Below are 230,686 nucleotides of genomic sequence, written 5' to 3'. Positions count from 1 at the left end.
GTTGAGGTCCAGCTCCTCGATCCGGAACCCGTGCTCCGGAAGGTGGTGCTCATAAAAGTACCGGCTCAGGCCAGAGGCGAAATGATACGGCGCAAAATGGGTGAGGCTCGCGAACGGGGCGGTGATCAGCAGGTAGCCACCGGGCTTCAGCAGGCGGCTGAATTCGCGGATGGCCAGCACCGGGTTGGGGATGTGCTCAAACACCTCCGTGCACATGATCGCATCCACCGACGCATCGGGGAGCGGGATCGAAACGATGTCGGAAACGATGTCGAGCTTCGAGTTGTCCCAGGAGCCGGTCTGCAGGCCCACGTCGCCTGTGCCTTCGTACTGGCCGAAGTCCTGCGCGATGTATTTAAGGTGGCTGCAGAATTTCTTGAACTGGCTTTCGCCCGCGCCGGCATCGAGGAGGGTTGCGCCTGCGGGGATTTTCTTTAAGGTGGACTCGATCCAGTTTACACGTACTTCTTCATTGGTGGTACCGACGCGGAACATAGTAGGCTATTGTTTTTTAAACCAGAAGCACCCGCAGCCGTACGACTGCTGGGCCACAAGGGCGGGGTCGGCGTTTGCGATAAGGCCACCCTTGTCGGGGATCAAAGAAAACTCTTTTAATTGGAGCGGCGCGAAATAGGAGGCGATCTGCTCGTAGCTATAGATGCGGTGCCCGTTGAACTCGATGCGCGGCCGGCCCACCGGTGTCACGAACAGGAGGTCGCCACCCGGTGCGAGCACGCGCTTCAACTCGCCGATCGCCTTGAGGTCACCCTCCGGGTCGAGCGGGTCGCCGTAGCGGCCGAGGCCGATATGCTCCACGGTGTGCATGCAGGAAAGCGACGGGATGGAGCCGTCGGCGAAGGAGAGGGCCGACAGGTCGGCAAAGCCGCTGGAGAAGCCGGGAAGGTGAAACTCCGCCGGCCGGTAGTCGTAGAACTCCGTCGGCACGAAGGCCGAGAGGATCGTGGAGAAGCCAAGTATCGAGGAGATGTCGACGTGCTTTGCCGGCGCGATTTCGGCCACCTTGCGCGCGGCCCAGGCCGGGTGGTAGGTATAATGCTGGTCGAAGGGGGTATACTTGATCTTATCGGTAAGACAAGGGTAGATGTCCTTGGTGTTGATTGCGAAGCGACCGTCGGAGCGGGCGCGGAAGGCGCTCAGCTCTTTCATGAACTCGAAGGAGCGCACGATCTTTTTCGGGAAACGGATAAGAATATCCTTCCCCGTCTGGATGAAGTAATCTTTCAGGAACATGGCGCCAAAGTTAGGCTTCCCGGGCCGTAGCCGCGCCACCGGAACGTCGCAAACGCCTACATTTGCGCAAATTACCGGCATGAAAAAGGCCTTGATCACGGGCATTACGGGCCAGGATGGCGCTTACCTCGCGGAGCTCCTCCTGGACAAAGGCTACGAGGTGCATGGAATCAAGCGGCGGACGTCACTGATCAACACCCAGCGCATCGATCACATCTACCAGGATCCCCACGAGCGCAACCTGCGCTTCATCCTGCATTACGGCGACCTTACCGACTCCACCAACGTCATCCGCATCATTCAGCAGGTGCAGCCCGACGAGATCTATAACCTCGGCGCCATGAGCCACGTGCAGGTGTCGTTCGACGAGCCCGAGTACGTGGCCAACGTGGATGCCGTGGGCACGCTCCGCATCCTGGAGGCCATCCGCATCCTCGGTCTTGAGAAAAAGACGCGCCTCTACCAGGCCTCCACCTCGGAGCTCTATGGCAAGGTGCAGGAGATCCCCCAGAAAGAGACGACGCCGTTCTACCCGCGCTCCCCGTACGGGGTCGCCAAGCTCTATGGCTACTGGATCACGGTCAACTACCGCGAGGCTTACGGGCTCTATGCCTGCAACGGCATCCTTTTCAACCATGAGAGTCCCCTGCGGGGCGAGACCTTCGTGACCCGCAAGATCACCCGCGGCGTGGCGGAGATCGCCCTCGGGCTCAAAAAGAAACTATACCTCGGCAACCTCGACGCGCAGCGCGACTGGGGCCATGCCCGCGACTACGTGGAGGCGATGTGGCTCATGCTGCAGCAGGAAGAGGCCGAAGACTTCGTGATCGCCACGGGCGTCACCACGCCGGTGCGCCGCTTCGTGGAGATGGCCTTTGCCGAGGCCGGCATCATTGTACGTTTTGAAGGCAGCGGTGAAGCCGAGAAAGGCATCGTGGCCGCCGTTACCGGGGCCGAGGCCCGCGTGCAGGTCGGCGACGTGGTGGTGGAAGTCGACAGCCGCTATTTCCGTCCCACCGAAGTGGACCTGCTGATCGGCGACCCTGTCAAGGCGAAGGAGAAGCTGGGCTGGACAGCGAAGACGCCGCTCGGGGAGCTCGTGCGCGAGATGGTGCAGAGCGACCTCCAGCATTTTCAGAAGGAAGTATTATTACGGGAATCCGGCTTCGGGGCCACCAACCAGTTCGAATGATGGAGAAAAACGCCCGCATCTTCGTAGCCGGGGCCCGCGGCATGGTGGGATCGGCCATCGTGCGCCGCCTGCAGCAGGAAGGCCATCAAAACATCATCACCCGCTCCTCGAAAGAGCTGGACCTGCGCAACCAGGCCGCCGTCGACACGTTCTTCGAGGCCGAAAAGCCGGAGTACGTGTTCCTTGCCGCCGCCAAGGTGGGGGGCATCCTGGCCAACAACACCTACCGTGCCGAGTTCCTGTACGACAACCTCGCCATCGAGATCAACATCATCGAAGCCGCGCACCGAAATGGCGTGAAAAAGCTGCTGTTCCTCGGCTCGTCGTGCATCTACCCAAAACTGGCACCGCAACCGATGAACGAGGAGGCCTTGCTCACCGGCCTGCTGGAGCCGACGAACGAGCCCTACGCCATCGCCAAGATCGCCGGCATCAAGCTGTGCGAGGCCTACCGCAGCCAGTACGGGGCCAACTTCATTTCGGCGATGCCCACCAACCTCTATGGCCAGGGCGACAACTACCACCTGGAGAACTCCCACGTGATCCCGGCGCTGCTCCGCAAGTTCGACGACGCGAAGCGCTCCGGCGCCGACAGCGTCGAGGTCTGGGGCTCGGGCACACCGCTCCGTGAGTTCATGTACGTCGACGATCTCGCCGACGCCTGCCTCTTCCTGATGGAGCGCTACAACGAATCGCTGTTCCTGAACGTCGGAACCGGTGAGGAGGTGTCGATCCGGGAGCTGGCGGAAACCGTGAAGGAAGTGGTCGGTTTCGAAGGGGAGCTCCGTTTCGATAGCACGAAACCCGATGGCACGCCGCGCAAGCTGATGGACTCCGCCCGTATTCATGCGCTGGGCTGGAAGCACAAGACCTCGCTAAAAGAAGGGCTTTCGAAAGCGTATGGGTTCTATATGCAGGAGCACGGGCTTGATTAGCGTTTCCAGAGCGAAAGAACACGGATCCGACGGATAATGCGGATGGCAACGGATCCGTACTTATCCGCTGCATCGGTGTCATCCGTGTTCCCCTGCTAATACCAGAGCCGCGCCTTCAATGACTTGATGTAACGGATCGTAGCCGCGGCGATCGGCTTCCGCTGCTCATTCCGCCGGATCGCGAACACCTGCTTCCAGCCTTCGAAGAACCCCTTCATCGAGAACCCGGTTTCCTTCAGGTATTGCAGCGACCACATGGCGGCCGTACTGTAGAAATACTTTTTAGGCAGGTAACGCCAGGCCACCTTGCTTTTGTTCACCCACATCATCCGCAGCTTGTCGGACTTTGGCTTGCGGCCCAGGGGCGACTCCTTGTGGCGCATGATCACCTTGTCGGAATACACGATGCTGTAGCCGGCATCGAGGATGCGGTAGGAGAGGTCGTACTCCTCCATGCCGTAGAAGAAGTCCTCGGGGTAGTGCCCGATGCGGTCGAGCACGTCGCGGCGGATGGCATGCGCGCCGCCGGCATAATAGTAGGTCTCGAAAAAAGCTTTCTCCTGATACTCGTCGAAGCGCTTGTGCGGCAGGGCATTCACCTGCATCTGGCCGTTCTCGTAGTAAATGACCTTAAAGGACACGATCGCCTTGGGCCGCTCCGTATTGTTGGTGGCGAACTCGCGCACGAGCTGTTGCAGGCAGTCGGCATTGCCCATCACGGCATCGTCGTCGAGCATGATGAGGATGGGCGCGGTGGCGAAAGAAACGGCGAAGTTGCGGCCTTTGGCCACGCCGAGGTTGCCGGGCGCGTCGATGTAGCGGATGTTGATGCCGGTGTGTGCTGCCGCATACCCCTTCACAGCGCTGTAGTCGTCGGTGGAGGCATTGTTCACGAGGATCACTTCCTCGAGAAGTTGCGGCGCATCGTGGAGCGAGGCAATGTTCTGCAGGAGCTCCAGCGCATCGCCCGGGCGGTTGTACGTAATGATGATAAAACTGAGTGGCTTCAAGATTCGCTGTTGTCGGTGGAGAGCAAAGATCGGTAGGCTTCCGTAAACGCGGGGAGCGAAAAATGATCGCGGGCATACCGGATATTGTCTGCGCCGATCTGGTGCCGCCGGCCCGGGTGGCGCAGCAGGCCAGTGATGTACCGTGCCCCCTCTTCGATGATGCGCTCCTCATCGTCGATCGACGTGAACAGGTAGCCCTGCTCGCCGGGGCGGATGTGCAGGGGCAGGTCGCCCACCGGCGTGGCCACGATGGCGCAGCCGTTCCCCATTGCTTCCGGAACCACCAGCGGCATGCCCTCCGTTTCGGAGGTGAGCAACAGCACGTGGCTGTTCCAGTAGATCGACTGTATTTCTTCGGGATCGGTTTTGTTTCCGAGCAGCTCGACGTTGGCCGGTACAGGCCCTGCCACATCTCCTGCGGCCGCCCCCATCACCCGGAACCGGATATCCGGGCTCTCGCTGTGCATCCGTTCGGCAATGCGCAGGAAGAGCGGCAGCCGCTTCTCGGGACCGGGGCGTCCGCTGAACAACACTGTGAACGTGCCTTCCGGCTTGCCTGCATAATCTCGCTCGGGGAGGGCCACCGCATTGTCGATGTGGCGCAGGCGGCCGATGAACGATTCCGGCACCCGCAGCTTGCGGTACAGTTCGATGTGGGCCTGCCGCTTTACCTGTGAGATCAGCACGGTCTCGTGGTAGAACGGAATAAAGGGCACGCGGATCATCGAAAAAGTATTGAGCGAGTGCACGAGGTCGACCTGGCGAATGCCCTTGCGGATCCAGGGCGCCGTTTTGTACGCGATGTTGGAGTGTCCGTGAAAGACCACCGGCGCCTTCTTTTGCGCGTTGATATAGCCGCTCAGGATGCCGCGCCAGATGAAGTTGACGAAGTAAATGAGCTTGTTGTCGGTATAGCGCGACACGTCGCGGATCACGCAGCCGCTTTCGCGGAATGCCTGCAGGAAGGTATCGTTCTGCGATTTGCGGGTGAAAAAAAGGATGCAGTCGGGGCCACCCGCGGCCGCGGCGATCTGGGCATGCACCTTCTCAGCGCCACCCGTGTGGTAAAAGGGAAAGAAGAAGAACACGCGGTACTCGCGATCCAGCGGCTTCACGCGCGCGATGAGCCGGCCAAGCAGGATGAACGGGGAGAGTAACACGTCCTCCACCTTGCGCTTCGCGATCCAGGCTCCATACGACATCATCGGCCCAGGATTTTTTTAGCACGGGCCCGCGCGAGGTCCCAGTAATACTGCAGTTGCAGGCGCCGGCAATAGGCATTCATGCTGCCTTCCTGTTTGCGGCGCGCCAGGAATTTACCCTTCGTGCGCGACAGCCGCTCGAAGGCACTGAGGCGGTCCTTCCGCGTAAGGCCGGTATCGAGGTAGCGGTAGCGGAGCAGCGGCTCGTCGATCTTGGCCACGAGCTTGCCATCGGCTACCAGGCGGAGCCAGAGGTCGTAGTCCTCAGCTTCCTTCTGGTCTTCCTGGTATTTATACTGCTTCAGCACTTCCGCGCGAGCCATCACCGAAGGGTGGGCGATGCAGTTGGTCCGGAGCAGGCATTCGCGGATGTGTTCCGGAGTCGTATAAGCACGGTCGTCGGGCCAGGGTGGGAGCGGAGCGCCGCTTTCGTTTATCATGTCGAGGGTGGTAGCCACCACCGCTACTCCGGGGTGCGCGTCGAGGTACGCTACCTGCGCGGCGAGGCGCCCGGGCCGGCATACGTCGTCGCTGTCCATCCGGGCGATGTAGCGGCCGAAGGCCATATCGATGCCTTTGTTGAGCGTGTAGATCAGTCCCCGGTTGCGCTCGTTAGGGACGATGCGAAGACGCGGATCGTTATAGCTTTTAAGAATGGCCTCGGAGCCGTCGGTGGAGCCGTCGTTGAGCGCGAGCAGCTCGAAGTCGGTAAAGGTCTGCGCGAGCAGCGAGTCGACCGCCTCCTTCAGAAAGCGCTCGGCATTGTACACGGGCAGCAGGATCGTGACGGTGGGCGTGCTCATCGCGCCAGCAAGTTAAGCCGTTCCTGTACACGCGCCGTGATGCCCTCCCAGCCGTAGCGCTCGAAGAAGGCGTCGGGGGTGTGTCCCCAGCGGCCAAGGTTTTCCTCCACCGCCGCCGCAAAGGCAGACCAGTCGCCGTCCGGCACGCAGTGCAGCTTGCCGCCGGCCACGCTTCCGTCGATGCCCTGTGCCCCGAATGCGAAGGATACCACCGTATTGTGTTGCGCCAGGGCGTCCAACACTTTGGTTTGCACGCCACCTCCCGAAAGCACCGGGTTGATGAATACGTCGGCCGCGGCAAAATAGGGTGCAATATCGGGCACCTCGCCGGCGCGGATCACGCGCGGGTGCTCCAGCGCGTTGAGGTAGTGGAAGTCGCCACTGCGGTTACGGCCGCACACGACGATGCGGTAGTCGAGCCCTCGTGCTTCGAGGGCGGGCACCAGCTGCGCGTAGATGGCTTCCACGGCTTTGGCGTTGGGCGCGTAGTCGAGCGTGCCGGCAAAGAGCAGGAGCGCCGTGTCGGCACCGATGCCCAGTGCGGCGCGCAGGTCCTCCGGGTTGCCGGAGGGAGGCTGCGGCTCGATGCCGTAGGGAACGATCAGCGTACGTGCCGGGTCGGTGCCGAATACAGATATCGCGTGATCGCGGTCGCCCTCGGTCTTGAACAGCACGAGGTCGGCATTGCGGCAGGCCCAGCCTTCGTAGCGACGCAGCAGCGGCCACCAGGGCTTGCGCAGCGCGCGGAAACGGAGGTACTCGATGTTGTGCTCGTGCAGGATCACCCGGATGCCGGTGCGACGGCGCAGCCGGAACGCGGCAAGCGCGTGGTACGGGAACTCGAGCAGCAGGTGCGTGGCTCCTTCTTCGCGTGCGGCGGCTTCGATGGCACGCCATATAGCGGGTTGCAGAAACTGCTTTTGCGTTGCCGGCAGCTCGGGCCGCACGGCATAGGATGCTCCTCGCGGCACTTCGTTATTCGTGGAGCAGAGGCAGGTCAGCGGCACGCGGCGCCCGAGGTATTCGTTGAACAGCGCGATGCCCTTCTGCCCGCCGAAGCGGGCCGGGAGCACCTGGAACCAGACGAGGCTCAGGACTTTCATGCAGGCGTCACCGTTTCGCGGTGGCGGGCACGCCATTCCAGGAAGATGCCAGCTACCAGCAGCACCAGCAGCAGCACCGTAAAGATGGACGTGATCGTACGCCCTTTCAGGTAGGCCGGTGGCTCAAAGCGGAAGGTGATCGTGTGGTCGCCGGCAGGCACCGGCAGGCCACGCAGCACGTAGTTGACCCGCGTGATGGGTACTTCCTTGTTGTCGATAAAGGCCTTCCAGCCGGAGGCGTAGTAGATCTCGCTGAACACCGCAAACTGCGGCGCGGGCGAGGAGCTCTTGTAGGTGATGAAGTCGTTGTCGTTTTTGACGAGCGTCATCGTGCCTTCGCCGGAGAAGCTTGTGGCCGGACCCGCGGTGGCGCGGAAAGGTGCCCGTACAAAAGCCGTTGCGCGCGGGTCGAAGTTGTCGAGGGCGCTCATCTCGGAGGCGGCATCCTTAACGGTCACGAGGTTGCGCACGAACCAGGCAGGGCCTGCGGCCGAATCGTTGCGCTGCACGAGCGAGGTGGCGCCGCTCCCATCGCGCTGGAGCAGGTACTTCACGTTGAGCATGTTGAGCACCGGCAGGTTCAGTTGCGGCTTCGACAGCTGCCGCTCGATGAGGTCCTGGTAAATGCGCAGCTTCACGGCATGATAGCCGCCGATGGAGTTGTAGTGATACGAGGTGATGGCCTCGGAGAAGGCGTCGCCGGCCACATTGAACACCCGGAAGTAGCTCTTGTCGGCGAGGATCTGCTGGTCTTTGTCGTTGGTGGCGAATACGGCGGCGTTCTCGGTCTTCTCCACGAAGGAGTCGCTGTTGATGTACTTGGTGGCGATCGGCAGCAGGTCGATCAGGGTCAGCAGGGCGAGGCCGGCATAGACCACGGCAGGCCGGGCGATGCGCTTCAGCAGCACGTAGAGCAGCGCTGCGCAGGCAAGGCCGAAGCCGATGAGGCGGAGGATGTCGCCGGTGAACATGCCGGAGCGGTCGTCCTTCAGGGCATTGAAGTAGGAGCGCATGCCTTCGGCCTGCTGCGGGTTGGCGGAGGCGAGCTGCCGCATCTGGTCGCGCTCGCCGGTCGAGATGAAGTCGAGCGAGAACTTAATGACGAAGAGGAACAGGATCAGCCCACCCAGCCCTATGAGGCCGCGACGGAGCTGCGGGCGGATGGCGGCAAAATCGGAGCGCTGCAGTATATCTACCGTAACTACGGCCAGCAGCGGGAGCACGAGTTGCGGGATCACGAGGGCCATGGAGGGCGCGCGGAACTTGTTGTACATCGGCAGGTAGTCGTACAGCAGCGTGTTGAAGCTCATGAAGCTCGACCCCCAGGAGATGACGATGGCGAAAATGGTGGCCGCAAGCACCCACCAGCGGTGGCGGTTCTCGGGCAGGAAGAGGCCGAAGAAGGCGAGCAGGCACACGACGGCGCCCACGTAGGGAGGGCCGGCGGTGATGCCGAGGTTGCCCCAGTAATAGTTGATGTTGTCGGTGGGTTGTCCTACGGAGGCAAGGAACTCCGCCGTCTTCGACGACTCTTCGGAGATGACGGGGCGCAGCCCGGTGTTGGAACCGCCGGGTGTGTTGGAGCCATAAGCACGGGGCAGCAGCATCGCGATCGGCTCACCGATGCCCATGCTGTAGGAGAATGCATACTCTTTATCGAGGCCGTCGGTCGCATCGCCCTGCTTGGTGCCGGTGATCTCGGAGGCGCCGCCGCGGATCGTTTCCTTCTGGTATTCGTAGGTGGAGAGCAGCGTCACGGCATTGACGGCGACACCGATAGCGCCGGCGGCCAGCGTGAGGCCAAGCGCCTTGAACAGGTGGATCGTTTGCCCGGCCCGGATCCAGCGGACAATGAAGAACACCGTCATGATGGCGATCGTCAGGAAGAGGTAGTAGTCGATCTGCGGGTGGTTCATGGCAATGAGCACCGAGGTGAAGAGCGCCGTGAGGCCGGCGCCCACCCAGTAGCGGCGGTCGTAGATCAGCAGGATGGAGCCCAGGAGCGCCGGCATGTACGCGATGGACCACATCTTGGTGTCGTGGCCCACGGAAATGATGACGGGGTTGTAGGTGGCATAGGCGAAGGAGAGCGCTCCGAAGATGCCGAGATAGGGGTTGACGCGCAGCACGCAGCAGAGGAAATAGAAGCAGATACACGCGAGAAAGAAGAACTGGATCGGCACCGGCAGGTGGAGCGTGAGGACGCCGTGCACGAGCCAGGGCACTACGTTGTTGGCGGGATAGCCGATCTGGAAGGTGGGCATGCCCGAGAACATGCTGTTGGTCCAGAGGGGCTGCTGCCCGTGCGTTTGCTTGTACACTTCCGACTGCTGGATGGAGCCTTTCCACTGGGTGACGTCGTGCTGGTTGATGACCATTCCCTGCAAGGCGGGCTTGCAATAGATGACGGCAACAAGGAGGAAGACAACAAAAGCGATCAGGTGGGGAAGCAGTTTCGGGAACAGCCCTTTCTTCATATCGGTGGTTTAAAATCTGGGCAAATTAAGATTATTTTACAGCAAATATCCCGACGCTGCTTATGCTTTTTTTGTCCCGGCTGGCCCTGATCTGCAACCTGTTTTTCGTGGCCGCCACCGCCATCCGTATGGGCTGGCAGCTGCCAAGCGAGCAGCTTTCCAACACCATCATCGTCATCGGGCATTTCCTGGTGCTCGTGTTCAGCCCGCTCGTCAACCTGCTTTACCTTGTGCAGCTGCTGCGCAAAAAGCTGTTCGCCACCGTGCCGCGCTGGCTTGTGCTCACCAACTTCATCTTCCTGTTGCTCCAGGTACAGTTCATCATCATCTATCCCAATTCCAAATGGTAACCTCCGCCTTCCACCAACGGTCTACCCGGCTGCTCATCGCGTTGTCGGCCTTCTTCGTGGCCAACGCCCTCATCGCCGAATCCATCGGCACCAAGCTTTTTTCCTTCGAAAAGCTCGTGGGCATGGACCCCGTCAACTTCTCGATGTTCGGGCAGGAGGGCCTTGCCTTCAACCTCACCTGCGGCGTGCTGCTCTGGCCGCTCGAGTTCGTGATGACCGATATCGTGAACGAGTTCTACGGCCCCAAGGTCGTACGGCGCATTTCCTTTATCGCCATCGGGCTCATCGCGTATGCGTTCCTGATGTTCTATGTGGCCATCGAGGTGCCGCCGGCCGACTTCTGGATCGGCAGCGGCAAGAAGAATGGCATCGACAATATGCAGACGGCCTTCGGCGGCATCTTCGGGCAGGGCATGCGCATCATCGTGGGCTCCATCGTGGCCTTCGGGGTGAGTCAGCTCGTGGATGTGTACGTGTTCCATAAGATCAAGAAGGCGACGAAGGGCCGCCATATCTGGATGCGCGCCACCGGCTCCACGCTCGTGTCGCAGCTCGTGGATTCCTACATCGTGCTGTTCATCGCCTTCTGGGGCATCTTCTCCTGGCAGCAGATCCTGAGCTTCGGCATCATGAACTATATCTACAAGTTCACCGCGGCACTCGTACTCACGCCGGTGATCGTGTGGGTCGAAAAGCGCATCGAAGCCTACCTCGGCAAGGACGAGGCGCGCCGCATGAAGGCGGAAGCCGCCGGGGAAGACGACGGGCAGCATATCGAGGTGCCCACCGCGGGTTAATGTGCTAATGGGGTGATGGGGTAATGGGCCGGAAAGGACGATGAAGAAGTGAATTTATCAACGACGCAGGTCATTCAGGGCGATGCCTGCAGGGTGGTTGCTCTGTGCGATCACCTTGCTGCTCCTCGCGCTGCCGGCTTCGGCGATAGGCTGGGGCGATTGGCAAAGTAGGACCCCGGGCGGGTACCGAATGGGCAATGCGGGCAGCGGGATCGAGTTGTTCGTGGAAGGCTGGGAAACGGGCTTCGGCCCGATCGACCGCTGGTATTTCTACAAGGGGCATGTCGTCGGAAGGCTCGTGTCGGGCTATTTCGTGGCCAACGAGCGCAGTGGGGAAATCCGGGGTTTCGAGGAAGAGCAGTATTGGAAGGAGTACCTGGCAGAAAGGGACCTCGTACCGAAGTATTGGACCCGCTGGCATACCGGAAACTGGCGCTGGCTCGACGACTATGCCTTCGCGTTGCTGCTGATCGGAGCGCTCGTGCTCATCCCGCTCCTCGGCGCTACCGCCCGCTTCCTTAACCGTTGGATCGCCGGCGAGGCCCGCTTCCGGCTCCGTAGAAACCCGGCGCTGATCATCTTCTCCCTATTACTGCTCCTCCTCTTCCGCCTCCTGCTCGATAACTTCCCCTCGAGTTTTTGAACGCGATGATCGAAGGGGTGAAACGTCAGCAAGACCAACCATTAATCGTCAATCCGGCAAAGACTTCGCTATCCCTCTGCTCCTTTGCGGATTACCGATTCCCGATTACCGATTCTTGAACACCCGGGCTGCCACTTTGTCGATGGGGAGCGAAACGCTTTCTTCGGAAAACTCATTCCACGGAATAAAGCGGAACGACTCGCATTCGCGGCGCTCTTCGTAGCGCGCCAGCTGTGCGGCGTCGAAGGCGAAGGGCTCCGTACTGATGCGCACGCGGATGGGCTCGAGCGCCTCCACGAGGTAATAGATGGAGACGATCTGGTGCTCGGGGTTGAAGGCCGATTGCTGGTAGAAGTCGGTGGTATAGAGGTGCTCGCCGACCTCCACCTTCAGGTTCATCTCCTCGATGAACTCGCGCCGCAGGCAGTCGCGGGTGCCCTCGCCGAACTCGAGGCCGCCGCCGGGGAACTTGGTGATCCGCGCCCCGCGGATCCACTCGTCGCTCACCAGCACGTCGCCCTGCCCGTTCCGCAGCAGCCCATATACCCGGATGTTGAATAAAGCCAAAACAAAGATTTATGATTTCGGATTTCAGATTTCAGATTCGGGGGAACCCCTCCAAATCTCAAATCTGAAATCACACATCTGAAATTATTTGATTTCGATGGTTCCTTCAAACACCCGCACCGCCGGCCCGATGAGCCAGATGTTGGTGTAGTTGCTGCCGTGCTTCTCGTATTCCACGCTGAGGTGGCCGCCGAGGGTCTTTACATCCACGTGGTTGAAGCCGTTCTCATGGTGGGCACTCACGAGGGCCGCGGCGGTAACGCCGGTGCCGCAGGAGAGGGTTTCATCTTCCACGCCGCGCTCGTAGGTGCGCACTGTGATCTCGTCGCTGTCGGGCCCCTGCTCCACGAAGTTCACGTTGATGCCTTCTTTGGCAAAGGGTGCGCTGTTGCGGATCTCGCGGCCGATGCGGGCGATGTCCTTTTTGAGTACTTCCGTTGTGAAGTGCACGAAGTGCGGCGATCCGGTGTTGAGCACAAAGTCGTTGCCGTTCTGGCGTACCTCACTTACGTCCTGCATCTTGAGGGCTACCGTGCCGTCGAAATCCACGGTGGCCTCGTGTGGCCCGTCGATGGCGAGGAAGCGGTATTCAGTCTGTACGAGTCCGAGGTCGTGGGCAAAGCGCACGAGGCAGCGCCCGCCGTTGCCGCACATGGTGCTCTCGCGGCCGTCGGCATTATAGTACTTCATCTCGAAGTCGTAGCCGGGGTGGCGGTTGAGCAGCATGAGGCCGTCGGCGCCGATGCCGAAGCGGCGGTCGCAGAGCGAACGGATGATCTCCGTGGCCTCAGGCGACCCGGTCGCGATCCGGTCGAGCATACCGTCGCGGTTGTCGAAGATCACGAAGTCGTTGCCGGTGCCCTGGTATTTGTAAAAGGAGTAGTTCATGGTGCGATCGAGATCAGGTGAGCGGGTGAGCAGGTGAGCGAGTGAGCAAGTGAGCAGGTGAGCAAGTGAGCAGTTGGGCAGGTGAATAGGTGAGCGCGTTAGGTAGGCCAATGCCCGCTGCGACAATTTGCGGGCAATCGCTCACACGCTGACTTGTTCACCCGCTGACTTGTTGACGCGCTCACCCGCTCACCCGTTCACCCGCTCACCCTGGTAACGTACTGAGAATCCCTAACGAGTGCTCGATCATCCGCTCCACGAGGGCGTTGCCATCCTTGGAGAAGGTACGGGCCACGCGGTTGGCCACGATGGCGCTCAGCGAGAGGCACTGGTGGCCCAGCAGGCGGCCGAGGCCGTAGATGGCGGAGGTCTCCATCTCGAAATTGGAGATGAAGTGGTTGCCGTAGCGGAACTCGGTGAGGCGGTCGATGAGGGCCGGGTTGCGGATGCCGAGGCGCAGCACGCGCCCCTGCGGACCGTAGAAACCCGGGCAGGTGACCGTGATGCCCTGGTGGAACTCGGCCACGAAGTGCTTCAGCAGCGATGGGGCCGCACCGGAGATATACGGGTTGGTGACCTGTGTATTGAGGCCGGTGTGGGTGTTAAAGGATTGCAGCAGGGCGTTCTCCTCCATGTTCTGCTCGAGGCGGTAGTAGTTCAGAAGGTTGTCGAGGCCGAGCGCATGGGTGGACGCCACGAAGGAATCCACCGGGATGTGCGCCTGCAGCGAGCCTGAGGTACCCATACGCACGATCTGGAGCGACGAGAGCTCCGGGCGGATGAGACGGGTGCCGAAGTCGATGTTGACCAGCGCGTCGAGCTCGTTGAACACGATATCGATATTGTCGGGGCCGATGCCGGTAGATACTACGGAGAGGCGCTTGGCGCCGATATAGCCGGTGTGGGTGATGAACTCGCGGTGCTCGCGCTGCACCTCGATGCGGTCGAAGTGCTTGCTCACTTCCTTCACGCGGTGCGGGTCGCCGACGGTGATGACGGTAGGGGCCAGTTCTTCGGGGCGGAGGTCGAGGTGGTAGATGGCGCCGCGGGCGTTGATGATGAGTTCTGATTCAGCGATAGGCTGCATGGAGGAGTTCAATTTTTAAAAAACGAATGGCTCAGAAGCTGTTAATTCGGTAAAAGTATCTATTTTCGCGCCCTGCCCCAAGATGATCTTTGGCAGGAAGCAGCGGTGGTGCACCGGCCTTTTCGCTTACTGCCGCCGCTCATTAGTTCCGGTACCATGGCCGAGTGGCTAGGCTCAGCTCTGCAAAAGCTGCTACAGCAGTTCGAATCTGCTTGGTACCTCTTAAACCCGAATGATCCCGGCAGCCCCGGGATCATTCTTTTTATTCACTATGCTCACCTCCGAGGAACAGGCCTTCGTTGATTTCTGGACGGGGCAGCGGACCCGCCGCCGCTCTGTGGCTTCCCGTATTTCCTCGGGGCTGCCCCTCGGCGTCGGCATCGTGGTCGTGCTGTTCCTGAGCATCGCCACCGGTTGGTACCAGCGCGCCACCATGGTGATGCGCACCCACAGCTCGGTGATCCTGATGATCGTGATTGCGGCCATAGGCATCGTGCTGTTCATGAGCTATTTTTCGGCCCAGCACGAGTGGGACCAGAACGAGGAGCGCTACCAGGTGCTCCTGCAAAAACAAAAAAGTGCCGGTGCAGCAAAAGAGCTGTGACCGGTGTCCATATTAAAAGTGCAAAACACCATGCTTAAGACCCTCATTGCCTCGCTGCTTGCCCTCACCGTATTTGCCGGCTGTATCAAAGGCCGCGACGAGGTCCGCTGCCAGTACGACGCCTGCGCCGTGAAGGCGACCAACGCCGAGATCGACTCTGTGCGCGCCTACTTGGCCGCGAACAACATTACCGACGCCATACAGCACTGCAGCGGCGTGTTCTACCGCATCACCGTAGCCGGCACCGGCGCCCAGCCCGAGCCCTGCTCCTTCATCGGGGCCAGCTACACCGGCCGCCGCGTCGACGGCAGCGTGTTCGACGCCGGCACCTTCCCGCAGCCCTACCAGCTCACTGCGCTCATCCGCGGGTGGACCAACATCCTGCCCCTCGTTAAAACAGGCGGTGAGGTCATCCTTTATATCCCCCCGTCGCTGGGATACGGTGGCCGCGAGATCCGCGACGCCAACAACAACCTCGTGCTGGCTGCCAACTCGATGCTAATTTTCACCGTGCAGCTGACGTCCGTACAGTAAGGGCGGCGAATTGCGGTAGATTTGCGGAAAGATCACCCGTGGCACACGAAGCGATATCCGTATTCGACATTTTCAAGATCGGCATCGGCCCCTCGAGCTCCCACACCCTGGGACCGTGGCGGGCTGCGCAACGCTTCACCACGTTGCTGGAACAACGCGGGCAGCTTGCCGGCGTTGTTGCGCTTAAGGTGCTCCTGTATGGCTCCCTCGCCAAAACCGGCAAAGGGCACGGTACCGACGTGGCCGTGCTGCTCGGCCTCGCCGGCGACGACCCGGTGACCTTTGCCGTGGAAGAGCTCGACAACAAGATCCGGCGCATCGGGGCGGAAAAACGTATGGACCTCGCCGGCAGCTATGTGCTGGCTTTCGATCCGGTAGTTGACGTTGAGTTCTTGATGTCGGAGTCGCTGCCCTTTCATCCCAACGCCCTCAGCTTTCTCGCCACCTTCGCCAACGGCGAAGCCGTTTCCGAAACGTATTACTCGATCGGCGGGGGCTTCGTGGTGCAGGAGGGCGAAACGCAGGCCGCCGGCTCCGTAACGCTGCCTTTTCCCATCAACGACGCCGAGGACCTGCTGCACTGGTGCCGCAAAACGGGCCTAACCATCCACGAGGTGGTGCTCGAAAATGAAAGCGCCTGGCGTCCCGAGCCCGACACCCGCGCCGGCGTGGGCCGTATCTGGAAGGTGATGCAGGAATGCGTCTTCCGCGGCTGCCACACCGAGGGCACCCTACCCGGGGGGCTCAACGTGAAGCGCCGCGCCGCCGGCCTCGCCAAACGCCTCCTCCAGGGAAAGACGTATGCTTCATACGATGAGTGGATCGCGGCCATCCGGGGCGGCGGCAACCACTTTCAGTACATCCTCGACTGGGTGAGCTGCTTTGCCCTTGCCGTGAACGAGGAGAACGCCTCCTTCAGCCGCGTGGTCACGGCGCCCACCAACGGCGCTGCCGGTGTGATTCCCGCGGTACTGCATTATTACAAGCTCTTTTACCCCGACGTCACCGACGACAAGGTGCTGCAGTTCCTGCTGACGGCTTCCGAGGTCGGGTCCATCTTCAAGAAGGGAGCGACCATCTCCGCGGCCATGGGTGGCTGCCAGGCCGAGATCGGCGTGTCGTCGTCGATGGCGGCGGCGGCGCTTACCGAAGCCCTGGGCGGCTCGCAGCGGCAGGCGCTGATGGCGGCCGAGATCGCCATGGAGCACCACCTGGGCATGACCTGCGACCCGATCGGCGGCCTGGTGCAGGTGCCCTGTATCGAGCGCAACACGATGGGTGCGATCAAGGCCATCACGGCTTCGCAGCTCGCGCTGCAGAGCGCGCCCGATTATGCCAAGGTCTCGCTCGACAACGTGGTGGACACGATGTGGGCCACGGCGCTCGACATGAACTCGAAGTACAAGGAAACGGCCGAAGGCGGCCTCGCCGTCAACATCCCGCTCAGCCTCAGCGAGTGCTAGGGGAGTGTTTATTGGTCTATTAGTCTATTAGTAATGCCGTGAGGGTGCGGCTTCGCTTTGCGCGGCGGTACAACATTACAACTGCTGGAACCCGATCACACCGTATCGGCGTACACGCTCTTCTTCGTAGATCGTGGTCACATAAAAGCGCTTTCCCGTACGGCAAAAACAGATGCCGCAGGCGTCGGACTCCCCATCGTTGCGGACCTGAACGTCGAGCGGGGCGAGCTCAAGGCTGTCGAGGTAGCGGCGCACCGATACAACTGTGGCGCTGTCGGTGGCACCCGTTGCCCAGTGTTCGTCGCAAACGATCTGGGTGTAGCGAAAGCTGACGTATTTTTCACCCGTTTTCTTCTGACAGGCCCAAAGCAACCAGAGGCACAATACCCCCGAAGTGACTAATAAGCGTAAGAGCCTTCGGCGCGGGATCGTTGCGCTCCAATGCTTGCCTGTCCGTTCATCTACCGGCATAGGTCGAAATTTATCTTAAACTTATTGCATCCTGATCATTTGACTTGCACTTGTCGACGACGCCCTGCCGACAGAGATCAATGAACCCGAAGCGGTGGCATCGTTGGCGGAGCTGTCTGTTTCAGCAAATTGCCTTAGTAAAACTCAAGTTCTTCATCCTGCAGCTCCCGCCGGATCCAGAGGATGCTGGGAAAATAGAAAAGACAGGCCACCAGGTTGAAGATCCCGTAGTACAGGAAGGTTTTGCGGCCCGACAGCACGAGCAGCACGCAGCACACGCCGCAGATCAGCAGTGGCACGGCCAGCCGGAAGGAATAGAGCCGCCGGTAGCGGGCGACCTTTTCCTCGTGATCACCTACCTGGGTAAGCTGCTGAAGCTGCCGGCGGTGGTAGGCGCCGTGTCCGAATACAAGGGCCAGGGTGCCGATAAAGAGCGGCGTGGAAGAAACAGCAATGAAATCTACCCGGCGGCCGATGCCCTGCTGCGCAGCCCACCAGGCCACGGCGAGCATCACAAGGCCGGGCAGGAGCGTAGCCCAGTAAATACGGGTGAAATCGGCCTTGCGGATGAGCGGGAGCGGCATGTGCTGGTTTTATCAAAAATACGATCCCCAAGCCGTGCCTTTGCTGTTGGCCGGTAGCAGGAGCGCCCCTTCAGGAAGGCCAGCCCGCCAGGTCCTGCGCGGTACGGGCATTGCCGGGCGCGGCGGCGGCGGCGGTGTTGTTGAAATACAGGTAGGTCTTCCGCGCCTGCGGGTCGGTGCGCACAAGGTCGATGATCTGCCCGATGAAGGTTTCGGAGTACCCCGAATAATACAGTTTCGGCGCGCCGTGAAACCGGTAGTAGATCAGCGGGGCGTTGGAGATGAGGTCGGGGGAGAGGCCGGGGTAGGAGACGCCGCAGAAGGTAACGCCTTCGCTGCGCAGCCGCTCGTATACATCGGGTCGCCACCAGCTGTGGTGCCGGAACTCGATCACGTTGTTGAACTCGGTGCTGAGCTGGGGCAGCACGAGGTCCAGGAAGTCCTCGCTGTAGTGGATGGAGGGCGGCAGTTGAAAAAGCAGGCACCCGAGCTTCTCCTCGAGCCCGTCGGCGGCGGTGCGGTAAAAGGCTTCGATGAGGTCCGCGGTATCCTCGAAGCGGCGCTCGTGGGTGATCTCCTGTGGCGCCTTGAGCGTGAACGTAAAGCCCTCGGGGGCGATGTCATACCAGCGCTGCAGGGTACGGGGCTCCGGGAAGCGGTAGAAGGTATTGTTGATCTCAAGGGTGTTGTAGTGCTGGCAATAGTGCTCGAGCCATTTGGTTTTCGGAAGTCCTTTCGGGTAGAACACCTCCTTCCAGCTGTCGTAGTGAAAGCCGGAGCAGCCGATCCGCCACTCGGCCCCGGCCCCCTGTCCCCCGAAGGGGGAACTTAGATCGTTGCTATCCTTTTCCCTTGGTGCCATAACAATAGATGCACGACCCAAAATAGGTGCCGATAATTTTCAACGATACACAACGTTAATCACGAGTTTGGGTACAAGGTGACCGATACCGCTCCGCAAAATTGTACTTTGAGAATAGCCGCGATCGGAAAGTATGATCCACCTAAGTTCCCCCTTCGGGGGACAGGGGGCCGGAGACAGCGGCCGGGCTGCTAAGGCAGCCAAAGGCTCTGTACCATTTTGGCGAGCTCCACCAGCTTCGAGAAGGTGTCGGGCTTCGTCACGAAGCAGTTGGCGCCGAGGTGGTAGCAGTGCTCCTTGTCGCGGTCGGAGGAGGAGGTGGTGAATACGATGATCGGGATGGCATGAAAATCCTCGTTCGACTTGATCTCCTTGAGGGCTTCGCGGCCGTCTTTGCCGGGCATATTGAGGTCGAGCATGATCAGCGACGGCAAGCCGTTGCCGCGGTGGGCCTCCAGCCCGTTGATCAGCGCATCGCCGTTTTCCCAGAACGCATAGGCATCGCCGGCGCGTCCCGCCTCGAAAGCGTCGCGCAATATCTCCCGGTCATCGGTGTCGTCGTCTACAATCCAGATCACATAATTTTTCATCATCTCGGCAGGATTATCGTGAAGGTCGCCCCCTGGTCGGGTACGCCCTGTGCCTGTATGGTGCCGCCATGGTGCTCCACGATCTTGCGTACGATGGCGAGGCCGATGCCGTTGCCCTCGTATTCGCTGCGCCCGTTGAGGCGCTGGAAAATCTGGAAGATCCGCTGCGCATATTCATTCTCAAAGCCAATGCCATTGTCCGTGAACGTTAGTTCGAGGTAGCCGGATGCCTTCCGGAGCTGCGGGTCGTCCACGTCGGCCGGCAGCAGCTCGCGGTGGCGGATGCGGATCACCGGGGGCACGCCCTCGCGCACGAACTTGAGCGAGTTGCTCAGCAGGTTCTGGAACAGCTGCCGGAGCTGCGACGGTACCACATGCGCCTTAGGAAGCGGCTCGGCATCGATGGTGCCGCCCATCTGCTCGATCTTGAATTCGAGGGTCTGCACGGCGTCGGCGAGCAGGGCCTCGAGCGAGTGCTCCTCGAACCCTTGGTTGCCCGAGATCCGTGATACTGATAGCAGGTCGTCGATCATGGTCTGCATCCGCTGCGCGGCGTCCACTACTTTCCGGAGGTATACCTGGCCGTCGGGGCTCATGCGCTCCATCTGCGAGGCCACGAGCCGGTCGCCGAAGGTGGCGATCTTGCGGAGCGGCTCTTTCAGGTCGTGCGAGGCCACGTAGGCAAATTCCTCGAGCGATGCGTTCGACTGCTCCAGCTGGAAGGAGTTCTGCAGGAGCTTGCGCTCCATCTCCTTGCGGTGGTTGATGTCGAGGGCGGCGCCCAAGATCTGTTGCACGTTGCCGTCATCGTCTTTCCGGAACACCACCTCGCGGGCGAGGAGCCAGTACCAGCCCCCGCTTTTTTTCCGGAGCCTGCATTCGTACTGCATCATCGATTCCTGGTACTGGAAGCGGCTGTCGCTTCCTTCGCGCTCGGGCAGCAGCAGCCAGTCGTCGGGGTGATACAGCCCACGCAGCCCTTCGGTATCGAGGTCCAGTATTTCTTCGGGCGTGTAGCCGAGCACGTAAAAGATCTCGCGGTTGAGGTATTCGAACTTTCCCGACGGCACATCAAAGAGGTAGAGCACCGTAGGAGAGGCGTCCGCGATTTGCTGGATGAAGTACTCCTGCTCTTCGATCTTATGAAGGGCCTCCATCTGCTCCGTGACGTCGAGGGAGATGTTGAGCACATGCTCCACGTGGCCGGCGGCATTGCGGTCGAAAACGGTGCCGAACGTGTGCAGCCAGCGCCAGGATCCCTCGCGGTGCCGCACGCGGTAGCGGAATTCCACGATCGGGTCGGAGACCTGAGGAGCCGCATTGACTTCGGCGAGCACTTCGTTGTTGCGCGCCATCAGCGCGGGGAGGTCGTCGGGGTGAATACGCTCCACGATGAAGGGCACGCCTCCTTCGAGTACTTCCTGCGAAGTGTAGCCGAGCAGCTTGTGCATCCCCTCGCTCACGAAGGTGTAGCGGCCGCTGTTGATATGGTACGAGGTGATGATGGAGGGGGTGGCATCGGTGATCTTGCGCAGGAAATTCTGGTTTTCCTTGAGTGCCTGCTCCGTCTGGTGGCGCTCCGTCACGTCGAGCTCGGCGCCGAAGACGCGCACCAACACGCCCTGCTCGTCGCGAACGGCCTGGGCCATGGAGTGAAGGGTACGCGTTCTGCCGTCGGCGGTCACGATGCGGAAGATGTAGTCCTCGGTGTCGCCTTTGAAGCCGCGCTGGATGCTGGCCTCGATATAGGGACGGTCTTCGGGATGCACGAAGGAGAGGAACCGTTCCATCGAAACCGGCTCCGACTGCGGCGCAAGACCGTAGATGGTGTACAGGTTGTCGGTCCAGGAAAGGCGGCCGGTGGCGGGCTCCCAGCACCAGTTGCCCATATTGGCCAGCACTTCGGCCTGGCGGTAGAGGCGCTCGTTCTCCTGCACCTGGTGCAGCAGGGCCATCCTGTCGGTCACGTCGTGCACGGTGCCGGTGATGGAGAAGGGCTTCCCGTCGCGGTAGTGTACCACCCCGCGCGACCACAGGTGCTTGAGGCGGTCGCTTCCCTGGTAGCGGTATTCGGTTTCGAACGTACCGGTTTCGAGGCTTCGGGCGATATCGCGGTCTACCCGGGCAAGGTCCTCGGGGTGCACCCGGGCACGGAAGCCATCGTTGTCGTTGATCGGCACTTCCAGGATCTTGACGAGCTCCGGTGTGCCGATCGACGACCCGCCGTCGAGCACCCAGGTATAGGAGCCGATGCGGGCAATGGCCTGCGCTTCGAGCAGCTGCTCCTCGCGCTGGAGGAGCTGCGCGGAGGTGGTCATCTCGTTGTCGATATTGAGGCAGATGGCGATCAGCTCCTGCACGGTGCCGTCCGCGTCGCGCCGGAATACGCTTTCGTAATTGCGGAACCAACGGTATTGTCCGTCTTTGCCGCAGAGGCGGTACTGGTAGCAATGGATCGCTCCGTCGCTTGCCTGCGCCAGTGCTTCGATGCTGCGCCGCACCTGGCCCTGGTCGTCGGGGTGCACCAGCCGGGCGATGGCATCCGCGCCAAGTGCGTTGAGCTCTTCGCGGGTATAGCCCATCACGGCGGCGAAGTTCTCATTGGCGTGTTCGTTCCGGAAGGTGCGGACATTGAAGATGTACAGCGCTCCCGGAAGGGTGGTGTTGATCTTCTCGATGTACAGGCTGCGCTCTTCGAGCTGTTGCTGCAGGAGGCGGGTGAACGCCTCCATCACCGCGGTCTGGTGCTGGAGCAGGAAGCGGTCGATCTCGCCCACGATCTGAAGGGCCTGCGTGCTCTCGACGCAGTATTCGGGGAGAAAGTGGAGCAGCGACTTTTTTCGGATATAGCCGGTCTTTACGATGTCTTCGGCCGCCACCTGGTGACGCTCGAAGGGAAAGCCGTTGCTGAGCCATTGCGCCAGGTTGTGGCGGGTCCATTCGCTCGCGGTGTTGTCGGAGAGGTGCTGCAGCAGCTCCGCCACGTGGCTGCGGAGCAGGGCTTTTTGCTGTTCTGGCGGGAGGTGGGCCAACTGGCCCAGGAGTGGCAGGTGTTCTTCCTGCGCAAACTGCCACTGGAGCAGGGCTACCTCCCCGAGCTTATGGGTCAGCAGGTACGTCGCGTACCCGCTGAGGTGCCGGAGGTCCAGGTTGCTTTGTTTCGATTCGGCTTTCGTTTGCACGGAATGGTGTTTGGCGCGGGTCAGGAGGGCCCACTGGTTAAGGATCCCCGTAAAGATAAGCTGAAACGCGGGATGAGGCAAGGGGGGCAGGGCATCAAAAAAGGAGGCGATTGCCTCCTTTTCAGATCGTTATGCGTCCGCTCAGCCCTCGCCGCGTCCGGGCCCGGAATACGGATCTTCCTCGTTGCTTTCCTGGCGGTCGCCGCCGAGGCTGAAGTACTTGTTCTCCTCGTCGCCCTGCCCGAGCGATTCGGTATCGGTCTCGTCGGTCTCGCCAGGAATGTCGAGCCCGGCGCCGGTGCGGAGCTGGCCGAAGCTTTCCTCGTTGAGCGGGTCGCCGTCGAAGTCGCGGTCGTCGAGGCGGGCATTATGGAGGCTCGTTTCGTCGTCGCTGGGATAGTCGGTGCTGGCGAGTGCCCGTACCTCGTCGGCGCTTACGTCGGCCTCGGTGCCGGGGCGCAGGCCGAGGTCATCGTCGCCGTCCACGTCCTGCGGGGTGCCGATCTCGGAGCGCCGGCCGCCGGAAGTGCGGATGGCGTCGGTTTCGCGGCCGGTATCGTCGGGCTCGGGGGCTACTCCGCTCGTTTCCGGCGCTTGTTGCGACTGGCCTCCGCGCTCGCTGTTGGTGGCGGAGTTGCCGGAAAAGCGCTGGCTTACACCGCTGAGGTTTTTGGAGTTGGGAAGATTTTCCACATCAAGGTCTACGCGGTGGCTGTCGGTACGCTTGTCCATGATATCTTCTCGTGCCGGGTAGTGGGGGTAGCCCGGGAAATCCTGGTCGGTCTTCGGATCGGGCGATTGCTCTACCTCGCGCTTGCTGTCCATGGCCTTGGAAGGGTCGTTCTCCGGGATCTTGTTCCGCTGCTTATCGTCATTCGGCTGTGCCATAATCTTCGTTTCGGAACCTACTGAAAAGTTCGTGCCTACCTCACCCCGGCCCGGCCCATCCCCCGGCCCCTTCCCAAAGGGAAGGGGTGACTCTGTGCAACGGTTCTCACTGGGTGCCAATTTTCTTTTCTGCGATCATACTGCTGTTTGCTCGACGATCACTACGGTATGGTTGCCGAAACACCCAACGGGTCTTACCTATTCCACCGCGGCTTCCAGAGCTCATTACTGGATAAACTAAGAAACAGCGCTACACCAGATTTGCCGACGATGCCGCATAAAAAAACAGCATCCTATGATGACAAACCAGAGGACAGACGCGACAATAAAGAATCTTCCTCTTTAGTCACCCCTTCCCTTCGGGAAGGGGCCGGGGGATGGGTCACAGGAGCTTTCCCATAAGGAAGAGGTAGGCCACCGAGAAGTAAATGATGAGCCCGGTAACGTCCACCAGCGTGGCGACGAAGGGCGTGGAGGAGGCGGCGGGGTCGGCGCCAAGGCGCTTCAGGATGAGGGGCAGCATCGAGCCTACCAGCGTGCCCCAGAGCACGACCCCGATGAGCGACAGGCCGATGGTGCAGGCAATGCTCCAATAGTAGATGCCGAACACGTCGGAGAACGAGTTCCAGACGAAGATGACGGTGACGCCCATGATGCCGAGCGTGCCGCCGAGCAGGAGCCCGGAGAGGATCTCGCGGCGCATGATGAACCACCAGTCGCGGATGCTGAGCTCGCTCAGCGCCATGGCCTGGATGATGAGCGTAGCCGCCTGCGAGCCGCTGTTGCCGCCGCTGGAGATGATGAGTGGGATAAAGGTGGCGAGCACCACCACTTTTGCAATTTCGTCTTCAAACCGGTGCATGGCCGTGATGGTGATGAGCTCGCCCACGAACAGGATCATCAGCCATACCACGCGCTTGCTGAACAGGCTCATCAGGGGGATCTCGAGGTAGGGCTGCTCGAGGGCCGCCGTACCACCGATCTTTTGGATGTCTTCGGAGAACTCCTCGCTCGCTACCCAGAGGATGTCGTCGATGGTAACGATGCCGAGGAGCTTGTTGGAGTTGGAGACCACGGGCAGGGCCACGCGGTTGTTCATCTTGAAGGCCTCGTTGGCCTCTTCCTGGTCCTGGTAGGCGTTGAGGGCGATCACGCGGTCGTCCATAAGCTCGCTCACCCGGCTGTCGGGGTCGGCGAGGATGAATTCGCGGATCCGGAGGTCATCGAGCAGCTCGCCCTTCTCGTTGATGACGTAGATGACGTCGATCGTTTCCGTGTTCTTGCCCACGCGGCGGATGATGTCGAGTACCTCGGCCACGGTATTGTCTTCGTAGATATACACGTAGTCGGGGGTCATGAGGCGGCCCACGGAGTTCTCGGGGTAACCGAGCAGCGAAAGGGTCACCTTGCGCTCCTCGGGGTTAAGCTGCTTGATCAGCTCGCGCACCACGTTGGAGGGCAGGTCTTCGAGGAAGGACGTGCGGTCGTCGGGCGGAAGCTCGTTGAGCAGCTCGGCAGTCTTGGAAGGAGAAAGCTCCTCGATGATCTTGCGCTGAACGGGGAACTCGAGGATACGGAAAACGCCGGAAGCGCGGTGCACCGACATCGCAGCTACGATCTGTGCTGCCTGCTCGGGTTCTTCATAAACGAGGTCGGCGATCTCCGTGATGTTCTGCTGATCGAGGAAGGCGTGGAGCGCGTTCGGATCCTCGTTCTGCAGCACATGCTCGAACTCCTGCTTCAATAATTCCAGCGACATGGGTCAAAAATACGCGCAATTCAAAACGCGGGCGAAAACGATTATTCCGAATCTTTGCCGCGTGAATGCGATCAACTATACGCACCCCGCACTGAAGGTGCGGTCGTCGGACCGGCGCGGCCGCGGTGTTTTTACAGAGATGGCGATGCCGGCGCAGATGCTCGTGGAAGTGGCCCCGGTGATCGTGATGAGCGCGCGCCACCGCCAGCTCCTGGAACAGACGCTCCTGCACGATTACATCTTCGAATGGGGCAAGAGCCGCACGCAGTGCTGTGTGGCGCTTGGGTATGTGTCGCTCTATAACCACTCGTACCAGTCCAACTGCGAGTACGAGATGCACTATGCCGAGCAGCTTATTCTGATCCGCACGGTGCGTCCGGTAAAAAAGGGGGAGGAGCTGTTCATCAACTACAACGGCGTGTGGGACGATGACGCGAAGCTTTGGTTCGATGCGCACTAGGGGAGCTCAGATCGGAGATCTAAGATCTGAGATCTGGGCTGACGCACGCGAGGGATTTCAGATTTGTGATTTTGGATTTCAGATTTATTGCTGGCGCGCATGACGGAAGCTCCTAAATCAACCCCGTTGCTTTACTGAAATTCTTGCGCCCGTGTCTCCTTTTTCAGGACCGGATCCAGAGCCTGCTTGTCCGCACGGGAATTGACCAGCAATAAACACATCCGAACTGTAATCGACCCCTTACAAATAAACCAATAGACCAATAAACCACTAAACGAAAAGCCCCGACGGTACCGTCGGGGCTTTTCGTTTAGTGACATTTCTTATCGGTTGAACTCGAGCTGGCCGCGGAGCTCGCCACCGGCGGCGGCATTGGCGTAGGCCTTCGTGTGCAGGTCGATGTAGTAGCGGCCGGAGAGGAGCTCGTCTTCCTTCAGCACGATGCCGTCGATGAGCAGGGTGTTGCTGAAGGAACCGGAGGTACGGCGGGGAACGCCGGAGGCTACGTTCTGGATGATGGGCGCCGCAAATCCGGCTTCGCCGAGGCCGTGCACGTGGATGGCCGTAGCGCTGTCGGTAGCCTGCCAGCGTACGGTATAAGAAAGGAGGCGGGTGTTCTGATCGTAGGAAGCTTCGACAGTGCCGGAGCCATTGGAAACGGGCGTAGGCTGGGGCACCACTTGCTGGAAGGTCATGGGGTTGGTGCTGGTATAAACCTTACCACTGGGCGATTTGGTGCAGGATACAGCGAGAACCAGGGCGAGGGCGGCAAAGCCGGAAAAGCGCAGGCTATGAAGCATAGGGAGCTTGATTTGGGGGCAAAAATAATATTTTCTGCCAATGGCCGGTGAGAAGTTTCCCCCAGCCCACCCCCGGCCCCTCCCCAAGGGAGGGGAGCCGTGAGCCGTCAGAAGATGAATTGAGTGAGATAGGCCAAAGCCAGGTGTGAACAACCGGTCCGCGTTGTCATTCCTTCGGTACGCTGGGAATGACAGGTTTGCGGCAAACGCGACCTACGTGTAACACAGGAGATTGTCCTGAAGCTTCGGGGCGCTGCGCTCGCAATGACCGCCACGCGCAATAACTCCGACACGGCAAACGACCCTTTACTAATAAACGAATAGACCAATAAACGGCCGCGCAGCGGCCTACCGCAACAATCCCTTGATCTCATTCAGCTTCATGAGGGCCTCCACCGGGGTGAGGCGGTTGATGTCGAGGCTCTCCAGGAGGGTGCGGATGGCGTCGAAGGTCTGGCTGTGGGCGTCGAAGATGCTCAGCTGCACTTTCGGCCCCGACAATTCTTTCAGCTGCGCCCCGGGACCTTCGGCCACGGGCTTCGCCTCGAGCTGCGTCAGTACTTCTTTGGCGCGGGCTACGAGCTCCGGCGGCATGCCGGCCATCCGGGCCACGTGGATGCCGAAGCTGTGGGTGGAGCCGCCGGGCGCCAGCTGGCGCAGGAAGATGATCTTGCCGCCGATCTCCCGGTTCGTGACATGGAAGTTCCTTACCCGCTCCAGCTTGCCCTCCAGCTCGTTGAGCTCATGGTAGTGGGTGGCGAAAAAGGTCTTGGGCCGCTCCGGTGCGTTGTGCAGGAATTCGGCGATGCTCCAGGCAATGGAGATGCCGTCGTAGGTGCTGGTACCGCGGCCGATCTCGTCGAGCAGGATGAGGCAGCGCGGGGATACGTTGTTGATGATGGAGGCCGTCTCGTTCATTTCCACCATGAAGGTCGACTCGCCGGCGCTCAGGTTGTCGGACGCGCCCACGCGCGTGAAGATCTTGTCGGTGAGCGGTACACGGGCGCTTTCGGCGGGCACGAAGGAGCCCATATGGGCCATCAGCGTAATGAGGGCCGTCTGGCGCAGGAGCGCGCTCTTACCGCTCATGTTGGGGCCGGTCAGGATGATGATCTGCTGCTCCTCTTTGTCGAGGAGGAGATCGTTGGCCACGTAGGCCTCGCCGGGAGGCAGCTGCCGCTCGATCACGGGGTGGCGCCCTTGTTTGATCTCGAGGGCGTCGCCTTCGTGGAGCAGGGGCTTCTTGTAGTTATACTGAAGCGCGTTCTGGGCGAAGCAGCACAGGCAATCGAGGGAGGCCAGGATCGACGCGTCGGTCTGGATGTGTCCGAGGTAGTCGTGCAGCTCGTGGAGCAGCGCGTCGAACAGCTGCAGCTCGATGGCGAGCATCTTCTCCTCGGCGCCCATGATCTTTTCCTCGTAGTCTTTCAGCTCCGGGGTGATGTAGCGCTCGCAGTTGGCCAGCGTCTGCTTCCGGATCCACTCGGGCGGCACCTTGTCCTTGTGGGTGTTGGTGACCTCGAGGTAGTAGCCGAACACGTTGTTGAAGCCGATCTTGAGCGACGGGATGCCGGTCTTTTCGGACTCCGCCTGCTGCAGCTGGGCGAGGTATTCTTTCCCGTTGTGCGCGATGTAGCGCCAGGAGTCGAGCTCTTCGTTTACGGCGGGGGCCACAAAGCCTCCTTTGGCGGCCACGGCCGGCGGGTTGTCCATGATGGTGGCCACGATCTTGTCGGCCATGCGGGTGCAGGGGTTGAGGGCGTCGGCGAGTCGGTCGAGGTAGGGGGCGTCGGAGCCGCTCCAGAGCCCTTTGATGACCGCCACCTGGCGCAGGGCGCGCGCCAGCTGCAGCAGCTCGCGCGGGTTGATCTTCCGGAGCGGAATCTTCGACACGAGGCGCTCCAGGTCGCCGCACTGGCGCAGGGCATGCAGCGTTTTCTCACGCAGCTCCGCATGCAGGAGGAGGTGCTCCACCACGTCGAGGCGCTCGTTGATGCGGGCGGGGTCCACCAGGGGAAATACGATCCAGCGCTTCAGCAGGCGGGCGCCCATCGGCGTCACCGTGTTGTCGAGCGTTTTCAGGAGCGTCGCCCCGTTCTCCACCGGCGAATGCAGCAGCTCGAGGTTGCGGATCGTGAAGCGGTCGAGCCAGAGGTGACCGGCCTGGTCGATGCGCTGCAGGCTCGTGATGTGCTGAAGGTTCGGGTGCTCCGTGTCTTTGAGGTAGTGCAGGATGGCGCCGGCGGCCACGAGGGCGGCGGTCATGCCTTCCACACCGAAGCCCTTGAGCGAATGCGTATCGAAATGCTTCAGCAGGCTTTCTTCAGAATACGCCTGTGCGAAGATCCATTCGTCGAGCGTATAGGTATAGAAGCGGGTGCCGAACTCCTCTTTGAAGCGCTTCTGGAGCTGGCGCTGGAAGATGACCTCGGCGGGGCGGAAGCCCATAAGGAGCTTGTCGGCGTACTCGCGGTCGCCCTGGGCCACAAAGAACTCGCCGGTGGAGATGTCGAGAAAGGCAGCGCCGTAGGTGCCGTCCTTTTCGAGGTGCAGGGCGGCGAGGAAGTTGTTGGAGGCGTGCTCGAGGAGCTTGTCGTTGGTGGCGGTGCCGGGCGTCACCATCTCGGTGACGCCGCGCTTCACGATACCTTTGACGGTCTTGGGGTCTTCGAGCTGGTCGCAGATGGCTACGCGGTAGCCGGCGCGCACGAGCTTATGGAGGTAGGTGTCGAGGGCGTGATGCGGGAAGCCGGCAAGCTCGTTGTCGGCGGAGCCGTTGTTGCGCTTGGTGAGGGTGATGCCCAGCACGCCCGCGGCCACCACGGCGTCGGAGCCGAAGGTCTCGTAGAAATCGCCCACGCGGAACAGCAGGATGGCATCGGGGTAGCGGGCCTTGATGGCACCGTGTTGTTGCATCAGTGGGGTCTCTGCAGATTTCGTTTTGCTCATAGCGATAGCGGCAAAAATAGGCTCCCGGGCCGACAGCCATCCGGGAAAAACCTCACAGGATCGCCGTTTTTATCCCCACAAATGGTGTAGGAAGCACGGAAACCGGTAAGCCGAATGGAGCGGATCGGTGTGGATTCTGCATTCACGTCTGATCATTTCGTAGCTTAGGTACCATGAGAACCGTGCTGCTCTTTTTGCTTCTGGCCCTGCTTGCGCGGCCGGGCCGCGCCCAGGATGGGAACGACAGCCTGTCGCAGCTACTCTTCCGGGCCTGGGAGGAAAAGCGGTACGACGAAGCGGTTCGGCTGGCACGGACGGCAGTTGCTTTGCGAACCGACACCTTCGGGATCGTGTCAGGTCTTGAGATCGCCCATACGCTGAACCTGCTGCGATTGCCGTCCGCGCTGCAAAAGGACGCGCTGCGGGATGCGATCAACGAAGGGCCGCGCCGCAGTGCCGGGCAAAAACGTGAATGGGGCGTTAGCCTAGCAGCCATTTACATCGCGGAGCGTCGGTTTGATTCGGCGCTCTACATCCTCGATTATAGTCTGCGCATTCCGGAACGGCAGCGGTGCTTCGATTTCGGCGATTTTTCTGCGCGGCACCAGCACAAGCGCATGCTCGCCCTCGAGGGACTGGGCTTGCGCGATTCCGCAATCAACGTCTTTATGCCGCATTCGTTCCGGTCCGTAAGCGGAAATGAATGCCGGACCGGCGAAGAGGAGTACGCACAAATGGTCGGCGACTTCGTGCGTATCCTGCGCCTCAGGTACAGTGACGCTGAACTCGCGCGCGCAGTGGAAGAAATGCCTTCGCAGTCCGGGCTCGTGGAAACGAAGGGAGGTATCCTGCCGATGTACAAAGTCGGCCATCGCTTCGTTACCCGCTTCCTCGGGCGCGAATTCGCGGTGCACGGAGGGGGCTTCTTCGGGCCTGATGATGCCGTTGGTGAAAGACTGAAGCTTCAACGGGATGCGCTGCGGAACTCGGTGCTGTCGCGACTGCTGCGCGCTGTGCCTCCCGCATACGCAACCCTGGCCCAATAAGAAGTCTGAATGCAGTACGATTCAGGTTTTTCCCTGGTAATCTTTAATTTTTTTTACGTGAAAACTGCCCTTTTCATACTGCTGTTGATCGGTACGCTACGGGGCGCGGCGCAGGCTGATGTCGATAACGCGCGGCTCCGGGCGTTTGTGGCCGACACTTCCGGCCAGCCCGCATTGGCAGCCAGGTGGTACCTGGAGGCGGCCGCGCTCGCCACCGATACGGTACTTATCGCATCGTACCAGACTTCGGCGGGCCGTTGCCTGATCTGGGCGGCAGCACCCGCGGAGAAGGAGGAGGCGTACCGTAAGGCGATCTATCTGGGCAAATGGAATTTCGCCCGGCAGAAGACCTACTGGGCTGCCCGGCTCGCGGATATGTACCTCGCCACGAGTCGCTATGATTCGGCTTTTGCCGTACTTGATTATGGCCTGCACCTGCCCCAGATACGCCGCGGCTGCTCCATGGGCTCCTTCAACTTTAATTCAGGCTACCACCACAAGCTGATGCTGGCGCTTGAGGGCATGGGAAAGCCCGACTCCGCCATCGCGGTGTTCCTGCCCTTCGCATTCGACTTCCAAGAGGCTGCACAAGCGCCCTCGTTCACGTTCTGCCATACGGGGGACGACGATTACCATTGCATGGTCGTGGATTTTGTGCGCCTTCTCCGGAAGCGGTACAGCGCGGCCGAATTGGAGTTGGCGGCGGAAGCAATGCTGCGGGAATCCAAGACAACGATCGTCGCCTCCCGGTTCACCGCAGCCTACTTCGAGTCCACCCTGCAGGTACGTTTCCTCGGTTGCACATTAACCCCGTTCGGGAGTTCCAGCTTTATTTCCGAGTCGGAGGCCAGGGAGCGTATGCGGTCGGACACGGACCTGCTGCGCAACACGATGTTGTATCATTTACTCGCCGGGCTGTCGTCCGAGCTGTATTGAGGCTACAGGCAGTTGCTCCCGCCCTGAGCACCGTTAAAAGCCTCCGGAACCTCCAGCACCCTCAAAACCTTCAGAACTTTATTCCGTCCTTACCTTTGCCGCGCCGATGCGCAAGCTCACTACCGAAGAACTGGACCGCCTCTCCGTGGAGGAATTCAAGGCTGCCGAGAAGCTGCCCCTTATCGCCGTGATGGAGAACGTGCGGAGCGCCTACAATGTGGGCTCGCTGTTCCGCACCGCGGATGCCTTCTTGCTGGAGGCGGTTTACCTCGTGGGCTACACCGCCTTTCCGCCGCACAAGGAGATCCGCAAAACGGCCCTCGGCGCGGAGGATACCGTGTCCTGGAAGCATTTTGGAACAATGGCCGAAGCAATCGCCGACCTGCGGTCACTCGGCTACAAAGTGTACGCCGTGGAGCAGGCCGCCGGCAGCCGGATGCTGCAGGATATGACTTTAGGAGCAGGGGAGAAGCTCGCCGTGATCTTCGGCAATGAGGTGAGCGGCGTGGAGCAGAGCACCATCGCCGGGTGCGACGGCTGCATCGAGATTCCGCAGCTCGGGATGAAGCACTCGCTCAACGTGGCCACGGCGGCAGGCGTGGTGCTGTGGGAACTTGTGCGGCAGCAGCTGCGGGAATATCGAAAAGCGAATAACAAATAACGAATATCGAAGTGGTCGCGGCCGGCAGGTCATTGCGAGCGCAGCGAAGCAATCTCCCGAATTACACGGAGTGGTCCTGGCCGCTTCGGTACCGGGCGAAACAACAGTCAACCATGTCCACAGTCAAAAATTATCTCAGCCTCATCAAGTTTTCCCATACCATCTTCGCGATGCCCTTCGCGCTGATCGGGTTCTTCCTCGCCATCAAGCGCAATGTGCTGCTGCCGGGACTGAACATCCGATCCTCGTTCGACCACTCCGGCCAATGGAACCTGAACCGGTCGATCGGGTGGTCTGCGCAAAAAGGATGGGGTGATACCTTGACTCAGATCCTGACCGAGCGATTCGTGTTGGTCATACTTTGCATGGTCTTCGCCCGCTCTGCCGCTATGGCCTTCAACCGCTACATCGACCGGAGGTTCGACGAAAAGAACCCGCGCACCGCCATCCGCGAGATCCCGAAAGGGATCATCACCCCGAAGAATGCACTGGCCTTTACCATCGCCTGCTGCGTGCTCTTCATCGCCTGCACCGCGTTCATCAACCGCATCTGCTTCTTTCTCTCGCCGGTGGCCCTCGCCGTGGTACTGGGATACAGCTACACGAAGCGCTTTACGCCGCTTTGCCACCTCGTGCTGGGCGTCGGCCTCGCGCTCGCGCCCATCGGCGCCTGGCTGGCCGTTACCGGCTTCTTTCACTGGCTGCCGCTGCTGTTTTCCTTCGCGGTGCTTTTCTGGGTGAGCGGCTTCGACATCATCTATGCCCTCCAGGACGTCGACTTCGATACGTCCCAGCAACTTTACTCGATCCCGGCCGCGCTGGGTAAGGAAAAAGCGCTGCGCGTTTCGGAACTCCTGCACCTCTTCTCGGCCGCCTGCGTGGTAGCTGCAGGAAAGTTCGGCGGCTTCGGTCCGCTCTACTGGGTCGGCGTACTCGTTTTCATCGGGATGCTCGTGTACCAGCACGCCATCGTAAAGCCCCACGACCTGCGCCGCGTCAACCTCGCCTTCATGACCGCCAACGGCATCGCCTCCGTCGTGTTCGCCGCTTTCGTGATCGCCGACCTGTTCGTGAAGCTATAAAAAGTCAAAAACGAACCAACCTTCCAAAACCTCTCAAAACCCTTTAAAACCTTTCCCGTGGGCCGCATCCTCGCTATCGATTATGGTGGAAAACGCACCGGCCTCGCCGTCACCGACCCCCTGCAGATCATCGCCACCGGGCTGATGACCATCGAAACGGCGAAGCTGACGCCCTTCCTGAAGGAGTATATCCCGAAGGAAGGCGTGGAGCGCGTGCTCATCGGCATGCCCACCAACTGGGACGACTCCGACACGCACATCACGCAGGCCGTCCGCAATTTTATCATCCATTTCGGCCGCACCTTTCCTGCGGTGCCGATCGAGGAAGTGGACGAGCGCTATACCTCGAAGCTGGCTTCGCAGGCCATCTCCCAGATGGGCCTCAAAAAGAAAAAGCGCGAGGAGAAAGGACTTATCGACGTAGTCGCTGCCACGATGATGCTCCAGGAATACCTGGGGAGGATCTGAGCGCTCAGATGTGATGATCTCAGATCTCGGATTTCAGATGTGTGATTTCAGATTTGATGCGGACGCACAATGGCGGTATTTCAGATCCGCGATCCAGGATCTGTGATCGGTCCTGATACAAATCACCTTGCTGCCTGTCCGGGGTCGCTGGTCCGGCACCCGGGCGCGTATAGCTTCGTGTGCGCTTCGTGAAGCTGTGCGCTGCACTGTTTACGAAACGTAAAGATTGGGCGGAAGGCGCTGCAAAGATCAGCACATTAGCACATTAACTCATTAGCACATTACCTTCGCGCCATGATCCTTCCCATCGTTGCCTACGGGCATCCCGTCCTCCGCCAGGTGGCCCAGGACATCGACCCGGCCGCATATCCCGATCTCGACAAGCTCATCGCCGATATGTGGGAAACCATGTATGCATCCAACGGCGTAGGCCTTGCCGCCCCGCAGATCAACCGCGGCATCCGCCTCTTCGTGGTGGATTCGGAGCAGATCTTTGCCAACAAGGACGACGATGACGAGGACTACCCCGACGCGCCCGGATACAAAGGCGTGTTCCTCAACGCACACATCGTAGAGGAACTCGGCGACGACTGGGCCTATAACGAGGGCTGCCTCTCTATCCCACGCATCCGGGAAGACATCTACCGCGCCGAGGAAGTGACGGTCCGCTACCTCGACGAAAACCTGCAGCCGCAGGAGCGCACGTTCAACGGCGTCACCGGCCGCATCATCCTGCACGAGTACGACCATATCGACGGCAAGCTGTTCATCGACCACCTGTCGCCCCTGAAGCGCAAGCTCCTGAAGCGGAAGCTCGACGACATCAGCCGCGGGGCGATCCGGACGGATTACCGAATGCTATTCCCGAAGAAATGAAGCGACTCCTGTGCGTATTGATGTGGTGCTGCTCCGCCGTTGCGCGGGCGCAGGACACGAGTGATGTGGAAGCAGTGCGCCGCATGGTGAGCCTATCAGAGGTCGTGGTCCGCAGCGACCTCAACGTGCCCCGCTTCCTGCAGCGCATCAAGAACGATACCTCTTATTACAAGGCCTTCAAGAACCTGCACATCCTGGGCTACACCGCCCGGAACTTCATAGAGCTGTACGACAAGAAAGGCCGCTCCGATGCCAGCCTGACCAGCGTTACCCGCCAGCACGTGGCCGGCGGCTGCCGCACGATGGAGGTGCTCGAGGAAAAAGTGACGGGCGATTTTTACGACCGAAAGCGCCAGTATAACTACTACACCGCCCAGCTCTACGACGCCTTCTTCTTCACGCGTGGCCGTATCTGCGGCGAGACCAATATCGTGGCGGGTTCGGAGCACAACATCGCCGGCAAGAAAGGCCTCGACAAGAACAAGGAGCAGCTCAAGATGCTCTTTTTTCGGCCCGGCCAGAAGATCCCCGGCATCCCGTTCATGGGTAACAAGCTCGACGTGTTCGACGAGTCGATAGCGAAGCACTACAACTTCGCCATCGACACCTCCGACCTGAACGGGCATCCCTGCTACGTGTTCCGCATCGAGCGCCGGCCCGACCTCACGTCGTCGGAGCGCGGCGACATCGTGTTCGACAATATCACCACCTGGTTCGACCAGAAAACCATGGAGATCGTGGGCCGCAACTACGACATGAGCTATAAGGCCGGCGTGTACGACTTCGACGTGCACATGCAGGTGGAGATGACCAAGGTAGGCGAGTACGTGGTGCCTGCCGTGCTCCGCTACCGCGGCAACTGGCACCTGATGTTCAAGGGCCGCGAGCGTGGTGTGTTCACGGCAAGGCTGTCGGACTTCAGACTGCCTAAATAATTATTCTTCTTGGGTCAAAACCATTTGCCCTGATACTTGAGAGGTAGAGCCATGCCATCGGGCTCTTTTCGAGTGCTTTCCCTCTTGAATTTTTGTATTCTTTACCGATACGCACAAGCGCACCAATCCCTATTGCTCCAAATATAGTTGACAAGTCAGTTATTCCAGAAATTGGCGCACTAAACGCCCCTTTCGCAGCAGCACAAGCTACCGCTACTTCCTTTGATAGTATGAGTTTGTCCTTTGTAATAGCTAACTCCCGTCGCAAAGATTTCAATTCTGAGTCCATATCTTTTTCGAACTGCCGCTGAATTTCTTTTATATCAGACTCGCTATTTTCTGAGCCGGTAAGTTTTTCAACGTATTCGTCTACTTTCTTTAAATAGTTTATTCGAAATACTCGGTAGTCATGCGTTCGTTCCTTAGCCTCGCGCCTCCTCATAGCCACCAACGTCGATATTGGTAAAGCATCGGTATCCAAGACTTTAATAGAAATTGTGATTAGTCTTTCATAATTCAATGCAACTTGACTAACATCTTTGCCTAATATGTACTCTCCATCTAGCTCAGCGGTAGCAAATCGATGAATCCAAGAATAAGCATCTACCCGATCTGTGATTTTTCTTTTGGTTGTACCAGCGCAGGCGTCAGCCAATAATGACATTATCATTAATCCCATAAAAGGCGTGGTATGAAAATGATTATCTTGGTGATCTAGCCTCGCAAGATTCTGCCCATTAAGCAGTCGCCAAGTTTCATCAGCGAGCTTATTCGGATAAATCCCGTAGGTTTTCAAATTTCTCACGCTAATCTCCAAATTCAGAAAAAACCAAGGAGGTAAACCCTTTCTAACTAATTCGGAAATTCGATTATGTACTAAGTCTTTCTCCGTATCCGTGGGGTAATGCGCCTTACCTATAATCTCAATCGCTTCGTTATACAGTTTCTGATCAAACGAATGATGATTCCAGAATGGTGAAGGGGTCATATACTCGACCTGATCCCAAAGAAGAAGCGAATTCTTAATTATTTTTTTGTCGGTTATGCTCGTATGGGGATAATACAGTGCAGAAGGAAGCGCCATCGTAAGAAGTTTTGGTTGAACCAAATCTACTGAATTCCCTATTCAAAAGATCCCGTGTGCCCCTTCGTATACGTCCGCCACTTTTCAATGACGCCCGCGAGGTCCGGTGGGAGTTCGGTGTCGAAGAACATTTGCTCGCCCGTGGTCGGGTGCACAAAGCCGAGTGTCTTGGCATGCAGGGCCTGGCGGGGGCAGAGGGCAAAGCAGTTGTCGACGAACTGCTTGTACTTGGCGTAGATGGTGCCTTTCACTATGCGGTCGCCGCCGTAGGTATCGTCGTTGAAGAGGGGGTGCCCCTTGTGCTTCATGTGCACGCGGATCTGGTGGGTGCGGCCGGTCTCCAGCACGCATTTCACCAGCGACACGTAATTGAAGGATTCGATCACCTCGAAGTGGGTGATGGCCTCTTTGCCGTGGTCGCCGTCGGGGAAGGCGTCAAAGGTCTTGCGATAGCGGAGGTTGCGGCCCACGTGGGCGTTGATGGTTCCCTGCGGCGGCTCCGGAACGCCCCATACGAGGGCGCGGTACTCCCGCTGCACGGTATGGTCGAAGAACTGCTTGGCGAGGTGGCGCACCGCCTTGTCGGTCTTGGCCAGCACCAGGAGGCCGGAGGTGTTCTTGTCGATCCGGTGTACGAGGCCGAAGCGGGGGAGGGTGCTCTCGTCGATATCGGGGTGTTGCTGCCGGAGATAGTAGGCCACGCCGTTGATGAGGGTGCCCGTATAATTACCGGAGCCCGGGTGCACCACCATGCCGGCCGGCTTGTAGAGCACCATCAGGTCGGCGTCTTCGTACAGGATATTGAGGTCGATGGGCTCGGGCAGCACCTCGGTGCTTTCCGGGCTCATGTCGGAGTACACGATGATCTGGTCGTAGGGCTTGATCTTGTAGTTCTGCTTCACCTCGGCCCCGTTTACGAGCACCATGCCCGCGTTGATGGCCGCCTGCAGCTTGTTGCGCGTGGCGCCTTCGATGCGGCCCATGAGGAACTTATCGATGCGAAACGGCTCCTGGCCTTTGTCGACGGAAAAGGTAAAGCGCTCGTAAAGCTCGTCGTTGCTCTCGATGGCATCGTTCGGGATGATCTCGTTCGTAGGCATGCAGCGGCAAAGATAGCGATGCGGGAGCCGTGAACCGTGAGCGGGTGAGCAAGTGATTGGGTGAGCGGGTGAGCAGGTAAAATCAGTAACGTGAGTCTGCATCCTATGTCGTTCCGGGGCTGCCGCAGGACGACTCCTGCCAATAGACCAGTGAACCTCTAAAATGGCTCCTCGACGTAAGGCGACCCGCTCACCCGCTGACCCGCTCACCCATTGCAGCTTCCTTTATCTTTGCCCGCTATGTCCCACCCCCAACCCGTCCACTTCCGCGACCTCGGCAACATGCCTTACAAAGAGGCCTGGGTGCTCCAGGAAAGCCTGCTCCAGGAAGCCCTGCAGGTAAAAGCCCTGCGGCACCAGAGTGCTGAGCCGGTGGACCCGGCGACCTTGCCGACAAGGCACCACCTGCTTTTCGTGGAGCATCCCCCCGTATATACCCTGGGTAAGAGCGGCAAGATGGAGCACGTTCTGATCGGGGAGGCGGAGCGCGCCGGGCAGGGCATCGAGTTCTACCAGACCAACCGCGGGGGCGATATCACCTTTCATGGTCCCGACCAGGTGGTGGGCTATCCCATCCTCGACCTCGAAAAATTCTATACCGATATCGGCAAGTACCTGCGCTCGCTCGAAGACGTCGTTATCGGCACCCTCGGGGAGTATGGCATCGTGGCCGGCCGCTCCGCCGGCGAAACCGGCGTGTGGATCGACGCGCAGGTGAACGGCCGCGCGCGCAAGATCTGCGCCATGGGCGTGCGCTGCAGCCGCTGGGTCACGATGCACGGCTTTGCCCTCAACGTCAACACCGACCTGTCTTATTTCAACCACATCGTCCCCTGCGGCATCGCGGACAAGAAAGTGACCTCCATGCGTGAGGAACTCGGAAGGGACGTGCCCATGGGGGAAGTGAAAGAGAAGCTGAAGGCGAATTTCTGCCGGGTGTTTGACGTGGAGCTGGTCTAAGCGAGGAATTACAACAGCCCGCCGCAAGCGGCTCGTTTTGCTCTAAGCGGTACGAGGGTTTCACGCAAAGGCGCTAAGACGCCAAGACACAGGAATACCTTTTCCCATAGTGTCCGTTGTTGCGGCTTTGCCATCATTGCGAGGAGCAATGGCCGGTGTGAGTAATGACGTTCCGAAGCTTCAGAAATTGGTTCCCTGCACCTGGCACGAGCGCTCCTCACAATGACCCAACGCAGGGATCACGCCGTAGATGGGAAATCCTGACGCGGCCAGGACCAAAGATTTGCGTGCTCCGCGCCTTTGCGTCTCGGCGTGAAACCCGCTACGATCTTTTGGAAAAGCAAGCCGCTTGCGGCGTATGATCCTAACGCACCCACCACATGAAGGAATTGTTTTAAAGCCGGCGTCGCAAAAAAGCAAGGCCGCTTGCGGCCGTTAAACCAAAACGTCACCCCTTCGTCAAGGCTTCAGGAAGAACCGGTTTCGCTCTACCAACTTTTCATCGTTATACAACTCAAAGAAGTACCAGCCAGACTTGTAAAAATTCGCCTTGTCGAGGGTCAGGCTTTTTTCCTTTACCCCCTTCAGCTCAAACAGCACCTTGCTGCTGTCTTCGAAAAAACGGAGCGTATAATTTTCCTTGTCGGCATCGGGTAGCTTGATGCTCACATAGCCGTCGTTATTGGTGAACACAAAGCGGGAGGGTACCCATTTGGGCACCACCGGGACCTTGGGCTTTACCGCGATCGTGTCGCGGTTGATGATGACAAAGGTGTCGCGGTTGCGTACGAAGATCGAATCCCGGTATTGGCTCGGCACGGTGGTAAAGACGGTGGGGATGTTGGGACGCGGCATCACCGGCACCTGCATCCGCGACGTGTCGGGGCGCTTCGGCTTGGTGAAGTAGAAGAGCCCGCCTTCCATCACGTAGAAGAGCCGGTAAAACATGTGGTCGTTCGGTGCCGTGCGGTCGGTGAAGCCGTTCTGAACCGACTTCGGATCGGCTACCGACAGGATCGTCTTATAGGTGCCAAGCGAGTCGAAGGAGCGCTGGATCGAGATCTGCGCCAGGTTGTGAAAGGGATTTACCCAACTGATGACAAAGCGGTTGTTGCCTGCGTTGCGCACAGAGAAGCGGGGCAGGGTGTCTTGGGCCTGCAGGGCCGTGGCGCCCAGGAGGCATAGGGTAAGGATCAGGGAAGTACGTGTCATCGACCGCATGTATTGTTCCGGGTTCACTGCAAATATAGCCGCAGCCCCCCGTTGCATCAGAAGATTAACGTACCGGGTGGCAGCGACCGGTTGCCCTGCAGCCCGCCCGAATGAATGAGGAGCAGGCGGCTTCCCGGTGCGAAATGACCGTCCCGGACGAGCGCATCGGCTGCATAGAACAACTTGCCGGTATACACGAAGTCGGACGGAATACCCGTGTCGCGGTACCAGCCGTTCATGAACCCGAGCAGCTCCGGCGTGTGGCGGGCATAGCCGCCGAAGTGGAAGGTGTGCCGCATTTCTACAAGTCCGTACCGCTCTTCGGGCAGCAGTGCCCGCACCGCGTCGGGCGCGGAAGGGTCCCGGAGCACCGAAATCCCGATCACCCGCTGCCCGGGCCCGGCCGCCTGCGCCAGCCCGGCAAGGGTAGTCCCGGTGCCGACGGCAGACAGTATGTGCGTGTACTTGTCCAATTCCCCATGATCCAGGATCCGGGCTGCCCCGGAGGCGCCGTCCGGCCCGTACCCACCTTCCGGGATGACGAGCGTTTCGTTTGGGTCAAGTTCCTTCCAGACTTCCGGGGGCAGCTCCTTGTTGCGGTAGGCCGCGCGGCTGCTGAAGAAAAGCCGCATACCCAACGCGGCGGCATCCTGCAGGGTGGGGGAGGGCAGGGAGGGGGCTTCGCCCCGCACCACGGCCGCCGTACGGAGCCCGAGTGCCGCGCCGGCAGCGGCAGTGGCCAGCAGGTGGTTCGACCAGGCGCCGCCAAAGGTGAGCAGCGTGCGCTTTCCGGAAGCCCGGGCCGCGGTGAGATAACCCTGCAGCTTGAACCACTTGTTGCCCGATACCTCCGGGTGCAGCCGGTCGAGGCGCAGCACGGCCGCGTCGATGCCGTAGGGCTGGCACCAATTTTTTAGTACGTCGGCCGATATATTCCCAAGCGGAAGCTCCATAGTGCGCGAGGGCGTGAATGTAGGAACCATCCCTCATTGTTGGTCACCCCAGTTGCCGTCAGGCGTGAGGCGTCAGGCAGGAGAAGCGGGTGCCCGACATTGGTGGCTGGTCTTCTAACGCCTCACGCCTCACGCTTCACGACGCGTGGCGGAGTGACCATTCTGGAGAAAACATACAGTACATTCGCTCACGATCTAATCACCAACGAAAGTCAACAAGCAAGATGAAACCAACCTTAGTGATCATGGCGGCCGGCATGGCCTCCCGGTACGGCAGCATGAAGCAGATCCAGCAATTCGGCCCCAGCGGCGAAACCATCATGGACTATTCGATCTTTGATGCCATCCGCGCCGGCTTCGGCAAAGTCGTCTTCATCATCCGCCGCGACTTCGCGGAGGAGTTCAAAAATATCTTCGAGCCCAAGCTGAAGGGCCGCATCGAAACGGAGTACGTGTACCAGGACAAGGACGCCTTCCTCGACGGCTACCAGGCCCCCGCCGATCGCCAGAAGCCCTGGGGTACCTCGCATGCGATACTTTGCGCCAAAGATGCCGTGAGCGGTCCCTTTGCGGTCATCAATGCCGACGACTTCTACGGCGCCGACGGCTTCGTGAAGGCGGCCGAGTTCCTGAATACGCGCTGCGCGGCGGATCATTATGCACTTGTGGGCTACCAGCTGAACAACACCCTCTCCGAGAACGGCTCCGTGAGCCGCGGCGTCTGCAGCACCGATGCCCAAGGCAACCTCGTGGCCATCAACGAGCGCCTCAAGATCTACCGCAAGGACGGCAACATGGTTTCCGAAGAGCCCGATGGCTCCTTCCTCGGGCTTGACGAGAACACGCGCGCATCCATGAACTTCTGGTGCTTCCACCCCTCGTTGTTCCCCATCCTGCAGGAAGAGTTCAAGACCTTCCTCCAGCAGCAAGGCCAGGAGCTGAAGGCCGAGTTCCTCATCCCGTACTCCTGCGACCGCTTCATCAAGACCGGCCGCGGCAGCATCGAGGTGTTGGAGACCTCCGCCCAGTGGTTCGGCGTTACCTATAAGGAAGACGCGCCGGTGGTTACCGAAAGCGTGAAAAAGCAGGTCGAGAGCGGCGCCTACCCCAGCAACCTCTGGAACGTGGAGACGGTGGCCTAGTCCCGGCCCCCTGTCCCCCGAAGGGGGAACTTAGGTCAATCTTTCTTTCCTTTTACGACCTTTTCTTAAAGCACAATAAAAAAGCCCGGATAGCTACGCGATCCGGGCTTTTTTATTGTGCGGTTCAATATTCAATATTCCTTGTTCTACTGTTCTTTAGCTCACCTTCACCATGTACACGAAGTCGGCGATCTTCTTTACCTGCTGTGGCCGCTCGAGGCCTTGCAGCCGCGATGAGGTGGGCAGCTTTACCTGTACGGAAGAGTCCGTTTTACGCAGCTGCGCGAGCACGTTGTAGATATACTTGGATTGGGTGGCGAATACGACGCCCTCGGCCGTGGTCTGCCGGGCGCTCAGGATGCCCACCACCTCTCCGTTGCGGTTGAGGATGGGGCCGCCGGAGTTGCCGGGGTTGGCCGCAATGGCGATCTGGCAGGTGAGGGTGTCGCCGTTGAATCCCGTTCGGGCGGCCATATAGCCTTCGCCGTATACAGCTACGTTTCGGGGGAAGCCGAGGGTGAACACGGGCTCGGCCATCTCGGCGCCGCTCTTGCGGATGCCATAGGGGAGGGCGGCGGGGGCCTTGAAGCGGCTGTCGGTGATTTTCAGGATGGCGATGTCGCGCGCCTTATCGCTCTGCACCACCTGAACCGAAAGTTCTTCTCCGGCACTGTTCTGAACGGCGATGTTGTGCGCATTCTCGATCACGTGTGCGCTGGTGACGAGGTAGCCATTGACATCGATCAGGAAACCCGTGCCGCCCGTTGTGTATACGATCGGGGGAGCGGAAACGGCGGTCGCATCCACCTTGTTCTTTACGTCTTTGAGTACCCGGTCCTGCGCGCGGTTTTCGTTGATGGCTTGCTCGACCTTGCCTTTCAGGTATTGATACTGGGCGTCCTGGGCCTTGTTCTGTGTGGCCGGGGCGAGGCCCGACACGAGGGCCGAGATGGCCACGGCCGTGATGCCGGCGATGGAGGCGGCGATAGCTGCCGTGCGCTTATAGCGGTGGAAGAGGTAGCGCACGCGGGCGCCGCCTTCGAGTCGCGGAGACTGGATCTGGCCTTTTTCGGAGAGGTCGAGGTGGATCTCGTCGAGCTGCGCCTTCAGCTTCTTGGTATCGTCGAAGCGGTGCAGCTGCTGCATGAAGAAGGTGTGCTCCACCACCAGCTGGTCTACCTCGGGGTTCGTTTTGCGGAGCTGCTCGAAATACATCCGCTCATCGGGGCCCATCGTTCCGCTGATATAGCGCTCTACGGCTTCGAGTACATTAAGATCGTCCATACGCTACAGGTCCGTTTTATATTGTGCAAAGAATAGTTTCTTCAGGCGCAGCAGGCATTTGTACTTCTGGTTCTTGGCGTTGTCGGCATTGGTATAGCCAAACTGCGCCGCGATCTCCTGCATGCCTTTCTTCTGCAGGTAAAAGGCTTCCAGGAGGCTGCGGCAGGGTTCGCCGAGGCCGCCCATGGCCTTTTCCATGAGCTCGAATTCGCGGGCACGCTGCTCGTGGGTATCGAGCTCATCCTCCACCGGCACCGTTTCCGCATCGCTGTCGCTGCTGATGAAGCGGTTCTGCTGCAGGAGCCGCTTCAGCCAGAGGCGGCGGCTCACCGAGTAGAGATAGGTCTTCAGCTGGCAATGCAGCTCGAACCCACCGGCGGTCACCTTCTCGTAGAGGACCAGCAGCGCTTCCTGGAAGATGTCCTTGGCATCCTCGGCCGAGCCGCTGTTGTTGACCACCAGGGCCTGCACCATATTATAGTGCTCGCGGTAGATCGACTCGATCGCCTTGCGATCGTTGCGGGCCAACCCCTCCAGTATGCTTTGTTCCGTCACTACTGCCTTCACGAATTCCCTGTTTAATACCAAACTTTAAAAATAGTAACCCGGCCATAGCGTTAAAAAAATATTTTCCGCCGGCGGGGTTACCTTCTTTCGATTGCGGTATTAATCCGGAAAGAAGCCGCAAACAATGAAAAAGCTGTTCCTGCTCACCCTTACCGCCGGTCTGCTCACGGCCTGCAACTCCTCCGGCGAAAGCTCGGAGACCCAAAAAGACTCTGCGCTCGACTCACTCAAGGAAGTAAAAGAGCAAAAGATCGACTCCGTGGATAAGAAGATGGATTCGCTGATGGAGAAGACGGAGAAGACGTTCGAGCGTACCGACTCCGCCAACCAGGCCCTCGCCGACTCCGCCGAAAAAACGAAATAACCGATGAAGCGCATCCTGCTTTTTGCATCCCTCTGTGTACTGGCTGCCTGCGGCAACGACGCAGGCACGCCCGGGCAAAAGCTCGACACCCTGCTCAACAAGGCAGATCGCCTCGGAGACTCGCTGAAAGTGCAGGCCAAAGAATCCTGGGATTCGACCAAGGCCGGTGCCCGGGGCCTCGGCGAAAAAGTGGAAGGCTCCTTCGATCCGAAAAACGACACGCTTGTTCGCGACACGCCCCGTAACTAAGTCATTTAACAACCACAAATACAAGTAACAAATGAAAAAGGTATTCCTCGCCCTCGCTTTCGCCGCTTCGCTGACGGCCTGCAACAGCTCTTCCGACACGGCTGCTGACCAGAAGACCGACTCCCTGGAGAACAAAGCTGACTCCACCAAGGGTGCTATCGACTCCGCCGCTGAAGCTAAGAAGTCTGCCATCGACTCCACCACGGAGCAGAAGGTGAACGCGATCGACTCTGCCGCCGGCAAGACCGATTCCGCCAATGCTGCCCGCCAGTAAGCCTAGTTTATTCATCCAACCCAGATAACTACAACACAACATGAAAAAGTTCATCGCCATCTTCGCCCTCGCGGCTTCCCTCACTGCCTGCAACAGCGGCAGCGAATCCGGTGTTTCTACCGACTCTACGTCGACGACCACCAACACGACCACGACGGCCCCCACTACCACAACGCCTGATTCCCTGAACCAGGGCGCTGCCGGTACCACGACCCCCGCTACGGGCGCCGACACGACGACCACTACGAACAGCACCACCACGAGCACCGACACCGCTGCTCACGGTACTTCGGGTGGCCACTAAGCCCACAACCGGGACGCCTGCCCCCGGACCGTATAAAGACCTTTACTGATTTATTCATTTGGCAAGCAATCGTACGGCCTTCCTTTCCAGGAAGGCTTTTTTTATGCCCTTCGACAAGCTCAGGGTGACAGGTGGCAACCGGTCGGGAGTGAATATCGAGTATCGGATAGCGGATAGCGAAGGGGCGAAGGAACAGGGAATAAGGAACAGGGAACAGGGAACAAGGAATATGGAACCGGGAATAGATAATTCCGAAGGGCCCCCGAACAGACGCATAACAGTGCGTCCCCCCCGATATTCGGCAAAACCTTTAAAACCTTTAAAACCTTTTAAAACCTGCCAAAACCTTTTTCTTCTTCCCAATCTTATCCCAATTCGCTCGTCTTTCGGTAAGGCCTGGGCGAATTACTCCGCCTCAGCCGTTGCCGCCCGCCCGGTTAGAGTTACCTTTGCGCGAACAAAATCGCATCTATAATGACCTTTGACGAGTTAGGCCTCCAGGAAAATCTCCTGAAAGCCGTCCAGGACCTTGGCTTCTCACAACCCACCCCCATACAGGAAAAAGCCATTCCTGTGCTGCTCTCCGGAACGAAAGACCTGATCGGCCTGGCCCAGACCGGTACCGGTAAGACGGCCGCCTTCGGCCTCCCGATGCTGCAGCTGCTGAATCCCGAGGAAAAGCACCCCCAGGTGCTGGTGGTATGCCCCACCCGCGAGCTCTGCATGCAGATCGTGAACGAGGTGGAGATCTTTAAGAAACACATGAAGGGCGTGCACGTGGTGGCCGTATACGGCGGCACCTCTATCTCCCAGCAGATCCGCGACATCCGCCGCGGCGTGCAGGTGATCGTGGCCACCCCCGGTCGCCTCATCGACCTCATCGAGCGCAAGGCCATCAACCTCGAAGAGATCCAGTACGTGGTGCTCGACGAGGCCGACGAGATGCTCTCCATGGGCTTCCAGGAAGACATCGAGTTCATCCTCAAGAACACCCCCCGCCGCAACGCCACCTGGCTCTTCAGCGCCACCATGCCCCCGGAGATCCGCAGCGTCACGAAGCGGTACATGAAGGAGCCTTTCGAGATCACGGTCGGCACCAAGAATACTGCGAACAAGCTCATCGACCACCAGTTCTGTGTCACTACAGCGCAGCACCGCTACGAGACGCTGAAGCGCATCATCGACTTCAACCCCGGCATGTACGGGATCATCTTCACCCGCACGAAGGCCGATGCCCAGGAGATTGCCGAGAAGCTCACCCGCGAAGGCTACGATATCGACGCCCTCCACGGCGACCTCTCGCAGGCCCAGCGCGACAAGGTGATGGACGAGTTCCGCGAGAAGACCCTGCAGCTCCTCATCGCCACCGACGTGGCCGCCCGCGGCATTGACGTGTCGGGCATCACCCACGTCATCAACTTCGAGCTTCCCGACGACGTCGAAGTATATACTCACCGCTCGGGCCGTACGGGCCGCGCAGGTAAAACCGGTGTTTGCCTTTCCATCGTGCACGCCCGCGAGTCCTTTAAGATCAAGCAGATCGAGCGCATGGTGCAGGTGCCCTTCCATAAGGTGGAGATCCCCACCGGCAAGGACGTATGCCGCAAGCAGTTCTTCTTCTTCATGGATAAGCTGATCAACACCGACATCTCCCACGGCGATTATGACACCTATGTGCCGATGCTCCAGGAGAAGTTTGCCGACATGACGAAGGAGGAAGTGCTGCAGCGCGTAGCCGCTCTCGAGTTCGATCGCTTCCTGCGCTATTACGAGAACGCCGAGGACCTCAACCTGCGCCATACCGACCGTCGCGACGACCGCCGCCAGGAGCGCACGCCCGACGGGCGCGCCGACCGCAAGGACAAGAAGTTCGCGCCCTCCAGCGGCGATATGGTGAAGCTGTTCGTGAACCTCGGTACGAAGGATGGCTTCTACAAGGCTTCCTTCCTCCAGTTCGTGCTCGACCTCAGCGACCTGCCGAAGGACGTACTCGGCCGCATCGACCTCAAGGAAATGAACACCTGGCTCGAAGTGGACCGCAAGGCCGCCCAGAAGATGATCGGCTCCATCGACGGTAAAAAGTTCAAGGGCCGCCGGATCCGGATGAACGAAGCGGATTCCGTTCGCCGGTAGGCGAACGATTTTAGATTTCAGATTTGTGATTTGTGATTCTCTATAGAATCGTGCGCTTTGAAAAAATCTGAAATCTGAAATCCGAAATCACAAATCTTGATTATATTTGAAACACGTGAACACAAACAAGGCATATCGTTGGTTTAGCTTTTATTATTTCGGAGAGAAGCCGGGAGCGCCTTGTTGTCACTAGTATTCAACGAATAGAACACTGAACGATAAAGGGTCCCGGCAAAACCGGGACCCTATTTTTTTATGGCACAGATCGTAACGATACAAGGCTTTGAAGGCTCCTTTCACCAGGTAGCCGCCCGGCAATACTTCGGCAGCGAGGTGGGCATCCTGCCCTGCGCCACCTTCCGCGAGGTGGTGACCGCCGTACAGGAAGGCCGCGTGGATGCCGGCCTCATGGCGATCGAGAATTCCATCGCCGGATCCATCCTGCCCAACTACGGGCTCTTGCAGCGCAGCGGCCTCTACATCACCGGCGAGGTGTACCTGCCCATCCGTCAGCACCTGCTCGTGAACCCGGGTGTGACGCTCGACGACATCCGCGAGGTGCACTCGCATCCCATCGCCCTGCAGCAGTGCAGCGAGTTCCTGCAGCAGCGGCACTGGAAGCTCGTGGAAACCGAAGACACCGCGCTGAGCGCACGCCGGTTGCACCAGCACCACCATCGCCACGCGGCCGCGGTGGCGGGCGCCCTTGCCGCCGAGCTCTTCGGGCTCGAGATCCTGGTACCCGATATCCACACCGAGGCGCAGAACTACACCCGCTTCCTTGTGCTGCACCGTGAGCCGGCCCCCGCACCCGCGGCTACCAAGGCCTCGATCTGCTTCGGCACCAGGCACGAGCGCGGTAGCCTCGCCCGTGTGCTGGTACAGATCGCGGAGGCGGGCATCAACCTCAGCAAGCTCCAGAGCTTTCCCCTGCCCGGCACCGAATGGGAATACTTCTTCCATGCCGACCTCGAGTTCGACAGCACAGCGCCGTTCGAAGGACTACTTGACGCGCTGAAGCCCCTCACCACCAAACTGGACGTTTACGGCGTATATGTAAACGGACGCAAACGATAGCCCTATGATCACGACCTCAACCCGACTCGAAGGGATCGGCGAATACTACTTCTCGCAAAAGCTGCGGGCCATCGAGGCCTTGAATAAAGGTGGCGCCGACGTCATCAACCTCGGCATCGGCTCGCCCGACGGCCCGCCGCACCCCGACGTGATCGCCGCTTTGCAACGTGAAAGCGCCCGGCCCAACGTGCACGCTTACCAGGGCTACAAAGGCATCGCTCCGCTCCGCGAGGCCATGGCGGCCTGGTACCTCCGCTGGTACAGAGTGACGCTCGACCCCGCCGTAGAAATACTGCCGCTCATCGGCTCCAAGGAGGGCATCCTCCATGTATGCATGACCTATCTCTCCGAAGGCGACGCAGCGCTCGTGCCCAACCCGGGCTATCCTACCTACCGCAGCGCGGTGCAGCTCGCCGGTGGCCGCTGCATCGACTATACCCTTACCGAGGCCGGCGGCTGGATGCCCGACTTCGAAGCACTGGAGGCGACGGACCTTTCCCGGGTAAAGCTGATGTGGGTCAACTACCCGCACATGCCCACGGGGCAGTTGCCTTCCGACGGACTTTTTCAACGCCTGGTCGCGTTCGGGAAGAAGCACGACATCCTGATCTGCCACGATAACCCGTATAGCTTTATCCTGAACCACCAGCCGCAAAGCCTGCTGGCGGTGCCGGGGGCGAAGGAGGTGGCCATCGAGCTCAATTCGCTGTCCAAGTCGCACAATATGGCCGGTTGGCGCGTGGGCATGCTGTGCGGCGCGGAGGCCCGCATCAACGAGGTGTTGCGCTTCAAGAGCAATATGGACAGCGGCATGTTCCAGCCCCTGCAATCGGCGGCGGTGGCGGCCCTGGAGCTTGGCGGCGAATGGCACGAAGCGCTCAATGCCACCTACCGCGAGCGCCGGGAGCACGTGTACGCCCTGCTCGATCACCTGCAGTGCCGCTACAACCGCGCACAGGCCGGTCTCTTCGTATGGGCCAGGATTCCGGAGCGGTACCGCGACGGATATGCACTGAGCGATGCCGTACTGGACGGGGCCAGGGTCTTCATCACGCCCGGCGGCATCTTCGGGTCGGAGGGAAACAACTATATCCGCGTGAGCCTGTGCAGCCCGGTGGCACGCCTCGAAGCGGCGCTGGACCGAATTCAAAAACTTTTACCCGCTTAAGTGTTATGGTAGTAACTGTGATCGGACTCGGATTGATCGGCGGCTCGATGGCCCTCGCCCTGAAGGAAAAAGGCATTGCCACGAAGGTCATTGGCGTGGACCGGAGCGACACACACGCGCAGCGGGCACTCGAGCTGGGACTCGTCGACCGTATTGCTACGGTCCGGGAAGCCGTTGACGCCGCGCAGCTCGTTGTGCTGGCCGTGCCGGTGGACGCGCTTTCGGGCCTTGCCCGGGACGTGCTGGAGCGGGTAACGACGCAGGTGGTGTTCGACGTCGGCTCCACCAAGGAGGGCGTGCTGGCGGCGGTGGGCGATCATCCCCGACGGGGGCGCTTCGTGGCTGCGCACCCGATGTGGGGCACCGAGCACAGCGGGCCCGAAGCGGCCGTGCGCGGGGCCTTCACCGGCAAGGCCGCCGTGATCTGCGACCGCGACGGTTCGGACGAGGATGCGGCTTTGCTGGTGGAACACGTGTACCGCAGCCTCGGGATGCACCTCGTATACATGGGCGCCGCTGAGCACGACGTGCATGTGGCCTACATCTCGCATATTTCGCACATCACTTCTTTCGCCCTGGCCAACACCGTGCTCGAGAAAGAAAAGGAAGAGGAAGCCATCTTCGAGCTGGCCAGCGGTGGTTTCGAAAGCACCGTGCGCCTCGCCAAAAGCAACCCCGCCATGTGGGTACCCATCCTGCAGCAGAACCGCGAAAACGTGCTCGACGTGCTCAACGAGCACATCGCGCAGCTCCGTAAGTTCAAGGCCTGCCTCGAAAAAGAAAATTACGACTACCTGCTCGAGCTCATCGGGCAGGCCAACAAGATCAAACGCATCCTTAAATAACGGTGCCGCCCCTGCGTACTTTCGCGGCGGCACCTCAAACTCCGATACAATGGAAAATGCCCTCGACAACGTCATCGAAAAATGGAACAAGCGGCCCCTCATCATCTCCGGGCCCTGCAGCGCCGAAACCGAAGAGCAGGTGCTGCAAACGGCGCAGCGCCTCGCCGCCACCGGTAAGGTGGACATGCTGCGCGCCGGTATCTGGAAACCCCGCACCCGTCCCGGTTCCTTCGAAGGCATCGGCACCAAGGGACTGCCCTGGCTGCAGGCGGCAAAGAAGCTGACCGCCCTGCCCACCGCCGTGGAAGTGGCCACCGGCAAGCAGGTGGAGGACGCGCTGCATTTTGATGTGGACGTGCTCTGGATCGGCGCCCGCACCACGGTGAACCCCTTCAGCGTGCAGGAAGTGGCCGATGCCCTGCGTGGTGTGAAAGTGCCCGTGCTGATCAAGAACCCGATCAACGCCGACCTCGAGCTCTGGACCGGCGCCGTGGAGCGCGTGGCCAAGGCAGGCATCGAGCGCATCGGCCTGATCCACCGCGGCTTCTCGGCATACGGCAACACGGAATACCGCAACGCGCCGATGTGGCACCTCGCCATCGAGATGAAGCGCCGCAACCCCGACATGCTGCTGATCAACGACCCCTCGCATATCTGCGGACGCCGCGACATCCTGCAGGAAGTGGCCCAGGAGGCCATCGACCTCGACTTCGACGGGCTCATGATCGAGTCGCACATCGACCCCGACAATGCCTGGAGCGATGCAAAGCAGCAAATCACCCCCGAAACGCTCGCGGCGCTGCTCGATGGCATCGCGTGGCGCAAGGATGAAGTGGTGTCTGCGGCCGACCACGCGGTGCTCGAGAAGATGCGCCAACAGATCAACCAGCTCGACGACGAGCTGCTGCAGCTCCTCGGGCAGCGGATGAAGATTGCCGACGCGATCGGGCAATACAAGAAGGACCACAACCTCACCATCCTGCAAACGCGCCGCTGGAACGAGATCCTCGAGCGGGCCGTGCGCAAGGGCGAGAAGTTCGGCCTGAGCAAGGAGTTCATTACCCAGTACTTCGACGCCGTGCACATGGAAAGCATCCACCACCAGAACAAAGTATTCAACAGCTGATGATCAAAAAGACCTTTCGATTCGGCACCGCCATCGTAGACTACTATTTCGCCGGGAGCTTCGCGCAACTGAAAGAGCTCGCTGACGTAATGACGACCGTGCTGCTCACCGACGAGCACGTATTTGCCGCGCACGAGAGGCGCTTCAAGGGCTGGAACAGCATCGTGCTGAAGCCCGGCGAGGCCTATAAGATCCAGGCAACCGTGGACTCGGTGATCGGCCGCCTCGTGGAGCTCGGCGCCGACCGTAAGTGGACTATCGTGGGCGTGGGCGGCGGCGTCATCACCGACCTTGCCGGCTACATCGCAGCCATCTACCTGCGCGGCATCCGCTGCGGCTTTGTGCCCACCACGCTGCTGGCGCTCGTGGACGCGTCGATCGGCGGCAAGAACGGGATCGATGTGGGTCCGTACAAAAACATGGTCGGCACCATCCGGCAACCGGCCTTCCTGCTGCACGATATGACCCTGCTGCAAAGCCTGCCCGAGGCCGAATGGCGCAATGGTTTTGCCGAGATCATCAAGCACGCGGCCATCCGCGACGCAAAGATGTTCCGTGAGCTCGAGGTGGGATCGGTGGACAGCTACCGCAAGAAAAAGGCGGCGCTCGCCGACCTCGTGCAGCGCAATGCCCTGCTGAAAACTAAAGTAGTACTGGCCGACGAATTCGAAGGAGGGGAGCGGCGCCTGCTCAACTTCGGACATACGCTCGGCCACGCGCTCGAGAACCAGTACGAGCTGTCGCACGGTGAAGCGATCTCCATCGGTATGGCCTTCGCCGCGAAGCTTTCGCAACAACGTACCGCCTTCCGTAGCGCGGCGCGGCTCGTGGGCTTGCTCGACCGCTACGGGCTGCCCACACTTGCCACCTACAACAAAGACAAGGTGCTGCCCGTGCTTTCGCGCGACAAGAAAAAGGAAGGGGCCTCCGTCCATTTCGTGTTGCTGGAGCGCATCGGCAAAGCCCTCGTAGAACCTATCCCTCTTAACGAATTAAGCGACTTGCTGTGATGGAAGCCCTCGTTTCTCCCTCCACCCTGACCGGTATTTATAGGGCTCCGGCCTCCAAGAGCGCGATGCAGCGTGCCTGTGCGGCGGCCCTGCTGCGCGGCGGCGTCACGGTATTGCAGAACCCCGGCGTTTCCGACGACGACCGCGCTGCATTGGGCATCATCCGGCAACTGGGCGCGCAGGTGACCGAAATTGACGGCACGATCCGGATCGAAAGCGCCGGTGTGCAACCGGTAGGGGGCGCGCTGCATTGCGGCGAGAGCGGCCTTTCGGTGCGGATGTTCACGCCACTGGCAGCCCTGAGTGCCGAAGAAGTGACGATCACCGGCGCCGGCAGCCTCGTGCGGCGCCCCCTCGATTTCTTCGACACCGTGCTGCCGCAGCTGGGCGTATCCTGCCACAGCAACGACGGTCTTCTTCCGCTTAAGGTGAGGGGACCCTTGCAGCCGCGGGATGTTACCGTTGATGGCAGCCTCTCGTCTCAATTTCTTACCGGACTGCTGATGGCTTATTCTGCCGCCGCTGCCCGCAACGTGACGGTGCAGGTGGAAGGCCTGAACAGCAAGCCGTACATCGACCTGACGCTGCAGGTGCTGCAGGACTTCGGGCTCAAAGTGCCGCGGAACGAGCAATACGAGCGTTTCGTGTACGATGACCGGGATCAACCTCCTGCCACTAACGAGCTCAGCTACCCCGTCGAGGGCGACTGGAGCGGCGCTTCTTTCCTGCTCGTGGCGGCGGCGCTTTTCGGAAGCCTGGAGATCCGGGGGCTGGATGTGTTCTCACCACAGGCCGACAAGGCGGTACTGCAGCCGCTGATGCAGTGCGGCGCCATTATGAGCGTACGCACCGACGCGATTGAAGTACGCTCCGGCAAAAAGCTGGACGCCTTTCATTTCAATGCCACCGACTGCCCCGACCTGTTTCCGCCGCTCGTGGCCCTTGCTGCCTATTGCCACGGCACTTCGGTGATCGAGGGCGTAAGTCGCCTTGCCCACAAGGAAAGCAACCGTGCGCTTACGCTGCAGGAGGAATTCGGTAAGATGGGCCTTACGATTGAACTACAGGACGACCTCATGATCATCCGCGGAGGCGGCGGCCTGAAGGGCGCCACCGTGTCGTCGCGCCACGACCACCGCATCGCCATGGCGACTGCTGTGGCCGCACTTGGCGCCGACGGTCCGACCACCATCACCGGCGCCGAGGCCGTGGGCAAATCCTATCCCGACTTCTGGAGGCACCTGCAGCAGCTCGGAGCCACCCTATCTTTGACCGACAATCCCCGCGCATGAACCAGTTCGGACGCCTGCTTCGTCTCTCCATCTTCGGCGAATCGCACGGGCCGGCCGTGGGCGTCACCCTCGATGGTCTTCCTGCCGGACTTGCCTTGCCCGAGGAAGATTTCATTGCCGATCTCGAGCGCCGGAAAGGTGGACAGCAGAAAGGCACCACTCCCCGCCAGGAAGAAGACCGGCCACAGTTCCTGAGTGGACTGTTCAACGGAAAGACCACAGGAGCGCCGCTTACCATGATCTTTCCCAACAGCAATACGCGCTCGGCCGATTACGAGAAGATCCGCGCGTTCCCGCGTCCCGGACATGCCGACCTGGTGGCCGCGCAGAAGTTCGGCGGGCACGAAGACTACCGCGGCGGCGGGCATTTCAGCGGGCGCCTTACCGTGTGCCTCGTGGCGGCGGGCGTCATCGCCAAGAAGCTGCTGCGCGGCATCGCTGTGGAGGCGCGCATCTTGGAAATAGGAGGGGAGCCGGATATCGACAAGGGACTGCAGCGTGCCATCGATGCGAAGGACTCGGTCGGTGGTATCGTGGAGTGCCGCGTGCAGGGGCTGCCCCCGGGCGCCGGCGGGCCGTTCTTCGATTCGGTGGAGTCGCTCCTCGCGCATGCGGCGTTTAGCATTCCTGCGATAAAAGGTATCGAGTTCGGGGCCGGCTTCGCCGCTGCACGGATGTTCGGACTCGAGCACAACGACGCGATACTGAATGCCGAAGGACAAACGCGGACCAACCATGCGGGCGGCGTCACGGGCGGTATTTCTACGGGTAACGAGCTCGTGTTCCGCGTGGCAGTGAAGCCGACTTCGTCTACCCCCAAGGAGCAGACTTCCTGGAACCGCGAAACCGGCTCGGTGGAAGCCTTTTCGGTAAAGGGACGCCATGACCTCTGCATCGCCCTGCGCGTGCCGCCCGTGCTCGAGGCCGTGACCGCGCTGGTACTCGCCGACCTGCTGCTGCAGGAGCAAAAGATCCCCAACATCATTTCCTGACCATGCATTCCTTTACCGTCAACGCTTCGCTGCAGCTCGTTCCCATCGTCCAGGACCGTCACCCTTATGAGTGGGTGGACGAGGCAATCGAGATCATCAAGTCGTCCGGCATCGCGCATGAGGTCGGGCCGTTTGCCACCACGCTCGAGGGCAGTTACGAAGAAGTCATCGCCGTGTTCCATGCCGTGAACGAGCACCTGCTGTCGCGCGGATGCGCCGAGTGGATCGTCAGCTTCCAGTTGCAGGCGCGCAGCGGCGGGCCGATCACCGGGGACGAGAAGACGGGAAAGTTTAGGTAGGGATTCGCTAATCGATTCGATCATCCACTTCGAAAGATCGTCGCGACGCGCCATCGCGCGTCGTAACGACCGTCTTATTTAGATTTCCGGTACTCCTTTAGTAACACCCTAAAGTCCAGATCCATCACGTCGTAGTTGCGGTCGTTGGGCCAGTAGAAGTGCCACCATTCCGTTGCGAGCACCGTGAAGCCGGCGGCTTCCATCGCGGTCCGGAGCTTTTTGCGGTTGGCCAGCACATCGGGTGGCAGTTCTTTAAAATTCGAGTGTGCCGTATCGGTGAAGTTGTCGAAGCGCGTGCCCAGGTCGAGCTCCTGCCCGCGGCTGTCCACGAGTGTGAGGTCGACGGCGAGGCCGCGGTTATGTCCCGATCCTTTCTTCGGGTTGGCCACGTAGCGCTCATCGCGCACCAGCTCCCACATGAGGCGGGTGGCTGCATGCGGGCGGTAGGCATCCCACACCTTCAACCCTAGGCCCTCGGCCTGCAGGGCGGCCTGCACCCGCGCCAATGCCCGGGCGGGAGCGCGGCGCAGGAAGGTATGCTCACCCTGCCGATAGAGGCGCTTACCGGTAAAATTGGCGGGCGTAGCGTAATGCAGGTCCAACAAAACCCCGGGGACTGCATCTTTGAGCTCCAGAAACGAAAGCGCGCTGTCGGCCGCCACCTGGTGCCGGTAAATTTTTGATTTCCGGACAATTCTTATATTTTGTGCCCGGCAGCTCATCGAAAGCGGCACCATTGTTGCTAAGAGCAGCACGGCCAAAACTGCGAGGCGATAGCGCGTATATCGTTGCATAACTTAATCCGTTCATGAAGCGACCACCAATATCCTTCTTTTTCATCATTCCCCTGCTGGCCCTGTGCCTGTTCGCGCCGGCCTGCAAGGAAAAGCGCAAGCCCGTACGCCTGGGCGAGAAGCGCGTGGTGGCCCGCCCCGAGGAGTTGAAGCAGACGGTTTCCGACGTGCTGCAGGGAACCCTCGAAGAGGCCGTTGCCGACAGCGCCGCCGCCGCCCGGCTCCCGTTCCGCAACACCGCCGCCCTCGCCCTCATTTACAAAGACCGCAATTACGAGCCGCTCTGGACCCGCGACAGCGTCTGGCTCCCGCATGCCGACAGCCTCCTGCGCCTCCTCGGGCGCGCCCGGCGCTACGGCCTTTTCCCGGAAGACTACCGCCAGAAACACCTTGATAGCCTGCATATCCGCATGCAGCGCGACACGACCCGCACTACCCGTCTCGACGCGGCCCTCTGGGCCGAGACCGACCTCTATTTCACCTCCGCCCTCCTCGACTTCGCCACCGACCTCCGCGTGAGCCGCCTGCAGGCCGACAGCCTCCGCCGGCGCGATTCGTCGCTTGTACCGGCCTTCTTCCGTGCCGTGGTGGATTCTTTCCAACACCTTCCGACCGACAGCTTCGCGGCGCGCTTCGAGCCACCGCATGCCGGGTACCGCGCGCTGCGCAAAGCGCTCCCCGGCTTCCTCGCCCGGGCGCGCTTCCGGACGTACACCCGCATCAACCCGAAGGATTCAGCGAACCTGCTCACGGTGTTGCGCAAGCGCCTTTCGGAAGACTCGGTCCGCACTCCTTCACAAACGCCCGACTCCACGGAGCTGGCCGCCGCCGTCAAAAAATACCAAAAGAAAAAGGGCCTCAAGCCCGATGGTCGGGTCTCTCCCGAGCTCATCGCCTATCTCAATAGCAACGATACGGAGCGCTACCTGCAGATCGTGATCAATATGGAGCGCTACAAGCTGCTGCCCCCGCTGCCCGAAGAGTACATCTGGGTAAACATCCCCACCTATATGCTGCAGGTTTACCGCGGCGACTCGCTGACGCTCACCTCTAAGGTGGTGGTGGGTAAAACGGAATCGAAAACGCCGGTCCTTTACAGCGCGGTGAACAATATGATGACCTACCCGCAGTGGACCATCCCGCCCAGCATCATCAGCAAAGACATCCTGCCGGCGCTTCAGCGCGACCCGGGCTACCTCGCCCGCAAAGGCTACTCGCTCCTCGACACAAACCGGAACCCGGTGAATCCCTATGCCGTGAAATGGAGCAAGTACAAGAAAGGCATTCCCTACAAGGTGGTGCAGGGAAGCGGCGACGACAATGCACTCGGCGTGCTGAAATTCAACTTCCCGAACAAATTCTCCGTATACCTGCACGACACCAACCAGCGTAGCTTCTTCGGTCGGCCGAAGCGTGCCCTCAGCCACGGCTGCGTGCGCGTCGAATCGTGGCGCTCGCTGGCTACCTACCTGCTGCGGCGCGACTCGGCAATGCTCGCCCTCGACACGGCATCGAAGGCGCGCGCGGTGCGGGTGGATTCGCTGGCGAGCTGGCTTGCCCAGAAAAAGCGCCGCTACGTGCCCCTGCGCCGGCCCATGCCGGTGTTTCTTACCTACCAAACGGTATCGGTGAAGGAAGGGCGGCTCGTATACCTCGAAGACATTTACGGGGAGGACCGCCGTATGCGTCAAACCTATTTTGCCAAGAAATGACCGGCTTATGCGAACACAACTACTTGCTTGCTTCCTGTTTGGTGCCGTGCTGTCGGCAGGTGCCCAGGATACGGAAACGCCCCCGCCGGCCGGTGGGGAAGGCCTGTTGATAGCGGGCGCGCAGACGTCGAAGCTGAAGCCCCTCTACGGCATCGCATCCTACTATGCCGATAAGTTCAACGGGCGGCAAACTGCCGACGGCAGCGTCTACGACGGGCGAAAGCTGTCTGCGGCGTGCAACCGTGTACCGCTCGGTACCTGGATCCGCGTCACCAACCTGCGCAACCACCGCACCGTGATCGTACGCGTGAATGACCGCCTGCATCCGAAGAATATGCGGGTGGTGGACATGAGCCGGATCGCCGCCGAGCAGCTCGGTTATATCGGCCGCGGACTCACGCAGGTGAAGGTCGAAATCCTGAGCCTGAAGGGGGATAAAAGCAGCGCAGGCCTGCATAAATAAATTCTCTTTTTCCCACCCGGGCCACTATTTTTGCGGCAGTCAAACCAACTCCCTCTTTTATGAAGAAACTCCTGGTGACCGTACTGGCCCTGTCTTGCGTCGCATCTGCGTTCGCACAGAAAGGCGCCTATATCCGTCCGGCCGCAATTGGTATCAGCTTTTTCCGCAACGACTACCTGACTCCCAACCGTATCCGCACTTCCTCGCTGGCTTCCGTACTGAACAACCGCCAGATCGCGGGCTTCCAGGACGTGGCCATCGGCGTTGGTCTTCATTACTGGAAAGGCCTCACCAACAACCTCGATTTTGCCGGCGGCCTCCGCGGCTCGAGCCCCGACGTCATCCTCAACAACGGCACGAAGCGCACCAACGGCGAGAAGTTCCAGGTCGAGGGCGATGCTTCGGTCAACTATAAGTTCTTCTCCGATCGCTATTTCTTTACGCCTTATGTCAGCGCCGGCGTGGGCGCCAGCTACCTCGATGGTACTTTCGACGCCATCCTGCCCCTCGGCATCGGCTTCAAGTTCAATTTCTCCGACGAAGGCGCCCTGTTCCTCGACGGCTCCTACCGCGTACCGGTGACCACCAACCGTGCCAACGGCTACCACGTGATGTACGGATTCGGCTATGCCGCCCGCGTTGGTCGCAAGCAGGAAGCCCCGAAGAAGGAAGTGCCCCCGATCCCCGCAGTGGAAAAGGACACCGACAGCGACGGTATCCTCGATTCCGCCGATAAGTGCCCGACCGTTCCGGGTGTGGCCCAATACCAGGGTTGCCCGGTGCCGGATACCGATAAAGACGGCATCGCCGACGACCAGGACAAGTGCCCCACCGTAGCCGGTACGGCCAAGTACCAGGGCTGCCCGATCCCCGACACCGATCTCGATGGCATCAACGATGAAGAAGACAAGTGCCCCAACGAGCGCGGCGTGGCCAAATATGGCGGCTGCCCCGTTCCGGACACCGATAAAGACGGCGTGAACGACGAACAGGACAAGTGCCCGACCGTGGCCGGACCTGCCGAGAACAACGGCTGCCCCGTGGTGAAGGAAGAAATCGTGAAGCGCATCGAGCGCGACGCCTCGCGCATCTACTTCGCTACCGGTTCCGCCCGCCTCCTGGCTTCTTCCAATGCCGCCCTCAACGACATCGTAAAGCTGCTCAACGAAGACAAGGACATCAAGGTAGCCATCGAAGGCCACACCGACAACGTGGGCAAGGACGATTACAACCAGAAGCTGTCCGAAGACCGTGCTGCCTCGGTTAAGAATTACCTGCTCGGAAAAGGCATCGACGCCAGCCGCCTGCAGTCGCAGGGCTTCGGCGAGTCGCAGCCCATCGCGGACAACAAAACTGCCGCCGGCCGCTCCAAGAACCGCCGCGTGGTGATGCGTCCGACCTACGAATAAGGAACCACAACCAACAAATACAAAAGCGCCCTTCGGGGCGCTTTTTTGATGTGATGATCTCAGATCGAGGATCTCTGATGTAAGGGGCAGCGTAGCCGGTTAATCCCAAATCCAAACGAGAGCATCACTGACATCGTACCCGGCAATCATATAGTTTGAGTTGGCGCGTCAAGGAGTACATCGCCAAATGGAGGACGTCAACGGAACATCCGCGCCAATCATATAAAATCGTAGCCATCTGCGTTCCTTCTCTCGGTCACTTTGTCCAGCGGGCCCACCAGGGCAGGCGGTTGACACGCAGGGCGGCATAAGGCTCTTCGCGGGCACCGAAGGAGCTGTAGAAGAAGGCCAGGTTGCGGATATCGCTGCCCTCGAAGTCGAGGAGGCGCCCGCTGCCCGCGCCCTCGTGGATAAAGCGGTCGATGAGCAGGTGCGAGGCGCCGAGCGTGCGCCCGTTGGGATGATTGCCTACGAGGATGTAATAGGCCCGCCGCTCGTCGAAGAGAAAAACGGCGGAAGCGAGCAGCTGTCCCTGAGCATTGCGCACGCCATAGGTACGGGCAGCCCCTTCGGGCTCCAGTACCGCGTAAAGCCGCGCAAAGGCCGCGAGCCCGGCTTCGTCGGGAGTGTGTGCGCGCGCCAGGGCCAGCACTTCTTCGAGCGGCACGCCGGCTGCCGGTGCGCAGCCATACTGCACCGCTTTTTTCAAATTACGCCGGATGTTGTCGCGGTACCCGCGGTAGAGCGTTTCGTAATCCGCACCGAGGGGCAACACGTAGTTGATGCGGCGATACAGTGGAAATACGGTACCGGGATACAGGTTGGCGCTGTTGAGCGAGAGATCGAGGTAGCGGACCTGCGAGGGGATGGCGTTGAAGAAAGCATTGAGCCGCTCGCGCGACAGGTCGGTCCCGAACAGCCCGAGTTGCGCGGTGAGAAAGGGATGAAACACGTAGGAGACGCCCCACTTGCGGCGGAGCGGCAGTGGGAACACGGCTTCGTAATCGCCCTGTACCAACGCTTCCCAGCCGGGCGCCATCTGATCGAGGTATACGGAGCGCGCATAGATCACCCCGTTCGGGGCGGCGGCGATGGCTGCATCCCAGCGGGCGCGGTCGATGTCGCGATGGCGGATATGTCGGATCGGTGCCGGCATCAGAAGAGGAAATCGCGTTTGAGCAGGGTGCCGGCGCGGCCCAGGTCGATGGAGAAGGTCATGCTCCGGAAGAAGCGACCCTTCGTGTACACCGACTGTACGTACTCCCTGAACTGCGGACTATAAATAACCGGGAAATAAAAATTGAGTACGCCCCGGGCGATCGGCACGTGCAGCCCCGCATCATAAAGAAAGCGGCCGCCTTCGGCGTTGGCCTTCCAGGCGCCGGCATGGGTACCGATGTCGAGGAACAGGTGCAGCGGGATCCTGACGGGCAGCAGCGCCAGCGGGTTGATCTTGTCGGGCACGCTCGTATTGAGGTTGATCGCCGCGAGCCAGTCGTCGCTTTGCCCTACGGGGTTGCTGTAGAGCGGCGTGCGCACCTTGAAGCCGCCGTCTCGGATCGCGATCTGCTGGCTGGCGAGTCCTTCGAACTCGGTGCGGCCGGCGAAGTAATGGCTGTAGGTATAGTCTTCCTCGCCGCCGGCGCCGCTCATGTTGAGGAAGAAGCGGTTGGCATACAATCCGTAGGGGAGGCGCCGGTTGGCATCGTAAAAGAGCTTGCCTGCAAAGAGGCGCGCCGAGAGGCCGCCACCGCCGGCATAGTTGAAGAAATACTGTCCCTCCAGGTGGAGGCGCACAAAGTGCTCCGAGGCCTGCACCCAGGCCGCGGCGCTCCAGGGATAAAGGGCGCGGCTGTTGCCGATCCGGAAGCGGAGCTGGTGGATGCCATAACGCAGCGACTCAGTGCGCGTATTCTGGACGAGCGTCGTATCTACCGGGGAGATCACCGAGTCGAACGAGATGCGGAACGGCTGCTCACCGATGAAGAAGGAACGGAAATCGATGCTGCGGCGCAGCGTGCTGCGCGGGTCGCGGGGGCGCCAGCTGAAGGACACGCCGGGCGCCAGCTTGTAAAATCGCGCGAAGTGTTTTGTGCCTTTCTCGTCCTCGAACTGGTTGTAGGTGAACGTGGACGCCGTTCCGAACAGTTGCCATTTCCGTCCGCCGCGCTCCGGGAAGCCCGAGTACTCGAAGTAGCCGATGCCGTTCCACCGTTTGGAGCCGGTGGCATAGAGCGGCGCGGCCAGGAACTGGAAGGCCGTGGGCGGCAGCTTCATGTTGGAGACGAGCGCCCCGATCATCAGCTTGTCGTAGCGGTTGGCGCCCAACGCCGGCGTCAGCAGGATCGTATGCTTCACGGGGGTCTTGTCGTACGCCTCGAGGCTTTTGACCTGGAGCGGTGTTACGATGCGGGTGCCCCGGAGCTCCTGTGCCGGCAACGGGCCGGTGGTGGCGAGGAAGCCGAGGTGGCTGCCCGGGCCCGTGCCGCCCGGCTCCTGGCTGTGCACGTGGCCTGCAAAGTCGCCGGGCTGCGGGTGCCGGAAGCGCCAGCGCTCGTACCAGCCGCGCATCATCGCCCGGAAGCGGCCGCGTCCCATGTAGCGCTCCAGGGAGGCCAGCCAGGCCGCCGTCTTGTAGTAGGGGACCAGGCTGTAATTGAGTGCGGAGAGGCTATCGGAAGGTGTGCTGATGGGCTGATCAAGGCGTTGCTGCGCCTGGGTCAGGAAGAGCAGGCGCTCCCACTGGCTCCGCTTGCCGGCGCCGTATTTCTGCTCGAAATAGCGGTTCTCGTAAAAGGTGTTGAAACCCTCGTCCATCCAGGGGTGATCGCGCTCGTTGGAAGCCAGGATGCCCTGGAACCAGTTGTGCCCGATCTCGTGGGCAATGGTGGCGTCGAGCTCATTTCCCCGCAGCGACGGGTCGATGACCGCGATCGTGGGGTATTCCATACCGCCGTAGGAACTTTCAGGTCCCTGCACCACGCTCAGGGTGCTGAAGGGATATTCGCCCATCTCCCTGCTGTAAAAGCGGAGCGCGTCTTTCACGTAACCCGGTCCAAGCTGTTCCCAGTCTTTCGGGTTGGACGTGCTGTATAAAAACAGGTCGACCTTTCGCCCGGACGGCAGAAGTAGGGTGTCGTGCTTGATGTGGAAGTCCGGGTTTGCGAACCAGGCGAAGTCGTGAACCGAGTCCTGCAGGTAGCGCAGCGTTTTCGTGACTCCGCTTTCGGGCGGCAGTGCGGGTCCTGCGGGCCGGGTGCCGGGGCGCTGTCCGGGCCGGTTGCCCGCTGCGGGAGTCACCGTCGTGGGCTTTTGCACCTGCTTCCAGGTCCGGAGTTTCCGTAGTTCTGCCGTATCCTGCAGCTGCCCGGTGGCCGCCACGGTGTAGTTCTCCGGCACGGTGAGCCGCACGTCGAAGGATCCGAACTCGGAGTAGAACTCCCCCTGGTCGAGGTAGGGCATCGGGTGCCAGCCGGTGGCATCGTATACGGCTGGTTTCGGATACCATTGGGTGATGTTGAAATGCGCGCCGTCCCAGCCGCTGCGCGAAAAGGCATAGGGCAGTTTCACGTGAAAGGGCGTCGTGATCTGTGCCGAGGCGCCCGGAGCGAGCGGCGCGGGCAGGTGCAGCTTTACAATGTCGATGTGCTGGGGATGGTCCTCGGTGCGGGCGGCCTGGCCATTGACGCGGAAGTCGAGGCGGTTGATGTAGCCGCGCTTTTCGGGTGTTGCAAAGTAGAAGTCGGTGCGGCCATTGCGCAGCAATTGGTCCGAAAAAGCCGTCCGGTCGTTCTTGTAGGCATTGGGCCAGAGGTGAAACCAGATATAGCGGAGTGTGTCGGGCGAGGCATTGTGGTAGGTGAGGCGCTCGAAGCCATCGAGGGTGCGGGCCCGCGGGTGCAGGGTGGCCTCGATCACGTAATCGGTGCGCTGCTGCCAGTACTGGCCGGAGGCCGGGTTGCCGAGGCACAGGAGCAGCAGGAACGGAAGGATTGCTTTCACCCGCCGAAGATAGTGTGCTAATGTGCTAATGGGGTGGCTTCGGCTTCGCTCAGCCTGACAAAAGGCTTTTGTCATCCCGAGCTTGTCGAGGGAGGGGTAATGGTTCCGCCTACCGTAGCCTTGACGAAGGTGGGGTTCTTAATGTTCTTTGGGTTCTGAGGGTCGTGGCCCGGCACGCCGAAGCTTTGGCGGGGGGCAGGTGCACCCAATAAATCAACGGGATCCCCGTTTTTAAAAGCATCTTGCAGTGAATCCAACAACGAATGAGCACCGGTCTTTCAACAGCACAGCGGGTTTTCCTGGCGGCAGCTTGCTTCGGGATCGCCATCATCGGCTTCATGGTAAAGCTGCCGGGTGCTTTCCGGCATATGGACAAGGAGCTCCACGCTGCCTTCTACTTCGTAGCCGCGGCTTTCCTGAACGTGCTTTTTGCCCGGCGCAAGCTCCTGCGTCATGTGGCCATCTTTGCCGTCCTGTTTGCCTTCGGCATGGCCATCGAGAAGGCGCAGGCCTGGTCCAACAGGTTTTTCCACACCCGTATCCATGGCCGCTTCGACCCCGAAGATGTGCAGTCGAACCTCAAAGGCCTCGTTGCCTTCTCCGTGCTTTGGCTCCTTTGGGCGGCCGCTACCTCGCTCCGCGCCCGGGAAGCTCCTGCGGAGAACGCCAACCGCCGGTAGGCAGGATTTCCTGCCGTGCGCCATCGGGCCACCGTTCCTCCCGCCGGGAGCGCTCACTTCAGGCACCGGGCAAACGGCTCGTCACCGAAAAACGGGCACTCGAAAGATCCCGTGGCTCCCTACCGTTCATTAAGCTTCTCTTAACGGCGTATTTTGAATGTTTGTACCCGGAACCCGGCACGCCGCCGCGCGCTTCCGGTCTGACCATCACCAACGCACCAACATGAAACAAATCACCTGTCTGCTGATTTCGCTTGCTTTCTGCCACCTGTCTGCCGGGGCCCAATCCTACGAAGCCGCCGGGCGGAAGGTTGATTCGCTGTTCTCCCGGTACACGCGCGAAACGCCCGGGGCGGCGGTCGCCATCGTAAAGGAGGGACGGGTCATCTTCCGGAAAGGATACGGGATGGCCCACCTCGATCACGACATCCCGGTAACGCCACGGACCGTATTCAACATAGCCTCGGTATCGAAGCAGTTCACTGCATTCGCCGTTTACCTCCTCGAAAGCGAAGGAAAACTCTCCTTCGACGACGACGTGCACCGGTACATCAGCGAGCTGCCCGATTACGGTACACCCATCCGGATCCGCCACCTGCTGGCACATACCGGTGGCCTGCGCGACCAGGCGGCGCTGCTCTCGCTCGCCGGCTGGAGCCAGGATGCCGTGACCACGGAGCAGATCATGAAGCTCGTGACCCGGCAAACCGGAACGAACTTTCCTGCGGGCACCCGGTTCAACTACAGCAATACCGGCTACACGCTGCTTGCGGAAGTCGTGCAGCGGGTATCGGGAAAGAAGTTCGCCGACTTTACCCGGGAGCGCATCTTCGTGCCGCTCGGCATGACCAGCACGCAGTTCTGTGACGACCACGAGCGCATCGTCCGCAACAAGGCGGAATCGTATGAGCGCGTCGGCAATGCCTATCACCACAAGCCCCTGAACGTATCCAATCCCGGTCCCTCCAACCTGCTCACCACTGTCGAGGACCTGGCGCGTTGGGTGATGAACTTCGAGCAGCCAGTGGTGGGCACGCGTGCATTGCTCGATGCCTTCAACGCCCCGTCGCTGCTCGACGACGGCAGCAAGGTGGTGCTCCGGGTTATTGGACCCGACACGATCTTTCATGCGAAAGGGCAGAACGTCAGCAACTATAAAGGCACCCCGATGTACTCGCATGGCGGCCATGCGGCTGCTTTCCGTACGTATATGGGCCGCTTCCCGGAGCACCGCTTCGCGATCATCGCGCTGAGCAACGACGAGCACAACGAGTCGCTGAACGCCCGCTGGCAGATCGCCGATCTTTACCTGCCGGGCCTGGCAAAAGACAACGACGCCGCACCCAGACCGGTTACCCGTGCTGCGGCTGCACCGGCGTCCTATACCTCCGGCCCCAAAGCCTTTGAAGGCACCTATTACAACGAAGACCTGCAAACCAGCTACACCCTGATGCTGCGCAACGGCCAGCTGCTGATGACGCATCCCAGGGTCGGCGACATCGTGCTCCAACGCACGGGCGAGCAGCAGTTCTCGGGCTCCGGCCCGCGCACGTTCGCTTTTGAGCTCGAGTTCCTGCACGACCGCGCCGGTGCGGTGAACGCGTTTTCGATCTCCAATTTCGGGGTGAAGCAGATGAAGTTTGTACGCGTAAAGTAGCCGCTGCCGGCCGCCGTTCTTTCCACCGCGGTAAACCCGGTTGGGGCCGCAACTTTTTTCAGACAGTGATGGTACGAACGCCGGTCCGGAATACCTTCATGGCATCAGAGCCCAATAGCCCAACCAAAATGAACCCTATGCACACTCCTGAAAACGTCGGCAATGAAAGTATCCGGCCGGTGCTGCAGTCGGCCCGTTCGCTGCGCCCGTTTATCGGTGCGAAGGACTTTGCCCTTTCACGCAGCTTTTACCGCGCCATTGGCTTCGAGGAGGCAGAAATTTCGCCCGACATGTCGGTGTTCACCGCCGGCGGACAGGCGTTTTACCTGCAAGACTATTACGTGCGTGAATGGGTCGACAATACGATGTTGTTCCTCGAAGTGGAAGATGCCGACCGCTGCTGGGAGGCGTTGCATGCGCTCGACCTGCCCGCCCGCTTCCCCGGTGCGCGCCTGCTGCCGGTGCGCGCAGAATCCTGGGGCCGCGAATGCTTCCTGCACGATCCGAGCGGCGTGCTCTGGCACTTCGGGCAGTTTTTCGATTGACCAGCGGGGAGGGGCACGCGGAACGCGCGGAACACGCGGAAGCTAATTTGGGGTGCAGACCTACCTTATTCTCCAATCGTGCCGGGGGCGAGGGATCCAGGGCTATACTCCGCCAAAAAATGCACCATACACCTGGCTGGCAGGTGCCAGATAAAACGCCGAAGTGAGTAGTGCTCATTGGTATTTCTTTTCCCAAGCCACTATCTATTCAAGGGGCTTCGTTCACGAAGCTTTTTCCGCGTTTTACGAACTGCGGCACAGCCGGGTGCTTGCAATAGGTTGGGCTGCTTGCCGCAAGGGTTGGGCAAAGGCCATCGGTAATGAAAAAGATGATCGCCCGAAACAAGATATTCCGCGTTTTCTGAGTTTTTTGCGTGCCCCTTTCTTCGCGGCGGCGCCCGTTTCGTCTACCGGAACAAGGCGATACTCTCATTGTATTGGCTTATGTTGCGGTAGCCTGTGTAGGGCAGATCAATTAACCACCGGTCTATGGATATCCTCGATGATTTTATGGAGAGCGACCGCAAGCCGGCGCCACTCGGGCGCCGGCTGCTGATGCGGCTCGTAGACCTGCTGCTGCCGCTCGCCGCGCTGTGGGCGGTAAGCGTCTACCGATGGCCCCGGCCACTCTATGAGGCGTTGGGCGGAGGGAACGCGTTGCTGTGCGCCTTCGCTTCGCTGCTCGGGTTCCGGTTGCTGTTCCTGCTTGCCGCCGGCGCCACGCCCGGCATGTGGGTTACGCGCCTCGAGCTCCTGAGCGGGGAGGAGCGGCCACTGCACCTCGGTGAGCGGTTCCTCGCCGCGTTCTTTGTTTTTTACCGCGGCGCCGATTATTATCTTCGTAAGAGCTCCTCCCGGAAGCGCCCCGTATAAGCACGGGCCGCCGCCGTCATCACCCTCCAAAGCAACCGACTATGACCCTGCTCGAGCGCTACCGCAACGGCGACTTTCAAAAGGTGCACAACGACATCCGCCTGCTGGGCCGCGACGCCTTCCGCCCCGCCAACATCGATCAGGTGCATCCCGTACTCGACGAGACCTTCCGGCGCGTGCGCCACAACGTGGAACTCGTGCACCGCCACCTGCGCGACACCGGCTACCGGTTCCTGGCCGATTCCTACGACGAAGGCAGCAAGCCCTTCACGCCGCCGCATCCTGATACGGAAGCGCAGCTCGCCGAGCTCGCCCGACGCGTGGCGCCGAGCCACATCCCGCTCTCGCTCCAGTATTTCTACCGCCACATCGGATCGGTTGACTTCAGCTGGGATTGGGAATCGGTGCCCGAGATACCCTGGACCGGCGCCGATCCGCTGGTGATCGCGCCGCTTCCGGTATTGCTCGAAGAGCTCGACCTCTATAGCGGGGACCACGAGCTTTGGATCGCTCCCGACGACCTGGTGAAGGACAACGTCAGCGGAGACGCTTATTACCTTTCGCTTTACCCATACCCGGTGGTGGACGGCAACATCAGCGGTCACAACCTGCCCCTCGTCGAATACCTGCGCCGCACTTTCGAAAACGGCGGCTTCTCGCGCGCCGACGAATACGACTACCCCGGGCTGCAGGAGCTGATCGATACGATCCGGCCGCAACTGCTTCCCTTTTGATCCGATCCCGAATCCCGTTCAAGATGAAGCCTGCATTCATTTTTTGCGCATTAGCGTTGCCCGCCTGCTGCCCCGGCATCGCCTGTAGCCAGCTTGCCGTACGCCCCGGCAACCCGCACATCGCCTACGAAGGCAGGGTAGCCGTGCGTGCCGACTCTGCGGTCTTTTACTGGCCAGGCTCCTCCGCTACGATCTCCTTCACCGGTACCGGCGCCACGGTCACGATGCGGTCGTTGCGTGAGCCAGGTTATTTCTATGCGATCGTTGACGGCGATGCGGCGCGTGCGTTCAAATTTGCAGCCGACAGCAGCAGGCGGCTCATCACCGTTGCCGAGGGCCTTTCCGACGGCCGGCACACCGTGCAGCTATACAAGCTGTCGAACAATACTTCCGCCAATATTTTCTACGGCATCAACATCACGGGGCGGGCCCGGCTGCACCCGCCGGGGCGCCGGCCGAAGCGCGGGATCGAGTTCTACGGCAACTCCATCACCGCCGGCCATGGCGTGGACGTGCCCAGCGGCAAAGGCGACTCCGGCGCACCTGAGTTCTTCAACCAACACTACACCTATGCGGCCCTTACCGCCAGGCACTTCGGCGCGCGGGCTTCATTTATTGCGCGCAGTGGCATCGGCGTTCTGGTGAGCTGGTTCCCGGAGATCATGCCCGAAGTTTATGACCGCCTCGATCCCTTCGACTCCACAAGTAAGTGGGACTTTGCCGGTTTCAGGCCCGACGTGGTCGTGATCAACCTGCTGCAAAACGACTACTGGCTGATCAACAACCCGAATCATCCACAATTCAAGGCCCGGTTCGGCAACACGAAGCCGGATGCGGCTGCCATCATTCGCGCCTATCGCAGCTTCGTGGCCTCTGTTCGCGGCAAATACCCCGCGGCACACATCATCTGCGCATTAGGCAATATGAACGCCACCGAGGCGGGCTCGTCCTTTCCCGGCTATATCCGCGAGGCTGTAGCGCAGCTGAGCGACAAGCGTATCCATACGCTCTTTTTTCCCTATAAGAAAACGCCGGGTCACCCGGTAAAGGAGGAGCAGCAGGCAATGGCCGACGAATTGATCCGGTTCATCAGTAAAACAGTGGGCTGGTAAAGGGTGCAAGGCCACGTTTTGGCACTTCTTGTTGTCTCCTATAAAAACGCTGTTATGAAAATCTTTTGGAGTGTTCTCGTCGCCGGCATCCTGATCGCATCCTGTAAAAAGGAGCCGCAACAGGTCAATTGCAGCCGTCTGTCGCAGGGCATCCGGCAAGATGATGCCACGCAGGTGGCTGCATCGGTAGAAGCCGTTCTGGTCGGTCTGCCCGACCGCCAATACACGGCCGCCAACCTGGCGCTGCTGGCCGAGCGTCTGTCAACCCGCTGTTCCATCGAAGTGCGGGTGCGTTGCTTCGACTGCATAAAGACGCTCCCTTCGATGAGCGAGCTCCACGTAACCACGCGAGGATCAGCCCCGGTTTCGAAAGTGCTCGATATTTCGTATACGGATGAAAACAAGATGGAGTTCCGCGCAATGCACGATTGACCGGGCTTTCCCCATGCTTTTCAAAAGCGAAGACCCCGCCAGCGGCGAGGTCTTCTCTTTTCAGGATCATGTGCGCGGTAGTAAATTCCGTTTCCCGGCCGCATGGGTCGGAATGCAGGCCAATACACCGGGAAGCGATTCTTCATCCGGTTACTTGAACGCACCCTTTTCCTCAAGCCCTTTGAAGAGGTCGCTGAGGTCTTTGCCCGTTGCTTTTTCTAGGGATGCCTTGAAGTCTTCGGGGTAGGGGTGGCGGAACTGCCAGTCGGAGAAATACTGCCGCATGGCGTTGTGCAGGGCTTCCTTGCCGATGCTGAGCTCGAGGATATACATCCAGGTGGCGGTCTTCATATAGGTCACCATGCCGTATTCTTCCTTGTTGCGGAAGCCGGTGGCCGGTGTGTTGATGGCCGCGTTCATCGGGATGCCGTTGAGCGCGTTGTAGATCATCCCGAGAAACTGGTCGGTGGGCAGCTTGCGCACTTCGGCCGGCAGCACCGAGCCGAGCACCAGGTTGGTCTTGTATTTCTCCGCCTCGTACAGGAACTCGTAGTAGGTATTGAAGCCTTCGTCCATGAACCCGTAGGTCCGCTCGTCGGTGGCCACCATCATCGGGAACCAGTTGTGTCCCACTTCATGGGTGATGACGGCATCCAGCGTGGTATCGGTAGCGTCGGGCATCGTGATGAGCGTGATCATCGGGTACTCCATGCCGCCGGAGTTGTCGTTCTTGGGCCCCTCTACGGCCTGCACCGTGGGAAAGGCGTAGGGCCCGATCCAGCGCGAATAGGAGCGCACGGCATCTTTGATAAAGTTGGTGCTGCGCTGCCAGGCTGGGTTGCCCGCGGGATGGTGATAGGCAAAGACGTCGATGGGGCGCGCCGTGGGCTGCAGCTGCAGCGTGTCGTACTCGATCACGAAGCCCTTGTCGGCAAACCAGGCAAAGTCGGGCACGTTGCGGGCGCTGTAGCGGAGCGTCTTGCTGGCGCTGTTGTTGGTGTAGGGCGCATCGTTGTCGGTGCCGCGGTTGGCGGTGCCAAGCTGCTTGTAGCGCGCGAGCTCCTCTGCGTCCTGCAGTTCGCCCGTGGCGCCTACGATATAAGCGCCCGGCAGCGTGATGTTGACCGTGTAGTCGCCGTACTCGTTGTAGAATTCGCCCTGGTCGAGGTAGGGAATGGGGTGCCAGCCCTTACGGTCGTAAACGGCCGGCTTCGGGTACCACTGAGCGATCATATACGACTGGCCGTTGTGGCCGGAGCGCGAGATATAGGTGGGCAGCTTCACATAGAAGGGTGTGCGGATCCGCACCGAGTCGCCGGGGCGCAGCGGTTTCGGCAACAGTAGTTTTACGATATCGGTATGCTCGGGGTGTGCTTCGGTGCGCGCCTCGGCGCCGTCCACGGTGAAGCGCAGCGAGTCGATATAGCCGTTGTCCTTCATCGCTTTCAGCTGGCTCTTTCCTTCCTTCTCGCGTAGCAATTGCTTCGCGAAGGCCGTTTTGTTGTCCTTGTACGCATTGGGCCACAGGTGGATCCAGATAAAGTCCAGCCCGTCGGGAGAGCGGTTGATGTAGGTCATGTCGGCGGTGCCGCTGAGGCTGTGCTGCTGGTCGTTGAGCGCCACGTCGATGCTGTAGCAGATGTGCTGCTGCCAGTACGCGGCCTGCGCCGGCGCCTGTGCCCGGACAGCACCCACTGCGAAAAGGCCAAGGGCAAAGAGGAGCTTTTTCATATGAACAGGAAGTTAGGGAATATCGAATATCGAATAACGAATAACGAAGGTGAGGGAACAGGGAACACGGAACAGGGAACAAGGAATACGGAACAGGGAACAGGCAAGAGAGGGAGCGCCCATTACCCCATTAGCAAATTACCCCATTAGCACATTCCTACAAGCCTTTGCCTTTGAAGATGATCCGCACGGTATGGATCATGATCTTGAAGTCGAGGGCGAGCGATACGTTCTCGATATACACGAGGTCGAACTTGCTGCGCTCGATCATCTCCTCTACATTTTGGGCGTACCCGAACTGCACCATGCCCCAGGAGGTAAGGCCCGGCTTTACTTTCAGCAGGTACTTGTAATAAGGGAAGCGGGCCGTGATCCTGTCGATATAATACCGGCGCTCGGGGCGCGGGCCTACGAGGCTCATGTCGCCTTTCAGGATGGAGATGAACTGCGGCAGCTCGTCGAAGCGCCACTTGCGCATCGTGCGGCCCCAGCGCGTGATGCGCGGGTCGTTGTCGGAAGAGAGGGCCGGGCCGCCATCTTCCGCATTCACGTACATCGAGCGGAACTTGTACATCCGGAAGGGCTTGCCCTTGTAGCCGATCCGCTCCTGCCAGTAGAAGATGGGCCCGCGCGAGGAGAAACGCACGCGGAGGGCGATGTACATCATGAAGGGCAGCAGCAGCAGCAGGGCGAAGAGGGAAGCGATGATGTCGATGAGGCGCTTGAAGTTCTGCTGCCAGTCGGGCATGAGGCCGGTCTTGAGGTCCATCAGCACCGGGCCGAGCACGTTGCTCGTTTTTACGGAGCCGGCCAGGATATCGAGGGTGCTCGGCGGCATCTTGAGCTCCACGTCGCTCTCGCTGAGGCGGTCGATCAGCTTTTCCATCGTGGGCGCGTCGGTGCGGCGGTTGCCGAGGATCACGCAGCGGATGCCTTCGCGTTCGAGCACCGCCTCGAGGTCGTCGAGCGAGCCAAGCAGGCGCAGGCCGCGGCGGGCGGTATCTCCGTTGCGGAGCGGCAGGTACCCCACGATGCGGTAGCCTTCCTCGTGCAGCTTGCGCTCGGTGGTCTGGAACAGTTTCAAAGCCTCTTCGCCTTCGGCCACGATGAGTGCCGGGAAGGAAACGGCCCCCGAATGCAGCTGCCGCTTGGCGGCCTGCAGGATCAGCAGGCGTCCCAGGAAGAGGAAGAAGAAGTGGATGCCGCAGAGCGCGCCGAAGGCGGCGTAGTAATACGTATAGTCGTTCTTGACGTCATCGAGCGTGAATACGAAGAAGAGTACCGTCGCGCCCACGAGGGTGGCGATGAAGGTCTGCGTAAACTCACCGAAGCGCGATTTCTTATAAACGGAATGATAGGAGCCCAGCAGGAGGAAGAGCGTGAGCCAGCCGAGGGGGATAAGCGTCACACCAAGCCAGAAGGGATCATAGTAGCCATGCTCCAGGTCGATGGGCTCGTGCAGCAGGCCCTTGCGCACGAAGTAGAAGGTCGCCCAGGCAAGGGCGCCCGACAGGTAGTCGCTCAGGGCATACAGGGAAGGCGTGATCGTTCGCTGGGCCATGCGCTCAGGAGGCGGTGTGATGGGCGTGGATCTTTTGGAGAATGCCGTGGGCCACTTCCATGGCACGGAAGCCGTCGATCTCGTTCACCACGGGGCGGCTGTCGTTGCGGATGGCGTCCACAAACGCCTGCAGCTCGGCGCGGATGGCATTGCCCTCGGCCACGGGCGGCTGCAGCATGGTAATGTTACGGGTGCCCGCGGGCGTTTCGATCGGGAAGGTGAAGCCTTCGGTGTCGCCTTCCTGCTGCATGCGGATCACCTCGGCCTTCTTGTCGAGGAAGTCCACCGAAATGTAGGCGTCCTTCTGAAAGAGGCGCATCTTGCGCATCTTCTTGAGCGAGATGCGGCTCGAGGTCAGGTTGGCCACGCAGCCGTTGTCGAACTCGATGCGCACGTTGGCGATATCGGGGGTGTCGGTGAGCACAGCCACGCCGGAGGCGGAAAGCACCTTCACATCGCTTTTCACGATGCTCAGCACGAGGTCGATGTCGTGGATCATAAGGTCAAGGATCACGCTTACCTCGGTGCCGCGCGGGTTGAACTGCGCGAGGCGGTGCACCTCGATGAACATGGGCTGCAGCCGGTCTTTGGGCAGCGCCACCCAGGCCGGGTTAAACCGCTCCACGTGCCCGACCTGCAGCTTTACCTTCGATTCCTGTACCAGCTTCACCAGTTGCTCGCCTTCGTCCATCGTGTTGGCCATCGGCTTTTCCACGAACACGTGGCGGCCCTTGCGCACGGCCGCCGCGCAGGTGGCAAAGTGGTGGGGCGTCGGCGATACCACGTCGATGGCGTCGCAGGCGTCGATGAGGGCCTCCGGGTCGGTGAATCGCTCCAGGCCGTATTGCCCGGCGATCGCGGCAGCGGCTTCGTCGCTCGGGTCGTAAAAGCCCACGAGTTCTACGCCGTCGATCTCCTTCCAGTTGTTCAGGTGAAATTTTCCGAGGTGTCCGGTTCCGAATATTCCTACACGCAGCATGCTTGGGAGTGGTGTTGAGGCGCCAAAGATAGGGCGTAGGGGCCAGCGGGCCGCTGCCGTTTGATGGGCGGACGGCGCAAAAAAAGCCCCGGCGCTGCGGCCGGGGCTTCAGTGATGATGCGTTGAAAGGGATTACTGCACCAGGAAGGTCTTGGTGATCTGCTCGCCGTTGGCGCTGAGGCGCAGGCTGTAGAGGCCGGGCGCTGTCGTGGCCGGGAGGGCGAGGGGCTGGCTTACGGCGCCGCCGGAGTGCTCGAGTGAGGCACGGAGCACCACGCGGCCGCTGACGTCCACCACGCTTACTTCATACACACCGCTGGCCATGTCGGTAGCCTGCACCGTGAGGTTGCGGTTGCGTACGGGGTTGGGGAACACCGTGAGCGTACCGCCGGTCTTCTCGTCGGAGAGGCGCACCACGGAGCTGAAGGTGAGCTTGCCGTCGATGTCTACGGCCTTGATGCGGAAGTAGGCGTTGCCGCTGACCGCGCGGGCGTCGAAGCCGTCATAGGTGGCGCCGCCGCCATTGTTGACCGTGGCGCGCACTTCCGCTACCGTTACGAAGCGGCTGCCGTCGGCAGAGCGCTCGATCTCGTAGTGGCTGACGTTGTATTCGGTGGCCGTCTTCCAGGTTACGGATACGCCGCCGTTCTGCTTGCGGGCACGAACGGAGACGAACTTGACCGGCAGGGGGTTCTCGATGTTGGTAGAGCCCAGGGTGATGTTGCCATATTCGGTAGTGGGACCCGAAACGATCGTACCGGCCGTTGCGTTACCGGTGGTGCCGCCGTTGCCGATCGACACCCAGTCGGTGCCATTGTAGCGGGCCACCACGAGGGTAGCGGGGTTGGTGATATAAGAACCGCCTTCACAGGGGCTGTCTTCGCTCCATGTAAGCTGTACGGTAGGGTCAGCGGCGCCGCCGTTCTTCACTACGTTCCAGTATTCGCAGTTGCTGATGCGCACGATCGGGGCCTGCATGGTCGGATCCAGCCCGAGCGCGCTGCTGCGGACATACCGGGCGGTGAAGTCGCCGCCTACGCCGGGTGCGCTGATGCGGAGCGGGGCATAAACGTCGCCACCACCCAGCGGGAACGTAAAGGCAGTCTGGCCAATACGCCGCATGGGCCCGTCAATGTAGGAGTCCGTGTCACCGCCGACGGTCACCGAGGCGCCTTCGTTCAGTGTCAGGATGTTTGTTGACGTGGTGGCCAGCACGCCGGTGATCAGCTGCAGCGGGCCGTCCATATAGACGGGCGACAGCAGTGTTTTCAGGCCGGCGCCGTCCAGCAGGATCGCGTAGAACACGAAAGGATCTCCGGAGCCGGCTACGCTGGCGGTGGCCGTAATATTCTGCGCGGCCGAGCCAACGAATTTGAACTCGTTGTTCGTGGTCACGAACGAAGGGGCAACGGCCGTGAAGACGAGGTCGCCGGTGACCGAAATGGCGCCGATCTCCAGGGTCAGTGTGTTGTTGCGGATCGTGGTGATCGAAAGGTTGTTGTAGTTGCCGTTCCGGACGGTCTGCTCCTGGTTGTTGTTGTAGACCACGGTGCCGCCGAAGGTCTTACCGGCAGGGAAGGGGATCGGGGCCTGCGTAAAGAGCGTACCAGCGTGCCCGGAGGCGTTGAAGGAGCCCAGGATCTGGTTACCGGTCATGTCGAGGGTGGTGCCGGCCGTGGTTACGAAGTTGCCGTTGACCGTGATGGGAGCGGAGGTTGTGGTACCGCTCGTGTTCGATACGGTGAGGTTGTTGTACGTGCCGTTGATCACTTTCTGACCGCCGGTAGGGTTATCGTACATCACGGTACCGCCCCAGTTTCTGCCGGCCGGCCAGGCCAGGTCGGTCAGGGGGTCGCCGGTGGGTACATACTGGGTGCGGATCGTACCCACGTTGGTCTGGGGGCCAACGCCGCCGAAGCCAGGGGGCACATCGAGCTTGTAGGTGCTCATGTTGAACGTGGTGCCCGCGGAAAGCGTGGCGATCTGGCCGGCATTGAAGATATCTCCGTTGGCGGTCTTCACGCCGTTGCCGTCGAAATACAGGTTCTGGTAGGTGCCGCGCACGACCGTCTGGGCCGCGTCCGCGTTGTAAAGCACCGTGCCGGTCTGGGTAGCCCCGCGCCAGTTGCGGTCGATGGGAAGGGGCGACGAAGAAATGTTCTGGGTATGGATGGCGCCGTCGTTGTTGAAGTTGGCGGAGCCGTCGTCGGACAGCTGGCCGGTGCCCATGTCGAGGATGCTGTAGTCGTCCACATCCAGGCCGCCGTTAATGGTCAGGTCCGACGTCACCGTCGTGGTCTTGGAGTTGCCGGGAACTCCGCCTTCGAGCGTCAGGAAGTTGAAGGTGTTGAATGCGGCAGGCAGGGTGTTGTTGTCCAGGATGACCACCGAGCCCGAGCCGGGTGTGAAGGTCGACCCGATGGAGGAGGGGTGTACATAGAAGCCGTTGGTACGGAGCGAGCCGCCGCTGGCCATGCTGAGGATACCGGCAGCGCCGTTGGACGCACCGAGTCCTACGGTGCCGCCCACGGTGAGCGTCCTGCCGCTGGTGAAGGTGAGCGTGGCAGCGGCGCCGCTGGTGCCGTCATTGATATATACGGAAGCCGCCGAGGAGTTGACATCGACGGTCACGGTAACACCCGAGGCGATCGTGACGGCATCAGCGGACGTCGGTACCGAGGCGGGACTCCAGGTGGCCGGGTCGCTCCAGTTGCCGCTGTTGACGGCAAGGTGCTGGGCAAAGGCGCTGGATTGGAAGAGGAGGAGGAACAGCCCGGCGAGCAGGCCGGGGGCAAAAGAACGGTTTCGCTTACGAAGAACGTAGAAAAGGGACATGATAAATAGGTTTAGTTGGTTAGCCGGACAGCTGTCCGGTGGGAGCTAAGCAGAATGAAGAGAAGGGAGTGCGGTCCGGTAGTTTCGGGGCCAGTCACCAGCTTTTCCGGAGTCAGGTGGGGTGCATACGATGGGTTTAAGGGTTGGGGTGGGAATTGTGCCGCAGTGCCTGCAAAACCTGGGCCATGGGGTGGCACAGGGCCTGTTACCCCACTAGTTCCGGGGCTTCCGGACGGTGGCGAATTTGCGCCGTACGGAGGCGCGCCTTTGCTGGTTCAAGAGGCGGTCGTCACACCCATAACCTGTCAGCAACCGAACTGCCGATTGGACAGCTTGCCCCCAAAGCGTTACCGAGCGCATGTGGGTTATTGCCATCGAAGGAATGAAAGGTGGATTATATAGAGGTGTTGCCGAAATCGGTTGCGCTGCTGCAGGGTGCGGTCAACGACATCCGCGACCTCTCAAAGAAGCTGTCGGCCTCCCGCCCCGGGAAGATGCATTACCTCAAAACCATCAACGACCCGGTGGAGTCGGTGCGCTTCGCCCCGGGCGTCGGCATCAACCTCGATCCTGGCGACTGCCCCGAAATGGATGCCGAACTGCACCTCGCGCTGTACCGGGTCCTGCCGGAGCAGCTCACCCGCATCCATAAGAATGCGGCTGCATCGCAGGTCGGCATCGGCCTCTGTATGGAGGTGGGCGAGTTGGTACTGCGCATCGCCGGCAACGAAGCCGGCTTCAACACCGGCGGCAGGTACAAAGGGACCGGGCTTACCAATATGCAGGGCCGGGCACAGCTTTCCAGGGATTGTTCGGGGCAATGAGCGCCATGGGCAGCGGTAACGAGGTCGAAGTGCGTCTACCCGTACGGGTGATGAATGGAACCTGCGTCCCTACGTTCATCAGTTGAAGGTGCTCTCATGGGAGATTGCCCAAACGAAAAAGCCCCGGTTTTCACCAGGGCTTTTTGCGGACCGGACGGGACTCGAACCCGCGACCTCCGCCGTGACAGGGCGGCATTCTAACCGACTGAACTACCGATCCAACTTCCTGTTCCGCGTTTCGAGTAATACTCTCTTGCTGAACGGGTTGCAAATATAAGAGCCGATTTTATTCCCGCCCAAAAAAAATGAAATTTTTTTTCTGGAGGGATCAGCGGACCCGACCGCGGTGCAGGCGCCGCATAAAAAAAGCGCGGCCCTGCATTCTTCGCAAAGCCGCGCCCGGTAAGTGTTTGCGCCGATCCGTCAGGAGCCCTTCCGGGCCTGCAGGTTCAGCTCGATGTTCACGGTTTCTGAAATAAACTTGTCGCCCAGCGTCTTGTCGTTCCCGTAATTCATGTTCCACTGGCGCCGGTCGATGTCGAAGTTTCCGTTGGCCTTCAGCACGTTTCCGTCGAGGTCCACACGGGCGGGAAAGGAGATGTTCTTCGTGACGTCCTTTATAGTGAGGTTGCCGCTCACGGTGAAGTTGGCGCCTTCCACCACGGAGGTGTCCTTGCCTTCGTTTTTGTACGGTGCCACCGAGGTGATTTCGAAGCGGGCCGTGCCGAACTTGTCGGCATCGAAGAAGTCGCCGCTCATCAGGTGCGGACGGAGCTTGTCATCAAACATCCCGCCTTTTTCCTCGAGTTCCATGGAGCGGATGTTGATCACGAAGTTACCGCCGGAGATGGCGTCCCCGGCAAGGGCAACCGTGCCGGAAGAAAGGCGGAAGATGCCCGGGTGATTTTTCCCGACGCCGTTGCCGGTAAACCGGATACGCGAAGCCGTAGTATCTACATTATATGCATCGCCGCTGGCGGTCGCCGCCTGCTGCTTGTCGGAAATGGTGGCATCGTCGCCTTTGGGAGCGGTATCGCTGCAGGCGGCAATGGCAGCTACCTGGAGCAGGAGGGCGGCACGGAGGCCAAGGGATCTGAGCACACGCATAGAGGTTTTTTGCGCAGCCGCTGCAAAAACCGTGCAGCCCTGCAGTTGCCGGCTCAGCGCCCGCGGCGGATGCGGAGCGTGCGCTTCGGCGCGTGGTTCAGGTCGAGAGCGATCTCGAGCTCCGTCACCTGCCGGCGCACGGGCTCCAAAGACTCCCACGACTGCCCGTCGAGCAGCCCCTGGCGCAGGAGTGCCGTGGCATTGTCGTAGCAGGCCTGTAGCTGCGGGCGATTTTGGGAAGTAGCGGCCGGGATCATGAGCAGGGGCGGCCGTAACGACAAAGGGCGGGCTGAGGCCTTTCGTTGATGCACTGAAACAAAACCGGAGCACCGGTCATCCGGTACCCTTCGAGCAGGCGCTCCCAGAGGGTTGTCCAAAGTGCTTGCATGGCTGGCGGTTTAGGTACGGAAACGGCCACAAATAGCGTACCCGGAAATGCGGCTGCCTCGCCGCAACACCCCAAACAGGAGGGGCGCAGGTGCCGGGGAAAAGGCGCTGCCGCAGCCGGACGGATCCTGCACCTGCGGTAAAAAGCGGAGCCCCAATGATTTGGGGCCCCTTCATGCCGTATTTCCATTGACAACTGCCAGGAACCAACACCGGTGGCTCCGCCCGTACACAGGGAGCGGGCGGCCGGCGGAGGAGCCTTTCGTATACACATACCGGTTGCCGGCGGCAAAGGGTTGGGTACCAAAGTGCAAAGCGCAAAAAAATCCGCCCGTTGGCGGGCGGATCGGATATGCGGACTAACCCAATGTGCTTCAGGAACTCGGAACGAGGTCGCTCAGGGCCAGCATTTCGCGGGCCATGCGCTCGATGCCTTTAATGTCGGAAGGCTTTACAAAATAGGCGCGCGCGCCCAGGTCGAGGCAGATCTGGCGGTAGAGCGAGGAGTTGGACGTACTCCAGACGAGCTTCGGAATGCTGGCAAACCGCGGCTCCGCGTTCAGCGCCTTCAGGATCTCGCTGCCATTGACCTCGGGAAGGTTATAATCGACGATGATCAGCGTCGGCAACTCGTAGTCGGGAAGGCTCAAAAGGATCGTCAGCGCCTTCTTGCCATTGGAAGCTACCTGCACTGTTGCGCCAGGCAGGTGCATCGCCATCGCTTCGATCAGCAACTCCTGGTCATCCACATCGTCTTCTGCCAGGAATATCCGGACTGGCAGCCGCTCTTCGGCTGAAAAAGAATGGTTCGGGTTCATCATGGTGGCACACACTATACCATAAAGATATTGGCAATGCAGGGGTTGGGCCAAATTAAGTTTCCCCACGACCGCCTGCTTCCGCTCCCCGGCTGCCGGTAACCGGATGTGGCGTTCTTGCCGCCCACGGACGGCGACTGTCCGGGTTCGGCCGATCGCTGGTTCCGGTAAGTGTCTTTGCTTAGGCGCCCATCGGGAGCCCCCACTTTAATAAAAGAAAAACACCCAGCTCCGCCGTTTAATTAAAATTTCTATTGTAGGTTTGAGCTACCTAATAACCCCCTTAATCATGAATACGGAAATGCCGAATGGTACAGGCTCTTCCCATGAGCCTATCGACCCTATTGAGTTGATTGCTCCGGAAGAGGCTGTTAAGATTGTTGCGGACGGTGACGGAAAAAAACCGGCCCGTAAGTCCAAAGCGAAGGCCCCGGACCCGGTTAAAACCGCGGTGCAAGCCCCAACTCCCATCCACATTGAAACGGAAGACCTGCTGGACAACCGTCAGCTCCTCAAGATCCTATCCGAGGTGCGCAACGGTAATTTCGCCGTGCGCATGCCGGTGGACCAGGTAGGCATTTCCGGAAAGATCTGCGATACCCTCAACGAGATCATCAACCTGAACGAGCAGCTCATGACCGAGCTGACGAAGGCCGGCAAAACGATCGGCAAGCAGGGTAAGCTCACCCACCGGGTGGAACTTCCCTACGCACGCGGCTCCTGGAGCTCCGGCGTGGAAGCCATCAACGGACTTATCTCCGACCTCGTGCACCCCACCATCGAGATCGCCCACGTGATCTCCTCGGTGGCAAAAGGTAACCTGTCGCAGGAAATGACCCTGCAGATCGGCGACCACGTGCTGCAGGGCGAGTTCGCCCGCATCGCCCGCGAGGTGAACGACATGGTGAAGCAGCTGAACCTCTTCGCGGCCGAGGTAACGCGCGTGGCGCGTGAGGTAGGCTCCGAAGGAAAGCTCGGTGGCCAGGCCCGCGTAAAAGGCGTAGCCGGTGTATGGAAAGACCTGACCGACTCGGTAAACCTGATGGCCGGTAACCTGACCGCCCAGGTGCGTAATATCGCCGAAGTAACGACGGCAGTGGCGAAAGGTGACCTTTCGAAAAAGATCACGGTGGACGTACAGGGCGAGATCCTCGAGCTGAAGAACACCATTAACACGATGGTGGACCAGCTCAACTCCTTCTCTTCCGAGGTAACGCGTGTGGCGCGTGAGGTAGGTACCGACGGTAAGCTCGGTGGCCAGGCAGAAGTGCCTGGTGTTGCCGGTACCTGGAAGGACCTTACCGACTCGGTAAACCAGATGGCCTCCAACCTCACCGCCCAGGTGCGTAACATCGCCGAAGTAACAACGGCGGTGGCGAAGGGTGACCTCTCCCGTAAGATTACGGTGGACGTAAAAGGCGAGATCCTCGAGCTGAAGAACACTATTAATACGATGGTGGACCAGCTGAACTCCTTCTCCGCGGAAGTAACGCGCGTGGCGCGTGAGGTAGGCTCGGAAGGTAAGCTCGGTGGCCAGGCAACGGTAAAAGGCGTCGGTGGTGTATGGAAAGACCTTACCGACAACGTAAACCAGCTGGCAGGTAACCTCACCGTACAGCTCCGCGACGTATCCAAGGTAGCAACGGCCATCGCCAACGGTGACCTTACCCAGAAGATCACCGTGGACGTAAAAGGCGAGATCCTCCAGATCAAGGACGTAATCAACCGAATGGTCGACCAGCTGAACTCCTTCGCCTCCGAGGTGACCCGTGTGGCCCTTGAAGTAGGTACGGAAGGTAAGCTGGGCGGCCAGGCTAAAGTACAAGGGGTAGGCGGTACCTGGAAGGACCTTACCGACTCTGTAAACCAGATGGCCTCCAACCTCACCGCCCAGGTGCGGAACATCGCCGAAGTAACAACGGCCGTGGCCAACGGAGACCTTTCGAAGAAAATTACGGTAAACGTACAGGGCGAGATCCTCGAGCTGAAGAAGACCATCAACACGATGGTGGACCAGCTCAACTCCTTCGCATCGGAAGTAACGCGTGTGGCCCTTGAAGTGGGTACCGAGGGTAAACTCGGTGGCCAGGCCAAGGTACAGGGCGTGGGTGGTACCTGGAAGGACCTTACGGATTCTGTAAACCAGATGGCCTCTAACCTGACGGCCCAGGTGCGGAACATCGCCGAGGTGACGACGGCCGTGGCAAAGGGAGACCTCTCCCGTAAGATTACGGTGGACGTAAAAGGGGAGATCCTCGAGCTGAAGAATACGATCAACACGATGGTGGACCAGCTCAACTCATTCGGTTCCGAAGTATTCCGCGTGGCGCGGGAAGTAGGTTCCGAAGGTAAGCTGGGCGGCCAGGCAGACGTACCGGGTGTGGAGGGCCTGTGGAAGGACCTTACCGACTCGGTAAATAAAATGGCCTCGAACCTGACGGCGCAGGTACGTAACATCGCGGAAGTAACGACCGCGGTGGCGAACGGTGACCTGTCGCGCAAGATCGAGGTGGACGTAAAAGGCGAGATCCTTGAGCTGAAGAACACCATCAATACGATGGTGGAACAGCTCCGCGCCTTTGCATCGGAAGTAACCCGTGTGGCCCGTGAGGTGGGTACGGAAGGTAAGCTCGGTGGCCAGGCGCACGTGCCTGGGGTCGCCGGTACCTGGAAGGACCTTACCGACTCCGTGAACCAGATGGCCTCCAACCTCACCGCCCAGGTGCGTAACATCGCCGAGGTGGCCATCGCGGTGGCGAACGGGGACATGTCGAAGAAAATTACGGTGGACGTGCGCGGCGAGATCCTCCAGCTGAAGGAGACGCTGAACACGATGGTGGACCAGCTCCGCGCCTTCGCCTCCGAGGTGACGCGCGTGGCCCGTGAGGTGGGTACCGACGGTAAGCTCGGTGGCCAGGCCTTCGTACCCGGTGTTGCCGGTACCTGGAAGGACTTGACCGACTCCGTAAACCAGATGACGGGTAACCTGACCCTGCAGGTACGTAACATCGCCGAGGTAACGAAAGCGGTGGCCTCGGGTGACCTTTCCAAGAAAGTGACCATCGACGTAAAAGGGGAGATCCTCGACCTGAAGAACACCATCAACACGATGGTGGACCAGCTGAACTCCTTCGCCTTCGAGGTGACGCGCGTGGCACGTGAGGTAGGTACGGAAGGTAAGCTGGGCGGCCAGGCAGAAGTGCAGGGTGTGGCCGGTACCTGGAAGGACCTGACCGACTCGGTGAACATGATGGCCTCCAACCTGACCAACCAGGTGCGCGGTATCGCCAAGGTAGTAACCGCGGTGGCCACCGGTAACCTGAAACAAAAACTCTCGATCGTATCGCGTGGTGAGGTGGCCCAGCTCACGGACACCATCAACGAGATGATCGATACGCTCGCCCTCTTCGCCGACCAGGTGACCACGGTTGCCCGTGAGGTGGGTGTGGAAGGACGACTCGGCGGCCAGGCCGTAGTACCCGGCGCCTCCGGTATCTGGAAGAACCTGACGGAAAACGTAAACCAGCTCGCCGAAAACCTTACCACCCAGGTGCGCGCCATCTCCGAGGTAGCATCGGCCGTAACGAAAGGTGACCTTACCCGACTCATCCGCGTAGAAGCGAAAGGTGAGGTGGAGGAGCTGAAGGATACCATCAACCAGATGATCGCCAACCTGCGGGAAACCACGCTCCGGAACCAGGAGCAGGACTGGCTGAAATCCAACCTCGCCAAGTTCACGCAGATGCTGCAAGGTCAGAAAGACCTCGCTACGGTAACCCGCCGCATCCTTTCCGAGCTTGCCCAGGTAGTAAATGCCCAGCAGGGTATGTTCTACATCCTGGAGCAGGACGAGGACGATCTGGACCGCAAACTCAAACTCTTCTCGGCTTATGCCTATAACGAGGAGCTGAACCTCCAGAAGGAGTTCGCCCTCGGACAAGGCCTCGTAGGCCAGTGCGCTGTTGAAAAAGAGCGTATTCTCCTCACGAATGTGCCGAAGAACTATATCAAGATCGGAACCGGTCTCGGACAGGCCGTGCCCAAGAACGTGATCGTACTGCCGGTACTGTTCGAAACCGAGATCAAGGCCGTTATCGAGCTCGGCTCCTTCGAGCCCTTCTCCGTAACCCACCTCGACTTCCTTGGCCAGCTGACCGAATCCATCGGTATCGTACTGAACACGATCGAGGCCAACTCCCGTACGGAAAGCCTGCTCGAGCAGTCGCAGAGCCTCGCCGACGAGCTGCGTCGTACGAACGAAGAGCTCCAGGACAAGGCACACCTGCTGGTAAAACAGAAGGAAGAAGTGGAAGCGAAGAACAAGGAAGTGGAAGACGCCCGCAAGTCGCTCGAAGAAAAAGCCGAGCAGCTGCAGCTCACTTCGAAGTACAAGTCCGAGTTCCTTGCCAACATGTCGCACGAGCTGCGCACGCCGCTGAACTCGCTCCTGATTCTCGCCCAGCAGCTGTATGAGAACCACGAGGGCAACCTGTCGGAAAAGCAGGTACGCTACGCGAAGACCATCCACAGCTGCGGTGATGACCTGATCCAGCTGATCAACGACATCCTCGACTTGTCGAAGATCGAATCCGGTTATATCTCTACCGACTTCGTCAATGTACGCTTCCACGAGATCACCTCGTTCGTGGAAACGACCTTCAAGCACGTATCGGAGAACAAGAACCTCAAGTTCACCATCGAAATGGACAAGCGCCTGCCCGATGTGCTCGAGACGGACGTGCAGCGCCTCAACCAGACCCTCAAGAACCTGCTCTCCAACGCGTTCAAGTTCACGGAGAAGGGCGGCGTGACCCTGAAGATCTACGAGGCCAACCGCAACTGGAAGGCGGGCAACCCAAGCCTCGACACGGCCCGCCGCGTCGTCGGCTTCGAGATCCGCGACACCGGTATCGGTATCTCCAAAGACAAGCAAAGCATCATCTTCGAAGCCTTCCAGCAGGCCGAAGGCTCCACCTCGCGTAAGTACGGTGGTACCGGTCTGGGCCTCTCGATCTCCCGCGGTCTTGCCGACCTGCTGGGCGGTAACATCGAGCTCGAGTCCGAACCCGGAAGCGGCTCTGTGTTCACCCTCTTCCTCCCCATCGACTACAACCCGGACCATGTGCGCAAGGAGAAGCCCTCCTCGCTTACGATCTCGGAGTATGAAGTGTCGAAGGACGACGACGCCTCTATTCAGACGGTGACCACGGTGAAACTGGCCGAAACGCCCCGCGACCTCGAGGTCTTCAACGAGATCCTGAACGAAACGGGCGACGACCGCAACATCATCAACAGCGGCGACAAGGTCGTGATGGTGGTGGAAGACGACGTGCGCTTTGCCAAGATCATGGTGGAAAAGGCACATGAGATGGACCTGAAGGCCGTGGTGGCCACTTCCTTCGGCGACGTGTTCGAGCTGGCCAACAAGTACAGCCCGATCGCCGTCACCCTCGACGTGAAGCTGCCCGACGCCTCCGGATGGCGTATCCTGGACCTCTTCAAAAACGACATCAACTTCCGCCATATCCCGGTGCACCTCATCTCGGGTGAGGAGAACCGACTCCTCGCCATGCAGCGCGGTGCCCGCTCCTTCAGCCTGAAGCCGCTCAAGAACGAGGCGCTCCACGTGCTGTTCGAAGACATCGTGCGCTACAAGGACTACCGTCCGAAGCATGTGCTGATCGTGGAAGACAACGAGCTCGACTCCTCGCAGATCGCCAAGATGCTCGAGAACCAGGATCATGTAGAGATCCACATCGCAGAGTCCGGCCGCGGAGCCCTCGAGATGATCAAGGACAAAGAATTCGATTGCATCATCGTCGACTACATGCTGCCCGATATCGGCGGCCTGGAATTTGTGACCGAGATCAATAACGTGAAGAAACTCGCCATGACGCCGGTGCTGATCTACTCGGCCAAGGACTTCTCGCCCAAAGAGAAGACCCAGCTGAAGCAGTTCGCCAACCGCATCCTGCTGAAGGACGTGAACTCCCTGGAGCTCCTCCTCGAGGAAGTGGTGCTGCACCTGCACATCGATCACAAGGATCTTCAGCCCGAGAAGCGCCGCATCATCGAGAACCTCCGCTCCCGCGAGGACGTGCTGGCAAGCAAGACGGTGCTGGTCGTGGACGACGACGTGCGGAACCTCTTCGCCCTCACCACGGCATTCGAGCGCTACAACATCAACGTGATCACGGCGGAAAGCGGCCAGGAGGCCATCAATATCCTCGGCGAGAATGCCGCCATCGACATGGTGCTGATGGATATCATGATGCCCGAGATGGACGGCTACGAAACGACCCAGAAGATCCGCAGGGAGCACAAGAACACGAACCTTCCGATCATCGCCGTAACGGCCAAGGCCATGAAGGGCGACCGGGAGAAGTGTATCGAGGCAGGTGCTTCCGACTATATTACCAAACCGGTTAAAATCGACCAGCTCCTGTCCCTGATGCGGGTGTGGCTCTACAAATAAGCCCCAGTAATGGAAGTGACGAAAGAAGGACAGCTAAACCGATCGAACGTAAAGATCCTCGCGGTGGACGACAGGGAAGACAACCTGTTGTCCATCGAGACGATCCTGGAGCGCGACGGGTACATCATCCGCAAGGCCAACTCCGGCCGGGCGGCCCTGAAGACCCTGCTCACGGAACAGGACTTTACGCTCATCCTGATGGACGTACAGATGCCGGATATGAACGGCTTCGAGACGGCCTCGCTCATCTACGAGCGGGAAAAGCTGCGGAACATACCGATCATCTTCATTACGGCCCACAACCAGGATGAGGAGTTCATGTTCAAGGGGTATAAGATGGGTGCCGTGGATTTCATTTACAAGCCCATCAACCCGGAACTGCTGCGCTTCAAGGTGTCGGTATTCGCCGACCTGTACCTGAAAACGAACCAGCTCATGCAGCAGGAACGTACCCTGCTGGCCGCGAAAGCCAACCTGGAGCGCGAGATCGAGGAACGTAAGATCAACGAGGAAAAGATCCGGTTGCTCAACTACCAGCTCGTACAGAACAACGACGAGCTCAAGACCATCAACGAGGAGCTGGACCGCTTCGCCTACGTGGCCTCGCACGACCTGCAGGAGCCGTTGCGCAAGATCATGGTGTTCAGCGACGTGGTGGCCACGAAGCTCAACGGCAAGATCGACAACGATGTGCAGAACTCGCTCAATAAGATCGTAAAAGCCTCCGACCGGATGCAGAAGCTCATCAACGACCTGCTCAAGTTCTCCCGCCATGCCAACAACCACGAGGACTTCACGACGGTGGACCTTAACGAGATCGTGCACGAGGTGGTGGGTGATATGGAGGCAGATATACAGGGCAAGGGCGCCGTGGTAGAAGTGGGAAGAATGCCTGTACTCCGCGCCATCCCCAGCCAGCTCCGCCAGCTGTTCCACAACCTGGTGGGCAATGCGCTGAAGTTCGTGCGACCCGGCGTGTCGCCTAAGATACAGCTCTACAGCGAGTCGCTGCGTCATTCCGACGACCCTTCGCGACCGGGTGAGCAGTATTTTCAGATCTATGTCAAAGACAATGGCATCGGCTTCGACTCGCGCTACGCGGAGGACATCTTCGTGGTGTTCAAGCGCCTGCATAGCTACCACGAGTTCGAGGGGTCCGGCATCGGCCTTTCCATCTGCAAAAAGATCGTGGACCGGCACAAGGGCTCGATCAGGGCCATCGGGCAACTCAATGAAGGCGCCACATTTGTGGTGACTTTGCCCGAAGGTCGCCCCGAACAGATGATTCCACAAAATGCCGGCAGTGCCCCATCAGGGGTGAAAGCCACCGGTTAAATAAAGAAAGACCCGCTCCACGAGCGGGTCTTTCTTTTTCTTGGGGTTTCCTTAACGGAATGGTATCCTCTTTGTACTAACACCCGTGAAAACACCACGAGGCGCCTCACCAGCGCCCCATTAACAACTACCCAAACCAGCAGCGGTACTCCCTGCAAGTCACCAGTCTGCCTGCGGCAAGGGCGCTAACCTATTAACCATGAAGCAATTCTACGGGGGCTTATTCCTGCTCTCGCTTGCAGGCACAGGCCATGCCCAAACCGTTGACCTCAACGACCTCCTCAACTACACGAGTTACACCGTTCAGAAGTTCGACTCCTACCTAAGCAAGAAAGCATACCACCGCGACTACGAGTCTCCCCGTGAGTCGAAAACAAACTACAACTACGTTCAGGTCAAGAAGAAAAGGGGAGAAGAGGTGACCCGCAAATTCTCGTTCCTCGAAAGGCCGGATGCCGCCGTGATCTCCTTCCAGACCACTTCGCTCAACGAATTCAACGACCTCACCCAGGATCTGCGCCGCAAGGGCTTCCATACGTACGAGCCCGCCACCGATCCGGCGAAGCCGGTGCTGTACCAGCATGATCACTACACGGTGAATACCTCGGTGGAGATCCGCGACTCCGTTTCGTACTATACGATGCAGGTGGAGCGCGCCCTGCTGCCGAAGCTCAAGGACATTGAATTTGCCGAGGACCTGCTGCCGTTTGCGTCGCACGAATACCTGGTGTCGACCTTCGGGCCCGGCAACGTGAGCAAGGACGTCTTTCACTATACTGAAGACGAGACCAACAAGTGCTCCGTGATCTTTCCAAACACGCCACGGGAGGTGATCTTTATCTGGGACGATGAAACCAACTACCGGAACGTGTCGTTTCTCATCATCGGTGGCCATGTGCTCACGCACGGCACGGCCGGCTACAACAACCAGATCACCGAGAACGTATGGCGCTCCAAGCAGGGCGTGTTTGCCGGTATGAAGCTGCAGGAGCTGCAGGAGCTCAATGGCGGCCAGCTCTCGTTTTACGGATGGAACTCAGAGCGCGCCGGCATGCTGGCCGAGAACAACCGCGGCAAGATCGACTTCAACAGGCTGGGCATGGTGCTCAGCTGCCTCAACTGCGTCAACAACCCCGCTTACGAAACCAATACCGTCAACTCCGATAAGGCCGTGGCCGACGACCGGAAGATCTACGTGTCCTCGCTGATCGTCATCCCCGACAAGCCGAAGGAGAAATCGGCTACTGCTGCCCGATAAAGATTTTACAGACAACACCAACCCGGCCCCGACGGAAACGTCGGGGCTTTTTTGTGGAAAGTCAGGTCCGGTCCCATCTAAGTTCAAAACCCGTCCTATGCGCGTGCCGGTACTTTTTCTGCTGCTCCTCTCCGGACTCACCTCGCAGGCAAGTTGTTTCTCTGGTATGATCTACGCATGGGACCGGAGCCGCCGGGTGCCGCCCGATGGCTTGTTGCGGATGGTGTTCTACGGAACAGCAGAGGAACTGCTGCCGCGGCTCCGGAAGGCGCCCGCGCTGTACCTGCGGTCGGAGCACGATTCCGTATCCGTGTCGGTGCACGAGGTTCTGAAAGGCGAATTCCGGGAAAGCATGGTGGCGCTGCGCCCGGCAAAGCTGCTACACGCGGGTGCCCACTACCGCCTGGTGCTCGACGCCCTTTGGCAGGGGGCACCCGATCCGCTGATGGAACGTGCCGTATATGGAAACGAGGGAACGACCTTTCTCGTGGAGGAGGCTGGCAACAGGTGGACACTGGAGCTTTCCGGGTGCCCGGCGTTTGTAAAGCACTCCTACGTGTCTTACGGCTGTGGTCCGGAGCAATATGCCTGGTTCCGGGTGCCGGCGGCGCGTGCTGCCGGCACCGCCGTGCGGGTCCAGGTCAGCAGCCCCGGTTCCGGTGCCGTTAATGAGTATGTCGTAGCGTTTCAGGAAGGCTATGTCGGCATCGGGCACGCCATGTGTAGCGGTGCATTTCGTTTTGGGAGCGGCAGGAACTATACGGTGCGCTTCGCCTTGGTGGACCGTACGGGCCGGCAGGGTTCCTGGAGTGATCCCGTGGCTTTTCGGCGCCCGGAGCCTCCGGACGAACGGGAACTGCGATAAAAAGCCCCGACGGTACCGTCGGGGCCTGAGGGTGTTTTCATAGGTAAGCAAATAAAGGGACCGCCCCACAACCAATCCATCCATTCAACCAACCACGGTCCCCTTATTCGTTTCAGGGCGGTGTTCAGCCACTCATCTTCTTCGTCATATCCACGATCACCGCCTGGTTGAAGAGGTCGCCAAGAGAGGTAGGTTCCGGCGCCGTGCGCGTAACGGGTCCAAGCTGCTTGTAATCGGCCTCCTGTTTTTCTTTCAGCTTCATATAAGCCGCGTGGCGCTCCTGGCGGTAGCGATCGAGCTGCATCAGGAGGGGCGCCATGGCCACGAGCGTCTTGATCGGGCCATAATAGCCGGCACGGGCACGCTGCAGGAAAAGGATGATGTCTTCTATGCCCAGGAAGTCTTCGCCGGCGGTCAGCATGATGTCGCACACGGCCACGCTCACGCGCGTTTCGGTGGGACGCTTGTATGCCGGCAGGTTCAGCGCCGCCACGAATTCCTTGATCACCATCAGCAGCAGGCGGTGCATCGTCTTCTTGCCATAGCGTTCCATAAGGCCGGGTATGCGGTCGTCCACGGGGATGGAGAGCAGCTTGTCCCACTGCACGTCGTGCACGTTCTGGTACTGCTGCTGCACCAGGTTGGCGATGAGGGCATACTCCACCGTCTCCGTATAGATACGGCTGCTGCTGCGCTTCTTCTTCTCAGCGCCCGCGCTCTTTGGCGCCGGCGACTTGTAATTCATCTTCCGGATCATGATCGGTCCTTCCGGGCATTTGATAGCATGCCCATTTTTAAAGTTTGAATTGCCGTTATCCTGCCTTTCGCAGGCGCATCATCCGCAGGCGCTGGTACAGACTACCAATGACCAGTGCGGCGTGCATGTTTTCGAGGGCCACGGGGTGCCAGCCCTCGTCGGCGTCCATCACGTAGAGGACGTCGTCGGGGCTCACGCACACGGCCCATGCGGCAAAGGGAGGGGTATGGGGCGTGGTCTTTACTTCCACGGCCGACTCGAAATACAGGTACTCCTGGCCTGCCAGGCCCTTCACGATCCCGATGCACTCCTGTAATATGTTCGTTGTCATTTTGCTGCCAGTGTGATTCGATAGGTAGAACGGGAGCTTTTGAAAGCGCCTTCGATCACCTCGCCGGTCTCATGGTCTACCCCGATACGACCGGGCGCGATGCTGCGGAGGCGCTCCTCCAGTTGTTTCTTATGGTCGCTCAGTAGCTTGATCTGCGCGTCGAGCAGGCGCCAATCGGCATTGCTGCTGTAGTCGTAGGTAACGCCGGCCTCGCAGAGCTCGATCTTGGCGCCCGAGTTCGTACGGAGCTGCCCGTGGTGCTTCGCGAGCTCGTCGCGGAGGTATTGGATATAGCGCTCGTCCTTACGGACCGACTTTACGAATTCCTCCATGGCGGCCAGCGCCTCGGCGGCCGCGAAAACGCCACCTTCTTCGAGCAGGTGCTGCACGGACAGATCGGCGAGGTCGCGGACCTGCTTCTTGGTAAGGCCTTCCTGGATCGCGGGGATCGCTCCCTTACGCGGCACTGAGTTTTCCATTGATGATGTTTCTTCGGTTAGCGATCAATTGCTGCAGGAGCGGGTTGCTGTCCACTTCCGCCTTGTTCTTCGTATACAGCTCCACAAGTTCCTTCTGCGTGGTGCAGTTGTCGACGCGGGCATACCACTCGGATCCGGGCTTGAGCAGGTGTGCGGCTTCCTCGCCGGTCTCGCACCATTGGAGAATGAGCTCGCCGGTCTTTTCCGAAGGCTGAAACGCGGGCCGGCCCATGAAGAGGCCCGTACGGTCCTTGGAGGCGGTTGCCATATGGCGGGTGTCCATTTCGAGGTTGATGGTGAGCTCGTACTCGAAGCCCTCGCGGGTCACTTCCTTCAGGCCGGCTTTCTCCACCTTCACCCGGCCGTTCGCTTCCTTGATCATCTCGTAATCCTGCTTGCGGCGCACCGTGGTGATGAGGTGGGCGGGGCTGTGGAGGATGGCTTCCAGGAAGGCCTGGTGGCGGGGGGTCACCTTCGCCCAGTCCTGGTACTTGCCGCCGAGGCTTTCCACGATCTCGAGGCAGCCGCCGCGCCCTTCCCACTCCTGGGAGATGGAGTCGACGATGATCACCTCCATGCCGGCCTTTTCGCAGGCGCGGATGGCGTCGATGTAGCGCTCGGGGGAGAAGGGCGCCGTGAGCGGCAGCACGTTGAAGTCACCCATGTGCGCATACAGGTCGGCTGAGCCGTTCTCGGTGTCGATGATGGCTACCCTGGAGAGGTCGCCGCCGGTGAGGCCCTTGGCGATCAGGATGGCGCTGTAGGTCTTGCCGCCGCCGGATACGGCGCTCAGGCCGAGGCGGATCTTTGCTTGCTTTCTTGTTGCTTTACGTAATTGCATTGTATATCGTATTTAATCGTACTCTTTTTGATGTGGACGCGTCATGACGCGTCCTTACGGAAATCCTGATAAAGCTCTAGTCGGGACGCTTCATGACGCGTCTTTAAGCCGCTTTCTGCAGGCCGTTCTCGAGCTGCTGGGCGAAGTAGCGGATCGCGGCTTCCTCGAGGTCCTCGAGCTGCCCGGTCACTTCCAGCACCGGGCGGATGTCGGTGCCGTTCCACTTCACAAAGTCGATGTCGACGCTGTAGCGGTCGAACACGTCGATCGGGGAAGCTTCCGGGTTGAAGTAGCCCTTGCCCTCGATCACGAGATCGCCCACGTGCTCGGTCACGATCTTGAGGTCGCGCACCACTTTATGCTTCAGGGGATAGTGAAACACGAATTCTTTCTCTACACGCTTCATGGCACTTGCTTTTATGGATTATTGCACTAAATTTGTGAAGCATAAAGTTACCACTTTTCACATTAATGCACAAGTTTTTCACATTTTTATTCACATTTGCTTAACGCGCTCGACCATGGTACCTAACTTAAAGGAAATCAGACAGTTATACAATCTTACCCAGGAGGAGTTTGCCCAAGCCCTGGGCATTACCCGTGAACTGGTGAACAAGATGGAGAAGGGGAAATGCGGCGTGAGCAAGGCTACGCGAATTTTGCTGCAGCAATTCCAGGAAGCGCGAAAAAGTGAAGATTTTTCACTTCCGGCTGTTAGCGATGTGCAAATTTTTGGCGCCCCCCGGCCCCGGGCCGCACAACCCTATTACCTGGAGCGCCGCGAAACAAAGGGCCAGCACGCGCCCACCGAGGTGCCGCTCGTCGGCATCAAGGCGCAGGCAGGTTATATCCGTGGCTTCGAGCAGACGGATTACCTCGACACACTCGAGAAATACTCGCTGCCGCCGGGCGTCAATCCCACCGGCGCCCTGTGGAGCTACTTCGAGGTGGATGGCGAATCGATGGAGCCGACCCTGTATGCCGGCGACCTCCTGCTGGCCTCGATGCTGCCGCAGGAAGACTGGGCCGACGTCAAGAACTTCTGCGTGTACGTGCTGCTTACCGGCACCCAGCTGATGGTGAAGCGCGTGTACCGCAAGAGTGCCGCCGAGTGGGTACTCATATCGGACAACGAGGAGGCCTACCCGCAGGTAGTGCTCCCGGTTTCGGAGCTGAAACAGGTCTGGACCTTTCGCCGCCACATCCGCTCGCGCGTGCCGCAGCCGCGGGAATTCAAGATCACGGCGTGATCGTCAATCGTCAATCGTGAAACCGCGATGCGCGGAAAAACAAGAACGGATGCCAAAGGCATCCGTTCTTGTTTAAAGGCGTCAGCATTCACGATTGACGATTGACGATTCACTTCCGGTGTTGCTCCCGTACTTTTAGGATACTAAAGCTGAATGCGCCATGCACACCCGGAACCTGCTGATCATCCTGATCCTGACCCTTTTCTCTGCTACCGCACCCCGCGCCCAGGGCCTTAGCTGGACGCAGCGGGTAACCGACTCCGTCATGAACCAGTACCTGACTACCTCGCTGGGTACGCAGATCGAGTCGCAGCTGGCCGCCGCTTCCGGCAACGACGTGGTGACCGTGCTCGGGCTCAAGCAAACCGCCGTACCGATCACCTTTTCACAGTGGCAGTACCGGATACGGGTGGCCCGCTATACGCATACCGGCACGCAGCGCTGGGCCCGCTACTTTACGATGCCCGTTGGCGGAACAACCGTCTCCTATGTGTACGACCTCCAGACCGACAAGTGGGGTAACAGTTATATCCTGATGCGGAACTTCACTACGTACAACGGTGTGACGATCAACGATGGCGTGACCACACCGAACTGCCTGGTCAAGATAGACGCCCAGGGAAAACTGCTCTGGCGTCGTGCTGTAGGCGCACTCGAGCAGGGGAGCAGCGCCCAGGTGCTCGCCCGCCTCGCCATTCATCCGGCTGGTAATCACTTTTATGCGTACGTTGCCAACGGGATGCCATCGCTGCGCTTCCTCGACTCCACCTACCTGCAATCCGCTCCGGGGCGGCACCTCCTGCTCGCCCGTATCGACAGCAGCGGGCGGATCCTTCAAAGCAAGCGTTTCCTGAACGGCGAGGCGCCCTTCCTGAGCGGCAGCATCGACGTCAATGCGCAGGACGAAGTCCTGCTGACCGGCTCTGGGTCGGCGGCGACGGAGGTGCTCGATACAACCATCAACGTATTGAACAGCAGTAACGCGCGGGGCAGTTTTCTTGCCAAGGCGCGCGGCAGCGACCTGTCGCGCATCTGGGTGCGCCGCACCGTACTCAATACATCGCCCAGCTCCTACAGCATCGGCGCACGCTTTCGCCCCGACGGCAACCTGGCGTTCCTCTTCGAGTTGAGCCGCTGGAATACGGAGCCCGCCGGCCAGACCTTTATTTTCGGTGCCGACACCGTGCAGGTGCAGCTCCCGTTTCAATATGAGATGCCCTGGTTGTTCGTCGCCGATGCGGACGGGCGGCTCCTTTCGCACGCGGCGCCCTACAGCGGCTCGCGTACGATCGTGCGCGGCTCGCGCCTGCACGTGGATGCCGCATCCGACCTGTATTACAGTGGCGGGCAGTCGGTGCTGAACCCGCAGGGCTCCGAGCGGTTCGTACAAACCCTGTTTCGTGCCACGCCCACCGGCCAGCTGCGCAACATGACCCGCCTCACCGGGATCGACTCCGTAGGCGGTTACCTGCCGCAGATCGCCCTCGCGGCTGGTGAAACCCTGCTGTTTTCCACCTATTCGACGCGCACTGCCGCCATTTACGGCGCTGATACGCTGCCTACACCCGCGGCCTGCCAGCAGTGTACGCTTGCGGCGCTGTCCGGTGTGGGTACCCGTACAAATACAGTACGCGGCACCGTCTACCGCGACCAGAACCGCAACGGACAGCGCGATGCCGGTGAGCGGGGGATGGCACACGTGCTGGTCTCGGCCAATAGCGGGGCCTTCCAGGCCTTCACGGACTCTGCCGGCCGCTACTTGTTGGTGGTTGATTCCGGTTCCTTTGCCGTGAAGCCGCAACGTGCCTTTTTTACACCGGTGCCGGCAATGCATTCCGTTGTTTTTGCTACCTCGGGCAACGGCGCCGTCAACAAGGATTTTGCGATGCAACCGCACCCGGTCACGGATGTATCGATTCACCTTACTGCCACCCGCGACGTCAACCCCGGGCGCCCCTACATGGTGTACCTGCAGGTGCGCAACAACGGAGGTGACGCGGTTTCCGGCGCCTACCAGTTCATCTTCAGCCCCGGCCAGCAAACCTACCAATCCTCGACCGGCGCTATCCCGTCTTTCGTGGGGCCGAACGTGATCGGGTGGAACTACAGTAACCTGCCGCCCGATTCCGTGATCACGGTCCGGGTGCAGATGCGGCCGCTTACCACCTCGGTAGTAGGCAGCCGGCACCGCCTGTATGCTGATGTGTCGCCCCTGGTTACCGATACGGTGAAGGCAGATAATGTGGACTCGCTGCTACTCGAGGTGCGGGCGGCCTTCGATCCGAACGACAAGCAGGTCTTCCCTGCCCACAACGTGCTGATCGACTCCATCCAAGCGGGGCAAGGGTCGTATCAATACGTGATCCGCTTCCAGAATACCGGCAACGACACCGCCTACGACGTGCACCTGGCGGATACGCTCGCAGCTGCTTTAGACTACAGCAGCCTGAAGCTCCTGGCCTGGAGCCACCCGGTGCAGCTGGAGTGGAAAGCGCCGAACGTGCTGCACTTCTGGTTCCGCGATATCTACCTTCCCGACTCTACGACGAGCGAGCCCAACAGCCATGGGTTTGTACGCTTCAGCATCCGCCCCAAGGCATCACTTGGGCTCAGCGATACGATTCGCAACCGGGCATCCATCTATTTCGATTACAACGGGGCCGTGCTGACAAATTATACGGCGTCAACCTTCCGGAGCAATGTGGTAACGGCGATACCGCGCCTGCAGGTGGCGGCCTACGAGCTGCGTGCATTCCCGAACCCGGCCGCCCACGAGCTCCGGTATCGCATCAGCGGTCTTACCGGGCGTGAGCGCCTCAGTCTGCGCGTTGTTAACGGCAGCGGACAAACGATCCGCACCGAGGCGCTGCAGGGTGCGGGCACGCTCTCCGGAACATTGTCGCTTGATACCCTTCCGGGCGGACTCTATTACCTCCAGGTGATTGGCGCGCGGGGAAACAGCCTGCTGCCTTTTATCAAGCAATAGCAGCATGATCAACGATGATGCACCTAACGAAAGAACGTCCCGCCAAAGCGGGACGTTCTTTCGCTATCGGCGCCGACATTCCCGATTCCCGATTACCGAACATGAAAATGCCCATGGGCAGTAGTTCCACGGGCATCTCCGGTTGGTGACCAACCACGAGGGACGGTCGTCCGTTATTTGCGCGAGCCGTTGCGGTGATGATTCTTCGGGCGATTGTTGCGCACGTCCTTGGCGTTGTGCGTTTCGTCGTCCCCTTTCATGTCCTGCTCTTCCTTGCTGCGGCTGTCGATATCATCGCGGATGTCGGGGCGGGGGCGATGGCCCGCGAACTGCTTGCTCTGCATATTATTCTGGCCCCTTGAACCTTTCATAGTCATATGGCATCATTTGCTTATACATTCCGCAAAACCATACCAGAAAGGCTGCCTTCACCTCATTTTCACAGGTTTAAAGTGCGCTTCCTTTGCGCTGCCCCCAGGATCTTAACCCACAGCGTGGTCAGCGATGAGTTGCCGCGCCGCAGCCTGCCCGGTTTGTAGCGCGGCTTCCACGGTGCCGATCTGCGGACCGGCATGAAGTCCCTCACCGGCAAAGTAGAGTGTGCGGGCCACCGGGGCAGAAAGCAGTTTTTGCCAGTGCGGGCCATCCACCACTTCGAAGGAGTATCCGCCCCGGCAGTAAGGATCTTTTGCCCAGTTATGGTAGTGCACCGTTTGCAGCTGCAGGCGCAGCCAGTCCTTCGTCTTCCCGAACATTTGTGCGAGGTCCGACAGTGCCCTGCCCACAAGCTGTTCCTGGGTCAGGTGCTGAAGGGCTGCCGCGGCAGGGCCGCCGAGCCAGGCGGTGAGCAGTGCATCGGTCTTGGGCGCGGCCGTCCACCAGGCCGGGATCGTTGTATCGCTGAATAGAAAGTTGAGGTCTTTCCGGTTCGTTTCGTCACTCCAGAAGCGTGTGCGAAAGCGGAGGATCAGTTTCACCACCGGCCCGAAGCCTAAGTGCCGGGCTGCTTCCTGTTTATCCGGAAGCGACGGCGTCCACCCGATATCGCCTGCGAGCCAGTTGCCCAACGGCACGGTACACAGGAGCGTGGTGCCGAGGAAGTGGCGGCCATCGGTTGCCTGGAGCCGCACGTATCCTTCGCCCCATTCGACGGAGTGTACCGGCGTGTTGAGGCAAAAGAGTACGCCCTGGTGGGCGCATTCGGTATCGATGGCCCTGAGCAGCGCCCCGTAGCCCGACGCAAGGCGGCACTGGGCTTCTTCCTGGCCTTCCAGCTCGCGGCGCAACGCAAAGGCCGATGCCTGCTCCAGGTTGCCGGCATAATAGCCCTCCACATACCGCTGCAGGGTAAAGCGCAGGGCTTCGTACCCGGGCCCCTGAAGGTAGCGGTCGATGAGTGTGCCTACGCTGATGTCGTCGGTAAGCGATTCCCAAACCGGCTTCAGGGCGGCTTCCTCTTCGATGAAATCTTCCTGCTCCTGCAGCTTTCCCTTTTTGTACTGCCAGATGCTGCCCTCCACCTCGTAACTGGACAGGCCGGCGCGGGCGCTCCAGTGTTGGGTGAGTGGCAGGTCGCCGTGGATGAACTCGGCGCCGAGCTCAATGGGCACACCGATGCCCGGTTCCTGCAGGGTGTGCACGCGTCCGCCGGTGCGGCCGCGTGCTTCGATGAGGGCCACGCTGCGGCCGGCTGCGCTCAGTTCCCAGGCGGCCATGAGCCCGGCCGCACCCGCACCCAGCACCAGCACGTCATATCGGTGTTCCATCGGTTTTTTGAGAAGGGGCTGCTGCACTATTCATGCCGCGCCGGATATAGCGTCGGGCGATGCGGTTGGCGGTGAACAGGAGCAGCAGCAACACAGCTTTGATGCCTACCTGCGGCCACGGCGCCACAGGCGGCAGCGTGCCGTTCCATACGGGCCAGGCCAACACGGCATACAGGCAAACAACGAGGAACTGCAGGAAGCCGTGCAGGGCTGCGAACCCACGTGCGGTGCCTCCGCGCGGCAGGCCGAACCAGGCGCCGATGCCGGTGAGCAGGGGGAAGAGCGCGGAGCCGGTGCCGCCCAGCAGGAGCACCTGCCGGATCCCTTCGACGTCCGGCGAATAGGTCAGTGCTACCAGTAGCGTGCACGCCCATTCAAGCGGGAGCAGCAGCGTGGGGAAGAGGTAGAGGCGGCGGTGAAGGCGGGAGAGGAGCAAGGGAAAATGTGCTAATGGGGGAATGTGCTGATGGGGTAATCCGTGAAAGATACGAGCAGTCCTTTTTAGAACGATTGTAACGACGCATCGTGATGCGTCGCTCTCCCAACGGAGACAGTCTCTTATGTTAAGAACTGCTGCACAGAGGTGACCCTTACCCGCCTCCGCTGCGCTATAGCGGGCGGAGCCAATAAACCAATAGACCAATAAACAAGAAGCCCCGACGCTTCGGCCGGGGCTTCTGACTATGCGATCGTAATGCTGTTGTCGAGGTACACATCCTGGATGGCGTTGAGCATCTTCACACCGTCCTCGAAGGGACGCTGGAAGGCCTTGCGGCCGAGGATGAGGCCCATGCCGCCGGCGCGCTTGTTCACCACCGCCGTGGTAACGGCTTCCACGAGGTCGCTTTCGCCCTTGCTCTCGCCGCCGGAGTTGATGAGGCCCACGCGGCCATTGTAGCAGTTGAGGATCTGGTAGCGCGTCAGGTCGATGGGGTGATCCGTAGTGAGCTTGTCGTACACCAGCTTGTGCGTTTTGCCGTGCTTCGTGGCATTGTAGCCGCCGTTGTTGGTCGGCAGCTTTTGCTTGATGATGTCGGCCTGCAGCGTTACGCCCAAGTGGTTGGCCTGGCCGGTGAGGTCGGCAGCCGTATGGTAATCCACGCCTTCCACTTTGAACGAGTTGTTGCGGGTGTAGCACCACAGGATGGTGGCCATGCCGAGCTCGTGGGCGTACTCGAAGGCCTCGGCCACTTCCTTCAGCTGGCGGGCGCTTTCGGCGGAGCCCCAGTAGATGGTGGCGCCCACGGCAACGGCGCCCATGTTCCAGGCGCTCTTGATGGTGCCGAACATCGTCTGGTCAAAACGGTTGGGCATGCTCAGGAATTCGTTGTGGTTGATCTTGACCACGAAGGGGATCTTGTGTGCGTACTTGCGGCTCATGATGCCGAGCACGCCGTAGGTGGAGGCTACGCCGTTGCAGCCGCCTTCCACGGCGAGGCGGATGATGTTCTCGGGGTCGAAGTAGATGGGGTTGGGCGCGAAGGCGGAGCCGCCGCTGTGCTCGATGCCCTGGTCGACGGGGAAGATGGAGCAGTAGCCGGTGCCGCCGAGGCGGCCGGAGCCAAGCAGCTGCTGCAGGGAGCGGAGGACCTGGGGCGAGCGGTTGGAGTTGATCCACACATCGTCGACATGGGTAGGCGAGGGGAGGTGGAGCGTGTTTTTCTCGATCGTGGTGCAGGAATGATTGAGCAGGTATTCGGCCTTGTCGCCGAGCAGTTCAGCAATGTTTTGCGCCATATATAGCAAGGGTTTAAAGTGCCGCAAATATAGGCGCCCCGGCGCCGCCGGAGGTCGGCTTGTGTATGGGAAACACAATGGGGAACGAGGGTTTCGACAGGCAGCAGGCGGGCAGCGCGGGGAGAGCGGCCGGCCCGCGCAGGCGCGCGTACAACGAATAGTAAACAGGTCCGGCAACGGCAATACACAGCCGAAAAATTCGTTCCTGGCTCATGAAACCAACCCTGATGCTGGTGGCGCTTTCTCTGTTTGCCTGCAAGAAAGACCTGGCCGGCAACGAAACCCCTTTGCCGGACATCCGCGGAAGGTGGGAACTCCGCAGGTCGGTCGGCGGCTGGGGTGGCGATCAGAGCTTTGTTCCGGGCAACGGTACGATACTGGAGTATACCAATTCGCTGGAGCGGTCGTACACCGGTGGCCGGTTGCAAAGCACCCGGGTGTACCGGCTCCTGCCCGATACCACCTGGAGCGGAATCGCGGGCGTCCGGATCATCACGGATACGGCCTCGTGGAGACCAAGAACCTTCGTGTCGCTGCGCGAAGGCTTACTGTGGTTCCGCACCGAGATCGTGGACGTCGGTTCGGTTGCGTACGAGCGCATCCCCTGAGGGGCGAGCAGGGGGGCTACCCGCCCACTACGGCCGCGCGCAGCCGCACGAGTTGCTCCAGGAGTCCTTCGAGCAGATCCAGCTTCAGCATGTTGGCGCCATCGGAAAGCGCGCAGGCGGGGTCGGGGTGGGTTTCGATAAAGAGGCCGTTGGCACCGGCTGCGATGGCTGCCTTGGCGATGGTGCCAATGAGCTGCGGGTTGCCGCCGGTAACACCGCCGGCCTGGTTGGGCTGCTGCAGGCTGTGCGTCACGTCCATCACCACCGGCGCGCCGGATTCCTGCATCCAGGGAATGTTGCGGTAGTCGACCACAAGGTCCTGGTAGCCAAAGGTGGTGCCGCGCTCGGTGAGGATCACCTTATCGTTGCCGGCCGCGCGGATCTTGTCGGCCGCAAACTTCATCGACGGGCCGCTGAGGAACTGGCCCTTCTTCACGTTCACGATCTTGCCGGTGCGCGCGGCGGCATTCAGCAGTTCGGTCTGCCGGCACAGGAAAGCCGGGATCTGCAAGATGTCGACATAGCCCGCGGCGGCGTCGGCCTCCGCCTCGGAATGGATATCGGTGGTAACGGGAAGTCCGAAGTGGACACCGGCTTTCTGCAGCACGCCGAGCCCGAAGGTGTCGCCATGACCGGTGAAGGAGCTGGCGCTGGTGCGGTTGGCCTTCCGGTAGGAAGCCTTTAGTACAAGCGGGATGCTGAGGCGCTTGCACACGGCGGCGAGGTGTGCGCCGATCTCGAACACATTGGCTTCACTTTCCACCACGCAGGGGCCGGCGATCAGGAAGAAGTTCTTCGGGTCGTATTGCTGTCCTTTGAAAAGGTCTTGCAGAAAAGGGCTCATGCGGCAAATATACGTTCGGGGCTAATGGCGGGCATGTAGCCGGTGTATGCGTCTATTGAGGCAGGATTTCAGATTGGGGTGCTTTCGGGAACGCAAAGGCGCAGAGAAATAGGTGAACGCTAAGGGGACAAAGGACGCTACGCTGTTTTCTGAAAGTTCCGGATTGCTCCTGTCGTCCCGCGGCATCCTGCACTTCGTAGGCAAAGCGTCCCGCCAGGGCGGGACATGCGCGAAGGCCTCACGAACGGCCCGGTCTTTTCTCAGGTGCGGTGCGCCCAAAATTTCAAACCAAAAGCCCGCGCGTTTTACTACTCCATACAAGAAGCAGGTGCCGCCCCTGACAACTGCGGAATGATCGCAACGGGAGCAGGCTGCCTCCGCGCATGTCCCGCATCGCGGGACGCTTCGCTTACGACCAGCGGAGGGTAGCTTGTAGGTAGCAGAGTGTCCGCACTGTTATGAAACTACGTGGCGTCCTTTGCCCCCTTCGCGTTCAAAGAAAACCTTGGCGCCTTAGCGTTGAAGAAGTCCCGGCTTCACCGATCCGGAAAGTTGTGCACGATCCGCTTGAGGCCGTCTTTCAGGCGCATCACGTTGAAGTTGATCAGGTAGGCCAACGGCGATTGACGAATCCGAAGGTAGGTCAACGTTTGTGCTGCATAAAGCGGGTTCATGAATTCAACGGCCTTTAATTCGACTACTACGTGCTCGTTCACTACCATATCCATCTCATACACCTTTCCGGCGGAACGTTTATGGTAGGTGAGTAGGAGCGGCACATCGAGCTGCACACGCAGCCCACGTTCCTCCAGTTCCATGGCAAGGCAAAATTTATAAGCAGATTCCAAAAGCCCCGGACCGAGGGCACGGTGGACGGCTATGGCAGCGTCGACGATGGCAGCACCAATCTTGTTCAATTCCTGTGCGTTCATGAAACAAAGCTCCACAGATGGCAGGAAGGCACGATGGGAAAAAGGACAGCAGCGAATGGGATTTTTCTGAAAAGTTCCTGTTTTTCTACTAGTGCGGTGCCTATCGGAGCCGGGCTTTGCATCGGTTTCTATCATTTTTTTATTACCTCAGCCGTTGGTCGTTTCAAGATACTGTGTACCTTTTACACGATAATAATTGTGTACCCCATACATGTTAAGTAGGGAATACGCATGTTACACACACTCTAAACCGCTTGCTACATGAATCGCTCCCCCTGGTCACGGCTCGTGGCCCTGTGCCTGTTGGGCACCCTCGCAGCTCCGTCTGCCTCCGCACAAAATCCCTGGAACGGAAAGGTCGTACTCCAGGGCTACTGGTGGGATTATTGGAACAACAATTACCAGAACGGCTGGTCGAACTACCTGGCCGACCTCGCGCCCCGGCTGCGCGACATGGGCATCGACGCCGTCTGGATCCCGCCCTCCATCAAGAACGCCTCCACCGGATCCAACGGCTACTCGCCCTTCGATCATTACGACCTCGGCGACAAGTACCAGAAGGGCTCGCTCAAGACCCGCCTCGGCTCCAAGGACGAACTTCTGCGCTCCATCGGGATCATGCATGCCAACGGCATGGACGTGATCCAGGACGTCGTGTTCAACCACATGGACAATGCCGGCTCCTCCAGCGGCTCCGGCGGCTCCGACCCCGCGGCCAACAATGGCGACGGCAACAGCTACAAGAACTTCCGCTACGTATCCTATGCCCGCCCCGCCACCGATGAAAGCGCCACCGACTACCTCGGGCGCAGCGGCCGCTGGCCCAAGAACTGGCCCAATTTCCACTCCAACGCCGGCCACGTGTGCAACTCGGGCGACTGGTGTGCCGCCTGGTTCGGTCCGGACATCTGCTTTTACTCCGGCGCCTACGGGCAGAGCTCCAACGCCACCTTTAATCCCACACAGGGCGCCGACTACATGCGCACCCAGACGCGCAACTGGTTTGTATGGATGAAGAAGCAGACCGGCGTGGACGGCTTCCGCCTCGACGCCGTGAAGCACTTCCCGCACTGGGCCACGCAGGACTTCCTCTACAACGTGAAGTACAATGCCGGCTGGGCCAACGGCGGCGCCAATATGTTTGCCGTGGGCGAATACGTAGGCAGCGGCACCCAGCTCGACACCTGGATCAACGACGTACGCACGTCCAACAGCGGCACCGAGGACCTCGTGGGCACCTTCGACTTCAGCCTGCGCCAGTCGGTGAAAAACATGGTGAGCGCCGGCGGCTCCTACGACCTCGGCACGCTGCCGGGCGCGCAGCAGGGCAACCGCTACCGCACCGTGCCCTTCGTGAACAACCACGACACCTTCCGCCCCACCAAGGACGCCAACGGTAATTATACGGGATGGGACGCCGGCAACGAGCTCGGCGGCGGCCACATCGATCCCTTCGACCCGCGCCTCGCCGTGGCCTATGCGGTGACCTTTGCCGTGGACGGCTCGCCGCAGGTGTTCTTCGAAGACCTCTTCAACGTGAGCAACGGCAAGCGCTACACCCACCAGCCGACGTCGGCCGCCGACCTGCCCGTGCGCAGCGACATCGCCAACATCATCTGGTGCCACCAGAAGCTCAATTTCAAAAAGGGCTCCTACAAGGTGCGCTGGCAGGCCGCCGACCTCCTCATCATCGAGCGCGGCTACAAGGCCGGCCCGGAGAACTCCTATGCCATCATCGGGATGAACGACAACTGGAACACCTGGCAGAGCGCCAACATCCAGACCGATTTCGGCCCGAACCGCCAGCTGCACGACTACTCCGGCGCCAACGCCAACGATATCTGGACCGATGCGAACGGCCGTGTCACGATCTGGGTACCGCCCTGCGACGGCTCCAACCTGCGCCGCGGCTACAGCATCTGGGGCCCCGCCGGCATCACGGGCGGCTTCAATCCCGCACAGCGTTCCACCACGCAGGAGTGGGAGATGGCCAACGACCTCGGCGACAACCACGCCTCCTCGCTGAAGCAGGGGGGTGCGCTCCCGGCCTCCTCCACGGCGCTGCGTTATGCCGGCCGCGTATTCAACGAAGCCAACAAGACCATTACGGTGAACGTGTTCCCCGGCAACAGCGCGTACAGCCTCACGGTAGGCATTTACAGCAACGCCGACGTGCTGCTTTCGTCGACTGCCGGCACAGGCAACCTTACGCTCACGTACACGCCCACGTCGACGGCCTTCTACAAGATCAAGGTGCGGAACACGAGCACGTCCAACCCGTCGCAGAAGTGCTTCGTTAAGGCAACCTATACTTCGCCGCGCACTGCGTCCACGGCGTCCTTCCCTGCCCGAACCACCAACAGTGCCGAAGCCGTGAAAGGCCCGGTAACCGAAGAGGGCGATGCGGCGCTGGTAGTGACCGTACGCCCCGGCTCCGGTGTTGCGAACGTGCGCTTTAAGATGGAGGAACCCGGCCGCCGCGCGATCGGACTTTTTTCGCTTGAAGGAAAGCAGCTGCAGGTGGTGGGCGAGCGCGCCTATGCCGCAGGCTGGCAAAACGTATCCGTACCGGTCAGCGGCCTTGCCGCCGGCACCTATATCGTGAACCTCACGGGAGGCGGCGAGAAGCAGGTGGTGAAGCTCGCGCTGGCACAGTAAAGAAGATCGAATATCGAGCACGGAATATCGAATGTTGAACCAAGGCCCCGCTGACAGCGGGGCTTTTGTTTTAACCTATGCCCCAGCCTCCGCAGAGCTGACTGCATCCCGGCCTGCTCCACGTGCGCTCATGCTCCCATTATCCCATTACCCCATTATCCCATTACCCCTATACCCCATTAGCACATTACCCCATTAGCACATTATCTTCGCGGCAGCTGTATGAAACAAGAAAAAATCCTCGTGATCGGGGCTTCCGGTCAGATCGGCGTTGAGCTCACCCTGGCCCTTCGTCAGCGCTTCGGCGCACAGAACGTCATCGCCTCCGACCTGCGCGAGCAGAACCCGCTGCTCGAGGGCACGGGCCCCTACGTGAGCATGGACGTCATGAACAAGGAAATGCTGCACGTGCAAGTGATCCGGCAGAACGTAACGCAGATCTACCTGCTTGCCGCCATCCTGTCGGCTACCGGCGAAAAGAATCCGAACCTGGCCTGGCACCTCAACATGCAGGGCCTGCTCAACGTACTCGACATCGCCCGCGAGGAAAAGTTGACCAAGGTCTACTGGCCCTCGTCGATAGCCGTGTTCGGCCCCACCTCGCCGAAACAGAACTGCCCGCAGCAGACCGTCATCGAGCCCACCACGGTGTATGGCATCTCGAAATACGCCGGCGAGTTCTGGTGCAACTACTACCATATGAAATACGGGGTGGACGTGCGCTCGCTCCGCTACCCGGGTCTCATCTCGTATAAGTCGGCCCCCGGCGGCGGCACCACCGACTACGCCGTGGAGATCTACCACGAGGCGCTGGCCGACGGCCGCTACGAGTGCTTCCTCGGCGAGGACACCTACCTGCCCATGATGTATATGCCCGACGCCATCCGCGCCACCATCGAGCTTATGGAAGCGCCGGTGGAGCAGATCAAAACACGCACGTCCTACAACCTGTCGGGTATGAGCTTTTCCCCGAAGGAGATCGCCGCCGAGATCCGGAAGCATATTCCCGGCTTCGAGATCGCCTATCACCCCGACTACCGGCAGGCCATTGCCGACTCCTGGCCGCAGAGCATCGACGACTCGGTGGCCCGCACCGACTGGGGCTGGAAGCCGGAGTACGACCTGGCGCGGATGACCGCCGACATGCTGGAAAACCTGAAACGATAAAGGGTGTACCCATGCTTTTCCGGAACAGGCCGCAGTCACCACACTGCGGCCTGTTCAATCCTGTAAGCCGCGGCTGCAGCAGCTCCGGCAACTTCACGACACTGAGTGCGCACCTTAGACCGTAAATTGCCGCATGCGAAACCTCCCGTCTGTCCTCACCGCCTTTGTTCTCGCCATTCTCTTCAGTACCGAAAGCGCCGCCCAGGAAAAGAGCGGGCTCGAAGGCGAGTGGAAGCTCGTTACCTTGTCGGATCATGAGCTGTACCTCAACTTCGACACCGATTCGGTGTGGATGGCGGATGCCGAGCCCGGCCCGAAGCTTAAGGAAGTAGGACAAAAGGTCATGGAGCAGGTGCGGCCGCTTTTCGGCGACTGCGTGCTGCGCTTCGAAGGCAACGGCGCGGCGTTTTCCTGCAAAACATTCGAAGGTTTCAAGACCGGTTATACCTGGGATCCGGCCGCCAAGACAGGCAGCTTTACAATGGGGCAAAAGGAAGGCGGCAAAACCGACAAGTATTCCCTGAGCCTGGAGAACGGACTGCTGGTGCTGACACCTGCCTCCGCCGGGTCGGGTGCTCCGAAAATGGTATTGCGCCGCCGGTAAGCCAATGCCCGGTCAAACACGAGGACCGCGATCGCATCGCGGTCCCGGTAGGGTTGATTCCTGAATTTTTCCGGATTGTGGATCCGCGGGTCCCGCGCGTTGCCGGTCAACCAGGGGCCCGCCGCTGCGGTGGCCGAGCTACAGCCACTGGCCGCCGGCAAAGGAACCGGCGGTCCTGCCCGGGCCGGTAATCCCGAAAAGCGGTAGCCAACCGCAGAAGGGGATCCGCGACGCCGGCGATTTACACATTTCACTACTCCAAAATGTAGATCCGTCCGCCGCAGTGGCCCTTCTGCGCGTTCACATGAGTCGAAAATTATATCTTAGCGCCTCCATGAACCAACTGCCTGCTTTACTTTTCCGTACTGTACTTGGTGCGCTTTCCCTGCTCCTCTACTTCGCCGCGCCGGCGGCGGCTCAACATGGCTCGTCGGAGCCCGATACCACCCAGCCCGATACCGGCATTCCGCAAAAAGACATCTTCGACGTCATCTACGCCGTGCTCAAAAAGGAGCGCAAGGACGGCGGGCACAAAGAATCGCAATTCTCCGTGATCCCCGGCCTCAGCTGGGCCCCGCAAACGGGCTGGTCGGCCTCCCTGGCCACGGTGATGGCGTTCCGGAGCCCGTCGGCGCCACGGGGCCAGAAGACCTCCAACATCCTCGCGGGCATCTCCTACACCCAATACAACCAGATCATCCTGCCCGTGCACGTCATCCACTGGACGCGCAACAACCGGATGAACCTGGTGCTGAACGCGCGCTACATGCGCTTTCCCAACAAAACCTATGGCCTTGGCCCGCATACGAAAGCTTCGGACGTATATACGATCAACTTCAACTACCTGAAGCTGCACCCCACGGTGCTTTTCCGCCTGCGCTCCAACCTCTATGGCGGGCCCATCTACTTCTACGACCGCTTTACCCGGGTAACCGAGGTGGATCCCAAGCCGGGCGTTGTCACCGATTTCCAGAAATACGGACTGCAACCAAGCGTGACCGCCAGCGGTGTCGGTGTGCGCGTGCTCTACGACTCGCGCCGCAGCCTCATCAAGCCGGTGAACGGATGGTTTGCCAGCGCCACGGTTCGCATCAACCCCACCGGCCTGGGCAGCACCAACAGCTGGCAGTCAGTGGTGCTCGAAGGGCGTCACTACATCCCCTTCCCGCGCAAGAGCCGCAACATCCTCGCCCTCTGGAGCTACAACTGGCTCACCGTCGGCGGCGGGCGCCCGCCCTACCTGCTACTCCCGAGCAATGCCTGGGACGACTGGCACAATACGGGCCGCGGCTATGTACAAGGACGCTACCGCGGGCGCAATCTCCTCTTCTTCGAATCGGAGTACCGCATGGAGTTTTCCCGCAGCGGGCTGCTGGGCGGCACCGTGTTCGCCAATGCCCAGGCTTATCCCGAAAACCCGCTCGAAGGGCTCGGTCGCGTGCTGCCCGCCGTGGGCGCCGGCATTCGCATCAAGCTCAATAAATACTCGGGCACCAACATCGCCCTCGACTACGGCTTCGGCGTCAACGGGTCGCAGGCCATATCGATGAACCTCGGGGAGGTATTCTGATTTAGTGCAGTTCAGTAGATATACGGTCCGGAAGCAAGGTGCCCAGGCAGCTTTGCTTCCGGACCGTTTCTGTTTCCGGTAGCGACAGAGATGCCTGCGTCATGAATCCGGTTTTCCTTCTTCGCAACGGGTGCTTGTACCTGTTTCCGCCCGCGTGTTTCTACGTGATTTTCGGGTCGCCGACCTTCCGCACTCTTTTTCTCGAAGCACAGCAGTTGTGCTAATGCATTGATCGATATGCGATTGCCGGCACGTGTTTTTACGGGTTTCGTAGTCTTACGAAAAAGTCTCGTAGTTCCTCTCTTGTTCCGGCTTTCTCTACCCGCTAATTTTATTCTACACATCGCGAAATGCTGTTCCCGCGCGGGTTACAGCGCTTCGGGTGCTGACTGCTTGCGTACACCAGGCCTGGTGCTCCAATCCCTTGCTCCGCTGAAAAACCAGTAGAGTTCAGCTACTACTCATCAAACGAGGCGTTCCCGAAAAGCCATACGAGTAGGAACCATAAAACCAAAGCAATGAGTGCAACACAATCCAACCTGTCGGATGCGCGCTACGGCTATGATTTCGTAGTCGCCACCACCCAAAAAAGCATCAACGCCACGCTCAAGGAGTACCTCTACACCACCAAGTTCCCGGTAGTGCGGATGTACTGGAACCAAGACGCCGACGGCAACCCGGTGCCCGTTAGTTACGAGGACCTGATGAAGCAGACCAGCAACACCGACCCGCTGAAAGTGCCCTCCTGGAACGCGGCGCAGCCCATGACGGAGGACCTGACCAACATCAACAACTCCAACTTCTATTTCGCGTTCGAGGCGGCCATCGGCATCCCTTCCGGAATGGCTCCTGAAGACATCAATTTCGACGTGGTGACGCTGCAGCCCGACTCGAACTCGGTGGTGTTCCGCCTTTCCTGCGCCACGTTCACCATCGTTTCGTGCAACTTCGGCCGCCACGGCCTCTCGAGCTTCACCAACCTGCAGCAGCCCTCCGACGGGGCCTGGCTGTTCACGTCTACCGTGAAGCTGCGCGATATCCTCAACAACAGCAACCTGCCCGATAACGTACGCCGCCAGCTCGAGAACTTCGGCCCCGACGCCTTCAGCGTGCAGCAGCTCTTCCTCGACCTCGACACCGCGGCGATCGAGAGTACGCCTACCATTTCCGGACTCGACACCGGTACGCCCGCGTACAACCTGCTTTCGCAGGTGTTCATCGGCGCCTATTTCAATGCGATGAAGACGCAGGGCCACCCGGTGCTCAATTATGCGATCGTACGCAACGCGCCGGATCACAATACGTCGACGCTGCAGCTCACCAACATGGCCATGGAAGTGAGTCCGTTCATCGGAACACCAACGCCGGCGCTCAATACCCTGGCCTACCTCTGCGAGGTCGACGGTAATACTTTGCCGCCATCGGTGCCCTTCTCCTGGAACTGGGTGGAGCCCGGCGAGAGCGGCCAGTTCGACGGCGCGATCGCGATCAACCGCAACACCTTCGCGCGCTACTTCCGCGACCAGCTGCGCGGTTATGTGTCGTCGAACTGCTACGCCACCTGGGTGCGCGTGTGGCTGTCGGGATTCCTCGACACCACCATCAATTACAGCTGGCAGCTCACCGGCAACCAGGCGCCTACCATCACGATGCCCGCTACCGGCAGCACCGTGCTGCAGTTCTCCTATGCCTCCAGCTACTCCGACGAGGCGGGCCTCGGCGGCGACATGGGCGGGATGCGCATCAGCACCAATATGGATGTTTCAGTCGATTTCCGGGGTAACCAGATCGTAATCAGCCAGCACTTCGTGATCGAATGTTACGTGCGGGTGATGCAATCGTCGGAAACCTGGAAGGCCGCGAACCTGTACATCACCGATACCTACGACCTCGCCATCGACCAGAACGGCGGGCTCACGGCAGTACTGAACACGCAGCGTACCGACAACTCCGACGCCACACCGAGCACCAACTGGTTCATCGACGCCTTCACCGGCCTCAACGCCCTCGTCAGCAACGTCGATCAATGGACAAAGGGATTTGCCTCTACCGGCTTCCATACCCTCCCCGTTGCGGTGGCACAGCAGTTCGTGTTCCCCGGCGGCAAGACCTTCGCCTTCAAGGACGTCGTGTTCTCCGGCAACCAGGACCTCATCGCCCACATCACCTATGTCAAATCGAACCTGAGCCTCCCCAATCCGATCACCGTTAAAAACAATGCATATGCAGCCGTATAAGATTTCCTGCTCCTCAGAGCTGATGACGAATTACAAGCAGGCGGAGCTGATGGCGCCCGACAAGAAGTTCGAGGCCCTGCAGACCGCGTTCGGGCTGTCTTTACTCTTCTCGGTGGGCACCGACGACGTGTTCTACGTGACTTCCGAAACCAACGGGCACGAAACCGGCTGGCACAAGACCGACCTCAGCACGGCCATTGCAAAGCAGGTATTCCCGGGCGCACGCATGCGCTGCAAGACCTTCGAGGCCGCGCAAAGTGCCGTCGACGGCAGCATCGGCCTCGCCCTTGTGCTCACCGACGGCAGAAAGGACCACCTGTTCCTCTGCCTCGGCAACCCGAGCGGGAGCACCGACTGGCTCAAAGTCCCGGCCTGGCTGCATTATCCCTTCGACAACCCCGATGGCGACGTGGTGATCGCAGGGGTGTTCCTCAGCGAAACGAGCGACAGCCGGCAATACATCGTGGTAGACATCCTGCGTCACCCAGACAGCCCCGAAAAGCTCATCTCGCGCTACTACATCGACACACGCCGCCGCGGGGGTACCGCCTGGCAGCCGCACGATGTGGCCATCGACCTCGAGGCCGGCACGTACAGCAGCGCGCTTGGCCGCCCATTTCTCCCGGACAGCCCGCACCAACCGACCATTGACGGGCTCTATACCTGTGGACAGGTGGTAGGTCGCCCGCAGTTCACCTACCAGCCGCTGTACAACCAGTTCGACCCGACGGCTGCGCCCCGCGTGGTGCGCCTGCAACTGCCCGGTGGCATTGTGCCCGATACCATTGCCACGAGCCGGCGCGCCGATCTGTCGACCGACCTCTTTGCCACTGGCGGCAGCGGGCTGTATTATTTTGCGCCCGGCAACCAGAACGAGGGCAGCGTAGCCACCTCCGTGATGCAGCACCCGCTGCTGCACGGCGTGCGAAAGCTCTATGCCTGGCGCACCGACGGCGAGGTGATCGTATGGGGCCTCAATGGAGCCGACGAGATCTTCTATACCAGTTGCCCGAACGGGCAGGAGGCGGCGATGCCGTCGGCCTGGAGCCACCCGGTGCCGATCGCGAGCGGCGTCGAGAGCTTCTCGCCCTACCTCAACGTAGTCGACAACGGCAACACCTTCTTCGCCGTTGCCGGCAACACCCTGCGCAAGTTTGTGAAGTCGCCGCATACCAAGACCTGGAGCGTGCAGTCGATCACCTTGCCCGCACCCGACAGCACCGTCACGCAATCGTTCAGCTCGTATACCTCGCACATCGAGGTGCGCGACGAGAACAACCTGCCGGTGGCGGATACGGAGGTGCTGGTGAGCGTGAGCAAGCGGGCCGTGTTCTATGTCAACCACCTGTATTACGTGCTCGATGGTACGCCCGTGCCGTTGAAGACCGATGCCTCGGGAACCATTACGCTCGTGGAGTGGGTGAACGACCTGACTGCCACGCGGGTCAGCATTACCAATCCAGACAGCACTGTAACGACGTATAACCCGATGGATGCGCCCATGGGCCGTAATGCGGCGCTGAATACGAAGGACAGCCTCCGCAACGCGCAGATCACCGCCATGGATGGCAGCAAGCGCCCGCTCGTGCCGGCCGGCGCCTCCGACAGCGACCTGCAGGCCGTGGCGAATGCCAACCGCAACCTCGCGCAGGCCTACAGCGATGTGCAAAATCCGGCCAGCCAGGTGGCGCGCCTCGCACGTCGCGCCAACCCGACGGCCATGCGGGCCAGTATTGCCGGCGTCGGCGGCTTCGACGTCATCTGGGCCGAGGCCGGCGACCTGTTCAACTGGCTGAAGTCGGGCGTGGAAGCAGTAGTGCAGATCATCAAGGACGCGGCCACTGACGTCTGGCATTTCGTGGTCACTATCGCGGGGCAGGTATACGCTGCCGTGCTCGAAACCGCGGAAGCCATCGCCGGTGCCGTGCTCTGGGTGTACCGGCTCATCAAGACGGCCATCGAAGACCTCATCAAGTTCCTGGAATTCCTCTTTGAGTGGCAGGACATCCTGGTCACGCACCGCGTATTGAAAAACGTGTTCCTGAAAGCGGCGCAGCATTCCATCGACAGCCTCTCCGATTTCCGCGGCAGCGTGGACGGGTGCTTCCGGCAGCTCGAGAGCACCGTCAGCGCCTGGGCCGGCATCCCTACCTTCGACCAGACGCCGAACGGCACGACGGCAGGAGCGAAGCCGCTTCCGGGGCAGAACGGCGCGCCGGCCAACCTGGGCATCCACCACTTCAAAGGCAACGCCTCCGCGGCGCGCTCCCCGTTCACACCGGTCACCCTCACCGAGGCGGTCTTCCAGGACCTCATGAACCTGCTGGAGCAGGAGCGCGACACGCTGTCGGGGGCTTATCACTCGATCAAGACCAATATCGTTGATCAATTCGGGTCGCTGTCGATCACGCAGATCATCCAGCGCTTCGCGGCCATCGTAGCCAACACCCTGCTGGAGACGGCGCAGCACATCATCGACGCCGTGCTGGCCGTCTTCATCAAGCTTTCCGAAGGCCTCATCGACGCCTTTGCCGCGCCGCTCGACATCCCGGTGCTGTCGCCGCTGTATAAGATGATCTCCGGCGGCGAGGAGCTTTCCTTCCTCGACCTCACCTGCCTCATCGCGGCGATCCCGGTGACGGTGATGTACAAGGCCGTTGGCGGCAACGTGCCCTTCCGCAACGGCGACGAGTTCACCGACGGGCTGCTGGGCGCTGCCTCTTTCGAAGACGTGCAGCGACAGTTCTTCCCGCCCCCGCCGCCCGTGACGCGCCGCGCGCTGGCAACGGCAGGCATCGACGAGGAGGAGACTCCACTGGTGCGCACGCTGGCGGCCGCACCCGGAGAGCAGGCCGTGCTCGATGAAACGCGCCTCAAGATGTTCGGCTTCGTGACGGGCATCTGCGCCACGGTGGGCTCGGTAGTGATGATCTTCACCTCTACGATCCAGAAAACGCTCGATTACGTTGGGGTGAATCCCTTCCCGAAAACGCTTGCGGCCATCGCCTGCGTCGGCAACGTTTTCTACGTGTCGCCCAACATTGCCACGATGGTGAACGCGAAGACGGCCAACTGGTACCAGCAGCTGAACAACGTGCTCACGGGCATCTCGCTCGTCAAAGGACTTGTGAACATCCCGCTGGCCACGGTCGACAGCGCGAAGCCGCTTGCGAAGGTGTCGCCCGCGATCGAGTCGCTCATCAACCTGGTCTGGAACGTGCCGGTGATCATGAACATCGTCGACAACCACAGTAAGTGGAACACGAAGTACAAGTCGCTCATCCCGGAATCGATCGGCAACTTCGCCTTCAACATCGGCGGCATCCTCGAGTTCCCGATAATGGTGGACGAGGAGCCGGAATCGAAGGTCATCATGATGCTGGTGCAGGACGGGCTCATGGCTACCTATGGCATCTGCATGCCCATCGCAGGCAGCATTTACCAGTGGGAGCAGGGGCAGGATCACAGTTAAGAATTCAGTTGCACCAATGAGAGGCCGCGGCACCTGCCGCGGCCTTTTTTGTGGCTTCGTACCTTAGGTGCGTGGAGCAGCAGCCCTCACCACCCGACTTGCAGGTCTTTGCCAAGCCCATCCCGCGCGAGCAGGCGGTTGTGTTCTCGGTGATCGGTGCCGTAATCCTGCTCGCACGTATGCTGTATAGTGGTGAAGTGTTCACCGCCTTCACACTTGGTGGCGGTGTCCTGCTCGGCATCTGGATGTACCTCACGGTGTTTGCCCGGCCCGACCGGGAGCCCTACCTGCACCTCGACCGGAGCGGCATCTGGCACGGGCGCGGACTCTTCCAAAAACGGCTGCGACTCATCGACTGGAGGGACATCTATTATTTCTTCGAGCTGGAGAAACAGGAGGGAGACGCGCGGAGTCATTACCTGGTGATTGCCCTGAAGGAAGGCGGCAGGGAAGTACACCTGCCCATAACCTGGCCGCACGCTACCCATGAAGCCATAGTATCGATCCTGCGGGAGCAGGCGGCTTATCACGGCTTTCATGAACTTGGAAAGGAGGTACGCCGGCCGGGCGGGTCGTAGCAAAAGCGAAGGTGGTCGTACGGTGAGGCAGGCATAGGTCGTTTGCGGGAGCGGTAGTCCGTTTCTCGCCCTCGAAAAGGTATGTAGTTCTACGGGGCTCCAGGTTATCGCAAAGGCGCAAAGGAAATTTTGTACGCAAAGGGTGCGAAGAGGGTCAAGGGGGCTTCCCGGTTGGGGTCTTTGCCTTCTCTTCCTGGCCGCCTGCCCGTCGTAGGTGGAGCGCGTCGCGGGTACGACGCATGCGCGGAGGCACTCTGCACCTGTTTTAGTCATTCATTTCGCTGGTAGATGCGGCTACCCCCTAAAAGGAAGGCTGCAACCTGTGGTAACGCCTCCGCGCATGTCCCGCCTGCGCGACGCTTCGCTTAACGAAAGGCGGAGGCGTCGATACCTGCAAAAACGGGTGCTCTTTTGGAGAGTTGCGTGGCGTTCTTTTTCCCTACCTAGCGCTCCAGGTTTTTCCGCGCCTTTGCGAACCCGGCTGTATCACCTGGAGAAGATTAGTGCTAAACGTATTCGTTCAGAAATGAAACGATCTGCTGGTTGCGGTCAGCCGATGAGGCGATGCTCGTAGGCGTATTTGATGAGCCCGAGCACGGTGTTGGTGCCTGTTTTACGGAAGATGTTCTTGCGATGGGTCTCCACGGTACGCTCGGAGATGAACAGCTCTCCCGCGATCTGCTTGTTGTTCATTTCCTTTTCGATGAGCCGGATGATCTCGACCTCGCGGGAGGTCAGGTGCGCCTCAGTGTTCTCGCGTTTGCGCACATCGTTACGCTGCAGCTCGCGGAGCACCTCCTCGCCGAAGTAGTGGCCGCCCGCGGCGATCTTGCTGATGGCGTGCACCAGCTCCTCGCGCCCGATGTTCTTCAGCACGTAGCCCGAGATATTGGCCTCTTCGATCATTTCGCTGACCAGCGTTCCCTCGCCGCTCATCGAAAGCGCCAGGATCCGGATGTCGGGAAAGGCCCGGCGCACCTCGCGGGCAAGTACATTGCCGGCCATGCCGGGCATCATTACGTCGGTAAGCAGTACGTCTACCTGCTCGGTGCGCAGGCGGCCGAGGACCTCGGTGGGATCGTTCGTGGCAAATGCGAAATGAAAGCGGGACTCGTCGCGCAGCAGCGACTGCAGCCCGTCGATCACGATCTGGTGGTCGTCTACGAAAGCCAGGGAGATCTTGTTCATTTCAATCGGCAAAATAGGTAAAACAATCAGAGCGGAACATGTATGGCGACCAGGGTGCCCTCACCCGGCCGGGAGTCGAAGTCGACGGTGCCTTTGAGGTAGCCCACGCGGGTGCGCATGTTGCGCAGGCCCATGCCTTCGCCGTCGGCGGAGGGCACGAAGCCGCGCCCGTTGTCCTCGATGGTGGCGCTGATCTCCCCCGGCTCGCGCACCACCGAGATGTCGAGCGTGGTAGCGCCGGAGTGCTTGATCACATTGTTGACGCTTTCCTGGATCACGCGGTAGAGCACCGTTTCCACGTTGGCGTCGAGGCGCTCGTCGAGGCCTTCGGTGTACAGGTGCACCTCGAGGGCTTTGTGATCGAGCTTGCCGATGAACTCGCGGATGGCGGCAGCAAGGCTGTTCTTGAGCAGCGCGTTGGGCATCATGTTGTGCGATACGTGGCGCACCTCGCGGCAGCTGTCGTCGACGAGCGAGATGATATTGCCGAAGTCGCGCTCGGTATCCGCATCGGTGAAGCCGGCCCGGTGCGCAAAGGCGGAGAGGTTCATGCGGGCGGCGCTCATCATCTGGCCTACGCCGTCGTGGAGGTCCTTGGCGATCCGCTGCCGCTCGGCTTCCTCCGCTTCGAGGATGGCCTTGGTGGCGAGCTCCTGCTCGCGCAAAATGGCGGCCTGCAGGCGGGCTTCGTGGGCGAGGCGCCGGCGCCGGTAGAACGACCAGGCGAGGGCGCTGCCCAGTAGTACTACGGCCCCAAGCAGGCCGAGCAGCGCGGTGCGGCGGTCGAGCTGCAGCTGGCGGTTATGGATCTCGAGCGCCTGGAGCTGCGTCTGGCGCTCCAGCTCGCGGATGTTGCGCACGCGCTGGGTGGAGTCGAGCTGCTGCTTCAGGATGGTCCGCTGCTGTCCTTCCAGCTGCAGCTCGTTGCGGGCGAGGATAAGGTCGGCTTCCGAGAGGGCCAGCTTGTTCTGCGTGAGCTCATACAGCTGTTGGGCGAGCTCGAGCTTCTGGTTGCGGATCGCGAGGGCCTTGATGTCGTTGTCCTTGGTAAGGAGCGCGATCGCGGCTTCCTTCTTTTCCGTTTCGTATTTGACCTTCAGGTCGTTCAGCGATTTGACGTTGGCCTCGTTCAGCAGCGCGTCTTTCTGCTTGTTGTACTCCTGGGCGAAGGTGAGCGCCCTGGCATACTCGCCGATGCCCTGGTGGTACTCAGCCTCCACCTCGTAAAGAGTTTTCCGGTCCTGGTTGTTGCTGCTCGCGGTAACGAGGGCAGTGGCACTATCGATGAGCGGACGGGCCTTCGGGTAAGAGCCGAGCCGTACCAGCGCGGAGGCCAGGGTGAGGTAGGAGGAGGGAAGCGCGCGCCGGTTGCCGATCCGCTGGTCGATGGAGAGGGACGTTTCGAGGTAGGGCACCGCCTTCGCCGTTTCACTGCGGCGCAGCAGCACGTCGCCAATGGTCTTGCTCACGGTGGCGAGCTGGCGGGCATCCTTCGCATCTTCATAGATGACCCGGGCCCGCTCCAGCATCGGTAGCGCGTCGTCGTAGCGCCCCTGCTCCGTATACGCCGCGGCCGCGGCGATGAGGCTGATCCCGAGACCGTCGCGGTTACCATTCTTTTCATGAAGGGCCAGTGCCCGCAGGTAGTATTCCAGGGCCTGTGTGTAATCCTTCTTCCGGAAAAAAACGATCCCGATGTTGTTAAGGCTCATGGCCACGCCGCCCGAGCGGTTCATCCGCTCATAGGTTTTCATGGCTACCAGGAAGTTGGTGGCGGCTTTTTCATAATCGCCGATATCCTTGTATACAAAGCCGATGTTGTTATAGGCCATCGCGATTTCGAGCGAGTCTTTGAGCGCTTCGCGGATGACGAGCGACCTCCGGTAGCGCTCCAGGGCGCGTCCATGCTCACCCGTCTCGATGTAGATATTGCCTTCGTTGTTGAGGGCGATGGCCATCTGCTTGCGGTCGCGGTCTTTTTCGGCGAGGAGGTGCATCTGCGCGAACGCCGCCGCGGCGGGTGGGTATTCGCTTTTGAAGTAATGGCCCATGCCGAGCGCATTGGCCGCCTGGACCTTGTACCGGTAAAACGCGGGTGCATCGGGTGCGGCGAGCACGGCGCGGGAATAGTAGATAGTGGAGTCGGGGAAACGCCGCGCGTGCAGCTCGCCGAGGCGCACCTGCACCTTCAGGCGCATCGTGTCGTGCAGCGGCGTGCGCAGCAGGGCGTGGAGGCTGTCGATCTTTTTCTGGCTGAAGGCGGGCAGGCTGCACAATACAAACACACCCGGAAAGAAGGCTTTCCGCATAAGCTACTAAGGTCTTTGGTATAGAAAAGGTATGCAAAAACGCTGAGACGCCGCACGGAAGGGCTTGTTTATACCCAATAGTGGGTAGGGTTCTGGCCGGGCGGCTCAGAACTGCAGCACGTCTTTCATGGTAAAGATCCCTTTCTTGCCGGCAATGAATTCTGCCGCGAGCACGGCGCCGGTGGCGAAACCCTGGCGGTTGTGTGCCGTGTGAACGATCTCGATGTCGTCGACGGGCGAGCTGTAGCGTACGTGGTGCGTGCCGGGAGCAGGGTCGGTGCGCTCGCTGCGGATGGCGAGGTCGCTTTCCTGTTGTGCGTTTTCCTTCACCCAGCGGTCTTTCCGGTCCAGGGCGTCGAGCACCTGCTCGGCCAGCGTTACGGCAGTGCCGCTCGGGGCGTCTTTTTTCTCGGTGTGGTGGATCTCGAGCAGCTCCACGTCGTAGGCCGGCTGCGCGTTCATGAGGCGTGCCAGCATCTTGTTGACTTCGAAGAAGATATTGACGCCCACGCTGAAGTTGGAGGCGTGGAGAAAAGCGCCGCCGGTTTCCTCGCAAATGCGTTTCGCCTCGGGTAATTGCTCGTTCCAGCCGGTAGACCCGCTCACTACGGGAATGCCCCATTGGAGGAGCCGCTGCACGTTGCCAAAGGCGGCGTCGGGCGCCGTGAATTCGATCGCTACGTCGGTACCCCGGAGCGCCTCCTCCGTGAACTCGTGGAGGTTGTCGATGGAGATCCGCAGGGTGATGTGGTGGCCGCGCTCCTGCGCGATGCCCTCGATCATATGCCCCATTTTCCCGTAGCCGATGAGTGCGATGTTCATGGCGCTAAAGTAGGACGTTTATTAGTCTATTGGTTTATTGGTCTATGGGTAAGGAAGTCGCTACTCCGCCGGCTTTTCCCAGGGAAGTCAAAATTCAAAAGTCAAAATTCAAAAACGCTTACGTTCGAAGAGTTTTCATCGGTTGGGGGCACCTGCAGAAGGCAAAGCTATTCGGCCTTAGACGGCGCTTTTGCTTTTAGATTTCAAACCTAGGTACAACTACAAAAAATAAAGGGCGTTCCGCTCAAGGACACCCTTTTGACTTTTGAATTTTGACTTTTGAATTATTTGATCGCCAGCACAAGGCTCATCCCGTTGGTGCCCGCGAGCTCGCTGTAGCCGGGTTTCAGCTTCAGGTCGAGGCTCAGGTTAGGACTGACGTCGAAGGTCTTGAGGTGGGCGTCCACCGCGGCGTCAACGGTCTGGAGGCCCCAGCCCAGGATAATGAACAAGAACGAATAGTCCACGTCTTTGCGGAACTCGTTACGGAGGAACTGCAGGGCGCCGGCGTTGTTGAACTGGATATAGCCCTGGAGCTTTGGGTGCACCCGGGCCTTGTCGGCCGCGTTATTGGTGACGAGGGCGGTGTAGGCGAAGCGCGTGCGGCGGTACCAGGTGAGGTTATAGACGAAGATGCCCACCGGCACGCCCACGGCGGCCCAGGCGAGTGGTACCTTCCAGTATTTGCGGTTGTAGATCTGCCCCCAGCCCGGCACCATGGCCGAGCGGGTCCAGGCCTTGCGGACCGAGTGATTCCGGTGCACCGAGTCGATCTTCCGGTCGGTATTGGCGGAAGCCACCGCGGCCGAAATGTTCACCGTCTTTCCCGTAGAGTCGTCGATGCGCTGGGCGCGGCCTTCCTGTGCGGTAGCCAGGAGCAGCGTTGCTGCCAGAAGGGGGTTGAATAGTTTTCGGATCCTGCGGTTCATATGTATCCTGTTCAGAAAAAAGCGCCTGCCCGTTGCTCTAAAAAAAGGATGCCGCGGCTTTCCCCTCACGGTTCACGGCTCACGGCTCACGTTTCTTAATCGATCGTCACGTTCATCAGGTCGAGGAGCTTGTTGAGCTCTTCGAGCGAATAGTAATCGAAGGTGATCTGCCCCGACCCGTTCTTGGCGTGGCGCATCTTGATGCGGGTGGCGAAGTGGGAGGCGAGTTTGTCTTCGATCTTCTTGAAGGCGGGCGGCAGGCTCGGCACGATGGGCTCGCGCTTGTCGCCGGGCTCCTTGTAGAAGGTGCGTACGAGGTTCTCGGTCTGGCGCACCGACAGGCCCTTGGCGCGGATCTCCTCGAAGATATAGAGCTGCTTGTCGATGGTGTCTACGTTGATGAGGGCGCGGGCATGGCCCATCGAGATCTGGCCGTTGCGCACCGCCACCTGGATGTCGGGCGGCAGCTTCAGCAGGCGGATGTAATTGGTGACCGTGGAGCGGTCCTTGCCCATGCGCTCGGCCACCTGCTCCTGCGTATAGGTCAGTTCCTCCATCATGCGCTTGTAGGAGAGGGCCACTTCCATGGCATTGAGGTCTTCGCGCTGCAGGTTCTCGAGCAGGGCGAGCTCAAGGAGCTCCTGGTCGTTGGCCTGGCGGATATAGGCGGGGATGTCTTTGAGCCCGGCGATCTTGGAGGCGCGCCAGCGGCGCTCGCCCGAGATGAGGCGGTACTTTCCGCCGGGGATCTTCGATACCGTGATGGGCTGGATGATGTCGTGCATCCCGATGGAGGTGGCGAGCTCCTGCAGTGCCGTCTCGTCGAAGTCGCGGCGCGGCTGCTTCGGGTTGGGTTCGATGGCGTCGACGGGGATGCGGAGGATGCTCGTCGCTTCCTGCACCGCGGCGGGCTTCAGGTCGCCGGTGGGCGTCTTGAGGTCGGAGTTGATATTTTGCAGGAGCGAGCGGATGCCTTTGCCCAGCGCCTCTTTATTACTGTTCTTGGAAGTACTCATACACGGTTCGAAATGGCGACGAAGGTACCGGAAAAATCCCACGTGGAACCTGTTGTGAAACCCCTAAAATTATTTCAGATTTCAGATTTCGGATTTGTGATTTGCCTTACGGCGACGGTTAGGCTTTTAAATAAAAGTCCCGCCGGAGAGGCGGGAACGAATAGGTAAAGTCTGGTCGAACGGAAACAAATCTGAAATCTCAAATCTGAAATCACAAATCCTCTTCAAGTGTTCTTTCCTCCTGCGAGATCCGCGTCATGTTGTTCTTCTGCAGGATCTCCTTGGCGAGGTTGAGGTAGTTCATCGACCCCTTGGAGTTCGCGTCGTAGAGGATGACGGGCTTGCCCACGGAGGGGGCTTCGGAGAGGCGCGAGTTGCGGTGGATGATGGTATTGAACACGAGCTCCTCGAAGTGGCGGCGCACTTCGCCCACCACCTGGTTGCAGAGGCGGAGGCGGCCGTCGTACATCGTCATCAGGATGCCTTCGATGGCGAGCTCGGGGTTGAGGCGGCTCTGTACGATCTTGATGGTGTTGAGCAGCTTGCCAAGGCCCTCGAGGGCAAAGAACTCGCACTGTACCGGCACGATCACGGAGTCGGCGCCGGTAAGGGCATTTACGGTGATGAGGCCGAGCGAGGGCGAGCAGTCGATCACGATGAAGTCGTAGTCGTCCTTCACGGCCTGCACCAGCTGCTTGAGCACGTTCTCGCGGTTGGGGTAGTGGATCATTTCGATCTCGGCGCCCACGAGGTCGATGTGGGAGGGGATGAGGTCGAGGTTGGGGATCTCGGTCTTGAGGATGACGTCGCGGGCCGACGCGTTGTTGACCATGCAGTCGTAGAGGCTCTGCGTGATGTTCTGGAGGTCGAAGCCGACGCCCGAGGTGCTGTTGGCCTGCGGGTCGGCATCGATGAGCAGCGTCCGGAATTCGAGCACGCCGAAAGAGGCCGCCAGGTTGATGGCCGTAGTGGTCTTTCCAACGCCGCCCTTCTGGTTTGCTACACCAATGATTCTAGCCATAATTCTAATCTGTTGATCTCAGATCGCGGATCTGTGATCTTTAGTGGTCAATATTTGGTAGTTGGCCCCAGATCTAAGATCCGAGATCATACATCTGAGATCTAAAGCTCGATCGTCTCCCCGATGGCGGGGAGCAGGAGGCGGATGCCGGCGGCGGCGAAGGCGGCTTTGGCTGCCTCGCGGTCGATGGCGATGGGCGGGAAGGTGTCGTAGTGTACTCCTACCACCGTCTGCGTCCCCACCATGCGGGCGGCCTCCACGGCGTCTTCGTAGCCCATCGTGAAATGGTCGCCGATGCAGAGCACGGCAAAGTCGATGCGGGCCCAGCGCGGGATGAGCTGCATGTCCATCGTGAGGGCGGTATCGCCGCTGTAATAGAAGCTCTTATCGCCGGCCGTGACCACGAAGCCCATCGGGTTGCCGCCGTAGCTTCCGTCGGGGAGCCCCGAGGAATGGACCGCGTTGACGCATTTGACCGTGCCGAAGTCGAACGACTTTTTGCCGCCATGGTTCATCCCGATGTTGTTGGCGCTGCCCTGCTGCTCCATCCAGCCCGCCACTTCGGCGGAGGCGATGACGGTGGCACCGGTGCGCTTCGCGATCGCCGGCGCGTCGGCCACATGGTCGCCGTGGCCATGGGAGAGGAGGAGGTAGTCGGCCGGGATCTGGTTGATGTCAACGTCTTTCGCCGCCCCGTTAGGGGTGATGAAGGGGTCGAACAGCAGGTGTTTCCCACCGGCTTCCACGGAAAATGAGGCATGCCCGTAATAGGTCAGTTTCATAGCCAATGCGTTAGGCGCAAAAATACGGCTTTGTGCGGAGGTGGCAAGAACGGGAATCGGCAAACAGCCCCGAAGCTTCGGGGCGGGAATCGGGAATCTGCAATCGGGAATCCGGGCGCCCGTGGCGATACGCAGCCAGCACCGGTTCGGGCCGGGGTAAAGCGTGGTTGTCGTTCCTATGCGCGGTAACCGGTAGCGGAAGGCCGTCCCGTCTTACGAAGGTTCTCCGGAGGTGGGGCACCGGCAGCCCTGCCTTCGGGAAAGCGCCCGGTGCATCCCGTTCAGCGGCGTATCTTGCACCCGATTGCCCTTAACTGTATGTCTACCCACTCCGCAAGCCCCCTTGGCGCCGATCCCAACATGACCGGCCTCTTCATGCAGGCGCCCGCCCTGATCATGATCCTCGAAGGGGCGGAGCTGCGCTGCACCTTTGCCAACCCGCTGTTCGAGAAGCTGTACGAAGGCAGGCAGCTCGTGGGCCGCACCCCGCGGGAGGTGGCGCCCGAGCTTGCCGGGCAGGGCTATTTCGAGATGCTCGATTCCGTTTATGCCACCGGCACCGCCGTTTATGGCTACGAGTTCCCGGGTGTGGCTGATTGGAAAAACGAGGGGCGCGATTCCACGATCTACTTCAATATGGTATATGCGCCCTACCTCGTAGACGGGCGCACCGCCGGCGTCATGATCTTTGGCTTCGAGGTAACGGCCCAGGTGCTGGCCCGCCAGCGGGCCGAGCGCGAGGAAGAGCGGCTGAAGCGGATGCTCAACGCGCTGCCCCAGATGGCCTGGACCGCCACGCCCGAAGGCTTCGTGCAGTACCTCAACGAGCGCTGGTACGCCTATACCGGCCAGGCGCCGGAAGAGGCCCTGGGCGGTGGCTGGGCCGGCGTGGTGCCGGAGAACGAGCAGCCCGCGCTGCTGGCCAGGTGGCGCCAATGCCTCGCAGCGGGCACGACCTACGAAGCCGAAATGCGCTATCGGCGCCACGACGGCGTTCTGCGCTGGCACTCCGCCCGAGCCGAGGCCATCCGCGATACCGATGGGACCATCCTTTACTGGCTCGGAGTGTCCACCGACATCCATGAGCAGAAGTCCTTTGCCGAAACGCTCGAGGCCCTGGTGTCGGAGCGCACGCTCGCGCTGAAGCGCTCCAACGAAGAGCTCGGGCAGTTTGCCTATATCGCCTCGCACGACCTCAAAGAGCCGCTGCGCAAGATCCTGTTCTTTGCCGACGCGCTGGAGCGGGGGCTGCCCGAATCGCAGCTGCCGACGCTGCACCGGATCCAGGGCGCCGCGCTGCGGATGCGCAACCTCGTGGAAGACCTCCTTGAATTTTCGAGCGTGCAGCAGCAGTCGCTCCACCTGAGCCCGGTAGACCTCAACGAAGTGCTTACGGCGAGCCTCCAGGACCATGAGCTCCGTATCCAGGAGCTTGGGGCGGTCATCAGCGCCGGCACGCTCCCGACGGTGCCGGGCGTACCGCACCAGCTCCTGCAACTGTTCACCAACCTGGTGGGCAACGCGCTCAAATACAGCAAGCCCGGTGTGCCGCCGGAGCTCAGGATCCACGCAGGCAGGGCATCGGAGTCTGACCTGAAGCGATTTCCCGACCTCGATTCGCGGAAGGAGTACCACGCCATCGTTTTCTCCGACCGGGGTATCGGCTTCGACCCCGGCGAGGCGGAGCGCATCTTCACGCTCTTCCAGCGGCTGCATGGCAAGGGCAGCTACTCCGGAACAGGCGTCGGGCTCGCGCTGTGCCGCAAGGTGGCGCGGGGGCATGGCGGCGAGATCTGGGCAACCGGCCAGCCGGGCGAAGGCGCCGAGTTTCATGTGCTGCTGCCCGCCTGATCTTCCTTCGACCCCGCTGCACTTCGACCAGGAGGACAACAGCGGGCGGAGCCAAAACCTCCAAAACCCCCAAAACCTGTTCTCCCTTTCACCGCCGATTTCCGCAACTTACCGGACTTTTTAGCCTCTTTAACCGACCGGTCGGCCCCGGGCTGTCCAGATTCAGCGGAACTGCCGTTACTTGCGGAAGCTAAATTTCTTTCATGCGCTTTTCTGTTTCCGGCCTGATCATCCTGGTGCTCATGCTGCTGCTCGACTGGTACGTGTTTGCCATCCTCAAGGCGGTGACCCACAGCGCGAGCCCACGCACCCGCTCCGTGATCTTCGGCATCCACTGGACGCTATCGGCCCTCATGGTGCTTTCCTTCCTGTTCATGCCCGCCATCAACAACTCGGGGCTGCCGAAGCCGTTCCGCAACGCGCTTTTCGTGACCATCGTGGGCCTCTTCTTTGCCAAGCTCATTGCGGGCGTGTTCTTCCTGCTCGATGACATCCGGCGCCTCTTCCAGTGGGCTGCAGGGCGCCTCTTCTTCAACAACACCGAGGGCGGGCAGATCCAGAAGGACGCCGGCATCTCGCGCTCGCTCTTCCTCTCCTGGCTCGGGCTTGCCGCCGGAGGTACGCTCTTTGGCGGGCTGCTGTACGGCATGGGCAACAAGTACGCCTACAAGGTGCGCACCGTGCGCCTGCAGTTCCCGAACCTGCCGGCCGCCTTCCGCGGGCTTAAGGTGGTACAGATCTCCGATGTGCACAGCGGCTCTTTCACCGACCCGGCAGCCGTGCAGCGGGGCATCGAGAAGATCAACAGCCTCGGCGCCGACCTGATTCTGTTCACCGGCGACCTCGTGAACAACATCGCTGCGGAGATGGAGCCCTATACGAATATCTTCAGCAAGCTGAAGGCCCCGATGGGTGTCTACTCCGTGCTGGGCAACCACGATTACGGCGACTACCACAACTGGGAGCGCCTCGACGACAAGCGGGCCAACCTGCAGCGGCTGAAAGACCTGCAGGCGGAGATGGGCTGGCGATTGCTGATGAACGAGCACGTGCTGCTGGAGCGCGGCGGCGAGCAGATCGCGCTGATCGGCATCGAGAACTGGGGCGCGAAGGCCCGCTTCCCGAAGTACGGCAAGATGGACCAGGCCTATCCCGGCACCGAGTCGGTCCCGTTCAAGATCCTCATGAGCCACGACCCCTCGCACTGGGATGCGGAGGTGCGCCCGAAATACAAGGATATCGACCTCACACTTTCTGGGCATACGCATGGCATGCAGTTCGGCGTGGAGCTGCCCGGCTTCCGGTGGAGCCCCGTGCAGTACGTTTATGAGCAATGGGCGGGCCTCTACGAGGAAGGCGCGCAGAAGCTCTATGTGAACCGTGGCTTCGGCTTTCTCGGCTATCCGGGCCGCGTCGGCATTCTTCCGGAGATTACACTTCTTGAATTTGCCTAAACTCGTTTTAGCGGTTTTGAAAGGGTTGGGAAAAAGATGCTTATTGAATAAGTTCTGTGTGGTTTCGTGCAGCTTTTATTGAAAGGGACACGCAAGGCTCCGGCAGGCCCCGAAGGCATCAGCAACCCCTCAAAACTTCTCAAAACCTCCCGAGGCTTCGGGACAAAACCATCCAAAACACTTTCCCTGGTTTCCTATCTTCGGCGCACCTGTGATTAAACTTCTTTGCTGTTTCCGGGTCAAGGGAGGCGGGCCCCGGTGGGCCCTGACTGCCGTCATGATGAGAACCTGGAGTTGCTGTATCATACTGTTGTTGCTGGCCGGTGGGGGCGAAGCGGCCGCACAGAAGCGGGACAAGCCCTTCGTGGACAGCACCGCCTATTACGACGATCTCTTCGACGACATGGAGGAGTTCCTGGATTCGGTAACGGCACCGCGCACGTTTTTCCTGGTGAACATAGGCGTCAACGACGCGTACTTCAACTACGAGCAGGAAGGCTCCTTCGACCTGCTGGCGAAGCGGCAGCTCACCTACACGCCTTCGGTGGGCTATTACCACAAGGGGGGGCTCGGACTCAACTTGTCGGCCACCGTGGTCAACGACGGCACGGGTTTGAATGCCTTCCAGTACCTGGCCACCGCTTCCTACGATTACTTTCAGCAAACGGCCTTCGCCACCGGCATCAACTACACCCGCTACTTCACCCGGCGCGACCTTCCGTTCTATACGACGCCGCTGCAGAACGAGGTGGGGGCCTATTTTACGTACAAGCGCTGGTGGGTGAAGCCGGCGGTATTCGTGAGCTACGGCTGGGGCAGCCGCGAGGAGTATGCCGAGCGGGAGGCCTATATCACATCGCTGCGCCTGCGTCCCGACGGCTTCACACGGGTACGGACAAACGAAACGATCTCTGACTTCTCGCTCTCGCTTTCCGCACGCCACGACTTCTGGTGGCTCAACGTAGGGATGAAGCATGCCTCGCTCCGCATCACGCCACAGGTGGTGTTCACAAGCGGTACGCAAAAGTTCGGCTTCAACCAGAACGCCAATACCTATGGCGTGGTGCGGGCCACCAACCTCAACGAGCTCATCGCCACCGAGAACCAGTCGCTCGACGACCAGCTGTATTTTCAGCCCCTGTCGCTGGCCGGGTTTCTACGGGTGGAGTATTCCTGGAAGCGCATCTTCCTGCAGCCGCAGTACGTGCTCAATTACTATTTCCCCGCGGGCAGCCGCAATTTCCTCGGGCTGTTCCGGTTTAATGTAGGCATGTATTTCTAGCGCATCCCCGATTGTGCGCGTGCTGTTCGCGGAGTTTATCCCGCCGGGGCGGGGCGCACGTTTTTCACACAGCGGCACGGCGACACGACGACACAGCGGCCACTTTGTTGCCGGCGCAAGCGCCTGACTGTTCTCAAAGCGGCACGCGGGTTTCTCGCGAAGACGCGGAGACGCGGAGGCGCAGAGAATATTGCGTTGATCGGTGTGGCCGTCATCGCGCGGAAGGTCCCTGTCGAAGGCGAAGGACGGGCACCGCATCGTCGGTATGAGGTTGCCGAAGGTTCCCTTGTTACGCGTAAAACCTGTTAAGGCAATCCATCGCAACAAAATGCCATTCAGCGAATCATAACTTACTTTTTTGAAGACCCTACTTAACGCTGGCTTACGGAACACTCCGCGCAACGTGGGAGTCAGCTTCGCTGCGCTCGCATTGACGCGCCGCCACGTTCGCAATGACATGTCGCCGCGCCGCTCTCCGCCGCGTCGCCACGTGAACGTCCTGCCGCAGGCAGGGCCATTCTTCTGCGTGCTCCGCGTCTCCCGAGGCTTCGGGAGCGTCTCTGCGAGAAACCCGCCAACCTCTGTAGTGAATGGCAGCCGCTTGCGGCGGTGACAGAAATGCAAATGCCCGCCCTATCTTTTCTTTAACGACTCCAAAGCAGCGCTTGGCATGAAGGTTGAACGCACGCGGGAAATTCATTTTCATGAAAGCAAGACTACCGTTCGTACTCGCCGCCCTCCTGGCCGCGCAGGTAAGCTCCGCCCAGTTCAACATCGGCGCCAAGGGAGGCGTCAACCTCACCAAGATCGAAGGCCGCAGCTTCCAGGAAGGCTTCCAGACCGGCTACCACCTCGGCGCCTTTATGGAGATCGGCCTCGGCAAAAAGTGGCACCTCCAGCCCGAGCTGCTCTTCAACCAGGTGCAGGGCCGTTACGACACCGCCTTCCGCCAGGTATACCAGAATGCTTTTTCCGACGCCCGCTCCGGCAACGTGAAGCTCAACTACCTCTCGATCCCCATCCTGCTCAATTACCACGTGGGCAAGGCCCTCTCGCTGCAGGCCGGCCCGCAGTTCGGCGTGCTGATCAACAAAGACAAGAACCTCCTCCAGAACGGCAGTGAAGCCTTCAAAGGCGGCGACCTCTCGCTCCTCGGCGGCGCCCAGATCCACCTCTCCAAGCTGCGCTTTACCGGCCGCTACGGTGTGGGCCTCAACAACCTCAACGACATTACCACCAAAGACAAGTGGAAAAGCCAGACCATCCAGCTGTCGGTGGGCTTCGCACTTTGATGTCAGATCTGAAATCTTGGATGTGAGATCTGGGGTAATGCTCGATCTGTTGCTTCCTCCGGATCAAATTCTTTTTTTTGTGCCCCGCGTCGCTGCAACGACCGGGGCATTTTACTTGGTGGCAGGAATGGACGGCCGCGAGCGGCCTGATGCGCGACGGCACGACGGCACGAAGGCGCGACGACAAAACACTTTTTTTCACCGAAACTTTGGGAAAAATCTCATTGATTGTCGATGTATTTCCAATGGTAGCGTGATCGGGCTTTGCGAGCTTGCTTGAAAAAGCTATGGTAACCAATGAAGAGGAGATTGCGCAAGCTGTACTCGACTGTGCTTTTTACATACACAAACTTTATGGCCCAGGGTTGTTGGAAAGTATCTATGAAGATTTGATGGAGTACGAGTTGGTCAAGCGAGGATTCACGGTTGAGCGCCAGAAACCAGTCGCATTGATACATGAGGAACTTCGCAGGAAGCGCGCCTTTCGGGCGGACTTGATCGTCAACTATACGGTGCTTGTGGAGCTCAAATCCCGTATGGAGCTTCATCCGGATTACTATAAGATACTGGTTTCATACCTGCGGCTGTCGCGTATCCGGCTGGGATTGCTGATCAATTTTGGTATGCCCCTGCTTAGGGATGGGATCCGACGCGTTGTCAACGATCATCCAATCAGGATGTAAACGCTCTGTGAGCCGTTAATTGTGCTGCAGTAATATCATCCTACAAACGTAGCGCGGAAGCGGCGTAGGCACACAAACTAAGATTTTCGTTGTGCCGTCGTGCCGTCGTGCCTTAGCGGATCAGGCCGCGTGCGGCCGTCCACTTCGCCCGCAGGGTGGAAAAGTGATCTTCTCGTGCGGCAGCCCTACACCTGAGATCTGAGATCATACATCTGAGATCATACATCTGAGTTCTCCTCCCTGCGTTACCTTTGCCGCTACGGCGCCCGCGCGCCCTTTTCCTGATCAAACCAATCACCTTGCGATTCAGCCAGAAGCCCGAAGAGGAAATGGATTTCCTGCCCATTATCCCGCTCAACGAGCAGGACGCCGAGAACTTCGACCTCAGCTCGGTACCCGAAGAACTACCGGTGCTGCCCCTGCGCAATACCGTGCTCTTCCCGGGTGTGGTGCTGCCCATCACCGTGGGGCGCGACAAAAGCATCAAAGCCGTGAACGAAGCCTATAACGGCGACAAGCTGATCGGCGTGCTCGCGCAAAAGGACTCCAACGTCGAGGACCCCACCGTGGCCGACCTCGAGTCCATCGGCACCGTCGCCAAGATCGTGAAGCAGATCAAGATGCCCGACGGCGGCATCACCATCATCATCCAGGGGAAGTCGCGCTTCGCGCTAACGGAGGTGACGTCCGAAGATCCCTACTTCCGCGCCCGCTTCACGCTCGTGACCGACCCCGAGCCGCCCACCGACCCCGACTTCGCCGCCTATGTGGCCAATATCAAAGACATCGCCACCGAGATCATCCAGCTTTCGCCCAATATGCCCTCCGAGGCCTCGGTGATCCTCAAGAACATCGAGAGCCCCGCCTTCCTTATTCACTTCGTATCCAGCAACCTCTCTACCGAGCTGCGCGAGAAGCAGCGCCTCCTCGTCACCGACTCGATCCGCGAGCGCGCCGAGCTGCTGATGGAACTGCTGCAGAAAGAACTCCAGTTTGCCGAGCTCAAGAACAAGGTCACCAACAAGACGCGCGCGGAGCTCGACAAGCAGCAGCGCGAATACTTTCTCCAGCAACAGCTCAAAAGCATCAAGGAGGAACTGGGCGGCGACGTGAACGAGCGCGAGCTCCGCGAGATGCAGAAGAAAGGCGAGGGCAAGCAATGGAGCGACGCCGCGCGCGAGGCTTTCCGCAGGGGCGTGGAGAAGCTCGAGCGCATGCACCCGAGCACCCCCGACTACTCCGTGGTGTACAACCACCTCGACCTCATGCTCGACCTGCCCTGGGCCCACTACTCCGAAGACAAGTACGACCTGCGTCATGCCCGGGAAGTGCTCGACGCCGACCACTACGGCATGGAGAAGATCAAGGAGCGCATCCTCGAATACCTCGCCGTGCTGAAGCTGAAGGGCGACATGCGCTCGCCGATCCTGTGCTTCTACGGTCCGCCCGGTATCGGCAAGACCTCGCTGGGCCGCTCCATCGCCAACGCCATCGGGCGCAAGTACGTGCGCCTCTCGCTCGGCGGCATCCACGACGAGAGCGAGGTGCGCGGCCACCGGAAGACCTATATCGGCGCCATGCCCGGCCGCATCGTGCAGTCGATCCGAAAGGTGCAGACCTCCAACCCGGTGATGATCCTCGACGAGATCGACAAGGTAGGCGCCGACCATCGCGGCGACCCGAGCTCCGCGCTGCTGGAGGTGCTGGACCCGGAGCAGAACAATTCGTTCTACGATAATTACCTCGAGCTCGAATACGACCTGAGCCGCGTCCTCTTCATCGCCACCGCCAACAACCTGCAGACGATACAGCCCGCACTCCGCGACCGACTCGAGATTATCGAGCTCAGTGGCTACGCAGTGGAGGAGAAGATCGAGATCGCGAAGCGCCACCTCGTGCCGAAGCAACGCGAGGCGCACGGCCTGGGCAACGTGAAGTTCAGGATCTCCGACAAAGTGCTCGAGTGGACCATCGAGAACTACACGCGCGAGAGCGGCGTGCGCGAGCTCGACCGGCAACTGGCCGCCATCATGCGCCACCAGGCGATGCAGCTGGCCATGGAAGGAAAGGTGAAGCCGGCCGTGGGCACCGCCGACGTAGAGGCGATCCTCGGGCGCCCGCGCTACAACAACGAGCTGTATCGCACCGCCAATATGCCCGGCGTGGCCGTGGGCCTTGCCTACACCTACGTGGGTGGCGACATTCTCTTCATCGAAACGACGCTCTCCGAAGGGAAGGGTGAGCTGAAGCTGACCGGCAACCTGGGTCAGGTGATGAAGGAAAGCGCCACCACCGCGCTCTCGTGGCTGCAGGCCAACGCGGCAAAGCTCAAGCTCGACCCCAAGGTGTTTGAGAAGAAGACCGCGCATATCCACGTTCCCGAAGGCGCGGTTCCGAAAGACGGTCCGAGCGCGGGCGTAACGATGCTGACGGCACTCGCTTCGGCATACACCGGCCGCAAGGTGCGTCCCTACCTGGGCATGACCGGTGAGATCACCCTGCGCGGGCAGGTGCTGCCCGTAGGCGGCATTAAGGAAAAGGTGCTCGCTGCAAAGCGCGCCGGCCTTCGCGAGCTCATTTTGTGCGTGCAGAACGAGAAGGACGTGCAGGAGATCAACCCGGAGTTCATCAAGGGCGTGTCCTTCCATTTCGTAAAAACGATGAGCGAGGTGCTCGCACTGGCGCTGGCATAGGCTATCGAACGATTACAGATTGGTGGGATGTCCCTCGTTGCGTAGCAGCGGCGCGCGGCTGTTCGTGCGCAGTGGCCCGGCGCATTCATCCGAAGCCTGCTAAAGCGCACGGGCAATGGCAGCGTCTTCGTTTTGCTGACAGCGGATTTGGCTGCCGGTATCGGCCCGGTACGTACGCAATGGCTACTGCGCAAAAAATATCTGGTGTGCCCGGGCGTCTTCAGTAAAGAATCGGAAATTGAGCTGCGCCAGCTGCCGTCGGGCCTCCGGCGAGGGCTAACTCCACCTGTGCTGCATTTTACTGCGATGAAAAAACCGACCTTGTTCCTCTGCGGCCTACCCGCAATGTTGCTGCTGGTAACCGCAATCACCCCCTTAAGCTTCACGGGTGCCCTCCCCGCCCTGGTGGTGTTCGGAACCGCCTTGCTGCTCTCGCTGTTCCTGCGCGGCCGGGTTCGCAAATGGAGCGTCAGCTACCTGTTGCGCTGGGTGCCGGTAGCGGCCTTGATTGTGGTTCCGATCCGGTTTTTAATCGATCCTGTGGCAGGCAACCCGTTCAGCCGTTGGGCGACGGTCCGCATTTCACACCGCGCTGTCGGCGGGCTGCAGTACATCGCCCACCAGTTCCGCGACCTGGGCGCAAGGGGGTATGCGCGCCGCACCTGCCAGGTTACTCCGGTTTTCCCGGGGCTGGCCTATTTCGTGGAGGTGGACACATCCGGGCTCTCGGCGCGGTGGAAACCGGTGGACGAGGAATACAACCCCTTTCACTGGAAGTAGGCGGAACTGCGGTAGCTCGGTGCCGGCTATTTGTGTACCTGCGGTAAGCGCCCTTTTTAGGGCCGGCTGTCGAGTTTCTTCAGGAGGTCTTGGAAGCCTGCTTCCCCCATGCCTCTGCCCATGATCTGTCGGTTTGCGTCGGGCAGGAAATAAGTAGGGTAGGAGGAAACCTGAAAGTTATAAAGCAGCCCGTTCAATGCACGCTGCTCGAGGGGCAGCAGCGTACGGGAAATTCAGACGCGCTGGAACGGCTCGGCACCAGCCCGCAGGAATACGCCCGGCAGCGTTGCTTCGCAGGCACGGGAGGGCACGCCTGCCTGCCTTTGCCACCCGGCCCTGATGGCCTACCTTAGTCCCGAAATGCGCCTACTCCTGATCCTTTCTTTCCTGTATGCCGGCACGGCTTTGCGCGCGCAGACCGTGGGCGGTTCGGCGGTATACAACTTCCTGCACCTGCCCGCCTCGCCGGCGCTGAGCGCCGCTGGTGGTGTGAACGTATCATACGCGGCACCCGACGCAGGACTGGCGGCCAACAACCCGGCGCTGCTGCAGCCCTCGCTGCACGGGCAGCTCGGGCTCAACTTCAACGCTTTTTTCGCGGGCACCAGGGCCTACCAGCTCGCCGGCGTTTACCACCACAAGAAATGGAACACCACCTTTGGTTCCAGCCTCTTTTTCATTGATCATGGCTCGCTCACGCAAACCGACGCGGTAGGCTACGAAACGGGCGCCTTTCGCCCGCGCGATATGAGCTTCCAGGTGTCGGCAGCACGGCGCTACCTCGAGCGCTGGCAGTATGGGGTAACGGCCAAGTTGATCCGCTCGAGCTACGGCACCTACGGCTCCACGGGCCTCGCCTTCGACCTCGGGCTCCTGTACAAGGACACGGCGCGTCATTTTTCAGCCGGCCTGCTGGCCAGGAACATGGGCGGCCAGGTAAGCCGCTTCGGCTCGCTGGGAGAGGACCTGCCTTTCGACCTCCAGGTGGGCATCACGCAGCGCCTCGCCAAATCGCCGTTCGGCTTCTCGCTGACGCTGCAGCAGCTCCACCGGTTCAACATCGGCTATAACGACAGCACCTTCAACAACGAGACCGGTCAAACCAACAAAAGCTCCTTCGCCACGAAACTGTTCAACCACTTTGTGCTCGGCACCCACATCTTCCTGAGCCGCAACCTCGAGGCGACGCTGGGCTATAATTTTCTCCGCCGCTCCGACCTCAACGTGGGCGGCACCGGCAACGGGCTCAACGGCTTTTCCGCCGGCTTTACAGCCCGCTTCAGCCGCCTGCAGGTGCAGTATGCACGCGCCTACTACCAGCGTGGCCGCGCCTACAACCAGTTTGGGCTGCAGCTCTCCCTGTATCGCAAGGTGTGATCAGTGTGGCGCCTGCTCGGCGATGTGCACCAATGAATCCGGAAGGAGCGGAAGCTGTTGCCCGAAGCAGGTGTTGAGCAGGAGGCGGAACTGGTTCACGTTCGACGTGCCGGGTTTCCATGCTGCTTTCACGCGATCCGGAACATACACGGCATTGACCGTACTGTAGTAATACGGACGTGCCGACGCTCCGTCGAAATACCGGTAGCCGTGATCGCTCATAAACAGGATCACCGTGGGGCGCGTTGCCGCCTTCCGGATGCGGGTGATGAGGTCGATGTAGACACCGTTGGCATAGTGCAGGTAGCCGAGGTAGGCGGCCGTGTCGTCCTTTGTGTATGCCCGTTCCAGGCTGTTCGGCCTACCCTGCGCATCGTAATAATAGGGGCTGTGGGGCAGCAACAGGTGGGTGTAGACGAACCGCCTGCCGCCCTGTGGCTGCGCGATCTCCGATTTCAACAGGGCGATGAGGGTATCGTTCACGTTGCGCGCCTTGAGGCCGTCTTTGTGGGTTTTCAGGATCCCCCGCAGGTACAGGTGGTAGGAAATGTCGCGCCACCCGCGCTGGGTAAACGTCTGTGCCGTCAGCAGCCGCTCGCTGCGCACGCCAAATACGTCCGGTACGCGGGCAGGGGCGTCGCCGATGTCGAAGATGGAGTAGTTGCGGATGTCGTAGCCCTGTTCCCCGAAGAAGCGCGCCACCTGGCTCGTTTTGATCCAGGAAAAGCACTGCGACACATCTTTGGGGTTGGTGGTCGGCGACACCTGCAGGTAGGCCAGGTTGAGCAGCGACGCGGTGGAATACTCCGTGAACATGTAGTTCGAGGTGGAACGAGGCACCACGTGAAAGCCAAGGGCGGCCAATGAGTCGAGAAAGGGGCTGTTGTCGAAGCGCAGCCGCCGGAGCTCGTCGGCGCCCGCATATTCATCGGCTACGATCAGGAATACATCAGGCATCGAATCACGGGCTGCCGGCCTGAATTCGATATGGCGTGCAGCGACCATCTTTTTCTGCCGTGCGTGTTGCTGTATACCCGACACGCCCTCGATGGCCAGCAGCACCACCAGCAGCAGATTGAGGAAGCGGATGGGCCGGCCGAAATCCCCTTTGCTCCGCTTCAGGTAGCGATACAGCAGCCCGGATAGCAGCACCAGGAGCGGCAGCAGGAACGAGTAGCGCGTGGGCAGGCTGCGGCCCAGGGAGGCTTTCAGGAAGTCGTGCACGGTGCCGAAAAAGAATTGGACAAAAAGCAGCGCGAAGGAGAACAACAGCGCAGGTGCCGGCCGGCGGAGTAGAAGCAGCGAAAGTCCGTAGAACAATGCGGCTACCGCGGCGTACGTTACGGAAAGGAGCACGATCGCAGCCGCTGGTACCAGCCCGTAGTTTTCGACGCAGCCGTGGGCGATGAAGAAAGCCGAAAGCAGCAGGAGCGGAACAAGGGCGGTCAGGTGTCGGAAGCTGCGATTCATGGGGCCGTATTTAGAAGCCATCAAATGGACAATGCCGAAGGCCGCTGGCGCGCCGGCCGCCAAATAAACGGTTTCCCCGCCAATCGGGGACCTCTTTTTTGTGCCGCGCCCGCACGTACCTGCGCGGTACCATCACTCCACAAGGAAGGCGGACGAATCGCGCAGCATCGGCAGCCGCTGGTGAAACTGCTGGTTGAGCAGGGCCCGGAGGTGGTTGACGTGGCTGATACCGGGGTACCAGGCACTATAGTTCCCCGAAGGCAGGTACACTGCGTTGAGGACCGACAACTGAAGATGCGGCGGTACGGCGGGTGCGCTGCCGCCGCCCCGGTAGCTGTGGTCGCTGAGCAGCAGGATGATTGGTGGGCGCGGGCTGCCGGCCAGGATGCTGTCTACGAGGGAGAGCAGGCGCCCGTTGGCATACTGCAGGTATTCAAGGTATTGCCGAGGGTCTTTGTTGTGCGGGTCGGCAAGGAGGGCTGCCGGGACCGGGGTGCCGTCTTTCCGGTAGAAATACGGGTCGTGCGGAAGCATCAGGTGGGTATAGATGAAGCGTGGTTGGCGGGCAGAGCGCCGGCTTTCGGCCAGGGTCAGGTCGGCCATCTCCCCGTTGCCTTGGTTCACCTCGTAGCGGGCCAGCCGCCTGATCTCGGAGGGCAGGTGGAAGCGGGTCACCAGGTGAAAGCGCAGGTCGCGGTTCAGGCGGCTCTCCAGCGTCGGCAGCAGGAGCACCGAGCGTCCGCTCCTGAAAAACGGGATCTTAAAGGGGGGCGGCGCATCGCCGAGCGCAAAAATTGAGTGGTTGTGCACCTCATACCCATTGTGTTGCAGCCAGCCTGCGAAGCGACTCCGCCGGATCAGCGGGAAGCACAGCTCGTGGCCCATTTCCGTACGATGGCGGTTGTCGGGCAGTGGCAGAAAATCCATGTTGAGCAGCGACGCCATCGAGAAGGCGGTATAGTTGTAGTTGCTGCTGGCGTCGGGCACCACGCGAAACCCCCGTTGGGTCAACGCCCCGGTAAAGGCACTGTTGTCGAATCCGAAGTACTGTGCAAGGGCACGGTCGCCGGCATATCCGTCTGCCACGATCAGGTGGATATCCGGCTTCGCGGCACTGTCGGGCAGCGCGGTCATGGCGAGTGGCGGCAGCAGCGGCCCGTCGTTCCGGTTCAGGTGGTGGACCGTGCCGATGCCGGTATCCACCAGGAGCAGCACCACCAGCAGCACATTCAGGTAGCGCGTCAGGCGTACGAAGGAGGCCCGGCTGCGGTGAAGGGCACGGAAAAGCAGCAGCAGCGCGGCGGCCAGCAGGGGCAGCACCAGGCTGTACTTACCCAGGAAGCCCTGCCCCCCGATTGCTTTGAGCCCGTCGTGGAAGATGCCGAAATAGAAATAGATACCGGCCGCTGCAAAGACCATCAGCGCCGCCCGTTGCCAGTTGCGCCAGCGATACCAAAGCAGTACCGTGCCCACTACGATCGGGAGCCAGAACCGGGGAAGCAGCGGCACCGCGTCGGCGGGGCGCACCAGGTGCGGGTGCTCCACCACGCCATGCAGGAGAAAGAACACCGGCAGCAGCAACAGGTAAAAAGGGAAGTCCGCCTTCTTTGGTGGCACCGGTGCGGTCATGGGCGGGCATTGAATACAGAACCTGCCCCTAACCGCTGCCAGGGTTCGCGGGGGAGCATTTCGCACCGCTTCGCAACGGTTGCCCCGGTGTATGTACTGTAGCTATCGGACGGCGCGCCACGGTGCTGCGCCTGCCGGTGCGCTTGTCCGTCGAAGGAAAAGACATGGCCAGCCCGGGCGCCGTAGGAAGAAGAAGGACACGTTGCGCCGGGCATCAGGGCTTCTTGTTTTTCCTGCCGAAGAGGCGGTAAAAGAACATTTTTACGTACAGTACGATGTTCTTGAAAAAGAACGCAACGCCGAGTGCGGCAGCCACCAGCGCCTGCAACAGGTAGCTGCCGCTTCCCGGGTCGATGTATAAAAGATGGTGCATCATGCGAAGTAGCTCAGGTTCGTTTTGGGGGTCAGGGTCAGCAGCGTTTCGTACATAAGGCGGATGGTGCCTTCGATGTCGGAGCGGTGCAGCATTTCCACCGTCGTGTGCATATAGCGCAGCGGGATGGAGATGAGTACCGAAGGGCAGCCGTCGTTGGCATAGGCGAAGGAGTCGGTATCCGTGCCCGTGCTCCGCGACACCGCCCGTAATTGTACGGGAATGTCGCTGTCGGCGGCTACGTCCTGCACCAGCTGCAGCAGCTTGTTGTGCACGGCGGGTCCGAAGGAAAGCGAGGGGCCTTTGCCGCACACCGTATCGCCCTCGATCATCTTGTTGATCATCGGTGTGGACGTATCGTGCGTCACATCGGTGATGATGGCCACGTCGGGCTTGATGCGGCGGGCGATCATCTCGGCGCCGCGGAGGCCGATCTCCTCCTGCACGGCATTCACCACGTAGAGGCTATAGGGTAATTTTTTGCGGTTCTGGCGGAGCAGGCGGGCCACCTCGGCGATCATGAAGCCGCCGATGCGGTTGTCGAAGGCGCGGCCTACGTAATAATCGTTGGCGAGCTCCTCGAAGCCGTCGGCATAGGTGACCACCGCGCCTACATGGATGCCCAGGTCCTCCACTTCCTTCTTGCTCCGGGCGCCGCAGTCGAGCCACAGGTTCTCCACCTTGGGCTGCTGCTCCTTGTCGCCACCACCAAGGCGGGTATGGATGGCGGGCCACCCGAATACGGCCTTCACGAGGCCGTTCTTTCCATGGATCCACACCCGCTGGCTGGGGGCAATCTGGTGGTCCACGCCGCCGTTACGCTTCAGGTAGATGAGGCCGTCGGCGGTCACGTAGTTGACGAACCAGGAGATCTCGTCGGCATGTGCCTCGATCACCACCTTGAACGGCTGACCCGGGTTCACGACGCCCACGGCCGTGCCGTAAGGGTCGGTAAAGGTCTCGTCTACGTACTGCGTAATATAATCCAGCCAAAGGCGCTGGCCACTGTATTCGAAGCCAACGGGCGAGGGGTTGTTGATGTAATCGACCAGGAAGGCCATCGATTCGCCGGTGATCACGGACTTGTTGGATTTCGGTTTCGTCGCTTTCGCCATAAGGGAGGTTTAATCGTCAAATTTATGGATATCTAGAGGATCAGCCACAGACCGCTCGAGAGCGCCATGAGGCCGTCGAGTGCGCAATAGTAAAAATAATCGGACCGCCGGCGCTGCGCCGTGCGCCAGAGCCCGCCGAGCAGGAGCCCGGGCAGCAACAGCAGCGCCGTTTCCGTGACCGTAAACCCGTACAACGGCAGCGCCGCGCCGCTGGCAAAGAACACCGCCAGGGAGCCGGCAAAGAGCCGGTGCACGCCGCTTTCCGGGAGCTGCGTCACGAGGCTGCGGATGCCTTCGGCGCGGTCGGCAGCGCGGTCGCGGTAATCGAAGAGGATGCAGATGGGGTAGATCAGGTAGAAGCGGTTGAACACGAACAGGTAGGTGGCAGTGCTCCATTCGGTGCCTGCCACCAGCAGGGGCAGCATGAAGGGGATATGCGTCCAGGCGAGGGCCAGGAAGGCTGTTTTGCCCACCGCGATCCGCTTCAGGAGGCCGAAGGGCTTCGACGGGATCTTGGGCGCCGAATAGAGGAAGGTGATGAAGGCGGTGAGCAGCAGCCAGGGCCAGTGGGGCAGCAGGCGCCAGCCGAACCAGGCGGCGGCCAGGAGGGAGGCGCCGAAAAGGGCCGCATGCAGCTTCCGGTGCCGCACCGACCAGGCGGCTTTGGGGCTATGCCCATACAGCGCCGGCGTGAGCAGCCAGTGAAAATTGTAGGAGCAGAGCGTGCCGGTGAAGATAAAGCCCAGTAAGTCGGTGTTGAGGTGCCCGGCGAAGCGCAGCTGGGTGTGCCCTGCCATCAGCAGCGCGCAGGCGCCGATAAAGACGCTTGTGAACAGGAGGCCGTCGGCAACCTTCCGGAGGAGCGGGACCAAGGGAGGCTTAGCTGCGGAATACGTAAATGTTGGGCACCACGAGGGTATCGCTCTTGTTGTCCTGGGCGTCCTTCACCACGATGCGCAGGTCGAGGGTGTCGGTTTCCTTGCCGTAGGGGGTACCGGTCTGGTTGCGCGGCGCGGAGGCGGCCTGGAGGTCGGGGTTGCTGAGGCCGACGATGATCCGGCCCGACTGGGTCTTGGGGAAATCGGGTACGCTGAATTCGAGCTTCATCGAAGCCACCGGGTTGTTTTGGGTTCGGTTCTTCCACACCTTGGTCACGAAGATCGAATCCGTGACGTCGCCTTCCTTGTCGGTGAATTCGAGATCGAGTTGCAGCAAGCTTTGCAGGTCAACCGGGTTGTTGGAAACGGAAATCAATTTCAGCTGGGGCTTCGTCTGGAATTTATCTTTGTTGCAGCCTGCGAGCAAAAGCGCGAGGGCACCGATCTTCAGGATATTCTTCATGGAAGGGGGTTGATCGAAACAAATTTAAACTATTGGGGCTTACGTTTCATGGGCGTTGCAGACATTAATAAAATATTGGAGATCGGCCCGGATGGATTCGAGGCGGCGGCCTTGGACCTGTACCAGTTTCAATACGCGCATAATCCCCTGTACGGCCGCTTCTGCGACCTGCTGGGCCGACGCGTGCAGGAGCTCGCGTCGATTCCGTTCCTGCCCATTTCCTTCTTCAAGACGCACGCGGTACAGACCGGCACCTTTGAGCCGGCCCTGCGCTTCGAGAGCAGCGGCACCACCGGCGCCACCACCAGCCGGCACCTCGTTAAGGACGCAGCCCTCTATGCCGCCGTTGCCGAAGCGGCCTTTGAGCGGATCTACGGGCCGCTGGGCGAATGGTGCATCCTGGCGCTCCTGCCCTCGTACCTCGAGCGCGGCAATTCGTCGCTGGTACATATGGTGCAACACTTCTCGGAACGGAGCGGGCATCCGGGCAACGGCTTCTTCCTGTACGACCAGGCGGCGCTCTGCGACCAGCTGCGGGAACTCAATGCGGCGGGGCAGAAGACGCTGCTCATCGGCGTTACCTACGCCCTGCTCGATTTTGCGGAGGCCCACCCGATGCCGCTGCCGCACACGGTGGTCATGGAAACCGGCGGCATGAAGGGCCGGCGCGAGGAGTGGGTGCGCCCCGAGGTGCATGCGCGGCTAAAGGAAGCGTTCGGTCTGCAGGGCATTCATTCGGAATACGGGATGACAGAGCTGCTGTCGCAGGCCTATGCGCCCGAGGAGGGCCTCTTTGTGGCGCCGCCCTGGATGCGCGTGCTGGTGGCCGACGAAGACGACCCGGCGTCGCTGACGCCCGCAGTGTCGCGCCCGCGCACCGGGCGCCTGCACGTGATCGACCTGGCAAACCGCTGGTCCTGTGCTTTCATTGCCACCGAGGACATCGGGCGGCAGCATCCCGACGGTCGCTTCGAGGTGCTGGGCCGGATGGACCACAGCGATGTGCGCGGCTGCAGCCTGCTGGCCGTGTGACCGACAATCGGGAATCGGCAATCGGGAATCGGCAATGTTTTGTTTCGGGTGGGGTTGTCCGTTGCTACCGATCCGACATTTATAACGCGCATACCGGGAGAAAGGCGCATGGTGTGCACGCCGTAATCATTTCGCTTGATCTTCAAAATTGCGAAGGCTTGGAACTGGCGACGGGTCGGTTGGAGAAAAGTGTTCCGCCATCGATCCGTAGAAACACAAGTACGCCCCGCAAGCGGACCGAGGAAGTAGGAACGGCCGTATCCGGAACGACCCATTTCCAATAAACCAATAAACCAGTAAACGGCCGCGCAGCGGCCCTCCCGGGCACAAAAAAGCCAGGCGCAATGCCTGGCTCCAATGTTTTGATCATCTTCCTCAGAGGGCGGGACCTTCCTGGCCACGCTCGTTCTGCTGACGACGACCACCGCGCGAATTCATGCCGCCTTTGCGGCCTGCCTCGCGGGCTTCTTCGCTGGTCCACTGGTGGGCCACACCTTGCTCGTGGGCCGCACGGCCGCCTTTGCTGGCGATCTCGCGCTGGCGTTCGGGACTCATCGCAGCGAAGCCACGATTGGAGCGTTTGCGTTCAGAACCGGAATTCTGTTGGTTGCCTTCGTTGATTCTGTTTTCGTTCATAACGGATTTTTTTGCGTTTGTGTAAATGGTTGAGGGTGTACTACCGAACGCTGATAGTCTAAAAAACTGTGCCTCCCGGCTGCGCTTCGGGCCCGTGTGGCGCGGCTTCGGGCGAATTGAACGGGGGGCTCCGTTTAAAAAACCCGTATTCCACAATCACGTGCCTTGTGTGCCGCCACCGCTTCCCCAATACGGGTAGAAAAAGATGGTGGAAGCCTTTCCCTTATTTGCGGGTTTGTACAACTCCTTCTACACAAAAGCCGCTGCCACACCGCGTTCCACGGGATCGTCAGGCCGCATTGTGCTCCGGGGTGCGGTTGCCGGCGTGAGCCATCGGCACGCCTTCGCGCACATGGCGCACGAGCAGGCGCGCGAGCTCCAGGATGTCGCCGTACTCCATCCCTTTCTCATAGCATTGGAGCACCCCCTTCGACAGGAGGTCCCGCTGCATCTTGGGGCTCATGCCGGTGGAATACAAAACGATGGGGATGTGCCGGAGCCGCTGTTGCTGCTGGAGCGACAGGGCGAGCTCCGCGCCGTTGATGGCGGGCATATTATAATCCAGTACAAAGAGATCGGGGTGGGATTGCTCCGGGAGCTGCTGCAGGTAGTCGAGCAACTCCTCGCCGGAGCAGAACATCTTGACTTCGTCGATGAACTGTAGCTCGGTGAAGGCCTGGTGCATGATGTAGCGGTCATCAGCATCGTCTTCTACCAGCAAAATCCGGAAGGCCAGTTTTTGCATAAACGGATGATTAAGGGGTGATCCTGAAATGAGGTTCCTGACAAATTTAGGGAAAAGAAATCCGAAAACAGATCAGGCCCTCAGGATTTCCTTCAGGCCTCCGGGCGGGCCACCGGCACTCACGAGGAGAAGAAGGTGCCCGGGTCGAGCAGGTCGGACAGCTCGGTCTTGCAGATCCCGATCATAATGGTGCCGATGCTCGCGGAGGCGTAGCGCAGTTGCACCCCGTTGATCTCGAGGGCAGCGGCTTCGAGGGCCTTCTCGTGGTAGCGGCGGATCGGCGCCTTGCCCTGCATCACGCCGGCAAAAGAGGCGAGGTAGGGGTTGGTCGTAGCCGCGAGCTCCTCGTCGGGGATGGGCGTGAGCTCCCCAGCCGCAGCCAGGCGCACTTCGTCCTGACCGCTGGCAAGGCCCTCTTCGGCCAGGGCATGGAACTGGTCGCCGATGCGGAGCGTGAAGAGGGTCAGGATGAGGCTGTCGAGAAAGCCCATATTGGCCTCAGTGAGCGGCATTTCGCGGAAGGTGTAGATACCCTCGATGCCCGAGAGCAGGAGAAAGGGATTGATGTGCAGGTCTTTGGCCTTTTCGGACAGCGCCTGCAGGAAGGCTTGTTCGTTCATAGGAGTCAGTTGAAGGAGCTCGCCTGCAAGATAGGCGCGGGGCGGGGCAAAAAAAGAAAAGGGACCGCCCCAGGCAGTCCCTTTTTTATCCGGAAGCCGGATTTATACCTCGTCCGTATCGGTCGTGCGCTGCACCGTCACCCGGTCGCCGCTGCGGCCGGCATCGGTAGTGGTAGTAGTCACGGTTCTGCGCCGGCTGCCGCCCCCCAGCAGGGCCACGAGCAGCAGGATGAACACGGCCGCCCCGATCACCCAAACCCAGGGAGAGTTGTACCAGGCACCGGTGGCGCCATCGGTAAGGCTCACCGAGGTGTTGGAACTGGTGGTGGTAGTGGACGACGAAGAGCCGCCGCTGCTGCTGCCACCCGAGGAGGAGCCGCCTCCGTCCTGTGCCCAGAGGGACACCTGGACCAGCGCTGCCATCGCCGTCAGGGCGAGGGCCCGCGCGCGGAAAAGATGCTGTTGTGTCATATACTTTTTTTTAGGTTCATAGACCGGTCTGTCGGGCAAAGCCGTTCAATAATTGAGCCACCCCATCCATAAAGATCCGCCTTAGCCGTTATTATACGACGCTTTCTCCTCGTCGTCCGTATCCGCCAGCAGCTGGTCCGTCAGGATATCGTTGGGATCCGAGCGGTGCTTGCGGTCGATCTGCTTGTCGTGGGCCTTTTTGAGCTGGGTGGCGAGGATATCCACGCAGGCGTCCACCGATTGCTCGAAGGAGGCGGCGTGCTCCTTCACGAACAGGTCCGGACCGGGCACCTCGAGGCGGATCTCGCAATAATCCTCCGGCGTGGCGCGGTCGGGGCCCTGGAACAGGGTGACGTTGGCCCGGATGATCCGGTCGCCTGGCTTCAGCTTCTCCAGTTTCTCGTTGATATAGCCTTCCAGTTCGGCGCTGTGCTTGAAGCCCAGCGATTGAATGATCACATCCATAGCTATTGATTTTTCGTATCCTGTAGCCATTATCATACCATTCGCAGCCCTGAAAACAAGGGGTGTCGCCATCTTTTTGGACCCCGGTTTGCGTACATATCCGCATGATCCGTCTTTTATATGTACTTCTTTGCGGCGCCCTGGCCGGCGCCGGCACGTCCTGCAGCCGCAACGGCGAAAACGTCGAGATCCCGCCCCCGGTGCCCACGGTCACCGACAGCACGGGTGCTACCGTATCGTACCTGGCGCTTGGCGACTCCTATACCATCGGGCAGGGCGTGGGCGCCGACGAGCGCTTTCCGTTGCTGCTGGCCCGGGGGCTGCGCGACTCCAGCCTCCGTGTGGGCGAGCCGCGCTACGTGGCCCGCACCGGCTGGACCACCAACGACTTAATGACGGCCATCAACGCAGAAACCGACCTGGCGCGCTCCTACGGGGTGGTAACGCTGCTCGTCGGGGTCAACGACCAGTACCAGGGCCGCGATACGGCCTCCTACCGCACGGGCTTTACGGCCCTGCTGGAGCGGGCCATTGCCCTGGCCGGCGACCGGCGCAACCGGGTGTTCGTGCTGTCGATCCCCGACTACAGCGCAACGCCCTTCGTGGCTCCGGCCGATAAAGACCGGGTGCGCCGCGCCATCGACCAGTTCAACGCCATCAACCGCCGCATCACGGCCGATTACGGGGTGTCTTATACCGACATAACCCCGCTCTCCAGGAACGCGGCCACCGACCCGGGCCTGCTGGCTTCCGACGGGCTGCATTATTCGGCACGGGCACACGCCCAATGGGCGGCCCTGCTGGCGCCTAAAATCGCGGCTGCGCTGAGGTAAGTAAAAATTCAAAAGTCAAAAGGCAAAACGTTTGCGGCTATAGCCTGATCACAGGGATGCCCGCGACGTATACGTTTTTGAATTTTGATTTCTGACTTCCCGGGCCACGGAGGAACGAGACCTAGCGGTGTGCCGCCAACAGGATGAGTCTTGCTGTTTTCCGCACGTCGTAGGCATTGAGATCGTAGTCGCCGAACACTTCCTGCACCTGCATACCCTGGAAGGAGAGCATGTCGGTGAAGTCGCCGAGCGAGAACTTGGCTACTTTTTCGGTATGCGTCAGGGGGCGCTCCAGGGCAGGGTCCTGAACCGTGATCTTCTTATAAAAGTGGTCGTTGTCGTGCCAGCGGTGGATCTCGTAGTGCGAGGTGCCGACGGTCTTTTCCTCGTTGTGGACGAGCCGGTCTTCCACCCAATGTACGTTGAGGTAGTCGATGAGCAGGGTGCCGTCGCGGCGGATGGACCGGGCCATGGTGCGGAGGGCCGTGTCGTGCTCGCGGCGCGTGGCGAAGTACCCGAAGGAGGTGAAGAAGTTGAAGGCGTACTGGAAGTAGTTGATCCAGTAGGGGAGGCGCATGTCGTGTACGTGGAAGTGGAGGCGCTCGTGGGCGAACTGCCCGGCAAAGGAGATACTTTCGGGGGAGATGTCGATGCCGGTGACGTCGAAGCCGCGGGCCGCGAGGAAGCGGCTGTGCCGCCCCTTGCCGCAGGCCACGTCGAGCATGGTGGCACCCGGTGCCGGGCGGAGGTGCCCGATGAGGCGGTCGAGGAAGCCCTCGGCCTCCCGCTCATCCCGCTCGAAGTAAAGCTTGTGGTAATAAGAAGAGTTAAACCAGTCCTGATACCAATCCCGATCGCCCATGGTCCCTTTTTCGGCAAATCTAGGGCCGGGATGGTGAATGATCAATGGTCAATGGTGAATGAGGGGGGAATGGGCGCTCAGGGGGTGGGGTGCGCTGTTGCATAGGCCCGGGGGCGGCTCGACCCTTGGGCCAGCTTCAGTTAGGGCGGTTTCGGCGTGACGGGGTTCCTTCCGCCAACTCTGCCCCATTGACCATTGACCATTCACCATTCACCCCCACCCCCGAAATGAGTTCGGCCCGGCTGCGGCGAATCCCGTATTTTTGCCCCCTTAAAATCAGGACCTGAAGTGGCATTAATCAAGAGTATTTCCGGTATCCGGGGCACCATCGGCGGCAAGCCGGGGGAGAACCTGACACCGATCGATGTGGTAAAGTTCGCGGCGGCATACGGCTCCCTTATTATCGAGAATGCCGATAAATCGGCACCCGTCAAGATCGTCATCGGACGTGACGGACGGATCTCCGGCGAGCTCGTGAGCGGGCTTGTGGTGAGCACCCTCGTGGGCCTCGGGATCCAGGTCGTAGACCTCGGACTTTCCACTACACCTACCGTTGAATTGGCCACCAAGGCCGAAGGCGCGGCCGGCGGCATCATCATCACCGCCTCCCACAACCCCCGCGAGTGGAATGCCCTGAAGCTGCTCAACAGCGAAGGCGAATTCATTTCCGGCGAGCTCGGCGCCCAGGTGCTCGAGCGCGCCGCCAACGAATCCATGACCTTCCCCTCCGTAGAGAAGCTTGGCTCCGTTACCCGCGACGACTCCTGGATGCAGAAGCACATCGACCTCGTACTCGACTACCCGCTTACCAACAAAAAGGCGATCGAGAAGAAAGAGTGGAAGGTGGTGGTGGACTGCATCAACTCCACCGGCGCCCTCATCGTACCGCAGCTCCTCTCGGCGCTCGGCGTGAGCGAGGTCATCATCCTCAACGGCGAAGTCAACGGTAAGTTCGCCCACAACCCCGAGCCCCTGCCCGAGCACCTCACGCAATTGAGCAACGAGGTGCTGAAGCAGAACGCGCACTTCGGCATCGCGGTGGACCCCGACGTCGACCGCCTCTGCTTCGTATGCGAAGACGGCTCGATGTTCGGTGAAGAATACACCCTGGTGGCCGTGGCCGACTACATCCTGAGCAAGAATGCCGGTAACACGGTCAGCAATATGAGCTCCACCAAGGCGCTCAAGGAGATAACCCTGAAGCGCGGCGGGCAGTACTTCCCGTCGGCCGTGGGTGAGGTGAACGTGGTGCAGAAGATGAAGGACGAGCAGGCCGTGATCGGCGGCGAAGGCAACGGCGGCATCATCGTACCCGACTTCCACTACGGCCGCGACGCCCTCATCGGCATCGCCCTCTTCCTGTCGCACTTCGCGGCCCAGAAGAAAGGAGGATTGAAGTCGTTCCGCTCCAACTACCCCGACTATTTCATTTCGAAGAACAAGATCGAGCTCGAGCGCGGTCTCGACGTGGCGCAGCTGTTCGAGAAGATCAAAAAGAAATACAAGAACAACCCGATCAACACCGAAGACGGTCTCAAGATCGAGTTCGACACCGACTGGGTGCACCTGCGCACCTCCAACACGGAGCCGATCATCCGCATCTATGCCGAGAGCAACTTCGAAACGACGGCCAACAATATTGCCCGCAAGCTGATGGAAGACATCCGCGAGTGCAGCACCCAGTAGATCTAAGATCTCAGATCTGAGATCTCAGATCGTAACGATTGCTTGCTTTTCAGCCCCGCTGAAGGCGCCCCAACCCAAATTGCAACAGATGGAAGCAACCCTGGCACCCACCTCTTCAACCGTTGCTATGAACACGGACACGCGTATTTACCTCGACAACGCCGCCACTACGGCCCTCGACCCTGCGGTGCTGGAAGCAATGATGCCCTACCTGCAGTCGCACTTCGGCAACCCCTCGTCGATCTACTCGTACGGCCGCGAGACGCGCCTGGCCATCGAAACGGCCCGCAAGTCGGTAGCGAAGCAGCTCGGTACGCGCCCGGGCGCCATCTTCTTTACCTCGGGCGGCACGGAGAGCAACAACACCGCTATCGCCGCCTCTATCCGCGACCTTGGCTGCCGCCACATCATCACTTCGCCCATCGAGCACCACGCGGTGCTGCATACGGTGGAATACTGGGCGAAGCAGGGAAGCGTGGGCCACTCCTTCGTAGCCCTTAAGGCCTGCGGCGAGGTGGACCTCGAAGACCTCGAGCGCCAGCTCGCGGAGCAGCAGGCAAACGGGGTGCGTTGCCTCGTCAGCCTTATGCACGCCAACAACGAGATCGGTCTCCTGCTGCCGATCAGGCAAGTAGGAGCGATCTGCCAGAAGTTCGATGCCATCTTTCATTCCGACTGTGTGCAGACGGTGGGGCATTACCCGATCAACCTGAGCGAGGTGCACGTGCACTTTATTTCGGGTGCGGGCCACAAGTTTCACGGTCCCAAAGGCTGCGGCATCCTGTATGTGAACGAGGAGATCAAGATCCAGCCCTTCATCTTCGGCGGCGGACAGGAGCGCAACCTGCGCGCGGGCACCGAGAACGTGTACGGCATCGTGGGCTTTGCCAAGGCGCTCGAGCTCGCTATGGAGCACTACGAGCGCGACTCCGCCTATATCCAGGAGCTGCGCGGCTATATGCGCCGGCGGCTCGAGGAAACGGTGCCAGGGATCGACTTCAACTGCAATGGTGATACCCTCTACACCGTGCTGAGCGCCTGCTTCCCGAAATCGGAAAAAACGGAGTTCCTCCTTATGAACCTCGACATCCGCAACATCTGCGTCTCGGGCGGCTCGGCCTGCTCCTCTGGCGCCGACATCGGCTCCCACGTGATGCGCGCCCTCAACCGGAACGACAAGTACGTCACCCTGCGCTTCTCCTTTTCCAAATTCAACACGAAAGAAGAGATCGACCGCGTCGTGGATACGATCCGCGAATTGGTATAAAATATCGAATAGAGAACAAGGAATATCGAAATGAGGAGACCCTGCCATCGGCAGGGTCTCCTCATTTCGAAAAAGATCTCAGACCTTGGTTCGCGGATCTGTGATCGCTTTAATGCGAAGATGCAGGAGCACATTCAACCTGCGTCGTTCGCATACCGTTAGGTAAGACCGCGCCTGAAGCAAATCTGAAATCATCACATCTGATATCTGACATCGGCTTACAGGTTCCACCACGGGTTGCGGCGGGCGGCGAAGATGTAGCGCTTCATATTCATCCAGAAGGCGAGTACCATGTAGATAATGACCGGGGAGCCGAGCGTGAGGAAGGAGATGTAGATGAACCACATGCGGATGCGGGACGTAGCGATGCCCATACGATCGCCGATGGCTGTGCAGACGCCGAAGGCCTGCCACTCGATAAACTCTTTAAGGCGCTTCATATAGCGAATTTAGTTTTTTTCGTGGGCTTTCACAACGCTATTGCTCCCGTTTCGTTCGTGGCTTTTTATTAAATTTGCACCACTTTAGACAATTTCATTACCACAAACACAATGCCTGAGTTGTTGAAGGCTATAAAACAATTCGCCCATGTTATTTGACTTAGACCTCATCCGCAAGGTGTACGAAGCGCTCCCTCTTAAGGTGATGGCGGCCCGTAACCTCGTTGGACGGCCCCTGACGCTCGCCGAGAAGATCCTGTATTCCCACACGTTCACGCCGGCGACCCGCGTGCTGGAGCGCGGCAAGGACTATGTCGATTTCGCGCCCGACCGCGTAGCCATGCAGGACGCCACCGCCCAGATGGCCCTGCTCCAGTTCGATACCTGCGGCCGCTCGCGCGTAGCCGTTCCCTCCACCGTGCACTGCGACCACCTGATCCAGGCCAAGGTCGGCGCCAAAGAGGATCTCGGCGTAGCCATCGACATCAACCGCGAGGTGTACGACTTCCTTTCCTCCATCTCCAATAAGTACGGCATCGGCTTCTGGAAGCCCGGCGCCGGTATCATTCACCAGGTGGTACTCGAGAACTACGCCTTCCCGGGCGGTATGATGATCGGTACCGACTCCCACACCCCGAACGCGGGCGGCCTCGGCATGCTCGCCATCGGCGTGGGTGGTGCCGACGCCGTAGACGTCATGGCCGGCCTCGCCTGGGAGCTCAAGATGCCCAAGCTCATCGGCGTAAAGCTCACCGGCAAAATGAGCGGCTGGACCTCCGCCAAGGACGTCATCCTCTGGGTGGCCGGACAGCTCACCGTGAAAGGCGGCACCGGTGCCATCGTGGAGTACTTCGGCGACGGCGCCGACTCCCTCTCCTGCACCGGCAAGGCCACCATCTGTAACATGGGTGCCGAGATCGGCGCTACCTGCTCGGTGTTCGGCTACGACGAGAAAATGTCGGCCTACCTGAAGGCCACGGGCCGCGAAGAGGTGGCCGCCGCCGCCGACCGCGTGCGCGAGCACCTGCGCCCCGATGCCGAGGTGTACGCCAACCCCGCAAAATACTACGACCAGGTGCTCGAGCTCGACCTCTCCACGCTGGAGCCCTACGTCAACGGTCCCTTTACGCCGGACCTGGCAACGCCCATCTCCCAGATGGCCGCCGCCGTGGCTGCCAACGGCTGGCCCGACGCGGTGGAAGTAGCCCTCATCGGCTCCTGCACCAACTCCTCCTACGAAGACATCTCCCGCTCCGCCTCGATCGCTTCCCAGGCCAAGACAAAGGGCCTCAAGGTGGCATCGGAGTTCACCATCACCCCGGGCTCCGAGGTGGTGCGCTTCACCATCGAGAAAGACGGCTACCTCAAGACCTTCGACGAGATCGGCGGCATCGTGATGGCCAACGCCTGTGGTCCCTGCATCGGTCAGTGGGCCCGCCACATCGACGACCCCTCCCGTAAGAATACGATCGTTACCTCCTTCAACCGCAACTTCGCCAAGCGCAACGACGGCCTCGCCTCCACGCATGCCTTCGTGGCCTCCCCCGAGATCGTGACGGCCTACGCCATCGCCGGTCGCCTCTCCTTCAACCCCCTCACCGACAAGCTGAAGACCGAGAGCGGGCAGGAAGTGATGCTTGACGAGCCGAAAGGCTTCGAGTTGCCGCCCCGCGGCTTCGACGTCGAGGATCCCGGTTACCAGGCGCCCGCCGAGAACGGCGAGGACGTACAGGTACTCGTGGCCGGCGACAGCACCCGCCTGCAGCTCCTGGAGCCGTTCCCGGCCTGGGAAGGCTCCGACCTCAAGGGCCTGCGCCTCCTGATCCGCGTAAAAGGCAAGTGCACCACCGACCACATCTCGATGGCCGGTCCCTGGCTGAAGTACCGCGGCCACCTCGACAACATCTCCAACAACATGCTGATCGGCGCGATCAACTCGTACAACCTGCAGACCGACTCCGTGAAGAACGGGCTGACGGGTGAGTACGGCCCCGTGCCGGCCACGCAGCGCCAGTATAAGGCCGCCGGCCTCGGCTCGGTGGTGGTGGGCGACGAGAACTACGGCGAAGGCTCCTCCCGCGAGCACGCCGCCATGGAGCCCCGTCACCTCGGCGTACGCGCGATCCTCGTCAAGAGCTTCGCCCGTATCCACGAAACGAACCTGAAGAAGCAGGGCATGCTGGCCCTCACCTTCGCCAACAAGGAAGACTACGAGAAGATCCAGGAAGACGATACCATCGACATCCTCGGACTCACCGACTTCGCGCCCGGCAAGCAGCTGACGATGGTGTTCCACCACAAGGACGGCTCTTCCGACAAGATCAAGGTGAATCACACCTACAACCGCCAGCAGATCGAGTGGTTCAAGGCCGGCTCGGCGCTGAACCTGATCCGCAAGCAGTTCGCTAATGCCTAAGGCAAAATTCAAAAGTGAAAATTCAAAAAGGGAGGCTGCAGTTGCAGCCCCCCCTTTTTCGTTGCGGTCCTTGCGCGGTACGCGCCGCGTAGTGGCGCTACGTCATTGCGAGGCAGCAGGCGCCGAAGGCAGCCTGCAACGAAGCAATCTCCGGCGTTACGCGGAGTCATCCATCAGGCTGCGATCACAGGAACATTCCGTAGGCTGTGGAGATTGTCCCGAAGCTTCGGGACGGTGCGCTCGCAATGACCGTACCTACACCCAGCTTTGTCGGATCAAGATTCTTGGCTTCTGACTTGTTACTTTTGCATGTTGACTTACTCAGACCCCCAGCGGAAAGACTCATTCTCGAGCCCCGCGAGGTCGATGACCCGGTCGATGACGGTGCCGGCGGCCTCTTCAAGTGTCTGGGGACGCGAGTAAAACGAAGGCGTGGCCGGGCAAATGATTCCGCCGGCGAGCGTCACGGTTTCCATGTTTTTAATGTGCACGAGGTTATAAGGCGTTTCGCGCACCAGCAAAATGAGCTTCTTCCGTTCCTTCAGCATCACGTCGGCGCCCCGTGTAGTGAGGTCGTTGGAGATGCCACCGGCGATGCGGCCCAGCGTGCCCATGGAGCAGGGGGCGACGATCAGCGCGTCGTAGCGGGCCGAGCCCGAGGCGAAGGGCGCAAGGAAGTCGCTCTTCTCGAAATAGCGAAACGGGAAGTCGTTGTAGCACTCGTCGCCGAGCTCGGTGCGCCACACGTAGCGGGCGTTGTCGCTCATGACCACCGAGACCTCCGCGCACTGTGCCTGGAGCTGCTGCAGCTTCTGCAGCAGCAGGCGCGCGTAGAGGGCGCCGCTGGCCCCGGTGATGGCTACCGCGATCTTCTTCATGGGCGAATGGCGGATGTTTGCGGCTGCCCGGCCGGCAGTCCCGGCACCTGGAGCCAGTAGGAGAAAAAGCCGGCGAGGCTGGCGCGGATGCCGTCGATGGAAGTGGGCTTTATGATATAGCTGCAGGCGCCTTTCCGGTAACAGAGGCGGATAAAATCGGTGTCGCTGCTTTCGCCGCCGATCACCACGGGGATGTGCCGCCACGCGTCGCGTCGCTTGATGGCCTCCAATAGCTCGAGGCCGGTGTCCGGCTGCACGTTGAAATCCATCATCACCAGCAGCGGTTCGTGTTGCTCCAGCGACTCCAGCAAGGCCGTGCCGCTCGATACAAAGCGGATCGGCACCGGCACCGGGCTTTCCTCCAGTACCGATTGAATGAGTTGGCGGTCGTCGTGATCGTCTTCGAGGATGAGGATGTGGGATCCCGGGTTTGCCATATGCAAAAATTTGAAAAGTGCGTCAGACCAGTTTTTCGGAGCGGTGGGCCGGTGTTTCCGCCACTCTCAGCCAATAGGTGAAAAAGGCGCTGATGGCGCGGCGCGTGCCTTCGTAGCTGTTGGGCTTCACCACGTAGCTCGCGGCGCCCTTGTTGTAGCAGAGGCGCACAAAGTCGGGGTCGTCGGTATCGCCCAGCACCACCACCGGCACCGCGCGGCCTTCCGGGCGCACCTTGATGGCCTGCAGCACGTCAAGCCCGGTGTCGGGCTTCACGTTGTAATCGAGGAGCACCACCACCGGCTCGGCCGCCTGCAACTGCTCCAGGAGCTCATCACGCGAGCGCACGAAGTGCACCCGCATGGAGATACCCAATTCGTCGAGGGTGGCTTTGGTAAGCTGGCGGTCGTCCTCGTCGTCTTCCAGCATCAGGATATAGCTATTCGTGGCCATCGATTCGGTTTCGGTAAAAATAACGCAGTGCGCCGGAACTCCGGGTTTCGGGTTTAACAACGCGGAGCGCCGGTAGGTTCGCAAGCGCGCGACTTCCCGGAATCGAAGCCTTCGCAGATTGTCGTGAGGCGTCAGAGGTAAGCCGTGCCCTGCGCGCCGAAGCTTCAGCGAAGGTGCGCCGTAAAGTACCCGACATTCCGGAACTACTTCTGATAACGGGCGCATGTACGTTATGCCAGGAGGAAGGGACAGACCCAGCCTGGACGCGCGCTCCTCACGCCTGACGCCTCACGATTTCTTACGGTCCCGGGTAGCGTTGCCGCAACGTGGAGTCGTCGGCTTCCTGATTGGGGCGGGTGCTGTCGGCCACCGGCTCTTTCTTCTTTCTGCGGAACAGGTCGCCGAAGCTGTCGAATTCCTTTCGGTAGGAGAGCTTGGCGCCGGCGCGCTGGTTGCGGATCGTGTTGGTATTGGCGCCGCTGACGAGCAGGTCGGGCGACTGCGTGTAGAAGAACGTGGCGCGGATCGATCCTGTTTTGTTGATCAGCACGTCTACGCTGACGTCGGGGTAGACGTTGATCCGCTGGTTGATGTCGTTGTTGCCGGGAATGGGCACATCGAAAGTGCCACCGAAGGTGATCTGCACCCGCTCGCCTGCGGGAGCCGTGAGGCCCACGTTGATGGTGCCGGTGTTGATGCCGAAGCCGCGGTTATTCTGCGTGAGCAGGTTGCGGTTGTAGAGCGAGCCGGAGAAGTTTAGCGTCAGCTTGTTGTTGCTCAGCACCTTGCCCAGCACCTGGTTGAGCAGGCGGTTCACCTCGCCGAAGAAGAGGCCCGAGATCGTGCTGTAGGCAAACTCGTTAAAGGCGCCGCCGGAGTTGCTCTGGTCGCCCTGGTAGGGAGCGAACGAGTTGAACACGATGAGGTAGGTCACCTGCTTGTTGATCTCGTTGGGGTTGCGCTCGATCTGCTGCAGGCCGTAGGTAAACGACGGGTTCGTATTCACGGGGCTGTTCTCCGGGAACTCGAGGTGGAACGCGAAGTTGGGCCGGAAGAGCTCGCCGGTGAGCGTCGCCGCTACGTTCACGTCGCCGCGGAGGCGCTCCAGGCGTGTGTCGTTTAGGGCAAGGCTCGTCACCAGCGGGGCAAAGCGCACGTTCTCCGCCTTGTAGATGGCCTCGAAGCGGATCTGCGCGGCATAGGGATCGCCGTTCCACTGGATGTAGTTGTTGGCGCCCTTACGCAGTTCAAACGGTTTCTTGAAGAACGACTGGAAGGTAAAGAGGTATTTCCCTTCTTCGATGTTGTAGCGCCCCCGCAGGCTGAGCGGCTTGTTGGTGCCCGATTCGAGGGTGAGGTCGCCGGTGCCGCGGCCGCTGATGGCGTCGCCCGTAAGGTCGTCGAGGATCACTTCGACGTTCACGAGCGGGTTGGCCGTCAGGTTCACGGTGTAGTTGACGTTGGTGGCGGCATTGGCAAAGGTGGCCGGCGTCATCTCCGTACCGTATTTGCGCTCCACCATGAAATCGGCCGCAGCGCCCGACTCCCGCGTCTTCGACGGCGGCAGTGTGATATAGGAGGAGTCGCGGTTGGAGGGACGGGCGTCGATCTCCATATTCATGTTGGCCTGCGGCCCGGTAAGGCGGAAGGAGCCGGTGCCGCGGGCGCGGCCGTAGAAGGTCTGGTTGTCGTTGTAGGTCGTGTTCAGTAGTTCTACGGGCTCGCCGTCGGTGCGCACCAGCAGGTCGAACACCATGTCCTTAAAGCCCTCGTGGGCGATGGAGCCGCGGAGGGTGGCCGGCTTGCCATAGCGGTCGCGGAGGCGGAGCGTACCGAAGTCGATGCGGTCTTCCCTCAGCTCGATCTCCGTGTCGTCGATCGTATAGAATACCTGCGTGAAGTTGACCTTGAGCCCGGCGTTGATCAGGCGCGCCTTGCCAACGAAGCGGCGGGCTGCCCCTTCGCCCACGATGTTGAGCCGCCCGGTCACATTGCCACGCAGGTCCGTGAAGAGCGAGCCGACGAAGTTTTGGAGGTAGGTGACCGGGTAATTCACAGGCTCGATGCTGATGCGGTCGGTGTGCAGGTTGGCGCTGTCGTCGAGGTCCATGTCGAGGTCGAAGGCCAGGCGGTGCTCGGGGTCGCGGTTGTTGCCGGAGCCGGTGAGGCGACCGGTCTTTTTATTGTAGGTCACCTGCGCGGCGAGCTGCCCGATCGAGTCATTGTCGACCCGCAGCTGGTCGGTCTCTACCTGCCCGCGCACGAGGAAGCGGTTGGCCGGATCCTCAATGGTGATGCTGCCGTTGAGCAGCCCTTCGATCCGGTTGCTCGGTACGAAGAAGGGCGTGATGTCTCCGAGGTTCAGGTTCTTCAGTGCAACGTGCAGGTCGTTGAGGTTGTTGCCGTCTTCGGAAGGCACGGTGCTGAGGCGGATTTCCTGGTTCGACTCCTTCAGCACCACGTTGCCCTGCGTTACCGTATTTCTGCGGAAGTCGAGCGTTCCTCCCTGCTCGATGGTCCAGGTCTTCCCGTTGAGGAGGAAGCTGGAGGGGTTGAAGAGCAGGCTGAGTCCGTCGGAGAAGGTATGCACCTGCGCCGAGAGCGAAGCCTGGTTTACGGCGAGATTCGAAGAGGTGGTAATGCTGACGTCCGACACGTCGTTACGCGCCTGGATGTTGAATTTCGTTTGCGGCAGGCTAACCGAATCGCCGATCGCCGCATGGGCGACGTCGCCGTCCACGATGAGCCGCGAGAAGTTGCCGTCGCCCTTCAGGCTGATGCCGCTGAACCGGTATTGGTCGTAGCCGAAGCCCGGCACCTGTGCGTCGAGCACAAGGCTGTTGGCGCCTACGTCGAGCGAGCCCTTGATGTGCGCCCCGTTGCCGCCGCTGATCCGACGGTCAAACAGCTTCAGGTAGTCTTCAATGGCCCCGGTGGTGATGTCGAACGTGAACGCCTGCCGCGGCAGCGCACGCAGGCGGGGAGGCTTGATGTAAGCGGGGTAGTAGCGGTTGAGGAACAGCTGGAACGCGTCGGGGAGCGTAGCGAGGTCGAACTGTCCTTGCAGCTTCGCATACAGCTCGTTGGAGCGGGCCTGCAGCGTGCGCACGCCGTTGTAAAAGGTCGACGACACGTACAGCGAGTCGAAGGAGAGGCGGCGGCCGTCGTGCATCAGCGTGGCATCGGAGATGCTGGCCTGGCCAAGGAAGTCGGAGAGCGAGGCGCCCGAGAGGTTGAGGTCGAAGCGGCCGCGGAGCGACAGTTCTTCTTTCGAGAAGCCGAGTGCCCGCAGGTTCAGCGTATCGATGCCGGCCTTGGCGTCGAAGGTGGGGCGCTTGCCGCCATAGGTAATGAGGCCGTTGAGGCGGAGGCGGGCATTGGGATCGTTGATGGCAAAGTCGCCGTTGAAGCTGCTCCCCGTGAGATGGCCTTTGGCCGTTATGTTCTGGTAGGTATACGTACCCAGCTGAAAGCGGCGGACGGTGCCGTTCACGTCCATGGCGAGCTGGCTCTGCGTAAAGCCGCGACCTTTGAGCTGCCCGTTGAAATCGACGATGCCCAGGTCGCTGTTGTTGAAGAAGCGGCCCAGGTTGAAGCTTGCCGTCGAAATATTGCCCGAATACACCGGCACGCCGCCGTCGGGCAGCTTCATGTTGAGGTCGGTGCGGAGCGAGCCGAGCGACGTATGCAGAGTGCCGTAGGTGACGAAGTCGTTGAAGAAGCCGGTGTAGGTGCCGCTAAAGCGGATGGTGCCGAGCGCGCGCAGGTTGGGGGTCGTCACTTTCCGCAGGGCCGGTACAAATACCACCGCCTCGTTGTAGTTGGTGACCAGGTCGTCGGCCTCCACGTTCAGAAACACGGTGGTTGGGTCGGTCAATCCCTGCACGGTGAAGTTGCCGTTGAGCGCCGTCTGCCCGGTGCGGAGCTTCACATCGCGCCCCTCGAGGGCATCCACCGTGCCTTTCACTACACCGTCGATGTGGAAGAGGCGGTCCCAGGTGGCGAGGTCGGGGGCGAAGATGGCGATGTCGTCGGAAGCGATGAGGGCATCCTCGAAATGGCCTTCCATCCGCACCTTGTTTTCGAAGTCGCCGAGGTCGTCCCAGCTTTTGAAGCGCATCGCGAAGTGGTTGCGCAACGTGCTTCGGTTCGTTTTGATCGACAGCTTGCCGAACTCCATCAGCTCGGGGTGGAAGCGCAGGTGCGTGCGGAGCTGCTTTACGTCGAGGCCGCCGCGCTCGCGGGTCACGAGGTCGGTTTGGGCGGAGAGGGTGTCGTTCAGAAAGCGCAGCTCGCGCAGGTTGCCGGTGATGCCCAGGAAGTCGATGTGGCGGCCGTCGAAGTGGGGGAGGGTGCTGCCGAGAACGCCGTCCTTATCGCTGCGGAAGCGCCCGTTCTTTAGCTCTAACTGGCTTATATGCAGGTAAAGACGACCCGGGTTCCAGCGCAGGGTGGCTGTGTCGGGCTTTATGGAACGCGCGGCCGCGGCGGCTTTCGAGGCGGCCGAGCGGCGGCCGGTATAGCTGAACTCGTGGTACACCGGCCCGTCGAGCCAGAGCCGCTGAATGTCGAAGATGTTCTTGCTGAGGCTCAGCTCACGGGCGTCCATATCGAGGCCGCCCACCTTGATATAGGCGTCCGCGCCCTGCCAGGCGTCGCGCTGGGTGAACGACACGTTTTCGAGCACCACTTTTTTCAGGTTGAGCTCGATGCCCGATTCTTTTTTCTGGCCGGTGGAGGGGGAGGAGAAGTAGTCGACGAGGTACTGGTAATTCCAGACCGAATCGGTGCGCTGCAACTTCACGGTGGCGTTCCGCAGCCCGATGTATTCGAGGTCCACTTTGTCTTTGAGGAAGAACCAATCGGTAAGCCGCACCTGCAGCACACCTGCCGAGAGCAGGGTGTCTTTCTTCTGGTCTTCGATAAGCACGCCCTCCAGGTTCATGTGGTTGAACAGCACGACCCGCACCTTGTTGATGCGGATGCTGGTACGGAGGTCGCGGGAGAGCTTGGCGGTGACGCGGTCGACGAGCCAGTTCTGGCCCCATTCCGTCTGAACGAAGGCCAGCGTCAGGCACAGCAGGATAAGCAGGGAGAGGATAACCGCACCTAGTATTTTAGCCGCTCTTTTCAGTCGAGGTTCCTTTTAGTAGGTTGTAAAAATAGCCCTTTGTCATCCGTAAGACCTTTAGAAATGGAGTAGTGGTAAACAAAAGAATGTGAAATATCCCCGGATGGTTGCTTGCTTTGTGTTTATTTTCGGAGCCATCCCTGCAAAAAATCGACCAATGAAGTTTGTCCTTACCCTTACCTTCTTCCTGTGCACCCTGGCAGCGGGGGCGCAGCAAAAATCGAAGCGTCCCGAGTTCATGCTCGTCATCCACGGCGGCGCCGGCACCATCCTTAAAAAGAACATGACCCCGGAGGCGGAGCAGGCCTACCAGGAAGGGCTGCGGGCGGCCCTGCAGGCGGGTTATGCGGTACTGAGCCGCGGCGGCTCCGCCCTCGACGCCGTGGAGGCCACCGTGCGGGTACTGGAAGACAACCCGCTGTTCAACGCGGGCAAGGGAGCGGTGTTCACCAACGAGGGGCGCAATGAGCTCGACGCAGCCATCATGGACGGGCAGACGCTGAAGGCCGGCTCCGTGGCTTCGGTCACGACGGTGCGCAACCCGATCTCGGCCGCCCGTGCGGTGATGGACAAGTCGGAGCATGTCATGATGATCGGCAAGGGCGCAGAGCAGTTCGCGCAGCAGCAGGGCCTCGCTATCGTGGATCCGGCGTATTTCTACACCGAGGCGCGCTGGAACGGCCTGCAGCAGGCGAAGGCGCTCGACTCGGCCAGTGCCGTACGCGATACTACCCGGGCAACGCCGAAGCAGGAGGCCTTCCTGCGCCAGCCCGGCAACCGCGATCATAAATACGGAACGGTGGGTGCGGTGGCCCTGGATAAGGCCGGCAACCTCGCGGCGGCCACCTCCACCGGCGGCATGACCAACAAGAAGTTCGGCCGGGTGGGCGATGCCCCCATCATTGGCGCGGGCACCTATGCATCGAATGCTACCTGCGCGATTTCCTGTACCGGCTGGGGGGAGTACTTTATCCGCCTTTCGGTGGCCAAAAGCGTCAGCGACCTGATGGAATACAAGGGCTGGTCTGTTGGCAAGGCGGCCGCTGAGCTGATCATGAAGAAAGTACCCGCCCTCGGCGGCGACGGCGGCCTCATCGCCCTCGACAAGAACGGCAACTTCAGCATGGTCTTCAATACCGAAGGCATGTACCGCGGGTATATCACGCCCGATGGTAAGATGACGGTGAAGATCTATAAGGAATGACGAATTTCGAACACGGAATATCGAATGTTGATGGACTCCACTAGCCCACGGCTTCAGCCGTGGGTTTTCGATATGCACCAGCCCATGGCTTTAGCCATGGGAACAAGGAACAAGGAACAAGGAACAAGGAACAAGGAACAAGGAACAAGGAACAGGGAACAAGGAACAGGGAAGGGTGCTGCCAACCGGGAACGGACGCCTGACCACCATGCGCTCCCGGATCTGAGATCTGAGATCTGAGATCCGAGATCCTACCGGTGGGTGAGCCATTTACCTATGGAGACGCCGAAGATGCGGTGCTTGATGATCGGGCCGTAGTCGTTGTTGTTGAGGCTGCCGGCGCCATGCGAGTAGTGGGCACCGAACACCAGTCCTTTTTTGGTTTCGTAGCCAAGGCGTACGAGCAGCGCCGCGGTGATGCGCCCGTAGTCGTTGTTGGAAAAGCGCATCTGCCGGTCTACGGTGCGGCCGGTGTTGAGCCGGACGCGCTCGCGGCCGTAGAAGTTGAAATCGACCGTGGGACCGAATTGTACGAAGGGCCGACCGGTTCCCTTTCCCATATAGATCAGGAAGAGTGGTGCGAGTTCGATCGAATGCAACGAAACGTCGTTGGCCACGGCGTCGATGCCGGGAAGCGAGGAGGTATCGGTAAGCGCCACCTTGTAGCCTTTGCCGCTATAGTAGAGCGACGGGGTAAACACGAGCCTGTTTTCGAAAGGGATCAGCAACATAACGCCTGCATGCGCGCCGGGCTTGCCTTCGGTAGACTGCTTCTTGTCGCGCAGCAGGTAATGGGCGCTGGTATACTGCGCGCCCGCAAAGACGCCGTATTGCGTTTTCTGGGCGGCGGCGGCGCCGGAGAGGAGTCCGGCCATCAACAATAGGGTAATTCTCTGGTGCATGTAGTGGAGCACTTATTGCGGCAGCCCGCTTTTGAGTGTTTCGGTAAATTGCCGCGATTGGCCCCGGGCTATGGAAAGGGAATTCCAGTTGTTCCCGCGGAGCCATTTGCCCAGCGTCACGATCTGTCCTACGTGGTAGCTGTAGTGCGCGAGCTGCCGGTTGATGGCGTCCACCACGGTCAGCGGCTGGGCACGGATGTGGATGCGGCGAACCAGGTCTTCGGCCCGAAGGGCATCGAGCGCTGCAAAGAGCACCGACCAGCCTTCTTCCCAGAGCGCAAGCACCTCGTCGGCCGTAAGCGCGCGCGGCTCGAACTCGGCATCGCGTTGCCGCCATTCTTTCTCTCCGTCTTCGGTCAGGAAATTTGTCCAGCGGCTCAGCATGTTGCCGTGCAGGTGCTGCACGATGAGCGCGATGCTGTTGGAAGCCTCGTTGGGCTGCCAGAGCAGCTGTTCGGCCGTAAGCTGCTGCATCGTCCGCCCGCCGAGGGATTTCTCTTCGGCGAAGCGGGTGCGCACGCTTTCGAGGTAGAGCGCTTCGATCATAGGTGTCGCTTTGCCGTACAAGATAGGCAAAATGGGGGATACCCTTAGTGCGGAGCTGGTTGCGAAGTGCAACCCGCTAAAGGCGGGGTTTACAAATGCATTTCACACGGCGGCACAAAGACAAGGCGTCCTTACATAACCCGCCGCAAGCGGCTGGCAGTCATTTTAGAGGGTCGAGGGTTTCTCGCGGAGGCGCGAAGGCGCCAAGACGCAGTGATTGGTAAATATTCGTCGTGCAGCTGTAGCCTGTTCCGCATACGGCGGGGTGAAATAGTCCTGCCGCGGGCAGTATTCTTCTCTTTGCGTGCACTGCGTCTTGGCGTCTCCGCGAGAAACCCGCGTGCTGCTTTAGGAAATGCGAGCCGCTTGCGGCGGTCACATAAAAAACCCCCAAATACAACTACTCAATACCCCGCCGCTGCATCATCGCCCCGGCTATCGCCCACCGCTTCGAGGCGTCCGTCGGGCAGCACGCGGATCAGCTCGGTACGCCCGATCGCGCTGCGCTCCTCCAGCTTATACCCCATGGCTTCGAGCCGCTGCCGTACTTCGGCCGGGAAGCCCGCCTCCACGTACAGCACGTCGGGGAGCCACTGGTGGTGGAACTTGGGCCGGTTCACCGCGGCATCGCCGTCGAGCCCGAAGTCGACGAGGTTGACCACTGTCTGAAACACCGATGTCGGGATCGTGGTGCCGCCGGGCGTGCCCACCACGAACACCGGTTTGCCATCGCGGAGCAGGATGGTTGGCGTCATGGAGGAGAGCATGCGCTTGCCCGGCGCGATGGCGTTGGCCGCGCCCCCCACCGCACCGTATAAATTCGGGGCGCCGGGTTTCGCGCTGAAATCGTCCATCTCGTCGTTGAGGAAGAAGCCGGCGCCGCCGATGACGGTCTTGCTGCCGTAGCTGTTGTTAAGCGTTGTGGTCACCGACACGGCGTTGCCGGATTTATCGAGTACGCTCAGGTGCGTCGTTTGCTCGCTTTCCTTCGGAAGGACGCCCGGGCGCACGTTCACACTGTTGCCGGCTTTTCCCGGCACAAAGTCCTGCATGCGGCGCGCGAGGTAGGCGGCGTCCACGAGTCCTTTCTGCGGCACCAGGTAATGATCGGCATCTCCCATATGCTCGGCGCGGTCGGCATAGGCGCGGCGCTCTGCCTCGGTCATCAGCTGCACGCTTTCGGGGCTGTTGTGGCCGTAGGTGGAGAGCGGCCAGGCTTCCACCATGCCCAGCATCTGCTGTAGTAACGTACCCCCGCTGCTCGGCATCGGCATCGACAGCACCTCGTATCCCCGGTAGTTGAAGCGTTGCGGCGTCCGCCATTTGGCGCGGTAGTCCGCCAGGTCCTTCTCGGTGATAAGGCCACCGCCCCGCTTCATTTCGGCGGCAACGAGGCGCGCCGTTTCGCCGGTATAAAAGCCGGCGGCGCCGCCGTCGCGGATGCGCCGCAGCGTGGCCGCGAGCTCGGCTTGCACCAGGGTGTCACCCGCTTGCCAGGCGCGGGTGCGCAGGAAGGCGCTGGGCGCCGTATTGAATTTGCGGAGGTCTTCCTGGATGCCGTTCAGGCCGTCGGCTTCCGCGGCGGTGATGGCGAAGCCCCGCTCGGCCAGCGCGATCGCCGGCTCGATCAGCTTCCGGAACGGAAGGCGCCCATGACGGTGGCTCTCGAAAAGCCCGGCAACCGTGCCCGGAACACCGCCCGACAGGTGACCGTCGCGGCTCTTGCCCGGCACCACTTCGCCCTGCGCATCGAGGTACATGTCACGATGGGCTCCTGCCGGCGCCGTTTCGCGGTAGTCAAGCGCCAGGGCCTGTCCGTTGGCCAGCTGGGCCACGAGGAAGCCGCCGCCGCCGAGATTTCCCGCACGGGGGTAAACCACGGCAAGGGCCAGCTGGGTGGCGATGGCGGCATCGATCGCGTTGCCGCCGTCCTGCAGCACCGCCAACCCCACGGCGGAAGCCAGCGGATGTGCCGACACAACCGCGCCATTGGCGGCGATCACCTTCTTTTCGATCCGGTAGCTGTACGGATCGGCGACGAGTGGCTTCGCCGGACGGCAGGCAGCGAGCAAAAGCAGGAAGAGGAAGGGGAGGACACCGGTACGGCGCATGCACAACAACTTTAGGGGCGGAAGGTACGGCTGCCCCTCCCAAAAAAGGAAGCTTCTCAGCCGTTCGATTTATAGGAATAAAAGTTTATATTTGGATTGTCCCGTTTTTTGATCCATTTCAAACCGGAATGTTGTCAGTTGCGCGTTTAGCCTAAACCGCCGGCCTGACGACAACCTGGCCCCCACTGCCCTCCGGTGGGGGTTTTTTTATGCCGGCAGTGGCATGCAGGCGACATCTTTTCCACAGCTTCCCACCGCGGGCTACAGCTACCGGTAGTTCAGTAACTTGCCGGCTAAATTTCCCGTTCATGCACATTCGCTTCCGCCTTCTCCTGCTGGTGCTGGGTTTTGCCGGCACGGCAGCCGCACAGGTGCCCAGCCCGGAACAGTTCCTCGGCTACCGTGTCGGTACCCGCTATACGCCCCACCACCGCATCGTGGCCTATTTTCAGCAGGTGGCCGCAGCACTGCCGTCGATGGTGAAGCTGGAGCCTTACGGGCAGACCAACGAAGGCCGCCCGCTGATGGTCGCCTATGTGTCGGCGCCGGAGAACATCGCGCGCCTCGAAGCCATCCGCGCCAACAACCTCGGCCTGGCGCAGCAGGGATCGGGCAGCGCGGCGAACGCGCCCGTGATCGTATGGCTTTCCTATAACGTACACGGCAACGAGCCCTCCTCCTCCGAGGCGGCCCTGCTGACCCTGCAAGCGCTCACGGACCGTAATAATACAAGCGCGCAGCAGTGGCTGAAGAACACCGTAGTGGTGATCGACCCTTGCCTCAACCCCGATGGCCGCGACCGCTATGTGAACTGGTTCAACTCCGTGGTGGGCAAGGACGCCAACGCCACGCTTGCCGCCCGCGAGCACAGCGAGCCCTGGCCCGGCGGGCGCGTCAACCACTATTACTTCGACCTGAACCGCGACTGGGCCTGGCAAACGCAGGCAGAGTCGCAGGCCCGCGTGTCGCTCTACCAGCGCTGGCTGCCGCAGATCCATGTCGACTTTCACGAGCAGGGCATCAACAACCCCTATTATTTCGCGCCGGCCGCACAACCCTACCACGAGGTGATCACGCCCTTCCAGCGCTCCTTCCAGGAAACGATCGGAAAGAACCACGCACGCTACTTCGATGCACGCGGCTGGCTCTACTTCACCCGCGAGGTATTCGACCTGTTTTACCCCTCTTACGGTGATACCTACCCGCTGTACAACGGCTCCATCGGTATGACCTACGAGCAGGCCGGCGGACCCCAGGGCGGCCTCGCCGCGGCTACGAGCAGCGGCGACACGCTGACACTCGCCGACCGCGCCCTGCACCACCACACCACCGGCATGAGCACCATCGAAGTGGCGGCGCAGAACGCTTCCCGCATCATGACCGAGTACGGCAATTATTACCGCACGGCCGTCACGTCGGGCCACGGCGCCTACAAAAGCTACGTGGTACGCGGCTATCCCGGCGACGCCGGGCGGCTGGAAGCGCTCAAGACACTGCTCGACAAGAACGGCATCCGCTACGGCTTCGCCCGCGGCGGCTCCGGCCGGGGGTATAATTACGATAGCCGCCGCGAGGAGACCTTCACCCTGTCTGCCAACGACCTGGTCGTGTCGTCGCTGCAGCCCAAAAGCGCGCTGGTGCGCGTACTCTTCGAGCCCGACCCGAAGCTGGTGGACTCGGCTACCTACGATATCACCGCCTGGTCGCTCCCGTATGTCTACGGCCTGCGCGCCTATGCCAGCCGCGACCGGATCGACGCAACTGAGTCCGCTCCAGCCCGCCGCACCGCTTCGCCGGCCGCGGCTGCCGATCCTTACGGTTATGTGATCCGCTGGGACGGAATGTCATCGGTACGCCTTGCCGGACAGCTGATGCGCGCCGGCGTGCGGATCCGCTTCAGCGAGCGCACCTTCGAGCTGGGTGGCGAGCGCTTCGAGCGTGGCTCGCTCATCGTGCTGCGCAACGGAAACGCTGGCCGCTCCGACCTTTGGAACACGGTGCGCCGCCTCGCCGACTCGGCCCGTGTGGCGCTGGTGCCCGTAACCACAGGACTCGTGGAGAGCGGGGGCGACTTCGGCTCCACTTCGGTGCGCCCGCTTACCGCGCCAAAAGTGGCCCTCATCAGCGGCGAAGGCACCTCGGCCAACGCGGTGGGCGAGGTGTGGCACTACTTCGAGGAGCAGCTGCAGTACCCGGTTACCCTGGTCAACAGCACGGCTTTCGGCAACGTCGACTGGAGCCAGTTCAACGTCATCATCATGCCCAACGGCAACTACCGTTTTCTCAACGACAAGACACAGGCCGAGGCGCTGCGCAGCTGGGTCAGCAAGGGCGGTCGCCTCATCGCCCTGGAAAATGCCGTGGCAGGACTTGCCGGTCTTGACTGGGGCCTCCGGCTGAAGAAGACCGAAGACGGGGGCGACGGCAAGCCCAACGCGTCGCTGCTGCGCCGCTACGAGAACCGCGAGCGCGACGAACTGCCCCATGTAACACCGGGTTCCATCTACCGCATCGAGCTCGATAACAGCCACCCGCTGGCCTTTGGCTACCCGGGTTACTACTATACGCTGAAGCAGGACGACCGTAACTACGAATTCCTTCGCGAGGGCGGCTGGAACGTGGGTGTGCTCCGCAAGGAGCGTCCGCTCGCCGGCTTCGTAGGCGCCCGCCTGCAGGAGCGCCTCCAGGACGCACTCGTATTCGGCGTGCAGGACATCGGCAGGGGCAACGTGGTGTACTTCACCGACGATGTGCTCTTCCGCAACTTCTGGGAAAACGGCAAGCTGCTGTTTGCAAACGCAGTGTTCCTGGTAGGACAATAAGAACGGCAAGCGGCAATCGGCAATCGGGAATCGGCAATTCCCGATTGCGCGGTGCCCGTTTGAATACCATTTCCATTCCCGATTCCCTATTCCCGAACCTCGCCTCACTATGAAAAAACTCCTGTTTGTTCTTGGCTCTTTCCTTGCGCTGGGCGCACAGGCCCAAGACCCGGTTTACCGCACTTCGGCCGATATTTACCTCGGGCTCCGCAAGCTCAACGTGCTGGGCTCCGTGCTCTACGTGGCGGCGCATCCCGACGACGAGAACACGCGCCTGCTGGCCTACCTCTCCAAAGACCGGCAATACCGCACCGGCTACCTCTCGCTCACCCGCGGCGACGGCGGTCAGAACCTGATCGGGGAGGAGCAGGGCGTGGAGCTCGGCCTCATCCGCACCCAGGAGCTGCTGGCCGCCCGCCGCATCGACGGGGGCGAGCAGTTCTTTACGCGCGCCTTTGATTTCGGATTTTCCAAGACCCCCGTGGAGACCTTCCAAAAGTGGGACCGCGAAAAGATCCTGGCCGACGTGGTATGGGTGATCCGCAAGTTCCAGCCCGACGTCATCATCACGCGCTTCCCCACCACGGGCGAAGGCGGCCATGGCCATCATACGGCCTCGGCGATCCTCGCGGGTGAAGCCTTTACCGCCGCGGCCGACCCGAAGCGCTTCCCCGAGCAGCTGAAGTGGGTGCAGCCCTGGGCGGCGAAGCGCCTCCTCTGGAACACGTTTTCGTTCGGCAGTAATAATACGATCCGCGAGGACCAATTCCGCTTCGATGTGGGGGGCTACAACCCGATCCTCGGGAAGAGCTATGGCGAGATCGCGGCCGACAGCCGCAGCCAGCACAAGAGTCAGGGCTTCGGTGTGCCGCGCGGCCGGGGAGAGGCGCTCGAGTACTTCAAGCCCATCGCCGGCGACCCGGTCCGCACCGACCTGATGGATGGTGTGCCCCTCACCTGGGAGCGTGTGCCCGGCGCGGCGCCCATCAAGGCGGCCATCGACGCCGCCATCGGATCATTTGATTTCACGCATCCAGAAAAGACGGTACCCCAGCTCGTCGTCATCCACAAAGCGCTCAAGGCCTTACCCGAGAGCCCCTGGCGGAACCAGAAGCTGAAGGAAGTACAGGATCTGGTCGAAGGTGCGAGCGGCATCTGGATCGAAGCTTTCTCGCCGCAGCCCTCCGCGGTACGCGGCGATTCCGTACAAATACAGGTCGTGGTCAACAACCGGCTCGGCGCGCGGGCTTCGCTCGACCGGGTGCGCCTCGAAGGCCTCGATACCACTCTTTCGGGCCAGCTGCCGGTGAACCGGAACGTAACGATCGGGCGCAAGCTGCCCGTGACCGACGCGGTGCCGCTGTCGCAGCCTTACTGGCTCGAGGAGCGGAAGGCGGAAGGATACTTCAACGTATCGGACCAGACCCAAATTGGGGCACCGGAATTGAACCGCTCCTACAATGCCCGCCTGCAGCTCACGATCGAAGGAGAGTCGTTCGAGTTCGTGAAGCCGGTGCGCTACAAGTTCACCGACCCGGTGAAAGGCGAGCAGTACCAGCCCCTTGCGGTGCTCCCCGCCGCTACCATCGGTATCGACCCTGACGTAGTTCTGCTGAATGACCAGAAGACAAAGAAGGAAGTTTTTATGCAGGTACAGGTATTGGCTCATCGGTCGATAAACAGCCGGATTTCCTTCGGCTTTCGCCCAGCTGCCGGAAGAGGAGGAAGCCTTCCTAAAGGGCCTGTCGTCCTGAGCCCTGGCGCCGTAACCTCTATGAGTTTTCAGATCAGTGATCAGGATCGTCCATACGGGCGGCAAAGCGATATCGGAAAGGCATCGATCGAAGGCATTGGGCCAGTGGACTTGCAGTTGCACAGCATCAACTATAACCATATTCCAACGATTCGTTACTTCTCGGCCGATTCCCTGACCGTGGTGAAGGCAGACCTGCAGACGCGCGGTAAGAAGATCGGCTATATCGTGGGGGCCGGCGACAAAGTGCCGGCGGCACTCGAGCAGATGGGCTACGACGTGACGCTGCTACGCGAAAAGGAGCTGGCCCGGTTCAACCTGAAGCAGTTCGATGCCATCATTTCCGGCGTGAGGGCATATAACACCAATGAGTGGCTCAACCCCCACCACGAAAAGCTGATGAAGTACGTGGAGGACGGCGGCAACCTGATCGTGCAGTACAATACCTCCAACCAGATCGGTCCCGTGAAAGCCAAGATCGGCCCTTTCCCCTTCAATATTTCGCGCAACCGCATCACCGACGAGAACGCCGACGTCACCTTCCTGAAGCCGCAGCACCCGGTGCTCAACTTCCCGAACAAGATCACGGCGGCAGACTTCGCGGGCTGGGTGCAGGAGCGCAGCATCTACCACGCATCCGATGTGGACCCGCGCTTCGAGAAGATCCTGAGCGCGGCCGACCCTGGTGAGGCACCCGACGAGGGCAGCCTCATCATTGCGCCGCACGGTCGTGGCTTTTTTACCTATACGGGTCTTGTGTTCTTCAGGGAACTGCCCGCCGGCGTGCCCGGTGCGTACCGCCTGCTGGCCAACCTCATTGCCCTCAACCAGAAAAAAGAACTTTGATGGCCCAGCCACAACCACAAACAAGACGCACGATGACCCTGGTCTTCGTGATCGTGCTGGGACTCATCCTGGGCATGGCGTTCAAGCAGGTACGCCTCGGCCTCCTCTTCGGCATCATCATCGGGTTCCTGGCGATGAGCCTGAGGAGAAGATAGGTTTAGGAGGTTTAGAAGGTTTAGGGAGTTGGTTGCTGAACCTCCTAAACCCTCTAAACCATCCCGATCACCGATATTCGATATCCGCTATTCGTTATTCAATCTGCTTGCTGTGAAAAAGAAGAATCCTGATATTCCGCTCTTCGGCTCCTGGCGCGGCTGGTACTGGCTCGTGTTCGGCGTGCTGGTGGCCCTCATCGTCTTTTTCCAATACCTTACCCGCCGTTATTCATGAACGCACTCGACTGGACGATACTCGTACTGACCCTCCTGGGCATCGTGCTCTACGGCCTGTATAAAAGCCGCGCGAGCCGCAACCTCGAAGGATATTTCCTTTCCAACCGCAGCATGCCCTGGTACCTCGTGCTCCTGAGCATCATGGGCACACAGGCCTCTGCCATCACCTTCCTCTCCGGACCCGGGCAGGCCTTTGCCGACGGCATGCGCTTCGTACAGTATTATTTCGGGCTCCCGCTCGCCATGATCGTCATCTGCATCACCTTCGTACCGCTCTTCAACCGGCTGCGAGTGTTCACGGCCTACGAGTTCCTGGAGGAGCGCTTCGACACGCGCACGCGGCTCTTCACGTCGTTCCTGTTCCTGCTGCAACGCGGGCTTTCCACCGGCATTTCCATCTATGCGCCCACCATCATCCTCTGCGCCCTCTTCGGCTGGGACGTGTTCTGGACCAATATTCTGATGGGCGGCCTGCTCATCATCTACACCGTGGCCGGCGGCGCCCGCGCGGTGGCGCATACGCAGAAGCTGCAGCTTTTCATCATCTTCGCGGGCATGGCCCTCGTGGGCTATTGGGTGGTACACCTGCTACCGTCCAACGTGGGCATGGGAGAGGCCCTGCACATCGGCGGCAAGCTCGGTCGCCTCAACATCATCACCGACGGTGATACGGCCGGGGGCTTCGACTGGACCGACAAGTACAATATCTGGAGCGGCGTGATCGGGGGCTTCTTCCTCGCGCTTTCCTATTTCGGTACCGACCAGAGCCAGGTGGGCCGCTACCTCACCGCGCAGAACAACACCGAGAGCCGCCTGGGCCTGCTCATGAACGGCCTCGTCAAGATCCCGATGCAGTTCGGCATCCTGCTGATCGGGGTGCTGATCTTCTCGTTCTACCAGTTCCGCGGCACGCCGCTGACCTTCAACAGTGCGCTCGTGGCCAACGTGGAAGCCACCCCCTACCGCGATTCGCTCCGGCAGCTGCAGGACGCTACCGACACGCTCAACACGCAGCGACGGCATTCTGCCGAGCGCTTCGCAGCCTGGGTACAACAGCCGGCCTCCGATTCCTTCGCTTATTACAGCCGCGAGCTGAAGGCGCAGCAGCAGCAGTCGGAGACCCACCGGAAGACCTTCCGCGAATGGACGAAGCAATCGGGCGCAGGCGACGGCAACGATACCAACTACGTGTTCCTGGCATTCGTGAAGGAAAACCTCCCGGCAGGACTGCGCGGGCTCCTGATTGCGGTCATCTTCCTCGCCGCCTGGGGCTCCATCGCTGCCGCGCTCAATTCGCTGGCCGCCAGTACCGTTGTGGACCTCCACAAGCGCCTGTCGGGCGGCGCAAGTATTACCAGATCCGAAAGCGCTGCTGATACCGGCGCTCAGGAGCGGAGCGATTACCGCATCTCGCAAGGGTACACGCTGGCCTGGGGGCTCTTCTCGATCGTGGTGGCGCAGTTCGCGCACCGCCTCGGGCAAAGCCTCATCGAAACGGTCAATATTCTCGGCTCCCTGTTCTACGGCGTGATCCTGGGCATCTTCCTCGTAGCTTTTTACCTGAAGCGGGTGGCAGGCCCGGCCACCTTCGTCGCCTCGCTGATCGTGGAGCTCTTCGTGATCCTGCTCTTTTTCAACGAGCAGATCCCGCCGCTCGCGTGGCTGCCCGACATCTCCTTTCTCTGGCTCAACGCCATCGGCGCGCTGGGCGTAGTGGGGCTCGCCCTGCTGCTGCAGCCGTTGCTCGGTGCCGGGAAGCGTAGCGTGGATACCGGAACGGGCCATCCGTAGATGTACAGAACGATCCGTATATTCGTAATTCACCAAACACCTGCTTCTTATGGGCTTCTTTTCTTCCCTGTTGGGCAACGCCGGCGTCGCCGACCCGGGCGAGCTGCAGCGCGAATACGCCAACCTGCTGGCCGATCACGAGCAGATCGAGATCGGCTTCAAGCTGCTCCGCGACGTCTTCATCTTCACCAACAAGCGCCTGATCCTGGTCAATAAGCAGGGCCTCACCGGCAAGAAGGTGGAGTATTTCTCGATAGTCTACAAAAGCATCACCCGCTTCAGCATCGAGACGGCCGGCTCCTTCGAGCTGGATGCCGAGCTGAAGATCTGGATCTCCTCCGAAGTACAACCGAGCGTATCGAAGAAATTCGACAAAGGGGTCAACATCTACGACCTGCAAAAAGTACTGGCCAAACACGTGCTGGCCTGACGAGCAAAGCCCCGTGAGGGGCTTTAATCATGCCATCAGCCGTCCGGAAAAATCACCATCGCGGCGCCGGAAAAAATCATTTTTTCCTGTTCCTTTTCCCATGGCGCTCCCATCTTCCCGGGTCACATTCGCGTTATGCGAACCAGTACCAAAATTGACCTGCACATCATTCTCGCGCCGCGTTACCGGCAGTCGCTGCTGCTGCCCCGCTGGCGCGAAGACCTGTACCGGATGATGACCTACCAGCTACAGGCCTGGCGCCACCGCGTGTACATCATTAACGGCATGCCCGACCACCTGCATCTCCTGATCGATATGCATCCCGACTGGTCCCAGGACGCGCTCATCGGCGAGCTCAAAATGGTTTCCGCAGGTTGGATCAACCGCACGCAACTGCCGGAGGTACCCTTCGAATGGAAGGAGGGGTACGGCCTGTTTACGGTGAGCCGCTGCCAGGTGCCGGAGTACTACCAATACATTGCGCAGCAGGAGGAGCTGCACCGGCGCGAGTCGTTCGGTGCCGAGTTTCGGCGCATCCTGCAGGAGCAGGGATTGGAGTATCCGCCCGATGCCACGTTTCATCTTCCGGAGAATGCCGGTCCGTTAGAAAAGCAGAATGCCTCCCGTTGAGGGAGGCATTCCGGAAAGTGAATGGGGCTATCTTATTTCAGCGAAGCAAGCAGCTTCTCGTTGAGGCGCACATAGTCTTCGTTGCCGGCCTTGCGGGCGCCTTCCATCGATTTTTGTGCGGCAGCCATGGCATCCTGCTTGCGACCGAGCTTCGCCAGTGCGTTGGCGCGCTGGTGCTGAATCCAGTAGGCATCGGGGTTCGCCTCAGCGGCCTTGTCGAACCACAGGAGGGCCTGGTTCAGGTCCTTGCCGTTCTCCATGTAGTACATGGCGGCGTTGAAGTAGGGGCGGTTGTCGCGGTTCATGAGCTGGTCGATCTGGCCCATGATCTTCTTATCCACATCTACCGAGACGGGGATGGTCACCACGGTGCGGTCCCACATCATCTGGATATCCATAGCGGTGGACTTGATGTTGGCGAACTGGATCGTGAAGGACTCCACCGGGGTGGTAGTGGTGCTAACAGGGGCCTTGAAGCGGATCACGTCGTTCTCCTGCTTGTAGTCGGTGCCCCAGTTGGCCGTACCCTTGTTGATGATGATCTCCCACTCGCGCTGTCCGGGAATGGTAAACACCGCGTATTCGCCGGCCTTGAGGGCCTGGCCACCGATGGTGACGTCGTCGGCAAACTTGAGGCGGGTGGCGCTGTTGGCGCCGGTGCGCCATACTTTACCATAGGGAACGAGGTCGCCCATGATGGTGCGTCCGCGCATGGCCGGACGGGAGTAGTTCAGTTCGACGCTCGAGATGCCGAAGTCCTGGCGGACCATCTGGCTGGGGCTCGGAGCGGGGGTGCGCAGTCCCTGGGCGTCGGCGGTCAGCAGCAGGCAGGAAGCAGCAATCGTTACGTATAAGCGTTTAAACATGGTGAGAAGAATTTTGGCAAATGTAAAGAAGTTGTTAATGCCGCCGGCGTGCGGTGGATAAAGCGTGCGTGGAAGGGGTGGGCCGTGCCGGAGCGGCAAATTCAAAAGTCAAAATTCAAAAGTCAAAAACAGAAGCGTTGCAGGCAAAGGCGCACACAGGAAGCACCCCGGCCGATCAAACAGCGCTTTTTTGAATTTTGCCTTTTGACTTTTTACTTTCCCCGGAACGCCGGGTGAAATTCCTGAAGTGTTCTCCGCAGGAACTCGCGGTCGAGGTGGGTATAGATCTCGGTGGTGGTGATGCTTTCGTGGCCCAGCATTTCCTGCACGGCCCGGAGGTCGGCGCCGGCTTCCACGAGGTGCGTAGCGAAGGAGTGGCGGAACGTGTGGGGCGATACGGTCTTCCGGATGCCGGCCTTTTGTACGAGCTCCTTGATCAGCAGAAAGATCATGACGCGGGTGAGGCGCCTGCCGCGGCGGTTGAGAAAAAGTATGTCTTCTTCACCTTTCTGAATGGCCAGGTGCGCGCGCATGGCGCTTTTATAAAACCCGATATGCTTCAGGGCCTCGCCCCCGATCGGCACGAGGCGCTCTTTGTTGCCCTTGCCCACCACGCGTACGAAGCCCACTTCGGGGTAGAGGTGGGAGAGCCGGAGGTTCACCACCTCGCTCACGCGAAGCCCGCAGCTGTACATGGTTTCGAGGAGCGCCCGGTTGCGGACGCCTTCGGGCTTGCTGTGGTCGATGTGGGCGAGCAGCTCGTTGATCTCTTCGAGGGTAAGCACGTCGGGGAGGTGGCGGCGCAGCTTCGGCGCTTCGAGCAGGGTAGTGGGGTCGGTGCGACTGATGTCTTCGAGCAGGCAATACCGGTAAAAGGCCCGGATGCCGGAAATGACGCGCGCCTGCGTGCTTTGCGTGGCGCCGAGCTCGGCCACCCATTTCACGAAGGCCTGCAGGTCGGGGAGGGCCAGCTCCGCAGGCGCCTTGGCGATGCCGTTCAGCTCGAGAAAGGCGGTGAGCTTTTCCAGGTCGTGCAGGTAGGCGGCCACCGAGTTGGCGGACAATGATTTCTCCAGCTGCAGATAGGCCTTGAAGCCTTTTTTATAGGGTACCCACACGGGGCGAAGATAGAATTTCGAATTTCGAGTACGGAACAAAGGTTTAGAAGGTTTAGGGGTTTAGAATGTTGGCTGGCCACGCTGTTAGGCCGGAATGTTGCTCATAACCCTGCTTCAATACTTAACCTCCTAAACCTTCTAAACCCCTAAACCTTTTTCCTTTTATCTTCGGCGCATGTCGCATTACCGCAGAAAGTTCAATGAGAAGGTATTGGTACACCGCCCGCGCCTGCGTCGCTTCCTGACGAAGCTGGAGAACAACCCGCCGCGCGGGCTCGACCTGCTCGCCGCGGAGGCCGACCGCGAAACCTGGGCGCAGGTGGACTGCCTTGCCTGTTCGAACTGTTGCCGCGCGATGACGCCCACTTATACCCCGCGCGACCTGAAGCGGATCACGGCCCACCTGGGCATGACGGTGGAAGCCTTCAAGGAGAAATGGCTTTACAAAGACCGCAAGGGCGAATGGATGAACCGCTCCACGCCCTGCCAGTTCCTTGACCTGCGCACCAATATGTGCTCGATCTACCCCATCCGCCCGGCCGATTGTGCCGGCTTCCCGCACCTCGTCAAAAAGCCTGCAAAGAACTTCATGCATATCCACAAGCAGAACGTGCAATACTGTCCCGCCACCTTCACCTTCGTAGAGAAGCTGATGGAGAAGCTTTGTTGATTTCAGATTTCAGATTTTTGATTTCAGATTCGGGCTGTCGCACGAACCTTTCGGCTTAACGAACGAATACACTAACCAGGGACGCATCCGGATTCGATGCGCCTGCGGTACCGAGCCTTTCGGAAAAGGAGCGCCTGAAACGACCCGTTACCAATAAACAAATAAACAAATAGACCAATAAACCACCGCCCACCGACGGTCGGTTTTGAGAAGAAAGATGGCCTATAAGCGACCCCTTACCAATAAACCAATAGACCAATAAACCAATAAACCGCCGCGAAGCGGCTCCTCATAAGAAGACGTCCTCGATGAGAAAAAACTCCGGCTCCCCACGAAGACCCTGCGCGATGGCCAGGATGTCGAAGCGCAGGTCGCGGTACTGCGGGTGCTGTTCGAGGTAGGCGGCGGCGGCCCGTTTCAGGTTGTTGAACTTCTTTCGGTTCACGGCGCCCTCGGGGGGACCGTATTGGCTCTCCGTCCGGTATTTCACTTCGATGAAGTGGAGCATCCCGGCCCGCTCCGCGATGAGGTCGACCTCGAGGTGCCCGAAGCGCCAGTTCGTATGCAGCAACGTGTAGCCCCGTTGCCGGAAGAAGTCGAGCGCGAGGGCCTCGCCCGCCCGCCCCGTGTCGTTATGTGCCGCCATAAGTATCTTTGCCCACCAAATTATGAGCACCCAACAATTCCAGCAACGTGTTTTTCCCATCAAAGGCGTGGTGCAACACTACACCTGGGGGGGATTCGGGTTTCTGCCCCGGCTGCTCGCGGACCCCAACCCGGAGGGTAAGCCCTTTGCCGAATACTGGCTCGGCGCCCATCCGAACTGCCCCTCGACGCTCGCCGACGGCGGGCGCTGCCTTGACGCGGTGCTCTCCGAAAATCCCGACGTACTGCTCGGGGCCGGCACGCACGCGCGCTTCGGCCACCTGCCCTTCCTGCTCAAGCTCCTCGACGTACGGCAGATGCTATCGATACAGGTACACCCGAACAAGCAGGAAGCCGCGGCAGGCTTTGCCCGTGAGAACGCTGCCGGCATTCCGCTGAAGGCGCCCCACCGGAACTACCGCGACGACAACCATAAGCCCGAGATCATGATCGCGCTCTCGGAGTTCTGGCTGCTGCATGGTTTCAAGCCCGAAGCCGAGCTCCGCGCCACCCTTCGTTCCGTGCCGGAACTGGCGTCGTTGCTGCCCTTGTTTGAGCGCGGCTTGTACCAAGGTCTGTACGAGCACGTGATGCACCTGGACCAGGGCGAAGTGGACCGCAGGCTCCGTCCGCTGGCGGAGCGGATCGGGCCGCTATACCGGAGGGGAGCCCTCGACAAGGCGTCGCCGGATTTCTGGGCCGCCCGCGCGCTGGAGACCTTTCCCGGCAACGGCAGCATCGACCGCGGCCTGTTCTCGATCTATTTTTTCAACCTGCTGCGGCTTTCGCCGGGCGAGGGTATCTTCCAGGATGCCGGCCTCCCGCATGCCTACCTCGAAGGGCAGAACGTGGAGCTGATGGCCAACTCCGACAACGTGCTCCGCGCCGGGCTTACCGACAAGCACATGGACGTGCCCGAGCTACTGCGCCTCGTGCGCTTCGAAGCCACGCAGCCCAATATCCTGCGCCCGGCGGAGCCGCCCTGCGCCACCTACCCGGCGCCTGTACCCGAATTCGCCATCGAGGCCTGCCGCCTGCAGGCCGGCACGGTGCGGGCGGCGTCGTTCCCTACAGCTTCGATCCTGGTGGTGACCGAGGGCGGCGGCAGCGCCACCGATGGCACCGACACCTGGGCGCTGGAGCCGGCCACCGCGCTCTACGCTGCGCCCGGCGCGGCCTTGCAGCTTTCAGCCACCGAGGAGTTGCAGTTTTTCACCGCCCGCGTACCTGGTGTATAAATTGTGAGCGTCGTAGCCCCCGTGTTCCCTATTTTTGTCGCCTAATTGAGTCCTTGAATGAAACGCAATACCTCCCTGATCCTCTCTTTTGGCCTGCTGGTGCTGGCCTGCTCGCTGTACCGGGTGTTTGATGGCCGTCCCTGGGGCTTCGCTCCGCAGATCGCCATGGCCCTGTTCAGTGGCGCCATCATCCGCGACAAGAAGTTCGCTTTCCTGATGCCCCTGCTGTCGATGCTGCTCTCCGACGCCCTGTACCAGGTGCTGTATGTGAACGGACTCTCCAGCACCCCGGGTTTCTACGGTGGCCAGGCTACCAACTACGCCCTTTTCCTCGCTATGACGGTGTTCGGCTTTTTCATCAAGAACATCCGCGTCGGCTCCGTGCTGGCCGCTTCGGTGGCAGCGCCGGTGTTCTACTTCCTGCTCAGCAACTTCCAGGTTTGGATCGGCGGCGGTGGCTACCAGCGCCCCAAGACCTTCAGCGGGCTCCTGCAGTGTTACGTAGACGGCTGGCCCTTCTTCACCGGCAGCCTGATGGCCACGGTGTTCTTCTCGGCCCTCTTCTTCGGCGCCTGGCAGCTCATGACGCGCCGCCAGCAGCAGCTCTCCCCCGCTAACTGATTCCTCTTCCAACCGAATAGCAAAAGCCGCCCACCGGGCGGCTTTTGTGTTGTATATCGAACAAGGAACATGGAATGTCGAATGTTGAAGTACGGAAACCGGACAGATCTCCAGAAGTAACGCAACCTCCTATCAGCACATTAACTAATTAGCACATTACCCCATTACCCCATTACCCCATTACCCCATTTGCTCATACCCATCATCCACTAAGAGTCCCTTTCCGTCGGCAGCGCCGGTGGCGAGCTCGTCGCAGCGGTTGTTGTAGGGGTTCGAGGCATGGCCCTTTACCCACACGAAGCGCACGGCGTGCTGCTGCGCCAGTTCGTGGTAGCGCATCCAGAGGTCGGCGTTCTTCTTGCCTTTGAAACCGGTACGGAGCCAGTTGCGCAGCCAGCCTTCCTCCACAGCCTTCACCACGTACTGCGAGTCGGAATAAACGGTCACGTTCTGTCCGGGCTTCTTGAGGGCCTCCAGGCCCTTGATGACGGCGAGGAGCTCCATGCGGTTGTTGGTGGTGCGGCGGTAGCCCTGGGCGAGCTCCTTCTGGTGGGCGCCGGCCATCAGGATCACCCCGTAGCCGCCGGGGCCGGGGTTGCCGCGGGCAGCGCCATCGGTATACATTGTGATCATTGAAAAAAAACTTCAGGGGTTACGAAAGGAGATGAGAAGCACCGGCCGGCAGGAGGGATGCAGGTACAGCTGGTCGAGCGAGATATACCGGCGCGTGGCGAACTCCTCTTTTTTGATCGGCTCGTTGGCAAAATAGGCATACATCAGCGGCCGCATTCCTTCCGGCACAAAGTCCTCCCGGATGCGCAGGGCGCCCCCGGAGGCAGCGGCCAGCGAGCGGGCCACGAGTTCGGAGCAATAGAGCCGGTCCTCGGTGCGGAGGTCGTAGGTACGGTCGAAATGGACGCCACGACGTGCGTATTGATCGATCTGCTCCAGGAAGCGGAGCCGCTGGGGTTCGCTCAGGCCATAGCGGTACAGACCGGCGGAGAGGTTCTTCTTCGGGTTCAGAAAGGAGTCGAGCGGCTCGTGCCGGATCGTATCGCGGCCCACTTCGTCGGGGGCGATGTGGGCCACCCAGTGGGCGCCGCCCTGCTCCACCACCACGCCGGCATGCGAGTAGGAGGGGTCCGTGGCGGAAAGGTAGCGGATCGAATGACTCAGCATGTCGTCGCCGAGGCGCAACACGAGGTCGCCGGGTTGGGCCGCCGCCTTGAGGCTGTCGAGCCGTACCTGGACGAGATCCGGCGCCGGCGCTGCCGGTGCTGTATGCGCTACGCCTTTGACGACAGGCGTTGGACTGCCGGAGCAGGCTGCGAGCACGAACAGGGGGAGCAGGAGGAGCAGTGTTCTCATAAAGCGGCTGCTAAGGTAGCACGGCCGGCGCATAAAAAAAGGCCGTCGCGGTGGACGGCCTTTTTCAAGAGTTGAAACCGGGATCAGCGGTTGATGAATGCGAGCGAGTCGATGCCCACCACCGAGGGGTAGTTAGGGCCCTGGAGGCCAGCGGTCCAGCCGCGGTAGCGGAAGGCAAAGCGGCCATTGGTGACCACGCCGCCGGGGATGTTGTTCAGCGTGATGGTGTACTTTCTCCAGTCGCGCGGGTAGCCGCCCGGGTCGTTGTTGACATACGTCGGGTTGATGTCGAGGAGCATCCGGTTGAACGAACCCGTGGAGGCCGTGTCGGCGCCTACGTTGGCCGTGCCGTCGGTGAAGTTGGCCCATACCTGCATGCGGTCCTTCGTGAAGATCGGGTAGTTGCTATCGTCCACGGCGCGGGTGAAGAATACGATCTGGTCGCCGTTGCGCATCGGCAGGGCGGGGGAGATAAGCCAGGTGGAGATGGAGCCGGTGCCACCCACGGTGGTGATGTCGGCCGAGATGAAATCGTTGGGCGTCAGGCGTGCGGAGTAGGCCGGGAACCCGTAGAAGGGCACGGGGCCGCCGAACTTGTACTGGGCGCCGGTAGAGGGCTCATAGCGGCCCTGGCGCCAGCCGCCCGCGCCTACGGGGAAGCTGTTGTTGCGGAACACCCAGCCTTTGGCGGGAAGCGCGCTCACCGAGTCGAATTCTTCCACGAAGGAGCCGGGAACGGTGCCCTGCGGGAGGGGGGTGGTGGTTTCGGCTACGTGATCCTTCACGCAGGACAGGGCCAGCGAGGCAAGGGCAGCGAAGGCCGTGATGCCGATGATATGATTCTTTCTCATGATCGTAGTTTGGTGGTGAATTAACGGGTAGCGGGCTTGTATTCCACTTTGTCGATCGCAATGCCCGAGCCCGGTGCCGTGGCGCCGAGGCCGCCGCCGGGCACGAAGTAACGGAAGGCGATGCGTCCCTGCGTGGGTGCCGCGATGCCGTTGACGGTTACCTCGAAGCGCGTCCAGTTGGTGGGATAGGCGCCGGGGTTGAAGAGCGTGGGATTGGAGTGCGCGATTTGGTTCGGCTTGTAATACAGCGAGCCGTCGGCGCGCCGGGAGGGCTCGTTGATCGTCAGCAGCTGCTTGGTAAAGACGCCGGTCGCGAGGCCGTTGCCCGTGCTGGTGGCATCGCCTTCGGTGCTGAGGCGCACTTCCAGGGTATTGCCGTAATCGGAAGAGTCGGTAGCCGATGCGCGGAACAGGAGGCCGCGGGTATAGAACGAGAGGGTATCGCCATTGCGCAGCGTCACAACCGGGGAGATGAGCCAGTTGGAGATATCGGCCACGTCGGCGGAGGTGGAGTACGTATTGACACCGATGAAGCCGGCGTTGCTGCCGCCGTTGGAGAAAGCGGAGAACCAGGGTGTCAGGTCGCCGCCCTGCTGCCAGATGCCGGAGCCCCGGGGCACGGTGCCATTGTAGATGGTCCATCCCCGCGCAAAGGCGCTGGATACGGTATCAAACTCTTCGGACAAAGCAGTGCCGGGCACTGCAGGCGGAACAGCGAGGTCTGCATCGTTCCTGCAGGAAGCGGTCAGGAAGGCGCCTGCACACGCAAAAAGGCCCATCTTCCAGAGGCTGGATCTTCTCATAATAAACGGTTAGTAGGTTCGGCCGTGAAAATAAGGAAAAAAAAGGATGCAGTCCGCAGAGGATTTCTCACACCTGGAATACACCGGTCCGGAACGCCTCCGTAATCGGTGCTCCGTTGCTCGCCGCGATCGACTCGGCCAGCACCCGGCGCGTTTCAGCGGGGTCGATGATGGCATCCACCCACAGGCGCGCCGCCGCGTAATACGGAGAGGTCTGCTCCTCGTAGCGGCTCCTGATCTTTTGCAGGTGCTCGGCCTCGGCTTCCGGGGTGATCGTTTCGCCCTTCGCTTTGAGCGCGGCCACCTGGATCTGCAGCAGCGTCTTGGCCGCCTGGTCGCCACCCATCACCGCAATGCGCGCCGACGGCCACGCAAAGATGAAGCGCGGGTCGTAGGCCTTGCCGCACATGGCGTAGTTGCCCGCGCCATACGAGTTGCCCACCACCACCGTAAACTTCGGCACCACGGAGTTGGCTACCGCGTTCACGAGCTTGGCGCCGTCCTTGATGATCCCGGAATGCTCGCTGCGGCTGCCCACCATGAATCCGGTCACATCCTGTAGAAATACAAGCGGGATCCTTTTCTGGTTGCAGTTGAGGATGAAGCGCGCGGCCTTGTCGGCGGAGTCGTTATAGATAACGCCGCCGAGCTGCATCTCGCCTTTCTTGCTCTTCACGATCTTGCGCTGGTTGGCCACGATGCCCACGGCCCACCCGTCGATGCGTCCGTAGCCGCACACGATCGTCTTGCCATAGTCTTTCTTGAACTCATCGAACTCCGACCCGTCTACAAGCCGCTTGATCAGTTCCACCATATCATAGGCGCGGCTGTTGTCGGGTGCGGTCAGTGTATACAGGTCTTCGGCCGGGAGTGCCGGCGGCCGCGGCTCGGCGCGGTCGAAGCCGGCGGTCTGCGGGGCGCCGATCTTTTCCACGATGCGCTTAACCTGGTCGAGGCACTCGTGCTCGGTCTTGAACTTGTAATCGGCAATGCCCGAGATCTCGGTGTGCGTCACGGCGCCGCCGAGGGTCTCATTGTCGACGTCCTCGCCGATGGCCGCCTTCACGAGGTAGGGGCCAGCGAGGTAGATGGAGCCCGCGCCCTCCACCATCAGCGTTTCGTCGCTCATGATGGGCAGGTAGGCGCCGCCGGCCACGCAGGCACCCATCACGGCGGCGATCTGCACGATGCCGGCCGCGCTCATGCGCGCGTTGTTGTAGAAGATGCGGCCGAAGTGCTCCTTGTCGGGGAAGATCTCGTCCTGCATCGGCAGGTACACGCCGGCGGAATCCACGAGGTAGATGATGGGCAGGTGGTTCTGCAGGGCGATCTCCTGGAGGCGCAGGTTCTTCTTGCCGGTGATCGGGAACCAGGCGCCGGCTTTCACGGTCTGGTCGTTGGCCACCACCATGCATTGCCGTCCGGAAATATAGCCGATGCCCGCCACGGTACCGCCCGCCGGGCAGCCGCCCTCGGCGGCGTACATGCCGAAGCCGGCGAAGGCGCCGATCTCGGTAAAGGGCCGGTCTTTATCGAGCAGGTAGTCGATGCGCTCGCGCGCGGTCAGCTTGTTCTTTTCCTTCTGTTTGGCGATGGCCTTCTTGCCGCCTCCTTCTTTGATCTTTTCGAGGTGGCTCTGGGTAAGGGTTACAAGGTCTTTCAGGGAAGCAATCGTAGTATGGGACATGGTAAATGGGTATGACGCGGGCAAAGATAGGTGTTGGCGTAAAGTGAAAATAAACCTACGGCAGAGCCGCCGAATGGCCCCGGTTGCCTACTTTTAAATAATGGTTCACCCTCAACCCTACCCACCGGTCGCCGGCTTGTTGAAGCAGGAGACCGACCAACGGCACCGCGCACTCGAAGCGCGCCTCGAGCCCCAGCTTGCCCGCCTTTCTTCCGTGGATGCCTATGCGCAATTGCTCCGGACCTTTTACGGGTTCTATGCCCCGCTCGAAACCGCGATCGAATCGGTGCTTCCCGGAAACCTGCTTCCCGACCTCGCCGGACGCCGCAAGGCCGCCCTGCTCCTGGGCGATCTCCAGGCCATCGGGCAGCCGGCCGAACACATACCGCTCTGCGCGCCGCCACCGCTGGAAAGCCCCGCCGCCGCCTTCGGCGCGCTGTATGTGCTCGAAGGCTCCACCCTCGGAGGCCGCTTTATCGTCAGGATGATCTCCACCGCGCTTCCCGACCTCCCGGAAAGCGCGCTCACTTTTTTCCGCGGCTACGGCCCCGACACCGGGCCCATGTGGCTGCGCTTCCAGGCTGCCCTCAGCAACTGGGGCACCCAGAACGATCCGGCCCCTGCCGTGGACGCCGCCAACCGAACCTTTGAAACCTTTGATGCGTGGATACAACAAAATCAGCCGCGGTGAAGAACCGCATGAGCCTCGACTCCGAATTCTGCGGGCGCGTGCCGCTGAACCAGACCAACCTGGTACAGCCGCACGGCGTGCTGCTCGTGGTGGAGAACGAAAGCCTGCAGGTGTTGCAGTGCAGTGAGAATGTGCACGACTTTTTCGGGATCGGGGCAGCCGCGCTCGCCGGCACCCCGCTGGACACGCACCTGTCGCCGGGCGGCGCTGACCGGCTCCGCGCGGTGCTTGCGGGCGGCGTCAGCGGTAAGTTTCCCGTGCAGCTCAATGTGGCGGGCACCGAGTTCCTCTTCGTGGTGGAACCGGGTACTGATTCCTTCATCGCTGAAGTGGAACCGCTCAGCAAAAGTACCAGCTCCTTTGTGGAGGTATATGAGCGACTCCGCTACGTTATGGCCGGCATCGAGGGCTCCGCGGGCACCGAAGAGGCCTGTCACCTCATCGCCCGTGAGCTCAAGGCCTACTCCGGCTTCGACAAGGTGATGGTGTACCGATTCGACAAGCACTGGAACGGCGAGGTGATCGCCGAGGAGAAGGAGCCGGAAATGGATGCCTACCTGGGACTCTTCTTCCCGGCCTCCGACATCCCCCGGCAGGCCCGCGAGCTATACCGCAAGAACCCCTACCGCCTCATTCCCAATGCCGACTACACGCCGATCAAGCTGCACCCGATCCTGAACCCCAGGACGCACTCCTTCACCGACCTTGCCAACTCCAACCTGCGGAGCGTGGCGGGCGTGCACCTCGAATACCTGCGCAACATGGGCGTTCGCGCCTCCATGTCCACACGCATCCTCAAGAACGGCGAGCTCTGGGGGCTCATCGCCTGCCACCACCGCGAGCCGCGCTACCTGGGCTACGAGGCCTGCTCGGTGTTCGAAATGCTCTCGGGGGTCATCACCGCCAAGATCAATGCCGTGGAGAACAACGCCTACGGCAGCCGGAAGGCCGAAGGGCACCAGCTGCTGCAACAGGTGGCCGAGTCGATCTATAGTGCCGGCGATCTTTCCGCAGGCCTCGACCGGGAGTCGACCGCGCTGCTGCGCCTGCTCCACGCCGATGGAGTGGCCCTCGTGCACGGGCGCTCCGTACACCGCTGGGGGGCGACGCCCGCGCCCGGCGACGTCAACGACCTGGTGTATTGGCTGCAAAGCAACGGCGAGCGCCGCCTCTACGCGCAAAACGCACTTTCCTCGGTATATGAGGCGGGACACCACTTTGCCGCCGACGCGAGCGGCCTGCTGGCGCTGCCGCTGCTCCCTGAGCGCGGCTCCTTCCTGCTCGCTTTCCGCCGCGAGGCGGTGCAAAAGGTGAATTGGGGCGGCGATCCCACACAAGCTGTACAATTTGAGGCGGACGGGAAACGCTACCATCCGCGCAACTCTTTTCAGCTCTGGCAACAAACGGTGCGCGAAACCGCGCCGGAGTGGGAGGAGGTGCACCTGGAGCTCGGCGAAGGCCTCCGCCAGCTCCTGCTGGAATACCTCTTGCGAAAGGAGAGCAATTAGTATTAGAGTTTCGTTAATTTAGAGGCTCCTTAACCATGGAACGCGAACCCGCCCTCACGCAAATGCACACCCAGGAACACTTCGTTGTGGCCATCGGCGCTTCTGCCGGCGGGCTCGAGGCGATCCATGACTTCTTCGACCACATGCCGAGCGATTCCAATTGCTCCTTCGTGATCATCCAGCACCTCTCGCCCGACTACAAGAGCCTGCTCGTGGAGCTCGTTTCGAAGCACACGCAGATGAACGTGCTCGAGGCCGGCCACGACATGAAGCTCCAGCCCAACAGCGTCTACGTCATCCCGAACGACAAGGTGCTGAAGATGCACCACGGTCGGCTGCAATTGAGCGAGAAGCATTTCGACAACTCCATCAACACCGCGATCGACATCTTCCTCCGCTCCCTCGCCGAAGACCAGGGCGCCCGTGCGATCGCCATCATCCTTTCGGGCACCGGCACCGACGGCACCCGCGGCATCGAGGCCGTGCAGCAGCATGGCGGCATGATCATCGTGCAGGAGCCCTCGAGCGCCAAGTTCGACGGCATGCCCAACAGCGCCATCGCCGCCGGCTATGCCGACTTCGTGCTGAGCCCGGAGCAGATGCCCGAGGAGATCATCAATTACGCCCGCGAAAAGCCGAGCCAGCGCCCGCGCGACGACCGTCCCGACGAGAGCTCGCTGCCCGAAGTGATGCGGCTCGTGGAGCGCCATTGCAAATACGACTTCAACAACTACAAGTCGCCCACCATCATCCGCCGCATCCTGCGCCGCATGAACCACCTGGGCAAAAAGAAGTTCAGCGATTACCTGGAGCTGCTGCGGGGCAACCCCGACGAGTGCCGCTCGCTCGGCAAGGAATTCCTGATCGGCGTCACCAAGTTCTTCCGCGACCGCGCGGCCTTCGACATCTTCGCCACGGAGGTGCTCCCTGAAGTGATCCGCAAGAAGGGGGAGAACGACACCCTGAAAGTGTGGGTGGCCGCCTGCAGCACCGGGCAGGAAGCCTATTCGATCGCCATCCTCATCTGCGAGCACCTGCGCCGCCACAAGATGGAGCTGGACGTCAAGATCTTCGCCACCGACATCGACCTCGATGCCGTGGAGCAGGCTTCGCGGGGCACCTATCCCGCGGCGCTCGTGGCCGATATCGAGCCCGAGATCCTCGACCGGCATTTCCAGAAGCAGGGCGCCAACTACGTGGTGGAGCCCGGCATCCGGAAGATGATCGTCTTTGCCCGGCATAACATCCTCAAGGATCCGCCCTTCATCAAGAACGACATCGTGACCTGCCGCAACATGCTGATCTATATGAACGGCATTTTGCAGCGCAAGGTCTTCTCGACACTACAATACGCCCTCAACAACGGCGGCTTCCTGTTCCTGGGGCCAAGCGAGATCCCGGCCTCGATCAGCACGACGCTCTCCGAGGTCAACAGCAAATGGAAGATCTACCGGAAGATCGGCAACGAGAAGCACTACCAGCAATTCTACGATACCCGGAGCTCCATGAATACGAGCAGGGCCCTGCCGGCGCCGAAGGAGAATACCACGGCACGCGTGCTGGCCGACGATTTCCGCAACCTGCTCACCGACGAGTTCCGGTTCGCGGCGGTATATGTAGACCGCAATTACGACATCAAGGAAGGCATCGGCGATTTCCGACGCTACCTGTCGCTCCCGCAAAAGATCCTCAACCTCAACGTGCTCAAGATGGTGGGCCCTGATATGGCGATCGCGCTGAATTCGGCACTGCGCAGGGTTACCAAGGAAGGGCAGAAGGTAAGCCTCCAAGTACGCTCGCGCGAGAACCCGGAGGAGCGCCCCATCCAGCTGATGGTGAAACCGGCGACCTCGCCTGCCGGCTACATCCTGATCGTATTCGGCGAAGGCACCGAACCGCAGGCGGGCCGCCCGATAGCGCATGAGCCCCCCCCGCAGGGCAGTGCCGAAAGCGCCGCCTACGTGGCCGAGCTCGAGGAAGAGCTAAAGGAAACGCGCCTCAGCCTGCAGATGGCCGTGGAAAGCCTCGAAACCACCAACGAGGAGCTGCAATCGTCCAACGAGGAGCTGCTCTCCGCAAACGAGGAGCTGCAGTCTTCGAACGAGGAGCTGCAATCGCTCAACGAAGAGCTCCATACACTCAATACCGAGCACCAGCTCCGCATCAAGGAGCTCATCGAGCTCAACGACGACCTCAACAACTATTTCCGGAGCACCGAGATCGGCCAGGTGTTCGTGGACCGCGAGATGCGGATCCGCAAGTTCAACCCGGCCGCGATCCAACTCATCAACCTGATCGACTCCGATATCGGCCGACCGATCGAGCACATCTCCACGAATATCCGCGACGAAAGTCTCCCCGACGATCTCCGCCGCGTGATGGAGCGGGGCGGATCGGTGGAGAAGGAAGTAACCACGACCGCCGGGCGGGTGGTGCTGATGCGCATCCTGCCCTATATCCGTCAGGACCGCCTCACCGACGGTGTCGTGATCACCTTCTTCGACATCACCGGTACCCGCGAGCTGCACCACATCATCAAAGGGGTATTCAACGCCTCGCTCAGCGCCGTGATGGCCCTCCGCGCCGTGCGTGACCTCGACGGGCAGATCATCGACTTTATGATCACGGCGGCCAACCACGCGGCCGACACCATGCTCGGGCTACGTAACTACGAGTACGTGAACGGCTCCATCCGCGCGCACTTCCCCGAGGTGCTGCAGCAGGGCCTCTTTACCCAATTCGCCGACACGGTGGAGCAGGAGAAGAGCCTGCATACGGAGACCGTGCTCGTTCGCTCCGGCCACGACCTCTGGTACGAGGTGGTCGGCACCGGCATGATGGACGGACTTGTAGTAACGCTGACCGACATCACGGAAAAACGCCTTGCCGAGGAAAAGCTGCGCCGCAACTACCACGAGCTGATGCGGGCCAAGGAAAGCCTCAAGGCGCTCAATGCGAGCCTCGAGGAAAAGGTAGCCCGCCGCACCTCCGAGCTTTCCGCCTCCGAAGAGCGCTTCCGCCTGATCGCTGCCAATACCAACGACATCATGTGGGACTGGAGCCTCGTGCAGAACGAGATCTGGTGGAGCGAGTCCTTCTTCCGGCACTATGGCACGGAAGCGGGGGAGACCGGGCTTACGACCCCGGCCGCCTGGCTGGAGCTTGTGCTGCCTGCCGACCGCAAGCGCGTGGAGACCGAGCTGTACCGGGCCATCAACTCCTCGGCGCAATGGGCCTCGCGCTTCCGGATGCAGCGGGTGGACGGTACCGAGGCCATCATCCAGGGCAAGGGCGCCGTGATCGTAGACGAGTTCAGCGTTCCCTACCGGATGGTGGGCGCCCTCGTGGACGTGACCTCAACGGAGCGTGCCGAAATGCAGCTGCAGGAAAAGAACGAAAAGATGCAGCGCCTCTACGAGGAGTTCCGCTTCGTGACCGACTTCATGCCCCAGATGGTGTGGGCGGCCAGCGCCGACGGCTTCCACGACTTCTTCAACAAGCAATGGTTTGATTATACCGGGCTCACCTACGAGGTGCTCCAGGGCGAGGAAGGCTGGGCGCAGGTGGTGCATCCCGACGACCAGGAGCGCGCCCGCCGGCTGTGGCAGCACTCGCTGGCCACCGGCGAAACCTACGAGGTGGAGTACCGCTTCCGCGACCGCAACGGTGAGTACCGCTGGTTCCTGGGCCGCGCCCTGCCGATGCGCGACGAGAACGGCGCCGTCGCCAAATGGTTCGGCACCTGCACCGACATTCATGAGGGCAAGCTGATGAACGACGTGCTGGAGCAAAAGGTGCGGGAGCGCACCGAGGAGCTGCAGCGCACCAACGCCGAGCTGGAAGGCTCCAACGCCGAGCTCCTGCAGTTTGCCTCCGTAGCCTCCCACGACCTGAAAGAGCCCCTCCGCAAGATCCATATCTTCTCCAATATCCTCCGCGACCGTTATCTCAACGAGGCGTCAGAGGGTGCCGTCGACTACATCACGCGTATCATCAACTCGTCGGCCCGAATGACGAAGCTGATCAACGACCTGCTCGCTTTCTCCCGCCTCTCGGTGAATCACTTCTTCGAAGTCGTGGACCTCAATGCCATCATCTCCGAGGTGCTTTCGGACCTGGAGCTGGCGATCTCCGAAAAGGGCGCTACCGTGGACGTGGGGCCGTTGCCCCAGATCGACGCGGTGCCGGGGCAGCTCCGGCAGGTGTTGCAGAACATTATCAGCAACTCCCTCAAGTTCACCGTGCCTGGCCGGACACCGTATATCAAAGTGCGCAGCGAATCCGTGGCCGCCTTCGACCTGGAGGCGCCCGCCGATCCGTCGGGCAGGTACTGCCGCCTCACCCTTGCAGACAACGGCATCGGCTTCGACGAGCAATACGCCAACAAGATCTTCACGATCTTCCAGCGCCTGCATTCCCGCGAGAAGTACGAGGGCACCGGCATCGGCCTGGCCATCACCAAGAAGATCATCGACCGCCACAACGGGCTCATCACGGCACACAGCCGCGAGAACGAGGGCAGCACCTTCGTGATCCTGTTGCCCCTGAAACAGGAGCATGAGGAGCAAAGCTCCGGCGGCGAGCAGCAGGAAACAACGACGGATGAAGCCTGAATCGGGAATGGACTAGAGGTGTTCTCTAAAACAGGAGTTCCTGAACATTCGTGAAGCGTCAGGCGCAAGGCGTGAGCAGAAAGCCGCTCCTGTCGGATCCTTCACGGCACGCCTTCGCTGAAGCTTCGGCTTGCGGTGCACGCTTCACGCCTAACGGCAAAGCGCGGAGATTGCGATTTGAAGACGACTTCAAATGTGGTGGTGGGTGTCGGGATGCGTTAGGCGTGCCGGTAACGCGGTGGGCTAGTCGAAATCACCCGGCACTTCTTTCCCGGAAGCACGATATCTTCCTTTTGTTAGACCTTCCTGTTGATTGCAATTTCCGTGTCAACGCGCATTCTTTGTGCCCAGGCGCAGCAATTGGTGCGGGCGCCCGGAATGCGGTGCCGGATACTACTTCGGCCTCCCGTTGGTAGTTGGCATCGGGATGAATGACCGGTTCCGAATCTCCCACCCTCCGGGAGGGAGCGTGGGTGGCCTTCTCCTCCCTTTGGGAGGGGCCAGGGGTGGGCCCTTGGCCTGAAATTTTAAGGTTCTTTCCCGTCTGCTCCCGTTGCTGCCAATATGTACCCGGTACAACAAGCCAAAGGGGCTCGCCTTTATTCGGCATTTTTGCGTCACACCCATAACCCCGTCATGGAAAAAAAGATCACTAAGCTCCTGGTCGCGAACCGCGGCGAGATCGCCATCCGCGTGCTGCGGGCCTGTACCGAGCTCGATATCCGCACCGTTGCCATCTACACCTTCGAAGACCGCTATTCCCTCCACCGCTACAAGGCCGACGAAGCCTACCAGGTGGGCAGCGACGACGATCCGCTGAAGCCCTACCTCGATATCGAGGCCATCCTGCGCATTGCCCGCCGCTGCGGCGCCGACGCCATCCACCCGGGCTACGGCTTCCTGTCGGAGAACTTTCTCTTTGCCCGCCGCTGCCGCGAGGAAGGCATCACGTTCATCGGTCCTGACCCCGAAGTGATGCAGCAACTCGGTGATAAGGTGCTCGCCAAAAAATGCGCGCGGGAGTGCGGGGTGCCACTTATCGAAAGCAGCACGCAGGACCTGGTGTCGATCGACGTTGCCCGCGCCGAGGCGGCCCGCATCGGCTTTCCCCTCATGCTGAAGGCTGCGGCCGGCGGCGGCGGGCGCGGCATGCGCGTCATCCGCAACGAAAGCGAGCTCGAGAAAAGCTTCGAGGAGGCGCGCCGCGAGGCCCGCAACGCCTTCGGCGACGACACCGTGTTCTTCGAGAAATTCATCGACCAGCCGAAACATATCGAAGTGCAGATCGTGGCCGACCGCCATGGTAATGTGATGCACCTGTACGAGCGCGACTGCAGCGTGCAGCGCCGCTTCCAGAAGATCGTGGAGGTGGCCCCGGCGTTCAGCCTTCCGCAAAGTGCCCGCGACCAGGTGTATCGATACGCCGTAGCCATTTGCAGCGCCGTGGGCTACAACAACGTGGGTACCGTGGAATTCCTGGTCGATAAGAGTGGCGCCGTCTACTTCATCGAGGTGAACCCGCGCATACAGGTGGAGCATACCGTGACCGAGATGGTGACGGGCTACGACCTCGTGAAAACGCAGATCCGCATCGCCGAGGGCCACCGCCTGCACGACGACGTGATCGGGCTGCCGCAACAGGATGCGGTGCCGCTCAACGGCGTGGCCATCCAGTGCCGCATCACCACCGAGAACCCGGAGAACGACTTCATGCCCGATTACGGTACGGTGCTCGCCTACCGCAGCGCCGAAGGCTTCGGCATCCGACTCGACGAAGGCTCGGTGTACAACGGCGTCAAGATATCGCCCTTCTTCGACTCCCTGCTCGTAAAGGTGACCGCGCATTCGCGGAGCGTAGACGAGACCGTGAACAAGCTGCGGCGCGCGCTCAACGAGTTCCGGATCCGCGGCGTCAACACCAATATTCGCTTCCTGCTCAATATCATCAAGCACCCCGAATTCATTGCGGGAGGAGCTACGGTCAACTTCCTGCAGGAGCACCCGGAGATCTTTACGTACCGATCGGCCCAGGACCGGGGCACCAAGACGCTCCGCTACCTCGCCGAGATCTCCATCAACGGGCATCCCGACGTAAAGCATCCCGACAAGAAGCGCGTGTTCGAAAAGCCGATCGCGCTGCCCTTCGATGCCGACAAGGGCTTTGCCGACGGCAGCAAGCAGCGGCTCGAGGCGCTCGGCCCCGAAGCCTTTTGCCAGTGGCTGCTGCAGGAGCCCGCAATCCAATACACCGACACTACCTACCGCGATGCCCATCAAAGCCTGCTGGCGACGCGGGTACGCACCATCGACATGCTGAAGGCCGCCTCGTCCTTCGCCCAGCATTTCCCGCAGACCTTCTCGATGGAGGTGTGGGGCGGCGCCACCTTCGACGTGTGCATGCGCTTCCTGTACGAGGATCCCTGGCAGCGCCTGCGCCAGCTGCGCGCGGCCATCCCCAACATCCTGTTGCAGATGCTCCTGCGCGGGGCCAATGCCGTTGGCTACAAAGCGTACCCGGACAACCTCGTGGAAGCCTTCGTAGTGAAAAGCTGGGAGGCCGGCATCGACGTGTTCCGCGTCTTCGACTCGCTCAACTGGATGCCGAACATGGAGAAGAGCATCGCGGCCGTGCGCAACGGCACGAAGGCGCTGGCCGAAGTGGCGATGTGCTATACCGGGGATATACAGGACCCGTCGCGCACGAAGTATACGCTGCAGTACTACAAGCAATTTGCAAAGGACATCGAGAACAGCGGCGCGCACATCCTGGCCATCAAGGACATGAGCGGCCTGCTGAAGCCGATGGCGGCGTACGAGCTCATTTCCGAGCTGAAGCAGACCGTGAAGATCCCGATCCACCTGCACACGCACGATACGTCGTCGCTGCAAAGCGCCACTTACCTGAAGGCCATCGAGGCCGGCGTGGACGTGGTGGATGGCTGCATCGGCGCGCTCTCGGGACTTACTTCGCAGCCGAACCTCAATGCGCTCGTGGAGATGATGCGCTTCCAGGAGCGCGACCTGCCCTACGACATCGAAACGCTCAACAAGCACAGCACCTACTGGGAGGCCGTGCGCGAATACTACTACCCCTTCGAAAGCGGCATGCGCGCCTCGAGCGCGGAGGTGTTCTACCACGAGATCCCGGGCGGGCAGTACTCCAACCTGAAGCCGCAGGCACAGGGCCTCGGGCTCGGCGACAAGATGGAAGACATCAAGGGGGCCTACCGCGAGGTGAACGAATTGTTCGGCGACATCGTGAAGGTGACGCCGTCCTCGAAAGTGGTCGGGGATATGGCGCTCTTCATGGTCACGAACGGCCTGACGAAGCAGGATATTCTGGTGCGCGGGCACCACCTGTCGTTCCCGGAGTCGGTGGTGTCGCTCTTCAAGGGTGATATCGGCCAGCCTGTGGGCGGCTTCGATCCGCGGCTTCAGAAGATCATCCTGAAAGACATCACGCCCTATACCGAGCGTCCCAACGAGCACCTGGCGCCCATCGACTTCGCTGCTGCCTTCGAGGGCTTCCGCAAGAAATTCGGGGATGGCGTCACCGACAACGACCTGCTCTCGTGGCTCCTGTACCCCAAGGTGTTCGAGGAGTACTGGGAAAAGCGCAAGGAGTACGGCGAGCTCTGGACGGTGCCGACACCCAACTTCTTCTATGGGCTTCGGAACGACGAAGAGGTGATGATCGAGATCGACCGCGGCAAGAGCATCCTCGTGCGCCTGCTTACCTGCAGCGATCCCGACGAGGAAGGCCGCCGCAAGGTGTTCATGCGCCTCAACGGCCAGACGCGGATCATCGAGATCCAGGATGCGTCGATCAAGACGGCGGTGGCCGAGAACGAAAAGGCGGAGAAGGCCAACCCGGCGCACATCGCGGCCCCGCTGCAGGGCAAGCTCTCGCAGTTCCTCATCAAGGAAGGGCAGGAGGTGACGCAGAACCAGCCCCTGTTCGTGATCGAGGCCATGAAGATGGAAACGACCATCACGGCCACGCGCCCCGGGAAGGTGGGCCGGCTGGTGCTCCCGGCGGGCAAGATGGTGAAGGCCGACGATCTCGTGCTGACGCTGGAGTGAGGAGATAATGGGGTAATGGGGTGATGGGGTGATGGGGTAATGGGGGAGTAGCCCGGCTCTTCATCCATAAATATTGGAGGGAACATAAACGTGGTCGGCCGAAGGCGCGACGAAAAAAGGATCCTGTTCATCGCTTTGCGTCGTGCCTCCCGAAGCTTCGGAGCGCCATCGTGCCGTAGTGCACAAGGGCGAAAGCCCCGCGTTCCGCGCTTGCCCGGATAGTGAATAATTGAATAATTCGGACAATCGCTTATAGATCGGCGACCAGGTCCTCGATGTTGGCGGCCTGGGGCAGCTCGAGCTCCCTGCGGAGCCGCTGCCGTGTTTTCTTCACCGACTCGGGGCTGACGCCCAGCGTGGTGGCCATCTCTGAGGTGGACATGCCCAGCTTGGTGAGTGTCAGGAGCCTTGTTTCGGCCGGGCTCAGCGAAGGGTACCGCTCGCGCAGCTTCCGGAAGAAATCCGGATGCACTTTTTCGAACAGGTTCCGGAAGGCGGTCCACTCCTGCGGGGTGAGGATGGTGGCGCGGGTGAGTTCGGTAAGCACGTCGATCTGCGCGTCGGTGATGGAGCCGCCGCTGTTGCGCAGGGCGGCAAGCTGCTGCTCCAGCTCAAACAGCGTATTGGTCTTTTGCCGGAGGTTGTCGCGGAAGTCGGTGAGCGCCTGTTCCGACGCTTCCAGTTCGGCACGGATCCGTTCGTTGTCGGCCAGCAGGCGTTCCTCGCGAAGGCGGTGCCTCTCGCGGTTGCGGCGCAATTGCAGGCGGGCGCGGTTGTAGAGCAGGCCGGCGATCATCAGCACCAGCACGAGCGCCGCCGCCAGGAACCAGCGCCGGAGGCGTTCCGTTTTCCGTTCCTGCGCCAGCAGCCGCTGCTCGCTGCGCATTTTTTCCGCAAGTACCTGCTGCCGCACCGTACCGGCGCCCGAAAGAAGCGACCGCCGGTCGAGGCTGTCGCGGACGGCATGGCGCAGGAGGCTGTATGCGTAGGCTTCGCCCGAACGGCCCGATCCTGCAGCGCTACGGGCACTGGTCTCGTAAAAGAAGTCCAGCCGCGCGTATTGTTCGGCAGGCAGCGGCTTTACTGACCGTGCGCTGTCGAAGAGGTGGCGTGCACCGGCGAGGAGCCGTTGCGCTTTTCCGCCGTTGCCGGCTTCGAGCTCCACCCGCGCCAGGCTGGTGAGAGCTTCCGCACGGCAGCCCCAATCACGGGTCTGGTCCGTATAGGCGAGGTATTGTTCCAAGTAGGGGCGGGCCTCCCTGAATTCGTTTCGCCCGAGGTACATGCGGCCGATATTTCCGAGCGCGATCCCGCTCCAGTCGTCGTTGCCCAATCGCCGCGCCTGCTCCAGGGTTTGCTTGTAGTACCTGAGTGCGTCGGGGTAGCGCATGAGCTTTTGCGCGCATTGGCCCGCCGTGTTGGCCAGGTACAGCGTATAGAGAGGATCCTCTTCTTTCAGCCGAAGCCCCTTGCTACAGTAGGCCAATGCCTGCTCGTAATCTTCCAGGTGGTAATACACGAAGGCCAGCCGGTATTGGTTCGAAGCGGCGCCGCCCACCTGGTCTTGCCCGATGCGGTCGAAGAGCTCTTCGGCCTGCAGCAGCTGCAGGAGCGCCTGGCTGTAGTTATCCGAGAACGTGAAGTAGTACCCGAGGTGGTGCCGGTAGAGTCCCTCCTGCATCGGCCGGCCGCCGGAGTGAGCTTCGGCGATGGCGGCCTGCATCCGGGCAACGCCGCGCGCGGCATCCTGAAGGATCACAGCCCGGTACTGTCCTTCGTAATATAAGGCGGCACAGGCGGCAAGGTTGTCGCGGCGAGCGGCCGCTTTTTGCTGCAGCGCCGACAGGGCGGCCAGCGCCTCAGTGGCAGGACGCTTCCGCACCGAGTCGTTATACCAACGCTGGAGGCGCTGGAGTTGCTCCGGGCCCGGTTGCAGGAGGGAGTCGGGCTGTGCCTGTGCCCGGAGCGCAAAGAAGAGCAGCAAAAAAAGTAGGCGGATCATCGGGAGTTCGGTTGTGCGCGTCAGTTAGTAACAGGAAAATAAACCGGTAAATCGGGAAACCCGCAATTCCGGTCCAGGTTTTTTTGCCGGACGGCAGGGTGAGGCAGGGGGGACAAAGGGGGGACAGGGCCCCGTCACTCCGCACCCAGGGCTTGATTTTCAAGGAGTTTCGCAATTCGATTTTTGTCCCGCCATTTGTCCCCCTTCGTTTTTTGGTGACCCCTGTCGGCCGCTCCACCTTGCAGGCTCCGGGGCGGATCCGCTGTGCCGCGATCCCACCCGCTTATCCCATCAACCAAAATCGAGCTTATGAGGAAGTTTACCTGGCTTTTCCTGACCTTCTGGGCCGCACTGACCGCAAGTGCCCAATCCATTCAAACCGACCCCTTGCCGTCCGCCGTGTCGTGCGCGGGCGCTTCGCTTTCCGTAACTTTTTCCGCCACCGGCACCTTCAACGCCGGCAACGAGTTCCGCGCGCAGTTGAGCGACGCCAGCGGCAGCTTTGCCGCGCCCACGGCGATCGGTTCGCTCAGCGGCACGGCTCCGGGTACGATCACGGCCACGATCCCGGCAGGTGCCGCCACGGGAAGCGGCTACCGGGTGCGCGTCGTTTCCACGGACCCGGCCGTCAACGGAGACGACAACGGTATGGATATCACGATCAATGCGGCACCGCAGGTGTCAGTGTCCGCTTCTTCGGCCAGCACCTGCCCGGCCACCCAGCTTACGCTGACGGCGAGCGGCGCCAGCAGCTACACCTGGTCGGTTTCGGCCTTGCCGGCCGATATCGGCACCCCGCTACTGGCTGTAGGCACCCGCCGGCTCCGGACCGGGTATAACGGCCCGATCCTGCGGCTGCGCCGCGACTTCGACGGGGTGGAATCCGATTTCGGGCTGTCGGGCAACGTGCTCGATACAGCCGCCGTCGGCGCGTGGCTGGGAGGCTCCTCAGCCACCGTGTCGCGCTTGTACGACCAGAGCGGCAACGGCCGGCACATGGTGCAGGTCAATTCGAACCTCCAGCCGGCCTTCGAGCTGTCCGGCACCAACGGCCGGCCGACCGTGCGCTTTGCATACGGGCGCTACCTGCGCAACACCTATACGTTCAGCAATCCGCTGACTGTAGTGTATGCCGGCCGATTGACGGGAGGGTCCAACAACCGGGTGCTTTCGTCGGTGTCGAATAACTGGCTCCTGGGCTGGTGGAGCGGCAACCAGGCATCCGCCTTCTTCGAAGGCTGGATAGACGTTGGGCGCGCGCAGACGGGGACCGACGTACACGTGTATACCGGTCTCCAGTCGGAAGGCCAGGGCCGCATCTTCGAGGATGCCTATCTCAGCGCCAGCAATACACCTTCAGCGCCGCCTGCCGGTTTGCAGATGAATGGATCGGGCGTGTACTTCACGGAGTCGTCGGATTGCGCGATCTTCGACCTCGTCGTCTACGGCGGGGTGCTGAGCGATGCCGAACGCAACCGCGCAGAAAGCAGCATCTGGCAGTACTGGGTGAGCGATGCGCAGCTTTTCTTCACGACGCCTTCCTCGGGCTCCGCGTCGGTCACCGTCACCGGCAGCACGCCCGGCTGCGCCAGCAGCAGTGCTACCTTCACCCGTACGGTTTCGGCTCCCGGCAACCCAGTGCTTTTCGGCGACGACAAATGGCTCGTTACCGTATTCAAGGGAGGGAGCGATCAATTAAACGATGCCAACTGGCAAACGAACTACAGCGGCTACTTCGAGTCTGCGAGCCTCGATTTCCGCTCCTACGACTTCTGGTGCATCTCCTGCACCCCCTCTTCGGCCCCGGGCTACCAGGGCTGCCCGGTACCGGCCGACAACCATTCGTGGAGTGCCCGCCGCCGGGGCTTTCCCTGTGCGATTTACCGCCTCGACGTGAACGGACAGGGCGGGGGGGCGCAACTTTGGATCAACGGCGCCAAGGTATGGGAGCGCGATGAGAACGGCAGTTCGGCCATAGGCGCCTGGTATGGTAGCCTTGGACCGAACGACAGCGTTGAGTTCCGGGGCAGCGATGGCGCCGGTTCCTCCGATGCCAACCTTATCATCCAGCCCCTGCCGCCCCTGACCCTGACCTATAGCGCCGCTTCGGCTTGCGCCGGGAACACCCCGCTGACGCCAACGCTGACGGGCCCCGGAGGCGGCCGCTATACCGCGCCCGCCGGACTCGCGATCGATAGCCTAACCGGTGTCGTCAACCCGGCACAGAGCCAGCCCGGGAGCTACCTGGTCACCTATTCCTGGGAGACAGCGTCCTGCACGGGTACGCAAACGATTTCGGCAACCACCACGGTGGAGATGCGCACCGTACAAGGCGACCCGGCGGTATTCGGTAATGACCAATGGAACGTGTATGCCTGGAATAACGGACCGACGGGCGCTGCGTGGTCTTCGAACTACGCCGGGTATTATACTACCGCCAACCTGGGTTTCAACTCCACGGCTGACTGGAACAGCGGCAGCAGGCCCTCCGAGGCGGCCAACTACCAGGGCTGCCCCGTAGCGTACGATTATCATTCGTTCAGCGCGAAGCGCCAGGGCTTTCCCTGCGGATTCTACCGGCTGGATGTTCCGGGGCACGACGACGATGCGCAATTGTTCGTGAACGGCGTAAAGGTGTGGGAGCATGGCGGCTGTTGCGATGCGCATACCGACGTATGGCGGGGCTACCTCGGACCCAACGACCGCGTTGAGTTCCGGATCAGGGAACTCGGGGGCGGCTCGTTCGGCGCCCTGTCGCTGGTCTCCGTTTCCCCCAGCAGCATTACTTACGGCAGTGCCCGGTTCTGTGGCGCGGCGGGGGCTGTGAGCCCGGTACGCACCGGACCTGCCGGCGGCACCTACAGCGCTGCACCGGCGGGCCTGGCGCTCGATACCCTCACCGGCATCATCACGCCTTCAGGCAGCGTTCCCGGCACCTACACGGTTACCTATACGCCGCCTGCCTTTGCCGGCTGCCCGGTACTGCCCGATACTGCGAGCCTTTCGATCAACCCGGTGCTCGCGGTCGCCCCGCTTCCGGATACGACCACCTGCAACGGCACTACTATGGCCGGTATCGTGCTGACCGGCACCCCGGGGGCCACCTTCTCCTGGTCGAACAGCGATACCTCCATCGGACTTGCAGCCAACGGCGTGAGCCTGATCCCTTACTTCATCGCCCGCAACACCGGGCAGGCACCCGTTACCGCGAACATCAGGACCTACGCCTGGGACCTGAGCAGGGCGTCGGTAGTTACCGGGAAGATTGACCCGACCAGTGCCTCGAGCAGCAAGCGTCCGTATTATGATTATTACACAGGCGCTTGCGGCTACCCCAAGTCGTTGGCCGGGGAATATCCCGGCTCAGAGTACTACAACCGGCACCGTTTCCGGAACGACGCCAACTTCCCGGTTTGCGTTACGGTTAACATCGATAACCTGGGCGGCGGCGATGTGTACGTGGCGGCCTACCGCGACTCGTTCAATGCCGGCAACCTGGCCCAGAACTATCTCTCGGATATGGGCTACCCGGTGTATAGCTACTACCCGCAGTATTACGGGCCGCAGTTATTCAGCTTTGAGCTCCCGGCCCATTCCGACCTCATCCTGGTGGCCTGGGCACCGGACAACGGCTATTGCGAATCCTACCGGCTTACGGTAGCAGGCCTGCCCACGGTCTGCGGTAACCCGGAGCGCTCCTTCACCATTACCGTGAATCCCACGCCCGCGGCCTCCTTCAGCTACACAGGATCACCGTTCTGCGCCAACGGGAGCACGGGCCTGCCCACGATCACAGGTTCTGCCGGCGGCCGGTTCAGCTCCACGGCGGGCCTCAGCCTCGACAGCCTCACCGGGGCCATCCAACCCGCACAGTCGGCGCCGGGCACCTACACCGTCACCCATATCGTTCCGGGCACCGGCGACTGCACCGCCGACACCGCCACGGCTACCGTAGAAATACTGGCAGCGGCCACGCCCGTAAATCCCGTGACGAGCCAGGTGGTCTGTGCCGGCGCCATGACCTTCCCGGTAGGGTTCACCGGCAGCGGCAGCTCCTTTACCTGGACCAACAACAACCCGTCGGTCGGTCTGGCCGCCTCGGGTTCGGGAGCCATCGCCGCCTTCCGGGCGCAGAACAGCGGCACCACACCCGCGGTAGCGGAGATCACCGTATCCGGTGGCAGCGGCGCCTGCGCGGTTTCCACGCAAACCTTCACGATCACGGTGCTGCCCACGCCGCAGGTGAACGCTGTCGGCAACCCGGTACTTTGCGGCAACGTGCCCTCGGGCGCCATCGGCTTCGCCGGTGTGGCCACGGCCTACCACTGGACCAACAGCAACCCGGCCATCGGGCTGGCAGCAAGCGGCAGCGGCCCCATCAGCTTCCAGGCCGTGAACAACGGCGCTACCCCCGCGTCGGGCACCATCGCGGTAACACCGCTGTATCAGATGGGCGCAACCACCTGCTCCAGCAAGCCGCAAACCTTCACCATCACCGTGCGCCCGGCTGTGTCGATGAACCCGGTATCGAGCCAGACGCTTTGCAGCGGCAGCAGTACGTCGGTTGCCTTTAGCGGAGCGCCGGCAGGTGCTGTCTATAGCTGGACGAACGACAATACCTCCATCGGGCTCGCTGCCGCCGGCACCGGTTCGATAACGGCCATTGTGGTCAGCAACCCGACGCCGATCACGCAGGTAGCCACCATTACCGTGGTTCCCCGATTGAGCCAATGCGCCGGACCCGCGCAGACTTTTACCCTAGCGGTCAACCCGGGCGCCGGCAGCATCAGCTACCCCGGCTCTCCCTATTGCACCACAGGCGAGGCACGCGTGCTGCGCAGCGGCAACTCGGTGGGTACCTTTACCGCGGTTCCGGCCGGCCTCCCGATCCACGCCGCCACGGGCGCCATCAACCTGGCCTACTCGCAGCCCGGCACCTATACCGTTACGTTCACCGTCAGCGGCTCCACCTGCGCACCCAGCACCAGCACGCAGGTAACGGTGCTGCCGCGGGCCACAGTGAGTTCAGTGAGCAACCGCGTACATTGCGCCGGAATTACCACGCTGCCGATCATGTTCACGGGAACGGCAACGTCGTATACCTGGACCAACAGCAATCCTGCCATCGGCCTTGCCGCCTCGGGTACCGGCAATCTTCCCGCTTTTGTAGCTACCAATAATACCAATGCGCCGGTCTTCGGGCTCATCACGGTGGTGCCTGCCGGCAACGGAACCAGCGGTTGCGGCGGCCGTGCCATGGTGTTCCGCATCCTCGTGAACCCGACGCCGTCGGCGCACACCGTCGCTGCCCAGGTGTACTGCCGCGCGATACCCACCAATGCCCTCACCTTTACCGGGCCGGTCGGCAATACGCGCTTCAACTGGACGGCCAGTAACCAGGCTGTGGGCCTGCCCGCGAGCCGCGGGAGCAACAGCATACCGTCGTTCACCACTACTTCAGGCAACGCAGCGCCGGTATCGTCTATAATCACCGTAACACCGGTCGCCAACAAGTGTGCGGGCGCGCCCATCCAGTTCCCGTACGTGGTGAACCCCTGCAATGCCCGGATGGCGCCCGTTACGCGAACAGGGGAGGGCTTGCTGCCGGATGATGTGCAGATCGGACCGAACCCGGCCCGGCAGCAGGTCTCGGTCTGGCTCAACGGCAAGCGAACCGGACCGCACAGCATCGAGGTGCTGGATGTCTATGGCCGGAGCCTGCTACGTCCGGCCACCTTTACCGGCAGCCGCTATACCATCGACTTGCAGGGCCTCGTCGCCGGCAACTACATCCTGCGGATCGTGGACATCGCTACGCAGGAAGCCGTGCAGCAGCCTTTGATCAAGCTGTAAGGCGTGACGCTACGGCGTTTTACAAAGACCGCGGCCCGAAGGCCGCGGTCTTTTTTTCGTGTTAACCAAAGCTTTCTGTTGATTTTACGTTCCGGCAACAAGCATGGCACAGATTTGTGATGTGTACTATCGGATAACCTAACCGAAAAACACACGCACATGAAACTGGGAATGGTGCTGGGCCTGCTGGTGCTTTGGGGCACGAGCCTGGGCAGTGCAGACAGCCGGATCAAGGACGAACCCAACGGGCAAAACCTCGTCATCATCACGCTCGATGGCTTCCGCTGGCAGGAGCTCTTCGAGGGCGCCGACGCCGACCTTATTTCCGACCCCGCCTGGACACAGGATACCGCGTACACCAAGGCCCTTTACTGGCATGCCGACCCGGCCGTGCGCCGCGAGCGCCTCATGCCTTTCTTCTGGAACGTGATCGCGAAGCGGGGCCAGCTCCACGGCAACCGCAAGGTGGGCAGCCACGTCAACACCAAGAACTTCTACCAGATCTCCTATCCCGGCTACAACGAGATCTTCACCGGTATAGCGGACCCGTTCATCTCCACCAACAAGAAGGTCCGCAACAAGAACCGCAATTTTCTCGAGCATCTCAACGCGATGCCTGCCTACGCCGGGAAGGTGGCCGCCTTTGCCTCATGGGATGCCTTCCCTTTTATCCTCAACCGGGAGCGCGGCGGTTTTTTCCTCAACGCGGGGCATGAGGCCGTGGCCGAGAGCAGCAGCGAGGTGGCGCCCCTGAATGCCATCAGCGCGCACAACAGCGAAGGCGACCGCGTGACCCGCGACGACCGCATCACCTTTCTCTCCGCGCTCGACTTCGTGAAACGCCGGCAGCCCAAAGTGCTGTTCCTGGGCTTAAGCGGTACCGACGACGCGGGCCATGAGAAGAGCTATGACCGTTACCTGAAGAGCGCGGCCGAGGCCGATCGCATGATCGCCGAGCTATGGGCCCTGCTGCAAAGCATGCCCCAGTACCGCGACAATACTACACTCCTCGTCACCACCGATCATGGCCGCGGCGCCTCCGACAAGCTCTGGTATAACCACGGGTTCTTTATTGGTGGCTCGTCGCAGACCTGGATGGCGCTGCTCGGCCCCTCCGTGAAGCCGCTTGGAGAGTACCGCGGCAACAGCCAGCTCTACCAAAAGCATATCTCCGGCACCATGGGCTACCTGCTCGGTGTGAAGTCGTGGTCGGGCGGGATGCTCCCCAAATCGCTTTTTCTCCCGGCAACTCCGCAGGCATCATCCGAAGCAATCGCGGGTAAGTAAGGGCTTTCCGCCAGTGCATCATGTGGCCGCTCAGAAAGGTGGGGCGGCCCTTCCTGTTAAAAAGGATCGTGGTTATCCTGTGGGAGCCTCAACCTGCAAAATGGCATCATTTTTAAACGGTTAGGGACGAACCCCAAACCGCTATATTATGGGCTTACAGATCGTTATTGACTATAACCAGCAGCCGGTGACCTACGACGTTACGGCGCAGGAGCAGGATATCTATCGTCTTTGCCTGAGCGATGCCACGCCACGCGGAGCGCACTATATTCCGAGCAAGATCAACATTCGCCGTAAAGGCAAGGTCTGGGTGTCGGACCTGGAGAACTACAATGAGCTGGTGAATGCGCTGCTCGTGGAGCTGACGCGCTTCAGCGCCCGCGCCTGAGCGGATCACCGTCCTGCTTTATCGTAAAAAAACCTATAGACCAATGAAGAAATTTGCGCTGGCCGTTCATGGGGGTGCGGGTCCGGATTCGGACTTCATCAAAAAGAACCAGGAGGGTTATAAGAAAGGCCTCGAAGACGCCCTCAACGCCGGCTACAAAATACTGGAGCAGGGCGGCAGCGCACTCGACGCGGTGGAAGCCGCGGTCAACAGCCTCGAGGACAACCCGCTCTTCAACGCCGGCCGCGGCGCCGCCATCAACGACAAAGGAGAGACGCAGACCTGTGCGTCGATCGCGGATGGAAAGAAGCTGCAGATGGGTGCGGTGGCGATCGTCAAGAATGTCCGGAACCCGGTGTCGCTGGCACGGCAGGTGATGGAGCAGACAAAGCATATCTACCTGGGCAGCTTCGGCGCGATCGACTTCGCCACGGAGGTAAAGGCTCCGCTGGAGCCCGACGCCTATTTCATTACCGACCACCAGGTGGATGCTTACCTGGAGGCACGAGCGCAGTCGAAGAATGGCACGAAGAAGGCGCTCGACGCCGCGCTGCCGCAGGTGGAGCGTCGCAAGCACGGCACCGTGGGCGCCGTGGCGCTCGACAAGAACGGTAACCTGGCGGCAGCCACGTCCACCGGCGGCACCGAGTTCGAAAAGGCTGGCCGCATCGGCGACTCTTCCATGGCCGGTATCGGCTCTTATGCCGACAACCAATTCTGTGCTGTTTCCACTACCGGCGACGGGGAAAGCCTCATCCGGCATATTACTTCCTTCCACATCGCCGCCCTGATGGAGTACAAGGAGCTCTCCCTGCAGGAAGCCTGCGATTTCCTGATCGACATCAAATGCAAAAACGAAAAGGGCGATATGGGCATCCTCTCCATCGATCCGAATGCGGAAGTGGTCTTCAAGTTCAACTCCGAGCGGATGCACCGGGGCTGCAAGAGCTCGGATGGGCGGATGATGGTAGCCATATATTGACCCCACCCCCGGCCCCTCCCCGAGAGGGAGGGGTGACTCATTTTGATCATTCCTCTTGGATTCACGGTGGCATTAACGTCGATGAGCTTTCTTTATCGTTCCTGAAGAACGTATTCGCACATCGGTATTAATAGCAAAGTCCCGACATCGCAGATGTCGGGGCTTTGCTATTTACGTCCGTTGATATTAAGACAGTTACCTAAAGAAGTTCTATAGCGCAGAGTCACCCCTCCCTCCCGGAGAGGGGCCGGGGGTGGGGTCACCCCACCATGCGCGCCGTAGAAGTACGGTGCTCCAGCTCCTTCAGGCGGCCCAGCACGGATTGCACGTTTTCCACGAGGATCACGATGAGGTCGCCGGGTTCAGACTTGCCGAGAGCGCAGTCGATGGCCTCGAGCTCGTTGGGGCAATAGGAGACCTTCTTCTGCGGGGCCGCTGCGTACACGCCGCTGCGGAGGAGCGAGGAGATCTCGAACTCAGTGCGGCCGCGAAGGTCCTGGTCGCAGCGGATCACGATTTCGTCGAAGATGCGGGCCGACTCGGTGCCCATGGCGATGATGTCTTCGTTGCGGCGGTCGCCCACACCGGTGATGACGCCGATGGCGCGCTTTGCCTTCACCGCCTTCACATATTCGCCCAGCGCCTTCAGGCCATGTGCGTTGTGCGCATAGTCTACGAGCACGCGCACGTCGTCGAGCTCGAACAGGTTCATGCGGCCCGGGGTGTTGTCCGCAGAATTACGGAACCGGCGCAGGATGCAGCGGATGGCGGGCATCGAGATGCCCGACACATAGGCCGCCGCCGTGGCGCCGAGTACATTGGCGATATTGAACCGGGCCGCCCCGCCATGCGTCAGCGGCACGTTCTCCACCGCTTCGATGGGCAGCAGCTGGTTGCCTTTTCGGATCATGATGTATCCTTCATCGTAAATGGCCGCGATGCCCCCGGCCTCGCAATGGCGCTGGATCCGGATGTTGTCGGGATACAGGGAGAAGAGGACCACCGTGCCCACCACGTGCTCGCGCAGGGCATACACACGGTCGTCGTCGGCATTGAGCACTACGTGGCCGCCACGGCGCACCGAGGCCGCCACCACGCCCTTCACGCGGGCCAGTTGCTCGAGCGTATACACACCGCCGAGGCCAAGGTGGTCTTCGGCGATATTGGTCACCACTGCTACGTCGCACTGGTCGAAGCCGAGGCCGGAGCGGAGGATGCCGCCACGCGCGCACTCGAGTACTGCGAATTCGACGGCGGGGTCTTTGAGGATGGCCTGCGCGGAGGCAGGGCCGGAGCAGTCGCCTTTATAGATCAATTCGTTGTTCAGGTAGATGCCATCGGTGGTGGTCATGCCGGTGGCGTGGCCGCCTTGCCGCGCCATCTGCGCAATGAGGCGGGTGGTTGTGGTCTTGCCGTTGGTGCCGGTGATGGCGATGATCGGGATGCGTCCCTGCCCGCCGTCGGGGAAGAGCATGTCGAGCACCGGGGCGGCCACGTTGCGGGGCTGGCCATAGGTGGGTTCAAGATGCATCCGGAACCCAGGCGCCGCGTTGACCTCGATCACGGCGCCACCGTTCTCGGTGATGGGCGTGCTGAGATCGGGGGCCATGACGTCGATGCCGCAGATGTCGAGCCCGATGATGCGGGCCACGCGCTCGAAAAGACGGATGTTGGCCGGGTGCACGCGGTCGGTAAGGTCTTCGGCGGTGCCGCCGGTGCTGAGGTTGGCGGTCGTTTTCAGCAAAACGGTCTCGCCTTCTTCCGGTACCGAATCGAGCGTATATCCCTTGCGGGCGATGAGGTCGAGTGTGGCTTGGTCGATGAGAATTTTGGTGAGCACGTTGGCGTGTCCGTTGCCGCGGCGCGGGTCGGCGTTGACGGCCTCTACGAGCTCGGCTATGCTGTGCTGCCCGTCGCCGGTAACACAGGCCGGGGTGCGCTTCGCTGCCGCCACATACCGGTTATTGATCACGAGGGCGCGAAAGTCGTGACCATGAATGTATTTCTCCACCACCACCCGGCCGGAATACAGCTTCGCTTGCGCGAACGCTTCGCGGGCCGCTTCCATCGTGCGGATGTTGATCGATGCGCCTTTGCCCTGGTGGCCATCGAGCGGCTTGACCACAATGGGAAATCCTAACCCGGTCACTACTTCGTCGAGGCTTTCCACATTGCGGAGCACGGAGCCGCGCGGCACCGGTACGAACGCGTCTGTGAGTAACTGCTTCGTAGCATGTTTGTCGCCGGCCTTATCAACGGCGATGGCGCTCGTTCCGCTGCTGATCGTAGCCTCTACGCGTTTCTGGCGGGCGCCCTGCCCGAATTGCAGGTAGGCGCCGCCGTCGAGGCGGAGCACGGGGATATTACGGCGGCGTGCCTCGGCATAGAGCGAAAAGGTGCTGGGGCCGAGGTGCTCGTCTTCGCGGGCCCCGCGCAGGGCTTCGATCACGGGCGCGGTATCAAAGCTTTGCCCGCTCAGCAGGGCCGATACGAGGGCTACGGCGCTCTGGCCGGCAAGGCGGCCACAGGCTTCGTCCTCATACAGGAAGGCGGCCTGGTACTCCCCGGGCTTGCCCGTGGCGTGTACGGCGCCCCAATGGCAGTTGGCGCCGGCGCTGTTCTGCAGCTCGAGGGCAGCGGCCATCACCATCTCGCCCAGTACCTGTCCCGGGGGAAGCGACAGGAGCGCGGAGCAGAGCTGACGCCCATAGGTGCGCTTGCAGAGGCCGGGCAGCAGCTCCTGGAGCCGGGGCACCAGGTCGGGAATGGCGGCGGTGTGTTGACTAAGGGTTTCCTGCAGGTCGAGGTGAAGCACGACCAGGTGCTGCTGCTGCACTGACCAGAAATTCGGTCCCCGCAGCACATTTAAGTTATTCAGTAGCATGCAATCCTCCGTGTGTTTAGAGAACGGGATTCTGAAAAATTGTATGCCAGCCCTGCCGCTCCCGATTGGCTCCGGACCTAAACGGGGCGGTCCGATCTTTTCAGACCAGGTGTGCATGCAGTACCCCAAAGGTTATCTCGTTTCGATCGGCGGCGCAGAGGATAAAGGTGGAACATTGGAAGAGCAGGAACGCCGCGACCTGGATTTTTTTCGCTACGGGATCCTGGAAAACGTCCGTTCCCTGATGCAGCGCAAGGAGCCGCATATCGAGGTCATTACGACCGCCTCGTCGATTCCGAACGAGTATTTCAACGAGTACGAAAAGGCCTTCCGCAGCCTCGGCTTCTGCGAGGTGGGGCATGCCCTGATCCGTGAGCGGCCCGATGCCGAAGATGAGGAAATTTTGGAGCGGCTTCGTCGCTGTGATGGGGTGCTGATGACCGGCGGCGACCAGCTGCGGCTTTGCTCCACTTTGGGCGGCACGCCCTTCTTCGATGTATTGCGCGAGCGTTACCTCGAGGAGCCGTTCGTGATCGCCGGCACCTCGGCCGGGGCGGCTGCCATGAGCAGCACCATGATCTGCGGCGGCGACCCGGTGCGCGCCTACTTCAAAGGGGAGGTGCAGCTCAGCATGGGCTTTGGCTTCCTGAACAACGTCATCATCGATACGCACTTCGACAAGCGCGGCCGCTTCGGGCGCCTCGCCCAGGCCATTGCCGCCCAGCCCGGCGCCATCGGGATCGGGCTGGGCGAAGACACCGGCATCGTGGTCGAGGAAGGCTATCGCTTCCGGGCCATCGGCTCCTCCTCGGTGGTGGTGATCGACGGGCACAACGTTCACCACAACAACATCCACGCGGTTCGCACGGGCGCGCCCGTGTCGGTGGCCAACCTCACCGTGCACATCATGACCCACGCCGACGAGTACGATAGCCGGCACCGCGTTTTCAGCGGCAACAAGTTTGATTTGCACGAAGATTAAGGGAAGGTTCAGGAGGGTTCAGAAAGGTTCAAGTAGGTTAGGGCTCCAAACAAACCCTTCTAAACCCACCTGAACCTTTCTGAACCTTGTATTCGTAGAAAGGTGGCACACTTTTCCGGGTCTCTCGTTAAACAACCAGCTATGGCGGATAACAAGAACCTGCGTGATGGACGCGACCGCTCGCGCGTGTCGGGCACAGAAGAATACGAGGTGCGGCACCTCTCTGAGAAGTTCAACGTTTCTGCGGAAGAAGTGCGCCGCCTCATCAAGGAAGTCGGTAACAGCCGCGAGCAGTTGGAGGAGCGCCTCCGTGGCAGCAGTGGCAGCAGCCGTTAATGTATAACCTGCACGAGAGAAAAACCAGGGTCGCCGCATGGCGGCCTTTTTTTATAGCTGGGGGCGCAGCCCCGTATTTTTACGGATCGCCGTCAGCGTGCTGCACAGCTCCTTGCGGTCGAAGGGCTTCACTACGGAGCCGGTGAAGCCGAGTGTGCCCAGGTCGGTCTCCTGCGCCAGGAAGGCATCGGCGGTGATGGCATACACCGGGCCGTTAAAACCGAGCTCCTGCCGGAGCTGCCGCGTTGCGGCGTATCCGTCTAGCACCGGCATCTGCAGGTCCATGAAAATGACCTCGTACTCTTTCTGACCGGCCATTGCTACCGCTTCCGCCCCATGCGCCGCGCGGTCGGCCTCGATGCCCCAGAGCTGGAGGTACTTGCGCAGCACCACCCAGTTCAATTGGTTGTCTTCGGCTACGAGCACGCGCATTCCCTTGAGGATCGCCGTATCGTCGGGTGTGCATTCTGCGGGCATCGCTAGGGCAGGCTTCGGCACGTCGAAGCCAAGCGTGAAGAAGAAGTCGCTGCCTTTGCCGGGAGCCGACTGCACATGGATCTCCGAGCCCTGGAGCTCGAGCAGCTTTTTGGAAATGGCCAGCCCGAGGCCGGTGCCGCCGTATTCGCGGCTGATGCCGGCATGGGCCTGCCCGAATTCGCGGAACAGGTTCCCGAGCTTGTCTTCGGCAATGCCGATGCCGGTGTCCTGCACCGAGAAGCAAACGGCGTTGCGCTGCGCGTTGCCTTCACCGGGCTGCGCGGCTACGCGCACGACGCCTTCGGGCGTAAACTTGATCGCATTGGATACAAGGTTGTGCAACACCTGCGTAAGCCGCGCGGGGTCGCCGGTGACGGTATCCGGCAGGGCCGCGTCGAGGTTGAGCTCGAGGCGGAGGCCTTTCGCCCGGGCGGCGGGCGCATGGTGCCGGATAATATCCTGGAGCAGTGTCGGCAGCGAAAAGTCGATCTGCTCGAAGGTGAGGCTGTTGGAGGTGATCTTGTTGTAATCGAGCACATCGTTCACTACCGTCAGCAGGTGCTCGGCGGCGAACTTCAGCGACCGCAGGTACTCTTGCTGGTGAGGCAGTGTCTCTTCCGCGAGCAGGAGGTTGGTCATGCCCACGACGCCGTTGAGCGGGGTGCGGATCTCGTGGCTCATGGTGGACAGGAACTGCTTCTGCGTCTTCGAGGCTACTTCCGCCAGCTGGCGCTGCTGCAATTGCTCGCGCAGGAGGCGCTTCAGCTGCTCGTTCTTCTTGCGGAACTCGAGCAGGAGGGAGGCCTGCCGGGCCAGCCTTTGTAAGGTGCTCTTTTGTACCTCCGTGAGCTGTCCGGGCCGGTCGGAGAAAACGCAAACCGTGCCCAGGGCGTAGCCGCGTGGTGAGATGATCGGGGCCCCGGCGTAAAAGCGTACCCTCGGGTAGTGCTGCACGCCCGGGAGGTCGCGGAAGCGCTCGTCCTCGAGCGTGTTTTCCACCACGAAGAGGTCTTTGCCACCGATCGCGTGCGTGCAGATCGTTACCTCGCGCGGTGTTTCCGGCACCGGGTAGCCTACGGACGCCTTGTTCCACTGCCGGTCCTTATCCATCAGCGCCACCAGCGACATCTGCGTGCCGCAGACGAGGCTCGCCAACTCGGCCAGCTCGTCGAAGTCGCGCTCGGGCTCGGTATCGAGAATATCGTAGGAATACAGGTCTTCGAGGCGTTGCTGCTCGTTGGCGGGAAGGGCGGCAGGGTTCATGTGGTGGCGTTTTCGGGAAACTAAGGTATTGAATTTGATACGAATGGACCCGGGGCCGCCAGCTGCAGGAATTCATGGTTTTTGTATTTTGCTTTCCATGAACCTACTGAAACTAGCTGCGCCCCGTTGGCGTGCCGGATCCGGACGCCTCGTGGCCCTGACCCTATTGCTGGCAGCCTGCAGCCGCTCTGGCGATATCGACCGCCCGGCGGGTACTCCGCCGACCGAGGTGGCCGGCTTTATCGAAGTGCATGCGCCGCTCGATGCGGCCGGCAACCCGGCTTACAACAGCACCCTGGTCGCCTATTCCCGCAATGGCGTCGTACGCTGGCAGCGCCCGAACCTGTACGCCGTCGTACCCTTTCCACACCGGAGCGCGCATGGCCTTATGTTCACCGTCTCTTCCTCGGCCAGCGAGGTGGCGCAGCTGCAGGCCCTCGATCTGAGCAACGGCAGCGTGCGCTGGACGACGCCGCCGGGGCGCCGCGTTGCCACCGACTGCGTATTCTCCGACTCGCTGCTGTACGTGGCTGCATCCACACCCGACTACGATTCATCGTGGGTACAGGCTTACCAGTGGCGTACCGGCACGCTCCAATGGGAGCGCTATGTACCCGGTGTGCTGTACAACTTCGCAATCGACAGCTCGGCCCGGCGCCTTTACTTCAGCTCCATCTCCGCCGGTACCGGCTTTGGGTTCCGGGTGCATGCCTTTGACCTTCAGGCGAAGCAGGACGTCTGGGCAAAATCCTTCGGACTGATTCACAACAGCAATGGCCCCTTTGTTCTGAACGGCGATCTCCTCCATTTTATCGACGCGGCCAGCGGGCTGCACACAGTAAGTACGGCTACCGGAAATGAACTGTGGTCGCTGGGCAATGCAGAGGCCGGCGATCCCTACCTGATCGGCGACAAGCTGTTCGTGCGCTCCTTCCGGAGCTCCGAGAACCGCGTGCTGTCGCTCAATGCACGCACCGGCACCATCAACTGGTGGAAGGGCACGCTCGACCCCTTCACTTCGCCTCATCCCTACTATTATACCGACCTGCTGATGCCGCCAGGCGGCTCCGACCTGTATGTGGCATCGTATGGTGATTTCCGCCAGGATACCCTCCACCAGCTCGACCCGGCCACCGGCGACCTGCGGCAGCGGTTTCCCGTGATCAAGTCGTACTACCGGCTCGTAGACGACGTTTCGCTGTACACCATCCGCGATGGGTACGCCGACCCTTCGGCCGGCAATCGCTCCAAGGTGATCGTATACGACCTCGCCACCCGTCTTCCGAAGGACTCCTTCTTCCTGACCGGCAGCAACGGTATTTCCTTTGCTCCCTACTGGTGATCGCTACCCGTATTTGTACGACAGGGCTGCCTTTTGGCGGCCCTGTTTCATTTATTTTACGGTTACCAATCTGATGATCATTGAAGATCCTGCGTCGAAGTTTTCCTGGAAGCAGGATGCTGCCCGGCAAGAACGGAAAGGGTCGCTTTAAGCAACCTCTATCCTCCTTCGCCAGGGCTATGGCGGACGGAGCCAATAAACAAATAGACCAATAAACCAATTACAGCTTTTCCCCGTGCTGCGACAGGTCGAGGCCGGTTCGCTCGTCTTCCTCGCTGACGCGCAGCGGGGTAATGGCGTCGGTGAGCTTCAGCAGGAACCAGGTAGCGCCGAACGCGAAAGCCGACACTCCAATGAGCGCAAGCAGCTGCACCACGAAGAGCCGGGTTTCGCCAAACAGAAGGCCGTTGCCCGACAGCACTGGGTTGATGCTTTTGTGTGCGAATACACCCGTAAGGAGCATGCCGGTGATGCCGCCCATGCCGTGGCAGGGAAACACGTCGAGGGTGTCGTCGATGCTGGTGCGTGAGCGGAGCAGCACCATGATGTTGCTCACTACGGCGCTGACGAGGCCGATGAGGATGGCGTGGGGGATGGAGACAAAGCCCGCGGCAGGGGTGATGGCCACGAGGCCTACCACGGCGCCGATACAGGTGCCGGAGGCCGACATCTTGCGTCCGCGCATCGCATCGAACACGATCCAGCCAAAGGCCGCTGCGGCCGAAGCGGCCGTGGTGGTGGCCAGCGCCACGGAGGCCGTGCCGTTGGCGCCGTAGGCCGAGCCGGCGTTGAAGCCGAACCAGCCGAACCAGAGCAGGCCGGTGCCGAGCAGCACGTAGGTGATGCGGGCGGGGTTATGCGCGGGCTCGGCGCGCTTCTTCATGTAAAGCGCGGAGGCAAGGGCGGCCCAGCCGGCACTCATGTGCACCACGGTGCCACCGGCGAAGTCGAGCACACCGGCCTTGAAGAGGAGTCCTTCCGGGTGCCAGGTGGCATGCGCAAGCGGGCAGTAGATGAAGAGCGAGAAGAGGCAGATGAAGAGGAGGTAGGAGGTGAAGCGGATTCGCTCGGCGAAGGCACCCGTGATGAGCGCCGGCGTAACGATCGCGAACTTGAGCTGGAAGATCATGAAGAGCGCCAGCGGAATGGTGGGTGCAAGCTTCGAAGGCGCGGAGCTGAAGATGTTGCGCATCATGAAAAAGGAGCGCGGGTCGCCGATGACGCCGCCGACCGAATCGCCGAAGGAGAGGCTGTAGCCCACGATCATCCAGAGCAGCGTGATCACGACCATGCAGATAAAGCTTTGCAGCATGGTAGACAGCACGTTCTTTTTATTCACCATCCCGCCATAGAAGAAGGCGAGGCCCGGCGTCATGATCAGCACGAGGGCGGAGGCCGTCAGCATCCAGGCGGTGTCGGCCGCGGAAATGCCGGCCACGGGCGCCGCGGCGGCCGGTAGCGAGGGAAACAGCAGGCACAAGGTACCCACGCCCAGCAGGGCCAGAAAGGGCAGGAGGGAAAAACGCTGCGCGCGGCTTTTATAAAAGGTTTTCCACAAGGGCAGCGCTCCGGTTGACTGATTACGCATCGTCTGTTTGCTTAATTTGTTTAAAGTATCGAAATTTGCGGAGATCGGCAATCGGGAATCGGCAATCGGGAATTCACCCATCGACGTAAGCGGAGACCAATTGCCGATTACCGATTCGCGAAAAGAAAAGTCCCCTGTGGAAACAGCGGACGTAACGATTGCTTGCTATATGAAAAGTTTGGAAGTGCGGCGTTAAAGAGCTTCTGTGGTGTTTTTCTCCGGTTACTCTTTCGGTGACGAAAATAGGGCCAGCGGGCGCCCGGCAAGCTCCAAGTTCCCCTTCCGGATACCATCCTGAATGCCGGTGCCCTGGGCGCAAGCCCTTGCCCGTACCGGCTTTGTGCCAAATATTGTTACGATGCCCAACCGATCCAGCGACGACCTCTTTCAACTGATCCACTCCCTGCAGAAAGCGGAGAAGCGGAACTTCAAGCTGTACATCACCCGGAACTCGGCCAACGAGGACCTCAAGATCGTGCAGCTGTTCGACGCGCTGGACAAGATGCGCGACTACGACGAGGCGCTGCTGCTGCGCAAGGTGCCGTCGATCAAGAAGCAGCAGCTCTCCAATGCCAAGGCCCACCTGTACCGGCAGCTCCTGGCCTCCCTGCGCCTCCTGAGCAACGACGAGAACATCGATATCCAGCTACACGAGCAGCTCGACTACGCGCGCATCCTCTATAATAAGGGCCTCTACCTGCAAAGCCTCCGCATCCTCGAGCGCCTCAAGGAAACGGCGCGCTCCTACAACCAGGACTCCTTCCTCATCCAGATCCTCTCGCTCGAAAAAAAGATCGAGGTGCTGCACATCACGCGCTCCATGGCCGGCCGCGCAGAGCGCCTCACGCAGGAGGCCCAGGAGATCAACGAGAAGCGCCGCATCATCACGCACCTCTCCAACCTCGCGCTGCAGCTCTATAGTTGGTACATCCAGAACGGACACGCGCGCAACGAGCAGGACGAGACCGATGTAAAGGAGTTCTTCCGCTACAGCGTCAACCGCGCCCTCCGGGTGGCGGCCAAGCACCTCGTGCCGGGCATCGACACTACGCTGCCCGAAGGCACCACGGCGGCGGAGCTCGCGCGGATGGGGGTGTCGGCCGAAGCGCTGGCGAAGATGGGTTTCTACGAGGCGCTGTACCTCTACCAGAGCTATATGTGGTTCGCCTTTATCCGGCAGGACTTCATCCAGTATTACCGCTACGTGCAGAAATGGGTGGACCTCTTTCACCAGAACCCCCAGATGATCCAGGTGGAGACGGGACATTACATCAAGGGCCTGCACAACCTGCTCAACGCGCACTTTGACCTGCGCAACTTCTCGAAGTTCCAGGACACGCTCGAGCGCTTCCAGGCCTTTACCGACTCCGACGTGGTGCAGCGCAGCCACAACAACCGGGTGCAGACCTTCATCTACCTCACTACGGCCCGCATCAACCAGCACTTCATGGTAGGCACGTTCCGCGAGGGCCTCGAGCTCGTGCCGTACGTGGAGGAGATGCTGCATGCCTACGAGCCCTTCATCGACCGACACCGCGTGCTGGTGTTCTACTACAAGATCGCTTCGCTCTACTTCGGCTCCGGCGACTTCGAGCGCTGTATCGACTACCTGCACAAGATCATCCACTGGAAGGTGGACCTCCGCAACGACCTGCAGTGCTACGCGCGCCTGCTGCACCTGCTGGCGCACTACGAATTGGGCAACTATGAATTGATGGAGCACCTGGTGCGCTCCGTGTACCGCTACATGGCCAAGATGCAGAACCTGACGGTGATCGAGGAGCAGATGTTCGCCTTCCTGCGCCAGCATTTCCACCACTCGCCGCGGCGCGTGCACGAGGCCTTTCGCGCATTGCTCGAAAGCATGAAGCGCTATGAAAAGAGCCGCTTCGAAACGCGCGCCTTCGCCTACCTCGATATCATCTCCTGGCTCGAGGGCAAGGTGACGCAAAAGCCGATGGCCCGCGTCATCCGCGAGAAGTACGAAGCCTCGAAGCGTAGAGCAGAAAAGCAGTTGAACAAGGAATAAGGAACAGGGAACACGAAAGCAGATCTGTAGAGACGCACGCTGTGCCTCTTTCTTTTCATAGGCAGCGTGGTGACGATGGGCTGGTGGGAGAGAAGGAACGCGGATGCTACGGATTTGATACGATGAGCGCGGATGGTTGCGTGCGGATATTCGTTCTTCAGGTCTGCCATCCGCTTCGGCTTGTAAGATCTTTGAGTACGCTAAAGTATGTGGCACAAAAACGACCCTTACCAATAAACCAATAGACCAATAGACCAATAAACACGCCCTCCGGCGCATAAAAAAAGCCCGACTCTCGTCAGGCTCAGCTTCTTTCAGTTCCAGAGGATAAGGGGTAAGGAAGGAAGTATTTATCGTTTCTGTGCTTTGCTGTTGTTCGAAACAGGGATCGGAATCAATACAGGCTTTTTCAAACCCAGCAGCACGGCGATCACGTCTTTAAAGCTCATTCAGGATGGATTTTTTTTAATTGATACTGTAAGGTACGGGGGGATTTCGGAAATACGATGTTAAAGCAAGTAAATGTCCGCAGAATTTTTACGGACGGGGTTGCTCCGCTGCGCGCTTTTGTGCTAGCTTTCGCACCTATGCCCCTCCCCGCACCGGAACCGCTGCTCCTGCGTCATCGTCTCCGCGCCATCTTCGGCGGCTCCATCGGCAACCTGGTGGAGTGGTACGACTGGTATGCGTACACCGCGTTCGCGCTCTACTTCTCGCCGCGCTTTTTCCCGAAGGGCGACCTCACGGCACAGCTCCTCAACACGGCGGGCATCTTTGCCGTCGGCTTCTTCATGCGCCCCGTGGGCAGCTGGTTCTTTGGCCGCATCGCCGACCGCCAGGGCCGCAAGCGCGCCATGACGCTTTCGGTGCTGCTGATGTCGTTCGGGTCGCTGCTCATTGCCTGCATTCCCTCCTACGAGCGGGTGGGGCTGCTGGCGCCCGGGCTGTTGCTGCTCGCCCGCCTCCTGCAGGGGCTCAGCGTGGGCGGCGAGTACGGTACCTCCGCCACCTACCTGTCGGAGATGGCCACGCCCGAGCGCCGCGGCTTTTTTGCATCCTTTCAATACGTCACGCTCATTGGCGGGCAGCTCCTTGCCCTTGCGGTGCAGCTCGTGCTCCAGCAATTCCTCTCGGCAGGGGAGCTGGCCGAATGGGGCTGGCGCATCCCCTTTTTCATCGGGGCGGCGCTCTCGGTAGTGGCCCTTTATATCCGGAGTCACCTGCGCGAGACCGACGCCTTCCTCGAGCAGAAAGATGAGGCGGCCGCCTTGCTGGGGTCCGACAGCCCGCTGATGCCGCCGCCCGAGCGGGGCTCGCTCGCCGCGCTGGCGCGTCATCCGAAGGCCCTGCTCACCGTCGTGGGCCTCACGCTGGGCGGCACCATCGCCTTTTACACGTTCTCCATTTATATCCAGAAGTTCCTCGTCAACTCGGCGGGCTTCTCGAAGGAAGTGGCCACGCGGCTTTCCTTTTTCTCACTCCTGATCTTCGCGCTGCTGCAGCCGCTGTTTGGCTGGCTCAGCGACCGCGTGGGCCGGCGGCCCCTGCTCCTGGGCTTCGGGGTGCTCGGCACGCTGGCCACCTATCCCTTGCTGACCGCCCTGGGCCGTGTCGACAGCACGGCGGGCGCCTTTGGGCTGATGATGGCCGGGCTGCTCATCGTGAGCGGGTATACCTCCATCAACGCGGTGGTGAAGGCCGAGCTCTTCCCGGCCGGTGTGCGTGCCCTGGGGGTCGGACTGCCCTACGCAGTTACCACGGCGCTGTTTGGCGGCACGGTGGAGTATATCGCCCTGTATTTCAAGGAGCAAGGGCGCGAGCCGCTTTTCTTTATCTACGTATCGGGTTGCATCTTCCTGTCGCTGATCGTGTACTGGACGATGCCGGAAACCCGCCACCGCCGCCTGGCGGAGGGAGGGGCTGGGACAACAAATTAACAATACTTAAAATGGGTGGCGGTGCCAATCCGGACCCGCCTGAATCCGCCACCACAGCGGTTTTTGCCATGCGGAGCTGCGTTTTGGGATCACAGAACCGGCGCAGGTTGAGCTTGCTTCCGGCTCCCGGCTGCCGTAAATTCGTGGAAGAACGATGGGGACAGTGCTGCACCTGTTCCTGAGCCGATCACACACACACGCATTTCATCAACAAAAAACCAATCCCACAACATGGAAAAGCAAATGAAGCCGTTGACCCGCCCGATGGAGACCGCCGTTAAGCTGACCGCCGTGAAAGAGCATAAGACGCGGGACGTGGTCGCTTTTGAAGAAGGCTATCTCCTGGAGTTACAGGAAAAGGCACGCAACTACCGCCGCTTTACGGAGCGCGGTGGCTACCAGGGCTTCTAAGCCATTTTCTTCCCCAACGAATTGAAACATCCGCCCGCACGGGTGTTTTTTTGTGCGCTGACGCCTCCACGCGCTGCAGTAGCATTTTTTATCATACGGTTCACGGGTTCCTTATCGCCGCTCAGGGTCCGGATCGGACGGCCGGCGTAGTTTGATTCCTGCAGCAGGGGTTGGGTGCCCCATATTAGCGGTACCCAACCTAATCCAATCCGCTATGAGAACTTTCCTGCTCGGGGCAGGCCTCCTCTGGGCCTCCCTGTGCGCCATAGGCCAGGACTATGCGCGCGACAACCTCTTCAATTACAACCTGCCCACGTCTACGATCAACGTCCGCGACCTGGCCGTGCTGCCCGACAAAAAGATCATGATCGCCGGGGAGTTCCATGCCTACGGCTCGTCGTTCAGCTACAGCAAGGTGCAGCGCTTATTGCCTACCGGCGCACCCGATCCTTCCTTTGTGAGCCCGGCCATTGCCGGGGGGCGCGTAAACGCCATGGTGATCCAGCCCTGGGACAATGCCGTTGTGATCGCGGGTGCTTTTACCTCGGTGGGCGGCGTAGCGCGTGGCGGCATCGCCCGGCTCCAGTCGAATGGCTCACTGGATGCCACCTTCAACCCGGGCAGCGGCATTGCAGGCGGCTATGCCGGCGACCTCATCATCTGGTCGCTGGCGGTACGCAACGATGCCGATGCCGGCAAGCGGCGAATCATTGCCGGCGGGCAATTCACCACCTACAATGGCGTGGCGGTAGCTAATGGAAATGGTGGCGGCCTTGTACAGCTCCGTACCGACGGCTCTCTCGATGTGGCAGCCCTGCCGAAAGTGGAGGGCGGCCCGGTATACTGCGTCGCAGTAGACGACAACGGCCGGATCCTCGCCGGCGGGGAGTTTTACCAGGTGAACGGGGCGGACAGGTGGCGCATCGCCCGCATCAACGTGGACGGCACTACCGACGCTACGTTTGCAGGGTACCGCTGGGACGGCTGCAACTCGTCGGTAACCCTCGTCAAAGCCAACGGTAGCGAGGTATACGTAGGCGGCTTCTTCACACACTTCAACGGCACCGCCTCACGCGGCCTCGTGCGCCTGCTGCCAAACGGCACCCGCGACGCCACTTTTAACGTGGGCACCGGCTTCACCGGTTCCAACACCGCCCTTTGCTCCCAGAACCTGGAGGTGAAGTCGATGGCCATCCAGACCGACGGCAAGCTGGTGGTGGGCGGCAACTTCACGGCTGCCAACGGGGCCGCAGCCTACCGCATCGCCCGGCTGCTCGCCGACGGCTCGGTAGATGCCTCCTGCACCACCGGTACCGGCTTCGACCAATGCGTGAACAGGGTTGTGTTCCAAGGCACCGACGACAGCCTGCTGGTAGCCGGCTTCTTTACCTCTTTCCGCGACGAGGTGCAAGGCTCGGTGATCCGGATCCGCAAGCCGCCGCTTCCCTTGCTGCTGCCGGTGCACATCGACCATTTCACGGGGCGTATGAGGGGTGACCAGGGCCTGCTGGAATGGCAGGTGGGCGGGCTTACCGAAGGTAGTGCGCTGACGCTGCTGCGCAGCACCGATGGCCGCCGCTTCGCTGCGGTGCGTACCTGGACGGGCAGCGCCGTGCCGGCCACCTGGAGCGATCCGCAGCTGCCAGCCGGCCGGGTGTTTTACAAGCTGCGCGTGACCAATGAGGCCGGCCAGTCGGTAGAATCGGCCATCGTGGAGCTGGAGCGGCCCTCCGAGGTGCGGCGGGGGCTCTACCCGAACCCGTTCAGCAGCTTGCTGCACCTGGTGCTGCCGGAGGCCGTGGCGGGCGCGGTGCTTTTGCGGTTTACGGCGGCCGACGGGCGCAGCTGGAGCTACCGGGCGATGGCGCAGGGGCGCCTGCTGCAGGTGGAGGCCGAAGGGCTGCCGCCGGGCACCTATGGGCTGCAGGCCTGGAGCGCCCGCGGCGAGCTCCTCTACAGCGCAGTGGCGGTGCGGGCCGCCCGTTAGTACGGCCGTATTATTACGGTGGCGCCTTACTGCTGACCCCGGCCTTTTGCCGGTTCACCGCCCCGGGCACCCCATTCACCCTTTTTCGGTTGGCGATGCCTGTTAAATTTCCGTTCTTGGTCCAGCTATCGTGGTGCCGCCAGAACGCTCCGATAACAAATCCCGGAAAGATCCCGGCGTCCGGTAGCATTTTTTGTGTGTGTAACTTAATCCGTGCCCGTGAAAACCAATCCAGTTCCAATCCTGATCCAACTCCTGTGAACAACCGACCACATCCCATGAAAACCGCCAGTATCTATTGAAGAACCACCAACATCCTTTGAAAGCCAGTCATTCATTCAAGTCCGGGAAAACCAGGCCGCCGACGGCGGCACCCACTGCCCTTATGATCCACCAGGGAAAATGCATGAATGAATCAAAAGGCCGCCTCCGGGCGGCCTTTTTCGTGAATTGTGAATCGTGAATGGAGCAGTGTGGCGATTGAGATCAACGTAAACATGTGAGGCGTGAGGCGTCAATCGTGAATCGTCAATCGTCAATCGTGAATGGAGGCGTAGAAAGGTGAACTCAGAAGATACGGCAGGGCGGGAAGGGGATTTCACCAGCCAACGGCTTCAGCCGTGGGTATTCGATTTGCACCAGCCCATGGATTCAGCCATGGGATTAATGGCCGGTGCCAGCGAGCATCCCGCATAACGGAGGATCCTTCGGCAAGCTCAGGATGACCTTGCTTCGTGAAGTTTACCCCGCAGGAAGCGGGCTCGCAATGACCTCCAACCTTCGCAATGACTCTTGCCCTATGAACGACCCTTTACGAATAAACCAATAGACCAATTTACAGCCGCGAAGCGGCTTCTTATCCCCCGATCCATTTCTTGAAGCCAGCTACCTTTTCCCGGCTCACGAACACTTCTTCCTTTACCGACGGGTTGAGCGTGAGCTTCAGGCGGTTGGAATAGTGCTGGCTGATGCCGGCGAGCGAGCGGAAGGAGACGAGCTGCGCCCGGTTGATGCGGAAGAACTGCGATGGGTCGAGCACCTGCACGAGCTCGGTGATGGAGAACTCCACGATATAGCGCTTGCCGTCCCAGGTACGCAGGAAGGTGATGTTGTTCTCCACGAAGAAATAGGCGATCTCCGACGTGTCGAGCGGGATGAGGCGCTCATTGATGCGGATGAGGAAGCGGTGCTTGTACACCGGAGGCCGGTGCGCGAAGGGCCCGAAAACCGGCAAGCCGCCCGGCTCCCCGGCGGTGGAGAGCGGGTGTCCCGACACAAGCGGCTGGAGGGGCTTTGCCGTTAACGGTTGCGCATACACGCTCTGCGTCAGCGTCGGTACCGGCACCGCCTCGTCGGCCGGGGTGTCGGTATAAAAGATCCAGTCCGGCTTCAGGCGCTCGATAAGGGCCGGGTCGTCGTCGGTACCCTGGTAAATTTCTTTGAGTGGGTAGGTGGGCTGCTGCAGCAGCTGCGCGAGCAGCGCCGTGGAGGCGGGCTCGTTGCCGATGATGAGCACTTTGATCCGTTCCGATTGGGGCATGAGGTGTCTTTTTAGGAATGGTGTGCGTTCGGCTGGCATGCAAGATGCGGTATTAAGGAATGCCCGCACTCCGCCCACGCCTGTACTGGTGAAGCGGGTTGATGAACGGGAATTCCATGGGCATGAACCGTAGCAGTAACAAGCCGGCCCCGCTGCCGGCGCCCGCGGGGCCTTCGCCGGTTCAAAAAACGGTGGCAGATGCCCCAAGCTGAGCCCGGCCGCTTGCTAAGTGCAACCGATCGCCTAAATTACCTGCTGTTGCTCCCGACGCAGCATTCCTCCTTTTGAACATGACCGCAACCCGCTTTTGTTACGCCCTGATCCCGTTCCTTTTACTTTGGGGTGCTGCCGCGTGCACCGCCCAGCCAGCCGGCACGCGTAAGGCCTCTGTGTACCTGAACCAGGAAGGCTTCGCACCGGCCTTCCCCAAGACCGCGATCGTTACCGGCGCAGCCGCCGGCCCTTTCTATATCCTGGTGGAGCGCGGCGATACCGCATTCCGGGGCACGTTGTCGCGCGAGTACCTTTCCACGAATTCATCGCTGGTCACCCGCCGGGCAGACTTCACCGCGCTGCAGCGCCCGGGTACCTATGTGCTCGTTCTTGGCGGCGGCGAACGCTCCATGCCCTTTCGGATCGCGCCCGACCCTTTGCGCAACGCTTCGGTTTCCCTGCTGAAAGGATTTTATTTCCAGCGCTCCGGCACCGCCCTCGACGCGGCCTTTGCCGGCGCCTGGGCACGTCCGGCAGGCCATCCCGATACCGCCGCACTGGTGCATGCGTCCGCTGCCCGGCCCGGATTGCCGGCCGGCAGCCGCTGGCGGGCGCCGGGAGGCTGGTACGACGCGGGCGACTACAACAAATACATCGTCAATTCCGGGGTCACGATGGGCACGCTGCTGTCGGCCTACGAAGATTTTCCCGCTTACTTCGACACCCTCCGGACCGGCATCCCGGAGAGCGGCAACAGCCTGCCCGATATCCTCGACGAGGCACTCTGGAACCTGCGCTGGATGATGGCCATGCAGGACCCCGCCGACGGCGGCGTCTTCCACAAGCTCACGAACCCGGAATTCAACGGCATGGTGCTGCCGCACATCGGAAGCGAGCCCCGCTACGTGGTGCGGAAGTCCACCGCCGCCACCCTCGACCTGGCCGCCACCTGCGCACAGGCGGCGCGCGTGTTCGAAAAATTTGGTACGGAACTGCCGGGTCTCGCCGACTCCTGCCGCCGGATCGCCCTAAACGCCTGGCAATGGGCAGGGGCGCACCCCGCGGAGCGGTACCAGCAGGAGGAGCTGAATAAGCGCTTCGATCCCGACATCAACACCGGTGGATACGGCGACGCGGACCTGCGTGATGAGCAGCTCTGGGCGGCCTCCGAGCTCTTTATTACCACGCGCGACACGTCCTACCTGCCCGTTATCCGCCGCGAGCTCGCCACGGGCATGCGCATCCCTTCGTGGGCACAGGTGGGCTTCCTGGGCTATATGACCCTGGTGCGCCACCAGGCGCTGCTTCCGGAGGACTTGCGCCCGCTCTACCGGCAGATCGTGGACTCGGTGACGCTGCTGGGTGCGCGCCTGCTCGAGGGGCGCAACACCGGCGCATTCGCCACACCGATGGGGCATCAGAGAAAAGACTTTGCGTGGGGCAGCAACGCCGTTGCCGCCAACCAGGGCATCGTACTGCTTTATGCGGCCACGGTCAGCGGCAACCCCGAGTTCAGGCACGCCGCGCTCGACAATGCCGACTACCTTCTGGGCCGCAACGCAACCGGCTACTGCTTCATCACCGGCATCGGCCACCACTCACCGCTGCACCCGCATCACCGCCCTTCGGAGGGCGATGGCGTCACCGCTCCCGTGCCCGGCCTCCTGGTGGGTGGTCCCAACCCCGGGCGGCAGGATCAGGCGAAGTACCCGTTCACCGAGCCGGAACAGGCCTATGTAGACGCCGAGCCGGCTTATGCCGCCAACGAGATCGCCATCAACTGGAACGCCCCCGCCGTATACCTGCTGCATGCGCTGCGCGCCTGGTCGCTGCAGAAAGGCTTCCGGATGGCGCCACAGACCCCAAAACGCATTCTTAACGAAAAGCCCGCGCCGCGTCCGTAGCGACTGACGGCTGCACCAAAACCACGCTATATGATTCCAACCCCAGCAACTCAGTCAGCCGCCCCTGCACCGGCTTCGCGCGGCAAGCTTGCCGGCATCATTGCTGCCTCGTCGGTAGGCACGCTTATCGAATGGTACGACTTCTACATCTTCGGCTCCCTGGCGCAGGTGATCTCGACCAAATTTTTCCCATCGGGCAATGCTACGGTGGCCCTGCTCTCGACGCTGGCCACCTTCGCCGCCGGCTTCGTGGTGCGGCCCTTTGGCGCGCTCGTGTTCGGGCGTCTTGGCGATATGGTGGGTCGTAAGCATACCTTCCTCCTGACCCTCGTACTCATGGGGCTTTCCACCTTCCTCATCGGCTGCGTGCCGGGCTATGAGACCATCGGGGTGGCCGCGCCGATACTTGTATTAGTGCTGCGCCTGCTGCAGGGGCTTGCCCTTGGCGGCGAGTACGGAGGGGCAGCTACCTATGTGGCCGAGCATGCGCCGGCACACCGCCGGGGCTTCTGGACCTCCTGGATCCAGACCACCGCTACTGCAGGTCTCTTTGTGTCGCTGGGCGTGATCGTTACCGTGAAGTCGCTGCTCGATGCGGATGCCTTTAACGAGTGGGGCTGGCGCATTCCGTTCTGGATCTCGATCCTGATGGTGGCGCTCTCGATCGTGATCCGGATGCGGATGCACGAGTCGCCGCTTTTTGCCAAAGCGAAGGCCGAGGGCAAGGTGAGCGTGAACCCGCTCAAGGAAAGCTTCGGCAACCGCTACAACTTCAAGTTCGTGCTGCTCGCGCTCTTCGGTGCCACCATGGGCCAGGGCGTGGTGTGGTATACCGGCCAGTTCTATGCGCTCAGCTTTATCCAGACCACGCTGAGCATAGAGGTTGGGCAGGCCAGCCGCCTCATCATGTGGGCGCTCGTGTTCGCCACGCCCTTCTTCGTGTTCTTTGGGTGGCTGTCGGACCGCATTGGCCGCAAATGGATCATGCTCGCGGGGATGGGATTGGCGGTGCTTTGCTACCGGCCCATCTACAGCGCCATGTATAGCGCCGGTTCGCTGGACGGGCGGGTGCAGGTCGATTACCCCGGAGCGGCGGCACCCGGCGTGCTCCCTGCCGCGGTGATGGAGGCAGACCGGAGCAGTCCGGGCGACAGCCTCCGCACGGTGCGCTTTACGCGCCGCTACGTGGATGGCACCCAGGCGGCGATCACTACCGTGTACGCGTTGCGTAACGGCCAACAGAAAGAGTTGCATGCAACGAAAGCCGTCATCCTTGACGAGGGCTCGTTCTGGAAGCTCGTCGGGCTCGTATTTCTACAGGTGTTGTTTGTGACGATGGTGTACGGGCCGATCGCGGCCTTCCTCGTGGAGCTGTTCCCCACGCGGATCCGGTATACGTCTATGTCGCTGCCTTATCACATCGGCAACGGCATCTTCGGCGGGCTCATGCCCACGGTGGCGCTCTTCCTCTCCACGAAGGCCGTGGCGGCGAACGAGGCTGCGCAGAAAGCAGGCACGGCGCTTCCGTACGAGCAGCCCTACCTCGAAGGACTTTGGTACCCGATCCTGCTGGCCGCCGTATCCTTCGTGGTGGGCGCCCTCTACCTTTCGGGGAAAGACCGGCGGGTGGACGACTGACCCATCCCTCAGCCCCTTCCGAGAGGGAAGGGAGTTGAAGCTCCCTTGGATTCAGAACGGTGTAAACGACAAGCCAACAAACCCTCAAAAAACTTCTTCATGAATTCCCTGAAACGTTACCTCGGCCTCGTCTGGATGGCGCTTGCGGCACTTGCCGGCTGGTACCTCCTCATCTCGCAGGCCCTTCCCAAATTCAGCAGCCCGCTTCCGGAAGACCGGATCCCGGCGCTGATCTATGCGTTCATCCTGACCCCACTCATCGTCGGCGGGCTTGGCCTGTTCGGCTGGTATGCGTGGAAAAGAGAATATGATACCGAATAGCCCGGCCCCCTGTACCCGCCAGCTGGCAGGGGAACTTAGGTCGCTACTTTCTTTACCAAAGGGAGGCTTTTTCCAAAGCAGGTGGGGTTGACGTGAGCGTAGCTGAAAACAGGATCAAATGAGTATATGAGGTATTCGAGAGCCAACTCTTGCCTCCACCAATATTTCATTTGGTCAAGTAATCATGTACTCTGGTACTCGCTTACTCCCCCTCTGTCCATTGCTCCCTCGACCCTCTGAAACCAGAAAGCCCCGACACAGTCGGGGCTTTCGTATAAAACAACTTTAGGAATGGTCCAGATAACAAGAGTAGGTTCCACCTAAGTTCCCCCTACGGGGGACAGGGGGCCTCTTCCGGTCTGTTTTGGGCTAAAGATAGGCTGGTGCCTCAGGCCATGGCCGCCTTGGGCGTGAGCGGAAAGGTCACTTCGAGTGTGCAGCCATGCCCCGGGCTCGAGTGCACCTGTGCCTGACCGTCGTGCAGCTGAGCGCGGGTGCGCATGTTCATGAGGCCGACGCCGCGTGCTGCGCGGGCGCTGTCGAAACCAACGCCATTGTCGACGATGCGCAGCAACAGGGTTTCTTCTGCCGCATGTAGCTGCACCCACACCTGGGAGGCCTTGGCGTACTTGATGATGTTGTTGCACTGCTCCTGCGCGATGCGGTAGAGCGTCAGCCGCACGTTCTGCGCTACCTGCGCGTCGGCAGCCGGGTCCAGGTCGAGGTCGACGGTAATGCCGCCTCCCTGCCGCAGGTTCTCGAACAGGTTGCCCAGGGCCTCGGCGAGCGTTTCACCGTGAAGGGTGGGGGGAATGATGGAGTGGCTGAGGCGGCGGATCTCCTGGATCGCCTGCTGAATGAGGGTGTACGACTTGTCGAACAGCCCTTCGTGCCGCCGGTCGCTGCGGGCCATGTTGAGGTAGAGCCCGGCCGAGGCGAGGATCTGGTTCACGTTGTCGTGCAGCTCCAGCCCGATCTTCTGGCGCTCGTTCTCCTGTGCCGTGATGGTGGCGCGGGTCAGCTCCTTCTGCCGGCGCACCTGCTCGCGCCGCAGCTCGCGTTCGGCGACCTTACGGGCCGTAATGTCCTGCGTGGCACCCACCAGGCGCACCGGGTTGCCGGCGTCGTCGCGCATGACGAACCCGCGGTCGATGATGTGCCGGATGCTTCCGTCGGGCAGCAGCAGGCGGCACTCCGCTTCAAAGTATTCCTGCTCGGGCGCGTCGATCAGCGCCTGGCGCAGGTCGAGCAGCGGCTGCCGGTCGTCGGGGTGCACAAACTGGAGCCAGTCGTTGAGAGTGCCGTCTTCCCGTTCAAGTGCCAGGCCGAAGATCTTCTTCCAGCCTTCACCGTTGCGGTAGATCGCGCCCGTGGTCATGTCCCAGTCCCACACCATGTCGTTGGTGGCCTTGCTGATCAGGTCGTAGCGCTCGTTGCTCCGGCGCAGGGCTTCTACGGTATGCAGGTGCTCCGTGATGTCGTTGGCCACCAGCAGCAGTCCCTGCACCTGGCGGTTGTTGTACACCGGATCGGCCGATACCAGCACCTGAACCCGTTCGCCGCTGCTCGTGACCAGGGTGCTCACATAGCTGCGTGTGGGCTTGCCGGAAAGCCCGCTCTCGAACACCTGCTTCACGAAATCGGAATAGTCGGCGGCGGAGGCGAAGAAGGAGCGCGGATCGTTGCTTCCGCTTTCGCCAAACAGGGCAATGCAAAAGGGGTTGCGGTAGAGGATGCGTCCCGCGGGCGACACAATGAACACGATGCTCTTTAGTTGCTCCAGCACCTGCTGCGCGCCGAGCGCGTCGGACAGGTTGAAGAGCTGGTGACGACGGAGCGCCACCAGGGTAGTGACCGAGAAGAGCGTAAGGAAGGTGGAGGTCACCGGGATCTCCGGCCGCTGGAACAGCACCGGGTACACGACCTGGGTGATGATGCCCTGGATGGTCGGCAACAGCATGCCGAACGCGATCAGGAAGGCTTGGGTGCGCCGCGCTCGGTCGTGGCGGAGGCGCAGGGCGTGGCGGAACAGGACGACGAGCGCCGCAACAACGACCAGGGAGATGAGCGACCGCTGCAATCCGTCGAGCGTGCCCGGGCGGGGCAGGTTCACGAAGCCCCATCCGTCGCGATAGGGGAAGATGGTGGGGTCGGGAACGGCCTGGTACAGCAGGTAGAGCGCGATAAAAGGTGCATACAGCGCCACCAGCGCCGGCCTGCGGAGGGCCCGCGTATGACCGGCGTATGACAGCACGAAATGCAGTACCAGCGGCGCAAGACCCTGCCAGCCGATACACAGGATGCGGTCCCAGAAGCGCGCGGTGGCCTCGGTGGCGCAGAGGCGCACGATGACGTCTTCGGCCTGCCAGAACAGGAGCGCGATCACGAACAGCGAAAAGATATCGGTAGCCCGGCCACGGGGCACCCGGAACTGCAGGTAAAAGATGATCCCGAGGTTGAGCAGGGCCGGAAGGAACGCAAGCAGCGCGTACGAAATGTTTTGGGGTATCAAGTTCGGTTTTTGTAGGTTTCAGGGGGCGGTGGCGGTGCTGCCGGCGACCGCAGGCGCGTAAGGTAAAGAAGTCCGGCGAGAAATCGAAAGACGCGATCCCGCGTCATCAGTTCGTGCCGGTTGCCCGCCGGTTCTTCCGTTTTAACAAAGGCCTAACCGCGCCGGCTGCTAACATTGCCGACTAAACCAACCGCGGAATGCATCCCACGCTTGCCAAGGACTTCGAGTCGCTTCCATCGCTGCTGTACCAGGCCATGTCTTTATCGGCCGACTATCTCGATGGGCTCAACGAGCATCCGGTGAGCAGGCCTGCACCGGTAACGGCTGAAACCACGCTGCCGGAAGACGGGGTGGGCACCACCGGCGCGCTGAAGGCGTTTTACGCCACGCATGCCAACACGGTGGTGGCTTCGTCAGGACCCCGGTATTGGGGTTTTGTTACCGGTGGCACCACGCCCGCGGCGATCGCCGGCGACTGGCTCAGCACCGTGTTCGACCAGAACACGCAGAGCACCAAGGGGCCCGGAGGCAGTACGGCGGCCGTGGAGGTGGAAACGATCGGGCTCCTGCTTGACCTGCTCGGGCTGCCCGCGACCTTTCAGGGCGGATTTGTAACCGGTGCTACCATGGCCAACTTCACCGGCCTGGCCGTGGCGAGGCAGTGGGCGGGCCGCCAGCTTGGCTTCGATGCGGCGCGCAGCGGTGTGCAGCCCGGCATCGTAGTGCTCTCGGCTACTCCGCATTCCTCCGCCGTGAAAGCCCTGTCGCTACTCGGCCTCGGCAGCAGCAACATCATCCCCCTGCGCACCCTCGACGCCGATCGGGAGGCGCTGGATCCCGCCGACCTCGAAGAGAAGCTGGAACAGTATAAACACAGTGCGGTGATCCTGGTGAGCAGCGGCGGCACGGTCAACTCAGTCGACTTTGACGACATGACGGCGATCGCCGGTCTCCGCGGGCGGTACCGGTTCTACTGGCATGTGGACGCGGCCTTCGGAGCTTTTGCGGCACTGTCGCCCGGGCACCGCCCCTTGCTTGAGGGCTGGGACGCAGCAGATAGCATCGCCGTTGATTGCCACAAGTGGATGAACGTGCCCTATGATTCGGCGTTTTATCTCGTACGTAAAGAGCATGCTTCCCTGCAGGTGCAAACCTTCCAGAACTCCAACGCACCCTACCTCGGCGACCCGGAAGCCGACTTCACCTACCTCAACTTCGGCCCGGAAAACTCGCGCCGCTTCCGGGCGTTGCCCGTCTGGATTTCGCTGCAGGCATACGGGCGCAGCGGCTTCCGCTGGATGGTGGAGCACTCGATCGAGCGAGCGCAATCCTTTGCCCGCCGCCTGGCTGGCGAAACGCCGTTCCGTGTTTGCGCCCCGGTGCACCTCAACGTGGTCTGCTTCACGATCCCGGGAGCCGATGCAGGCGCGCTCACCGCGGTGCTCGACATACTCAATGCGCGGGGACGGGTGTTCTTTACGCCTTCCGCCTACCGCGGCACCCCCTGTATCCGTGCCGCGTTTGTGAACTGGCGCACCACGGAGCCCGACATCGACATCGCGATCGGGGAGTTGCGTGCAGCGGCCGGGCAATTATCGGGAACAGCCACTGAAGATTGACATTTCCTACTGAACCGGTAGATTTTAGGAGCGGGCCAGTTTCCGGCCCGCAATTAAGGCGATCAACAGCCGCATACCAAAACGACTGAAGCGCGTATCCTTCCGAGTTGCCCGTAAGTAAAGGGTTTGGAGCAATTTCATGTTCATGGCGGCATTCCATGAGTAACCCTGACGACAGCGTTCAATCATTTGGGTGAGTCATCTTTCTGCAATCATACTATATAAATTTGGTAGACTATTTGCGCGCCCCTAATTTCGGCCCCTGAGGAACCCGGTGGTTCTGCGAACGATTGCCTTTGCTGTACCAAAACAGTTGACGAATGCAGTATCTATTGCAATTGCGCTCCGCGTTCGCGGAACTTTCGCTGCCTGAGGCCCTGCGCCTCGGCACCACGCTCTTCCCGGGCGCGGTCTGCTTTTCCACGTCGCTTGGACAGGAAGACCAGGTGCTGACCGACATCATCGCCCGCAGTGGCCTTCCCGTCCGGCTCTTCACGCTCGACACCGGGCGCCTCTTCGAAGAGACCTACGCTACCTACGAGCGCACGGTAGCCCGCTATAAGCTGCCCATCGATGTATTCTTTCCGAAGGCCGAGGCCGTGCAGGAGCTCGCTGCGCGCCAGGGCGTGAATGGTTTTTACGAGTCGGTAGCGCAGCGACAGGCTTGCTGCGGCGTGCGCAAGGTGGAGCCGCTGGCCCGGGCGCTTCGCGGTGCGCGGGTATGGATCACCGGGTTGCGCGCCGAGCAGAACGACCACCGCAAAAGCATTTCCGTGGTGGAATGGGATGCGGACCGCGAGCTGTACAAGATCAATCCGCTGCTGCATTGGTCGTACGAGGAAGTGCTGGCCCACCTGCGGCAGTACAACGTACCCTACAACCCGCTCCACGACCAGGGCTTTCTCTCGATCGGCTGCGCACCCTGTACCCGTGCCGTTGAGCCGGGCGAGGAGGCGCGCGCCGGCCGCTGGTGGTGGGAGCAGTCGCACAAGGAGTGCGGGCTTCATTTGCAGCGATGATCTCAGATCTGTGATCTCAGATTTCAGATGTATTGCTCACGCACGCTGTTGGCCCTCAGAAAAATCAAATCCGGTGGGGTATGGTCAACGAGAGGCAACCCATTACCAATAGACCAATAGACCAATAAACAAATAGACCAATAGACAAATAGACATTCTACTATGAAGCACACCGCAAAGTTTCCCCGGGCACTCGAAGATGAAGCGATCTACATCATGCGTGAGGTGGCGGCGCAATTCGAGCGGCCGGCCATCCTCTTCTCGGGCGGCAAGGACTCCATCACGCTCGTGCACCTTGCCCGCAAGGCCTTTTTCCCGGCACGGGCACCCTTCCCGATGCTTCATATCGATACCGGGCACAACTTCCCGGAAACCATCGCATTCCGCGACTGGCTGGCCGCGCAATCCGGCTTGCAGCTGATCGTCCGCCACGTTCAGGATACCATCGATGCCGGCAAGGTGCAGGAAGAGACGGGGAAGTACGCGAGCCGCAACGTGCTGCAGACCGTAACATTACTGGACGCCATCAGCGAGCTGAAGCTCGACGCCTGCATCGGCGGGGCGCGGCGCGACGAAGAGAAGGCGCGGGCAAAAGAGCGCGTGTTCTCCGTGCGCGACGACTTCGGCCAATGGGATGCGAAGCGGCAGCGCCCCGAGCTCTTCGACCACCTCAACGGCCGCATCAACCACGGGGAGAACGTGCGCGTGTTCCCGATCTCCAACTGGACGGAGCTGGACGTCTGGAACTATATCCGCGAGGAGGAGCTGTCCATTCCATCGATCTACTTTTCGCACAAGCGGTCCCTCATCGAGCGCGACGGGCTCTATTGGCCCGCTTCACCCTACCTCAATACGACCCCCGATGAAGTGCCTTTCGAAGGCACGGTACGCTTCCGCACCGTGGGCGATATGACCTGCACCGCCGCCGTACTCTCGGATGCGGCCGACCTCGACACCGTGATCGCCGAGATCGAAGCCGCGACACTCTCCGAGCGAGGCGCCCGAATCGACGACAAGCGCTCCGAGGCCGCCATGGAAAAGCGAAAGAAAGAAGGCTACTTCTAGGCAACGCAGGATGCTCGATGATTTGGGCGTGAGGCGTGAGGCGTCAGGCGCCAGGCGTGAGCAGAACTAACGTTTGAAGACCAAAGACTTTTGTTGCACCGTACAAGTACAGAAGTGAGGCGCCGGAAGGCGACCTCCATAAACGAGGATCCAACCGACCAACATGAACCATAGAAAGGCACCCATGGCCGTCTACAGCCGGCTACAAGAAAGGACAATGATCAAACCGCTCGTATTTGGCTTAGCCGCTTCGCTCTGCACTACGGCGCTGCAGGCACAGGACCGCATCCAGGTATCGGGCACCGTTACCGACCAGGCAACGGGCGCGCCGCTCGAGGGCGTGGTGGTGCAGATCGCCGGCAACAAGGCGGCTACGCAAACCGGCGCCAACGGAGGGTTTGTGCTGAAGGCGCAGCAGGCTGTTCCTTTCACCCTGGAGTTCACGTCCGTGGGCTTCGCGCCGCAACGGGTACGGGTGACGGCGCTCGACGCGCAGCTCAAAGTGTCACTTGCAACGCAAACCGTACTCGAGAACGAGGTCGTGATCACAGCCTCGCGGGTTCCTGAGCGGATCCTCCGCTCACCGGTGGCGATCCAGAAGCTCGACGTACGCGCCATCCGCGAGTCGCCCGCACCCACCTTTTACGATGCACTGGAGAACGTGAAAGGCGTGCAGATGACGACCTCCAGCCTCACCTTCAAAGTGCCGAACACCCGCGGCTTCAACATCCCGAACAACTTCCGCTTCATGCAGCTGGTGGATGGTGTGGACATGCAGGCTGCCACACTCGGCGTACCGCTGGGCAATGCGATCGGTCCTACCGAGCTCGACATCCAGAGCGTGGA

General features: G+C 60.8%; 190 protein-coding genes and 2 tRNA genes (2 of these 192 only partly in view). 104 read left to right on the top strand and 88 right to left on the bottom strand.

The genetic code is table 11. The annotated features are described in order from the left end of the window. Both ABD937_RS13635 and ABD937_RS13630 read right to left on the bottom strand, forming a co-directional pair. Window positions 1-495: the 5' portion of a class I SAM-dependent methyltransferase gene (locus ABD937_RS13635; RefSeq protein WP_345256301.1), read on the bottom strand. The gene continues 204 nt to the left of window position 1, outside the view; 495 of the gene's 699 nt are visible here — the first part of the coding sequence; the start codon lies at window positions 493-495; its stop codon lies off the left edge, out of view. Window positions 496-501: 6 nt separating this feature from the next. Further along, window positions 502-1,251 carry a DUF268 domain-containing protein gene (locus ABD937_RS13630; RefSeq protein WP_345256300.1) on the bottom strand — a complete coding sequence of 250 codons (750 nt, stop codon included), beginning with the start codon at window positions 1,249-1,251 and terminating at the stop codon, window positions 502-504. 79 nt (window positions 1,252-1,330) lie between these two features. Here ABD937_RS13630 and gmd point away from each other — a divergent pair, with 79 nt between their 5' ends. Both gmd and fcl read left to right on the top strand, forming a co-directional pair. After that, window positions 1,331-2,443: a GDP-mannose 4,6-dehydratase gene (gene gmd, locus ABD937_RS13625; protein ID WP_345256299.1), complete on the top strand. Its 1,113-nt coding sequence runs from the start codon at window positions 1,331-1,333 to the stop codon at window positions 2,441-2,443. Continuing rightward, window positions 2,440-3,378, top strand: coding sequence for a GDP-L-fucose synthase (gene fcl / locus ABD937_RS13620; RefSeq protein WP_425475029.1), 939 nt, complete (start codon window positions 2,440-2,442; stop codon window positions 3,376-3,378). Before gmd ends, fcl begins: the two co-directional genes overlap by 4 nt. Before the next feature lie 95 nt (window positions 3,379-3,473). Here fcl and ABD937_RS13615 read toward each other — a convergent pair whose 3' ends face one another. Genes ABD937_RS13615 through ABD937_RS13595 form a run of 5 tightly spaced genes read right to left on the bottom strand, consistent with a single transcriptional unit; the run spans window position 3,474 to window position 9,973 of the window. Then, window positions 3,474-4,388: a glycosyltransferase family 2 protein gene (locus ABD937_RS13615; RefSeq protein ID WP_345256298.1), complete on the bottom strand. Its 915-nt coding sequence runs from the start codon at window positions 4,386-4,388 to the stop codon at window positions 3,474-3,476. Further along, window positions 4,385-5,593 (bottom strand): glycosyltransferase family 4 protein, encoded by a 1,209-nt coding sequence (locus ABD937_RS13610; protein ID WP_345256297.1) that lies wholly within the window; start codon window positions 5,591-5,593, stop codon window positions 4,385-4,387. The genes ABD937_RS13615 and ABD937_RS13610 overlap by 4 nt, the downstream gene beginning before the upstream one ends. Further along, window positions 5,590-6,393, bottom strand: a complete 804-nt coding sequence (locus tag ABD937_RS13605; RefSeq protein WP_345256296.1) for a glycosyltransferase — start codon at window positions 6,391-6,393, stop codon at window positions 5,590-5,592. The genes ABD937_RS13610 and ABD937_RS13605 overlap by 4 nt, the downstream gene beginning before the upstream one ends. Next, a complete protein-coding gene (locus ABD937_RS13600) occupies window positions 6,390-7,496 on the bottom strand; it encodes a glycosyltransferase family 4 protein (RefSeq protein ID WP_345256295.1) in 1,107 nt (368 codons plus the stop codon). The genes ABD937_RS13605 and ABD937_RS13600 overlap by 4 nt, the downstream gene beginning before the upstream one ends. Continuing rightward, complete coding sequence (locus ABD937_RS13595) at window positions 7,493-9,973, bottom strand: YfhO family protein (protein WP_345256294.1); 2,481 nt, start codon at window positions 9,971-9,973, stop codon at window positions 7,493-7,495. Before ABD937_RS13595 ends, ABD937_RS13600 begins: the two co-directional genes overlap by 4 nt. A gap of 62 nt (window positions 9,974-10,035) precedes the next feature. Between ABD937_RS13595 and ABD937_RS13590 the strand changes: the two genes are divergently transcribed. The 3 genes from ABD937_RS13590 (at window position 10,036) to ABD937_RS13580 (ending at window position 11,763) form a co-directional block, all read left to right on the top strand. Next, window positions 10,036-10,323, top strand: coding sequence for a hypothetical protein (locus tag ABD937_RS13590; RefSeq protein WP_345256293.1), 288 nt, complete (start codon window positions 10,036-10,038; stop codon window positions 10,321-10,323). After that, entirely contained in the window at window positions 10,317-11,120 is an 804-nt protein-coding gene (locus tag ABD937_RS13585; protein WP_345256292.1) for a queuosine precursor transporter, read from the top strand. Before ABD937_RS13590 ends, ABD937_RS13585 begins: the two co-directional genes overlap by 7 nt. Window positions 11,121-11,202: 82 nt before the next feature. Further along, the gene (locus ABD937_RS13580) at window positions 11,203-11,763 is read left to right on the top strand and encodes a hypothetical protein (protein WP_345256291.1); all 561 of its coding nucleotides are present in this window, start codon (window positions 11,203-11,205) and stop codon (window positions 11,761-11,763) included. A gap of 105 nt (window positions 11,764-11,868) precedes the next feature. Here the strand turns inward: ABD937_RS13580 and ABD937_RS13575 are convergent, their stop codons facing one another. The 3 genes from ABD937_RS13575 to ABD937_RS13565 all read right to left on the bottom strand — a co-directional run bounded on the left by ABD937_RS13575 (window position 11,869) and on the right by ABD937_RS13565 (window position 14,305). Beyond that, on the bottom strand, window positions 11,869-12,330 hold the full coding sequence (locus tag ABD937_RS13575; protein ID WP_345256290.1) for an NUDIX domain-containing protein: 462 nt from the start codon (window positions 12,328-12,330) through the stop codon (window positions 11,869-11,871). 84 nt (window positions 12,331-12,414) lie between these two features. Further along, window positions 12,415-13,218, bottom strand: coding sequence for a diaminopimelate epimerase (gene dapF / locus ABD937_RS13570; RefSeq protein WP_345256289.1), 804 nt, complete (start codon window positions 13,216-13,218; stop codon window positions 12,415-12,417). Between the two features lie 205 nt (window positions 13,219-13,423). Further along, entirely contained in the window at window positions 13,424-14,305 is an 882-nt protein-coding gene (locus ABD937_RS13565) for a nucleoside phosphorylase (protein ID WP_345256288.1), read from the bottom strand. A gap of 150 nt (window positions 14,306-14,455) precedes the next feature. Between ABD937_RS13565 and ABD937_RS13560 the strand changes: the two genes are divergently transcribed. From ABD937_RS13560 to ABD937_RS13545, 4 genes are all read left to right on the top strand, one after another. Next, window positions 14,456-14,526, top strand: a tRNA-Cys gene (locus ABD937_RS13560). 50 nt (window positions 14,527-14,576) lie between these two features. Further along, a complete protein-coding gene (locus ABD937_RS13555; RefSeq protein WP_345256287.1) occupies window positions 14,577-14,909 on the top strand; it encodes a hypothetical protein in 333 nt (110 codons plus the stop codon). 30 nt (window positions 14,910-14,939) lie between these two features. After that, the gene (locus ABD937_RS13550; protein WP_345256286.1) at window positions 14,940-15,443 is read left to right on the top strand and encodes an FKBP-type peptidyl-prolyl cis-trans isomerase; all 504 of its coding nucleotides are present in this window, start codon (window positions 14,940-14,942) and stop codon (window positions 15,441-15,443) included. 38 nt (window positions 15,444-15,481) lie between these two features. Continuing rightward, window positions 15,482-16,906 carry an L-serine ammonia-lyase gene (locus ABD937_RS13545; protein ID WP_345256285.1) on the top strand — a complete coding sequence of 475 codons (1,425 nt, stop codon included), beginning with the start codon at window positions 15,482-15,484 and terminating at the stop codon, window positions 16,904-16,906. Between the two features lie 75 nt (window positions 16,907-16,981). Here ABD937_RS13545 and ABD937_RS13540 read toward each other — a convergent pair whose 3' ends face one another. The 7 genes from ABD937_RS13540 to mgtE all read right to left on the bottom strand — a co-directional run bounded on the left by ABD937_RS13540 (window position 16,982) and on the right by mgtE (window position 25,242). Then, on the bottom strand, window positions 16,982-17,290 hold the full coding sequence (locus ABD937_RS13540) for a hypothetical protein (protein ID WP_345256284.1): 309 nt from the start codon (window positions 17,288-17,290) through the stop codon (window positions 16,982-16,984). A gap of 221 nt (window positions 17,291-17,511) precedes the next feature. Continuing rightward, window positions 17,512-17,961, bottom strand: coding sequence for a hypothetical protein (locus ABD937_RS13535; protein ID WP_345256283.1), 450 nt, complete (start codon window positions 17,959-17,961; stop codon window positions 17,512-17,514). A 70-nt stretch (window positions 17,962-18,031) separates the two neighbouring features. Further along, window positions 18,032-18,823, bottom strand: a complete 792-nt coding sequence (locus tag ABD937_RS13530) for a DUF72 domain-containing protein (RefSeq protein ID WP_345256282.1) — start codon at window positions 18,821-18,823, stop codon at window positions 18,032-18,034. A gap of 191 nt (window positions 18,824-19,014) precedes the next feature. Next, window positions 19,015-19,416 (bottom strand): response regulator, encoded by a 402-nt coding sequence (locus tag ABD937_RS13525; RefSeq protein ID WP_345256281.1) that lies wholly within the window; start codon window positions 19,414-19,416, stop codon window positions 19,015-19,017. Further along, complete coding sequence (locus tag ABD937_RS13520; RefSeq protein ID WP_345256280.1) at window positions 19,413-22,595, bottom strand: PAS domain-containing sensor histidine kinase; 3,183 nt, start codon at window positions 22,593-22,595, stop codon at window positions 19,413-19,415. The genes ABD937_RS13525 and ABD937_RS13520 overlap by 4 nt, the downstream gene beginning before the upstream one ends. 141 nt (window positions 22,596-22,736) lie before the next feature. Beyond that, window positions 22,737-23,483: a hypothetical protein gene (locus ABD937_RS13515; RefSeq protein WP_345256279.1), complete on the bottom strand. Its 747-nt coding sequence runs from the start codon at window positions 23,481-23,483 to the stop codon at window positions 22,737-22,739. A 382-nt stretch (window positions 23,484-23,865) separates the two neighbouring features. Beyond that, window positions 23,866-25,242, bottom strand: a complete 1,377-nt coding sequence (gene mgtE, locus ABD937_RS13510) for a magnesium transporter (protein WP_345256278.1) — start codon at window positions 25,240-25,242, stop codon at window positions 23,866-23,868. Between the two features lie 61 nt (window positions 25,243-25,303). On the opposite strand from mgtE, the gene ABD937_RS13505 reads away from it, so the two are divergent. Then, window positions 25,304-25,702, top strand: a complete 399-nt coding sequence (locus ABD937_RS13505; protein WP_345256277.1) for an SET domain-containing protein — start codon at window positions 25,304-25,306, stop codon at window positions 25,700-25,702. 323 nt (window positions 25,703-26,025) lie between these two features. Here ABD937_RS13505 and ABD937_RS13500 read toward each other — a convergent pair whose 3' ends face one another. Together ABD937_RS13500 and mutS are read right to left on the bottom strand one after the other, a co-directional pair. Then, window positions 26,026-26,502 (bottom strand): CHRD domain-containing protein, encoded by a 477-nt coding sequence (locus tag ABD937_RS13500; RefSeq protein ID WP_345256276.1) that lies wholly within the window; start codon window positions 26,500-26,502, stop codon window positions 26,026-26,028. A gap of 348 nt (window positions 26,503-26,850) precedes the next feature. Then, the gene (gene mutS / locus ABD937_RS13495) at window positions 26,851-29,418 is read right to left on the bottom strand and encodes a DNA mismatch repair protein MutS (protein WP_345256275.1); all 2,568 of its coding nucleotides are present in this window, start codon (window positions 29,416-29,418) and stop codon (window positions 26,851-26,853) included. Between the two features lie 206 nt (window positions 29,419-29,624). Here mutS and ABD937_RS13490 point away from each other — a divergent pair, with 206 nt between their 5' ends. The 7 genes from ABD937_RS13490 (at window position 29,625) to ABD937_RS13460 (ending at window position 35,455) form a co-directional block, all read left to right on the top strand. Next, entirely contained in the window at window positions 29,625-30,497 is an 873-nt protein-coding gene (locus tag ABD937_RS13490) for a hypothetical protein (RefSeq protein ID WP_345256274.1), read from the top strand. A gap of 57 nt (window positions 30,498-30,554) precedes the next feature. Continuing rightward, window positions 30,555-31,433 carry a hypothetical protein gene (locus ABD937_RS13485; RefSeq protein WP_345256273.1) on the top strand — a complete coding sequence of 293 codons (879 nt, stop codon included), beginning with the start codon at window positions 30,555-30,557 and terminating at the stop codon, window positions 31,431-31,433. Between the two features lie 106 nt (window positions 31,434-31,539). Continuing rightward, window positions 31,540-32,094: an RNA methyltransferase gene (locus ABD937_RS13480; RefSeq protein ID WP_345256272.1), complete on the top strand. Its 555-nt coding sequence runs from the start codon at window positions 31,540-31,542 to the stop codon at window positions 32,092-32,094. Between the two features lie 113 nt (window positions 32,095-32,207). Next, complete coding sequence (locus tag ABD937_RS13475) at window positions 32,208-33,176, top strand: UbiA-like polyprenyltransferase (RefSeq protein WP_345256271.1); 969 nt, start codon at window positions 32,208-32,210, stop codon at window positions 33,174-33,176. A gap of 57 nt (window positions 33,177-33,233) precedes the next feature. Beyond that, entirely contained in the window at window positions 33,234-33,644 is a 411-nt protein-coding gene (gene ruvX, locus ABD937_RS13470) for a Holliday junction resolvase RuvX (RefSeq protein ID WP_345256270.1), read from the top strand. A gap of 294 nt (window positions 33,645-33,938) precedes the next feature. Next, entirely contained in the window at window positions 33,939-34,520 is a 582-nt protein-coding gene (def, locus tag ABD937_RS13465) for a peptide deformylase (protein ID WP_345256269.1), read from the top strand. Further along, window positions 34,517-35,455 carry a hypothetical protein gene (locus tag ABD937_RS13460; protein ID WP_345256268.1) on the top strand — a complete coding sequence of 313 codons (939 nt, stop codon included), beginning with the start codon at window positions 34,517-34,519 and terminating at the stop codon, window positions 35,453-35,455. The genes def and ABD937_RS13460 overlap by 4 nt, the downstream gene beginning before the upstream one ends. Here ABD937_RS13460 and ABD937_RS13455 read toward each other — a convergent pair. Beyond that, a complete protein-coding gene (locus ABD937_RS13455; RefSeq protein WP_345256267.1) occupies window positions 35,448-36,539 on the bottom strand; it encodes a hypothetical protein in 1,092 nt (363 codons plus the stop codon). The two genes, ABD937_RS13460 and ABD937_RS13455, sit on opposite strands and share 8 nt — an antisense overlap. Before the next feature lie 38 nt (window positions 36,540-36,577). Next, window positions 36,578-37,639: an RluA family pseudouridine synthase gene (locus tag ABD937_RS13450; protein WP_345256266.1), complete on the bottom strand. Its 1,062-nt coding sequence runs from the start codon at window positions 37,637-37,639 to the stop codon at window positions 36,578-36,580. Between the two features lie 240 nt (window positions 37,640-37,879). Here ABD937_RS13450 and lipB point away from each other — a divergent pair, with 240 nt between their 5' ends. Continuing rightward, window positions 37,880-38,599 carry a lipoyl(octanoyl) transferase LipB gene (gene lipB / locus ABD937_RS13445; RefSeq protein WP_345256265.1) on the top strand — a complete coding sequence of 240 codons (720 nt, stop codon included), beginning with the start codon at window positions 37,880-37,882 and terminating at the stop codon, window positions 38,597-38,599. 459 nt (window positions 38,600-39,058) lie between these two features. Here the strand turns inward: lipB and ABD937_RS13440 are convergent, their stop codons facing one another. Together ABD937_RS13440 and ABD937_RS13435 are read right to left on the bottom strand one after the other, a co-directional pair. After that, the gene (locus ABD937_RS13440) at window positions 39,059-39,811 is read right to left on the bottom strand and encodes a hypothetical protein (RefSeq protein ID WP_345256264.1); all 753 of its coding nucleotides are present in this window, start codon (window positions 39,809-39,811) and stop codon (window positions 39,059-39,061) included. Between the two features lie 56 nt (window positions 39,812-39,867). Next, entirely contained in the window at window positions 39,868-40,794 is a 927-nt protein-coding gene (locus ABD937_RS13435; RefSeq protein ID WP_345256263.1) for a 1-aminocyclopropane-1-carboxylate deaminase/D-cysteine desulfhydrase, read from the bottom strand. Between the two features lie 194 nt (window positions 40,795-40,988). Between ABD937_RS13435 and ABD937_RS13430 the strand changes: the two genes are divergently transcribed. Next, the gene (locus ABD937_RS13430; protein ID WP_345256262.1) at window positions 40,989-41,906 is read left to right on the top strand and encodes a nucleotidyltransferase family protein; all 918 of its coding nucleotides are present in this window, start codon (window positions 40,989-40,991) and stop codon (window positions 41,904-41,906) included. A 156-nt stretch (window positions 41,907-42,062) separates the two neighbouring features. Here ABD937_RS13430 and ABD937_RS13425 read toward each other — a convergent pair whose 3' ends face one another. Next, the gene (locus tag ABD937_RS13425) at window positions 42,063-43,190 is read right to left on the bottom strand and encodes a S1C family serine protease (RefSeq protein ID WP_345256261.1); all 1,128 of its coding nucleotides are present in this window, start codon (window positions 43,188-43,190) and stop codon (window positions 42,063-42,065) included. Between the two features lie 3 nt (window positions 43,191-43,193). Next, window positions 43,194-43,778 carry an RNA polymerase sigma factor gene (locus tag ABD937_RS13420; RefSeq protein WP_345256260.1) on the bottom strand — a complete coding sequence of 195 codons (585 nt, stop codon included), beginning with the start codon at window positions 43,776-43,778 and terminating at the stop codon, window positions 43,194-43,196. A 103-nt stretch (window positions 43,779-43,881) separates the two neighbouring features. On the opposite strand from ABD937_RS13420, the gene ABD937_RS13415 reads away from it, so the two are divergent. The 13 genes from ABD937_RS13415 to ABD937_RS13355 all read left to right on the top strand — a co-directional run bounded on the left by ABD937_RS13415 (window position 43,882) and on the right by ABD937_RS13355 (window position 54,890). Further along, on the top strand, window positions 43,882-44,121 hold the full coding sequence (locus ABD937_RS13415; RefSeq protein ID WP_345256259.1) for a hypothetical protein: 240 nt from the start codon (window positions 43,882-43,884) through the stop codon (window positions 44,119-44,121). A gap of 3 nt (window positions 44,122-44,124) precedes the next feature. Next, on the top strand, window positions 44,125-44,370 hold the full coding sequence (locus ABD937_RS13410; RefSeq protein ID WP_345256258.1) for a hypothetical protein: 246 nt from the start codon (window positions 44,125-44,127) through the stop codon (window positions 44,368-44,370). Window positions 44,371-44,401: 31 nt separating this feature from the next. Then, window positions 44,402-44,644, top strand: a complete 243-nt coding sequence (locus ABD937_RS13405; RefSeq protein WP_345256257.1) for a hypothetical protein — start codon at window positions 44,402-44,404, stop codon at window positions 44,642-44,644. 40 nt (window positions 44,645-44,684) lie between these two features. Further along, a complete protein-coding gene (locus tag ABD937_RS13400; protein ID WP_345256256.1) occupies window positions 44,685-44,948 on the top strand; it encodes a hypothetical protein in 264 nt (87 codons plus the stop codon). A 474-nt stretch (window positions 44,949-45,422) separates the two neighbouring features. Beyond that, complete coding sequence (locus ABD937_RS13395; protein WP_345256255.1) at window positions 45,423-47,081, top strand: DEAD/DEAH box helicase; 1,659 nt, start codon at window positions 45,423-45,425, stop codon at window positions 47,079-47,081. A 255-nt stretch (window positions 47,082-47,336) separates the two neighbouring features. Then, the gene (locus ABD937_RS13390; protein WP_345256254.1) at window positions 47,337-48,158 is read left to right on the top strand and encodes a prephenate dehydratase; all 822 of its coding nucleotides are present in this window, start codon (window positions 47,337-47,339) and stop codon (window positions 48,156-48,158) included. A 4-nt stretch (window positions 48,159-48,162) separates the two neighbouring features. After that, the gene (locus tag ABD937_RS13385) at window positions 48,163-49,326 is read left to right on the top strand and encodes a pyridoxal phosphate-dependent aminotransferase (protein WP_345256253.1); all 1,164 of its coding nucleotides are present in this window, start codon (window positions 48,163-48,165) and stop codon (window positions 49,324-49,326) included. 5 nt (window positions 49,327-49,331) lie between these two features. Beyond that, complete coding sequence (locus ABD937_RS13380; RefSeq protein ID WP_345256252.1) at window positions 49,332-50,171, top strand: prephenate dehydrogenase; 840 nt, start codon at window positions 49,332-49,334, stop codon at window positions 50,169-50,171. A 49-nt stretch (window positions 50,172-50,220) separates the two neighbouring features. Beyond that, a complete protein-coding gene (locus ABD937_RS13375; protein ID WP_345256251.1) occupies window positions 50,221-51,297 on the top strand; it encodes a chorismate mutase in 1,077 nt (358 codons plus the stop codon). After that, window positions 51,297-52,307: a 3-dehydroquinate synthase gene (gene aroB / locus ABD937_RS13370; protein WP_345256250.1), complete on the top strand. Its 1,011-nt coding sequence runs from the start codon at window positions 51,297-51,299 to the stop codon at window positions 52,305-52,307. The genes ABD937_RS13375 and aroB overlap by 1 nt, the downstream gene beginning before the upstream one ends. Then, entirely contained in the window at window positions 52,307-53,599 is a 1,293-nt protein-coding gene (gene aroA, locus ABD937_RS13365; RefSeq protein WP_345256249.1) for a 3-phosphoshikimate 1-carboxyvinyltransferase, read from the top strand. The genes aroB and aroA overlap by 1 nt, the downstream gene beginning before the upstream one ends. Further along, window positions 53,596-54,591: a chorismate synthase gene (locus tag ABD937_RS13360; protein WP_345256248.1), complete on the top strand. Its 996-nt coding sequence runs from the start codon at window positions 53,596-53,598 to the stop codon at window positions 54,589-54,591. Before aroA ends, ABD937_RS13360 begins: the two co-directional genes overlap by 4 nt. A gap of 2 nt (window positions 54,592-54,593) precedes the next feature. Next, window positions 54,594-54,890 carry a thiamine-binding protein gene (locus ABD937_RS13355; protein WP_345256247.1) on the top strand — a complete coding sequence of 99 codons (297 nt, stop codon included), beginning with the start codon at window positions 54,594-54,596 and terminating at the stop codon, window positions 54,888-54,890. A gap of 74 nt (window positions 54,891-54,964) precedes the next feature. On the opposite strand, the gene ABD937_RS13350 is transcribed toward ABD937_RS13355, so the two are convergent. Further along, entirely contained in the window at window positions 54,965-55,612 is a 648-nt protein-coding gene (locus tag ABD937_RS13350) for a M15 family metallopeptidase (RefSeq protein ID WP_345256312.1), read from the bottom strand. An 86-nt stretch (window positions 55,613-55,698) separates the two neighbouring features. On the opposite strand from ABD937_RS13350, the gene ABD937_RS13345 reads away from it, so the two are divergent. The 3 genes from ABD937_RS13345 to ABD937_RS13335 are packed head-to-tail and all read left to right on the top strand — an operon-like array spanning window position 55,699 to window position 59,268. Further along, window positions 55,699-57,396, top strand: coding sequence for a L,D-transpeptidase family protein (locus ABD937_RS13345; protein ID WP_345256246.1), 1,698 nt, complete (start codon window positions 55,699-55,701; stop codon window positions 57,394-57,396). Window positions 57,397-57,403: 7 nt separating this feature from the next. After that, window positions 57,404-57,859 (top strand): septal ring lytic transglycosylase RlpA family protein, encoded by a 456-nt coding sequence (locus ABD937_RS13340; protein ID WP_345256245.1) that lies wholly within the window; start codon window positions 57,404-57,406, stop codon window positions 57,857-57,859. Window positions 57,860-57,918: 59 nt separating this feature from the next. Continuing rightward, window positions 57,919-59,268, top strand: a complete 1,350-nt coding sequence (locus ABD937_RS13335; protein ID WP_345256244.1) for an OmpA family protein — start codon at window positions 57,919-57,921, stop codon at window positions 59,266-59,268. A gap of 256 nt (window positions 59,269-59,524) precedes the next feature. On the opposite strand, the gene ABD937_RS13330 is transcribed toward ABD937_RS13335, so the two are convergent. Further along, on the bottom strand, window positions 59,525-60,424 hold the full coding sequence (locus ABD937_RS13330; RefSeq protein WP_345256243.1) for a GNAT family N-acetyltransferase: 900 nt from the start codon (window positions 60,422-60,424) through the stop codon (window positions 59,525-59,527). Next, entirely contained in the window at window positions 60,424-63,270 is a 2,847-nt protein-coding gene (locus tag ABD937_RS13325) for a M1 family metallopeptidase (protein ID WP_345256242.1), read from the bottom strand. Before ABD937_RS13325 ends, ABD937_RS13330 begins: the two co-directional genes overlap by 1 nt. Window positions 63,271-63,533: 263 nt before the next feature. Here ABD937_RS13325 and ABD937_RS13320 point away from each other — a divergent pair, with 263 nt between their 5' ends. The 7 genes from ABD937_RS13320 (at window position 63,534) to ABD937_RS13290 (ending at window position 69,303) form a co-directional block, all read left to right on the top strand. Next, window positions 63,534-63,950 carry a hypothetical protein gene (locus ABD937_RS13320; RefSeq protein WP_345256241.1) on the top strand — a complete coding sequence of 139 codons (417 nt, stop codon included), beginning with the start codon at window positions 63,534-63,536 and terminating at the stop codon, window positions 63,948-63,950. Window positions 63,951-64,173: 223 nt separating this feature from the next. Further along, window positions 64,174-65,607: a serine hydrolase domain-containing protein gene (locus ABD937_RS13315; protein WP_345256240.1), complete on the top strand. Its 1,434-nt coding sequence runs from the start codon at window positions 64,174-64,176 to the stop codon at window positions 65,605-65,607. A gap of 137 nt (window positions 65,608-65,744) precedes the next feature. Further along, the gene (locus ABD937_RS13310; RefSeq protein WP_345256239.1) at window positions 65,745-66,152 is read left to right on the top strand and encodes a VOC family protein; all 408 of its coding nucleotides are present in this window, start codon (window positions 65,745-65,747) and stop codon (window positions 66,150-66,152) included. Window positions 66,153-66,641: 489 nt separating this feature from the next. Further along, window positions 66,642-67,025 carry an RDD family protein gene (locus tag ABD937_RS13305; protein ID WP_345256238.1) on the top strand — a complete coding sequence of 128 codons (384 nt, stop codon included), beginning with the start codon at window positions 66,642-66,644 and terminating at the stop codon, window positions 67,023-67,025. A gap of 41 nt (window positions 67,026-67,066) precedes the next feature. Beyond that, window positions 67,067-67,759: a hypothetical protein gene (locus tag ABD937_RS13300; RefSeq protein WP_345256237.1), complete on the top strand. Its 693-nt coding sequence runs from the start codon at window positions 67,067-67,069 to the stop codon at window positions 67,757-67,759. Between the two features lie 23 nt (window positions 67,760-67,782). After that, window positions 67,783-68,871 carry an SGNH/GDSL hydrolase family protein gene (locus ABD937_RS13295; RefSeq protein ID WP_345256236.1) on the top strand — a complete coding sequence of 363 codons (1,089 nt, stop codon included), beginning with the start codon at window positions 67,783-67,785 and terminating at the stop codon, window positions 68,869-68,871. 54 nt (window positions 68,872-68,925) lie between these two features. Beyond that, complete coding sequence (locus tag ABD937_RS13290) at window positions 68,926-69,303, top strand: hypothetical protein (protein WP_345256235.1); 378 nt, start codon at window positions 68,926-68,928, stop codon at window positions 69,301-69,303. Between the two features lie 150 nt (window positions 69,304-69,453). Here the strand turns inward: ABD937_RS13290 and ABD937_RS13285 are convergent, their stop codons facing one another. From ABD937_RS13285 to ABD937_RS13270, 4 genes are all read right to left on the bottom strand, one after another. Further along, window positions 69,454-71,034 carry a M1 family metallopeptidase gene (locus ABD937_RS13285; RefSeq protein ID WP_345256234.1) on the bottom strand — a complete coding sequence of 527 codons (1,581 nt, stop codon included), beginning with the start codon at window positions 71,032-71,034 and terminating at the stop codon, window positions 69,454-69,456. Between the two features lie 157 nt (window positions 71,035-71,191). Then, the gene (locus ABD937_RS13280) at window positions 71,192-72,595 is read right to left on the bottom strand and encodes a sugar transferase (protein WP_345256233.1); all 1,404 of its coding nucleotides are present in this window, start codon (window positions 72,593-72,595) and stop codon (window positions 71,192-71,194) included. 4 nt (window positions 72,596-72,599) lie between these two features. Continuing rightward, a complete protein-coding gene (locus ABD937_RS13275) occupies window positions 72,600-73,574 on the bottom strand; it encodes a Gfo/Idh/MocA family protein (protein WP_345256232.1) in 975 nt (324 codons plus the stop codon). 132 nt (window positions 73,575-73,706) lie between these two features. Continuing rightward, a complete protein-coding gene (locus ABD937_RS13270; protein WP_345256231.1) occupies window positions 73,707-76,409 on the bottom strand; it encodes a T9SS type A sorting domain-containing protein in 2,703 nt (900 codons plus the stop codon). A gap of 407 nt (window positions 76,410-76,816) precedes the next feature. Between ABD937_RS13270 and ABD937_RS13265 the strand changes: the two genes are divergently transcribed. After that, the gene (locus ABD937_RS13265; RefSeq protein WP_345256230.1) at window positions 76,817-77,233 is read left to right on the top strand and encodes a sensor histidine kinase; all 417 of its coding nucleotides are present in this window, start codon (window positions 76,817-76,819) and stop codon (window positions 77,231-77,233) included. 146 nt (window positions 77,234-77,379) lie between these two features. On the opposite strand, the gene ABD937_RS13260 is transcribed toward ABD937_RS13265, so the two are convergent. The 4 genes from ABD937_RS13260 to ABD937_RS13245 form a co-directional block, all read right to left on the bottom strand. Continuing rightward, window positions 77,380-77,453, bottom strand: a tRNA-Asp gene (locus tag ABD937_RS13260). 203 nt (window positions 77,454-77,656) lie between these two features. Continuing rightward, window positions 77,657-78,340 carry a YceI family protein gene (locus ABD937_RS13255; RefSeq protein WP_345256229.1) on the bottom strand — a complete coding sequence of 228 codons (684 nt, stop codon included), beginning with the start codon at window positions 78,338-78,340 and terminating at the stop codon, window positions 77,657-77,659. Window positions 78,341-78,393: 53 nt separating this feature from the next. Next, window positions 78,394-78,621, bottom strand: coding sequence for a hypothetical protein (locus ABD937_RS13250; RefSeq protein ID WP_345256228.1), 228 nt, complete (start codon window positions 78,619-78,621; stop codon window positions 78,394-78,396). A gap of 480 nt (window positions 78,622-79,101) precedes the next feature. Further along, window positions 79,102-79,548, bottom strand: coding sequence for a response regulator (locus ABD937_RS13245; protein ID WP_345256227.1), 447 nt, complete (start codon window positions 79,546-79,548; stop codon window positions 79,102-79,104). Between the two features lie 448 nt (window positions 79,549-79,996). Here ABD937_RS13245 and ABD937_RS13240 point away from each other — a divergent pair, with 448 nt between their 5' ends. From ABD937_RS13240 to ABD937_RS13225, 4 genes are all read left to right on the top strand, one after another. Next, window positions 79,997-86,020, top strand: coding sequence for a HAMP domain-containing protein (locus ABD937_RS13240; RefSeq protein ID WP_345256226.1), 6,024 nt, complete (start codon window positions 79,997-79,999; stop codon window positions 86,018-86,020). Between the two features lie 9 nt (window positions 86,021-86,029). Beyond that, window positions 86,030-87,355: a sensor histidine kinase gene (locus ABD937_RS13235; RefSeq protein ID WP_345256225.1), complete on the top strand. Its 1,326-nt coding sequence runs from the start codon at window positions 86,030-86,032 to the stop codon at window positions 87,353-87,355. Between the two features lie 199 nt (window positions 87,356-87,554). Continuing rightward, entirely contained in the window at window positions 87,555-88,613 is a 1,059-nt protein-coding gene (locus ABD937_RS13230) for a hypothetical protein (RefSeq protein ID WP_345256224.1), read from the top strand. Window positions 88,614-88,710: 97 nt separating this feature from the next. Further along, entirely contained in the window at window positions 88,711-89,478 is a 768-nt protein-coding gene (locus ABD937_RS13225; protein WP_345256223.1) for a hypothetical protein, read from the top strand. A 124-nt stretch (window positions 89,479-89,602) separates the two neighbouring features. Here the strand turns inward: ABD937_RS13225 and ABD937_RS13220 are convergent, their stop codons facing one another. The 5 genes from ABD937_RS13220 to ABD937_RS13200 form a co-directional block, all read right to left on the bottom strand. Next, window positions 89,603-90,235: a hypothetical protein gene (locus ABD937_RS13220; protein WP_345256222.1), complete on the bottom strand. Its 633-nt coding sequence runs from the start codon at window positions 90,233-90,235 to the stop codon at window positions 89,603-89,605. Window positions 90,236-90,290: 55 nt separating this feature from the next. Further along, window positions 90,291-90,566, bottom strand: a complete 276-nt coding sequence (locus ABD937_RS13215; protein WP_345256221.1) for a hypothetical protein — start codon at window positions 90,564-90,566, stop codon at window positions 90,291-90,293. Continuing rightward, the gene (locus ABD937_RS13210) at window positions 90,563-91,045 is read right to left on the bottom strand and encodes a hypothetical protein (protein ID WP_345256220.1); all 483 of its coding nucleotides are present in this window, start codon (window positions 91,043-91,045) and stop codon (window positions 90,563-90,565) included. Before ABD937_RS13210 ends, ABD937_RS13215 begins: the two co-directional genes overlap by 4 nt. Then, complete coding sequence (locus ABD937_RS13205; RefSeq protein WP_345256219.1) at window positions 91,023-91,886, bottom strand: AAA family ATPase; 864 nt, start codon at window positions 91,884-91,886, stop codon at window positions 91,023-91,025. The genes ABD937_RS13210 and ABD937_RS13205 overlap by 23 nt, the downstream gene beginning before the upstream one ends. Window positions 91,887-91,989: 103 nt before the next feature. Next, window positions 91,990-92,292 carry a hypothetical protein gene (locus ABD937_RS13200; RefSeq protein WP_345256218.1) on the bottom strand — a complete coding sequence of 101 codons (303 nt, stop codon included), beginning with the start codon at window positions 92,290-92,292 and terminating at the stop codon, window positions 91,990-91,992. A gap of 115 nt (window positions 92,293-92,407) precedes the next feature. On the opposite strand from ABD937_RS13200, the gene ABD937_RS13195 reads away from it, so the two are divergent. Continuing rightward, entirely contained in the window at window positions 92,408-93,136 is a 729-nt protein-coding gene (locus ABD937_RS13195; protein ID WP_345256217.1) for a S24 family peptidase, read from the top strand. Between the two features lie 160 nt (window positions 93,137-93,296). Then, a complete protein-coding gene (locus tag ABD937_RS13190) occupies window positions 93,297-96,122 on the top strand; it encodes a T9SS type A sorting domain-containing protein (protein WP_345256216.1) in 2,826 nt (941 codons plus the stop codon). A 173-nt stretch (window positions 96,123-96,295) separates the two neighbouring features. On the opposite strand, the gene ABD937_RS13185 is transcribed toward ABD937_RS13190, so the two are convergent. The 4 genes from ABD937_RS13185 to ABD937_RS13170 all read right to left on the bottom strand — a co-directional run bounded on the left by ABD937_RS13185 (window position 96,296) and on the right by ABD937_RS13170 (window position 99,625). Then, a complete protein-coding gene (locus tag ABD937_RS13185) occupies window positions 96,296-96,499 on the bottom strand; it encodes a hypothetical protein (protein WP_345256215.1) in 204 nt (67 codons plus the stop codon). Between the two features lie 105 nt (window positions 96,500-96,604). After that, window positions 96,605-97,888 carry a flavin monoamine oxidase family protein gene (locus ABD937_RS13180; RefSeq protein WP_345256214.1) on the bottom strand — a complete coding sequence of 428 codons (1,284 nt, stop codon included), beginning with the start codon at window positions 97,886-97,888 and terminating at the stop codon, window positions 96,605-96,607. Further along, complete coding sequence (locus ABD937_RS13175; RefSeq protein ID WP_345256213.1) at window positions 97,872-98,324, bottom strand: hypothetical protein; 453 nt, start codon at window positions 98,322-98,324, stop codon at window positions 97,872-97,874. Before ABD937_RS13175 ends, ABD937_RS13180 begins: the two co-directional genes overlap by 17 nt. Before the next feature lie 245 nt (window positions 98,325-98,569). Beyond that, window positions 98,570-99,625, bottom strand: coding sequence for a class I fructose-bisphosphate aldolase (locus tag ABD937_RS13170; protein ID WP_345256212.1), 1,056 nt, complete (start codon window positions 99,623-99,625; stop codon window positions 98,570-98,572). 212 nt (window positions 99,626-99,837) lie between these two features. Here ABD937_RS13170 and ABD937_RS13165 point away from each other — a divergent pair, with 212 nt between their 5' ends. Beyond that, the gene (locus tag ABD937_RS13165) at window positions 99,838-100,233 is read left to right on the top strand and encodes a hypothetical protein (RefSeq protein WP_345256211.1); all 396 of its coding nucleotides are present in this window, start codon (window positions 99,838-99,840) and stop codon (window positions 100,231-100,233) included. Window positions 100,234-100,249: 16 nt separating this feature from the next. On the opposite strand, the gene kdsA is transcribed toward ABD937_RS13165, so the two are convergent. Both kdsA and ABD937_RS13155 read right to left on the bottom strand, forming a co-directional pair. Beyond that, a complete protein-coding gene (gene kdsA, locus ABD937_RS13160) occupies window positions 100,250-101,077 on the bottom strand; it encodes a 3-deoxy-8-phosphooctulonate synthase (protein ID WP_345256210.1) in 828 nt (275 codons plus the stop codon). Between the two features lie 536 nt (window positions 101,078-101,613). Then, window positions 101,614-102,009 (bottom strand): GxxExxY protein, encoded by a 396-nt coding sequence (locus tag ABD937_RS13155; protein ID WP_345256209.1) that lies wholly within the window; start codon window positions 102,007-102,009, stop codon window positions 101,614-101,616. 261 nt (window positions 102,010-102,270) lie between these two features. On the opposite strand from ABD937_RS13155, the gene ABD937_RS13150 reads away from it, so the two are divergent. The 7 genes from ABD937_RS13150 (at window position 102,271) to ABD937_RS13120 (ending at window position 114,295) form a co-directional block, all read left to right on the top strand. Beyond that, on the top strand, window positions 102,271-104,667 hold the full coding sequence (locus tag ABD937_RS13150; protein WP_345256208.1) for an alpha-amylase domain-containing protein: 2,397 nt from the start codon (window positions 102,271-102,273) through the stop codon (window positions 104,665-104,667). Between the two features lie 222 nt (window positions 104,668-104,889). Next, window positions 104,890-105,834, top strand: coding sequence for an NAD-dependent epimerase/dehydratase family protein (locus ABD937_RS13145; protein ID WP_345256207.1), 945 nt, complete (start codon window positions 104,890-104,892; stop codon window positions 105,832-105,834). 133 nt (window positions 105,835-105,967) lie between these two features. Then, a complete protein-coding gene (locus ABD937_RS13140; RefSeq protein WP_345256206.1) occupies window positions 105,968-106,438 on the top strand; it encodes a hypothetical protein in 471 nt (156 codons plus the stop codon). Window positions 106,439-106,772: 334 nt separating this feature from the next. Next, window positions 106,773-108,008: a BamA/TamA family outer membrane protein gene (locus tag ABD937_RS13135; RefSeq protein WP_345256205.1), complete on the top strand. Its 1,236-nt coding sequence runs from the start codon at window positions 106,773-106,775 to the stop codon at window positions 108,006-108,008. A gap of 518 nt (window positions 108,009-108,526) precedes the next feature. Next, window positions 108,527-110,245 carry a hypothetical protein gene (locus tag ABD937_RS13130; protein WP_345256204.1) on the top strand — a complete coding sequence of 573 codons (1,719 nt, stop codon included), beginning with the start codon at window positions 108,527-108,529 and terminating at the stop codon, window positions 110,243-110,245. Then, on the top strand, window positions 110,232-113,717 hold the full coding sequence (locus ABD937_RS13125) for a hypothetical protein (RefSeq protein ID WP_345256203.1): 3,486 nt from the start codon (window positions 110,232-110,234) through the stop codon (window positions 113,715-113,717). The genes ABD937_RS13130 and ABD937_RS13125 overlap by 14 nt, the downstream gene beginning before the upstream one ends. A 71-nt stretch (window positions 113,718-113,788) precedes the next feature. Continuing rightward, window positions 113,789-114,295: a hypothetical protein gene (locus ABD937_RS13120; RefSeq protein ID WP_345256202.1), complete on the top strand. Its 507-nt coding sequence runs from the start codon at window positions 113,789-113,791 to the stop codon at window positions 114,293-114,295. 549 nt (window positions 114,296-114,844) lie between these two features. On the opposite strand, the gene ABD937_RS13115 is transcribed toward ABD937_RS13120, so the two are convergent. The 7 genes from ABD937_RS13115 to ABD937_RS13085 form a co-directional block, all read right to left on the bottom strand. Beyond that, window positions 114,845-115,483: a response regulator gene (locus tag ABD937_RS13115; protein WP_345256201.1), complete on the bottom strand. Its 639-nt coding sequence runs from the start codon at window positions 115,481-115,483 to the stop codon at window positions 114,845-114,847. Between the two features lie 26 nt (window positions 115,484-115,509). Beyond that, entirely contained in the window at window positions 115,510-117,792 is a 2,283-nt protein-coding gene (locus tag ABD937_RS13110) for a tetratricopeptide repeat protein (RefSeq protein WP_345256200.1), read from the bottom strand. A gap of 105 nt (window positions 117,793-117,897) precedes the next feature. Next, entirely contained in the window at window positions 117,898-118,614 is a 717-nt protein-coding gene (gene dapB / locus ABD937_RS13105; protein ID WP_345256199.1) for a 4-hydroxy-tetrahydrodipicolinate reductase, read from the bottom strand. Between the two features lie 284 nt (window positions 118,615-118,898). Next, window positions 118,899-119,543: a DUF5683 domain-containing protein gene (locus ABD937_RS13100; protein ID WP_345256198.1), complete on the bottom strand. Its 645-nt coding sequence runs from the start codon at window positions 119,541-119,543 to the stop codon at window positions 118,899-118,901. A 95-nt stretch (window positions 119,544-119,638) separates the two neighbouring features. Beyond that, window positions 119,639-120,559 (bottom strand): ParB/RepB/Spo0J family partition protein, encoded by a 921-nt coding sequence (locus ABD937_RS13095; RefSeq protein WP_345256197.1) that lies wholly within the window; start codon window positions 120,557-120,559, stop codon window positions 119,639-119,641. 211 nt (window positions 120,560-120,770) lie between these two features. Next, window positions 120,771-121,580, bottom strand: a complete 810-nt coding sequence (locus ABD937_RS13090) for a ParA family protein (protein WP_345256196.1) — start codon at window positions 121,578-121,580, stop codon at window positions 120,771-120,773. Window positions 121,581-121,681: 101 nt separating this feature from the next. Further along, on the bottom strand, window positions 121,682-122,362 hold the full coding sequence (locus ABD937_RS13085; RefSeq protein ID WP_345256195.1) for a metal-dependent hydrolase: 681 nt from the start codon (window positions 122,360-122,362) through the stop codon (window positions 121,682-121,684). Between the two features lie 318 nt (window positions 122,363-122,680). On the opposite strand from ABD937_RS13085, the gene ABD937_RS13080 reads away from it, so the two are divergent. From ABD937_RS13080 to porQ, 9 genes are all read left to right on the top strand, one after another. After that, complete coding sequence (locus tag ABD937_RS13080) at window positions 122,681-124,213, top strand: sensor histidine kinase (RefSeq protein WP_345256194.1); 1,533 nt, start codon at window positions 122,681-122,683, stop codon at window positions 124,211-124,213. Window positions 124,214-124,416: 203 nt separating this feature from the next. After that, window positions 124,417-125,667, top strand: coding sequence for a metallophosphoesterase (locus ABD937_RS13075; protein ID WP_345256193.1), 1,251 nt, complete (start codon window positions 124,417-124,419; stop codon window positions 125,665-125,667). A 277-nt stretch (window positions 125,668-125,944) separates the two neighbouring features. Further along, on the top strand, window positions 125,945-126,949 hold the full coding sequence (locus ABD937_RS13070) for a hypothetical protein (protein ID WP_345256192.1): 1,005 nt from the start codon (window positions 125,945-125,947) through the stop codon (window positions 126,947-126,949). A 704-nt stretch (window positions 126,950-127,653) separates the two neighbouring features. Next, window positions 127,654-128,241, top strand: coding sequence for a porin family protein (locus ABD937_RS13065; protein ID WP_345256191.1), 588 nt, complete (start codon window positions 127,654-127,656; stop codon window positions 128,239-128,241). A 37-nt stretch (window positions 128,242-128,278) separates the two neighbouring features. After that, window positions 128,279-128,521, top strand: coding sequence for a structural protein (locus ABD937_RS13060; RefSeq protein ID WP_345256190.1), 243 nt, complete (start codon window positions 128,279-128,281; stop codon window positions 128,519-128,521). A gap of 7 nt (window positions 128,522-128,528) precedes the next feature. Next, window positions 128,529-128,924: a GxxExxY protein gene (locus ABD937_RS13055; protein WP_345256189.1), complete on the top strand. Its 396-nt coding sequence runs from the start codon at window positions 128,529-128,531 to the stop codon at window positions 128,922-128,924. A gap of 299 nt (window positions 128,925-129,223) precedes the next feature. Continuing rightward, on the top strand, window positions 129,224-131,617 hold the full coding sequence (lon, locus tag ABD937_RS13050; RefSeq protein ID WP_345256188.1) for an endopeptidase La: 2,394 nt from the start codon (window positions 129,224-129,226) through the stop codon (window positions 131,615-131,617). Window positions 131,618-131,749: 132 nt separating this feature from the next. Beyond that, entirely contained in the window at window positions 131,750-132,397 is a 648-nt protein-coding gene (locus ABD937_RS13045; protein ID WP_345256187.1) for a hypothetical protein, read from the top strand. Between the two features lie 360 nt (window positions 132,398-132,757). Then, window positions 132,758-133,774, top strand: a complete 1,017-nt coding sequence (porQ, locus tag ABD937_RS13040; RefSeq protein WP_345256186.1) for a type IX secretion system protein PorQ — start codon at window positions 132,758-132,760, stop codon at window positions 133,772-133,774. On the opposite strand, the gene ABD937_RS13035 is transcribed toward porQ, so the two are convergent. The 6 genes from ABD937_RS13035 to ABD937_RS13010 all read right to left on the bottom strand — a co-directional run bounded on the left by ABD937_RS13035 (window position 133,775) and on the right by ABD937_RS13010 (window position 139,702). After that, window positions 133,775-135,244, bottom strand: coding sequence for a sulfatase-like hydrolase/transferase (locus ABD937_RS13035; RefSeq protein WP_345256185.1), 1,470 nt, complete (start codon window positions 135,242-135,244; stop codon window positions 133,775-133,777). Window positions 135,245-135,376: 132 nt separating this feature from the next. Beyond that, the gene (locus ABD937_RS13030) at window positions 135,377-136,873 is read right to left on the bottom strand and encodes a hypothetical protein (protein ID WP_345256184.1); all 1,497 of its coding nucleotides are present in this window, start codon (window positions 136,871-136,873) and stop codon (window positions 135,377-135,379) included. Between the two features lie 214 nt (window positions 136,874-137,087). Next, the gene (locus ABD937_RS13025; protein ID WP_345256183.1) at window positions 137,088-137,249 is read right to left on the bottom strand and encodes a hypothetical protein; all 162 of its coding nucleotides are present in this window, start codon (window positions 137,247-137,249) and stop codon (window positions 137,088-137,090) included. Next, window positions 137,246-138,361: a M42 family metallopeptidase gene (locus tag ABD937_RS13020; protein WP_345256182.1), complete on the bottom strand. Its 1,116-nt coding sequence runs from the start codon at window positions 138,359-138,361 to the stop codon at window positions 137,246-137,248. The genes ABD937_RS13025 and ABD937_RS13020 overlap by 4 nt, the downstream gene beginning before the upstream one ends. Window positions 138,362-138,393: 32 nt before the next feature. Beyond that, a complete protein-coding gene (locus ABD937_RS13015; RefSeq protein WP_345256181.1) occupies window positions 138,394-139,233 on the bottom strand; it encodes a UbiA family prenyltransferase in 840 nt (279 codons plus the stop codon). Between the two features lie 7 nt (window positions 139,234-139,240). Beyond that, window positions 139,241-139,702, bottom strand: coding sequence for a hypothetical protein (locus ABD937_RS13010; RefSeq protein ID WP_345256180.1), 462 nt, complete (start codon window positions 139,700-139,702; stop codon window positions 139,241-139,243). A 75-nt stretch (window positions 139,703-139,777) separates the two neighbouring features. Here ABD937_RS13010 and ABD937_RS13005 point away from each other — a divergent pair, with 75 nt between their 5' ends. Beyond that, window positions 139,778-140,734: an acyl transferase gene (locus ABD937_RS13005; protein ID WP_345256179.1), complete on the top strand. Its 957-nt coding sequence runs from the start codon at window positions 139,778-139,780 to the stop codon at window positions 140,732-140,734. Between the two features lie 375 nt (window positions 140,735-141,109). Here the strand turns inward: ABD937_RS13005 and ABD937_RS13000 are convergent, their stop codons facing one another. The 5 genes from ABD937_RS13000 to ABD937_RS12980 all read right to left on the bottom strand — a co-directional run bounded on the left by ABD937_RS13000 (window position 141,110) and on the right by ABD937_RS12980 (window position 143,671). Next, on the bottom strand, window positions 141,110-141,370 hold the full coding sequence (locus tag ABD937_RS13000) for a KGG domain-containing protein (protein ID WP_345256178.1): 261 nt from the start codon (window positions 141,368-141,370) through the stop codon (window positions 141,110-141,112). Window positions 141,371-141,659: 289 nt separating this feature from the next. Beyond that, window positions 141,660-142,115, bottom strand: a complete 456-nt coding sequence (locus tag ABD937_RS12995; RefSeq protein ID WP_345256177.1) for a response regulator — start codon at window positions 142,113-142,115, stop codon at window positions 141,660-141,662. A 119-nt stretch (window positions 142,116-142,234) separates the two neighbouring features. Beyond that, complete coding sequence (locus ABD937_RS12990) at window positions 142,235-142,735, bottom strand: hypothetical protein (RefSeq protein WP_345256176.1); 501 nt, start codon at window positions 142,733-142,735, stop codon at window positions 142,235-142,237. A gap of 102 nt (window positions 142,736-142,837) precedes the next feature. Then, window positions 142,838-143,206 (bottom strand): hypothetical protein, encoded by a 369-nt coding sequence (locus ABD937_RS12985; protein WP_345256175.1) that lies wholly within the window; start codon window positions 143,204-143,206, stop codon window positions 142,838-142,840. 81 nt (window positions 143,207-143,287) lie between these two features. Continuing rightward, entirely contained in the window at window positions 143,288-143,671 is a 384-nt protein-coding gene (locus ABD937_RS12980; RefSeq protein ID WP_345256174.1) for an HPF/RaiA family ribosome-associated protein, read from the bottom strand. Between the two features lie 104 nt (window positions 143,672-143,775). Here ABD937_RS12980 and ABD937_RS12975 point away from each other — a divergent pair, with 104 nt between their 5' ends. Further along, on the top strand, window positions 143,776-144,504 hold the full coding sequence (locus tag ABD937_RS12975; protein WP_345256173.1) for an SGNH/GDSL hydrolase family protein: 729 nt from the start codon (window positions 143,776-143,778) through the stop codon (window positions 144,502-144,504). A gap of 121 nt (window positions 144,505-144,625) precedes the next feature. On the opposite strand, the gene ABD937_RS12970 is transcribed toward ABD937_RS12975, so the two are convergent. Then, complete coding sequence (locus tag ABD937_RS12970) at window positions 144,626-145,366, bottom strand: class I SAM-dependent methyltransferase (RefSeq protein ID WP_345256172.1); 741 nt, start codon at window positions 145,364-145,366, stop codon at window positions 144,626-144,628. A 288-nt stretch (window positions 145,367-145,654) separates the two neighbouring features. On the opposite strand from ABD937_RS12970, the gene glmM reads away from it, so the two are divergent. Together glmM and ABD937_RS12960 are read left to right on the top strand one after the other, a co-directional pair. Next, window positions 145,655-147,052 carry a phosphoglucosamine mutase gene (gene glmM, locus ABD937_RS12965; protein ID WP_345256171.1) on the top strand — a complete coding sequence of 466 codons (1,398 nt, stop codon included), beginning with the start codon at window positions 145,655-145,657 and terminating at the stop codon, window positions 147,050-147,052. An 88-nt stretch (window positions 147,053-147,140) separates the two neighbouring features. Then, window positions 147,141-148,319 carry a cysteine desulfurase family protein gene (locus tag ABD937_RS12960; RefSeq protein ID WP_345256170.1) on the top strand — a complete coding sequence of 393 codons (1,179 nt, stop codon included), beginning with the start codon at window positions 147,141-147,143 and terminating at the stop codon, window positions 148,317-148,319. A gap of 218 nt (window positions 148,320-148,537) precedes the next feature. On the opposite strand, the gene ABD937_RS12955 is transcribed toward ABD937_RS12960, so the two are convergent. Further along, a complete protein-coding gene (locus tag ABD937_RS12955) occupies window positions 148,538-148,759 on the bottom strand; it encodes a PspC domain-containing protein (RefSeq protein WP_345256169.1) in 222 nt (73 codons plus the stop codon). Window positions 148,760-148,907: 148 nt separating this feature from the next. On the opposite strand from ABD937_RS12955, the gene ABD937_RS12950 reads away from it, so the two are divergent. Next, entirely contained in the window at window positions 148,908-151,175 is a 2,268-nt protein-coding gene (locus tag ABD937_RS12950; RefSeq protein ID WP_345256168.1) for an aconitate hydratase, read from the top strand. Between the two features lie 317 nt (window positions 151,176-151,492). On the opposite strand, the gene ABD937_RS12945 is transcribed toward ABD937_RS12950, so the two are convergent. From ABD937_RS12945 to ABD937_RS12930, 4 genes are all read right to left on the bottom strand, one after another. Continuing rightward, the gene (locus tag ABD937_RS12945) at window positions 151,493-152,053 is read right to left on the bottom strand and encodes a UbiX family flavin prenyltransferase (RefSeq protein ID WP_345256167.1); all 561 of its coding nucleotides are present in this window, start codon (window positions 152,051-152,053) and stop codon (window positions 151,493-151,495) included. Continuing rightward, the gene (locus ABD937_RS12940) at window positions 152,050-152,490 is read right to left on the bottom strand and encodes a response regulator (protein WP_345256166.1); all 441 of its coding nucleotides are present in this window, start codon (window positions 152,488-152,490) and stop codon (window positions 152,050-152,052) included. The genes ABD937_RS12945 and ABD937_RS12940 overlap by 4 nt, the downstream gene beginning before the upstream one ends. Window positions 152,491-152,512: 22 nt before the next feature. Then, window positions 152,513-152,941 carry a response regulator gene (locus ABD937_RS12935; RefSeq protein ID WP_345256165.1) on the bottom strand — a complete coding sequence of 143 codons (429 nt, stop codon included), beginning with the start codon at window positions 152,939-152,941 and terminating at the stop codon, window positions 152,513-152,515. Window positions 152,942-153,239: 298 nt separating this feature from the next. Beyond that, window positions 153,240-157,901 carry a translocation/assembly module TamB domain-containing protein gene (locus ABD937_RS12930; protein WP_345256164.1) on the bottom strand — a complete coding sequence of 1,554 codons (4,662 nt, stop codon included), beginning with the start codon at window positions 157,899-157,901 and terminating at the stop codon, window positions 153,240-153,242. 328 nt (window positions 157,902-158,229) lie between these two features. On the opposite strand from ABD937_RS12930, the gene ABD937_RS12925 reads away from it, so the two are divergent. Continuing rightward, window positions 158,230-159,276, top strand: coding sequence for an isoaspartyl peptidase/L-asparaginase family protein (locus ABD937_RS12925; RefSeq protein WP_345256163.1), 1,047 nt, complete (start codon window positions 158,230-158,232; stop codon window positions 159,274-159,276). Between the two features lie 251 nt (window positions 159,277-159,527). Here the strand turns inward: ABD937_RS12925 and ABD937_RS12920 are convergent, their stop codons facing one another. The 3 genes from ABD937_RS12920 to ggt form a co-directional block, all read right to left on the bottom strand. Beyond that, window positions 159,528-160,151 (bottom strand): porin family protein, encoded by a 624-nt coding sequence (locus ABD937_RS12920; protein WP_345256162.1) that lies wholly within the window; start codon window positions 160,149-160,151, stop codon window positions 159,528-159,530. Between the two features lie 39 nt (window positions 160,152-160,190). Continuing rightward, window positions 160,191-160,724, bottom strand: a complete 534-nt coding sequence (locus ABD937_RS12915) for a DUF1572 family protein (RefSeq protein ID WP_345256161.1) — start codon at window positions 160,722-160,724, stop codon at window positions 160,191-160,193. 404 nt (window positions 160,725-161,128) lie between these two features. Then, window positions 161,129-162,835 (bottom strand): gamma-glutamyltransferase, encoded by a 1,707-nt coding sequence (gene ggt, locus ABD937_RS12910; protein WP_345256160.1) that lies wholly within the window; start codon window positions 162,833-162,835, stop codon window positions 161,129-161,131. A 308-nt stretch (window positions 162,836-163,143) separates the two neighbouring features. Between ggt and ABD937_RS12905 the strand changes: the two genes are divergently transcribed. The 7 genes from ABD937_RS12905 (at window position 163,144) to tnpA (ending at window position 171,499) form a co-directional block, all read left to right on the top strand. After that, on the top strand, window positions 163,144-165,657 hold the full coding sequence (locus ABD937_RS12905) for a M14 metallopeptidase family protein (RefSeq protein WP_345256159.1): 2,514 nt from the start codon (window positions 163,144-163,146) through the stop codon (window positions 165,655-165,657). Between the two features lie 109 nt (window positions 165,658-165,766). After that, window positions 165,767-168,256, top strand: a complete 2,490-nt coding sequence (locus ABD937_RS12900; protein WP_345256158.1) for a PIG-L family deacetylase — start codon at window positions 165,767-165,769, stop codon at window positions 168,254-168,256. Window positions 168,257-168,288: 32 nt separating this feature from the next. After that, window positions 168,289-168,411 carry a hypothetical protein gene (locus tag ABD937_RS12895; RefSeq protein WP_345256157.1) on the top strand — a complete coding sequence of 41 codons (123 nt, stop codon included), beginning with the start codon at window positions 168,289-168,291 and terminating at the stop codon, window positions 168,409-168,411. Window positions 168,412-168,523: 112 nt separating this feature from the next. Beyond that, a complete protein-coding gene (locus ABD937_RS12890) occupies window positions 168,524-168,646 on the top strand; it encodes a hypothetical protein (protein WP_345256156.1) in 123 nt (40 codons plus the stop codon). Beyond that, window positions 168,643-170,439, top strand: coding sequence for a sodium:solute symporter family protein (locus tag ABD937_RS12885; RefSeq protein WP_345256155.1), 1,797 nt, complete (start codon window positions 168,643-168,645; stop codon window positions 170,437-170,439). Before ABD937_RS12890 ends, ABD937_RS12885 begins: the two co-directional genes overlap by 4 nt. 49 nt (window positions 170,440-170,488) lie before the next feature. Beyond that, entirely contained in the window at window positions 170,489-170,869 is a 381-nt protein-coding gene (locus ABD937_RS12880) for a PH domain-containing protein (RefSeq protein WP_345256154.1), read from the top strand. 135 nt (window positions 170,870-171,004) lie between these two features. Then, entirely contained in the window at window positions 171,005-171,499 is a 495-nt protein-coding gene (tnpA, locus tag ABD937_RS12875) for an IS200/IS605 family transposase (protein ID WP_345256153.1), read from the top strand. A gap of 32 nt (window positions 171,500-171,531) precedes the next feature. On the opposite strand, the gene ABD937_RS12870 is transcribed toward tnpA, so the two are convergent. Both ABD937_RS12870 and xerD read right to left on the bottom strand, forming a co-directional pair. Beyond that, on the bottom strand, window positions 171,532-172,365 hold the full coding sequence (locus tag ABD937_RS12870; RefSeq protein ID WP_345256152.1) for a DUF2911 domain-containing protein: 834 nt from the start codon (window positions 172,363-172,365) through the stop codon (window positions 171,532-171,534). A 212-nt stretch (window positions 172,366-172,577) separates the two neighbouring features. Next, entirely contained in the window at window positions 172,578-173,483 is a 906-nt protein-coding gene (gene xerD / locus ABD937_RS12865; RefSeq protein WP_345256151.1) for a site-specific tyrosine recombinase XerD, read from the bottom strand. A 175-nt stretch (window positions 173,484-173,658) separates the two neighbouring features. Here xerD and ABD937_RS12860 point away from each other — a divergent pair, with 175 nt between their 5' ends. Then, a complete protein-coding gene (locus ABD937_RS12860) occupies window positions 173,659-174,153 on the top strand; it encodes a YkgJ family cysteine cluster protein (RefSeq protein WP_345256150.1) in 495 nt (164 codons plus the stop codon). 289 nt (window positions 174,154-174,442) lie between these two features. Here ABD937_RS12860 and ABD937_RS12855 read toward each other — a convergent pair whose 3' ends face one another. Continuing rightward, complete coding sequence (locus ABD937_RS12855; protein WP_345256149.1) at window positions 174,443-174,799, bottom strand: YraN family protein; 357 nt, start codon at window positions 174,797-174,799, stop codon at window positions 174,443-174,445. 22 nt (window positions 174,800-174,821) lie between these two features. Between ABD937_RS12855 and manA the strand changes: the two genes are divergently transcribed. Continuing rightward, the gene (gene manA / locus ABD937_RS12850; RefSeq protein ID WP_345256148.1) at window positions 174,822-176,036 is read left to right on the top strand and encodes a mannose-6-phosphate isomerase, class I; all 1,215 of its coding nucleotides are present in this window, start codon (window positions 174,822-174,824) and stop codon (window positions 176,034-176,036) included. Between the two features lie 57 nt (window positions 176,037-176,093). Beyond that, entirely contained in the window at window positions 176,094-176,657 is a 564-nt protein-coding gene (locus tag ABD937_RS12845; RefSeq protein ID WP_345256147.1) for a DUF6580 family putative transport protein, read from the top strand. Between the two features lie 180 nt (window positions 176,658-176,837). Here the strand turns inward: ABD937_RS12845 and rnhA are convergent, their stop codons facing one another. The 5 genes from rnhA to ABD937_RS12820 all read right to left on the bottom strand — a co-directional run bounded on the left by rnhA (window position 176,838) and on the right by ABD937_RS12820 (window position 181,366). Continuing rightward, window positions 176,838-177,290: a ribonuclease HI gene (gene rnhA, locus ABD937_RS12840; RefSeq protein ID WP_345256146.1), complete on the bottom strand. Its 453-nt coding sequence runs from the start codon at window positions 177,288-177,290 to the stop codon at window positions 176,838-176,840. A 12-nt stretch (window positions 177,291-177,302) separates the two neighbouring features. Next, complete coding sequence (locus ABD937_RS12835) at window positions 177,303-178,025, bottom strand: YiiX/YebB-like N1pC/P60 family cysteine hydrolase (protein ID WP_345256145.1); 723 nt, start codon at window positions 178,023-178,025, stop codon at window positions 177,303-177,305. A gap of 83 nt (window positions 178,026-178,108) precedes the next feature. Further along, the gene (locus tag ABD937_RS12830) at window positions 178,109-178,876 is read right to left on the bottom strand and encodes a choice-of-anchor J domain-containing protein (protein WP_345256144.1); all 768 of its coding nucleotides are present in this window, start codon (window positions 178,874-178,876) and stop codon (window positions 178,109-178,111) included. A gap of 20 nt (window positions 178,877-178,896) precedes the next feature. Further along, window positions 178,897-179,679, bottom strand: a complete 783-nt coding sequence (locus tag ABD937_RS12825; RefSeq protein ID WP_345256143.1) for a choice-of-anchor J domain-containing protein — start codon at window positions 179,677-179,679, stop codon at window positions 178,897-178,899. A 67-nt stretch (window positions 179,680-179,746) separates the two neighbouring features. Continuing rightward, the gene (locus tag ABD937_RS12820; protein WP_345256142.1) at window positions 179,747-181,366 is read right to left on the bottom strand and encodes an acyl-CoA carboxylase subunit beta; all 1,620 of its coding nucleotides are present in this window, start codon (window positions 181,364-181,366) and stop codon (window positions 179,747-179,749) included. Window positions 181,367-181,466: 100 nt separating this feature from the next. Between ABD937_RS12820 and ABD937_RS12815 the strand changes: the two genes are divergently transcribed. The 4 genes from ABD937_RS12815 (at window position 181,467) to ABD937_RS12800 (ending at window position 192,261) form a co-directional block, all read left to right on the top strand. Next, window positions 181,467-182,057, top strand: coding sequence for a biliverdin-producing heme oxygenase (locus ABD937_RS12815; RefSeq protein ID WP_345256141.1), 591 nt, complete (start codon window positions 181,467-181,469; stop codon window positions 182,055-182,057). Further along, entirely contained in the window at window positions 182,030-183,565 is a 1,536-nt protein-coding gene (locus ABD937_RS12810) for a GAF domain-containing protein (protein WP_345256140.1), read from the top strand. The genes ABD937_RS12815 and ABD937_RS12810 overlap by 28 nt, the downstream gene beginning before the upstream one ends. A gap of 35 nt (window positions 183,566-183,600) precedes the next feature. After that, window positions 183,601-188,178 (top strand): chemotaxis protein CheB, encoded by a 4,578-nt coding sequence (locus ABD937_RS12805; RefSeq protein WP_345256139.1) that lies wholly within the window; start codon window positions 183,601-183,603, stop codon window positions 188,176-188,178. 636 nt (window positions 188,179-188,814) lie between these two features. Continuing rightward, window positions 188,815-192,261, top strand: a complete 3,447-nt coding sequence (locus ABD937_RS12800; RefSeq protein WP_345256138.1) for a pyruvate carboxylase — start codon at window positions 188,815-188,817, stop codon at window positions 192,259-192,261. 250 nt (window positions 192,262-192,511) lie between these two features. Here the strand turns inward: ABD937_RS12800 and ABD937_RS12795 are convergent, their stop codons facing one another. Further along, complete coding sequence (locus ABD937_RS12795; RefSeq protein WP_345256137.1) at window positions 192,512-194,263, bottom strand: tetratricopeptide repeat protein; 1,752 nt, start codon at window positions 194,261-194,263, stop codon at window positions 192,512-192,514. A gap of 309 nt (window positions 194,264-194,572) precedes the next feature. Here ABD937_RS12795 and ABD937_RS12790 point away from each other — a divergent pair, with 309 nt between their 5' ends. The 4 genes from ABD937_RS12790 (at window position 194,573) to ABD937_RS12775 (ending at window position 202,773) form a co-directional block, all read left to right on the top strand. Next, window positions 194,573-200,116 carry a hypothetical protein gene (locus tag ABD937_RS12790; RefSeq protein WP_345256136.1) on the top strand — a complete coding sequence of 1,848 codons (5,544 nt, stop codon included), beginning with the start codon at window positions 194,573-194,575 and terminating at the stop codon, window positions 200,114-200,116. A gap of 159 nt (window positions 200,117-200,275) precedes the next feature. Then, entirely contained in the window at window positions 200,276-201,403 is a 1,128-nt protein-coding gene (locus ABD937_RS12785) for an alkaline phosphatase family protein (protein WP_345256135.1), read from the top strand. Window positions 201,404-201,551: 148 nt separating this feature from the next. Beyond that, a complete protein-coding gene (locus ABD937_RS12780) occupies window positions 201,552-201,791 on the top strand; it encodes a hypothetical protein (protein ID WP_345256134.1) in 240 nt (79 codons plus the stop codon). A 43-nt stretch (window positions 201,792-201,834) separates the two neighbouring features. Further along, window positions 201,835-202,773 (top strand): isoaspartyl peptidase/L-asparaginase family protein, encoded by a 939-nt coding sequence (locus ABD937_RS12775; protein ID WP_345256133.1) that lies wholly within the window; start codon window positions 201,835-201,837, stop codon window positions 202,771-202,773. A gap of 259 nt (window positions 202,774-203,032) precedes the next feature. Here ABD937_RS12775 and cphA read toward each other — a convergent pair whose 3' ends face one another. Beyond that, on the bottom strand, window positions 203,033-205,657 hold the full coding sequence (gene cphA, locus ABD937_RS12770; protein WP_345256132.1) for a cyanophycin synthetase: 2,625 nt from the start codon (window positions 205,655-205,657) through the stop codon (window positions 203,033-203,035). Between the two features lie 115 nt (window positions 205,658-205,772). Here cphA and ABD937_RS12765 point away from each other — a divergent pair, with 115 nt between their 5' ends. Beyond that, complete coding sequence (locus tag ABD937_RS12765) at window positions 205,773-206,639, top strand: cyanophycinase (RefSeq protein WP_345256131.1); 867 nt, start codon at window positions 205,773-205,775, stop codon at window positions 206,637-206,639. A 141-nt stretch (window positions 206,640-206,780) separates the two neighbouring features. Further along, entirely contained in the window at window positions 206,781-206,975 is a 195-nt protein-coding gene (locus ABD937_RS12760; protein ID WP_345256130.1) for a DUF3606 domain-containing protein, read from the top strand. A 51-nt stretch (window positions 206,976-207,026) separates the two neighbouring features. Here ABD937_RS12760 and ABD937_RS12755 read toward each other — a convergent pair whose 3' ends face one another. Next, window positions 207,027-208,715, bottom strand: a complete 1,689-nt coding sequence (locus ABD937_RS12755; RefSeq protein WP_345256129.1) for a GAF domain-containing hybrid sensor histidine kinase/response regulator — start codon at window positions 208,713-208,715, stop codon at window positions 207,027-207,029. 97 nt (window positions 208,716-208,812) lie between these two features. Here ABD937_RS12755 and ABD937_RS12750 point away from each other — a divergent pair, with 97 nt between their 5' ends. Next, a complete protein-coding gene (locus ABD937_RS12750) occupies window positions 208,813-210,057 on the top strand; it encodes an outer membrane protein assembly factor BamB family protein (RefSeq protein ID WP_345256128.1) in 1,245 nt (414 codons plus the stop codon). 220 nt (window positions 210,058-210,277) lie between these two features. Here ABD937_RS12750 and ABD937_RS12745 read toward each other — a convergent pair whose 3' ends face one another. Continuing rightward, the gene (locus tag ABD937_RS12745; RefSeq protein ID WP_345256127.1) at window positions 210,278-211,645 is read right to left on the bottom strand and encodes an ammonium transporter; all 1,368 of its coding nucleotides are present in this window, start codon (window positions 211,643-211,645) and stop codon (window positions 210,278-210,280) included. Window positions 211,646-212,003: 358 nt separating this feature from the next. Between ABD937_RS12745 and ABD937_RS12740 the strand changes: the two genes are divergently transcribed. The 4 genes from ABD937_RS12740 to ABD937_RS12725 all read left to right on the top strand — a co-directional run bounded on the left by ABD937_RS12740 (window position 212,004) and on the right by ABD937_RS12725 (window position 218,009). Continuing rightward, window positions 212,004-213,674 carry a hypothetical protein gene (locus ABD937_RS12740; protein ID WP_345256126.1) on the top strand — a complete coding sequence of 557 codons (1,671 nt, stop codon included), beginning with the start codon at window positions 212,004-212,006 and terminating at the stop codon, window positions 213,672-213,674. A gap of 587 nt (window positions 213,675-214,261) precedes the next feature. Then, on the top strand, window positions 214,262-215,611 hold the full coding sequence (locus tag ABD937_RS12735) for an MFS transporter (protein WP_345256125.1): 1,350 nt from the start codon (window positions 214,262-214,264) through the stop codon (window positions 215,609-215,611). A gap of 231 nt (window positions 215,612-215,842) precedes the next feature. Further along, window positions 215,843-216,022, top strand: coding sequence for a hypothetical protein (locus ABD937_RS12730; RefSeq protein WP_345256124.1), 180 nt, complete (start codon window positions 215,843-215,845; stop codon window positions 216,020-216,022). A gap of 214 nt (window positions 216,023-216,236) precedes the next feature. Continuing rightward, window positions 216,237-218,009, top strand: coding sequence for a delta-60 repeat domain-containing protein (locus ABD937_RS12725; protein ID WP_345256123.1), 1,773 nt, complete (start codon window positions 216,237-216,239; stop codon window positions 218,007-218,009). Between the two features lie 856 nt (window positions 218,010-218,865). Here ABD937_RS12725 and ABD937_RS12720 read toward each other — a convergent pair. Next, window positions 218,866-219,549 carry a LytTR family transcriptional regulator DNA-binding domain-containing protein gene (locus tag ABD937_RS12720; RefSeq protein WP_345256122.1) on the bottom strand — a complete coding sequence of 228 codons (684 nt, stop codon included), beginning with the start codon at window positions 219,547-219,549 and terminating at the stop codon, window positions 218,866-218,868. A gap of 290 nt (window positions 219,550-219,839) precedes the next feature. Between ABD937_RS12720 and ABD937_RS12715 the strand changes: the two genes are divergently transcribed. The 3 genes from ABD937_RS12715 (at window position 219,840) to ABD937_RS12705 (ending at window position 223,625) form a co-directional block, all read left to right on the top strand. Further along, a complete protein-coding gene (locus ABD937_RS12715) occupies window positions 219,840-221,666 on the top strand; it encodes a glycoside hydrolase family 9 protein (protein ID WP_345256121.1) in 1,827 nt (608 codons plus the stop codon). 30 nt (window positions 221,667-221,696) lie between these two features. Beyond that, window positions 221,697-223,304, top strand: coding sequence for an MFS transporter (locus ABD937_RS12710; RefSeq protein WP_345256120.1), 1,608 nt, complete (start codon window positions 221,697-221,699; stop codon window positions 223,302-223,304). Between the two features lie 99 nt (window positions 223,305-223,403). Continuing rightward, complete coding sequence (locus ABD937_RS12705; RefSeq protein WP_345256119.1) at window positions 223,404-223,625, top strand: DUF6814 family protein; 222 nt, start codon at window positions 223,404-223,406, stop codon at window positions 223,623-223,625. A gap of 388 nt (window positions 223,626-224,013) precedes the next feature. Here ABD937_RS12705 and ABD937_RS12700 read toward each other — a convergent pair whose 3' ends face one another. Then, entirely contained in the window at window positions 224,014-226,137 is a 2,124-nt protein-coding gene (locus tag ABD937_RS12700; RefSeq protein ID WP_345256118.1) for a PAS domain S-box protein, read from the bottom strand. A 197-nt stretch (window positions 226,138-226,334) separates the two neighbouring features. Between ABD937_RS12700 and ABD937_RS12695 the strand changes: the two genes are divergently transcribed. The 4 genes from ABD937_RS12695 to ABD937_RS12680 all read left to right on the top strand — a co-directional run. Further along, a complete protein-coding gene (locus ABD937_RS12695; protein WP_345256117.1) occupies window positions 226,335-227,756 on the top strand; it encodes a pyridoxal phosphate-dependent decarboxylase family protein in 1,422 nt (473 codons plus the stop codon). A 320-nt stretch (window positions 227,757-228,076) separates the two neighbouring features. Beyond that, window positions 228,077-228,775 (top strand): phosphoadenylyl-sulfate reductase, encoded by a 699-nt coding sequence (locus ABD937_RS12690; RefSeq protein ID WP_345256116.1) that lies wholly within the window; start codon window positions 228,077-228,079, stop codon window positions 228,773-228,775. 162 nt (window positions 228,776-228,937) lie between these two features. Beyond that, complete coding sequence (gene cysD, locus ABD937_RS12685) at window positions 228,938-229,840, top strand: sulfate adenylyltransferase subunit CysD (protein ID WP_345256115.1); 903 nt, start codon at window positions 228,938-228,940, stop codon at window positions 229,838-229,840. A gap of 217 nt (window positions 229,841-230,057) precedes the next feature. Then, a protein-coding gene (locus ABD937_RS12680) for a TonB-dependent receptor (protein WP_345256114.1) crosses the window boundary here: on the top strand, window positions 230,058-230,686 show its 5' end (the start). The gene runs 2,311 nt beyond the window's last position; the window shows 629 of its 2,940 coding nt (coding positions 1-629); the start codon lies at window positions 230,058-230,060; its stop codon lies off the right edge, out of view.

The sequence above is a fragment of the Flaviaestuariibacter amylovorans genome (assembly GCF_039541815.1).
Lineage (GTDB): Bacteria > Bacteroidota > Bacteroidia > Chitinophagales > Chitinophagaceae > Flavisolibacter > Flavisolibacter amylovorans.
Note: the sequence above shows the minus strand (reverse complement) of the source record. Positions and strands in the feature narration are given on the sequence as shown.

Excerpts from the sequence above, each read along its gene's own strand:
- ABD937_RS12815 (WP_345256141.1), top strand. The coding sequence starts at position 181,467 with ATGGTTCACCCTCAACCCTACCCACCGGTCGCCGGCTTGTTGAAGCAG.
- ABD937_RS13375 (WP_345256251.1), top strand. The coding sequence starts at position 50,221 with ATGGAAAATGCCCTCGACAACGTCATCGAAAAATGGAACAAGCGGCCC.
- ABD937_RS13390 (WP_345256254.1), top strand. The coding sequence starts at position 47,337 with ATGGCACAGATCGTAACGATACAAGGCTTTGAAGGCTCCTTTCACCAG.
- ABD937_RS12835 (WP_345256145.1), bottom strand. The coding sequence starts at position 178,025 with ATGAGAACACTGCTCCTCCTGCTCCCCCTGTTCGTGCTCGCAGCCTGC.
- ABD937_RS13435 (WP_345256263.1), bottom strand. The coding sequence starts at position 40,794 with ATGGTTCCTACATTCACGCCCTCGCGCACTATGGAGCTTCCGCTTGGG.
- gmd (WP_345256299.1), top strand. The coding sequence starts at position 1,331 with ATGAAAAAGGCCTTGATCACGGGCATTACGGGCCAGGATGGCGCTTAC.
- ABD937_RS13335 (WP_345256244.1), top strand. The coding sequence starts at position 57,919 with ATGAAGAAACTCCTGGTGACCGTACTGGCCCTGTCTTGCGTCGCATCT.
- ABD937_RS13430 (WP_345256262.1), top strand. The coding sequence starts at position 40,989 with ATGAAACCAACCTTAGTGATCATGGCGGCCGGCATGGCCTCCCGGTAC.
- ABD937_RS12725 (WP_345256123.1), top strand. The coding sequence starts at position 216,237 with ATGAGAACTTTCCTGCTCGGGGCAGGCCTCCTCTGGGCCTCCCTGTGC.
- ABD937_RS13300 (WP_345256237.1), top strand. The coding sequence starts at position 67,067 with ATGACCCTGCTCGAGCGCTACCGCAACGGCGACTTTCAAAAGGTGCAC.
- ABD937_RS12870 (WP_345256152.1), bottom strand. The coding sequence starts at position 172,365 with ATGTTTAAACGCTTATACGTAACGATTGCTGCTTCCTGCCTGCTGCTG.
- ABD937_RS13065 (WP_345256191.1), top strand. The coding sequence starts at position 127,654 with ATGAAAGCAAGACTACCGTTCGTACTCGCCGCCCTCCTGGCCGCGCAG.
- ABD937_RS12695 (WP_345256117.1), top strand. The coding sequence starts at position 226,335 with ATGCATCCCACGCTTGCCAAGGACTTCGAGTCGCTTCCATCGCTGCTG.
- ABD937_RS13115 (WP_345256201.1), bottom strand. The coding sequence starts at position 115,483 with ATGAACAAGATCTCCCTGGCTTTCGTAGACGACCACCAGATCGTGATC.
- ABD937_RS13380 (WP_345256252.1), top strand. The coding sequence starts at position 49,332 with ATGGTAGTAACTGTGATCGGACTCGGATTGATCGGCGGCTCGATGGCC.
- ABD937_RS13595 (WP_345256294.1), bottom strand. The coding sequence starts at position 9,973 with ATGAAGAAAGGGCTGTTCCCGAAACTGCTTCCCCACCTGATCGCTTTT.
- ABD937_RS13550 (WP_345256286.1), top strand. The coding sequence starts at position 14,940 with ATGCTTAAGACCCTCATTGCCTCGCTGCTTGCCCTCACCGTATTTGCC.
- ABD937_RS12735 (WP_345256125.1), top strand. The coding sequence starts at position 214,262 with ATGCCCCTCCCCGCACCGGAACCGCTGCTCCTGCGTCATCGTCTCCGC.
- ABD937_RS12895 (WP_345256157.1), top strand. The coding sequence starts at position 168,289 with ATGACCCTGGTCTTCGTGATCGTGCTGGGACTCATCCTGGGCATGGCG.
- ABD937_RS13310 (WP_345256239.1), top strand. The coding sequence starts at position 65,745 with ATGCACACTCCTGAAAACGTCGGCAATGAAAGTATCCGGCCGGTGCTG.
- ABD937_RS13060 (WP_345256190.1), top strand. The coding sequence starts at position 128,279 with ATGCTCGATCTGTTGCTTCCTCCGGATCAAATTCTTTTTTTTGTGCCC.
- ABD937_RS12825 (WP_345256143.1), bottom strand. The coding sequence starts at position 179,679 with ATGAGAAGATCCAGCCTCTGGAAGATGGGCCTTTTTGCGTGTGCAGGC.
- ABD937_RS13610 (WP_345256297.1), bottom strand. The coding sequence starts at position 5,593 with ATGATGTCGTATGGAGCCTGGATCGCGAAGCGCAAGGTGGAGGACGTG.
- ABD937_RS13395 (WP_345256255.1), top strand. The coding sequence starts at position 45,423 with ATGACCTTTGACGAGTTAGGCCTCCAGGAAAATCTCCTGAAAGCCGTC.
- ABD937_RS13400 (WP_345256256.1), top strand. The coding sequence starts at position 44,685 with ATGAAAAAGTTCATCGCCATCTTCGCCCTCGCGGCTTCCCTCACTGCC.
- porQ (WP_345256186.1), top strand. The coding sequence starts at position 132,758 with ATGCGCCTACTCCTGATCCTTTCTTTCCTGTATGCCGGCACGGCTTTG.
- ABD937_RS12760 (WP_345256130.1), top strand. The coding sequence starts at position 206,781 with ATGGCGGATAACAAGAACCTGCGTGATGGACGCGACCGCTCGCGCGTG.
- ABD937_RS12845 (WP_345256147.1), top strand. The coding sequence starts at position 176,094 with ATGAAACGCAATACCTCCCTGATCCTCTCTTTTGGCCTGCTGGTGCTG.
- ABD937_RS12690 (WP_345256116.1), top strand. The coding sequence starts at position 228,077 with ATGCAGTATCTATTGCAATTGCGCTCCGCGTTCGCGGAACTTTCGCTG.
- ABD937_RS12945 (WP_345256167.1), bottom strand. The coding sequence starts at position 152,053 with ATGAAGAAGATCGCGGTAGCCATCACCGGGGCCAGCGGCGCCCTCTAC.
- ABD937_RS13075 (WP_345256193.1), top strand. The coding sequence starts at position 124,417 with ATGCGCTTTTCTGTTTCCGGCCTGATCATCCTGGTGCTCATGCTGCTG.
- ABD937_RS13200 (WP_345256218.1), bottom strand. The coding sequence starts at position 92,292 with ATGAAGCGTGTAGAGAAAGAATTCGTGTTTCACTATCCCCTGAAGCAT.
- ABD937_RS13450 (WP_345256266.1), bottom strand. The coding sequence starts at position 37,639 with ATGCCTACGAACGAGATCATCCCGAACGATGCCATCGAGAGCAACGAC.
- ABD937_RS13035 (WP_345256185.1), bottom strand. The coding sequence starts at position 135,244 with ATGAATCGCAGCTTCCGACACCTGACCGCCCTTGTTCCGCTCCTGCTG.
- ABD937_RS13425 (WP_345256261.1), bottom strand. The coding sequence starts at position 43,190 with ATGGACGATCTTAATGTACTCGAAGCCGTAGAGCGCTATATCAGCGGA.
- ABD937_RS13080 (WP_345256194.1), top strand. The coding sequence starts at position 122,681 with ATGTCTACCCACTCCGCAAGCCCCCTTGGCGCCGATCCCAACATGACC.
- ABD937_RS13270 (WP_345256231.1), bottom strand. The coding sequence starts at position 76,409 with ATGTCCCTTTTCTACGTTCTTCGTAAGCGAAACCGTTCTTTTGCCCCC.
- ABD937_RS13410 (WP_345256258.1), top strand. The coding sequence starts at position 44,125 with ATGAAGCGCATCCTGCTTTTTGCATCCCTCTGTGTACTGGCTGCCTGC.
- ABD937_RS13490 (WP_345256274.1), top strand. The coding sequence starts at position 29,625 with ATGAGAACCGTGCTGCTCTTTTTGCTTCTGGCCCTGCTTGCGCGGCCG.
- mgtE (WP_345256278.1), bottom strand. The coding sequence starts at position 25,242 with ATGTCGCTGGAATTATTGAAGCAGGAGTTCGAGCATGTGCTGCAGAAC.
- ABD937_RS13135 (WP_345256205.1), top strand. The coding sequence starts at position 106,773 with ATGAACCAACTGCCTGCTTTACTTTTCCGTACTGTACTTGGTGCGCTT.
- ABD937_RS12800 (WP_345256138.1), top strand. The coding sequence starts at position 188,815 with ATGGAAAAAAAGATCACTAAGCTCCTGGTCGCGAACCGCGGCGAGATC.
- ABD937_RS13555 (WP_345256287.1), top strand. The coding sequence starts at position 14,577 with ATGCTCACCTCCGAGGAACAGGCCTTCGTTGATTTCTGGACGGGGCAG.
- ABD937_RS12995 (WP_345256177.1), bottom strand. The coding sequence starts at position 142,115 with ATGCAAAAACTGGCCTTCCGGATTTTGCTGGTAGAAGACGATGCTGAT.
- ABD937_RS13190 (WP_345256216.1), top strand. The coding sequence starts at position 93,297 with ATGCACACCCGGAACCTGCTGATCATCCTGATCCTGACCCTTTTCTCT.
- ABD937_RS13280 (WP_345256233.1), bottom strand. The coding sequence starts at position 72,595 with ATGGCCCAGCGAACGATCACGCCTTCCCTGTATGCCCTGAGCGACTAC.
- ABD937_RS12785 (WP_345256135.1), top strand. The coding sequence starts at position 200,276 with ATGAAACTGGGAATGGTGCTGGGCCTGCTGGTGCTTTGGGGCACGAGC.
- ABD937_RS12710 (WP_345256120.1), top strand. The coding sequence starts at position 221,697 with ATGATTCCAACCCCAGCAACTCAGTCAGCCGCCCCTGCACCGGCTTCG.
- ABD937_RS13245 (WP_345256227.1), bottom strand. The coding sequence starts at position 79,548 with ATGATGAACCCGAACCATTCTTTTTCAGCCGAAGAGCGGCTGCCAGTC.
- ABD937_RS12780 (WP_345256134.1), top strand. The coding sequence starts at position 201,552 with ATGGGCTTACAGATCGTTATTGACTATAACCAGCAGCCGGTGACCTAC.
- ABD937_RS12985 (WP_345256175.1), bottom strand. The coding sequence starts at position 143,206 with ATGACACAACAGCATCTTTTCCGCGCGCGGGCCCTCGCCCTGACGGCG.
- ABD937_RS13195 (WP_345256217.1), top strand. The coding sequence starts at position 92,408 with ATGGTACCTAACTTAAAGGAAATCAGACAGTTATACAATCTTACCCAG.
- ABD937_RS13350 (WP_345256312.1), bottom strand. The coding sequence starts at position 55,612 with ATGAGCTGCCGGGCACAAAATATAAGAATTGTCCGGAAATCAAAAATT.
- ABD937_RS13605 (WP_345256296.1), bottom strand. The coding sequence starts at position 6,393 with ATGAGCACGCCCACCGTCACGATCCTGCTGCCCGTGTACAATGCCGAG.
- fcl (WP_425475029.1), top strand. The coding sequence starts at position 2,440 with ATGATGGAGAAAAACGCCCGCATCTTCGTAGCCGGGGCCCGCGGCATG.
- dapF (WP_345256289.1), bottom strand. The coding sequence starts at position 13,218 with ATGAACTACTCCTTTTACAAATACCAGGGCACCGGCAACGACTTCGTG.
- kdsA (WP_345256210.1), bottom strand. The coding sequence starts at position 101,077 with ATGAGCCCTTTTCTGCAAGACCTTTTCAAAGGACAGCAATACGACCCG.
- ABD937_RS13235 (WP_345256225.1), top strand. The coding sequence starts at position 86,030 with ATGGAAGTGACGAAAGAAGGACAGCTAAACCGATCGAACGTAAAGATC.
- ABD937_RS13255 (WP_345256229.1), bottom strand. The coding sequence starts at position 78,340 with ATGCGTGTGCTCAGATCCCTTGGCCTCCGTGCCGCCCTCCTGCTCCAG.
- ABD937_RS12830 (WP_345256144.1), bottom strand. The coding sequence starts at position 178,876 with ATGAGAAAGAATCATATCATCGGCATCACGGCCTTCGCTGCCCTTGCC.
- ABD937_RS12905 (WP_345256159.1), top strand. The coding sequence starts at position 163,144 with ATGCACATTCGCTTCCGCCTTCTCCTGCTGGTGCTGGGTTTTGCCGGC.
- ABD937_RS12935 (WP_345256165.1), bottom strand. The coding sequence starts at position 152,941 with ATGGCCACGAATAGCTATATCCTGATGCTGGAAGACGACGAGGACGAC.
- ABD937_RS13230 (WP_345256224.1), top strand. The coding sequence starts at position 87,555 with ATGAAGCAATTCTACGGGGGCTTATTCCTGCTCTCGCTTGCAGGCACA.
- ABD937_RS13355 (WP_345256247.1), top strand. The coding sequence starts at position 54,594 with ATGCATTCCTTTACCGTCAACGCTTCGCTGCAGCTCGTTCCCATCGTC.
- ABD937_RS13590 (WP_345256293.1), top strand. The coding sequence starts at position 10,036 with ATGCTTTTTTTGTCCCGGCTGGCCCTGATCTGCAACCTGTTTTTCGTG.
- ABD937_RS13145 (WP_345256207.1), top strand. The coding sequence starts at position 104,890 with ATGAAACAAGAAAAAATCCTCGTGATCGGGGCTTCCGGTCAGATCGGC.
- ABD937_RS13455 (WP_345256267.1), bottom strand. The coding sequence starts at position 36,539 with ATGGCGCTTCCTTCTGCACTGTATTATCCCCATACGAGCATAACCGAC.
- ABD937_RS12730 (WP_345256124.1), top strand. The coding sequence starts at position 215,843 with ATGGAAAAGCAAATGAAGCCGTTGACCCGCCCGATGGAGACCGCCGTT.
- ABD937_RS13150 (WP_345256208.1), top strand. The coding sequence starts at position 102,271 with ATGAATCGCTCCCCCTGGTCACGGCTCGTGGCCCTGTGCCTGTTGGGC.
- ABD937_RS13090 (WP_345256196.1), bottom strand. The coding sequence starts at position 121,580 with ATGGCTAGAATCATTGGTGTAGCAAACCAGAAGGGCGGCGTTGGAAAG.
- ABD937_RS13100 (WP_345256198.1), bottom strand. The coding sequence starts at position 119,543 with ATGAACCGCAGGATCCGAAAACTATTCAACCCCCTTCTGGCAGCAACG.
- ABD937_RS13020 (WP_345256182.1), bottom strand. The coding sequence starts at position 138,361 with ATGGCGAAAGCGACGAAACCGAAATCCAACAAGTCCGTGATCACCGGC.
- tnpA (WP_345256153.1), top strand. The coding sequence starts at position 171,005 with ATGCGAACCAGTACCAAAATTGACCTGCACATCATTCTCGCGCCGCGT.
- ABD937_RS13330 (WP_345256243.1), bottom strand. The coding sequence starts at position 60,424 with ATGCCGGCACCGATCCGACATATCCGCCATCGCGACATCGACCGCGCC.
- ABD937_RS12795 (WP_345256137.1), bottom strand. The coding sequence starts at position 194,263 with ATGATCCGCCTACTTTTTTTGCTGCTCTTCTTTGCGCTCCGGGCACAG.
- ABD937_RS13305 (WP_345256238.1), top strand. The coding sequence starts at position 66,642 with ATGGATATCCTCGATGATTTTATGGAGAGCGACCGCAAGCCGGCGCCA.
- ABD937_RS13460 (WP_345256268.1), top strand. The coding sequence starts at position 34,517 with ATGAAGCGACTCCTGTGCGTATTGATGTGGTGCTGCTCCGCCGTTGCG.
- ABD937_RS13580 (WP_345256291.1), top strand. The coding sequence starts at position 11,203 with ATGCCTGCAGGGTGGTTGCTCTGTGCGATCACCTTGCTGCTCCTCGCG.
- ABD937_RS13185 (WP_345256215.1), bottom strand. The coding sequence starts at position 96,499 with ATGACTATGAAAGGTTCAAGGGGCCAGAATAATATGCAGAGCAAGCAG.
- ABD937_RS12860 (WP_345256150.1), top strand. The coding sequence starts at position 173,659 with ATGTCGCATTACCGCAGAAAGTTCAATGAGAAGGTATTGGTACACCGC.
- aroA (WP_345256249.1), top strand. The coding sequence starts at position 52,307 with ATGGAAGCCCTCGTTTCTCCCTCCACCCTGACCGGTATTTATAGGGCT.
- ABD937_RS13180 (WP_345256214.1), bottom strand. The coding sequence starts at position 97,888 with ATGGAACACCGATATGACGTGCTGGTGCTGGGTGCGGGTGCGGCCGGG.
- ABD937_RS13110 (WP_345256200.1), bottom strand. The coding sequence starts at position 117,792 with ATGCGGAAAGCCTTCTTTCCGGGTGTGTTTGTATTGTGCAGCCTGCCC.
- ABD937_RS13085 (WP_345256195.1), bottom strand. The coding sequence starts at position 122,362 with ATGAAACTGACCTATTACGGGCATGCCTCATTTTCCGTGGAAGCCGGT.
- ABD937_RS13210 (WP_345256220.1), bottom strand. The coding sequence starts at position 91,045 with ATGGAAAACTCAGTGCCGCGTAAGGGAGCGATCCCCGCGATCCAGGAA.
- ABD937_RS13345 (WP_345256246.1), top strand. The coding sequence starts at position 55,699 with ATGAAGCGACCACCAATATCCTTCTTTTTCATCATTCCCCTGCTGGCC.
- ABD937_RS13585 (WP_345256292.1), top strand. The coding sequence starts at position 10,317 with ATGGTAACCTCCGCCTTCCACCAACGGTCTACCCGGCTGCTCATCGCG.
- ABD937_RS13125 (WP_345256203.1), top strand. The coding sequence starts at position 110,232 with ATGCAGCCGTATAAGATTTCCTGCTCCTCAGAGCTGATGACGAATTAC.
- rnhA (WP_345256146.1), bottom strand. The coding sequence starts at position 177,290 with ATGATCACAATGTATACCGATGGCGCTGCCCGCGGCAACCCCGGCCCC.
- ABD937_RS13025 (WP_345256183.1), bottom strand. The coding sequence starts at position 137,249 with ATGATGCACCATCTTTTATACATCGACCCGGGAAGCGGCAGCTACCTG.
- ABD937_RS13415 (WP_345256259.1), top strand. The coding sequence starts at position 43,882 with ATGAAAAAGCTGTTCCTGCTCACCCTTACCGCCGGTCTGCTCACGGCC.
- ABD937_RS13215 (WP_345256221.1), bottom strand. The coding sequence starts at position 90,566 with ATGACAACGAACATATTACAGGAGTGCATCGGGATCGTGAAGGGCCTG.
- ABD937_RS12880 (WP_345256154.1), top strand. The coding sequence starts at position 170,489 with ATGGGCTTCTTTTCTTCCCTGTTGGGCAACGCCGGCGTCGCCGACCCG.
- ABD937_RS13095 (WP_345256197.1), bottom strand. The coding sequence starts at position 120,559 with ATGAGTACTTCCAAGAACAGTAATAAAGAGGCGCTGGGCAAAGGCATC.
- ABD937_RS12720 (WP_345256122.1), bottom strand. The coding sequence starts at position 219,549 with ATGCCCCAATCGGAACGGATCAAAGTGCTCATCATCGGCAACGAGCCC.
- ABD937_RS12750 (WP_345256128.1), top strand. The coding sequence starts at position 208,813 with ATGAACCTACTGAAACTAGCTGCGCCCCGTTGGCGTGCCGGATCCGGA.
- def (WP_345256269.1), top strand. The coding sequence starts at position 33,939 with ATGATCCTTCCCATCGTTGCCTACGGGCATCCCGTCCTCCGCCAGGTG.
- ABD937_RS13140 (WP_345256206.1), top strand. The coding sequence starts at position 105,968 with ATGCGAAACCTCCCGTCTGTCCTCACCGCCTTTGTTCTCGCCATTCTC.
- ABD937_RS13285 (WP_345256234.1), bottom strand. The coding sequence starts at position 71,034 with ATGAAAAAGCTCCTCTTTGCCCTTGGCCTTTTCGCAGTGGGTGCTGTC.
- ABD937_RS13385 (WP_345256253.1), top strand. The coding sequence starts at position 48,163 with ATGATCACGACCTCAACCCGACTCGAAGGGATCGGCGAATACTACTTC.
- ABD937_RS13320 (WP_345256241.1), top strand. The coding sequence starts at position 63,534 with ATGAGCACCGGTCTTTCAACAGCACAGCGGGTTTTCCTGGCGGCAGCT.
- ABD937_RS12955 (WP_345256169.1), bottom strand. The coding sequence starts at position 148,759 with ATGAAGCGCCTTAAAGAGTTTATCGAGTGGCAGGCCTTCGGCGTCTGC.
- ABD937_RS12940 (WP_345256166.1), bottom strand. The coding sequence starts at position 152,490 with ATGGCAAACCCGGGATCCCACATCCTCATCCTCGAAGACGATCACGAC.
- ABD937_RS13340 (WP_345256245.1), top strand. The coding sequence starts at position 57,404 with ATGCGAACACAACTACTTGCTTGCTTCCTGTTTGGTGCCGTGCTGTCG.
- manA (WP_345256148.1), top strand. The coding sequence starts at position 174,822 with ATGAGCACCCAACAATTCCAGCAACGTGTTTTTCCCATCAAAGGCGTG.
- ABD937_RS13515 (WP_345256279.1), bottom strand. The coding sequence starts at position 23,483 with ATGGCACAGCCGAATGACGATAAGCAGCGGAACAAGATCCCGGAGAAC.
- ABD937_RS13220 (WP_345256222.1), bottom strand. The coding sequence starts at position 90,235 with ATGATCCGGAAGATGAATTACAAGTCGCCGGCGCCAAAGAGCGCGGGC.
- ABD937_RS12715 (WP_345256121.1), top strand. The coding sequence starts at position 219,840 with ATGACCGCAACCCGCTTTTGTTACGCCCTGATCCCGTTCCTTTTACTT.
- ABD937_RS12765 (WP_345256131.1), top strand. The coding sequence starts at position 205,773 with ATGCAGTACCCCAAAGGTTATCTCGTTTCGATCGGCGGCGCAGAGGAT.
- ABD937_RS12970 (WP_345256172.1), bottom strand. The coding sequence starts at position 145,366 with ATGGGCGATCGGGATTGGTATCAGGACTGGTTTAACTCTTCTTATTAC.
- ABD937_RS13130 (WP_345256204.1), top strand. The coding sequence starts at position 108,527 with ATGAGTGCAACACAATCCAACCTGTCGGATGCGCGCTACGGCTATGAT.
- ABD937_RS12790 (WP_345256136.1), top strand. The coding sequence starts at position 194,573 with ATGAGGAAGTTTACCTGGCTTTTCCTGACCTTCTGGGCCGCACTGACC.
- ABD937_RS12705 (WP_345256119.1), top strand. The coding sequence starts at position 223,404 with ATGAATTCCCTGAAACGTTACCTCGGCCTCGTCTGGATGGCGCTTGCG.
- ABD937_RS13360 (WP_345256248.1), top strand. The coding sequence starts at position 53,596 with ATGAACCAGTTCGGACGCCTGCTTCGTCTCTCCATCTTCGGCGAATCG.
- ABD937_RS13225 (WP_345256223.1), top strand. The coding sequence starts at position 88,711 with ATGCGCGTGCCGGTACTTTTTCTGCTGCTCCTCTCCGGACTCACCTCG.
- ABD937_RS12885 (WP_345256155.1), top strand. The coding sequence starts at position 168,643 with ATGAACGCACTCGACTGGACGATACTCGTACTGACCCTCCTGGGCATC.
- cphA (WP_345256132.1), bottom strand. The coding sequence starts at position 205,657 with ATGCTACTGAATAACTTAAATGTGCTGCGGGGACCGAATTTCTGGTCA.
- ABD937_RS12915 (WP_345256161.1), bottom strand. The coding sequence starts at position 160,724 with ATGATCGAAGCGCTCTACCTCGAAAGCGTGCGCACCCGCTTCGCCGAA.
- ABD937_RS13205 (WP_345256219.1), bottom strand. The coding sequence starts at position 91,886 with ATGCAATTACGTAAAGCAACAAGAAAGCAAGCAAAGATCCGCCTCGGC.
- ABD937_RS12855 (WP_345256149.1), bottom strand. The coding sequence starts at position 174,799 with ATGGCGGCACATAACGACACGGGGCGGGCGGGCGAGGCCCTCGCGCTC.
- ABD937_RS12960 (WP_345256170.1), top strand. The coding sequence starts at position 147,141 with ATGGAAGCAACCCTGGCACCCACCTCTTCAACCGTTGCTATGAACACG.
- ABD937_RS13070 (WP_345256192.1), top strand. The coding sequence starts at position 125,945 with ATGATGAGAACCTGGAGTTGCTGTATCATACTGTTGTTGCTGGCCGGT.
- ABD937_RS13170 (WP_345256212.1), bottom strand. The coding sequence starts at position 99,625 with ATGGCGCAAAACATTGCTGAACTGCTCGGCGACAAGGCCGAATACCTG.
- ABD937_RS12745 (WP_345256127.1), bottom strand. The coding sequence starts at position 211,645 with ATGCGTAATCAGTCAACCGGAGCGCTGCCCTTGTGGAAAACCTTTTAT.
- ABD937_RS13290 (WP_345256235.1), top strand. The coding sequence starts at position 68,926 with ATGAAAATCTTTTGGAGTGTTCTCGTCGCCGGCATCCTGATCGCATCC.
- ABD937_RS13530 (WP_345256282.1), bottom strand. The coding sequence starts at position 18,823 with ATGGCACCAAGGGAAAAGGATAGCAACGATCTAAGTTCCCCCTTCGGG.
- ABD937_RS12950 (WP_345256168.1), top strand. The coding sequence starts at position 148,908 with ATGTTATTTGACTTAGACCTCATCCGCAAGGTGTACGAAGCGCTCCCT.
- ABD937_RS13600 (WP_345256295.1), bottom strand. The coding sequence starts at position 7,496 with ATGAAAGTCCTGAGCCTCGTCTGGTTCCAGGTGCTCCCGGCCCGCTTC.
- ABD937_RS13525 (WP_345256281.1), bottom strand. The coding sequence starts at position 19,416 with ATGATGAAAAATTATGTGATCTGGATTGTAGACGACGACACCGATGAC.
- dapB (WP_345256199.1), bottom strand. The coding sequence starts at position 118,614 with ATGAACATCGCACTCATCGGCTACGGGAAAATGGGGCATATGATCGAG.
- ABD937_RS12925 (WP_345256163.1), top strand. The coding sequence starts at position 158,230 with ATGAAGTTTGTCCTTACCCTTACCTTCTTCCTGTGCACCCTGGCAGCG.
- ABD937_RS13055 (WP_345256189.1), top strand. The coding sequence starts at position 128,529 with ATGGTAACCAATGAAGAGGAGATTGCGCAAGCTGTACTCGACTGTGCT.
- lipB (WP_345256265.1), top strand. The coding sequence starts at position 37,880 with ATGTCCCACCCCCAACCCGTCCACTTCCGCGACCTCGGCAACATGCCT.
- ABD937_RS13010 (WP_345256180.1), bottom strand. The coding sequence starts at position 139,702 with ATGAAGAATATCCTGAAGATCGGTGCCCTCGCGCTTTTGCTCGCAGGC.
- ABD937_RS13480 (WP_345256272.1), top strand. The coding sequence starts at position 31,540 with ATGCGCAAGCTCACTACCGAAGAACTGGACCGCCTCTCCGTGGAGGAA.
- ABD937_RS13275 (WP_345256232.1), bottom strand. The coding sequence starts at position 73,574 with ATGCTGCGTGTAGGAATATTCGGAACCGGACACCTCGGAAAATTTCAC.
- ABD937_RS13565 (WP_345256288.1), bottom strand. The coding sequence starts at position 14,305 with ATGCAGCCTATCGCTGAATCAGAACTCATCATCAACGCCCGCGGCGCC.
- cysD (WP_345256115.1), top strand. The coding sequence starts at position 228,938 with ATGAAGCACACCGCAAAGTTTCCCCGGGCACTCGAAGATGAAGCGATC.
- ABD937_RS13630 (WP_345256300.1), bottom strand. The coding sequence starts at position 1,251 with ATGTTCCTGAAAGATTACTTCATCCAGACGGGGAAGGATATTCTTATC.
- ABD937_RS13165 (WP_345256211.1), top strand. The coding sequence starts at position 99,838 with ATGAAACCAACCCTGATGCTGGTGGCGCTTTCTCTGTTTGCCTGCAAG.
- ABD937_RS13000 (WP_345256178.1), bottom strand. The coding sequence starts at position 141,370 with ATGAACGAAAACAGAATCAACGAAGGCAACCAACAGAATTCCGGTTCT.
- ABD937_RS13155 (WP_345256209.1), bottom strand. The coding sequence starts at position 102,009 with ATGAACGCACAGGAATTGAACAAGATTGGTGCTGCCATCGTCGACGCT.
- ABD937_RS12805 (WP_345256139.1), top strand. The coding sequence starts at position 183,601 with ATGGAACGCGAACCCGCCCTCACGCAAATGCACACCCAGGAACACTTC.
- ABD937_RS12900 (WP_345256158.1), top strand. The coding sequence starts at position 165,767 with ATGAAAAAACTCCTGTTTGTTCTTGGCTCTTTCCTTGCGCTGGGCGCA.
- ABD937_RS13500 (WP_345256276.1), bottom strand. The coding sequence starts at position 26,502 with ATGCTTCATAGCCTGCGCTTTTCCGGCTTTGCCGCCCTCGCCCTGGTT.
- mutS (WP_345256275.1), bottom strand. The coding sequence starts at position 29,418 with ATGCAACAACACGGTGCCATCAAGGCCCGCTACCCCGATGCCATCCTG.
- ABD937_RS12740 (WP_345256126.1), top strand. The coding sequence starts at position 212,004 with ATGCCCAACCGATCCAGCGACGACCTCTTTCAACTGATCCACTCCCTG.
- ABD937_RS13030 (WP_345256184.1), bottom strand. The coding sequence starts at position 136,873 with ATGACCGCACCGGTGCCACCAAAGAAGGCGGACTTCCCTTTTTACCTG.
- aroB (WP_345256250.1), top strand. The coding sequence starts at position 51,297 with ATGATCAAAAAGACCTTTCGATTCGGCACCGCCATCGTAGACTACTAT.
- ABD937_RS13535 (WP_345256283.1), bottom strand. The coding sequence starts at position 17,961 with ATGCCGCTCCCGCTCATCCGCAAGGCCGATTTCACCCGTATTTACTGG.
- ABD937_RS13315 (WP_345256240.1), top strand. The coding sequence starts at position 64,174 with ATGAAACAAATCACCTGTCTGCTGATTTCGCTTGCTTTCTGCCACCTG.
- ggt (WP_345256160.1), bottom strand. The coding sequence starts at position 162,835 with ATGCGCCGTACCGGTGTCCTCCCCTTCCTCTTCCTGCTTTTGCTCGCT.
- ABD937_RS12920 (WP_345256162.1), bottom strand. The coding sequence starts at position 160,151 with ATGGCCGGACTCCTCTCCGGCGCCGCCGCCGCCCAGAAAACGCAATAC.
- ABD937_RS12975 (WP_345256173.1), top strand. The coding sequence starts at position 143,776 with ATGATCCGTCTTTTATATGTACTTCTTTGCGGCGCCCTGGCCGGCGCC.
- ABD937_RS12990 (WP_345256176.1), bottom strand. The coding sequence starts at position 142,735 with ATGAACGAACAAGCCTTCCTGCAGGCGCTGTCCGAAAAGGCCAAAGAC.
- ABD937_RS13295 (WP_345256236.1), top strand. The coding sequence starts at position 67,783 with ATGAAGCCTGCATTCATTTTTTGCGCATTAGCGTTGCCCGCCTGCTGC.
- ABD937_RS13405 (WP_345256257.1), top strand. The coding sequence starts at position 44,402 with ATGAAAAAGGTATTCCTCGCCCTCGCTTTCGCCGCTTCGCTGACGGCC.
- ABD937_RS12775 (WP_345256133.1), top strand. The coding sequence starts at position 201,835 with ATGAAGAAATTTGCGCTGGCCGTTCATGGGGGTGCGGGTCCGGATTCG.
- ABD937_RS13440 (WP_345256264.1), bottom strand. The coding sequence starts at position 39,811 with ATGACACGTACTTCCCTGATCCTTACCCTATGCCTCCTGGGCGCCACG.
- ABD937_RS12820 (WP_345256142.1), bottom strand. The coding sequence starts at position 181,366 with ATGTCCCATACTACGATTGCTTCCCTGAAAGACCTTGTAACCCTTACC.
- ABD937_RS12980 (WP_345256174.1), bottom strand. The coding sequence starts at position 143,671 with ATGGATGTGATCATTCAATCGCTGGGCTTCAAGCACAGCGCCGAACTG.
- ABD937_RS12755 (WP_345256129.1), bottom strand. The coding sequence starts at position 208,715 with ATGAACCCTGCCGCCCTTCCCGCCAACGAGCAGCAACGCCTCGAAGAC.
- ABD937_RS13475 (WP_345256271.1), top strand. The coding sequence starts at position 32,208 with ATGTCCACAGTCAAAAATTATCTCAGCCTCATCAAGTTTTCCCATACC.